Source organism: Amycolatopsis orientalis DSM 40040 = KCTC 9412, assembly GCF_000478275.1.
Lineage (GTDB): Bacteria > Actinomycetota > Actinomycetes > Mycobacteriales > Pseudonocardiaceae > Amycolatopsis > Amycolatopsis orientalis.
This window is the reverse complement of the sequence record NZ_ASJB01000080.1, coordinates 342,669-552,896: the sequence shown is the minus strand read 5'-3', so window position 1 is coordinate 552,896 and position 210,228 is coordinate 342,669. Positions and strand designations below refer to the sequence as shown.

214 protein-coding genes (1 of these 214 cut by a window edge) are annotated in these 210,228 nt (G+C 69.3%); 103 read left to right on the top strand and 111 right to left on the bottom strand.

What is annotated here, in order from left to right:
• Positions 1-1,412: neutral zinc metallopeptidase (locus L324_RS30450; RefSeq protein WP_438938468.1), on the top strand; the 1,412-nt coding region annotated here is incomplete at its 5' end.
• 72 nt (positions 1,413-1,484) lie between these two features.
• Here the strand turns inward: L324_RS30450 and L324_RS30445 are convergent.
• Both L324_RS30445 and L324_RS30440 read right to left on the bottom strand, forming a co-directional pair.
• Positions 1,485-2,558 carry a hypothetical protein gene (locus L324_RS30445; protein ID WP_037316482.1) on the bottom strand — a complete coding sequence of 358 codons (1,074 nt, stop codon included), beginning with the start codon at positions 2,556-2,558 and terminating at the stop codon, positions 1,485-1,487.
• Between the two features lie 17 nt (positions 2,559-2,575).
• Positions 2,576-3,583, bottom strand: coding sequence for a stage II sporulation protein M (locus tag L324_RS30440; RefSeq protein WP_037316479.1), 1,008 nt, complete (start codon positions 3,581-3,583; stop codon positions 2,576-2,578).
• 61 nt (positions 3,584-3,644) lie between these two features.
• On the opposite strand from L324_RS30440, the gene L324_RS30435 reads away from it, so the two are divergent.
• Positions 3,645-4,565 carry an RDD family protein gene (locus tag L324_RS30435; RefSeq protein ID WP_037316476.1) on the top strand — a complete coding sequence of 307 codons (921 nt, stop codon included), beginning with the start codon at positions 3,645-3,647 and terminating at the stop codon, positions 4,563-4,565.
• Positions 4,566-4,623: 58 nt separating this feature from the next.
• Here the strand turns inward: L324_RS30435 and L324_RS30430 are convergent, their stop codons facing one another.
• The 6 genes from L324_RS30430 to L324_RS30405 all read right to left on the bottom strand — a co-directional run bounded on the left by L324_RS30430 (position 4,624) and on the right by L324_RS30405 (position 10,721).
• Positions 4,624-5,406, bottom strand: a complete 783-nt coding sequence (locus L324_RS30430; protein ID WP_037316692.1) for a hypothetical protein — start codon at positions 5,404-5,406, stop codon at positions 4,624-4,626.
• A gap of 102 nt (positions 5,407-5,508) precedes the next feature.
• The gene (locus L324_RS30425) at positions 5,509-6,795 is read right to left on the bottom strand and encodes a DUF58 domain-containing protein (protein WP_037316473.1); all 1,287 of its coding nucleotides are present in this window, start codon (positions 6,793-6,795) and stop codon (positions 5,509-5,511) included.
• Positions 6,795-7,754, bottom strand: a complete 960-nt coding sequence (locus tag L324_RS30420; RefSeq protein WP_037316689.1) for an AAA family ATPase — start codon at positions 7,752-7,754, stop codon at positions 6,795-6,797. The genes L324_RS30425 and L324_RS30420 overlap by 1 nt, the downstream gene beginning before the upstream one ends.
• A gap of 71 nt (positions 7,755-7,825) precedes the next feature.
• Positions 7,826-8,986 (bottom strand): DUF4350 domain-containing protein, encoded by a 1,161-nt coding sequence (locus L324_RS30415; protein ID WP_037316470.1) that lies wholly within the window; start codon positions 8,984-8,986, stop codon positions 7,826-7,828.
• Positions 8,983-9,624: a DUF4129 domain-containing protein gene (locus tag L324_RS30410; protein ID WP_037316467.1), complete on the bottom strand. Its 642-nt coding sequence runs from the start codon at positions 9,622-9,624 to the stop codon at positions 8,983-8,985. The genes L324_RS30415 and L324_RS30410 overlap by 4 nt, the downstream gene beginning before the upstream one ends.
• Positions 9,618-10,721, bottom strand: coding sequence for a DUF7847 domain-containing protein (locus L324_RS30405; RefSeq protein ID WP_037316463.1), 1,104 nt, complete (start codon positions 10,719-10,721; stop codon positions 9,618-9,620). The genes L324_RS30410 and L324_RS30405 overlap by 7 nt, the downstream gene beginning before the upstream one ends.
• Before the next feature lie 218 nt (positions 10,722-10,939).
• On the opposite strand from L324_RS30405, the gene L324_RS30400 reads away from it, so the two are divergent.
• A complete protein-coding gene (locus L324_RS30400; protein ID WP_235783683.1) occupies positions 10,940-12,022 on the top strand; it encodes a neutral zinc metallopeptidase in 1,083 nt (360 codons plus the stop codon).
• An 86-nt stretch (positions 12,023-12,108) separates the two neighbouring features.
• Here the strand turns inward: L324_RS30400 and L324_RS30395 are convergent, their stop codons facing one another.
• From L324_RS30395 to L324_RS30385, 3 genes are all read right to left on the bottom strand, one after another.
• Positions 12,109-12,720: an FKBP-type peptidyl-prolyl cis-trans isomerase gene (locus L324_RS30395; protein WP_037316461.1), complete on the bottom strand. Its 612-nt coding sequence runs from the start codon at positions 12,718-12,720 to the stop codon at positions 12,109-12,111.
• A 68-nt stretch (positions 12,721-12,788) separates the two neighbouring features.
• Entirely contained in the window at positions 12,789-13,196 is a 408-nt protein-coding gene (locus L324_RS30390; protein WP_152547052.1) for a hypothetical protein, read from the bottom strand.
• Positions 13,197-13,844: 648 nt separating this feature from the next.
• Entirely contained in the window at positions 13,845-14,921 is a 1,077-nt protein-coding gene (locus tag L324_RS30385) for a potassium channel family protein (RefSeq protein WP_037316457.1), read from the bottom strand.
• Positions 14,922-15,010: 89 nt separating this feature from the next.
• Here L324_RS30385 and L324_RS30380 point away from each other — a divergent pair, with 89 nt between their 5' ends.
• Positions 15,011-15,397 (top strand): DoxX family protein, encoded by a 387-nt coding sequence (locus L324_RS30380; protein WP_037316454.1) that lies wholly within the window; start codon positions 15,011-15,013, stop codon positions 15,395-15,397.
• Between the two features lie 71 nt (positions 15,398-15,468).
• Here L324_RS30380 and L324_RS30375 read toward each other — a convergent pair whose 3' ends face one another.
• Together L324_RS30375 and L324_RS30370 are read right to left on the bottom strand one after the other, a co-directional pair.
• Positions 15,469-18,747, bottom strand: coding sequence for an ATP-dependent helicase (locus L324_RS30375; protein WP_037316451.1), 3,279 nt, complete (start codon positions 18,745-18,747; stop codon positions 15,469-15,471).
• Entirely contained in the window at positions 18,744-21,968 is a 3,225-nt protein-coding gene (locus L324_RS30370) for an ATP-dependent helicase (protein WP_173426416.1), read from the bottom strand. Before L324_RS30370 ends, L324_RS30375 begins: the two co-directional genes overlap by 4 nt.
• Before the next feature lie 54 nt (positions 21,969-22,022).
• On the opposite strand from L324_RS30370, the gene L324_RS30365 reads away from it, so the two are divergent.
• Positions 22,023-22,346, top strand: coding sequence for an MGMT family protein (locus L324_RS30365; RefSeq protein ID WP_037316448.1), 324 nt, complete (start codon positions 22,023-22,025; stop codon positions 22,344-22,346).
• A gap of 14 nt (positions 22,347-22,360) precedes the next feature.
• Complete coding sequence (locus tag L324_RS30360; protein WP_037316445.1) at positions 22,361-23,188, top strand: siderophore-interacting protein; 828 nt, start codon at positions 22,361-22,363, stop codon at positions 23,186-23,188.
• Positions 23,189-23,241: 53 nt separating this feature from the next.
• On the opposite strand, the gene L324_RS30355 is transcribed toward L324_RS30360, so the two are convergent.
• The 3 genes from L324_RS30355 to L324_RS30345 form a co-directional block, all read right to left on the bottom strand.
• A complete protein-coding gene (locus L324_RS30355; RefSeq protein ID WP_037316442.1) occupies positions 23,242-24,531 on the bottom strand; it encodes a sensor histidine kinase in 1,290 nt (429 codons plus the stop codon).
• A 118-nt stretch (positions 24,532-24,649) separates the two neighbouring features.
• Positions 24,650-25,450, bottom strand: coding sequence for a uroporphyrinogen-III synthase (locus tag L324_RS30350; protein ID WP_037316439.1), 801 nt, complete (start codon positions 25,448-25,450; stop codon positions 24,650-24,652).
• On the bottom strand, positions 25,443-26,411 hold the full coding sequence (locus L324_RS30345) for a helix-turn-helix transcriptional regulator (RefSeq protein WP_037316436.1): 969 nt from the start codon (positions 26,409-26,411) through the stop codon (positions 25,443-25,445). Before L324_RS30345 ends, L324_RS30350 begins: the two co-directional genes overlap by 8 nt.
• A gap of 61 nt (positions 26,412-26,472) precedes the next feature.
• Here L324_RS30345 and L324_RS30340 point away from each other — a divergent pair, with 61 nt between their 5' ends.
• Together L324_RS30340 and L324_RS30335 are read left to right on the top strand one after the other, a co-directional pair.
• Positions 26,473-26,868, top strand: a complete 396-nt coding sequence (locus tag L324_RS30340) for a DUF3224 domain-containing protein (protein ID WP_037316433.1) — start codon at positions 26,473-26,475, stop codon at positions 26,866-26,868.
• A gap of 8 nt (positions 26,869-26,876) precedes the next feature.
• On the top strand, positions 26,877-27,995 hold the full coding sequence (locus tag L324_RS30335; RefSeq protein WP_037316430.1) for a DNA glycosylase AlkZ-like family protein: 1,119 nt from the start codon (positions 26,877-26,879) through the stop codon (positions 27,993-27,995).
• Between the two features lie 84 nt (positions 27,996-28,079).
• Here L324_RS30335 and L324_RS30330 read toward each other — a convergent pair whose 3' ends face one another.
• From L324_RS30330 to L324_RS30305, 6 genes are read right to left on the bottom strand one after another with little or no spacing between them, the layout of a single operon-like run.
• Positions 28,080-29,183: a uroporphyrinogen-III synthase gene (locus L324_RS30330; protein ID WP_037316427.1), complete on the bottom strand. Its 1,104-nt coding sequence runs from the start codon at positions 29,181-29,183 to the stop codon at positions 28,080-28,082.
• Entirely contained in the window at positions 29,180-29,527 is a 348-nt protein-coding gene (gene nirD, locus L324_RS30325) for a nitrite reductase small subunit NirD (protein ID WP_037316424.1), read from the bottom strand. The genes L324_RS30330 and nirD overlap by 4 nt, the downstream gene beginning before the upstream one ends.
• Entirely contained in the window at positions 29,524-32,028 is a 2,505-nt protein-coding gene (gene nirB, locus L324_RS30320) for a nitrite reductase large subunit NirB (protein WP_037316421.1), read from the bottom strand. The genes nirD and nirB overlap by 4 nt, the downstream gene beginning before the upstream one ends.
• Entirely contained in the window at positions 32,028-33,386 is a 1,359-nt protein-coding gene (locus L324_RS30315) for a nitrate/nitrite transporter (RefSeq protein ID WP_037316419.1), read from the bottom strand. The genes nirB and L324_RS30315 overlap by 1 nt, the downstream gene beginning before the upstream one ends.
• A gap of 44 nt (positions 33,387-33,430) precedes the next feature.
• Entirely contained in the window at positions 33,431-34,858 is a 1,428-nt protein-coding gene (locus L324_RS30310; protein WP_037316417.1) for an FAD-dependent oxidoreductase, read from the bottom strand.
• The gene (locus L324_RS30305) at positions 34,855-36,924 is read right to left on the bottom strand and encodes a molybdopterin oxidoreductase family protein (protein WP_037316415.1); all 2,070 of its coding nucleotides are present in this window, start codon (positions 36,922-36,924) and stop codon (positions 34,855-34,857) included. The genes L324_RS30310 and L324_RS30305 overlap by 4 nt, the downstream gene beginning before the upstream one ends.
• Before the next feature lie 189 nt (positions 36,925-37,113).
• On the opposite strand from L324_RS30305, the gene L324_RS30300 reads away from it, so the two are divergent.
• From L324_RS30300 to L324_RS30290, 3 genes are read left to right on the top strand one after another with little or no spacing between them, the layout of a single operon-like run.
• On the top strand, positions 37,114-37,638 hold the full coding sequence (locus tag L324_RS30300; RefSeq protein ID WP_037316413.1) for a PadR family transcriptional regulator: 525 nt from the start codon (positions 37,114-37,116) through the stop codon (positions 37,636-37,638).
• Between the two features lie 26 nt (positions 37,639-37,664).
• Entirely contained in the window at positions 37,665-38,345 is a 681-nt protein-coding gene (locus L324_RS30295; RefSeq protein WP_037316411.1) for an ABC transporter ATP-binding protein, read from the top strand.
• Complete coding sequence (locus L324_RS30290; protein ID WP_037316409.1) at positions 38,342-40,591, top strand: FtsX-like permease family protein; 2,250 nt, start codon at positions 38,342-38,344, stop codon at positions 40,589-40,591. Before L324_RS30295 ends, L324_RS30290 begins: the two co-directional genes overlap by 4 nt.
• A gap of 347 nt (positions 40,592-40,938) precedes the next feature.
• Here the strand turns inward: L324_RS30290 and L324_RS30285 are convergent, their stop codons facing one another.
• Entirely contained in the window at positions 40,939-41,736 is a 798-nt protein-coding gene (locus L324_RS30285) for a TIGR02569 family protein (RefSeq protein WP_037316407.1), read from the bottom strand.
• 106 nt (positions 41,737-41,842) lie between these two features.
• Between L324_RS30285 and L324_RS30280 the strand changes: the two genes are divergently transcribed.
• Positions 41,843-42,823: a hypothetical protein gene (locus tag L324_RS30280; protein ID WP_037316405.1), complete on the top strand. Its 981-nt coding sequence runs from the start codon at positions 41,843-41,845 to the stop codon at positions 42,821-42,823.
• 106 nt (positions 42,824-42,929) lie between these two features.
• Here the strand turns inward: L324_RS30280 and moeZ are convergent, their stop codons facing one another.
• From moeZ to L324_RS30265, 3 genes are all read right to left on the bottom strand, one after another.
• Complete coding sequence (moeZ, locus tag L324_RS30275) at positions 42,930-44,108, bottom strand: adenylyltransferase/sulfurtransferase MoeZ (RefSeq protein ID WP_037316677.1); 1,179 nt, start codon at positions 44,106-44,108, stop codon at positions 42,930-42,932.
• Between the two features lie 117 nt (positions 44,109-44,225).
• On the bottom strand, positions 44,226-45,407 hold the full coding sequence (locus tag L324_RS30270; RefSeq protein ID WP_037316403.1) for a DUF3152 domain-containing protein: 1,182 nt from the start codon (positions 45,405-45,407) through the stop codon (positions 44,226-44,228).
• A gap of 81 nt (positions 45,408-45,488) precedes the next feature.
• On the bottom strand, positions 45,489-46,346 hold the full coding sequence (locus tag L324_RS30265) for an alpha/beta fold hydrolase (protein ID WP_037316401.1): 858 nt from the start codon (positions 46,344-46,346) through the stop codon (positions 45,489-45,491).
• Positions 46,347-46,629: 283 nt separating this feature from the next.
• On the opposite strand from L324_RS30265, the gene L324_RS30260 reads away from it, so the two are divergent.
• On the top strand, positions 46,630-47,253 hold the full coding sequence (locus L324_RS30260; protein WP_037316399.1) for a TetR/AcrR family transcriptional regulator: 624 nt from the start codon (positions 46,630-46,632) through the stop codon (positions 47,251-47,253).
• Positions 47,254-47,332: 79 nt separating this feature from the next.
• Here L324_RS30260 and L324_RS30255 read toward each other — a convergent pair whose 3' ends face one another.
• Positions 47,333-48,751 carry an amidohydrolase family protein gene (locus tag L324_RS30255; protein ID WP_037316397.1) on the bottom strand — a complete coding sequence of 473 codons (1,419 nt, stop codon included), beginning with the start codon at positions 48,749-48,751 and terminating at the stop codon, positions 47,333-47,335.
• Between the two features lie 213 nt (positions 48,752-48,964).
• On the opposite strand from L324_RS30255, the gene L324_RS30250 reads away from it, so the two are divergent.
• Positions 48,965-49,501 (top strand): carboxymuconolactone decarboxylase family protein, encoded by a 537-nt coding sequence (locus tag L324_RS30250; protein ID WP_037316395.1) that lies wholly within the window; start codon positions 48,965-48,967, stop codon positions 49,499-49,501.
• A gap of 68 nt (positions 49,502-49,569) precedes the next feature.
• On the opposite strand, the gene L324_RS30245 is transcribed toward L324_RS30250, so the two are convergent.
• The gene (locus L324_RS30245; protein ID WP_037316392.1) at positions 49,570-50,493 is read right to left on the bottom strand and encodes an alpha/beta fold hydrolase; all 924 of its coding nucleotides are present in this window, start codon (positions 50,491-50,493) and stop codon (positions 49,570-49,572) included.
• Positions 50,490-51,398 carry an AurF N-oxygenase family protein gene (locus tag L324_RS30240; RefSeq protein ID WP_037316389.1) on the bottom strand — a complete coding sequence of 303 codons (909 nt, stop codon included), beginning with the start codon at positions 51,396-51,398 and terminating at the stop codon, positions 50,490-50,492. The genes L324_RS30245 and L324_RS30240 overlap by 4 nt, the downstream gene beginning before the upstream one ends.
• A gap of 50 nt (positions 51,399-51,448) precedes the next feature.
• Between L324_RS30240 and L324_RS30235 the strand changes: the two genes are divergently transcribed.
• Complete coding sequence (locus tag L324_RS30235; protein WP_037316386.1) at positions 51,449-52,228, top strand: TetR/AcrR family transcriptional regulator; 780 nt, start codon at positions 51,449-51,451, stop codon at positions 52,226-52,228.
• Positions 52,225-52,551, top strand: coding sequence for a DUF4873 domain-containing protein (locus L324_RS30230; RefSeq protein WP_037316383.1), 327 nt, complete (start codon positions 52,225-52,227; stop codon positions 52,549-52,551). The genes L324_RS30235 and L324_RS30230 overlap by 4 nt, the downstream gene beginning before the upstream one ends.
• A 238-nt stretch (positions 52,552-52,789) precedes the next feature.
• On the opposite strand, the gene L324_RS30225 is transcribed toward L324_RS30230, so the two are convergent.
• The 3 genes from L324_RS30225 to L324_RS30215 form a co-directional block, all read right to left on the bottom strand.
• The gene (locus tag L324_RS30225) at positions 52,790-54,070 is read right to left on the bottom strand and encodes a heparan-alpha-glucosaminide N-acetyltransferase domain-containing protein (RefSeq protein ID WP_037316380.1); all 1,281 of its coding nucleotides are present in this window, start codon (positions 54,068-54,070) and stop codon (positions 52,790-52,792) included.
• A gap of 114 nt (positions 54,071-54,184) precedes the next feature.
• Positions 54,185-54,415, bottom strand: a complete 231-nt coding sequence (locus tag L324_RS30220) for a DUF3107 domain-containing protein (protein ID WP_005167610.1) — start codon at positions 54,413-54,415, stop codon at positions 54,185-54,187.
• 61 nt (positions 54,416-54,476) lie between these two features.
• On the bottom strand, positions 54,477-55,130 hold the full coding sequence (locus L324_RS30215; protein WP_037316674.1) for a ferritin-like fold-containing protein: 654 nt from the start codon (positions 55,128-55,130) through the stop codon (positions 54,477-54,479).
• A gap of 462 nt (positions 55,131-55,592) precedes the next feature.
• Here L324_RS30215 and L324_RS30210 point away from each other — a divergent pair, with 462 nt between their 5' ends.
• On the top strand, positions 55,593-57,206 hold the full coding sequence (locus L324_RS30210) for a DEAD/DEAH box helicase (protein ID WP_037316671.1): 1,614 nt from the start codon (positions 55,593-55,595) through the stop codon (positions 57,204-57,206).
• Between the two features lie 38 nt (positions 57,207-57,244).
• Positions 57,245-58,639, top strand: coding sequence for an Rv3212 family protein (locus L324_RS30205; protein WP_037316374.1), 1,395 nt, complete (start codon positions 57,245-57,247; stop codon positions 58,637-58,639).
• A 42-nt stretch (positions 58,640-58,681) separates the two neighbouring features.
• Here L324_RS30205 and L324_RS30200 read toward each other — a convergent pair whose 3' ends face one another.
• The 7 genes from L324_RS30200 to L324_RS43155 form a co-directional block, all read right to left on the bottom strand.
• Positions 58,682-59,326, bottom strand: coding sequence for a hypothetical protein (locus L324_RS30200; RefSeq protein ID WP_037316371.1), 645 nt, complete (start codon positions 59,324-59,326; stop codon positions 58,682-58,684).
• A 117-nt stretch (positions 59,327-59,443) separates the two neighbouring features.
• Entirely contained in the window at positions 59,444-59,788 is a 345-nt protein-coding gene (locus L324_RS30195; RefSeq protein ID WP_037316368.1) for a hypothetical protein, read from the bottom strand.
• Between the two features lie 27 nt (positions 59,789-59,815).
• Positions 59,816-60,685: a RecB family exonuclease gene (locus tag L324_RS30190; RefSeq protein WP_037316365.1), complete on the bottom strand. Its 870-nt coding sequence runs from the start codon at positions 60,683-60,685 to the stop codon at positions 59,816-59,818.
• 173 nt (positions 60,686-60,858) lie between these two features.
• Complete coding sequence (locus tag L324_RS30185; protein ID WP_051174155.1) at positions 60,859-61,488, bottom strand: MarC family protein; 630 nt, start codon at positions 61,486-61,488, stop codon at positions 60,859-60,861.
• Positions 61,485-62,348 carry a PHP domain-containing protein gene (locus tag L324_RS30180; RefSeq protein ID WP_081736521.1) on the bottom strand — a complete coding sequence of 288 codons (864 nt, stop codon included), beginning with the start codon at positions 62,346-62,348 and terminating at the stop codon, positions 61,485-61,487. Before L324_RS30180 ends, L324_RS30185 begins: the two co-directional genes overlap by 4 nt.
• Before the next feature lie 186 nt (positions 62,349-62,534).
• Positions 62,535-63,095, bottom strand: a complete 561-nt coding sequence (locus L324_RS30175) for a PH domain-containing protein (protein ID WP_037316359.1) — start codon at positions 63,093-63,095, stop codon at positions 62,535-62,537.
• A 23-nt stretch (positions 63,096-63,118) separates the two neighbouring features.
• A complete protein-coding gene (locus L324_RS43155; protein ID WP_162835886.1) occupies positions 63,119-63,280 on the bottom strand; it encodes a hypothetical protein in 162 nt (53 codons plus the stop codon).
• Between the two features lie 186 nt (positions 63,281-63,466).
• On the opposite strand from L324_RS43155, the gene L324_RS30170 reads away from it, so the two are divergent.
• The gene (locus tag L324_RS30170) at positions 63,467-63,907 is read left to right on the top strand and encodes an NUDIX hydrolase (RefSeq protein ID WP_037316356.1); all 441 of its coding nucleotides are present in this window, start codon (positions 63,467-63,469) and stop codon (positions 63,905-63,907) included.
• Positions 63,908-64,058: 151 nt separating this feature from the next.
• Here the strand turns inward: L324_RS30170 and L324_RS30165 are convergent, their stop codons facing one another.
• Together L324_RS30165 and L324_RS30160 are read right to left on the bottom strand one after the other, a co-directional pair.
• Complete coding sequence (locus L324_RS30165) at positions 64,059-65,165, bottom strand: DUF2332 domain-containing protein (RefSeq protein WP_037316353.1); 1,107 nt, start codon at positions 65,163-65,165, stop codon at positions 64,059-64,061.
• A 31-nt stretch (positions 65,166-65,196) separates the two neighbouring features.
• A complete protein-coding gene (locus L324_RS30160) occupies positions 65,197-65,700 on the bottom strand; it encodes a MaoC family dehydratase (RefSeq protein ID WP_007031798.1) in 504 nt (167 codons plus the stop codon).
• A gap of 323 nt (positions 65,701-66,023) precedes the next feature.
• Between L324_RS30160 and corA the strand changes: the two genes are divergently transcribed.
• The 3 genes from corA (at position 66,024) to L324_RS30145 (ending at position 68,771) form a co-directional block, all read left to right on the top strand.
• Entirely contained in the window at positions 66,024-67,112 is a 1,089-nt protein-coding gene (corA, locus tag L324_RS30155; protein ID WP_037316350.1) for a magnesium/cobalt transporter CorA, read from the top strand.
• A 175-nt stretch (positions 67,113-67,287) separates the two neighbouring features.
• The gene (locus L324_RS30150) at positions 67,288-67,935 is read left to right on the top strand and encodes a metallophosphoesterase family protein (protein WP_037316333.1); all 648 of its coding nucleotides are present in this window, start codon (positions 67,288-67,290) and stop codon (positions 67,933-67,935) included.
• Entirely contained in the window at positions 67,932-68,771 is an 840-nt protein-coding gene (locus L324_RS30145; protein ID WP_037316329.1) for a ParB N-terminal domain-containing protein, read from the top strand. Before L324_RS30150 ends, L324_RS30145 begins: the two co-directional genes overlap by 4 nt.
• Before the next feature lie 72 nt (positions 68,772-68,843).
• Here L324_RS30145 and L324_RS30140 read toward each other — a convergent pair whose 3' ends face one another.
• On the bottom strand, positions 68,844-70,361 hold the full coding sequence (locus L324_RS30140) for an MFS transporter (RefSeq protein ID WP_037316326.1): 1,518 nt from the start codon (positions 70,359-70,361) through the stop codon (positions 68,844-68,846).
• A 122-nt stretch (positions 70,362-70,483) separates the two neighbouring features.
• Between L324_RS30140 and L324_RS30135 the strand changes: the two genes are divergently transcribed.
• Positions 70,484-71,161 carry a TetR/AcrR family transcriptional regulator gene (locus L324_RS30135; RefSeq protein ID WP_037316322.1) on the top strand — a complete coding sequence of 226 codons (678 nt, stop codon included), beginning with the start codon at positions 70,484-70,486 and terminating at the stop codon, positions 71,159-71,161.
• A gap of 71 nt (positions 71,162-71,232) precedes the next feature.
• Here L324_RS30135 and L324_RS30130 read toward each other — a convergent pair whose 3' ends face one another.
• Positions 71,233-72,159 (bottom strand): hypothetical protein, encoded by a 927-nt coding sequence (locus L324_RS30130; RefSeq protein WP_037316319.1) that lies wholly within the window; start codon positions 72,157-72,159, stop codon positions 71,233-71,235.
• 200 nt (positions 72,160-72,359) lie between these two features.
• On the opposite strand from L324_RS30130, the gene L324_RS41805 reads away from it, so the two are divergent.
• Complete coding sequence (locus L324_RS41805) at positions 72,360-72,560, top strand: PspC domain-containing protein (protein WP_063774594.1); 201 nt, start codon at positions 72,360-72,362, stop codon at positions 72,558-72,560.
• A 7-nt stretch (positions 72,561-72,567) separates the two neighbouring features.
• Here L324_RS41805 and L324_RS30120 read toward each other — a convergent pair whose 3' ends face one another.
• The 9 genes from L324_RS30120 to L324_RS30080 all read right to left on the bottom strand — a co-directional run bounded on the left by L324_RS30120 (position 72,568) and on the right by L324_RS30080 (position 82,639).
• Positions 72,568-73,329 carry an NPP1 family protein gene (locus tag L324_RS30120; RefSeq protein WP_037316316.1) on the bottom strand — a complete coding sequence of 254 codons (762 nt, stop codon included), beginning with the start codon at positions 73,327-73,329 and terminating at the stop codon, positions 72,568-72,570.
• Between the two features lie 131 nt (positions 73,330-73,460).
• Positions 73,461-74,642, bottom strand: coding sequence for an ABC transporter ATP-binding protein (locus L324_RS30115; RefSeq protein WP_037316310.1), 1,182 nt, complete (start codon positions 74,640-74,642; stop codon positions 73,461-73,463).
• A gap of 3 nt (positions 74,643-74,645) precedes the next feature.
• Positions 74,646-75,488: a carbohydrate ABC transporter permease gene (locus tag L324_RS30110; RefSeq protein WP_037316307.1), complete on the bottom strand. Its 843-nt coding sequence runs from the start codon at positions 75,486-75,488 to the stop codon at positions 74,646-74,648.
• Entirely contained in the window at positions 75,488-76,438 is a 951-nt protein-coding gene (locus L324_RS30105) for a carbohydrate ABC transporter permease (protein ID WP_037316304.1), read from the bottom strand. Before L324_RS30105 ends, L324_RS30110 begins: the two co-directional genes overlap by 1 nt.
• Positions 76,435-77,757, bottom strand: a complete 1,323-nt coding sequence (locus L324_RS30100) for an ABC transporter substrate-binding protein (RefSeq protein ID WP_037316302.1) — start codon at positions 77,755-77,757, stop codon at positions 76,435-76,437. The genes L324_RS30105 and L324_RS30100 overlap by 4 nt, the downstream gene beginning before the upstream one ends.
• Positions 77,758-77,994: 237 nt before the next feature.
• Positions 77,995-78,510 (bottom strand): YflT domain-containing protein, encoded by a 516-nt coding sequence (locus tag L324_RS30095; protein ID WP_037316298.1) that lies wholly within the window; start codon positions 78,508-78,510, stop codon positions 77,995-77,997.
• 121 nt (positions 78,511-78,631) lie between these two features.
• Positions 78,632-79,165 (bottom strand): OmpA family protein, encoded by a 534-nt coding sequence (locus L324_RS30090; RefSeq protein ID WP_051174154.1) that lies wholly within the window; start codon positions 79,163-79,165, stop codon positions 78,632-78,634.
• Positions 79,166-79,407: 242 nt separating this feature from the next.
• Positions 79,408-81,420 (bottom strand): ATP-binding protein, encoded by a 2,013-nt coding sequence (locus tag L324_RS30085; protein ID WP_051174153.1) that lies wholly within the window; start codon positions 81,418-81,420, stop codon positions 79,408-79,410.
• A 22-nt stretch (positions 81,421-81,442) separates the two neighbouring features.
• Positions 81,443-82,639 (bottom strand): acyl-CoA dehydrogenase family protein, encoded by a 1,197-nt coding sequence (locus tag L324_RS30080; RefSeq protein WP_037316294.1) that lies wholly within the window; start codon positions 82,637-82,639, stop codon positions 81,443-81,445.
• A gap of 157 nt (positions 82,640-82,796) precedes the next feature.
• Between L324_RS30080 and L324_RS30075 the strand changes: the two genes are divergently transcribed.
• The 3 genes from L324_RS30075 to L324_RS30065 are packed head-to-tail and all read left to right on the top strand — an operon-like array spanning position 82,797 to position 84,199.
• Positions 82,797-83,105 carry a DUF4190 domain-containing protein gene (locus L324_RS30075; RefSeq protein ID WP_037316293.1) on the top strand — a complete coding sequence of 103 codons (309 nt, stop codon included), beginning with the start codon at positions 82,797-82,799 and terminating at the stop codon, positions 83,103-83,105.
• Between the two features lie 31 nt (positions 83,106-83,136).
• Positions 83,137-83,517: a DUF4190 domain-containing protein gene (locus tag L324_RS30070; RefSeq protein ID WP_037316288.1), complete on the top strand. Its 381-nt coding sequence runs from the start codon at positions 83,137-83,139 to the stop codon at positions 83,515-83,517.
• Between the two features lie 49 nt (positions 83,518-83,566).
• On the top strand, positions 83,567-84,199 hold the full coding sequence (locus L324_RS30065; protein ID WP_037316283.1) for a DUF4190 domain-containing protein: 633 nt from the start codon (positions 83,567-83,569) through the stop codon (positions 84,197-84,199).
• A gap of 148 nt (positions 84,200-84,347) precedes the next feature.
• On the opposite strand, the gene L324_RS30060 is transcribed toward L324_RS30065, so the two are convergent.
• Complete coding sequence (locus L324_RS30060) at positions 84,348-85,217, bottom strand: slipin family protein (RefSeq protein ID WP_037316280.1); 870 nt, start codon at positions 85,215-85,217, stop codon at positions 84,348-84,350.
• Positions 85,218-85,305: 88 nt separating this feature from the next.
• Here L324_RS30060 and L324_RS30055 point away from each other — a divergent pair, with 88 nt between their 5' ends.
• The 4 genes from L324_RS30055 to L324_RS30040 are packed head-to-tail and all read left to right on the top strand — an operon-like array spanning position 85,306 to position 89,238.
• Positions 85,306-86,217 carry an aminoglycoside phosphotransferase family protein gene (locus L324_RS30055; protein ID WP_037316279.1) on the top strand — a complete coding sequence of 304 codons (912 nt, stop codon included), beginning with the start codon at positions 85,306-85,308 and terminating at the stop codon, positions 86,215-86,217.
• Positions 86,218-86,261: 44 nt separating this feature from the next.
• Positions 86,262-87,581: a magnesium transporter MgtE N-terminal domain-containing protein gene (locus L324_RS30050; RefSeq protein ID WP_037316276.1), complete on the top strand. Its 1,320-nt coding sequence runs from the start codon at positions 86,262-86,264 to the stop codon at positions 87,579-87,581.
• Entirely contained in the window at positions 87,574-88,083 is a 510-nt protein-coding gene (locus tag L324_RS30045) for a DUF1003 domain-containing protein (RefSeq protein WP_037316275.1), read from the top strand. Before L324_RS30050 ends, L324_RS30045 begins: the two co-directional genes overlap by 8 nt.
• 9 nt (positions 88,084-88,092) lie before the next feature.
• On the top strand, positions 88,093-89,238 hold the full coding sequence (locus tag L324_RS30040; protein WP_037316274.1) for an Mrp/NBP35 family ATP-binding protein: 1,146 nt from the start codon (positions 88,093-88,095) through the stop codon (positions 89,236-89,238).
• A gap of 123 nt (positions 89,239-89,361) precedes the next feature.
• Here the strand turns inward: L324_RS30040 and tatB are convergent, their stop codons facing one another.
• Both tatB and L324_RS30030 read right to left on the bottom strand, forming a co-directional pair.
• Positions 89,362-89,790 carry a Sec-independent protein translocase protein TatB gene (gene tatB / locus L324_RS30035; RefSeq protein WP_037316273.1) on the bottom strand — a complete coding sequence of 143 codons (429 nt, stop codon included), beginning with the start codon at positions 89,788-89,790 and terminating at the stop codon, positions 89,362-89,364.
• 55 nt (positions 89,791-89,845) lie between these two features.
• Positions 89,846-91,387 carry a S1C family serine protease gene (locus tag L324_RS30030; protein WP_037316272.1) on the bottom strand — a complete coding sequence of 514 codons (1,542 nt, stop codon included), beginning with the start codon at positions 91,385-91,387 and terminating at the stop codon, positions 89,846-89,848.
• Between the two features lie 161 nt (positions 91,388-91,548).
• Between L324_RS30030 and L324_RS30025 the strand changes: the two genes are divergently transcribed.
• Complete coding sequence (locus L324_RS30025) at positions 91,549-92,211, top strand: LppU/SCO3897 family protein (RefSeq protein ID WP_037316270.1); 663 nt, start codon at positions 91,549-91,551, stop codon at positions 92,209-92,211.
• A gap of 9 nt (positions 92,212-92,220) precedes the next feature.
• On the opposite strand, the gene L324_RS30020 is transcribed toward L324_RS30025, so the two are convergent.
• Both L324_RS30020 and sigE read right to left on the bottom strand, forming a co-directional pair.
• Entirely contained in the window at positions 92,221-92,898 is a 678-nt protein-coding gene (locus L324_RS30020) for an anti-sigma factor family protein (RefSeq protein WP_037316267.1), read from the bottom strand.
• Entirely contained in the window at positions 92,895-93,497 is a 603-nt protein-coding gene (gene sigE / locus L324_RS30015; RefSeq protein WP_044854623.1) for an RNA polymerase sigma factor SigE, read from the bottom strand. Before sigE ends, L324_RS30020 begins: the two co-directional genes overlap by 4 nt.
• 198 nt (positions 93,498-93,695) lie before the next feature.
• On the opposite strand from sigE, the gene L324_RS30010 reads away from it, so the two are divergent.
• Positions 93,696-94,349, top strand: a complete 654-nt coding sequence (locus tag L324_RS30010; RefSeq protein WP_037316264.1) for an O-methyltransferase — start codon at positions 93,696-93,698, stop codon at positions 94,347-94,349.
• Between the two features lie 13 nt (positions 94,350-94,362).
• On the opposite strand, the gene L324_RS30005 is transcribed toward L324_RS30010, so the two are convergent.
• A complete protein-coding gene (locus L324_RS30005; protein ID WP_037316261.1) occupies positions 94,363-95,607 on the bottom strand; it encodes an MFS transporter in 1,245 nt (414 codons plus the stop codon).
• Between the two features lie 105 nt (positions 95,608-95,712).
• Here L324_RS30005 and L324_RS30000 point away from each other — a divergent pair, with 105 nt between their 5' ends.
• On the top strand, positions 95,713-96,597 hold the full coding sequence (locus L324_RS30000; RefSeq protein ID WP_438938470.1) for a LysR family transcriptional regulator: 885 nt from the start codon (positions 95,713-95,715) through the stop codon (positions 96,595-96,597).
• Between the two features lie 69 nt (positions 96,598-96,666).
• Entirely contained in the window at positions 96,667-97,278 is a 612-nt protein-coding gene (locus L324_RS29995) for a phosphatase PAP2 family protein (RefSeq protein ID WP_037316257.1), read from the top strand.
• Between the two features lie 20 nt (positions 97,279-97,298).
• On the opposite strand, the gene L324_RS29990 is transcribed toward L324_RS29995, so the two are convergent.
• Both L324_RS29990 and L324_RS41800 read right to left on the bottom strand, forming a co-directional pair.
• A complete protein-coding gene (locus L324_RS29990) occupies positions 97,299-98,774 on the bottom strand; it encodes a leucyl aminopeptidase family protein (RefSeq protein WP_037316254.1) in 1,476 nt (491 codons plus the stop codon).
• Between the two features lie 90 nt (positions 98,775-98,864).
• Positions 98,865-99,032: a DUF3117 domain-containing protein gene (locus L324_RS41800; protein ID WP_005155393.1), complete on the bottom strand. Its 168-nt coding sequence runs from the start codon at positions 99,030-99,032 to the stop codon at positions 98,865-98,867.
• A gap of 196 nt (positions 99,033-99,228) precedes the next feature.
• Between L324_RS41800 and L324_RS29985 the strand changes: the two genes are divergently transcribed.
• Positions 99,229-100,023 (top strand): enoyl-CoA hydratase/isomerase family protein, encoded by a 795-nt coding sequence (locus tag L324_RS29985; RefSeq protein ID WP_037316251.1) that lies wholly within the window; start codon positions 99,229-99,231, stop codon positions 100,021-100,023.
• A gap of 53 nt (positions 100,024-100,076) precedes the next feature.
• Here the strand turns inward: L324_RS29985 and L324_RS29980 are convergent, their stop codons facing one another.
• From L324_RS29980 to L324_RS29950, 7 genes are read right to left on the bottom strand one after another with little or no spacing between them, the layout of a single operon-like run.
• Entirely contained in the window at positions 100,077-100,646 is a 570-nt protein-coding gene (locus tag L324_RS29980) for a DNA-3-methyladenine glycosylase I (protein ID WP_037316243.1), read from the bottom strand.
• Positions 100,639-101,088, bottom strand: a complete 450-nt coding sequence (locus L324_RS29975) for an SRPBCC family protein (protein WP_037316242.1) — start codon at positions 101,086-101,088, stop codon at positions 100,639-100,641. The genes L324_RS29980 and L324_RS29975 overlap by 8 nt, the downstream gene beginning before the upstream one ends.
• Positions 101,085-101,387 (bottom strand): DivIVA domain-containing protein, encoded by a 303-nt coding sequence (locus L324_RS29970; protein WP_037316239.1) that lies wholly within the window; start codon positions 101,385-101,387, stop codon positions 101,085-101,087. Before L324_RS29970 ends, L324_RS29975 begins: the two co-directional genes overlap by 4 nt.
• Positions 101,384-102,058 (bottom strand): permease prefix domain 1-containing protein, encoded by a 675-nt coding sequence (locus L324_RS29965; RefSeq protein ID WP_081736515.1) that lies wholly within the window; start codon positions 102,056-102,058, stop codon positions 101,384-101,386. Before L324_RS29965 ends, L324_RS29970 begins: the two co-directional genes overlap by 4 nt.
• Positions 102,059-102,086: 28 nt before the next feature.
• On the bottom strand, positions 102,087-102,761 hold the full coding sequence (locus L324_RS29960) for a permease prefix domain 1-containing protein (RefSeq protein ID WP_051174151.1): 675 nt from the start codon (positions 102,759-102,761) through the stop codon (positions 102,087-102,089).
• The gene (locus L324_RS29955) at positions 102,758-103,432 is read right to left on the bottom strand and encodes a permease prefix domain 1-containing protein (protein WP_081736514.1); all 675 of its coding nucleotides are present in this window, start codon (positions 103,430-103,432) and stop codon (positions 102,758-102,760) included. The genes L324_RS29960 and L324_RS29955 overlap by 4 nt, the downstream gene beginning before the upstream one ends.
• Positions 103,429-103,755, bottom strand: a complete 327-nt coding sequence (locus tag L324_RS29950; protein WP_005155407.1) for a helix-turn-helix transcriptional regulator — start codon at positions 103,753-103,755, stop codon at positions 103,429-103,431. The genes L324_RS29955 and L324_RS29950 overlap by 4 nt, the downstream gene beginning before the upstream one ends.
• 140 nt (positions 103,756-103,895) lie before the next feature.
• On the opposite strand from L324_RS29950, the gene L324_RS29945 reads away from it, so the two are divergent.
• Genes L324_RS29945 through cydC form a run of 4 tightly spaced genes read left to right on the top strand, consistent with a single transcriptional unit; the run spans position 103,896 to position 109,264 of the window.
• Positions 103,896-105,074 carry a cytochrome ubiquinol oxidase subunit I gene (locus L324_RS29945; protein WP_037316236.1) on the top strand — a complete coding sequence of 393 codons (1,179 nt, stop codon included), beginning with the start codon at positions 103,896-103,898 and terminating at the stop codon, positions 105,072-105,074.
• A gap of 3 nt (positions 105,075-105,077) precedes the next feature.
• Positions 105,078-106,070, top strand: a complete 993-nt coding sequence (locus L324_RS29940; protein ID WP_037316235.1) for a cytochrome d ubiquinol oxidase subunit II — start codon at positions 105,078-105,080, stop codon at positions 106,068-106,070.
• Positions 106,071-106,079: 9 nt separating this feature from the next.
• Entirely contained in the window at positions 106,080-107,639 is a 1,560-nt protein-coding gene (cydD, locus tag L324_RS29935; RefSeq protein WP_051174150.1) for a thiol reductant ABC exporter subunit CydD, read from the top strand.
• Positions 107,640-107,650: 11 nt separating this feature from the next.
• On the top strand, positions 107,651-109,264 hold the full coding sequence (cydC, locus tag L324_RS29930) for a thiol reductant ABC exporter subunit CydC (RefSeq protein ID WP_235783682.1): 1,614 nt from the start codon (positions 107,651-107,653) through the stop codon (positions 109,262-109,264).
• Here cydC and L324_RS29925 read toward each other — a convergent pair.
• Positions 109,175-110,080 (bottom strand): glucosyl-3-phosphoglycerate synthase, encoded by a 906-nt coding sequence (locus tag L324_RS29925; RefSeq protein ID WP_051174149.1) that lies wholly within the window; start codon positions 110,078-110,080, stop codon positions 109,175-109,177. The two genes, cydC and L324_RS29925, sit on opposite strands and share 90 nt — an antisense overlap.
• Before the next feature lie 51 nt (positions 110,081-110,131).
• Between L324_RS29925 and L324_RS29920 the strand changes: the two genes are divergently transcribed.
• Positions 110,132-110,806 carry a lysophospholipid acyltransferase family protein gene (locus tag L324_RS29920; protein WP_037316233.1) on the top strand — a complete coding sequence of 225 codons (675 nt, stop codon included), beginning with the start codon at positions 110,132-110,134 and terminating at the stop codon, positions 110,804-110,806.
• A gap of 73 nt (positions 110,807-110,879) precedes the next feature.
• On the opposite strand, the gene L324_RS29915 is transcribed toward L324_RS29920, so the two are convergent.
• The 3 genes from L324_RS29915 to L324_RS29905 form a co-directional block, all read right to left on the bottom strand.
• The gene (locus L324_RS29915; protein ID WP_037316230.1) at positions 110,880-111,458 is read right to left on the bottom strand and encodes an LOG family protein; all 579 of its coding nucleotides are present in this window, start codon (positions 111,456-111,458) and stop codon (positions 110,880-110,882) included.
• Positions 111,458-112,243 carry an LOG family protein gene (locus L324_RS29910; RefSeq protein ID WP_037316226.1) on the bottom strand — a complete coding sequence of 262 codons (786 nt, stop codon included), beginning with the start codon at positions 112,241-112,243 and terminating at the stop codon, positions 111,458-111,460. The genes L324_RS29915 and L324_RS29910 overlap by 1 nt, the downstream gene beginning before the upstream one ends.
• 112 nt (positions 112,244-112,355) lie before the next feature.
• Positions 112,356-114,218, bottom strand: coding sequence for a glycoside hydrolase family 9 protein (locus L324_RS29905; protein WP_037316222.1), 1,863 nt, complete (start codon positions 114,216-114,218; stop codon positions 112,356-112,358).
• Between the two features lie 182 nt (positions 114,219-114,400).
• Here L324_RS29905 and L324_RS29900 point away from each other — a divergent pair, with 182 nt between their 5' ends.
• The 5 genes from L324_RS29900 to L324_RS29880 all read left to right on the top strand — a co-directional run bounded on the left by L324_RS29900 (position 114,401) and on the right by L324_RS29880 (position 121,471).
• Positions 114,401-114,610: a DUF397 domain-containing protein gene (locus L324_RS29900; protein WP_037316220.1), complete on the top strand. Its 210-nt coding sequence runs from the start codon at positions 114,401-114,403 to the stop codon at positions 114,608-114,610.
• Between the two features lie 37 nt (positions 114,611-114,647).
• A complete protein-coding gene (locus L324_RS29895) occupies positions 114,648-115,970 on the top strand; it encodes a helix-turn-helix domain-containing protein (RefSeq protein WP_081736513.1) in 1,323 nt (440 codons plus the stop codon).
• Between the two features lie 277 nt (positions 115,971-116,247).
• Positions 116,248-118,512: a M4 family metallopeptidase gene (locus L324_RS29890; protein WP_152547039.1), complete on the top strand. Its 2,265-nt coding sequence runs from the start codon at positions 116,248-116,250 to the stop codon at positions 118,510-118,512.
• Between the two features lie 101 nt (positions 118,513-118,613).
• A complete protein-coding gene (locus L324_RS29885; RefSeq protein ID WP_037316210.1) occupies positions 118,614-120,212 on the top strand; it encodes a M28 family peptidase in 1,599 nt (532 codons plus the stop codon).
• 203 nt (positions 120,213-120,415) lie between these two features.
• Positions 120,416-121,471: a chitinase gene (locus L324_RS29880; RefSeq protein ID WP_037316207.1), complete on the top strand. Its 1,056-nt coding sequence runs from the start codon at positions 120,416-120,418 to the stop codon at positions 121,469-121,471.
• 61 nt (positions 121,472-121,532) lie between these two features.
• On the opposite strand, the gene L324_RS29875 is transcribed toward L324_RS29880, so the two are convergent.
• Positions 121,533-122,315 carry a DUF3152 domain-containing protein gene (locus L324_RS29875; RefSeq protein WP_037316205.1) on the bottom strand — a complete coding sequence of 261 codons (783 nt, stop codon included), beginning with the start codon at positions 122,313-122,315 and terminating at the stop codon, positions 121,533-121,535.
• Between the two features lie 111 nt (positions 122,316-122,426).
• On the opposite strand from L324_RS29875, the gene L324_RS29870 reads away from it, so the two are divergent.
• On the top strand, positions 122,427-123,683 hold the full coding sequence (locus L324_RS29870; protein ID WP_037316631.1) for a helix-turn-helix domain-containing protein: 1,257 nt from the start codon (positions 122,427-122,429) through the stop codon (positions 123,681-123,683).
• Positions 123,684-123,885: 202 nt separating this feature from the next.
• On the opposite strand, the gene dapE is transcribed toward L324_RS29870, so the two are convergent.
• Positions 123,886-124,971 carry a succinyl-diaminopimelate desuccinylase gene (dapE, locus tag L324_RS29865; RefSeq protein WP_037316204.1) on the bottom strand — a complete coding sequence of 362 codons (1,086 nt, stop codon included), beginning with the start codon at positions 124,969-124,971 and terminating at the stop codon, positions 123,886-123,888.
• A 48-nt stretch (positions 124,972-125,019) separates the two neighbouring features.
• On the opposite strand from dapE, the gene L324_RS29860 reads away from it, so the two are divergent.
• The 3 genes from L324_RS29860 to L324_RS29850 all read left to right on the top strand — a co-directional run bounded on the left by L324_RS29860 (position 125,020) and on the right by L324_RS29850 (position 127,510).
• Positions 125,020-125,409 carry a hypothetical protein gene (locus tag L324_RS29860; RefSeq protein ID WP_235783681.1) on the top strand — a complete coding sequence of 130 codons (390 nt, stop codon included), beginning with the start codon at positions 125,020-125,022 and terminating at the stop codon, positions 125,407-125,409.
• A gap of 28 nt (positions 125,410-125,437) precedes the next feature.
• Positions 125,438-126,424, top strand: a complete 987-nt coding sequence (gene dapD / locus L324_RS29855; RefSeq protein ID WP_037316199.1) for a 2,3,4,5-tetrahydropyridine-2,6-dicarboxylate N-succinyltransferase — start codon at positions 125,438-125,440, stop codon at positions 126,422-126,424.
• Positions 126,425-126,541: 117 nt separating this feature from the next.
• On the top strand, positions 126,542-127,510 hold the full coding sequence (locus L324_RS29850) for a CHAD domain-containing protein (RefSeq protein WP_037316196.1): 969 nt from the start codon (positions 126,542-126,544) through the stop codon (positions 127,508-127,510).
• Here the strand turns inward: L324_RS29850 and L324_RS29845 are convergent.
• Complete coding sequence (locus L324_RS29845; RefSeq protein WP_037316187.1) at positions 127,497-128,903, bottom strand: FAD-dependent monooxygenase; 1,407 nt, start codon at positions 128,901-128,903, stop codon at positions 127,497-127,499. The genes L324_RS29850 and L324_RS29845 overlap by 14 nt on opposite strands.
• 79 nt (positions 128,904-128,982) lie before the next feature.
• On the opposite strand from L324_RS29845, the gene L324_RS29840 reads away from it, so the two are divergent.
• Entirely contained in the window at positions 128,983-129,591 is a 609-nt protein-coding gene (locus L324_RS29840; protein WP_037316176.1) for a TetR/AcrR family transcriptional regulator, read from the top strand.
• A gap of 114 nt (positions 129,592-129,705) precedes the next feature.
• On the opposite strand, the gene dapC is transcribed toward L324_RS29840, so the two are convergent.
• The 3 genes from dapC to L324_RS29825 all read right to left on the bottom strand — a co-directional run bounded on the left by dapC (position 129,706) and on the right by L324_RS29825 (position 131,416).
• The gene (gene dapC / locus L324_RS29835; RefSeq protein WP_037316174.1) at positions 129,706-130,794 is read right to left on the bottom strand and encodes a succinyldiaminopimelate transaminase; all 1,089 of its coding nucleotides are present in this window, start codon (positions 130,792-130,794) and stop codon (positions 129,706-129,708) included.
• A complete protein-coding gene (gene fdxA / locus L324_RS29830; protein ID WP_037316172.1) occupies positions 130,791-131,111 on the bottom strand; it encodes a ferredoxin in 321 nt (106 codons plus the stop codon). The genes dapC and fdxA overlap by 4 nt, the downstream gene beginning before the upstream one ends.
• Before the next feature lie 110 nt (positions 131,112-131,221).
• Positions 131,222-131,416 (bottom strand): hypothetical protein, encoded by a 195-nt coding sequence (locus L324_RS29825; protein ID WP_037316170.1) that lies wholly within the window; start codon positions 131,414-131,416, stop codon positions 131,222-131,224.
• A 53-nt stretch (positions 131,417-131,469) separates the two neighbouring features.
• Here L324_RS29825 and L324_RS29820 point away from each other — a divergent pair, with 53 nt between their 5' ends.
• From L324_RS29820 to L324_RS29790, 7 genes are all read left to right on the top strand, one after another.
• Complete coding sequence (locus L324_RS29820) at positions 131,470-132,204, top strand: GNAT family N-acetyltransferase (RefSeq protein ID WP_081736512.1); 735 nt, start codon at positions 131,470-131,472, stop codon at positions 132,202-132,204.
• Positions 132,201-133,199 carry a 2-phospho-L-lactate transferase gene (gene cofD, locus L324_RS29815; protein ID WP_037316166.1) on the top strand — a complete coding sequence of 333 codons (999 nt, stop codon included), beginning with the start codon at positions 132,201-132,203 and terminating at the stop codon, positions 133,197-133,199. Before L324_RS29820 ends, cofD begins: the two co-directional genes overlap by 4 nt.
• Entirely contained in the window at positions 133,192-134,529 is a 1,338-nt protein-coding gene (locus L324_RS29810; protein ID WP_037316163.1) for a coenzyme F420-0:L-glutamate ligase, read from the top strand. Before cofD ends, L324_RS29810 begins: the two co-directional genes overlap by 8 nt.
• Positions 134,526-135,071, top strand: a complete 546-nt coding sequence (locus tag L324_RS29805) for an NUDIX hydrolase (RefSeq protein ID WP_037316160.1) — start codon at positions 134,526-134,528, stop codon at positions 135,069-135,071. Before L324_RS29810 ends, L324_RS29805 begins: the two co-directional genes overlap by 4 nt.
• A 27-nt stretch (positions 135,072-135,098) precedes the next feature.
• A complete protein-coding gene (locus L324_RS43920) occupies positions 135,099-135,758 on the top strand; it encodes a hypothetical protein (RefSeq protein ID WP_037316157.1) in 660 nt (219 codons plus the stop codon).
• Positions 135,759-135,841: 83 nt separating this feature from the next.
• Complete coding sequence (locus L324_RS29795; RefSeq protein WP_037316154.1) at positions 135,842-136,192, top strand: GntR family transcriptional regulator; 351 nt, start codon at positions 135,842-135,844, stop codon at positions 136,190-136,192.
• 28 nt (positions 136,193-136,220) lie between these two features.
• Positions 136,221-136,409 (top strand): hypothetical protein, encoded by a 189-nt coding sequence (locus L324_RS29790; protein WP_037316151.1) that lies wholly within the window; start codon positions 136,221-136,223, stop codon positions 136,407-136,409.
• A gap of 10 nt (positions 136,410-136,419) precedes the next feature.
• Here L324_RS29790 and L324_RS29785 read toward each other — a convergent pair whose 3' ends face one another.
• Complete coding sequence (locus L324_RS29785) at positions 136,420-137,316, bottom strand: DNA-3-methyladenine glycosylase family protein (RefSeq protein WP_037316148.1); 897 nt, start codon at positions 137,314-137,316, stop codon at positions 136,420-136,422.
• Positions 137,317-137,412: 96 nt separating this feature from the next.
• On the opposite strand from L324_RS29785, the gene L324_RS29780 reads away from it, so the two are divergent.
• Both L324_RS29780 and L324_RS29775 read left to right on the top strand, forming a co-directional pair.
• Positions 137,413-137,865, top strand: coding sequence for an adenylyltransferase/cytidyltransferase family protein (locus L324_RS29780; protein ID WP_037316628.1), 453 nt, complete (start codon positions 137,413-137,415; stop codon positions 137,863-137,865).
• A gap of 149 nt (positions 137,866-138,014) precedes the next feature.
• A complete protein-coding gene (locus tag L324_RS29775; RefSeq protein WP_037316146.1) occupies positions 138,015-138,503 on the top strand; it encodes a hypothetical protein in 489 nt (162 codons plus the stop codon).
• A gap of 83 nt (positions 138,504-138,586) precedes the next feature.
• On the opposite strand, the gene L324_RS29770 is transcribed toward L324_RS29775, so the two are convergent.
• On the bottom strand, positions 138,587-139,627 hold the full coding sequence (locus L324_RS29770) for a serine hydrolase domain-containing protein (RefSeq protein WP_037316143.1): 1,041 nt from the start codon (positions 139,625-139,627) through the stop codon (positions 138,587-138,589).
• A gap of 58 nt (positions 139,628-139,685) precedes the next feature.
• On the bottom strand, positions 139,686-140,549 hold the full coding sequence (locus L324_RS29765) for a glycosyltransferase family 2 protein (RefSeq protein WP_173426415.1): 864 nt from the start codon (positions 140,547-140,549) through the stop codon (positions 139,686-139,688).
• 128 nt (positions 140,550-140,677) lie between these two features.
• Here L324_RS29765 and L324_RS29760 point away from each other — a divergent pair, with 128 nt between their 5' ends.
• Positions 140,678-141,211, top strand: coding sequence for a hypothetical protein (locus tag L324_RS29760; RefSeq protein WP_037316140.1), 534 nt, complete (start codon positions 140,678-140,680; stop codon positions 141,209-141,211).
• A 144-nt stretch (positions 141,212-141,355) separates the two neighbouring features.
• Here the strand turns inward: L324_RS29760 and L324_RS29755 are convergent, their stop codons facing one another.
• Together L324_RS29755 and L324_RS29750 are read right to left on the bottom strand one after the other, a co-directional pair.
• On the bottom strand, positions 141,356-142,492 hold the full coding sequence (locus L324_RS29755) for a glycosyltransferase family 4 protein (protein ID WP_037316136.1): 1,137 nt from the start codon (positions 142,490-142,492) through the stop codon (positions 141,356-141,358).
• Between the two features lie 40 nt (positions 142,493-142,532).
• Positions 142,533-143,618 (bottom strand): glycosyltransferase family 4 protein, encoded by a 1,086-nt coding sequence (locus tag L324_RS29750; protein ID WP_037316133.1) that lies wholly within the window; start codon positions 143,616-143,618, stop codon positions 142,533-142,535.
• Between the two features lie 19 nt (positions 143,619-143,637).
• Here L324_RS29750 and L324_RS29745 point away from each other — a divergent pair, with 19 nt between their 5' ends.
• The 3 genes from L324_RS29745 to L324_RS29735 are packed head-to-tail and all read left to right on the top strand — an operon-like array spanning position 143,638 to position 148,203.
• Positions 143,638-144,576: a glycosyltransferase family 2 protein gene (locus L324_RS29745; protein ID WP_051174148.1), complete on the top strand. Its 939-nt coding sequence runs from the start codon at positions 143,638-143,640 to the stop codon at positions 144,574-144,576.
• A 32-nt stretch (positions 144,577-144,608) separates the two neighbouring features.
• A complete protein-coding gene (locus L324_RS29740; RefSeq protein WP_037316130.1) occupies positions 144,609-147,122 on the top strand; it encodes a glycosyltransferase in 2,514 nt (837 codons plus the stop codon).
• The gene (locus L324_RS29735) at positions 147,115-148,203 is read left to right on the top strand and encodes a glycosyltransferase family 4 protein (protein ID WP_037316127.1); all 1,089 of its coding nucleotides are present in this window, start codon (positions 147,115-147,117) and stop codon (positions 148,201-148,203) included. The genes L324_RS29740 and L324_RS29735 overlap by 8 nt, the downstream gene beginning before the upstream one ends.
• Before the next feature lie 103 nt (positions 148,204-148,306).
• Here the strand turns inward: L324_RS29735 and rfbD are convergent, their stop codons facing one another.
• Both rfbD and rfbB read right to left on the bottom strand, forming a co-directional pair.
• A complete protein-coding gene (gene rfbD, locus L324_RS29730; protein ID WP_037316124.1) occupies positions 148,307-149,182 on the bottom strand; it encodes a dTDP-4-dehydrorhamnose reductase in 876 nt (291 codons plus the stop codon).
• A gap of 10 nt (positions 149,183-149,192) precedes the next feature.
• The gene (rfbB, locus tag L324_RS29725; protein ID WP_037316120.1) at positions 149,193-150,173 is read right to left on the bottom strand and encodes a dTDP-glucose 4,6-dehydratase; all 981 of its coding nucleotides are present in this window, start codon (positions 150,171-150,173) and stop codon (positions 149,193-149,195) included.
• A gap of 151 nt (positions 150,174-150,324) precedes the next feature.
• On the opposite strand from rfbB, the gene L324_RS29720 reads away from it, so the two are divergent.
• The 3 genes from L324_RS29720 (at position 150,325) to L324_RS29710 (ending at position 153,977) form a co-directional block, all read left to right on the top strand.
• Positions 150,325-151,854 carry an LCP family protein gene (locus L324_RS29720; RefSeq protein WP_037316118.1) on the top strand — a complete coding sequence of 510 codons (1,530 nt, stop codon included), beginning with the start codon at positions 150,325-150,327 and terminating at the stop codon, positions 151,852-151,854.
• Positions 151,855-151,942: 88 nt separating this feature from the next.
• On the top strand, positions 151,943-153,259 hold the full coding sequence (locus L324_RS29715; protein WP_037316115.1) for an LCP family protein: 1,317 nt from the start codon (positions 151,943-151,945) through the stop codon (positions 153,257-153,259).
• A 10-nt stretch (positions 153,260-153,269) separates the two neighbouring features.
• Positions 153,270-153,977: a TIGR03089 family protein gene (locus L324_RS29710; protein WP_037316112.1), complete on the top strand. Its 708-nt coding sequence runs from the start codon at positions 153,270-153,272 to the stop codon at positions 153,975-153,977.
• Between the two features lie 122 nt (positions 153,978-154,099).
• Here the strand turns inward: L324_RS29710 and L324_RS29705 are convergent, their stop codons facing one another.
• Complete coding sequence (locus L324_RS29705; RefSeq protein WP_037316109.1) at positions 154,100-154,525, bottom strand: DoxX family protein; 426 nt, start codon at positions 154,523-154,525, stop codon at positions 154,100-154,102.
• A gap of 172 nt (positions 154,526-154,697) precedes the next feature.
• Between L324_RS29705 and L324_RS29700 the strand changes: the two genes are divergently transcribed.
• Complete coding sequence (locus L324_RS29700; protein WP_037316106.1) at positions 154,698-155,156, top strand: hypothetical protein; 459 nt, start codon at positions 154,698-154,700, stop codon at positions 155,154-155,156.
• Here the strand turns inward: L324_RS29700 and L324_RS29695 are convergent.
• A complete protein-coding gene (locus L324_RS29695; RefSeq protein WP_037316103.1) occupies positions 155,104-155,532 on the bottom strand; it encodes a hypothetical protein in 429 nt (142 codons plus the stop codon). The genes L324_RS29700 and L324_RS29695 overlap by 53 nt on opposite strands.
• Positions 155,533-155,801: 269 nt before the next feature.
• Positions 155,802-156,974 carry an acyl-CoA dehydrogenase family protein gene (locus tag L324_RS29690; protein ID WP_007031887.1) on the bottom strand — a complete coding sequence of 391 codons (1,173 nt, stop codon included), beginning with the start codon at positions 156,972-156,974 and terminating at the stop codon, positions 155,802-155,804.
• A gap of 106 nt (positions 156,975-157,080) precedes the next feature.
• On the opposite strand from L324_RS29690, the gene L324_RS29685 reads away from it, so the two are divergent.
• Positions 157,081-158,730 carry a class I adenylate-forming enzyme family protein gene (locus L324_RS29685; protein ID WP_037316100.1) on the top strand — a complete coding sequence of 550 codons (1,650 nt, stop codon included), beginning with the start codon at positions 157,081-157,083 and terminating at the stop codon, positions 158,728-158,730.
• A 70-nt stretch (positions 158,731-158,800) separates the two neighbouring features.
• Here the strand turns inward: L324_RS29685 and purE are convergent, their stop codons facing one another.
• From purE to L324_RS29660, 5 genes are all read right to left on the bottom strand, one after another.
• Complete coding sequence (gene purE, locus L324_RS29680) at positions 158,801-159,298, bottom strand: 5-(carboxyamino)imidazole ribonucleotide mutase (RefSeq protein WP_037316097.1); 498 nt, start codon at positions 159,296-159,298, stop codon at positions 158,801-158,803.
• A 10-nt stretch (positions 159,299-159,308) separates the two neighbouring features.
• Positions 159,309-160,493 carry a 5-(carboxyamino)imidazole ribonucleotide synthase gene (locus tag L324_RS29675; RefSeq protein ID WP_037316092.1) on the bottom strand — a complete coding sequence of 395 codons (1,185 nt, stop codon included), beginning with the start codon at positions 160,491-160,493 and terminating at the stop codon, positions 159,309-159,311.
• 47 nt (positions 160,494-160,540) lie between these two features.
• A complete protein-coding gene (locus L324_RS29670) occupies positions 160,541-161,746 on the bottom strand; it encodes a glycosyltransferase 87 family protein (protein ID WP_037316617.1) in 1,206 nt (401 codons plus the stop codon).
• The gene (locus L324_RS29665) at positions 161,721-163,094 is read right to left on the bottom strand and encodes a glycosyltransferase 87 family protein (RefSeq protein ID WP_037316089.1); all 1,374 of its coding nucleotides are present in this window, start codon (positions 163,092-163,094) and stop codon (positions 161,721-161,723) included. Before L324_RS29665 ends, L324_RS29670 begins: the two co-directional genes overlap by 26 nt.
• A 78-nt stretch (positions 163,095-163,172) precedes the next feature.
• Positions 163,173-164,045, bottom strand: a complete 873-nt coding sequence (locus L324_RS29660) for a hypothetical protein (protein WP_037316085.1) — start codon at positions 164,043-164,045, stop codon at positions 163,173-163,175.
• A 256-nt stretch (positions 164,046-164,301) separates the two neighbouring features.
• On the opposite strand from L324_RS29660, the gene L324_RS29655 reads away from it, so the two are divergent.
• The 8 genes from L324_RS29655 (at position 164,302) to L324_RS29620 (ending at position 172,717) form a co-directional block, all read left to right on the top strand.
• Entirely contained in the window at positions 164,302-166,554 is a 2,253-nt protein-coding gene (locus L324_RS29655) for a sigma-70 family RNA polymerase sigma factor (RefSeq protein ID WP_037316082.1), read from the top strand.
• Positions 166,555-166,682: 128 nt separating this feature from the next.
• The gene (locus L324_RS29650; protein ID WP_037316079.1) at positions 166,683-167,183 is read left to right on the top strand and encodes a GtrA family protein; all 501 of its coding nucleotides are present in this window, start codon (positions 166,683-166,685) and stop codon (positions 167,181-167,183) included.
• A gap of 137 nt (positions 167,184-167,320) precedes the next feature.
• Positions 167,321-167,860: a GtrA family protein gene (locus tag L324_RS29645; RefSeq protein WP_037316076.1), complete on the top strand. Its 540-nt coding sequence runs from the start codon at positions 167,321-167,323 to the stop codon at positions 167,858-167,860.
• A 250-nt stretch (positions 167,861-168,110) separates the two neighbouring features.
• Positions 168,111-169,469, top strand: a complete 1,359-nt coding sequence (locus tag L324_RS29640; RefSeq protein WP_037316073.1) for an MDR family MFS transporter — start codon at positions 168,111-168,113, stop codon at positions 169,467-169,469.
• 12 nt (positions 169,470-169,481) lie between these two features.
• Entirely contained in the window at positions 169,482-170,318 is an 837-nt protein-coding gene (locus L324_RS29635; RefSeq protein WP_037316070.1) for an NAD(P)H-binding protein, read from the top strand.
• A 237-nt stretch (positions 170,319-170,555) separates the two neighbouring features.
• A complete protein-coding gene (locus tag L324_RS29630) occupies positions 170,556-171,203 on the top strand; it encodes a response regulator (protein ID WP_037316067.1) in 648 nt (215 codons plus the stop codon).
• A gap of 463 nt (positions 171,204-171,666) precedes the next feature.
• Complete coding sequence (locus tag L324_RS29625) at positions 171,667-172,299, top strand: helix-turn-helix transcriptional regulator (RefSeq protein WP_037316065.1); 633 nt, start codon at positions 171,667-171,669, stop codon at positions 172,297-172,299.
• 4 nt (positions 172,300-172,303) lie between these two features.
• Positions 172,304-172,717, top strand: coding sequence for a Pvc16 family protein (locus L324_RS29620; RefSeq protein ID WP_037316062.1), 414 nt, complete (start codon positions 172,304-172,306; stop codon positions 172,715-172,717).
• Here the strand turns inward: L324_RS29620 and L324_RS29615 are convergent.
• From L324_RS29615 to L324_RS29605, 3 genes are all read right to left on the bottom strand, one after another.
• Complete coding sequence (locus tag L324_RS29615) at positions 172,695-173,174, bottom strand: hypothetical protein (RefSeq protein WP_235783680.1); 480 nt, start codon at positions 173,172-173,174, stop codon at positions 172,695-172,697. The genes L324_RS29620 and L324_RS29615 overlap by 23 nt on opposite strands.
• A gap of 97 nt (positions 173,175-173,271) precedes the next feature.
• On the bottom strand, positions 173,272-174,555 hold the full coding sequence (locus L324_RS29610) for a sensor histidine kinase (protein ID WP_037316059.1): 1,284 nt from the start codon (positions 174,553-174,555) through the stop codon (positions 173,272-173,274).
• A 1-nt stretch (position 174,556) separates the two neighbouring features.
• A complete protein-coding gene (locus tag L324_RS29605) occupies positions 174,557-175,261 on the bottom strand; it encodes a response regulator transcription factor (RefSeq protein ID WP_037316611.1) in 705 nt (234 codons plus the stop codon).
• 42 nt (positions 175,262-175,303) lie between these two features.
• On the opposite strand from L324_RS29605, the gene hisN reads away from it, so the two are divergent.
• The gene (hisN, locus tag L324_RS29600; protein WP_037316056.1) at positions 175,304-176,089 is read left to right on the top strand and encodes a histidinol-phosphatase; all 786 of its coding nucleotides are present in this window, start codon (positions 175,304-175,306) and stop codon (positions 176,087-176,089) included.
• A 1-nt stretch (position 176,090) separates the two neighbouring features.
• On the opposite strand, the gene L324_RS29595 is transcribed toward hisN, so the two are convergent.
• The 6 genes from L324_RS29595 to L324_RS29570 all read right to left on the bottom strand — a co-directional run bounded on the left by L324_RS29595 (position 176,091) and on the right by L324_RS29570 (position 180,129).
• Complete coding sequence (locus L324_RS29595; RefSeq protein ID WP_037316053.1) at positions 176,091-176,366, bottom strand: hypothetical protein; 276 nt, start codon at positions 176,364-176,366, stop codon at positions 176,091-176,093.
• Positions 176,363-177,205, bottom strand: a complete 843-nt coding sequence (locus tag L324_RS29590) for a TNT domain-containing protein (protein WP_037316050.1) — start codon at positions 177,203-177,205, stop codon at positions 176,363-176,365. Before L324_RS29590 ends, L324_RS29595 begins: the two co-directional genes overlap by 4 nt.
• 111 nt (positions 177,206-177,316) lie before the next feature.
• Positions 177,317-177,682, bottom strand: a complete 366-nt coding sequence (locus L324_RS29585) for a hypothetical protein (RefSeq protein ID WP_051174147.1) — start codon at positions 177,680-177,682, stop codon at positions 177,317-177,319.
• On the bottom strand, positions 177,679-178,611 hold the full coding sequence (locus L324_RS29580) for a hydroxymethylglutaryl-CoA lyase (RefSeq protein ID WP_037316047.1): 933 nt from the start codon (positions 178,609-178,611) through the stop codon (positions 177,679-177,681). The genes L324_RS29585 and L324_RS29580 overlap by 4 nt, the downstream gene beginning before the upstream one ends.
• Positions 178,611-179,195 carry a PH domain-containing protein gene (locus tag L324_RS29575; RefSeq protein ID WP_037316044.1) on the bottom strand — a complete coding sequence of 195 codons (585 nt, stop codon included), beginning with the start codon at positions 179,193-179,195 and terminating at the stop codon, positions 178,611-178,613. The genes L324_RS29580 and L324_RS29575 overlap by 1 nt, the downstream gene beginning before the upstream one ends.
• A gap of 109 nt (positions 179,196-179,304) precedes the next feature.
• Positions 179,305-180,129: a biotin--[acetyl-CoA-carboxylase] ligase gene (locus L324_RS29570; RefSeq protein ID WP_037316041.1), complete on the bottom strand. Its 825-nt coding sequence runs from the start codon at positions 180,127-180,129 to the stop codon at positions 179,305-179,307.
• Between the two features lie 80 nt (positions 180,130-180,209).
• Here L324_RS29570 and L324_RS29565 point away from each other — a divergent pair, with 80 nt between their 5' ends.
• Positions 180,210-181,349, top strand: a complete 1,140-nt coding sequence (locus L324_RS29565) for a C40 family peptidase (RefSeq protein WP_173426414.1) — start codon at positions 180,210-180,212, stop codon at positions 181,347-181,349.
• Between the two features lie 336 nt (positions 181,350-181,685).
• Here the strand turns inward: L324_RS29565 and L324_RS29560 are convergent, their stop codons facing one another.
• Positions 181,686-182,516 (bottom strand): alpha/beta fold hydrolase, encoded by an 831-nt coding sequence (locus tag L324_RS29560; protein ID WP_037316035.1) that lies wholly within the window; start codon positions 182,514-182,516, stop codon positions 181,686-181,688.
• Between the two features lie 93 nt (positions 182,517-182,609).
• On the opposite strand from L324_RS29560, the gene L324_RS29555 reads away from it, so the two are divergent.
• The 6 genes from L324_RS29555 to L324_RS29530 all read left to right on the top strand — a co-directional run bounded on the left by L324_RS29555 (position 182,610) and on the right by L324_RS29530 (position 186,294).
• Positions 182,610-183,266, top strand: a complete 657-nt coding sequence (locus tag L324_RS29555; RefSeq protein ID WP_037316032.1) for a class I SAM-dependent methyltransferase — start codon at positions 182,610-182,612, stop codon at positions 183,264-183,266.
• Positions 183,267-183,298: 32 nt separating this feature from the next.
• Complete coding sequence (locus L324_RS29550) at positions 183,299-183,694, top strand: nitroreductase/quinone reductase family protein (protein ID WP_037316029.1); 396 nt, start codon at positions 183,299-183,301, stop codon at positions 183,692-183,694.
• Between the two features lie 124 nt (positions 183,695-183,818).
• The gene (locus L324_RS29545) at positions 183,819-184,214 is read left to right on the top strand and encodes a MerR family transcriptional regulator (protein ID WP_037316026.1); all 396 of its coding nucleotides are present in this window, start codon (positions 183,819-183,821) and stop codon (positions 184,212-184,214) included.
• Positions 184,214-184,552 (top strand): thioredoxin, encoded by a 339-nt coding sequence (trxA, locus tag L324_RS29540; protein ID WP_037316023.1) that lies wholly within the window; start codon positions 184,214-184,216, stop codon positions 184,550-184,552. Before L324_RS29545 ends, trxA begins: the two co-directional genes overlap by 1 nt.
• A 549-nt stretch (positions 184,553-185,101) precedes the next feature.
• Positions 185,102-185,725: a LysE/ArgO family amino acid transporter gene (locus L324_RS29535; RefSeq protein ID WP_037316020.1), complete on the top strand. Its 624-nt coding sequence runs from the start codon at positions 185,102-185,104 to the stop codon at positions 185,723-185,725.
• Positions 185,726-185,865: 140 nt separating this feature from the next.
• Entirely contained in the window at positions 185,866-186,294 is a 429-nt protein-coding gene (locus tag L324_RS29530) for a VOC family protein (protein WP_037316016.1), read from the top strand.
• Here the strand turns inward: L324_RS29530 and L324_RS29525 are convergent.
• The 5 genes from L324_RS29525 to L324_RS29505 all read right to left on the bottom strand — a co-directional run bounded on the left by L324_RS29525 (position 186,291) and on the right by L324_RS29505 (position 190,670).
• Positions 186,291-188,072 carry a S9 family peptidase gene (locus tag L324_RS29525; protein ID WP_037316013.1) on the bottom strand — a complete coding sequence of 594 codons (1,782 nt, stop codon included), beginning with the start codon at positions 188,070-188,072 and terminating at the stop codon, positions 186,291-186,293. The genes L324_RS29530 and L324_RS29525 overlap by 4 nt on opposite strands.
• A gap of 4 nt (positions 188,073-188,076) precedes the next feature.
• Positions 188,077-188,517 (bottom strand): SRPBCC domain-containing protein, encoded by a 441-nt coding sequence (locus L324_RS29520; protein WP_037316010.1) that lies wholly within the window; start codon positions 188,515-188,517, stop codon positions 188,077-188,079.
• Positions 188,514-188,831 (bottom strand): ArsR/SmtB family transcription factor, encoded by a 318-nt coding sequence (locus tag L324_RS29515; protein WP_037316008.1) that lies wholly within the window; start codon positions 188,829-188,831, stop codon positions 188,514-188,516. Before L324_RS29515 ends, L324_RS29520 begins: the two co-directional genes overlap by 4 nt.
• A 67-nt stretch (positions 188,832-188,898) precedes the next feature.
• Positions 188,899-189,597, bottom strand: coding sequence for a lysoplasmalogenase family protein (locus L324_RS29510; protein ID WP_037316005.1), 699 nt, complete (start codon positions 189,595-189,597; stop codon positions 188,899-188,901).
• 62 nt (positions 189,598-189,659) lie between these two features.
• Entirely contained in the window at positions 189,660-190,670 is a 1,011-nt protein-coding gene (locus L324_RS29505; protein WP_037316002.1) for a GlxA family transcriptional regulator, read from the bottom strand.
• Positions 190,671-190,713: 43 nt separating this feature from the next.
• On the opposite strand from L324_RS29505, the gene L324_RS29500 reads away from it, so the two are divergent.
• The 9 genes from L324_RS29500 (at position 190,714) to L324_RS29460 (ending at position 197,874) form a co-directional block, all read left to right on the top strand.
• Positions 190,714-191,481, top strand: coding sequence for an NAD(P)H-dependent oxidoreductase (locus L324_RS29500; protein WP_037316000.1), 768 nt, complete (start codon positions 190,714-190,716; stop codon positions 191,479-191,481).
• Between the two features lie 116 nt (positions 191,482-191,597).
• Entirely contained in the window at positions 191,598-192,416 is an 819-nt protein-coding gene (locus tag L324_RS29495; protein WP_037315997.1) for an SRPBCC family protein, read from the top strand.
• 68 nt (positions 192,417-192,484) lie between these two features.
• The gene (locus L324_RS29490; protein ID WP_037315994.1) at positions 192,485-193,636 is read left to right on the top strand and encodes a sensor histidine kinase; all 1,152 of its coding nucleotides are present in this window, start codon (positions 192,485-192,487) and stop codon (positions 193,634-193,636) included.
• Positions 193,633-194,295 carry a response regulator gene (locus L324_RS29485; protein WP_037315991.1) on the top strand — a complete coding sequence of 221 codons (663 nt, stop codon included), beginning with the start codon at positions 193,633-193,635 and terminating at the stop codon, positions 194,293-194,295. Before L324_RS29490 ends, L324_RS29485 begins: the two co-directional genes overlap by 4 nt.
• 58 nt (positions 194,296-194,353) lie before the next feature.
• Entirely contained in the window at positions 194,354-195,991 is a 1,638-nt protein-coding gene (locus tag L324_RS29480) for an acyl-CoA carboxylase subunit beta (protein ID WP_037315989.1), read from the top strand.
• Entirely contained in the window at positions 195,988-196,206 is a 219-nt protein-coding gene (locus tag L324_RS29475) for an acyl-CoA carboxylase subunit epsilon (protein WP_037315986.1), read from the top strand. Before L324_RS29480 ends, L324_RS29475 begins: the two co-directional genes overlap by 4 nt.
• A gap of 112 nt (positions 196,207-196,318) precedes the next feature.
• The gene (locus L324_RS29470; RefSeq protein WP_037315984.1) at positions 196,319-197,140 is read left to right on the top strand and encodes a helix-turn-helix domain-containing protein; all 822 of its coding nucleotides are present in this window, start codon (positions 196,319-196,321) and stop codon (positions 197,138-197,140) included.
• A 210-nt stretch (positions 197,141-197,350) separates the two neighbouring features.
• Positions 197,351-197,557, top strand: a complete 207-nt coding sequence (locus L324_RS29465; RefSeq protein ID WP_037315981.1) for a DUF397 domain-containing protein — start codon at positions 197,351-197,353, stop codon at positions 197,555-197,557.
• Entirely contained in the window at positions 197,554-197,874 is a 321-nt protein-coding gene (locus L324_RS29460; RefSeq protein WP_037315978.1) for a hypothetical protein, read from the top strand. The genes L324_RS29465 and L324_RS29460 overlap by 4 nt, the downstream gene beginning before the upstream one ends.
• A gap of 65 nt (positions 197,875-197,939) precedes the next feature.
• On the opposite strand, the gene L324_RS42895 is transcribed toward L324_RS29460, so the two are convergent.
• A complete protein-coding gene (locus L324_RS42895) occupies positions 197,940-198,080 on the bottom strand; it encodes a hypothetical protein (RefSeq protein ID WP_161780892.1) in 141 nt (46 codons plus the stop codon).
• Positions 198,081-198,133: 53 nt separating this feature from the next.
• Here L324_RS42895 and L324_RS29455 point away from each other — a divergent pair, with 53 nt between their 5' ends.
• Positions 198,134-198,760, top strand: a complete 627-nt coding sequence (locus tag L324_RS29455; RefSeq protein ID WP_037315975.1) for a PadR family transcriptional regulator — start codon at positions 198,134-198,136, stop codon at positions 198,758-198,760.
• On the top strand, positions 198,741-200,357 hold the full coding sequence (locus L324_RS29450) for a DHA2 family efflux MFS transporter permease subunit (RefSeq protein WP_081736509.1): 1,617 nt from the start codon (positions 198,741-198,743) through the stop codon (positions 200,355-200,357). The genes L324_RS29455 and L324_RS29450 overlap by 20 nt, the downstream gene beginning before the upstream one ends.
• 170 nt (positions 200,358-200,527) lie before the next feature.
• Here the strand turns inward: L324_RS29450 and L324_RS29445 are convergent, their stop codons facing one another.
• Entirely contained in the window at positions 200,528-202,333 is a 1,806-nt protein-coding gene (locus L324_RS29445; protein WP_037315970.1) for a glycoside hydrolase family 3 protein, read from the bottom strand.
• 166 nt (positions 202,334-202,499) lie between these two features.
• Between L324_RS29445 and L324_RS29440 the strand changes: the two genes are divergently transcribed.
• Positions 202,500-203,138 carry a Maf family protein gene (locus L324_RS29440; protein ID WP_037315967.1) on the top strand — a complete coding sequence of 213 codons (639 nt, stop codon included), beginning with the start codon at positions 202,500-202,502 and terminating at the stop codon, positions 203,136-203,138.
• Between the two features lie 100 nt (positions 203,139-203,238).
• On the top strand, positions 203,239-204,606 hold the full coding sequence (locus L324_RS29435) for a dicarboxylate/amino acid:cation symporter (protein WP_037315964.1): 1,368 nt from the start codon (positions 203,239-203,241) through the stop codon (positions 204,604-204,606).
• 141 nt (positions 204,607-204,747) lie between these two features.
• Here the strand turns inward: L324_RS29435 and L324_RS29430 are convergent, their stop codons facing one another.
• Positions 204,748-205,428: a hypothetical protein gene (locus L324_RS29430; protein ID WP_081736508.1), complete on the bottom strand. Its 681-nt coding sequence runs from the start codon at positions 205,426-205,428 to the stop codon at positions 204,748-204,750.
• An 83-nt stretch (positions 205,429-205,511) separates the two neighbouring features.
• On the opposite strand from L324_RS29430, the gene L324_RS29425 reads away from it, so the two are divergent.
• The 5 genes from L324_RS29425 (at position 205,512) to L324_RS29405 (ending at position 209,216) form a co-directional block, all read left to right on the top strand.
• Entirely contained in the window at positions 205,512-205,796 is a 285-nt protein-coding gene (locus L324_RS29425) for an SAV_915 family protein (protein WP_037315958.1), read from the top strand.
• A 150-nt stretch (positions 205,797-205,946) separates the two neighbouring features.
• Positions 205,947-207,737: an acetyl/propionyl/methylcrotonyl-CoA carboxylase subunit alpha gene (locus tag L324_RS29420; protein ID WP_037315955.1), complete on the top strand. Its 1,791-nt coding sequence runs from the start codon at positions 205,947-205,949 to the stop codon at positions 207,735-207,737.
• Between the two features lie 46 nt (positions 207,738-207,783).
• Entirely contained in the window at positions 207,784-208,248 is a 465-nt protein-coding gene (locus tag L324_RS29415) for a DUF1707 SHOCT-like domain-containing protein (RefSeq protein WP_037315952.1), read from the top strand.
• 41 nt (positions 208,249-208,289) lie between these two features.
• The gene (locus L324_RS29410; RefSeq protein ID WP_037315950.1) at positions 208,290-208,664 is read left to right on the top strand and encodes a DUF1707 SHOCT-like domain-containing protein; all 375 of its coding nucleotides are present in this window, start codon (positions 208,290-208,292) and stop codon (positions 208,662-208,664) included.
• 21 nt (positions 208,665-208,685) lie between these two features.
• Positions 208,686-209,216 (top strand): GNAT family N-acetyltransferase, encoded by a 531-nt coding sequence (locus L324_RS29405; RefSeq protein WP_145926818.1) that lies wholly within the window; start codon positions 208,686-208,688, stop codon positions 209,214-209,216.
• Between the two features lie 143 nt (positions 209,217-209,359).
• Here the strand turns inward: L324_RS29405 and L324_RS29400 are convergent, their stop codons facing one another.
• Positions 209,360-210,228 carry the 3' portion of an aldehyde dehydrogenase family protein gene (locus L324_RS29400; RefSeq protein WP_037315947.1) on the bottom strand. Its footprint extends 595 nt past the window's final position, so 869 of the gene's 1,464 nt are visible here — the last part of the coding sequence; the start codon falls outside the window, past its right edge — the gene reads right to left on this strand; its stop codon occupies positions 209,360-209,362.

The window sequence follows — 210,228 nt, the reverse complement described above, 5'->3', positions numbered from 1 at the left end:
AGGGCGGCCGTCCGCTGCCGCCGCCGGGCGCGCGGCCGCTGCCGCCGCGCGGTGGCCCGCAGAGCAGGCCGCCGGTGCCGCCGCCGAACCGGCCGGGCCCCGGTGGTGGCCCTGTTCCACCGGTTCCGCCCGGCCGCCCCGGGCAGCCGGGGCACCAGGGTCCTCCTGGTGCCGGACGGCCGCCGATCTCACAGCCGACGCCGATCCCGCCGCCGTACCGGCCGGGCCCGCCGAGCGGCGGGATGCCGCTGCCCCCACCGGGTGCGGCTCCCCTGCCGCCGCCGCGGATCGGTGCCCCGATGCCGTTCCAGCCCAGCGCCGTCGGCCCGCCGCAGCTTCCCTACGGCCCGCGTTTCGCGCAGCCCGCGTTCGCGCCTTACGGGGGATATCACCCGAAGAAGTCGAACGGCGGTGTCATCGCGGCCGTCGCGATCGTGGCCGTGATGGCGGTGATGGGCGGGCTGATCATGGTGATCGCCATCGCGAACAGCGGCTCGCACCACGTCGCGGACGCCGGGTACACGAGCGGCGCGTACCCGACGACGTCCTCTTCGGACTACTCGACGACCACGACCACCTCCAGCGACACGTCGACGACGACCGCCACCAGTTCGCGCGACTCGACCGGCACGCGCGAGACGTCGACCGGCTCGTCCCGCGAGACCTCGGCCAGCCGGGCGCCGTCCGGTCCGCAGGCGCAGCACAAGCTGGCGGACAACCCGCTGTGGCTCGATCCCGACGTCGGCCTGCCGAACCAGGCGTGCAACCTCTCGCGCTGGGCGAGCAACCCGAGCGCGTCGTCGGCGTTCTTCGAAAGCGCGCGCCCCTGTCTGGACAGCGTGTGGCAGCAGGTCATGAGCTACACGAAGCTTCCGTTCCGGGTCCCGACCGTGAAGTACCCCTCCGGCAAGAACTGGTCGAGCCCGTGCGGCGACGCCAGCGGCGGTGCGGTGGCGGCGTTCTACTGTTCACAGAACGAAACGCTGTACATGCCGTACGAAGGGCTCCAGGCCGATCAGTACGGCAACAAGCCCGGGGTCTACCTGGCGGTCTTCGCGCATGAGTACGCGCACCACGTCCAAGCGCTCTCCGGGGTCATGGAGGCCTACTGGGACGCGCGGTACGACGCCGGTGTCGACTCGGCGGCGGGACTGGAGATGTCGCGCCGGAACGAGCTTTCGGCGCAGTGTCTTTCCGGGACGTTCCTCGGCTCGACAGTGGGCCGCGGCGGCTCGGTCGATCAGGCGATGTACCGGGACGCGTGGGGTTCGCAGGACCGCGGCGACCACAACGGCGGCCCGCGCGACCACGGCACCGACGCGCACGCGATCTCGTGGTGGCAGCACGGCGCGCAGAAGAACCGGATGGCGCAGTGCAACACGTGGGCGGCGAACTCCTCCGACGTGTCCTGACCCGGCTGCCTCGTGAGTGGTAATGACGGTTCTAACCGTCATTACCACTCACGAGCAATCCGGACCGGACGGCTAGGCGACCAGGGCGAAACTCGCGTAGTACTCGCCCGCCGGATCACGAGGGTCGCTCCGGTCGGGACTGACCTCGGCGCCGACCCAGCCCTGGAACGCCCCCGCGTCGTCGATCACCTGCAGCAGCGGGCGGACGTGGCTGTTGCCGACATAGCAACCGTTGTAGGACAGGCATTCGCACCAGAACTCGTAGCTGTTGCGCCGTCCGCCGAAGGCGTCGCTCAGGTAGTAGAACCGCCGGTCGCCGGTGTCGATGATCTTCTTTGCGCACGCCTCGTAACCGGCACCGGGGAGACAGCAGGAGGTCGGAGCGCACCCGGAGTCGTATTGCACGTATCCCAGGCACGAGCCGTCGTCGCAGTTGTTCCACGCGGGGCCGACGCCCAGCGCGCCGCTGCCACCGCGGGTCCAGGTGGTGATCGCCCGGTGGTTCACTCCCTGTCCTTCGAGCAGATACGACCGCTGGGTCGCGCGAACCGTGCTCATCGGGGCTTTGCTGGTCTGCGCGAGGGAGGTGTTGCTGCCGTAGGCGATACCGCTCGTGATCGAGTAGGTGTCGCTGACCAGGCTCATCCGGCCGAGACCCGGCCGCGCCTCCGAAACCGCCCACGTCTCCCCGAGGTTCACGGGTGTGGTGGTGCCGTCGATGGTGCTGCTGGTCCAGGTGATGGCCACCTTCCCGGAATTCTCGGTGTAGGTGCCGGTGAAGTGGCCGTTCGGTGCACCGGTGAAGCCTGGCGCGGTTTTGATCGGGCAGTTGTTGCGGGGATTGGAGCCCGGCGCCGGGCCACCGCAGTAGTAGACGTCGCCACTGTTGACCGGAACGGGGCGATCCGCCTGGTTCCAGGTCCAGAAATTGTGCGCGACGGTGTTGTCGGCCTGGTTGAACACGAGATAGCCGAGCCGGACGTAATTGCGGTCGGCGTCGGTGCGGAATCCGCCGACGCTCACCACCCAGTTCTGTTTGCCCAGCGGCGCGGACGACGTCTGAGCCTGGGACGCGCCGACCAGGAGCGTCGAGGCGAGCAGGGACAGGACGATGATCGCGAACCCGCGTAAACGTTTTCTCCCCATGGGGGCAGCTAACCAGTTCAGCCGGCTTCCGGTCGAGAATCTCCAGCGTATCGCCAGTCGACATCACCCGTTTCCCCCGCTTTCGCGGCCTTTCGCCCGACCACGAACACGTAGAGCAAGAACGCGACCTCGGCGATGACGCCGATTCCGATCCGCGCCCAGGTCGGCAGGCCCGACGGCGTCACGAAACCCTCGATCACGCCGGAGATCAGCAACACCACGGTCAGCCCCAGCGCCATCACCACGACCGACCGGCCCTGTTCGCCGAGCGCCGCGGTCCGGGAGCGGCGGCCCGGGTCGATGACCGTCCAGCCGAGCTTCAGCCCCGTCCCGGCCGCGACGAACACCGCGGTCAGCTCCAGCAGGCCGTGGGGCAGGATCAGGCCGAAGAACACGTCGAGCCGTCCGGCCGAGGACATCAGCGCCGCGCCGATCGCCAGGTTCAGCGAGTTCGCCCAGAGCGCGTAGATCACCGGGACGCCCAGCACCACGCCGAGGAACAGACAGGTCGCGGCCACCCACGCGTTGTTGGTCCACACGCGCGCCGCGAAGGAACCCGCGGGATCGGACGAGTAGTACGTCTCGTACTTGCCGCCCGGCGCGGTCAGATCCTTGAACTCCTCCGGCGAGGCCAGCGACGCGAGCACCTGGGGGTCACCGGCGATCCACACCGCCGCGATCGCCATCACCGCGATCGACGCCGCCGCCGACGCGAGCCACCAGCGCCTGCTCAGGTACAGCGCCGCGGGGAACCGCCGGGTGAAGAACAGGCCGACCTCGCGCCAGGCGGGGCTGTGCGAGCCCGTGACGGCCGAGCGGGCCTTCGCGACCAGGCCGGACAGGTGCGCGACGAGCACGGGATCGGGCGCGACCGAGCGGATGATCGAAAGATGCGTCGCGACCCGCTGGTACAGCGTCACCAGCTCGTCGGCGTCCGGGCCGCTGAGCTTCCCGGCGCGGCCGACGAGGTCACGCAGGCGGTCCCATTCGGCCTGGTGCGCGGCGACGAACACGTCCACGTCCAACTCGGAGCCCTCCCGGCGATCGTCCTTGGTCGCCCAGCCTATTCGTCACTACGCTTGCCGGGTGGAACAAGAGTCCGAACTCGTCACCGGCGAAGCCGTCGTCCTGGACGTGCGCGCGGCGAAGCTGGCCAGCCGCGGGCTCGCCATGATGATCGACGTCGCCCTACAGCTGTTCACGTTGTTCGTCGCGGTGCTGGTACTGAGCCAGGTCGCGGCGTTCGGTGACGACGCGCTGGCGGTGACCCTGTTCCTCGTGACCCTCGTGCTGATCATGGTCGGCTACCCGGTGATCTTCGAGACGCTCAGCCGGGGCCGGACGCTCGGGAAGATGGCGCTCGGGCTGCGGGTGGTCCGCACCGACGGCGGTCCGGTCCGGTTCCGGCACGCGCTGGTCCGCGGGCTCGCCGGGTTCTTCATCGACTTCTGGGCGCTGGGCCTGCTCGGCGTGGTGGCGGTGGTCACCTCGCTGCTGTCGACCAACGGCCGCCGCGTGGGCGACTACCTAGCCGGCACCCTGGTGATCCGCGAACGCATGCCCGCTTCCCGGACGCCTTACGTCGGGATGCCGCCACAGCTCGCGTACTGGGCTTCGCAGCTGGATCTGACCCGGTTGCCGAACGAGCTCGCGCTGGCCGTCCGCCAGTACCTGAGCCGCACGAGCGAGCTGCGTCCCGAAGCGGCCGAAGCCCTCGGATACGGGCTCGCGCAGCAGGTCGCGGGCGTGATCGGGACGCCGGTGCCGCCGGGCGTGCCGTCGTGGGCGTACCTGTCGGCGGTGCTGGCCGAGCGACGGCGGCGGGATCAGGCGAAGCTGCGACCCGCTGTCCAGCACGCGCCGCCCGCGCACTACCCACAGGCCGTCCAGCAGCCGCAACCCTTGCAGGCGACGCAGCCCCCACAAGCCGATCGGTATCCGCAGCCGACCGCACCGGCCAGTCCGCCGGAGCCCGTCCCGGAGAACCCGTTCGCGCCGCCAGGCTGACCAGGTCTCGTGAGTGGTAATGACGGTTAGAACCGTCATTACCACTCACGAGCCCGGTTCAGCAGGTGCAGCTGCCCTCGAAGGCGATGCTGTTCCCGTCCTCCAGGCTCGCGCTGCCCGCGAACCGGATCTCGAATTCGCCGGGTTCGGTCAGGACGATCTTCGGACTCGACGCCGCCCCGTCGGCACCGGTCTTCGCGGACGCCGTCTCGGCACCTCCCTCGAAGACCAGCACGTTCTTCGGCCGCGCGGCGCGGACGAAGAAGTTCACCGGCACGTCGGGCGCGGGCTGGCCGTTCTCCCCGATCACCCGGACGGTGAACGGCTGCCCGGGCGTCTTCGTCGACAGCCGCTGCCCGTTGCCGGACAGGATCGCGAGCGTCCGCACCCCGGCGGCCCAGGTGTTGGCCAGTCCCGGCAGCGAGCAGACCTCCTGATACAGCCGCGATCCGGCCGTCGGCGTCTCCGCGGTCAGGCAGCGCGCGGTGGCCACGTTCGCCAGCAGGACCAGGCCGGGCAGTCCGGCGTTGCGGCGCCACTGCTGGTAGCGGTCCTTGCCGTCGCAGGCCACGAGTTTGACCCCGACGCCGTCGACCGGGCTGATCGCCGCCAGGCACTGTCCACTCGCGACATGTTTGTACGAAAGCGCCGCCTTGTCGTACACCCACTGCGCCCCGGCGTCCTTCGCGTCGGCGAGGACGGGCTTCCCGTCGGCCGCGGCCAGCGAAAGGATTCCGCCGCCTTCCGCGAGGTAGACAGGCGTGCCCGCCGGTTGCGCCGAGGCGGGGGCCACGAGCAGTACGAAGGGGAGCAACGCGAACAACAGCACGATCCTGCGCAAGCCGAACCCCAATCCTGTCGGTCTGGATCCCTCTCCGACCTAACAGCCCGCGACGCCCGGCGCCAACCGGCACCACACCATCGGGTTCAGCGCCTCGGAACTTCAGAGACGCCCGGCCGCCTTCAGCGCGAGATACCGGTCGGCCAGCCGCGGCGGCAGGTCCTCCGGTACGGCGTCGACGACCTCGACCCCGTGCCGCGCCAGCCGCGCGGTGACCTGACGCCGTTCGGCCAGCACCCGCTCGGCCGCGGCCGCGTCGTAGACGGCCTCCGCGTCACCACGGCCCGCCGCCATCTCGGCCACCCGCGGGTCGGCCACCGACGCGACCACCAGCTGGTGCCGCGAAGTCAGCTTCGACAGCACCGGGAACAGGCCTTCCTCCAGCGGCGCCGCGTCCAGTCCGGTCAGCAGGACGACCAGCGCGCGCCGCCGGGTCCGCCGCAGCACCTCCGCGACCATGCCGCGCGCGTCGGTCTCGATGAGCGACGGTTCGAGCGGCGCCATCGCGTTCACCAAGGCGGGCAACAGATCCGTCGATCCTTGGACCGCGGCCTGGACCTGGCGGTCGTAGGCGAAGAGGTCGACGCGGTCACCCGCCCGCGCGGCGAGTACGGCCAGCAGCAGGGCCGCGTCCATCGCCGCGTCGAGCCGCGGCGCGTCCCCCACCCTGCCCGCCGAGACGCGGCCGGTATCGAGGACCAGCACCACCTGCCGGTCGCGTTCGGGACGCCAGGTCCGCACCATGACGTCGGACGCGCGCGCCGAGGCACGCCAGTCGATCGACCGGACGTCGTCGCCGATCACGTACTCGCGCAACGAGTCGAATTCCGTGCCCTGGCCCCGGATCAGCACCGCGTTGCGGCCGTCGAGCTGCTGCAGCCGCGCCAGCCGCGACGGCAGATGCTTACGGCTGTGGAACGGCGGCAGCACCCGCACGGTCCACGGCACGTCGTGCGAACCCTGCCGTGCCGCGAGTCCCAGCGGCCCGACCGACCGGACGGTGACCCTGGCCGCCCGCCGGTCGCCGCGCCGGGTCGGCAGGAGCCGGGTGGTCACGACGCGGCGTTCGCCCGCGGGCAGGGACAAGCGGTGCCGATCCTCCGCGCCGGCGCTGGGCGGCCAGGCGTCCCGCAGCTTCGCGCGCACCGGACGGCCACCGGGATTGGCCACGGTCAGCGTGACCTCGCAGGCCTCCCCCAGCCGGACGGAAGTCGCGCCGGACCGCGCGAACCGCAGCCGCCGCACACTCCCGGCGAGCAGGAGATCCAGTACCACCAGCAGAAGCAGCACCGCGGCGGCCAGCCCGATCCCGGCCCAGCCGGGCAGCAGGAGGCCGACCACCGGCGCCGCGAGGAGCGCCAGCAGCCCGAGCCTGCCGGTGACGGCCATCAGCGTGGAACGGGCACGGACGCGAGGACGCGGTCCAGTACGCCGTCGGCGGTCGCGCCTTCGAGTTCGGCCTCGGGCCGCAGATCGAGCCGGTGCCGCAAGGACGGCCGCGCCAGGGCTTTGACGTCGTCCGGGGTGGCGTAGTCGCGGCCCGCGAGCCACGCCCACGCCCGCGTCGCCGCCAGCAGCGCGGTCGCGCCACGCGGCGAGACACCGATGCGCACGGACGGCAGTTCCCGCGTCGCCCGGCAGACGTCGACGATGTAGGCGAGCACCTCCGGCCGGACGGTGACCCCGGCGACCGCGCGCCGCGCCGCCTCCAGTTCGGCGATCCCGGCGACCGGGGTGATCCCGGCCGCGGTCAGGTTCCGCGGGTCGAAACCCTGTGCGTGCCGGGAAAGGATGCCGAACTCTTCGTCGCGCGACGGCGTCGGCATGGTCAGCTTCAGCAGGAACCGGTCCAGCTGGGCCTCGGGAAGCGGGTACGTGCCTTCGTATTCGACCGGGTTCTGCGTCGCTACGACGATGAACGGATCGGGCAGCGGCCGGGTCTTGCCGTCGCTGGAGACCTGCCGCTCCTCCATCGCCTCCAGCAGGGCCGACTGCGTTTTCGGCGGCGTGCGGTTGATCTCGTCGGCCAGCAGCAGGTTGGTGAACACCGGGCCCTCGCGGAAGGAGAACTCGCCGCTGTGCGCGTCGTAGACGATCGAGCCGGTGATGTCGCCCGGCATCAGGTCCGGGGTGAACTGCACCCGGGTCGTCTCCAGGTCCAGCGCCGCGGCCAGGGCCCGTACGAGCAACGTCTTCGCCACGCCAGGAACGCCTTCGAGCAGCACGTGTCCCCGGCACAGCAACGCGATGATGAGCCCGGTGACGGCCGCGTCGTTGCCGACCACGGCCTTCCCGACCTCGGCGCGCAGGGCGATCAGCGCCGCCCGCGCCTCGACCGCACCGTCCACACCGGACTGTGCGGAATGTGCGGACTGTGCGGGCTGCGGGGTTCGGGCGGGCTGCCCGGACTGTTCGGTACTCAAGACCGCTCCACCTCTCGTTCCACGACGTCGAGTCCGTCCGCCAGCCGCACCAGCGCGGCGTCGTCGGCGGGNNCCCCCAGCCGCACCAGCGCGGCGTCGTCGGCGGGCGGATCCCCGTACAGCAGCGCGCCGACCTCGGCCGGGGCCCGGCCGGTCCGCGCGGCGACGGTCTGCACCAGTGCCGCGGGTTCGGCGTCGCGGGTCAGCCCCAGCAACGGCCGAAGCCGCGCGCGGGCCGCCTCACGCAAGGTCTCCCCGGCGTGCGCGGCGGCCTTCGCCTTGCGATACAACCGGGCCCGTCCCTCGGTGGCCTCGGCCGCGCGCACCACGACCGGGATCGGCTCGGACACCACCGGCCCCAGTCTCCTCGACCGCCACAGCGCCAGCAGGATCACCGCGATCCCGGCCTGCAGGGCCGCGTACGACCAGCCCGCCGGGATCAGTTCGGACAACGGCTTCTTCTCCGCTTCGAGCGACGGATCCGCCGGCGTCGGCAGATACCAGACCAGCCGCTCGTGTTTCCCGAGCAGCCGCATCGCGAGCGCCGCGTTGCCCTCGTCCGCGAGCCACTCGTTGGTCAGCGGTTCGGGCGTGCCGAGCACCGTCACCGTCCCTTGTGGACCCGGGACTTCGAGATACGAGCCGCCGTAACATTCCTGGGCTCGCGGCTGCGTCGCCGCGTACTTCACGCCGCCCATCGTCGCGCCGCCCGCCGCGACGGGATCCACCGCCTGGCAGTCCGGGGCCCGGGTCTTGGTTTCGAGCTGGCCTGTCGCCCGCACCCCGGGGAGGACTTCGTCGAGCGTGCCGGGACTCGGCCGCACCAGCACGACATGCCGGGCGCTCCGCCGGATTTCGACGAAGGTCTCCTTGGGCACGTAGGCGGGCTGGGTGATCAGGACGGTCGCGTCCCTCGCGACCCCCTTGGCCGCGGCGGCGGTGCGCACCACCGGGATCTTGACGCCTTCCCGTTCCAGCAGGGTCGCCAGCGCGCGGCCGCCGCCGGGCTCGTACGAACCCGGTTCGAGCGCGCCGGTGGTCTGCTCCCCGCGGGCGAGGACCACCAGTGTGCCGGTCAGCACGATGAGGACGACGACCGCGAGCGGGAGCCGTACCCCGCGCCAGATCCGCCGGGCGTCGGGCGAGACCGAGGTCATCCGGCCGCCAGCGCGACGGGCCGCGAACGGCGGCAGCGTTCGTCCAATTCGGACAGTGAGCGGTAGCCGGACTCGGTGGCCGGTATCCCTCCATAGTGGACATCGTCGAACAGCCGGGCGCCGGCACGCAGGGCGTCGGCGACGTCCGGGAGCAGCCGCCCGGCTTCGAGGGCGGCCTCGTCGGCCGTCCGGCCGGACTTCTCGTCCAGCAGCGCCCGTTCCTCCAAGGACCGCACCACGGCGCGGAAGATCTCGCGGACGGCGTCGTCGAAGTCGCCCCGGGCCGCGGCCGCCTCGGCCGCCACACGGTGTTCGCGGGAGGCCTTGCGCCGCCCGGCGAACACGGCCCGCTCGGCCCTGGCCGACGCCGCCAGGGGACCGGACCGCAGCCGGATCACCACGATCAGCACGATCAGCACGACGAGCAGCAGCACCACGGCGAAGATCCCGCCGGGCACGGCGCTGTCGACGGTGTCGAAGAAACTCAGCAGCTTTTCGAGGACCCAGCTGAAGGCTTCGGAGAGCCAACTCGGTTTCGCGGCCTGGTACGCCGAACCCGAAAGTTCCTCGGCGGCACGCAGCCGGGCGGTGTCCCGGTCGATGTCGACCGGGACGTCGGTGAGGAAGGGCGTCACCATGCCTGGGGCGGAGGCGGCGGCGTGATCCCGGCCGCGCGGGCCAGTTCGATGTCCATGCCCTCGCGGCGCATGCGCTGGTCGATGTAGAGGATCACGGTGACCAGCGCGGTGAACGGCCCGACGATCGTCTGCGCGACCACGGTGCCAACCGACTGCAGGATCAGGTCACCGGTCGACGGGATGTACACCTGGTCCAGATTGCCGAAGATCGACATGAACGCGCTGAAGCTGAACGGCAGCGTGATGATCGACGCCAGGAACGAGGAGATCACGGTGGCCAGCAGCAGGATCCCGAAGACCCGCCAGAACATCCCCGAAACCAGCTTCACCGAGCGGCGGAACGCCTCCATCACGGTGCCGCGCTCCAGGATGAACGCCGGGCTGGCCAGCGCCCAGAAGGTGAACGGGATGATCGCGGGCAGCAGGCAGAAGATCGCCGCGACCATGATCGCCAGCGTGTAGAGCACGGTCAGGCCGAGCAGCGGCAGCAGCCGCGGCGTCGCCTCCTTCATGGCCTCCTTGAAAGTGACCGGCTTGCCCAGCACGGCCTTGCCCATCAGGACGGTCAGGAATCCGGTGAGGACGGTCGTCCCGAGCAGGGTGGCGACGAGGGTGATGAACGAGGACGCCAGCGTCCCGCCCAGGATGCTCAGCATCTGGTTCATCAGTTCCTGGTCGGTGGCCGCGGGGCCGAGATCGCGCACCCGCTCGAGGTCGGCGCCGGTGTCGATCAGCAGCAGCCCGACCAGGTTGATGGCCGCGGTGAGCACGGCGGTCACCGCGGCGGCGCCGAAGACCATGCGCCAGTACCGGCGCATCGCCGTGATCGCGCCGTCGAGGATGTCGGTCAGGTTCAGCGGGCGCAGCGGGATGACCCCCGGCCTGCCGAGGCCGACCTTCCAGTTCGGCTGCGGCACCTGCGGCTGATAGGACGGCGGCGGGGGCGGAGGCGGCGGAGTCGCCCCTGACGGGGACTGCCATTGCTGCTCCGGCACCGGTGCGGAGGACCTTTCCCCTTGCGGCGGCGTCGGTGTGTCTTCCTGCGGCTTCGGCGTCTCGGTGCCTTCCGGCCCGGACGATCCACCGGTCTCCGTCATCGCGACAGCCCCTTACCCCTTGCGCAGTGCTTGCGCACACTCTTCCAGAGGGTCCGACACCCGGCGAGAGCTGGGGTGAAGACACTGATGGGTGACCGCTCGCCTCACCATGGATACCCTCTGCAGCCGAGCAGTGGGAGGGAGACCCATTAGCTCGTTATGCTGAACATCGGGCCGGGTACCCCCGGTTCGCCCCTAGAACCACCGGGACCGACTTGATGACGCAACCGCCCCACGGCCAGTGGCCGCCACGCGGCGCCGTCCAGCCACCGCCGGTGCACGGCCAGCCTCCTGGGCAGTGGCACGGTGCGCCACACCAGTTCCCGACGCCGCCACGCCGGTCGACGGGCGCGATCATCGGGATCTGCCTCGGCGCGGTCGCCGTCCTGGTCCTCGGCCTGGTCGCCATCGTTTCACTCAATCGTGACGACAACGATCACGTAGCGAACGCGGGCTACCAGAACTCCCCGAACCCGACTTCCCCGGCGGCGCTGCCGCCGAGCGGGTCGTCGTCACCTTCGTCCTCACCGGACCCGTTCCCGACGTCGCCGTCCAGGACGCCGTCCTCGCCGAGCGGACCGCAGAAGATCCTCAAGCTCGCCGATCACCCGATCCTCCAGGATCCCAACGCCGGCCTGCAGAACCGCGTCTGCACGCTGCCGCAGTGGCAGAGCAGCCAGCAGGCCGCCGAGGCGTTCTTCACCGCCGCGGGCAAGTGCCTCGACAACGCGTGGGGCCCGTTCCTCGAGGCCTACCGCCTGCCGTTCACCCCGCCCGCGCTGCACTTCCCGACCGGCGCCAGCTTCGAAACCGAATGCGGCACGATCCAGGTCGGCATCGCGACGGCGGCCTACTACTGCGAGAACAACCTCTACGTGCCGTTCCGGGGTCTGCAGACCGACCAGTACGGCAACAACCCTGGCGTCTACCTGGCCCTTTTCGCGCACGAGTACGGGCATCACGTGCAGGAGGTCGCCGGGCTGATGGACGCGGCCTGGCAGAAGATCTACGACGCGGGCCAGAACAGCCCCGCCGGGCTGGAGATGTCGCGGCGCAAGGAACTGCAGGCGCAGTGCTTCTCCGGGATGTTCCTCGGCGCGCATGTCGACCAGGGCGGCACGGTCAGCCGGGACATGTACAACAAGGCCTGGAACGACCAGGAGACCCGGGGCGACAACACCTCGCGCAGCCAGGACCACGGGACGAACGCGCATTACGCGTCCTGGTGGCGCGCGGGGGCGAGCAACAACCGGGTGGCCGACTGCAACACCTTCTCGGCCCCGGCCAGCGCCGTCTCCTGACCCCTTCCCTTTTCCTCGCGTTTCGTCCTCTGGATGCGGTATTTCGACGTCGAACTACCGCATCCAGAGGACGAAACGCGTGCGGTTCAGAGCACGTCGACGACCGCGACCAGCGGCACCGAGCGGTACATCTCGACGGGGTCCTGGGCACGTTCCCCGAGGACGGCGGGCAGCAGGAGCACCCGGCGGCCACCGGGCTTCATCCCGGCGAGACCACTGCTCCAGAGACCCCCTGCCGGTTCGACGGCACCGCCGGACAGGCCGTCGTACTGATGCCTCGGCTGCCAGTTCGACGCGATCACCTCGCCGCTGGCGAGGTCGTACAACGCGAAAAAGGCCAGGTAATTGCTGCCCTGCGCCTTCTCCGGCCCGGTGCCGACGACCACGTCGGCGAAGGTGACGGCGGCCGCCGGATCGGGCGGGCGGCAGCCGGTCGGCAGGGTGACCACCGGCTCGGGCAGCCGTTGCCGCACCGGTTTTCCCTCGGCGACCTTGACCTGGGCCACGGCACAGAACGGCAGCGGTGGCGGCGGTGGCTCCTCGGCCGCCTGTGTGGGCGCGAGCGCGCGGGCGCCGACGAGGACGAGACCGCCGACCAGCAAGATCACCAGCACGATCAGGCCGACTAGCCACGGTACCCGGCTCCGCCGCTCACCGATGGATCCGGCTTCGTCGCCGATCCGGTCTTGCTCGACCATGTCGCGCCACCCCCAGGTGTCGCGAGAACTCTAGGAACCAGCTCGCCAAATGACGAGACACAGTCCGGTCACGCCGTCGCGAGCCTCCGTGGACCGCGCAGGACGAGGAAGACGTACATCCCGCCGGCGAAGCAGCTGAACACCAGCAGTGCCAGCCCGACCGGCCGCCGCGCGTCGCTGGCCCCGGCCGCCGCGTCGGCCGCGTGCACGGAGACCGCGTCACCCGCGGCGCCGTCGGGGACGACGACGTCGAGCCGCTCCCCCTTGCCGTGCCCGCAGGCGTTGAGCGAACCCTCCATCGGCCGTCCGCCGAATTCGAACTTGACGGTCTCGGTGATGGCGCCGCCCGCGCAGGGCACGGGCTGGACGACCTCGGCCCGCACGGTCGTCCCTCGCTTCTCGTTCGTGATGCCGAACAGACCCGGCCCGGCGAGCCAGGCCAGAAAGATCACCAGCAGGCCGGCACCGGCCGCCACGGCCAGGGAGTTCCACCCCGGGGTGAGCCCTCTGGCGGGGTCCGATCGCTTGCGCACGATCGCCATGCTCCCAGAACCACGCGGCAAAACACAGCGAACCCTCCCCGCGGCGAGAGTGATAGCAAAGGTCCCTTGCTACCGCCGTTCGATGGTCTCGTGGCGGCAGCTGAGGCGTCGCGGGTCTCGCTCCGGGACGATGTGGAGGATTCGGGCGAGTGGGTCTCGGCTGCCTCTTGCAGGCCGACGATGAAGGAATTGGGACGTTGAGTGTCCCAATTCCTTCATCGTCGCGGGTTCGCACCCGGTTGCGAAGCTTGATCAACAGAGAATGGGGGAAGACCCCGAGTGTGGAGGATTTGGGACGTTCAATGTCCCAAATCCTCCACACTCGGCCCACCGGCACCAGCGGATAGCCGACTTTGCCGGAACCTGACCAGGCGCGAGGAAGGGACCGTCATGTACTTGGCAAGGCCTTCACGCGCCGCCCGCTGTGACTGCTCGGGCCAGTGGTGTTGCTGGGGCCACGGGCGGGGCTCCCTTCGCCGTATCAGACGCGACACAAGGAGCCTTCAGCTCACGCACGAAAGCGATAAAACCCCAGGTCAGCCCTCGCCGCGATAGCAAAGGTCCCTTGCTACCGCCGCCGCGTCAGCGCTCGATGGTCTCCGCGGACGTCACCTTCCGGACGTACAGCAGCTTGTCGCCCGGCTCGATCGCGTCGGCCTGCGGGGCGTCGACGCGGTACAGGACGCCGTCGCGGACGACGCCCAGCACGATGTCCGACAGATGCCGCGGCGAACCGCCCTCTTCGGACGGTTCCACCGGCCGTTCGGCGATGGCGAGGCCCGACTCGGGGGTGAGCAGGTCCTCGACCATGTCGACCACCAGCGGCGTCGACGTCGCCATGCCCAGCAGGCGCCCGGCCGTCTCGCTCGACACCACGACCTGGTTCGCGCCCGACTGCTTGAGCAGGTGGACGTTCTCCGCCTCCCGCACCGAAGCCACGATGTGCGACTTGGGCGCCAGTTCACGCGCGGTCAAGGTGACCAGCACCGCGGTGTCGTCCCGGTTCGGGGCGACGACGACGGCCTTGGCCCGCTGCACGCCGGCGACCCGCAGCACGTCGGCGCGGGTGGCCGAACCGTGCACGGTCACCAGGCCGAGCGAGGTGGCCGCTTCGAGGGCCTGCTGGTCGGTGTCGACGACGACGATGTGGTCGGGTTCGACGTTCTCGTCCCCGAGCAGCGCGTTGACCGCCGACCGGCCCTTCGTGCCGAATCCGACGACGACCGTGTGGTCACGCACCTTCGTCCTCCACTTTTGGATCTTGAAAGCCTGGCGAGAGCGCTCGGTGAGCACTTCGAGTGTGGTACCGACCAGGACGATGAGGAAGAGCACGCGCAGCGGGGTGATCACCAGGACGTTCACCAGCCGCGCGGACGACGTCGCGGGCGCGATGTCGCCGTACCCCGTGGTCGACAGCGACACGGTCGCGTAATAGAGGCTGTCGAGGAAGCTGAGCCCGTCGCCGTTGGCGTCGCGGTAGCCGTCTCGGCCGAGGTAGACGATCAGGACGGTCGCGAGCAGGGCGAGCATCGCGCCGATGATCCGTTTGAGGATCGACCGCAGCGGGCTGACCGTCAGTTCCGGCATCCGGATCACGCCGACGAGCTCATGGTCCGGGCGGTCGCTCAACCGGACCGGGAAACGCTTGAGAACCCTCATGCACAGGCTCCGGCCTGGTCCGCGTCACTCACGGTCGCCGAGGATAGCCGACGAACCGCGTGTTCAGCGCGGTATGCGAAGCTCGGGGCATGTCTTCGGAATCCAAGCCGTCCCAGCGGCCCGCGTATTTCCTCGCCGGCCTCCTCGGCACGGCCGGCGTCCTGCACTTCGTCCAGCCAAAACCCTTCGACGCCATCATCCCGAAGCAGCTTCCCGGCTCCCCTCGCGCGTGGACCTACGGCTCGGGCGTCGCCGAGCTGGGCGTCGCCGCCGCGATCGCCGCGCCGAAAACGCGCCGTCTCGGCGGGCTCGCGGCCGCGTTGCTGTTCGTCGTCGTCCTGCCGGGGAACGTGAAGATGGCCGTCGACGCCGACCGCCGGAAGGCGCCGAAGCACTGGCGGGCGGCCTTCTGGGCCCGCGTGCCGCTCCAGATCCCGCTGGTGACCTGGGCACTGAAGGTCCGCGACCGCGCCTGACCCCCCTCCCGCGTTTCGTCCTCTGGATGCGGTAGTTGCACACGCAAGTACCGCATCCAGAGGACGAAACGCTAGATCGTGGGGACGCGTCGCAGGAGGTTTCGCAGGCCTTCGGCGTCCAGCAGGTCGGCCGGGCGGACGGTTTTGTCGTGTTTCACATAGTGGAAGGCAGCCCGTACCTTCTCCACGGGGATCTTCTTCAGCGCCGCCCACGCCAGCCGGTACGCCGCCAGCTGCACGGCCAGCGAAGCGAGCCGTCCCTCTTCCGGGACGGCGCCGGTCTTCCAGTCGACGACGGTCCAGCCGCCGTCGGGATCGGCGAAGACCGCGTCCATCCGGCCGCGCACGGTCACGCCCACGACGTCGGCCGAGAACGGGACCTCGACCGCGTGCGGCACCCGGTTCGCCCACTCGCTCTTCTCGAACGCCGTCCGCAGCGCCTCCAGCTCGGTGTCGGGCGCCTCGTCGACGTCCGCCGCGCCGGGCAGATCGTCGATCTCCAGCAGCTGCTCGCCGCCGAACCGCTGCTCCAGCCACCCGTGGAACGCCGTCCCCCGGCGCGCGTAAGTGTTGGGACGCACCGGAAGCGGCCGCCGCAGCCGCCTGGCCAGCCCGGCCGGATCGGCCGACAGTTCGACCAGCTGGCTCACCGAAAGATGCGGCGGCAGGACGACCTGCTGGACCCGGTTCTGCGCCCGCGCGCGCTCCTCCAGCAGCACCTTGGTGTCGGAGATCCAGCCGTCCGGATCGTCCTCTTCCTCGGTGGCCTCGGCGTCCTCGGCGTCCTCAGTGTCCTTCGCGGCCTCCATGGCGCCGAGCACCAGATCGACCCCGTCCGCGACGCCCTCACGCCGCGGCCACAGCGGATCGACCGGCCACCGCGACCGGCGTGAGTCGGCGACCAGCGGGTTCTCTTCGTCGCCCTCCGGTTCCTCGGCCCAGCGCTCGATCCGGCCGACCGAGTTCTCCCGCATCACCTCGCCGATTTCGAGCAGGAACTCCGAAGGACCCTTCGGCCGCGCGCTGCTCTCGTTCCACCAGTGCCCGGAAACGATCAGCGTGTGCTCGGAACGGGTCAGCGCGACGTAACAGAGCCGCCGCTCCTCGTCCGCCTCCCGCGCCACGAACCCTTCTTCGTGCAGCTCCAGCGCTTCCTGGACTTCCTTGCGGTCATAGCCCTCGGAGATCCGCAGCTCCGGCAGGTCTTCCGAGTCACCGCGCAGCGCGGCCGGAAGCGAGGTCGACGTCCGCAGCCACGACGACGAACGCCGCCTGCCGGGGAAGACCTCCTTCACCAGATGCGGAACCGCGACGATGCGCCATTCCAGCCCCTTCGCCGAGTGCACTGTCAGCACCTGGACCCGGTCCGGGACGACCTCCACCTCGCCGGGGGTGAGCCCGTCCTCCGCGTGCGCGGCGGTGTTCAAATAGTCCACAAAGGACAACAGCGTCGCCGTCGGCGAGGTTTCGGCGAAATCCGTGACGACGTCGGCGAAAGCGTCCAGGTGCGCGCGCCCGGCAGGCCCGGGACGGGCCAGCGATTCGACGTCGAGCAGCATCGTGCGTTCCACGTCGGCGACCAGTTCGGGCAGCGACTGGTCGAGGCGACGGCGCAACGCCGACAGTTCCCTGCCGATCCGCTGGATACGCCGGAACCCCTCCGGCGAATACCGTTCCGGCGTACCGGGATCGTCGATGGCGTCGATCAGCCCCGCCTGCTCGACGCGTTCGGTCACCAGCACCGGTTCGTCCACATCGGACTTCCCCGACGACGACTCCGGCGAGGAGAGCTCACCCGCACGACGCCACAACGCCGCGAGGTCGGCCGCCGCGATCCGCCAGCGCGCCCCGGTCAGCAGCCGGGCGGCCGCACTGCCCGCGAGCGGATCTGCGAGCACCCGCAGCGTGCTGACCAGGTCCGCGACCTCGGGTTCGTCGAGCAGTCCGCCGAGGCCGACGACCTCCACCGGCAGCCCGCGCGCCCGCATCTCCGCCGCGATCGGTGCCATGTCGGCGCGGCGCCGGACCAGTACCGCCGCCGTGGGCGGTTTCCCGGTCTCCTCCAGGGTTTCGAACCAGCGCTTCGCCACCGCGTCGGCGACCCATTCGCGTTCGGCGCGGACGTCCGGCTGGAGCGCGGCGGCGATGTCCGCCGTCCCGGCGCCTTCCAGCGCCCGCAGCCGCGCGACGCCGAGACCCCGCTCCCGCAACGGTTCCGAGATCGCGTTGGCGAGTTCCAGCACCTCCGGCGGATTGCGGAAACTGGTCAGCAGCCCGAAATCCAGTGCCGGGACGAGCCGTTCCCCGTTGTCCCTCGGGAAGTCCGTGGTGAACCGCGGCAGGTTCGCCGCGCTCGCCCCGCGCCAGCCGTAGATGGCCTGCGCCGGGTCACCCACCGCCGTCACCGGCATCGGCGGATGTTCCACACCGCCGAACAGCGACCGCAGCAGGATCCGCTGGGCGTGCCCGGTGTCCTGGTACTCGTCGAGCAGCACCGCGCCGTACCGTTCGCGCTCCCCCGCCACCACCGCCGGATAGCTGCTGGCGAGCTGCGCGGCCAACGACATCTGATCGGCGAAGTCGAGCGCGCCCTCGGCCCGCTTCCGCGCGTGATAGGCCTCGACCAGCGGCAGCAGCGCGAGCCGGAACCGTTGCGCCGTCATGACTTCGGCCAGCTTCTGCGGGAGCGCGGCTCGCTGCCCCTTGGCCCGCGGCGCGTTCTCGATGACCTCGCACAGCCACGACGTGTACTGCGCCAGCCGTTCGGTCTCCACCAGGTGCTCGCCGAGTTCCCCGGCCAGCGCCAGCAACTGCGCCGTCACCGTGGAGGGCACGCGATCGGTGTCGAGGTCATTGTCCCAAGTGGACACGACCCGGTGCGAGAACTGCCACGAAGACGTCTCCGAAAGCAACCGCACCCCGGGCTGCACCGGCAACCTCAGCCCGTGTTCGGACAGCAGGCGCCCGGCGTACGCGTGGTAGGTGAGCACCGTCGGCTCCCCGGCGGTCACCGTCATGCGCAGGTCGCCGGTCGGGTCGATCCTGTCGAGCAGCCCCGACCCGACCAGGCGGCGCAGCCGGGTGCGGACACGCTCCCCGAGCTGGCGGGCGGCCTTGCGGGTGAAGGTCAGGCCGAGGACGCGTTCCGGCGGCACGACACTGTTGGCCACCAGCCACACCACGCGCGCGGCCATCGTCTCGGTCTTGCCCGCGCCCGCCCCCGCGACCACCAGCGAAGGCTCGACGGGTGCGGCGATGACCTCGGCCTGTTCGTCGGTCGGGCTGTGCAGGCCGAGCGCGCGGGCGATCTCGCCCGGTTCGACCTGACGGCGCTGGAGTTCGGAGATCAAGGACCGGTCACCTGCCTGCCCTCGGGCCGCAGCGGACAGCAACCCCTTGCCGGGCACCGATCACAGTCCGGGTTCTCGATGACCCCGTACTCCGGTCCGGTGGCCGAGCCCGCCGCCGAACGCACCAGTTCGAGCCACTGCTTCCCGCCGTCCTCGTCCAGCGGCGCCTGCTCCCGCTGGGTGGATCCGGTCTTGTTGTTGGACTTCGCGACGTAGACCAGCCGCGCGCCACCGGGTTTCGACCCGCCCTCGACCGCGCCGAGCAGCACGGCCAGCTGGTACGCGGCCAGCTGCGGATGCTGTTCGGCGTCCGAGGCCGAAATCGGGACCTTGCCGGTTTTGATGTCGATGACGACCGGGCGGCCGTCCTTGTCCATCTCCACCCGGTCGACCCGGCCACGCAGGAGCACGCGGATGTCGCCGGTGTCGCCGTCGCCGACGGGGAGTTCGACCTCGATGTCCTGCTCGACCCCGGCCTCGATCAGCTCCTTGCGGCTGGTTTCCAGCCAGGAGATGAAGTTCCGCAGCATCTGCTCGACCCGCGACCGTTCGCGGCGCGAGAACCACGGCGCCCCGGCGTCGACCCGCACCCACGCCTCGTCGAGGGCAGCGCGGATCTGCTCGTCACTGCTGCCGCCGGCGACCGCCTGCGCGAGCCCGTGCACCAGGGTTCCGGTGACGGCGGCCAATTGCGCCGGATCGCTGCCGCCGTGGCGTTCGATCAGCCACCGCAGCGGGCATTTGACCAGAACCTCCACAGTGGACGGTGAGATGCGGATGAGGTCGCCCGGCTGGTGCACGGGTTCGGTGGTGGAGGGCTCCAGCAGGCCGTACCAGGTGTCCGGATGCGCGCCCGGCACCCCGGCGGCGGCCAGTTTGGCGAGCTGACGTGCCGCCCGTTGGCGCCTTTCCGGCTCGCTCGACTCGTCGCAGACGACCTCGCGCAGTTCGCCGACGAGTTCGGCGAGCACCAGCGAACGTCCCGCCGGTTTCATCCGCGAGTCGAGGCCGCCGTCGTCGGCGCCGTTCTCCTCCAGGTCGTCGATGAACCGCGAGGGCTGCTCGTCCTCCCCCGCGACCGCGCTGACCAGCAACGTCTTCCGCGCGCGGCTCGCGGCCAGGTAGAACAGCCGTCGCTCCTCGGCGAGGATCGGCGCGGTGGCGGACACCTTCTCGTCGTCGACGCCGGACATGAGGTCCACCAACCGCTCGACACCGAGCACGGAACCGCGCAGCCGCAGATCCGGCCAGCTGCCCTCCTGGACCCCGGCGACCGAGACGACCGTCCATTCGCGACCGGCGGCCGCGTGCGCCGTGAGCAGCGAAACGCCTTCGCTCTTCATCGCTGCGGGCGCGAGCGTGCCCCCGGCGATGTTCTGCGAGGACAGGTAATCCGCGAACGAGGCGACACTCGCCCTGGGCAATCTGTCGACATAGCGACCGGCCGCGTCGAAGAGCGCGACGATCGCGTCGAGGTCGCGATCCGCCTGCGAGCCCAGGGAACCGCCGCGATCGACCAGCCGCAGGAAGCGCTGTTCCAGACCGCTGGCCTGCCACAGATCCCACAGCACCTGCTCGACTCCGTCGCCCCGCACCACGGCCTGGTGTGCCGCGTGCAGCAGGCCGCCGATCCGGCGCATCGGCAGCGCTTCGGCCTCCGCCAGGCCGGTGAGGACGTCGTTGGCGCGCAAGGCTTCAACCAGCAGCTCGTCACTGGACCGCTGCCCGCCGCCTGCGAGTTCCAGCCTGCGCAGGCCGCGCCGAAGCCGCCGCAGGGCGAGCGGATCCGCGCCGCCCAGCGGCGACGACAGCAACATCTCGGCGAGGTCGACGTCGAGCAGTTCCGGATCGGCGGCGAGCCGCAACATCGCCAGCAACGGCCGGACGGCCGGTTGTTTCGCGAGAGGCAGTTCCTCAGTGGCCGAACCGATCGGCACCCCGGCGGCGCGGAGAGCGCGTTGCAGGACAAGGAAAGTACGGGCGGGCGACCGGACGAGCACCGCCATCTCCGACCACGGCACGCCGTCGACGAGATGCGCGCGGCGCAGCTGATCGGCGATCCAGCTCGCCTCGGCCGCCGGGGTCGGCATCAGGCGGACCCGCACGGCGCCGCCCTCGGCGTCCGGCGCGTCGACGAGTTTGCGCTGCGGTGACGAACCGGGCAGCACGGAGCCGAGTTTCGTGACGGCCGTGCGGATCACCGGGGCGAGCCGGTGCGCGGTGGTCAGCAGGACCGTGCGCTCGCCGTCCTCGTCCGCGTCGGCGAACAGCCGGGGATCCGCGCCACGGAAGGAGAACACGGACTGGTCGGGATCGCCCGCGACGACGAACTCGTCGGCCGCGTGCCCGATGAGCCGGATGAGCTGGGTCTGCAGCGGATCGAGATGCTGCGCGTCGTCGACGAACAGGTGCCGGACCCGGCGCTGCTCGCGTTCGCGCAGTTCGGGGTCGTCCTCCAGGGCCAGCAGCGCGGAAGTGACGAGTTCGGCCGCGTCCAGCGCGGGCGCGCTCGCGACGCCGAGCGCGTTGCCGCCCGCGCCCTGCAGCAGCGTGACCTCTTCGTACTGGCTCCAGAAGTGCCCGGCCGCGATCCATTCGTCGCGGCCGCGCCGCCTGCCGAGTTCGGCCAGATCCTCCGGGCCCAGCCCGCGTTCGGCGGCGCGGAGCAGGAGGTCGCGCAGTTCCTCGGCGAAACCGGGCACGTTCAGCGCGGGCCGCAGCTGTTCCGGCCAGTCGAGCGCGCCCGCTTCGAGGTCACCGGCGAGCAGCTCGCGGACGACGACGTCCTGTTCCGCCCCGGCCAGCAACCGGGGCGGCGGGAGGTCGTCGGCCTGGGCCTCCATCCGCAACAGCGCGTACGCGTACGAGTGCACCGTGCGCACGAGCGGTTCGCGGATGGTGCGCGGTAGCGGATCCTCTTCCGGATCGGTGGTGAGCCGGTGCGTGATGTCGGCGCGCAGGACGTCGGCCGCCTTGCGGGAGGTGGTCAGGATGAGCACACTCCCCGGATCCGCGCCCTCGGCGATCCGTCGTGAGGCCGCCGACGCCAGCAAAGCCGTCTTGCCCGTGCCCGGCCCGCCGAGGACCCGGCGGAAGCCGTCCGGGGCGGCCAGCAGGCGGCGGGCGGCGGAATCCCACTGGAACGAGGGCGTGCCGGTGACCGGCGTGCGGACCAGCCGCGCGTCGGTTCCTGCCGCTGTTCGCCGCCCGTTCACGCCCACGATGGAACCACGCCCCGCCGACACAACCTCGCAGCGGCACGGCAAAGTGGTCCCATGGATGACGAACTGCACGAGCGGGTGCGCGAGGTCATCGCGAGCGTGCCCGCCGGCTCGGTCGCGACTTATGGGGATATAGCGTCGGTTTCGGGGGCTCCGTCACCGCGGCTGGTCGGGCGGATCCTCGGTGAGGACGGCCACGACCTGCCCTGGCACCGCATTCTGCGCGCCGACGGGACACCGGCGCCGCATCTGGTGCACGAACAGCTGGAACGGCTGCGCACGGAGGGTGTCCTCGCCGATGGCCAGCGCGTCGACCTGCGGAAATACCGGTGGCGGCGTGATACGGACGACGACGCTGGCCCCGGCGCGCTCTTTTAGGTTAGCCTCGCCTAATGAGTTACATCGAGGCGAAGGTGGCCGGGGTCCGGCGGCTCACCCCGCATATGAGCAGGGTGACCTTCTCGGGGGCGTCGCTGGTGGACCAGGCACCCGATCAGTACCTGAAGGTGTTCTTCCCGCAGCCCGGCCAGGCCGAGCCCGTGCTGCCCGCGCCGCTGAGCGGCGACGAGGTGCTGTCCTGGTACCGGACCTATCTCGCGATGCCCGACGACATCCGTCCGTCGATGCGCACCTACACGGTGCGCGCGCTGCGGCCGTCGGTGCAGGAGATCGACATCGACTTCGTCCTGCACGGCGACGAAGGCCCCGCTTCGGCCTGGGCTTCACGCGCTTCGGAGGGTGACAAGGTCGCGTTCCTGGGCCCGCACGGCCTCTACGCCGTACCCGAGGGCACCAACTGGCAACTGCTGATCGGCGACGAGACCGCGATCCCGGCGATCGGCGCGATCGTCGAGGCGCTGCCCGCCGGGACCAGGGCGGTGGTCTACGTCGAGATCGGGGACCGCGAGGACAGGCAGGTCTTCGAAACCCAGGGGGCGGTGGAGCTGCACTGGGTGGTGCGCGGCTCTGGTCCTGTCGGCGAGGCCGTGCTCGACGCGGTGCGGAAGGCGGAGCTGCCGGGCGGGACGCCGTACGCGTGGATTTCCGGCGAGGCGAACATGGTGAAGCTGACGCGGCGGCATCTCGTGCGGGAGCGCGGGATCGACAAGCGGGCGATCTGTTTCACCGGGTACTGGCGGCAGGGGCTGAGCGAAGAGGCAGCCGGGCGTGAGGCCATGCGGCAGATCGAAAACGGCGAGGTCCCTTCCGAAGACGACTGAACCCTCGTGAGTGGTAATGACGGTTAGAACCGTCATTACCACTCACGAGACGGTCAGTGCGGCACCCAGAGCGTCACCCGGGTCCCGCGCCCCGGATGCGAATCGATGGTCCCCCGCCCACCGACCTCCGCCAGCCGCGCCATGATCGACTGGCTGATCCCGAAGCCCGGCGGCCGGTCCAGCATGCTGAAGCCGGCCCCCTGATCCCGCGCGATGACCGCGATGCCGCCTTCGCGCTCCTCGACGCGAAGCACGACCTGTTTCGTCCCGGCGTGCTTCACGGTGTTCCGGAGTGCTTCGCGTACGGCGTCACGGATGGCGGTCCTGCGCGCGTGCGAGAGGCGGTAGTCCTCTTCGGTCTCCGCCGCGACGAGCTGGGTGCGGAGGCCGTCACGCGCCATCTCCGTGGCGACCTCGGCGAGATCCGCGGCGAGCCCGCGGGCCGAGGGCGCTTCCGGACCGGACAGTTCGCGCCGCAGCTCGGCGGCCTGCGCCCGCGCGGTCGCGCGCATCTCCGCGAGCCGTTGCGACGCCGCGGAATCGTCGTCCGGAGCTTCCAGTCCCATCGCTTCGAGGGTCTGCAAGACGCTGTCGTGCATGACCCGCTGAGTCCGCAACCGCTCGGCGCGCTGCCCGCGGCGCATCCCGATCCCGAGCGCGAAACGCGTCCCGACGCCGAGCAGGATCAGGATCCCCGCCGTGGTCACCATCGCCACGAGGAGCGCGACCATGCAGCCCACCGAACGGCTCACCGCGAGCGGGTCGTCGAACGGGAGCCCGCCGATCCAGGTCAGGAACAGGCGGAACGGCAAGGCCCCGAGCACCACCAGGAAAGCGGCGGGCAACCCGAACGCCAGCGTCCACAACGCCACCGTCCCGACCAGCCACGTCCATGCGACGTCGATCGCGAACGGCTGGATCCCGGCGGGCGCCGTCGCGGCCACGAACGTCGCGAGCACCACGCCGACGGCGAGATCGGCGTACATCAGCCGTCCGGACGCCTTCGCCCGCACACCGCGGCCCCGCACCACCCACCAGACGGCGAAGACGTTCAGCAGCACCGCCAAGATCGTCGTGCCCAGCACCGGGACGATCCCGGCCGACCCGTTCGCGACCAGGAAACCGAGGTATACCTTGGGAAAAGCGGCGACGCGGTAGAAGATCGGGCCGAGCGCGGAATAGCGGATCGCGCGCATCAGCAGCGAATCGCCCGCGTCTTCGCGATAGCGCCAGTCGGGAACGGAATCGGGGTCGGGGGCTTCATCGGCCGGGGCGGCGCCCAGTACCGAAGATCCCTTTCGCAACATCGCGCGCACGAAGGTGACCGATTGCGACTCGGACATCCGCCGCCCTCCCGTGCGTCCGGTATGTCGAGCCTGGCAAAGGAGACCACCCCCGTCAAGACGGCCGAATGCGCACTGCCTCGTGAGTGGTAATGACGGTTCTAACCGTCATTACCACTCACGAGCCCAGTTCGGCCACGAGCAGTTTCACCAGGGCGCCGAGTCGTTGCCGTTCCGGCTGGACGGTCGGGACGCCGGCGGCTTCCAGCGGCGCGGCGGTCACCGGTCCGACGCAGGCGCACAACACCGGACCTCGCAGTGCGGCAAGGAGTTCTTCGCGCCGCGCGCCCGCGAGGGTGAGCAGATTCGTCGCCGCGGGCGCGGACGTGAACGCCAGCGCGGTCACCCGCCCGGCGATCACACTTTCGACGAGAGCGTGCACAGGTTCGACGTCCGACGGCGAAAGCCAGCGGTACGGCTGCGCCTGGACGACGTTCGCGCCGGATTCCCGCAGCAGCCCGGTGAGTTCGGGCAGCAGGGTGCCGTGCAGCTGGACGGCGACCCGCGCCCCGCCCACCCCGGCGTCGCGCAGGCCCTCGAACAGTTCGGCGTTGCTCTCCTCCGGCGCGGAGAATTCCTCGCGGAGGCCCTCACCGCGCACCGCACCGGCCGCTTTGGGCCCGCGCACGAAGATCCGTGACGCCGCCAGCCGTTCCAGCAACGGTTCGCGCAGGCCCCAGCCTTCGGCGGCGGAAAGCCAGCCGCGGAACCCCGCACCGGTGGTGACCGCGGTGAAATCGACGGGGGCGGCCAGTACGGTGTCCGTCGCCGCGCGCAGTTCGGTGTCGTCCGGCAGCGGGACGATGCGGATGGTGGGCGCGTGCAGCACCGTCGCGCCGTGCCGTTCCAGTGCCGCGACGAAGTCGTCGGCCCGCCGTTCCGCGGTGATCCCGATCGTGATGCCGTCCAGGTCAGCCATAACGCGCGCCCATCTTCCTGATCTCCTCCGCCAGCCGCTCGCGCAGCTCCGGCGGTTCGAGCACTTCGAGGTTCCCGCCGAAGCGCAGCAGCTCACCGACGGCCGGTTCTCCCGGCTCGACGGGCAGGTCCATCGTCAGCCAGCCGTCCTCGTCCGGCTCGGCGTCCGCTTCCCGCAGCGCCCGCGCGCCGACCGCGCCCAGATAGAACGGCACCAGTATGCGGGCCCGCTCGTTCAGGCGGACCACCGCCACCCGCGGGTACATCCGCTTTTCGAACTGTTCCGACCACTCCCGCCAGTAGCGCACGAGGTCGAAACCGGACGGCCGCTCGAAGGTCTCGCCGAGATCCTCGAGTTCTTCGATGCGGGAGACCCGGTAGGTCCGGTCGTTCCCCTCGCACCGCGCCGCGAGATACCAGTTCCCCGCCTTGAGGATCAGGCCCAGCGGATCGAGCACGCGGTCGACCTTCCGCTGTCCCCACCGTTCGTAGCGCACCTTGATCCGCCGGGTGTGCCACACCGCGTCGGCCAGTTCGGACAGCCGCGGCAGGCTCTCTATCCCGCGGTGCCAGCCCGGGACGTCGAGATAGAAGCGTTCGGACACCTTGCTCGCCCCGGTGCGCAGCTCCGCGGGCATGGCCGCGTGCAGTTTGAGCTGCGCGGCGGCGAGGACGGTGCCCAGTCCGAGTTCGGCGGCCGCGCCCGGCAGCCCGGCCAGCGAAAGCGATTGCGCCTCCTCTTCGGTCAGCCCGGTCAGCCGCGTCCGATAGCCGTCGACCAGCTGGTACCCACCCGCACGGCCGCGATCGGCGTACACCGGCACGCCGGCCGCGGACAGCGCCTCGACATCGCGGTAGACCGTCCGGACCGACACCTCCAGCTCGGCCGCCAGCTCCTCGGCCGTCATCCGGCCGCGGTTCTGCAGCAGGAGGAGGACCGACAGGAGTCTGCTCGCGCGCATGGATCCAGTATCCCCGAAAACCTGACAGGTTCTGACAGGTATGACTGTCAGGGTGAGTCCCATGAACACGTTCGCCATGAAGAACTGGGAAGAGAACATCGTCAGCGGCACCGACGGCGGGCCGCGCGTCGCCTACGCGCACGCCACGCTCGCCTACAGCGGGCTGATCGAAGGCGAGTCGATCGTCGACTACCTGCTGTACTACGCGGGTGAGGGCTACGACGGCGACGGGACGACAGCGCCGGGCTTCGAACGCGTCGAGGGCAGCGTGGACGGACGTAAAGGCAGCTTCGTGATCAAGCACGACACCGGTTTCGACACGAAGGGCATCTCGTCGACGTTCTCGGTGGTCGAGGGCTCCGGAACGGGTGAACTCGCCGGGATCACCGGCACCGGTACCGCCACGGGCGTCCTCGGTGAGCCGACGATGTCCTACACGTTCGACTACTCGCTTTAGGAGGACAGGTGCTCGAGGTCGACCGTGAGCAGGTGCTCGCGTACCGGATCGCGGCGCACGGACTGCATCGCGAAGTGACGGACCCGGTCGCGGCGGCCGTGTTCGACCTCGGACTGCAGGATTCCGTGCGGGACACGGCCCTGCTGGGCCTCGCCGCCCGTCTCGACGGCGAGGTCCGGCCGGACGTCTGGGAAGACGGGCGGTTCGTCCTCGCCTGGACGCATCGCGGCGCGCCGCATTTCCATCGCCGCGCGGAAATCGACGCCGTCCGGGCCGCTCTCGTGCCGCTCGGCGAACAGGATGCGATGGCCCGGATCCTGTGGCAGCGCAAGCAGGTCGAGGCCGCGGGGATGTCCGCGACGGACGCGCTGTTCACCGCCGCGAAGGCGATCCGCGAGGTCGTCACCGGGGTGCTGACCAAGGGCGCGGTGAGCGGCGCGGTCACGAAACTGATCCCCGGCGGCCTGTCGTACGCGTGCCGCGGTTGCGGTGTCGTGCACATCTACGAGCAGCTGATGCGGGTCGCGACGATCCACGCCGGGGTCCGGCTGGAACCGGGTGCGACCCCGGCGACGCTGGCCCCGTTGGAAAAGCGTGGCCGCCTGAAGACCGCTCCCGACGTCAAGGCGGCGACGCGAGTGGTCGAGGGCTACCTGCGGATCAACGGCCCCGCCGCTCCCGGTGACGCCGCCGCCTACGTCGGGACGACGCGCGCCGGAGTCGACGCGATGTGGCCCGGCGACCTGGTCGAGGTCCGGGTCGACGGCAAGAAGGCGTTCCTGCCGGAAGACCGCCTGCCGTCGCTGGAGAACCCGCCGGAGCCGGACGTGGTCCGGCTGCTGCCGCCGCTGGACCCGTTCGTGCAGGCGCGGGACCGCGCCGTGCTGGTGCCGGACAAGGCCCGGCAGAAGGAGGTCTGGAAGATCCTCGGCAATCCCGGCGCTTTGCTGGCGGACGGCGAGATCGCGGGGATCTGGCGGGCCAAGGCGAGCGGGCGGAAACGGCTCGACTTCACCGTCACCCCGTTCGGCTCCCTCCGTCCGGCCGTGCGGAAGGCGGCCGAGGAGGAGGCGGCCCGGGTCGCCGCCGCCCGCGACTTCCCCGACCACCGCGTCACCTTCGCCTGACGCCCTTCCCACCGCCCGCATTTCGTCCTCTGGATGCGGTGGTTGCACGCGCAAGTACCGCATCCAGAGGACGAAATGCGGGTATTACGGGTCGACGGCCAGCCGGTAGCCCCGTTTCACCACCGTTTGGACCACCTTCGGGGAGCCCAGGGCGTTCCGCAGGCGCCCGATGGCGGTCTCGACGGCGTGTTCCTCGCCGCCGTCGGGCAACGCGGAGATCAGCTCCCGCCGCGAGAACACCCGTCCCGGCGACTCCGCCAGCGCCCGCAGCAGCGCCATCGGCGCGGGCGCGATGTCGCACCACTGCCCGTCCACCAGCGCCGCCTGCCCCCGCAGTTCGATACTCCGCCCGCCCGCGGTGAGCCGCGGCGAGCGGGCTTCGAGCGCGTCGGACACGGTCCGCGCGAGAGCCCCGATCCGTGACCGCGCGGGCTGCACCGTCGGGATCCCGAGCGCGGCCAGCGGCCCCGCGGTGATCGGCCCGACACAGGCCACCAGGACCCGTTTTTCCAGCGCCTTGACGATTCCCGACAGCCGTCCTGTCCGCTTCGCCACCGCCAGCATCGACGCGACGGCCGGTGCGCTGGTGAACGGCAACGCGTCCACCGAACCGTCGAGCACCGCGTCCAGCAGCCGGTCGAGCGGCCCGGGGTCGGTGGGCCCGACCCAGCGGTACACCGGCACCTCGATCACCTCGGCACCCGCGTCCCGCAGACTGTCCACAAAGTACGGAAGCGGCTCGCCGTGCAGCTGCACCGCGACCCGCTGACCGTCCACACCGGACTCCAGGAGATGCTGCAACACCTCGGCGTTGCTCTCCGAGGCCGGTGAGTAGTCCTCCGAAAGCCCGGCCGCGCGGATCGCGCCCTTGGCCTTCGGGCCACGCGCGAGCAGCGCGGACTTCCCCAGCCGGGCCAGCAGTTCCTCCCCCAGTCCCCAGCCCTCGGCCGCCTCGATCCAGCCGCGGAAGCCGATCCCGGTCGTCGCGACGACCGCGTCGACCCGGTCCTCCAGCAGCCGCATCGTCGCCGACCGCAGTTCGGTGTCGTCGGAAAGCGGCACGATCCGGATCGCCGGGCCGTACCGCACGGTCGCGCCTTTACGCACGAACAGCGCGCCGAGCTCGTCAGCTCGCCGCGCCGCCGTGATACCGATGACGAATCCCGCCAGGGGAAGGACTTCTGTCACGGCGAGAACTCCACCTCCACGACGCCACCGGTGACCCGGACCCGGTACGCCTCGACCGAGACGCCCTCGGCGTCGAGGCATTCGCCGGTCCGCAGGTCGAACCGTTCCTTGTACACCGGCGAAGCCACCACGGGGACACCACCGGCATCGCCGACGATCCCCCGCGAAAGCACCGCGGCACCACTGATCGGGTCCAGATTGGACAGTGCGTACCACCGGTCGCCGGGCAGCCGGAAGATCGCCACCTGGACGCCGTCGTCGAGCAGGGCCGCGACGCCGGACCATTCGGGGACGGCACCCGCCGCGCAGATGGCGGTCCAGGTGCGCTCGATCGAGGTCGTCACTGCTTCACCTCCGGGATGCCCAGCAGCACGGGCACCTTCTGGTCGCGTTCGGTACGGAACGAGATCGTCGGATCCGGTGTGCCCGGCGCGTTGACGAACGAGGTGAACTTCGCCAGCTTCTCCGGGTCCTCCAGCACGCCGCGCCATTCGTCGGCGTAGTCGCCGACGTGCTTGGCCATGGCCGCGTCGAGGTCCTCGCAGATGCCGAGCTTGTCGTCGACGATCACCGCGCGCAGGTGGTCGAGACCGCCTTCCATCTCCTCGACCCACGGCGCGGTGCGCTGCAGCCGGTCGGCCGTGCGGACGTAGAACATCAGGAACCGGTCGATCGTGCGGATCAGCGTCTCGGTGTCCACTTCGGACACCAGCAGATCCGCGTGCCGCGGGGTCGCGCCGCCGTTCCCGCCGACGTAGAGGTTCCAGCCCTTGTCGGTGGCGATGATGCCGAAGTCCTTGCTCCGCGCCTCGGCGCATTCCCGCGCACAGCCCGAAACCGCGGACTTGAGCTTGTGCGGCGAACGCAGTCCGCGATAGCGCAGCTCCAGTTCGATCGCGAGCCCGACGCTGTCCTGGACGCCGTAACGGCACCAGGTCGAACCGACACAGGATTTGACGGTGCGCAACGACTTCCCGTACGCGTGTCCCGACTCGAACCCGGCGTCGACGAGCCGCCGCCAGATCAGCGGGAGCTGGTCGACGGTGGCGCCGAACAGGTCGATCCGCTGGCCGCCGGTGATCTTGGTGTACAGCCCGAAGTCCATCGCCACCTGCGCGATGACCATGAGCTTCTCCGGCGTGATCTCGCCGCCGGGGATGCGCGGGACCACCGAGTAGGTGCCGTTGCGCTGGAGGTTCGCCAGGAACTTGTCGTTGGTGTCCTGCAGGGTCGCCTGCTCACCGGCGAGGATGTGCCCGTTGCCCAGCGTGGCCAGGATCGACGCGATCGCCGGTTTGCAGATGGCGCACCCGGTTCCGGTGCCGTACCGGTCGATCATCTCGCTGAACGTGCTGATCCGGGTGGCCTGCAGGATCTGGAACAGCTCCGCTCGCGACTGCGAGAAGTGCTCACACAGCGCCTTGGACTGCTCCACACCGCAAGCCGTCAGCAGCTTGCCGAGCAGCGGGACGCAGGAACCGCACGCCGTCCCGGCCCGGGTGCAGCCCTTGATCTTGGCGACCGAATCGCAACCCTCTTCGGTGATCGCGTGTGTGATGGCACCCTTGGAAACCGCGTTGCAGGAACAGATCTGCGCGGCGTCGGGCAGCGCGTCGACCCCGACCGCCGATCCGCCGCCCGCCGGGGCGAGGATCGCGCCCGGTTCGGCGGGCAGCGGCCTGCCGACCATCGCGCGCAGGGTGTTGAACTCGCTCGCGTCGCCGACCAGCACCCCGCCGAGCAACGTCTTCGAGTCGTCCGAGATCACGAGCTTCTTGTACGTCCCGGCGACAGCGTCGTTGAACGCGACCTCCAGCGCACCCTCGGTCGCCGCGTGCGCGTCGCCGAAACTGGCGACGTCGACGCCCATGAGCTTCAGCTTCGTCGACATGTCCGGCTCGGGGAACGTGCCCTCGCCGCCGGTCAGCTGCGCGGCGACGACCTCCGCCATCGCGTAGCCGGGCGCCACGATGCCGTACACCTTCCCCGCCACGGCCGCGCATTCCCCGATCGCGTACACCGCCGGATCGGACGTCCGGCAGGACTCGTCGACCAGGATGCCGCCGCGCGCGCCGACCTCCAGGCCGGACGAGCGGGCGAGATCGTCGCGCGGCCGGATCCCGGCGGAGAACACGACCAGGTCGACGTCGAGTTCCGTGCCGTTGCCGAGTTTGGCGATGTACCGCTCGCCGTCCGGCTCGATGGCGTCGGTCGACGTTCCCGTGTGGACGGTCACGTCGAGTCCGGTGATCAGCCGCCGCAGCAGGCCGCCACCGCCTTCGTCGACCTGCAGCGGCATCAGGCGCGGCGCCATCTCGACCACGTGGGGCGAGAGACCCATGTCCCGCAACGCCTTCGCCGCTTCGAGACCGAGCAGGCCACCACCGATGACGACCGCCGAACGACGACCGCGGCCGGGCCGCTGAGCGGCTTCCCGGATGGCGTCGAGATCCTCGATCGTCCGGTAGACGAAACAACCCGGGAGATCGTGACCCGGCACCGGTGGGACGAACGGCCGCGAACCGGTCGCGAGGACCAGCGCGTCGTACGGCTGCACGTACCCGGACTCGGTGACGACGACCTTGCGGTCACGGTCCACCGACGTCACCGCGTCGCCGAGCCGCAGTTCCACCTGCGGGTCGTCGGCGTAGTCGGCCCCTTCCAGCGCCAGCGAAGCCGGATCCCAAGTGTCCACATAGGACGTCAGAGCGACACGGTCGTACGCGGGCCTCGCCTCCTCGGCGAGGACCACCACCTGCCATTCGCCGGCCTTGTCCTCCGCGCGCACGGCTTCCACGAGCCGGTGCGCGACCATGCCATGTCCCGCGACGACGAGTTTCCGCATCAGACCTCCGCCCCGGCGAGCGCCAGACCTCGGGTGCTCGCCACCTCCGCCTGCTGTTTCCGCAGGTACACCGCCCATGTGACGGCGAAGCACAGCCCGTAGAAGACGAGGAAGGCGATGAACGCCGGCACCCCGCTCTTGGTGTCCGCGAACGACTGCCGGAAGGCCAGGTTGATGAACAGCCCGCCCAGCGCCCCGATCGCGCCGGCCAGCCCGATCAGCGCACCGGAGAGCTTGCGCGCCTTCAGCAGTTCGAGCGTCTCGTCGGCACCTTCACTGATCGCGACCTTCGCCTTGGCACGGAAGATCGCGGGGATCATCTTGTACGTCGAGCCGTTGCCGATCCCGGTCAGCACGAACAACACGATGAACGCCACGGTGAACAGCGCCAGCGAGTTCGACGTCGACGCCAGGATCAGCACCACGGTCGCCGCGGCCATCCCGACGAACGTCGCGAAGGTGATCTTGCCGCCGCCGATCCGGTCGGCCAGCCAGCCACCGGTCGGCCGGGAGAAGGATCCGAGCAGCGGTCCGAGGAACGTCACCGCGGCCGCCTGCAGCGGAGTCCTGCCGAACTGGTTCTGCAGCACCAGGCCGAAGGCGAAGCTGTAACCGATGAACGAGCCGAACGTGCCGACGTAGAGGAACGACATCACCCAGGTGTGCGGGTCCTTGACGACCTCGCGCATCGCCTTGGTGTCGCCCTTCATCGAGGAAAGGTTGTCCATGAAGAAGTACGCGCAGACCGCCGCGACCACGATCAGCGGGATGTAGATCGCCAGCACCAGCCGGGGCGCGGTCGCGCCGACGGTGCCGATGACCAGCAGGCCGATCAGCTGGATCGCCGCCACCCCGAGGTTGCCGCCGCCCGCGTTGAGCCCGAGCGCCCAGCCCTTGTGCTTCTCGGGGTAGAACGCGTTGATGTTGGTCATCGACGACGCGAAGTTCCCGCCGCCGACCCCGCCGAGCGCGGCGATCAGCAGGAACGTGCCGAGCGAGGTGCCCGGCTCCATCGCGATCGCGGCCAGGATGGTGGGCGCCAGCAGCAGCAACGCGCTGACGATCGTCCAGTTCCGGCCGCCGTACTTCGCCACCGCGAAGGTGTAGAGCGGCCGCATGAGCGCGCCGATCAGCGTCGGGGTCGAAACGAGCAGGAACTTGTCGGCGGCCGAGAACCCGTACTTGGGGCCCATGAACAGGACCATGACCGACCACAGTGTCCAGACGGAGAAGCCGATGTGCTCGGCCAGCACGGAGAACCAGAGGTTCCGCCGGGCGACCTTCTTGCCGGTCTCCTCCCAGAACTGCTCGTTCTCCGGATCCCAGTGCTCGATCCAGCGCTTGCCACGAGCGGTCATGAGGGCCTCCTTGGTGGACGTCTTTCGGGTTTCCTGTAGCCGGATCACTGCGCGGCCAGCCATCTCGCGACCCCGCTGACGGCGTCCTTGCAGCCGCCGCAGCCGGTCGTCGCGCGGGTCGCTCCGGCGAGGGCGGGGACGTCGGTGGCGCCGGCGCGCCAAGCCTCGACGAGCCGCCCCTTGGTCACCGCGTTGCAGCGGCAGATGACCGCCGACGCGGGCAGATCGGCCGGGCTCGACGCCGACGGCGCCCCGGCGGGCAACGCGCGTCCCAAAAGGACGGCGAGCCGGTCTTCGGGCACCGGAGTGCCCCGGTCGTACATCTGGGTGATCGACGCGGCCGCGTCGGGCAGGCCGAGCAGGATCGCGCCCGCCACCCGGTTCTCGCGGAGGACGAGCTTGCCGTAACGGCAGCCCGCCGGGTCGCTGAAGGTGAGCACTTCGGCGGTCGGATCGTCGGCGCCGGTCATCGTCTCGCCGAGGGCGGTGAGGTCGATCCCGCGCGCCTTGAGCCGGGTCACGGGCTGCGTGCCGCGGTAACGCGACGCGGATTTCGTGCCGGTGACCAGATCCGCGACGACCGCGGCCTGTTCCCACGCGGGCTGCACGAGCCCGCCGAACGCGCCGGGGTGCTTGGCGCAGTCACCGATCGCGTGGATCCGGCCGTCGCTGGTGCGCAGCAGATCGTCGACGACGATGCCGCCCTCGACGGTCAATCCGGCGTCCACGGCCAGTTTCGTCTCGGGCCGGACCCCGGTCGAGACGACGATGAGGTCCGCGGGGACGTGCGTGCCGTCGTCGAGCTTGAGCCCGTCGCCGCTGACATAGCGCGCCGCCCCGACGCCGAGCCGGAACCCGACGCCGAGTTCTTCGAGTTTCCTGGTCAGCACCCGCGCGGCTTCCGCGTCCAGCTGCCGTTCCATGATGTGCGGCATCGGATGCACGACGGTGACGAGGTTCCCGCGCCCCGCGAGGCCGCGCGCCGCTTCCAGACCGAGCAGGCCGCCGCCGAGGACGGCGACCGGGGCGCCCAGTTTGGCGGCGTCGAGGATGCGGGCGCAGTCGTCGAGCGTGCGGAACGCGACGACATCCGGGCCGGGTTCGAGCCCCTCGACCGGCGGCATCCACGGATTGGCACCGGTGGCGAGCACGAGCGCGTCGTAGTCCACAGTGGACCCGTCGTCGAGGTGCACCCGCCGCGCCGCGCGGTCGATCGACGTCGCGGCGACCCCGCGGCGCAGATCGGCGCCGGTGCGGGACGGCCAGTCGTCGTCGTGGAGCCGGACGACCTCGGGCCGCATCGTGCCGGCGACCACCGACGAGAGCAGCACCCGGTTGTAGGCGGCGTGCGTCTCCGCGCCGACGACGGTGAGCCGGACGCGTTCGCCGTCGGGATCGCGGCGGCGGATGTCGTCCGCCAGCCGCGCGCCCGCCATGCCGTATCCGGCGATGACCACCGACCGGGGGCTCACGCGGCGGCCTCGGCCGGGGCGAGCGCGACCGCGCACACCTTGAACTCGGGCATCCGGCTGGTCGGGTCGAGCGCCGGGTTGGTCAGCAGGTTCGCCCGGCCCTCGCCGGGGAAGTGGAACGGCAGGAACACCAGATCCGGGCGCAGCGAAGGCACGCAGCGGATCCGGGCGTGGGTCTCCCCGCGCCGCGACCGCACGATCGCGAGATCGCCCTCGGCCAGTCCCGCGCGGGCGGCGGTGTCCGGATGAACTTCCACGAAGGCCTCCGCTACGACGTCGTTCAGCTCCTTGACCAGCCGGGTCTGCGCCCCGGACTGGTAGTGCTGCAGGACCCGGCCCGTGGTGGCCTGCAAGGGGAATTCGTCGTCGGGCACCTCGGCCGGGCCGACGTGGTCCACCGGCACGAACCGCGCGCGGCCGTCCGGATGGGCGAAGGAGTCGAGGAACATCCGCGGCGTGCCGGGATGCGTTTCCGCCGGAACGGGCCAGTACAGGGCCTCGCCGTCACGGAGCCGGTCGTAGGTGATGCCGGAGTAGTCGGCGACGCCGCCCTTGGACGCCCGGCGGAGTTCGGTGAAGACGGTTTCGGCGTCGGACGGGAACCGACCGTCGGGCTGGCCGAGGCGCCGAGCCAGTTCCGAAAGCACGTAGAGATCGGTCCTCGCTCCGGACGGCGGGTCGATCGCCTTGCGCCGCAACAGGATCCGGCCTTCGAGGTTGGTCATCGTGCCGTCCTCTTCGGCCCACTGGGTGACCGGCAGGACGACGTCGGCCATCGCCGCGGTCTCCGACAGCACGAGATCCGAGACGACCAGGAAGTCCAAAGAGGACACCTTGTCCTGCACGCGCCCGGCGCCGGGCGCCGAGACGACGACGTTGCTGCCGAACACCATCAGCGCGCTCGGTCCGTCTTCGGTGCCGAGCGCTTCCAGCAGTTCGACGGCCGACCGGCCCGGCCCCGGCAGGGATTCCGGCGGCACACCCCAGACCCCGGCGACGTACTCGCGCGCGGCGGGGTCGTCGATCTTGCGGTAACCGGGCAGCTGGTCGGCCTTCTGGCCGTGTTCGCGCCCGCCCTGCCCGTTGCCCTGGCCGGTCAGGCAGCCGAAGCCGGAACCCGCGCGGCCGGGAAGGCCGAGCGCGAGCGCGAGGTTGATCCACGCGTTCACCATCGCGGTGCCGTTGGCGTGCTGTTCGGTGCCGCGCGCGGTGAGGATGTAGGCGTTGCGGGCGGCGGCGAGTTTGGCGGCGACCCTGCGCTGGTCGGCGGCCGAGACGCCGGTGATCTGCTCGACCCGCTCCGGCCACCAGGCCGCGACCGAACGCCACAGCTCCTCGAAGCCGTTGGTCCGCGCGTCCACATAGGACTGGTCCAGCAGGCCGTCGGCGACGACGGCGTGCAGGATTCCTTGTGCGAGAGCGAGATCGGTACCCGGCGCGGGGGCGAGGTGGAGTCCGGCCAGTTCGGCGGTCGCGGTACGGCGCGGGTCGACGACGATCAGATCCGCGCCGCGCAGATGCTGGGTGAACGGCGGCATCGTCTCCGCCGGGTTCGCGCCGATGAGCAGGACGGCGTCGGCGTCGGCGAGATCCGTGACCGGGAACGGCATCCCGCGGTCGGCACCGAACGCCTTGATCCCGGCGGCCGCGGCCGAGGACATGCAGAACCGGCCGTTGTAGTCGATCTGCGAGGTGCCCAGCGCGATACGCGCGAACTTCCCCAGCAGGTACGCCTTTTCGTTGGTGAGCCCGCCGCCGCCGAAGACGGCGACCGAATCGGCTCCCTTGGCCGCGCGGATCTCGGTGAGCCGTCGCGCGACGAGGTCGAGCGCCTGCTCCCAGCTCGCGGACCGGAGTTCGCCGTCGACCCTGATCAGCGGGGCCGTCAGCCGGGAAGGCGAGGTGAGGAGCTCCCCCGACGTCCAGCCCTTCTGGCACAGACCACCGGCGTTGACCGGGAAGTCGCGCGGGGCGACGCGGGCGCCGTCGAGGCTCATCCCGCACTGCAGGGCGCAGTACGGGCAGTGCGTGTCCACCGCGGTCGTGGTGGGGGCGGCGAGCGGCACGGGCACCTCCTAAGGCGTCGATTGCGCTTGAAGGTAGGTAGGCCGTGTTACCTGAAAACTCCTGAATGTTTCAGGCGTTTGACATTGCCTGCCGACGGCGAAGGTCACACCGTGAGGTCACGTCGCCAGGTCGAGGGCTATGCACTCGATGTATAGACCGTGCGTATACACCCTGTGTATAGTCACCGCATGTCCATCGGGAACACCCTGCTCGGCCTGCTCGAAGCCGGCCCGAAGCACGGCTACGACCTCAAGCAGCTCTACGACAAACAGTTCCGCCAAGACCGCCCACTGCACTACGGGCAGGTCTACTCGACGTTGAACCGGCTCCTGAAGAACGGCCTGGTCGAAGAGAACGGCGTCGAAGCGGGCGGCGGACCGGACCGGAAGCGGTACGCCATCACCGAAGCCGGCGTCACCAACGTCGAAGAATGGCTGAAAAGTCCGGAAAATCCCTCCGTCTACCTGCAGAACACGCTCTACACCAAGGTCGTGCTCGCGCTGATGTCCGGCCGCGGCGCCCAGGACCTGCTCGACGCCCAGCGCGGCTCCCACCTCCGCACGATGCGTGAGCTCACCGCCCGCAAGACCACCGGCGACCTCGCCGACCAGCTCATCTGCGATCACGCGCTGTTCCATCTCGAAGCGGATCTGCGGTGGCTGGAACTCACCGCCGCCCGGCTCGACGATCTCGCGCGTCAGCTCGGGCGCTGAGCCGCTCACAATCCGGGGGACCCACAGTGGAAACATCGTTGTTACAAGGCTCGGGCCTGTACAAGGCTTTCGGCCCTGACCAGGCGCTGGCCGGGGCGGGGCTCGCGCTCGACCCCGGCGAGATCGTGGCCGTCATGGGGCCGTCGGGCTCCGGGAAATCGACCCTGCTGCACTGCCTGTCCGGCATCGTCCGCCCGGATGAGGGGTCGGTCCTGTTCCGCGGCCGCGCGCTGTCGGCGATGTCCGACGCCGAACGCAGCGCCCTGCGGCGGACGGAATTCGGTTTCGTCTTCCAGTTCGGCCAGCTCGTCCCCGAACTGACCTGCCTGGAGAACGTCGCGCTGCCGCTGCGGCTCGGCGGGACGAAACGCCGTCCCGCGGAACGGCTCGCGCGGACCTGGCTCGACAGGCTGGAGGTCGGCGACGTCGCGGGCAACACACCCGGCCGGGTCTCGGGCGGGCAGAGCCAGCGGGTCGCCATGGCCAGGGCGCTGATCACCGAACCGTCGGTGATCTTCGCCGACGAGCCGACGGGCGCCCTGGACTCGCTCGGCGGCGAACTGCTGATGCGGCTGCTTTCGGAGACCGCGAAACAGACGAACGCCGCGGTCGTCCTGGTCACCCATGAACCGCGGGTGGCCGCGTATTCCGATCGGGAGGTCATCGTGCGGGACGGCCGGACACGCGAACCGGCGGTGACCCGATGAGCGCCCGGGAAGACCTGATGCTGGGGTTCCGGCTGGCCGTCGGGGGCGGCCGGGGCTCGCTCGTCAGGCTGGTGCTCGGCACCGTCGGGATCGGGCTGGCGGTGGCGATCCTGCTGGTCGCCGCGTCGGCGGGGAACGCCTACGAAAGCAGGCAGCACCGCGAGATCGCGGCTTCCGCGGACTTTCAGGCGAAGTCCGGCGCCGCCCCGTTGACCTTCACCGAGCGGACGACCGAGTTCCGCGGCGAGCCGATCGGGCTCAGGTACGTGCACGCGACCGGGCCGGACTCGCCGGTGCCGCCGGGGCTGGACCGGATTCCCGCGCCGGGCGAGGTCGTCGTTTCGCCGCGCCTGAAGGAACTGCTCGCCTCGGACGCGGGCGAACTCCTGCGGCCGCGGTTCGACGGCGAACCGGCCGGGCTCATCAAGGCGGAGGGGCTGCAGAACCCGCGGGACCTGACCGCCTATCTCGGGGTGGACGGGTCGTTGCCGGGAATTCCCATCTACGCCTTCGGTGGCCCTCAACCGGTCGAGCCGCTGCCCGCCGGCGTGCTCGTGGTGCTGTTGATCGGGATCATCGCGCTGCTCGCGCCGGTGTTCATCTTCATCGGCACGAGTTCACGGGTGGGTGGCGCGGAACGGGACCGGCGCCTCGCCGCGCTCCGGCTGGCGGGCGCGACCGCCGGGCAGGTCCGCCGGGTGGCCGTCGCCGAAACGCTGGTGAGCGCGGCCACCGGGCTGCTCGCCGGGGCCGGGCTGTTCCTGCTCCTGCGCGGGCAGGTCGCGGACCTGCAGGTGTTCCGCTTCGGCCTCTTTCCCGCCGACCTGACACCGTCGTGGCCGCTGGTGGTCCTGATCGCGCTGGTCGTCCCGGCGCTGACCGTGGTGGCGACGCTGGCCGCGCAGCGCCGCACGATCATCGACCCGCTCGGCGCCGCCCGCGAGACCTCGCCGGTCCGGCGGCGGCTGTGGTGGCGGCTTCTGCTCGTCGTCGCGGGTGTCGCCCTGCTGGTGCCGGAGTACGCCATCGGCAGCGAACTCGCCCGTACCGCGATGATGGCGGGCGCGTTGCTGGTGCTGATCGGCGTCCCGGCCCTGCTGCCGTGGCTCCTCGACCGCGCGGTGGCGCGGATCCGGGGCGGGCCGCCCGCGTTCCAGCTCGCGATCCGGCGGCTGCAGACCGACAGCGGGACCCCTTCCCGCGTCGTCGCCGGTCTCTGCGTCGTCGTGGCCGGGGCGATCGCCCTGCAGTCCCTGCTGGCCGGACAGGCGGCCTTCTACGTCTCGCTTCCCGCGCCATGGCACGCGTCGCAAGGCGACAGGGTTTACGTCACCGCTTACGGATCCCCCGCGGAGAAGGCGATGACCGCGGTACGGGAGGTCCCCGGCGCGCGGGACGTCCGGTCACTCCGGACGCTGCTCGTCACGGATTCCGGGGTCATCGCGGGCGTCGCCGACTGCGCCACCATCAAGACCATGACGGAGACGACGGCGTGCACCGACGGCGATGTCTTCACCTTCCCCGACGAGCGGGGCGTCAAATTCCACAGTGGACAGACGGTGACCTTGGCCGACGACGCGAAACGGGAGCACCGCTGGACGCTTCCGGCCGATCCGCGGCCGGTGGCGTACAAACCGGGTGAGACGGCCTTCTATTCGGGCGCCCAGCTCCTGGTGACCCCCGCCGCGGTGGCGGGTGTCGATCTGACCGAGGCCGGAGCCGCCGGGACCCTGCGGCCGTCGTCCGCGGATCCGGACTTCGTCGAACGGGTCCGCAACGCCGTCGCCCCGTTCGCCTGGCGCGCGCAGGTGACCACCGTCGACGGGAAGAAGCTGACGGACGAGGCCCGGATGTTCACCGACGTCCGCGATGGCCTGTTCGCCGGGGCGCTGCTGATCCTTCTGCTCGCCGGGGTGAGCCTCCTGGTGCTCGCCCAGGAACAGGTGCGGGAGCGGCGCCGCGCCATCGGGGCACTGGCCGCGACCGGCGTGCCCGTCCGCGTCGTGATGCGATCCTTGTTGTGGCAGAACGGGATCCCGCTGCTGCTCGGGATCGTGGTCGCGATCGTGACCGGGGTCGGCATCGCCGCGCTGGCGACCAGGCTGCTCACGAATCCGCTGGTCGTGGACTGGGCTGGGGTGGGGGCGCTCGCCGGGGCGGCGGTCGCGGTGGTCCTCGTGGTGACCGCGTCGGCGTTCCCGGCGGTGCGCTCGGCCGCGCGACTGGAAAGCCTGCGGACCGAATAGGCCGGTCCGTGAATGCCTCCTTCCCTACTCTGAGGGTAGGGACCTCTTGTCATGGCGCAGGCCGCCTATGAAGGAATTGGGACGTTGAGTGTCCCAATTCCTTCATGAACGCCGGGCTCGCACCGGTTGCGAACCTTGCTCAACAGAGGATCAGGGACATGCCCCGGAGCCCGGCACACCCCCGAGTGTGGAGGATTTGGGACGTTCAACGTCCCAAATTCTCCACACTCGAACCTCGCGGGCACCAGTGATGTCACATCCGGACCATCAAGAGCAGCGCCGACCAGCAGCTCTGCGACTTTGCCGGGACCCTGACTCTGAGGGTAGGGAAGGAGGCCTTCACGGCCTTACAACACGGCGCTCACATCGCGTGCCGCGGCGCGGAGGCCGTCGTGCGCCGCTCGCGTCGACCGCGGGTCGAGTGCGTTGGCGGCGAGGCGGAAGAGGACGGCCCGCAGGAGAAGCTGGGGCCATTGCGGGAGATGCGCCCAGCGTTCGAGGAGTTCGATGGTGGCGCCGCCCCAGGCGAGCGCGTCGACCGCGACGACCGCGGCACCCCATTCACCGGGCCTGTAGTACGGAACGAAGTCGACGATCCCGGGGGCCTCGTCGCCGTCGAACAGCACACCGGCGAGCAGTTCGCCGTGGACGACCTGATCCGGCAGTTTGACCGGTCTTCGGGAGCCGGCGAGCACCTCGAACCAGCGGCCGCCCTTGTTCTCGTCGAGGGACATGTCCGCTTCGCCCCAGGCGAGTTTGTCGGCCAAGGCCTCGATATCGGTGCGGCGCCCCAGGAAATCCGGCCGCGGCAGCCCTGCCGTCGCCCGGTGCAGTTTGACCGCCGCGTGCACGACCTCGTCGTACCGGTGCTCGGCGGTACCGGACACGAACCGGTTCGCCGACCAGCCGCCGACCACCCACCGGCCATCACTGGACCGGACCGGCTTCGCGACCCGCAGGCCCGGCTCGTCGACGGCTTCCAGCGCGCGGGCCGTCCACAGCGTCCGCGACTTGTCCACGACCGGCTTCAGGACGAGGTCGCCGTAGCGCCAGGCAGTGGTGCCGGGCAGCGGTTCCGCCTCACCGATACGTCCGCCGAACGCCGTACAGACGTGATCCGGAGGGCTTTCGAGGGTCGCACGCACGGCACGGGACGTTACCCCGTCTTCCGCGCCACGAACGAGAAGACGCGCTGATCACCTGAGTAGCGATACTCAAGACAACATCACTCTGACCTGCCATTCTTCGGCCATGGTCCCCCGAACGGCCCAAGGCCGGTTCACCGATGGGCAGGTCATCGCCCTCCAGCTCGTGTCGCTGTGGCTCGTGGGCACGCTCGGCGCCATCACCGTCGGCTGGCTCGTCGTGCTCGCCGCGTTCCTGCACGTTCCCTGGCTGGCGTTGCCCGTCCCGATTCTGTCGGTCGGGACGGCGTACCTGGCCGGTTACACCGCACGGACCGTCTCTCCCCTGACGGTGCGCCCATGGCCGAGGCTGGGGTGGGCGTTCGTCGTCGGGATCTCCGGCGTCCTCGGCGCGATCTTCGTGGTGGAGGTGGCGGAAGCCTTCGATCCCGTCGAGTGGGTGGCGATCCCGTTCCTCGGGCTGCCGGTGGCGCTCGCCGCGGGCCTGTTCGTGAGTGACTGGCGGGTGCGGGCCGTCGCCGGAGTCCTCGGCGTGGCACTGGTGGCCGGCGGCATCGCCGGTCCCGCCGCGCTGCCCGAAGACACCCCCGCCCGGCGGCTGGCCTCGGCAGGCGTCCCGCACGAACGCACGCTCGCGGCCGACCTCGGCTCACAACGTCTGCCGGTCAAGGCGACCGAAGACTCCGGCTCGCTGATCGTCGAATACGCCCCGCAACTGTGGGTCTCGCCCGTATGGACCTTCGTGACCGACGCCGTCGAAAGCTGCGAGACGTCGGTGAAGACCGACTGGCGGCTCGACAACGCGACGTGCACTCAGGTCGGCGAAGGCGAGTTTCTGCGTAAGAACACCGAGAGGATCGAGTTCATCCAGCGACGCGGAGCGGTCTCGCTGCACGTCGCGGGCAACCACAACTGGAAACCCGACGAACTCCGGGAGCTGGCCGCCAAGACGCATCCGCTGACCGACGCCGAGATCATCGCCGCCCTGCCCAAGGCGAAGAGCGGGCACCGCACGGACGTACCCGCGGAGTACGCGAGGTTCGTGCGATCGATCTTCGGCGGCGGGTCGATCGGCTTCGGCCGCTGACCCGCGGGGAGAGCAAGGGACCTTTGCTCTCGCTTGCTCAGGCAGGCCAAGCAGGCGAGAGCAAAGGTCCCTTGCTCCCTTTCCGCAGGTCAGCGGGGCCGGATGTTCAGTAGGTCGGCAGGCTCTGGTCGATCTGCCGCGCCCAGGCCAGCACGCCGCCACCGAGGTGGGTCGCGTCCTTGAACCCGGCCTTGTGCAGCGCCGCCAGCGCCTCCGCCGAACGCGCGCCCGACTTGCAGTGCAGCACGATCGGCTTGTCCTGCGGCAGTTCCGACAGCGCCTCGCCCGAGAGGATCTTGTCCTTCGGGATGAGCGTCGCACCCTTGATGTTCACGATCTCGTACTCGTGCGGCTCGCGGACGTCGATGAGGGCGAAGTTGTCGCCGTTGTCGAACTTGGCCTTGAGTTCCGCCGGAGTGATCGTGTGCCCCGAAGCGGCCGAAGCGGCTTCGTCCGACACAACGCCACAGAACGCTTCGTAGTCGATGAGCCCGGTGATCTTCGGGGTCTCCGGATCCTTGCGGATCTTGACCTCGCGGTACTTCATCTCCAGCGCGTCGTAGCTGACGAGCCTGCCCAGCAGCGGCTCACCGATACCGGTGATCAGCTTGATCGCCTCGTTGACCATGATCGAGCCGATCGACGCGCACAGCACGCCCAGCACGCCGCCCTCGGCGCACGACGGGACCATGCCGGGCGGCGGCGGCTCGGGGTAGAGGTCGCGGTAGTTGAGGCCCTTGCCGTTCGGCGCGTCCTCCCAGAAGACGCTCGCCTGGCCCTCGAACCGGTAGATCGAGCCCCACACGTAGGGCTTGCCGGTGAGCACGGCGGCGTCGTTGACCAGGTACCGGGTCGCGAAGTTGTCGGTGCCGTCGAGGATCAGGTCGTACTGCTCGAACAGTTCGAGCGCGTTCGACGACTCCAGCCGGTCGGTGTGCAGGTGCACCTTGACGAACGGGTTGATCTCGGCGATCGACTCCTGCGCCGACGCGGCCTTGAGCTTGCCGATGTCGGACTGGCCGTGAATGACCTGACGGTGCAGATTCGATTCGTCGACCTCGTCGAAGTCGACGATGCCGAGCGTGCCGACCCCGGCCGCGGCCAGGTACAGCAGCGCCGGGCTGCCGAGGCCACCGGCGCCGATGACCAGCACCTTGGCGTTCTTCAACCGCTTCTGCCCGGTCACCCCGACGTCCGGGATGATCAGGTGACGGCTGTACCGGGCCACCTCTTCCTTGGTGAGCTCGGCGGCCGGCTCGACGAGCGGCGGCAGCGTGCCTGACATCGGGTCCTCCATCTCGCGTGGATCGCGGGTCGCATCCCAGTATCTACAACAGAGGAAGGCGGAAACGACTTCCCGTGTTTCAGATCCTGGGAAATCCCAGCAGCTGGGAGGACTTGGCTAAGGGGTCTGATTCGGCCAGGAGCCGGGCTTGCAGACCTTGCCGTCCGCGGGCACCCTCCCGCGGTCACCGCCGGGAAGATTGTTCAGCTGCGCCACGAAGTCGTTGGATACGCCGAACGTCTGCTGCATCATCACCGGCGCGATCCCGCCGTTGACCTGGCAGCCCACGTGCTTTCCGCCCAGGGCATGCCCGACCTCGTGATTGATGGCGTACTGGCGATACCCGGTCATGTCGCTTTCGAAGGCGAGCGCCCCCCGCACCCAGCGGGCGAGGTTGATCACCACGCGCTTGTCGAAGCTGGAGCGGTAGCAGGACGTCTCGTAGGTGATCTGGAACATGCAGACGTCCGCGCGATGCGTCGTGTTCGGTGTGGTGAGACTCACCCGGAAGCTGGGGTTCGGGAAACTGGCGTCGACGCGCTGGAGCGCCTTCTTGCCGTCCCACGTCCAGCTCTTGGGGTTGGACAGGGTGCCCTCCACCATCGTGGCGAAGCTGTCGTCACCGGCGTAGCTGACCGGATCGATGCCGTCCTCGACTTCGATCGTGTAGGTGAACAGCTGACCCGTTCCCACCTTCGGCCCGGAACCCGGCACCACGTGATAGGTGCCCTTGCCGGACTCGGTGAAGTCGCCGCCCTTGGGCAGGTCCGCGGTCGGGATCTTGAGATCGACCGGTTTGGCCGGGTTCTCCGGGAGGACGTCGCCACCCCCGTCGACCCCCGCCCCCGGCTCGCCACCGTTGCCGGCGGAACCGTCGGAGCCGTCCGCCGAGGCCAGGCTCGTCCCGTCGGAGGCGATCGGCTCGGGCGGGCCGGTGGCGGTGTTGAACACGACCAGCGCGGTGATCACCACGAGGATCGGCAGCGCGTACACGCGCCAGCCGTAGGTCTTGGCGAAGCGGCCGATGCCACTCCCACCCTGGCGCTTGGCGCTCTGGGGACGGGCGGCACCGGACTCGTGCGGCTTCCAGGACGCGCTGAGCGGCTGGGCGCTGGTCCGGCGGGCGCCGGGGCGGTAGCGGTCTTCGTCCAGCCGCTGCGACGGCGGCGGCGAGGGCCGGTACTGGCCGGTGCGCGGAACGTCGGGATCCCGGGGCTGCGGGCGCGCCGAACGACGGGCGGATGCGGAGTACTGAGACCGCCGACCTTCGCCCTGCGCGCCTTGCTTCACCCGGTCCACGGGCACCAGGGTGCCATAACCGAACTGTGATGTTGTGAGCGACCGGCGCAGCGCGCGACGTGTCCCGCTCACCCGAATGGGTTACCAGGTGCCCGATTCGACCGATTCCCACATCCCCAAAACGGCCTTCGCTACGACATTCGGGCGTTCCATCTGCGCCACATGGCCGGTTCGGGGGAGAACGAGCAACCGGGCGTGCGGGATCAGGCGAGCGGTGCGTTCCGCGCGCCGGACGGATATCACTCGGTCGTGCTGCCCCCAGACGACCAGTGTCGGCGTGGCGACCGTCGGCGCGACGGCCCACAGCGACGCCGGACCGCGCGCGGACCACGTCCGGAAGATGCCGAAGGTACTGCGGGCCAGCGCGGGCGCGGCCCAGGCGAATCCGGCACGGGCGCTGTGCTCCTCCTCCAGTTCGTTCAGCCTGCTCTCGGCGAACCGGGCCGGGTCGGCGAAACACAGGTTGATGACCTGCATGGCGCGTTCGCGGGGACCGAGCGCGGCCAGCTGACGGCGGACCCGCGGGCCGATCAGCGGCAGGTACGCGAAAGCCATCCGCGGATCGGACAGCCGCTTCATGCTGGGGCGGAGGTCCGGCATCGCGGGCGAGATCAGCGTCAGCGTCTTCACCAGTTCCGGACGGCGGGCCGCGACGAGCAACGCGACCGCGCCGCCCATCGAGTTGCCGAACAGGTGCACCGGCCCGGCGTCGAGGCTCTCGATGTGGCTCGCGACGATCTCGGCGTGCGCGTCGAGACTGAAGGTGAATTTGTCCGGCGGCTCCGAGTAGCCGAAACCGGGCAAATCGATCGAGGTGCCCGCCGCCTCAGGCGCCAGGAGCGCCGCCAAGTCGGTCCAGTTCGTGGACGAGCCGCCGAGGCCGTGGACGTAGACCGCCGTTTCGGGACCGCCGGGGGTCCGGCGGATGTGCAATTTCACCCCGCCGACACCTATTGTTTCCCCGGGCCACGGCGACGGTGCCGGGTCCAGCGACGGCAGTGACCTGCGCGACAACGGCACGTGGGTCAACGGCGGGCGGTCACCGGCGGCACGGGAAACTGAAGAAGACACAGCATCAAGGATGCCCGACCCTTGGCGGTCCGGCCGTACCGGCGAGTAATCTCGAGTTCACTTCACGCGGCGGTGACCCCGCCCCGCGGAGCCCCGCTCGACTGCGCTGATGCGTTCTCGGCGGAGACGAGTGCCTCGAACTGGAGGAACGATGACAGAAATGGCGCGACTGCAGGCGCGAGGCGTCCGCCTGCCCAGGACGGAACGCCGCGCCCAGCTGCTGGCCGCCGCGCAGCGGGTGTTCGCCGCGAACGGATACCACGCCGCCGCGATGGACGAGATCGCCGAAGAGGCCGGGGTCAGCAAGCCGGTTCTCTATCAGCACTTCCCCGGCAAGCTCGACCTCTACATCGCGCTGCTGGAGAGTCACGTCGACGAACTGGTGCGGCGGGTCAAGGAAGCACTCGACTCCACGACGGACAACAAGCAGCGCGTCCCGGCGACCGTCGGTGCCTTCTTCGACTTCGTCAACGGTGACGCCGGCGCGTTCCGGATGGTCTTCGAATCCGACCTGCGTGGCGAGCCCGCCGTGCAGGAGGCGGTGGACCGGGCGACGTCGGCCAGCGTCGACGCGATCACCGAGACCATCACCGCGGACGCGGGCCTCGACGAGGACAAGGCGCGGCTGCTCGCCGTCGGCCTCGTGGGTCTCTCGCAGGTCAGCGCGCGATTCTGGCTGGCGCACCACAAGTCGATGAGCCGCGAAGAGGCCGTCGCCCTCACCGCCAACCTCGCGTGGCGGGGCATCGGCGGCGGTTTCCCACTCCAGCACTGAACCCGCGTTTCGTCCTCTGGATGCGGTCCTTGCGCACGCAACTACCGCATCCAGAGGACGAAACGCATGGGTTACCGGGTCACTGGGGCAGCAGCTTCTTGATGCGGTCGGCCGCGGCCTGGGCGTCGGCGACGACCTTCGCGGTGTCGAGACCGACGACGCGGCCTTCGCGCTTGAGAGCGCGACCGTCGACGAACACCCACGAGACGTTCACCGGCTGGGTGTTGAAGACCAGCTGGTTCACCCAGTCCACCTTCGGCGCGAAGTTGACCGCCTGGGCGTCGACCACCTGCAGGTCCGCCCGCTTGCCCGGCGTCAGCGACCCGATCTCCTTGTCCATCCCGAGCGCCTCCGCGCCGCCGAGGGTCGCCATGCGCAGGACGTCCGACGTGGTCGGATAGACCGCCGGATCCGCCGTGGTCGCCCGCTGGAGACCGACGGCCGCACGCATCACGTTGAACATGTCGCTCGTGTCGTTGGTGCCGCCGTCGAGGCCGAGCCCGACCTTCATGTTCCGCTTCTTCATCTCCGGCAGCCGGATCACGCCCGACGCGAGCCGCATGTTCGACAGCGGGTTGTGCGCCACGCTGACCCCGGCGGCCGCGAGTTCGTCGAGGTCGGCGTCGGTGGTCTGGATGACGTGGTTCGTCATCAGCCCCGGATGCAGCGCGTTCGCCCGGCGGAGCGCGTCCATCTGACCCGCGGTCAGGTCGGCCTTCGACTCGAGCAGGTGGACGTTCAGCGGGACGCCGAGTTCGCGCGCGAGTTTCTCCGACGCCTCGACACTCGGGAAGTTCCCGGTGGACGGATGCGTGCCGATCTGCAGGCGGGCCAACGGGTTCGGGTCGATGACCTCGCGCTTCACGCGGCGGATCTCGTTCTGCAGCGCGGGATCGGTGGTGCCGTTGTAGGAGTAGAGGAATCGCAGTTTCGACTCGCCGAGCGCGCGAAGGCCGCCCTTGGCGAAATCGGTGTTGAACGCGTGCGACCACTCGGTGACCGTGGTGATCCCGGTCGAGACGACGTCGGCGGCGGCGAGCTTGGTACCCGCGTACGCGTCCGCGTCGGTCACCGGCGCGCGGTACAGCGGGATGACGCATTTGCCGAGCCAGCCGATGAGTTCCTTGTCGGCCGCGCAACCGCGGATGAGCGACTGCCACAGGTGGTTGTGCAGGTCGACGAACCCGGGCAGCACGATCTTGCCGCGGCCGTCGACGACCCGGGCGTCGCCGGTTTCGAGGTCCTTGCCGACCTGCTTGATCTTGGAGCCTTCCAGCACGACGTCGGCGTCGGCGAGGGCGCCGAGCGGTCCTTCGCCGAGGCTCGGGTCCATCGTGAGCACCATCGAGGCGTCACGGATGACGACCCGGCCGGTGCCGGTGAAGTCCGCGTTGCCCGCTTCGGTCGGCTTGCCGCCGAGGTCGCTGAGCAGGGCGGCGCCGAGGACCACGGCGAGGGTGAGGGTGAAGACGGACAGGATGGATCTGCGCTGTTTCATCGTTCCAACTCCCCAGTCGAAAGCAGCGTTGCGAGATCACGCTAGCGGACCGGGGACCGGCCTCGTGAGTGGCAATGGTGGTTCTAACCGTCATTACCACTCACGAGAGCAAGGGACCTTTGCTACCGCGTTGAGCAATCCAGCGGCATCGCGATGAGCCGGGTTTCGGCTATGAATCAAGCGACACCGTTGCCGATCCGCCGAGGAGTCACCATGCCGCATATCGCGCTCGACGAGAACCTTCCCGGCATCACCGCCTTGTTCGCCTACCGGCCGGAGACGGCGGCGCCGCTCGGGCAACTCGCCGAGGTTCTGCTTCGCGGCCCGAGCAGCCTCAGCGTGGGCGAACGCGAGCTGATCGCCGCGGTCGTCTCGCGCGGCAACGACTGCACGTTCTGCTCACGCAGCCATGCCGCCATCGCCGCCGAAGCACTCGAAGGCGGCATGCCGGTCGTGGAGGCGGCGTGGAAGGACGTCGACGGCGCCCCCGTGCCTGCCAAGGTGAAGGCGCTCCTGCATGTCGCGCTCGCCGTTCGCGAGAGCGGGAAGTCGGTGGGCGAAGACCTGATCGAGACCGCCCGCGCGGAGGGCGCGACGGATATCGAAATTCACGACACGGTCCTGATCGCGGCCGCGTTCTGCATGTTCAACCGCTACGTCGACGGGCTGGCCACACTCGCCGTCGACGACCAGGACGCCTACCAGGAGATGGGGGTCCATCTCCTGGCGAACGGCTACACGAGCCTCTGACGAGAGCAAGGGACCTTTGCTACCGCTTGCCCCACCGAGAGCGATAGCAAAGGTCCCTTGCTCCCTTTTCAGACCCTCGCGGCGCGGCGGACGAGTGCCGCGATGCGGTCCGAAACCTCCTGGGCCCGTTCCTGCGGAAGCATGTGCCCGGCACCGGGGTAGCGCACGAATTCGGCCTCCGGCAGCGCGTCGGCGATGACCTTGGCGTGCGGCGTCGGGCAGAGCCGGTCCCGCTCCCCCGCCAGCACGATCACCGGCCGCCCGGCCAGCGCGGCCAGGGTGACGCGGCAGTCGTGCCGCGAGATGGCGTCCTGGAACCCGGCGACGCTCGCGGGATGCGCGCACAGGAGCTGCTCCGCGACCGAGTCCACGTCCGCCCGCCGCGGCCGCCGCCCGAAGACGAGCAGCCGCGCGCCGGGGCGCACCACGGACAGCGGCAACGGCAAGGCGTCACGGCGGTTCTTCGCGAGCAGCTTCGCGAGCCGTCGTTCGAACCTCGCCGCGCCGCTGCCCGCGATCCCCGGCAAGCCGAGGGTGATCCGGTCCATCTCACCGGACGACGTGGCGACGAACGCGACACCGGCGACGCGTCCGGCGACGAGTTCGGGGTGCCGCCGGGACAGTTCCATGATCGTCATACCGCCCATGGAATGTCCCGCGAGCACGATCGGGCCGTTGGGGACGCGGTCCGCGAGCAGTTCGGCGAGATCGTCGGCGAGGGTTTGGATCGTCGCCGTCCCCGGTTTCGCCGGCGCCGAACCGCCGTGCCCGCGCAGGTCGTAGCGCAGGATCCGGACCGAATCACCGAGCCGCGAGACCACGCCGTCCCAGGTGCGGTGGTCCTGGGTCCAGCCGTGCACCAGCACCAGCGTGAGTTCGGAATCGGCCGGACCGCTCGTCTCGACGTGGAGAGCGGTGCCGTCACCGGTCACGAACCGATGTTCCCGCGACGGGTCCCAGGAAACGACGCCGCGCTGCTTGACGCTCCTCATCGTTTCCCCGGCAGCAGGAAGGACTTGCGCCAGAAGTACATGCCGGGCTTGCCGACCAGACCGGATTCCTGCAGGAACGGCATGATCTTCTCGCCGGCCCACTGGACGCTTTCGCGCCAGTGCGGGTTGTTCAGGGCGGCTTCGACGCCGTCACGCGGACGGATGCCGACGGCCTTGTAGACGTTCGGGTTGATGAAGGCCCGGGTCACGAAGTACGAAATGAGCGCGATGATGAACTGCTGGTAGAGGATTTCCTTCTTCGACAGCTTCGCCATGCCGCGAGTGACCTCTTCGCGGGCGAAGGTGACGTGCCGGGCTTCCTCGAGCACGTGGATCCGGTTGACCATGCGCACCAGCGGCTGGATGTCCGGGTCGTTCATCTGCTCGCGCTGAAGCCGGTCGAGGACCTCTTCGGCGACCAGGATGGCGCCGTAGCGCGCGGGCCCGTAGCTGATGGTCGGCATCAGTTTCGCGAGGCGCCGCAGCCACGGCACGGGGCCGTACGACGGGCAGCCGATCCGCGCCGCCATCCGCGCGAACATCGTCGAGTGACGGCATTCGTCCGCGATCTCGGTCAGCGCGTACTGCGCGTGCGAGCTGGTCGGGTCTTCGTCGTAGACCTCCTTGAGCAGCATCTGCATCAGGAGGATTTCGAACCACAGCCCCGTCGTGGCGACGCTCGCGACCTCGTGCTTGCCGAGTTCGATGCGCTGTTCCTCGGACAACGAGTCCCACAGCTTCGTGCCGTAGAGCGAGGAACGATGGGCGGGGATGTAGCGCTTCCCCTCCACGAGTGGAGCGTTCCAGTCGATGTCGACGTCGGGGTCGTAGAACTTGTTGGCGGAGGACTTGAGCAGCCGCTCGGCTGTCTTCTCCCGGTCCGTTTCCTTCAGCGCCCGCGTCATTGCCGACACACCCCTATCTGTAACTCGCGGTAACAGTTACCTCTGGTAGCATGACTCGGGTGATCGAACGTGTCAAGCGCAACAGCAAGCAGTCGAGCAAGCACCCCACGGCGGACGAAGCCGACACGGGTGACGCGCGCCGCGACCGCTGGCGCAAGCACCGGATCGCCCGCCGCGCGGAGTTCGTCGAGGCCGCACTGCGGGCGCTCGACGCACACGGCCCCGATCTCGGCATGGAGGACGTCGCCGCCGAAGCGGGCGTTACGAAACCCGTGCTGTACAGGCATTTCGACGACAAGGCCGATCTGTACGTCGCGCTCGGGCAGCGCGGTACGGAGATCCTGTTCCAGCGGCTGATCCCGGCCATCAACGCCGAACTCGCCCCGGTCCCCCGGATCCGGATGGCGCTGGACGCGTTCTTCAGCGTCATCGAGGAGCACCCCAACCTGTACCGCCTGCTCGCACGCGGCGGTCTGCAGGAAAAGGTGGTCGTCAAATCCGACGTCGTCGCCGAGGACAAGGAACTCATCGCCACCGCGCTGACCGCGCTGCTCGGCGACTACATGCGGATGTTCAACATGGACTCCGGCGCCGCCGAACCGTGGGCGCACGGGATCGTCGGCATGGTGCAGAGCACCGGCGAATGGTGGCTGGACCGGCGCTCGATGGGCCGCGACAGCGTCGTCGAGTACCTGACGCAGATCATCTGGGCCGCGATCGACGGCCTCTCCCGGCAGCAGGGCATCGTCATCGACCCGAACCTGCCGCTCGAAGAGAACAAGGTCGTCCAGATGCGCAAGAGCCAGGAGAAACAGGTGGAGGGTCAATGAGCGAGCACGACGAAGACGGCTACTCCGGCGAAGCGGTCCTCGTGATCGGCGGAACCGAGTTCGCGGCCACGGTCGAGCTGCGGGGCTATTTCCAGCCCATCGACGGCTTCTACCGCTGGTACGGCCGCGTGGCCACCAACGAGCAGGTGTCCGCGGCCGTCGGCGGCAAGAAGACCGCCGTCGAGATCCGCGCCGGCGAGTACAGCGCGAAGGGCGAACTCTCCGACCCGGACCCGTGGGACCGCTACCGCATCATGGGCACCAGCACGCCGCCGTTCCACGTGCCCACCAGCCTCGAAGAGCTGAACGAACTCAACGCCTGACCTCTGAAGTAGCTGAAGGGCGCTTTCCCCGCATCGCATGCGGGGAAAGCGCCCTTCGCCGCGTGAGATGAGGGGAAAGGGCCCTTCAGCACGCACGCCCAACGCCAGCAGTACACGGCCCCCGCTCCCTCGGAACCAGGATGCAAGGGGCTCAACGCCTGACCCTCGAAACGGAGCAAGGGACCTTTGCTATCGCCTCAGCGGCGATAGCAAAGGTCCCTTGCTCTCTTTTCGCAGGTCAGCCGCGTCGCTGAGCGGGTATCCGTGCCACCGCGCCCAGGTACTTCGGCCAGTTCGACAGCTTGTTCATCGCCCATTCCAGCGGTCCGCGCCCGATGAACTTCCGCCACAGCACCGCGGCGGTCAGCGCGACCACCGAGAACTCGACGAAGTGCAGCACGCTGAAGATCGTGTCGCCGTCGCTCGCGTCCCACAGCAGCGCGATCGCCACGAAATGCAGCACGTACGCGCTCAGCACCCGCCCGCCCAGATCCGAAAGCGGCCGCAGCACGCGCTCGAACCTCGGCATCAGCAGCTGGCAACCGCCGATCACCGCCGCCGCGATCCCGATCGAGATCAGCAGGTCGAACGGCGTGTACGAGGTCCCTGTCGGCAGGAGTTCCCAGGCCCAGCTGGTGGTCGGCGGCGTGCCGTGGATCCAGGTCTGGTGGAGCCGGAAGAACTCCGGCGGCGTCATGCCCATCTGCGCCGCGGCCGGCTCCAGCGAGCGGTAGACGGCCTGCATCCCACCGAGCGGCCCGGTCGCGATCCAGGAGACGAGGTATCCGCCGACGGCCAGCGCCGACCCGCCGAAGAACAGACGGCGGCAGACGCTGCGCGAGGTCAGGTCCATCCGCCCGATCGACATCCCCGCGAACACGTACGCCATCAGCGTCAGCGCGGGGAACGTGCCGGTCAGGACCAGTACGGTCGCGGCCTTCAACAGCCCTGTCGACGAGAGGTCGTCCGCGGTCAGATCCGGCGCGAAGAAGAGCAGGTCACGAGGCAGTAGCCGCGCCCTGACCAGATGCGAGAGCAGCGGGGCGGCCACGGCGACGGCGACAGCCGCGATCGCCAGCGCCTTCGCGCTCGCGCGCAGCCACGGGATGGCGAAGAGGAAACAGGCGCCGTAGTAGGCCAGGATCACCATGTAGCCGGTTTCGAGGCTGGTCAGCCACAGCCCCAGCGCCACCAGCAGCGGCGCGCGCGTCGCCAGTTTCAGCGCGACGCGGGTGCGGGCCCGGCCCTGCTTCGGCCGCCGCCCGCCGGACATCAACGCGATCGACACCCCGGCGAGCACCGCGAACAGCGCCGCCGAATGGCCTTCGAAAGGTTTGAACAGCACCCCGACGCCGCCTTTGACGGGATCGGGGCCGACATGCACCGCGTACATGCCGAGTACGGCCAGGCCGCGGGCGACGTCGATACCGGTCAGCCGCCCCGCGGCCCGCTTGCCTTGTTCGGGAACAGTGCGCGCGCTGTCGACCAGCGCGCGGTCCATCACAGTGACGCCGTCCACCTCATCTCTCGGCTAGCCCCCTGCCGTCCCCGCATCAGCGTGACGATCAAATCTGAGAGCGAGCTGAGACGCGGTGGTGACGCCGCTGTGACATGCGACTAGTACCCGATCGGGTCAGCCACCGACGGCGAAGCCGACCTTGCGGACATCCGACGGCGCGATCTCGACGTAGGCGATCCGGTCGGTGGGCACGATGTACTTGCGGCCCTTTTCGTCGTCGAGGCGGAAGATCCCGTCGCCGGCCCTCAAGGCGTTCGCGACCAGTTCCTCGACCTCGTCGGGCGACTGGCTGCTGGACACCACGAGCTCCCGCGGCGTGTCCTTGATGCCGATCTTGACCTCCACGTGGGACCTCCGCTGAGAAAGTTCGAAATTACCTGTCCGCCAAAGGCTAGCCGAAGGAACCTCAGCCGAGCCCGAGCACCTGCATGCGCTTGGTGTGCCCCTGCTGCAACCGGCGGAACAGCGCGGCGATTCCCGAAAGGTCACCCGACCCTTCCACGATCAGTTCGGCGAGCCCGTCCCGCTCGGCGACGACGTACTGGGCCTGCGTCAACGCCTCGCCCAGCAGGCGGCGGCCCCACAGCGCGAGCTTGTCCTTCGCCTTGCGGTCGGCCTCGATCCCGGCCGCGACTTCGCGCTCGGCGAACGCCGAATGCCCGGTGTCGGCGAGCACGGTGAGCACCAGATCCTTGGTCTCGGGGTCGAGCCAGCTGGCCATCTCGCGGTAGAGGTCCGCCGCGAGTCCGTCGCCGACGTAGGCCTTCACGAGGGACTCGAGCCAGGACCGCGGCTTGGTGGAGGCGTGCCAGGCGTCGATGTGCCCGACGAACGGCCGCATCGCGTCCTCGATCGCGACGCCGTGCGCGGCGAGATGCTTGGTGAGCAGGTCGTAGTGCCCGATCTCGGCGGCGGCCATGGAAGCCAGCGCGGCCCGGCCGGACAGCGTCGGCGCGGTGCGCGCGTCCTCGGCCATGCGATCGAATGCGGACAATTCCCCATAGGCGAGTACGCCGAGCAAATCGACTACGCCCTCACTGATCTGCTTTGCCTCCGTCACGGCGGAAAGGGTATCGCCGAACACACCCGCGGGGTGACGAAGAGACCGATCCCACCTTCGTCGGCGCGGCGGGGGCTATCGAAAAACCGCAGATCAGGTAGACTGGCCGACGGAAACGACGGATCTTCCGTCCGGACCGGGACGCCGCTGCGGCTGAAGGACAGCCGATGTGGCCCTGGTCAGCACAAGAATGATGTGCGTGCACGCCATCCTGCGGCATTCCCACGAAGGGCCGCTTCAGCGCCAGTAGCGCGGAGCCGAGCGAATTTTCGTGGTCGAGTGTCGATCCGGTGACCAGGGCAGTGCGCGCTGGTCACGAGAGAGGCGAGCACCCTGACCACGAACGAAACCACAACCGAAGAGAACACCGTCACCGGCGTCCCGGAGGCCGTCGCGCTGGAGCACAGCGAGTCAGGCCCGGCGGCGCTCGACGTGTCGCACCCGCTGCAGGCGGGCGCTCCGGTGGAACCCGAGGCCCCCTCCTTCGCCTCCTTCGGCGTCAAGCCGGAGATCGTGAAGGCGCTGAGCGAGGCCGGGATCGAACGCACCTTCGCCATCCAGGCCCTGACCCTGCCGCTGGCCATGGCGGGCGACGACCTCATCGGTCAGGCCCGCACCGGCATGGGCAAGACGCTGGGCTTCGGCGTCCCGCTGCTGCACCGCGTCGAGGTCCCCGGCGACGGCACCCCGCAGGTGCTGGTCGTCGTGCCGACCCGTGAGCTGTGCATCCAGGTCGCGAACGACCTCAAGGGCGCGGGCAAGCACCTCGGCATCCGCACGCTGGCCATCTACGGCGGCCGCCCGTACGAGCCGCAGATCGCCGCCCTCCGCAACGGCGTCGACGTCGTCATCGGCACCCCCGGCCGCCTGCTGGACCTGGCCGAGCAGAAGCACCTGGTGCTGGGCAAGGTCCGCGGCCTGGTGCTGGACGAGGCCGACGAGATGCTCGACCTGGGCTTCCTGCCCGACATCGAGCGCATCCTGCGGATGGTCCCGGACAAGCGGCAGACGATGCTGTTCTCGGCGACCATGCCGGGCCCGATCATCACGCTGGCCCGCACGTTCCTGACCCAGCCGACGCATATCCGCGCCGAGGAGAACGACGCCGGCGCCATCCACGAGCGCACCACCCAGTTCGTCTACCGGGCGCACTCGATGGACAAGCCGGAGCTGATCGCCCGCGCGCTGCAGGCCGAGGGCCGCGGCCTGACGATGATCTTCACCCGGACCAAGCGCACCGCGCAGAAGGTGGCCGACGAACTCGTCGAGCGCGGTTTCGCGGCCGCCGCCGTCCACGGTGACCTGGGCCAGGGCGCCCGCGAGCAGGCGCTGCGCGCGTTCCGCTCCGGCAAGGTCGACGTGCTGGTCGCCACCGATGTCGCCGCCCGCGGTATCGACATCGACGACGTCACGCACGTGATCAACTACCAGACGCCCGAGGACGAGAAGACCTACGTCCACCGGATCGGCCGCACCGGCCGCGCCGGGCGCACCGGTGTCGCGATCACCCTCGTCGACTGGGACGAGGAACCGCGCTGGAAGCTGATCTCCGACACCCTCGGCCTCGACATGCCCGAGCCCGCCGAGACGTATTCCTCGTCCAAGCACCTGTTCAGCGACCTCGGGATCCCCGAGGGCACCACCGGCCGTCTCCCGCTGTCGAAGCGGACCCGCGCCGGCCTTTCGGCCGAGGTCGAAGAAGACCTGGGCGGCAAGCGCCGTGGTCCCCGCGGGGCCAAGGGCCGCACCACCGACGAGGAAGAGGCGCCCCGCAAGCGCAACCGCGCGCCGCGCAAGCGGACCCGTGGCGGCGCCAACGCGGCTGCCGAGATCGAGGCGGCGGACGCCGCGGCCGCGGCGAAGGGCACCGACAGCGAGGGCGCTGAGGGCGCTGAGGGTTCTTCGGAGGCCCGCACTCGCACGCGCCGCCGCAGTCGTGGCGCCGCGAAGCCGAGCCCGGAGGTCAGCGGCCCGGCGGTCGAGAAGGAGGCAGGCGACAGCGCCGAGCGTCCGGCTCGCCGACGCCGCCGTCGCCGTCCCTCGGCGACTTCTGATACACCTGCGTCGGCAGACTGAGCATCTTCAGGACCGCGGACGTGGGGAGCTAGGGGCACGTGAGCGAACGCTGGGACGCCGCGCCGGACAACGAACCGGCGCGGCCCGAGCCCGTCGATCCCGAACAGCCGTCGGACGGCGGCGAGCCGGAACCCACGGCCGCGATCGGCACCGAGGACGTCCTGGACGCCGAACCCGCCCAGCCGGTGGCCGCCGAGCCGCCGCTGGGCGGGAAACGCGCCCGGCGGTCACCGTGGAACCGCACGCGGGATCGCGTGCTCGTCGCGGTGATCGTCGTGGTCGTCGCCGTCACCGGGGTAGTCATCGGAGTGAACAGCGACAACGCGGCGACGGTCGCGCAGGTCGCCGCCACGCTGCCACCCGACCTCCCCCTGGCACCGGCGGCCGTACCCGGCTCCCTCACCGAGCTGTGGCAGGCGCCGAGTTCGGCGACACCCGTCCCGATCGGTGAGGCCAACAGCGTCGTCACCGCCGACAAGGGCGAAGTACTCGGCCGGGATCCGCTCACCGGCACCGTCCGCTGGCGCTATTCCCGCGATCTCGAGCTGTGCACCGTCGCGCTCGCCGGGATCAAGGTGGACGCGGTGTACCGCAAGGACACCGGCTGCAGCGAGGTCACCCAGCTCGACACCGGCACCGGGCGCCGCACCGCGCAGCGCAACGGCGACGCCGAACTCGGCACCCAGCTGGTCGTCGACGGCTCGCACGTCACCACGACCGGCAAGAAACTGCTCAACACCTGGCGCGACGACCTGGTCAAGAGCATGGAGTACGGCGAGGTCCCGGCCGTCGTCCAGCCGAACAAGCAACCCCGGACGGGCTGCACGTACGGCACGGTGGCCGCCGCGTCGGGCAAGATCGGCGTGATCGAACGCTGCCCCGGCGATCCGGCCGACCGCTTCACCGTCTACCGCGCGAGCAACGACGAGGCCGACGAACCGAAGGTCGACTACAGCACCGTGCTCGCCGGGAAGAACGCGAAACTCGTCGCGATGTCCGGTGATCTCGCGCTGCTCGTGCTCCCGGAACAGAAACTGCTGGTCATCTACGGCGGCGACGGTATGCAGAAGTCGGCGTACCCGCTGGACGTGCCCGCCGCGGACCTCGCGAAGGACCCCGCGGGCGGGATCATGACGACCTCGTGGACCGCGCAGGGTGTCTACTGGTTCACCGGCTCGAAGACCATGGCTTTCTCACGGGACGACCTGACGCCGCGCTGGACGCTGAGCAACTCCGTCGGCCCCGGGGTGACCTTCGGGGACCAGCTGGTCGTGCCGATCCAGGGCGGCCTCGCCGTCCTCGACGAGCTGACCGGCACCACGATCCGCACCGTCGGCGTCGACCGGCACGGCTACACCGGCCCGGTGCGGCTCTCGTCGGTCGGGCCCGTGCTGCTGGAGCAGCGCGGCCCCACGCTGGCCGCCCTCAAGTGACCGCCGGGCGATAGCAAAGGTCCCTTGCTCCCCCGGCGCTCGTCAGCGCGTCGCCGAGGTCTTGGCACGGGATCGGCCGAGTTCCTTCCAGCACCATTGGCCGCCCTCGCCGGAGAGCGTGCCGGCGGCGGTGCGGGAGCGCCCTTCGACGCTCAGCTTGACGACCACCGAGTACTCGGTTTCGGAGATCTTCGTCAGCTCGCCGAGCGTCGCGCTCGCCACTTCGTCGACGTGTTCGATGGCCTGGTCGATGTCCTCGTCCGCGTTCACGCACTTGAGCGCCCTCAACGCGGGCTTGTCGTGGGCGTTGATGCCCGCGACGACGGCCTGCGCGGTCACTTCGGGGCTTGCCGTTTTGTCGGCCTTGTCGTCGCCGAGGAAGAACCCGGGAGCGACGAACCCGGTGATGGCCAGCGTGACCACCACCACGGCAGCGGCGGCGATGGCCACGAGCACGCCGGTCTTGTTGTTCTTCGGTGGCGCGGGCGGCCCGCCGAAGCCCTGGGGGTACTGCTGGTTCTGCCCGTACTGCTGCTGGCCGTAGCCGGGGTACTGCTGCGGCTGCGGGTACGCGCCGCTCTGGTCGTAAGTGCCCTGCTGGTACTGCTGCGGCGGGAGCTGCTGCCCCGCGTACTGCTGCCCGCCTTGGCCTTGGTCGGGCTGTCCTGGCTGGGGTGGGTAGGTCATCAACGGTGCCCTTCGTCCTCGCTGCTGGGCAGCGTGGTCTTCCACGACGTGCCCGGTACCGCCCAGTTTCCAGCGACAGAAGGGGTTTTTGGTCAGCGTGGCATTTTCCTGCCGCGGTCAGCTCCACCAGAACAGGCTCAGCGCGGCCGTCACGCTCACCACGACACCGAGACCCGCGAAGCCCGCGACGCGGCCGGTCCGCGCATCAGCGATCCGCTGCGCCGGCACGGCGAGCACCGCGGCGACCGGATGCCCGATCAGCATCAGGGGACCCGGCCCCGGTGCGGCGGTGAAGAGACAGATCCCGGCGATCACCAGGACGCAGGTCGCGAGCACGACCATCCCGGCCGCGAGCGAACCGGTCAGCCCGCGCCAGAACCGTCGGCGTTCAGGCACGGCGGGATCGCCCGGGCCCACGGGCAGTGGTGTGGTCGCGAGCTGTTCGGTGTCCGGTGACGACACGTCCTCGCCTGTCCAATCGTCGAGATCTCAGGAATCCAGCGGAGCCAGCAGCTCCCACGGCTGAGCCTGGGGCCCGGCCTCCTGGCCCGCCGCGCAGCTGGGCCGGAAATCGCACCACGAGCAGCGGCGGCCGGGGCGCGCCGGGAACAACACGTCCTCGTCGCCGCCCGCGTTCAGGGTATCCGTTGCCAGCCGCAGGTCCCCGGCGGTCTCGTCGGCGCGTTGGAGATGACGCCTGAGGCTCTCCTCGGTGTGCTCCGCGGCCGCGATGGTGCCGCTGGGCACGTGGTGCAACTCGACCTGGTAGCACGGCGTGCGCAGCGTCCTGGCGGCCGCGACCGCGTACAGCGCCAATGCCTGCGAGGAGCGCGCCTCGTAGTCGTCCGGCGCACGACGGCCGGTCTTGTAATCGATGATCACCAGTTCCCGGCCGCGCTGGTCGATGCGGTCGGCGCGGCCCTCGATGATGAGGCTGGGCCCGCTGCCCGGTTCGAGCGTGACGGGCGCCGAAACCCAGCGCTCCAGGCCGACCGGATCGACGCTGACGTCGTTGTGCTCGACGTAGTCCGCGACCCAGGCCTTGGCGCGGGCACGGTAGCGGGCGGCCTGGTCGGTGTCCTCGAACCCGGCGTCCTTCCAGTGCTCGGCGACGAGCGCCATCGCCCGCTGCGGCACCCGCTTGATCACCGGCAGGTCGAACAACGCCCGCAGCGCGTTGTGCACCACCGCGCCGAGCGTGCTGTGCGCCCATGCCCCGGTGCGGGTCGGGGACGGGCGGTCGAGATACGACATGCGGTAGCGGCGCGGGCAATCTTCGAACGTCGCGAGGCGCGCGGGCGAGACCTTCGTCAGCTTGCGCGGCGCCTCGACGCCGAAGTCGAAACCAATCTGCTCCATCGGATCACCCCGCCCGCAACGCTACGCACCCCCACCGACACTTTTCGAGGGGATCCCCAGGAAGGGAGCAAGGGACCTTTGCTATCGCCGGGCCCCGTTGCCCCGGGCGAGCGCGCCCACGCGCCCGCATCGCATTTAGCCCGCTAAACGCGATGTGCCCAAGCGCGTGAAGGTCACGTGCCCGCGATGAAGCCCTTCACCGAGTTCGCCACCAGTTCGACCGCGATCGCGGCCAGCAGCAGACCGGCGATCTTCGCCAGCAGCGTGATCCCGCTTTCCTTGATCAGCCGGATGACCACGCCCGAGTACCGCATGCACAGGTACAGCACGAAGTGCACCGTCACGATCGAAAGCGCGAGGGCCGCGTACGCGCCGACGTGCCCGTCGGCCTGCCGCACGAAGACGATGGTCGCGGCGATCGCACCCGGACCGGCGAGCAGCGGCGTCCCGAGCGGCACCAGCGCGACGTTGACGTCGTCGCCCGCCGCCTCGGCCTCGCCGCCGGTCTTGCCGGTCAGCAGCTGCAAGGCGATCAGCAGCAGCAACAGCCCGCCCGCGCCCTGCAGCGCCGGGATCCCGATGCCGAGATAGGACAGGATCGCCTGTCCCGCGACGGCGAACAGCGAGATCACCAGCAGCGACACCAGCACCGCCTGCCGCGCGGCCTTGGCGCGGAACGCCACCGACTTGCGGCCGGTGAGGCTCAGGAACACCGGCACCGTGCCGGGCGGGTCCATGATGACGATCAGCGTGATCGTCGCGCTCATGAACAGGCGCGCGTCGAAGAAGTCCGTGATCGTCACCGGGTCACGACCCCGTACCCGGTCGACCGCGCGACGAGTTCTTCCAGCGCGGCCGGATCGGTGGTCTCGTCGCCGAGTTCGATGGTCTTGTTCGTGCCGTGGTAGTCGCTCGACCCGGTCCGCACGAGCCCGAGCTCCCCCGCCAGGCCGTGCAGCTGGACGCGGGTCTCCTCGTCGTGGTTCGGGTGGTCGACCTCGACCCCGGTCAGGCCGTGTTCGGCCAGCCCGGCGAGCACGTCGACGGTGATGGTGGCGCCGCGCGTGTAGGCGAAGGGATGCGCGATCACGGTGACCCCGCCCGCGTCCGCGATCATGTCGATCGCGTCCTCCACCATCGTGTCCTGCCGGGCCACGAAGTACCCGCTGCCGTTGCCGAGGTAGCTGCCGAAGGCCTCGTTCACCGACGAGACGAGTCCCGCGCGCACCAGGGCCTGCGCGAGATGCGGCCGTCCGGCCGAACCGTCTTCCGGTAGCAGCGACATGACCTCGTCGGGATCGACCGGCAGGCCGTCGGCGGCCATGCGTTCGGCCATCACGCGCAGCCGCCAGCGCCGCTCCGACCGCAGCCGGGTCTGCTCGGCGACGAGCGCGGCCGACCCGGGATCGAAGAGGTACGCGAGCAGGTGGACGCTGACGTGCCGCCCGGTCACCGGATCGACGGAGATCGTGGACAGCTCGGCACCGGGGACCAGGGAAAGTCCCGGCGGGAGTGCCTCGGCGGCCGGGGCCCAGCCGGCCGTGGTGTCGTGATCGGTGATCGCGACTACGTCGAGGCCCGCCTTCGCGGCGGCGGCGACCAGCCCGGCAGGGCTGTCGGTACCGTCGGAGGCGGTGGAGTGGGCGTGCAGGTCGATGCGCATCGACTGCATTGTCTATCGCGCTGGTCAGCGCTGTGCTGCCAGGGCGCGACAAAGTGCCGTGCGTCGCCCTCGCGGGTGAAGGCGCCCTGCCATCACAGCCCTGAGGCCTGGCGGCCAAAAGGCGCGCGACTTCAAGGGATCAAAAGACCCCGGTCACCTCAGCTGTGGCCGTAGCCTGTCCCTGCGCTAACCGACCTTCTTCTTGCCGCGGGCGGCACGCTGGGCCTTGATCATCGAAAAGCGCTCGGCCTGCTTCTGCTTGTCGCCGAAGACGAGTTCGGAGATCGTGTCGTAGAACTCTTCGGGCCGAGGCAGGTAATCGATGCGGTTCAGCGCCTGGATCTGACCGGCCGACTCGACCACCATCGTGCCGTAGCCCATCATCCGGCCCCACGCCGAACGTTCATAGGTGAGGTCGGTGACCTTGGTGATCGGCATCATCAGCACTTTGGTGGTGTAGACGCCGGTGGTCATCACGAACCGCTTGTCCGTGACCACCAGCCGTTCGACCCACCACTCCATCACCACGTACGCGAAGCGCAGGATGACGAGCAGCGCGGCGTACCAGAGGATGTTCTGGATCACCCACGCGGCGGGCGGCAGGAGGTAGGACACCAGGACGCAGATCGCCAGGAGGGCGATCGCCTCGAAGGTGTCCCACAACAGCACAGCCCAGTGCCGGCGGATCCTGATGACCCGCCGTTCGGTGTCGAGGAGATACTCGTCTGGATCGCGTGGGGCGAACATACTGGGAGAGTATCCGCCGTCCGCTAGCTGAAGACGTTGCTGACGAAGGTGATCACCGATTCGGCCGAGTCACGCAGGAACCCGATGATGTTTCCCACGAGGCCGGCGGCCTCACCTGGTTTCGCGATCACGAAGAACAGCACCAACGCGATTCCTGCGAAAGTGAGGAGCTTTTTCGCGTTCACGGCGATCAATCCTGTCTCTTACGGTGACTGACTGCGGATACTGACTATTCATTTTGTACCGCACCTTCCACCGGCGCGGGAGGGAAGTCCCGCGCTTGGGTCAGCCGGCGAGGGGAAGTGTACCGTACGGCTACTCTCCGTGTACAGGACAGTCGTTGTCAGGACTCCCGCGTCTACCATTCGGGAATGAACACCGTTTCGGGCAGCACCGTCCGCTGTGTCGGCGGCATCGTCCACGACGAACAAGGGCGGATCCTGCTGATCCGGCGCGCGAATGAACCCGGACGAGGACTGTGGTCGGTCCCCGGCGGCCGGGTCGAACCAGGCGAAACGGACGAAGCGGCCGTCATTCGCGAGATGCGTGAAGAGACCGGGCTGGACGTGACACCGGGCACATTCGTCGGCAACGTCCGGCGCGGCCCGTACGACATCCACGACTACGCCTGCTCGGTCACCGGCGGCACTCTCCGTGCCGGAGACGACGCCGACGACGCTCGCTGGATCGACGCGCGGACCTTGATCGAACTGGACGAACGCGGCCGGTTGGCCGAACTCCTGTTCGTCACTCTCCGCGACTGGGGTGTGCTGCCGACCGGGTATACCCCGTCACCGCGACAAATGCCGTAGTCGATTTGGCAAATGACGCGTCGATAAAGCAGGGCGGGAGGTGAAAATTATCCTCGCCGATGCTTTCCCGACACCTTCGGCCAGACCGCGCTCAGGCCTCGTGAGTGGTAATGACGGTTAGAACCGTCATTACCACTCACGAGGGCGAAGGTCAGATCGGGAGCCAGGTCATCCGCTGGCCGTGCGGTGCCGTCCTGGCCAGCGCGCGCACGTCCGGCGTGCCGCCCTCCCACCGCACGAGCCCGAGCACGGCCGTCCCGCCGTTGGTGTCGGCCAGGTCCGCCCTGCCGGGCAGCAACGGCTCCAGCGCGGCGCCGTAGAACTCCTCGCTGACCCACCACAGCGGCCGCTCCCCGGCGAGACCACGCAGCCCGTCGAGGAACTCGGCCCGCCGCTCCCCCAGATACGCCAGCACGTGACTGGTCAGCACGACCAGAGGAGCGTCGGCGGGCAGCGTCGCGGCGGCCGGGGCGAGGTCGTCGACGGCGTCCCCGGTGATGAGCTCCGGTCGCTGCTTGGCCTGCGCGGCCGCGGCCGTGCGCAGGAGCCGGATCCGGTCCGGCTGGTCGGCCCAGACACAGGCTTCGAGCCAGGCCAGTTCGTCCTCGTCGGTCAGGTCCACCGGGGCGCGGTCGAGACCGGCGCGGGCGGTGATCGTCAGCTTCTTCGGCACCTTCGGCGTGACCGCACCGGGCGCGAGGTCGAGCGCGCAGTGCAGGCCGACCGCGGCCTTCGCGGGTCCGGCGGTGAGCTGCTCGCCGCCGTCGCACTGGTAGCGGTAGGCGTACTTGTCCAGGCCGAGCAGCAGGCCCGCGCTGCACCCGACCTCGAGCAGCGCGATCTTGCCGCCCGCCTCCTTGGCCGCCGCGGCGACCGCGGGATAGAGCAGCGCGGCCCGGCGGACCTCGTTGGTCTGCGTGTACCGCGACGAGATGATCGCCCGCGCCTTGTCCGCCCGCTCCAGCAGGAACGAGCGGAACAGCGGCCACGTCTCCGAATCCACGCCGTCGAAGCCGCCGACGGAGGGGTAGTACCGCGAAAGCGGGTGGATCGGATCGGCCTGGATGAGGCGGTGCGCCGTCGCCATGAGCAGCGTTCCGCGTGCTTCGCCACCGCGGGCGTCGGTCAGCAGCCCGGCGACGTCGTCGTCCTCGGCCGCCTTGGCCGCCAGGTGCTCGTACAGCGGCGAAACCCCGGCCGCCTCGACCGCCGCGAACTTCCGCAGCCGGCTCTTGATCTCATCCAGCCCGATGGGCATCGACGCGCTCCTCTTCCGTTCGTGACACCCGTTATTCGTGCGGCACGGGACGGCCGGGCTGTTCACCGCCCCTGGTGTCACCGTAGGACCGTTTCGGCACCATGACCTTGCGACGGAACACACACACGATCGTGCCGTCCTGTTTGTACCCACGGGTCTCGACGTAGACGACGCCGCGATCGTCCTTCGACTTCGACGGCGTCTTGTCCAGCACCTCGGTCTCGCCGTAGATCGTGTCGCCGTGGAAGGTCGGCTTCACGTGCTTCAGCGATTCGACCTCGAGGTTGGCGATCGCCTTGCCGGACACGTCGGGCACCGACATCCCCAGCAGCAGCGAGTAGATGTAGTTGCCGACCACGACGTTCTTGCCGAAGTCGGTGGTCTCCTCGGCGTAGTGCGCGTCGAGGTGCAGCGGGTGGTGGTTCATGGTGATCAGGCAGAACAGGTGGTCGTCGTACTCGGTGACCGTTTTGCCCGGCCAGTGCTTGTAGACCGCGCCGACCTCGAACTCTTCGTAATAGCGACCGAACTGCACCCATTCCTCCTGCACGAGTAACGCGGCGTGAGCCTGGAACGACAGGCCTTCGTGTTGAGGAGTACCCTCGACCATTGGTGTCGGGTCGTCAACGCGACCAACACCACTGCGTAACCGTCCGCCGAGCCGAGGAGGTGAGGAACCCGATGTCCAGTGGCGATAGTCCGCTTCCTAGTAGTCGCAGCGTTCCCGCCTTCACATCTCGCCGGATCCCCACCTGGCAGGGCTGACGAAACCGGGAACGCTGGCCTAGCCGAGCGGCCCCCCGACCGCTTGGCCCGTCGTCTTCGCGCACAACGCACGACGTCTGCCCAGGAGATCCCATGCCTGCCATTCCCTCGCTCGGCGGCCTTCGAGGCCGGAGCAACGGTCGCGCCAAGAACGTCCCCGACCGCCCGTTGCCCGTCCCCCTTTCGGCGTATGTCGTCGACTGCGCGGTGTACGTGGAGGGCAAACGCCTGCCCGGCCGGTGGTCGCACTCCGAGGCGATCAAAGAGGTGCGCAAGCGGCACGCCGGATTCGTCTGGATCGGCCTGCACGAGCCGGACGCGGTCCAGATCCAGGGCATCGCGGACACCTTCGGCCTGCACGAGCTGGCCGTCGAGGACGCGCTCGAAGCGCACCAGCGGCCGAAGCTCGAACGCTACGACGACACGCTGTTCATGGTGCTGAAGACGGTGCGCTACGTCGAACACGAGTCACCCGCGACGGCGAACGAGATCGTCGAGACCGGTGAGCTGATGGCGTTCCTCGGCCGCGACTTCGTGATCACCGTGCGGCACGGGAACCACTCGGGGCTCGCCCGGCTGCGCCGCGAACTCGACCAGGACCCGGAGCGGCTCGCCCTCGGGCCGTCCGCCGTGCTGCACGCGATCGCGGACCACGTCGTCGACCACTATCTCGACGTCACCACCGCGATCGAGTCGGACATCGACGAGATGGAGACGCACGTCTTCGCGCCGCGCTCCAAGGTGAGCGCCGAGCAGATCTACTTCATGAAACGCGAGGTGCTGGAGCTGCGGCGCGCGGTCATGCCGCTGGGCACCCCGCTGCAGCGGCTCGCCGAGGGCTACACGCGGCTGATCCCGGACGAGGTCCGCTCGTATTTCCGCGACGTCTCCGACCACCTCACCACGGTCGCGGAACGGGTCGCGAACTTCGACGAACTGCTGACCACCCTGGTGGACGCGACGCTGGCGAAGATCACGCTCCAGCAGAACACCGACATGCGCAAGATCACCGCGTGGGCGGCGATCATCGCGGTCCCGACGGCGCTCGCCGGTATCTACGGGATGAACTTCGACTACATGCCGGAACTGCACTGGCGCTTCGGCTACCCGGTGGCGATGACGGTCATCTTCGGCGTCTGCATCCTGCTCTACCGAATATTCAGGAAGAACCGCTGGCTCTGACCTTCTTCCCCTTCGGTAGTTCTGGAGTTCCCCATGCCACGGATCCTGACCAACCTCAAGTTCTGGGCGCTGGCCTTCTGCGTCGTCTGGCTGGGCGTCGTGATCGCGATCATCGCCAAGGACCCCGCGTTCGCACACGGCCCGAAGTAGCGCGTCCGGCATTACGCTGGAGCGTATGAAAGCGCTGGTCGTCGCGGACGAGGTCGAAGAGCGGTTGTGGACGTCCGCCGTCCACAACCACCCGGCCGACCTCGTCATCGGCGCCGGCGACCTGCCGTACGACTACCTGGAGTTCCTGGCAGGCGCGCTCGACGTGCCGTGCGTGTTCGTCCCGGGCAACCACGATCCCGACCTGTCCGGCTACACCCGCTACGGCGGACTGTCCATGAAGGACGGTTTCCCGGCGGTGTGGCCGGGTCCGGCGGGCGGGGTGAACGCGGACGGCCGGATCGTCGACATCGGCGGGATCCGGTTCGCCGGGCTCGGCGGTTCGGTGCGCTACAACGACGGCCCGAACCAGTGGACGCAACGCCAGCAGGCGCGGCGGGCGCGGCGGCTCGTGCGCCGGGCGCGGTTCCGCCGCTGGCGGGACGGGCGCGGCGTCGACGTCCTGCTGACCCACGCGCCGCCGCGGCACTGCGGCGACCGCGAGGACCCGCCGCACCGCGGCTTCGACTGTCTCCATCGCACGATCGAGTCGCTGCGGCCGAAGTGGTTGTTGCACGGGCATATCCACCCGCACGGCGAACCCGTGCCGGACCGGGTGGTCGGCGGGACCACGGTACGCAACGTGGTCGGGCACCGGATCATGGAGTTACTGTGAAGGACACCGGTTTTCCCCGTGCGGACGCGGAACACGACTTCCTCCGCGCGCGACGACGTCAGGTGCTGTCGAGGCTGGCGAACTGGCTCCGCCGCGAGCCCGACGACGTCAACATCATGCTCCCGTTCCACGAGGTGGTCGAGGCGCTCGGCTATCTCGGCGAGCGGAGGATCGGGACGCGGGTGATCCGGCTCGATTCGATCGTCGGCAGCGTCGACCGCGGCCGCGATTTCGACCGCCGCTTCCGCCCGACGTCCGGCCGCGTCCGCGAACGCTGGGAACGCCTGGCGCTCGCGACCAGACGCGGCGAGTCGATCCCGCCGATCGAGGTGTACCGCGTCGGCGAACTGCATTTCATCATCGACGGGCACCATCGTGTTTCGGTGGCGCACGCGATGCGACTGTCCACAATAGAGGCGATGGTGACCGAGGTCCGGACCAAACTGGACCCGAGCGGGATCCGGTACCGCGGCGATCTGATCGTGAAGGACTACCGGCGGCTGTTCCTGGAGCGCGTCCCGCTTTCCGGGCACGCGCGGGCTTCGGTGGTGTTCACCGATCCGTGGGACTACGCGCGGCTCGGGGAACACGTCGAGGCGTGGGGTTTCCGGCTGATGCAGGACGAAGGCACCTATTCGGACCGCGCGACGCTGGCGCAGCGGTGGTTCGACGAGGAGTTCGTGCCGGTGGTGGCGATGCTGCGGCAGGCGGACCTGATCGGCGACCGTACCGACGCCGAGGCGTATCTGTGGGTGGCCTGTGAGCGGTACCGGCTGATCCGGACGCACCGGTGGGACGATGAGGTCTTCGAAGCGGTGCGCTCACAGTCCCGCTGACGGCTCCCTCGCGCGCCATGAAAGGTCCTTTCCTTGCAAATTTTGCAAGGAAAGGACCTTTCATCTCATCCCCTACATGTGAACCGCGACCGGAGCCTCAGCGCCCTCCGGAGCCTTCGCCGGGGCACCGGACCGCAGCAGCAGCCCGCAGATCACCGCCCCCGCGACGAAGATCCACCCGCCCCACACGAAAGCGGTCGTGTAACTGTGGACAGCCGCTTCGGCCGCGAGCTGCGGCGTCGGCACCTTCCCGGCCAGGAACGACGTCGCCGCGTTCCCCGCCAGCGTGCTCAGCAGCGCGGTCCCGATCGAGCCGCCGACCTGCTGCGCGGTGTTGACCGCGGCCGACGCGACACCGGCGTCGTGCGTGTCGACACCGAAGGTCGCGACGCTCATCGCGGGCGCCATCGCGAGGCCGATGCCGACACCCATGATCATCAGCGGGAACAGCACACCGTTGGCGAAAGTGCTGGTGGTGTCGATGGCCGAGAGCCAGAACAGCCCCGCTCCGGCGATCAGCATTCCCAGTGACACCAACGGTTTCGCGCCGAACTTCGGCAGCAGCACGGCCGTCGCCGACGTCGCGCTCGCCATCAGGGTGGCGACCATCGGCAGGAACGCGACCCCGCTCTGCACCGGCGTGAACCCGAGGTTCAGCTGGATGTAGAAGGTGAGGAACAGGAAGATCGAGAACATCCCGATGGCGAGCAGGAACATCGCGAGGTACGAGCCGCCACGGTCACGGTCGAGCAGGACGCGCAACGGCAGCAGCGGATGCGCGGCCCGTTGCTGGATCACCACGAACGCGGCGAGCAGCACGACACCGACGGCGAGGAAACCCCACACGGAGATCGAGGACCACGAGTCGCGTTCGGCGTTCGCGAAGCCGTAGACCAGCGCGAACAGACCGGCCGACGCGGTGATCGTGCCCGGGATGTCGAGCTTCGGGCGCGGGCCGTCGCTTTCGGCGTTCTTCAGCAGCACGGCCGCGCCGGCGAACGCGATCACGGCGAAGATGATGTTGACGTACATCGACCAGCGCCAGTCGAGGTATTCGGTCAGCACGCCGCCGAGCAGCAGGCCGATCGCCGCGCCGCCGCCACCGATCGCCCCGAAGACGCCGAAGGCCTTGCCGCGTTCCTTCGGGTCGGTGAAGGTCGTGGTCAGCAGCGAAAGAGCCGCCGGGGCGAGAAGAGCGCCGAAGACACCCTGCGCGGCACGGGCGACGAGCAGCATTTCGATGCTGGTGGCGGCGCCGCCGATCGCCGAGACGACGGCGAAACCGGCGAGCCCGACCAGGAAGGCGCGTTTACGACCGAAGAGGTCCGCGAGCCGCCCGCCCAGCAGGAGCAGGCTGCCGAACGCGAGCGCGTAGGCGGTGACGACCCACTGCCGGGCGTCGTTCGAGAAGCCGAGGTCTTGCTGCGCGGACGGGAGCGCGATGTTCACGACGGTGGCGTCGAGCACCACCATCAGCTGCGCGAGGCCGATCACCACCAGGATCAGCCATCTTCTGGCGTGGTGCGGGTTGGTGTGCTGCGTGGCCGCGTCCCCCGGCGGCATGACGACAGCAGTGGATGACTCAGGCATACGGGCGGATTCCTCACGGATAGTGACGAAGAAGCTATGTGGAGTAGGTATCTCCCCTTCCGCCGACCAAGCTACCCGAAAAGCGGAGAAGCGTCCTCTACTTCGTTTGTTAAGCTGGACGAATGGCTCGGGACCTCGCTCCCGCCGCACCGGCGCGGCCGCTGCGGCGCGACGCTGAACTCAATCGGCAGCGCATCATCGCGGCGGCACGCGATGTCTTCGGCGAACGCGGGCTCGAAGCGACGCTCGACGACGTCGCGCATCACGCCGGCGTCGGCGTCGGCACCGTCTATCGCCGCTTCCCCAGTAAGGAACACCTGGTCGAGGCCATGTTCGTCGATCAGTTCGAGACGATCCGCGAGTTCGCCGAAGAGGCGCTTCGTGCCGAAGACCCCTGGAAGGGCTTCACCGATTTCACCTGGCGCGCGGCCGAACTTCACGCCGGTGACCGCGGGTTACGAGAGGTCATGCTGTCGAACGTCTTCGGCCACGAGCGCGTCGCCGAGGCGAAAGCGCGCATGGTGCCGTTGATCACACAGCTCGTCGAACGGGCGCAGACGGCGGGCGTCCTCCGCGCCGACATCGTGCCGACGGACATGCCGCTGCTGCACCAGATGATCGGCTCGGTCATCGAGTTCACGCACGGTATCCAGCCCGACCTGTGGCGCCGGTGCCTCGGGCTGCTGCTGGACGGCCTCCGCGCCGAACCCGGCCGCGCGACCCCGCTGCCGCATCCGCCGCTGGACTTCGAGGCACTGGACGAGGCGATGTGCTCCTTCCGGCTGCCCAAGCTCCGCTGATCGCGTTTAGCCCGCTAAAGGCGACACGCCCGCGCGCGTCGCGTTTAGCCCGCTAAAGGCGACGCGTGCGCTCAAGGGAGCTTCGGGAACACCGCCACCGCGACCTCCCGCGCGGCCGCGCAGGTGGCGTCCTCCGGGGCCCCGTCGACACCGACCACCGAGAGCATCGCCTGCTCGACCCGGTCCGGGGTGCCGGGGATCGGCCGGTGCGTGGTCACCTGGCAGAACGCGCCCGACATCGCGACCTGGACCTGCCGTCCGCCCAGCGCCTCCGTCGCGCCCGGCGTGGTGTCCGCGCCGACCGACAGTACGAGGCTGACCTTGCCGCGGATGCAGCTGTGCCCGGACAGCGCCGGGGCCGGTTTGGTCTCCGGACCGGCGGCGGCGTCGAGTTCGTGCTGGTCGAGCAGGGCACACGGGGCGACGCGTCCCCAGGAGCGCTGGTCGAGATTCAGCCTCCCGACCTTGTGCGCGGTGATCGCGCCCGCCGCGGTCCCGACCGTCGCGTCGGCGATCCGGCAGCGGTCGTTCTGGTCGGCCGGGTCCGCGTTGTCGGAGGTGACGACGATGGACAGCCGGATGCCGTCGGCGAAGGTCAGCAACCGCGTGCAGGCGGTGTTCGCGTTGAACGACGACTGCTGGACGCTGAGGCCTTCCGGCAGCGGTCCGCCGTATTCGTAGGGCTGATTGTTCGGATCCTGCCCGGAACCGATCGGGCCGGTGGTCACGGTGTAGCGATTGGCGCCCTCGACGAATTCCAGGCGGCAGAACTCGAAAGAGGCCAGCGGCGGCTTGACCGCGTTTCCGCCACCGATCACTTTCCGCTGGTCGACCAGGCTGCAGTAATCGAGCGACGAGTATTCCCCGAGCGCCTCGGAAGCGGTCAGGGCTTCGTCGCCCGTCGTGCTCGGCGACGACGCCGGCACCGGATCCGGCGTGGCACAGGCCGTGGCGAGGAACAGGCCACAGAGTACTGCGATGAGTCTCTTCGGGGGCACCGGAGCAGTATCGTCAAAAGATCGCGGAACACCACCCCCTACGGGCGAAGAACACAGGGGCCGACACGTTTTCCCAGGTGAGTTCCTCACCGCGATTTCACGCCCTTAGGGGTGCGGTTCGTTCCGCGGTGGGATGCGGTCGCGGCGCGGTGCGACGAAACTGGGTTGTACACACCGCGACGACCGAGAGGGAAGAACCCGTGACCAACCCCGTAGCCGCCCGCCTGACCCGACCGCGACAGGGCCGCATGATCGGCGGCGTCTGCGCCGGGATCGCCAAACGCTTCGGCACCACGCCGGGCAAGGTCCGCCTCCTCGCCGTACTGTCCTGCCTGCTGCCCGGCCCGCAGTTCATCGTCTACCTGGTGCTGTGGCTCGCCCTGCCCGAGAGCGAATACTGATCCGGCCTCAGCCGTTGGGGTCGAACGGGATGCCCGACGGCTTGGCCTTGCTCAGATTGCCTTCGAAGGAACCGTCCTTGATCGCCAGGCTCGCGCTGCCGAAATCGGCGCGGACGAGCGTGTCCCGGATACCGGGCGGGAAGCCGTCCCAGCTGACGAGGTCCGGGTACTGCCAGGCGTTGTAGTGGTTCTCCGGCGGCTCGGTCGCGCTCGCGATGCGGAAGCAGTGGGTGCTCGCGCCGTCCTTGTGATAGACGATCTTGGGGTGGGTTCCCTCCCAGGAGACCTTGGAGCGGTCGTAAGTGGAGTAGTTCCCGTGCGCGGACGTCGAGACGTAGCGGGCCTGACCCTCGCTGACCCAGACGACGACGTGTTCGATGTCGTGCCGGTGCCCGCAGCAGTCGATGCCCGGGACGGCCTGGTCCTTTTCGAAGTACAGGTCGTACAGGTAAGCGCACCAGCCGTTGTTGCACTTCGACCGCGAGTAGGAGTTGGTGTTGTCGAGGTCCGACCGGTCGCGGCACTGCCCGTTGAGGGCCCCGGAGTTCTTGAGCCCGGTGGCCACCGCGCCGGCCGGCGAGATCGCGGGCGTCGGATAGCAACCGTCGGTGTCGTAGTCGAAGGCGGGCTGCCAGGTCCTGTCGGCCTCGGCCGCGTTCGACGGCAGGGCCTGTGGGGGTTCGGCCCAGGCGACGGCCGGGGCGAGGGTGATGAGGAGGACTGCTCCGATGAGACCCTGCAGGAGACGGCGTGGCAGCTTCTTCGTCAAGGCGGGCGCCCCTTCGCTCGGTTGCGGCTCGGGGCTGAGGATCCACGATCGGCCGGTGATCGTAAACCGCCGAAAGTTCTCGTGAGTGGTAATGACGGTTCTAACCGTCATTACCACTCACGAGAGGTGAGTTACTCGGTGTAGGTCAGGTTCTTGCCGCTGGCCCCGTCGAACAGCTTGATCTTGTCCGCGTCGAACCAGAGCTCGACATTCTGGTTCTCCGCCGCCGACGAGGCCGCCGAGAGCCGGGCCACGATCTGCGACTCGGAGCCGGGGACGTCCGACGAACCGCTGTCGGCGGCGAGATCCGCGAGGTCGGATGACGACGCGGCCTCACCTTCGACCGAGAAGTGCGCGAACTTCTCCGAACCCATCGACTCGAGGACGTCGACGTGGGCGGTGAAGGTCGCTCCACCCTCGCGGGCGGAGGCTTCGATCAGCGCCGCGTCCTCGAAATGCTCCGGCCGGATACCCACGATGACCTCACGCGGCGCGTCGGCGGCCTCGACCAGGCGTCGCACCCGGTCGGTGAGCGGGATGTCGCCCAGCGCGCTGCGCGCGGTGCCGTTCTCCAGCGTCGCCGGCACGAAGTTCATCGACGGGCTGCCGATGAACCCGGCCACGAACAGGTTCGCCGGGTTGTCGTAGAGGAACTGCGGCGACCCGATCTGCTGCACGTAACCTCCGCGCAGCACGACGACCCGGTCGCCGAGGGTCATCGCCTCGGTCTGGTCGTGCGTGACGTAGAGCGTCGTCGTGCCCAGCTGCTTCTGGATCTTCGACACCGAGGTGCGCATCTGGCCGCGGAGCTTAGCGTCCAGATTGGACAGTGGTTCGTCCATCAGGAACGCCTTGGGGTTACGGACGATCGCGCGGCCCATCGCGACGCGCTGCCGCTGCCCACCGGAGAGGTTCGCCGGTTTGCGGTCCAGATGCCCGGTCAGGTCGAGGATCTGCGCGGCCTCTTCGACCTTCGCCCGCACGGTCTTGTCGTCGACCTTGGCCAGCCGCAGCGGGAACGCCATGTTCTCGCGGACGCTCATGTGCGGATAAAGGGCGTAGGACTGGAACACCATCGCGATGTCACGGTCCTTCGGGGCCTTTTCGTTGACCCGCTGCCCGTCGATGCGCAGTTCGCCGGAGGTGATGTCCTCCAGCCCGGCGACCATGTTCAGCGTGGTCGACTTACCGCAGCCGGACGGGCCGACCAGGATGATGAACTCACCGTCGGCGATCGTGATGTCCACTTCGGACACCGCGAGGGCGCCGTCGGGGTATTTCTTGGACACCTTCTCGAGAACAATTTCAGCCATGGGTCAGCCCTTCACCGCACCGGACGTCAGCCCCGCCACGATGCGACGCTGGAAGAACAACACGAACAGGATGATCGGGACGGTGATCACCACGGCGGCCGCGGCGATCGTCCCGGTGGGGTCTTCGAACTGCGAGGACCCCGTGAAGAACGACAACGCCGCCGGGACCGTCCGCGAGGCCTCGGTCGAGGTCAGCGAGATCGCGAACAGGAAGTCGTTCCAGCAGAAGATGAACACCAGGATCGCGGTGGTGAACACCCCCGGCGCCGCCAGGGGCGCGATCACCTTCCGGAACGCCTGCGCCGGTGTCGCGCCGTCCATCTTCGCCGCTTTTTCCAGCTCCCACGGGATTTCCCGGAAGAACGCGGAAAGCGTGTAGATCGACAGCGGCAGCGCGAACGTGATGTACGGCAGGATCAGCCCTGGCCAGGTGTCGAACAACCCCAGCTCACGTTCGATGTTGAACAGCGGCGTCACCAGCGAAACCTGCGGGAACATCGCGATCAGCAGCGACATCCCCACCAGCAGCTGCTTGCCCGGGAAGTCCAGCCGCGCGATCGCGTACGCCGCCATCGTGCCGAGGACGACCGCGATCACCGTCGCGATGATCGCGATCCCGATCGAGTTCACCAGTGCCCGGATGAACTCCGTGGTCGCGAAGATGTCCGCGTAGTTCTGCCACGTCCACTCCGCCGGGATGAAGTTCCCGTCGTCCAAGGTCTCCTTGGTCTTGAACGAAAGCGAGATCACCCAGAGCACCGGGAACAGCGCGAACACCAGGACGACGATGTCGAGGAGGCCCCATTTGACCTTGCGGCCGGGAGTGACCGCTCCACCGATGGCCATCAGCGTTTACCCCCGTTGTCACTACCAGGCGCGGCCGTGCCGAACACCTTGATGAAGATGAACGCGATGATCGCCACCGTGAGGAAGATCAACACCGCCATCGTCGACCCGATCCCGAGGTTCAACCCCTTGACCAGGTTGTTGTAGGTCTGCATCGACACCGACGACGTGTCCTGCGCGCCGTTGGTGAGCACGAAGATGTTGTCGAAGATGCGGAACGCGTCCAGCGTGCGGAACAACAACGCCACCAGGATCGCCGGCTTCATCACCGGCAGCATCACCTTGGTGAACCGCTGCCACGCCGTCGCGCCGTCCATCGCCGCGGCCTTCAGCAGATCGTCCGGCACCAGCGCCAGCCCCGCCATCAGCAGCAACGCCATGAACGGCGTCGTCTTCCACACCTCGGCCAGCACGATGACCCCCAGCGACGGCCAGTACTGGGTCAACGGCGCGCTGTCGGGGAAGAACAGATTGGCCAGGTAGCCGGTGTCGGGCGTCCAGGCGTAGTACCAGGAGAACGCCGCGGCCACGGTCACGATGCCGTACGGGATCAGGGCGACCGTCCGCACGAGGCCCCGGCCGACCAGCGTCCGGTGCATGATCAGCGCGAGACCCATCCCGAGTACCAGCTCGATCGCGACCGAAACGATGGTCAAGCCCATCGTCGTGCCGAACGCGGTCCACCAGTATTCGTTGGACAGCACCGAGATGTAGTTCTCGAGGCCGACGAACTCCTGCTGCGCCGGGAACCGGAGGTCGTAGCGCTGCAGGGAAAGCCAGATCGAGTAGACGATCGGGTACCCGGTGACGGCGATCATCACGAACGCCGCCGGGGCGCACAGCCAGAGCCCGAGTCTGCGCTCGGCCTTCTTTCCTTCACTGAGCACGGGTTTGGTCTTCTTGCCCGGTTCGGCCTTGGTCGCCGAACCGGCGGTTTCCTGCACGGTCACGGGATCACTCCCTTCGACTGGAGCGCGTCGGCGAGCTGCTCCCGCAGCTTCTCCGCCGTCTTCTGCGGATCGATTTCAGAAGGCGGGGAAAGCACCTTCGACAACACGGTCGAAGCGTTCTGGTACGCCGGGGTCAGCGGGCGCACCGCGGCGTCCTTGAGCGCGTCCAGGATCGTCTCCCGCATCGGGTACTTCGTGTCCATGCTCGGGTTGTCGTCGCCGACGGCCGCGGTCGGGTCGAGCGGGGCCGTGTCGGTGTAGAGCGATTCGAGCGTCGGCGGGACACCGTCCTTGAGCGCGGAGAACTTCTGGTTCTTCTCGTTGCGCAGGCACAGCGCGACTTCGTAGGCCTCGGCCTTGTGCTTCGAAGCCGAGCTGACCGCCAGGTTGTAGCCACCGATCGTGGTCTTGGCGGGCTTGCCCGCTTCGAACTCCGGATAGGTGGTCCACTTGAAGTGCTGCAGTTCGTTCTTCTTTTCCTTGGCGTAGGAGGCGTAGACGAACGGCCAGTTCAGTTCGAAGGCGGCGTTTCCGCGCTGGAACGACTGGCGGACCTCGTCCTCCTTCGAGTTGGTCAGCGACGCGTCGGTGATCCCGGCCGTGGTGACCTTCTTGAGCATCTCCAGCGCCTTGACCGCGCCCGCGTCCATCACGACCGATTTGCCGTCGTCGGAAAGGATCTTGCCGCCCGCCGACTCGACGAGGGTGTTGTAGATGACGACGAGGCCTTCGTACTGCGCGCCGGTGAACACGACGTTCCCCGGTTTGCCCTGTGCCTTGAGCGCTTGGCCCTGCTGGATCATCTCGTCCCAGGTCTTCGGCGGTGTCGGCGTCAGCCTGTCGTCGTACCAGAGCAGCTGGACGTTGGTGTTCTTGGTCGCCGCGTAGAGTTTTCCGTTCCACGTGGCGGTTTCGAGCGGCCCCGGCAGGACTCCGGCGGTCGCCTCGGTCTTCGCCGCCCCAGTCCATTCGTCGACCCAGCCCGCTTCGGCGAACTCGGAAACCCAGGTGACGTCCAGCCCCAGTACGTCGAGCGAATCATCCCCAGCCGCCAGGCGGCGGACCATCTGTTCCCGCTGGCCGTCGGCCGGACGCGGAAGCTTGTTGTAGACGACCTCGTAGCGCCCGCCCGAGGCCTTGGTGCAATCGTCCACAACGGACTGGAAGTTGTCTTCGGGCGCGTAGTAGACGTTGATCTTGAGTCCGGCAGCCGACCCGCAACCGGCCAGCAGGCTCGCCGTCAGCGCTGTCGCGCCGAGTAGCGCGCCGGCGCGGCCCGGTGAGCGGCCCCTCCGGCTCGCGCTCATCCTCTTCCCCATGAGGCCTCCTCACCCGCGCACGCCCGGGGAGCGGCGACACTAGGACGCGCTGAAGACGCCGCGCGCCAGCACCCCGACGTGCTAGTGCTCGGGCGGACACGCTGGAGTACGCGGCCGCCCGACTGGTGTTGTGCAACCTATTCCGGGCGATCACCGCCCGCAACCAGTATCGGTAACGATTCAGCGGACAGCACGGCGAACAGGTGAACCAGTACCGCCGAATGTCCGGGACCCGGATCAGGCGGTGGGGCGGCCGCCCAAGGCGAGCTGGGCGAGGAGTTCGCGGCCCTGTTCGGCCGAACGCGGCTGGCAGAGCACGTCATAGCGGCCGGCGACCAGCTGGCTCGCGGACGAGAAGTCGCGGCGGGACATGCTGTAACTGATGGCCGCGAAGACCGTCCACGCCAGGATGCCGAGCACGAGCCCGCCGATCATGGGCTGCCAGGCGAACCCCTGGTTGTTGAACATGCCCAGCAGCAGCCCGATGATCAGGCCGAACCACGCGCCCGACACCGCGCCGGTGCCGAGCACCCGGCCCCAGCTCAGCCTGCCGACGACCCGCTCCACGAGCATCAGGTCGACGCCGACGATCGTCACGTCGGAGACCCCGAACTCCTTTTCCGCGAGGAAACCGACGGCTTGCTGTGCTTCGCCGTACGTCGCGTAGGAACCGATCGGCCAGCCGGAAGGCGGTGTCGGCAGCCTCGGCAACCCACCCGCCGCCCGGCCGCTTCCGCCAAAGGGAGCACTCACGTAATCACCTCTCGCCCGTCCTGGTCCATCTTCTCAAGGACGGGCGGAAGGCGCGAACCAGCTGATCGAGTGGGAGAGGGCCCCTTCCGGCAGGAAGGGGCCCTGGCCGTCCTGCCGAGGGCTACTGAGCGGCTTTGATCTCCGCGGTCATGGCCTTGGCGTCGTCACCGCCGACACCTTCACTTCCTTCCGCTTTGGCCTTGATCCGGTCGCCCGCGATCCCGCCCGCGGTGAGTATCTCCCTGACCGCGTCGGCCCGCTTCTGTGACAAGTCGGTCGCCATGGCGGCGTCGGGATAGCCCGCGTGCGTGTCGACCGCGACCTTGACCGACGGCGCCGCGGCGGCGGCCTTCGCGACCTTCTTGAGAGTCGCCTTCGCCTCATCAGTCAGTTCGGCGCTTTGCGGCGAGAACCGCACCGGCGAGGCGTTGACGATCTCGTCGATCTTGGCCTGCAACCCCTGCACCGCCGCCGCGTCCGGCTGCCCGTTCTGGGCCCCGTCCGCTGGCATCCCGTTCTGGCCGGACGCCACGGCACTGGCCGCGGACGACGCCGCGGCGCTCCCCTTGTCCTTGTCGTCGTCGCCGCAGCCGGCGACGGCCAGCACCGCGAAAGCCGCGAGGGCGACTCCGCTGATCGTGGTCCGTCGGTTCACTTGCCCTCCTCCGTAATGCACTTTCAGCCGGAACGTACGCCGGGTGCGACGGCACCGAAAATCGAGAACGAAGTGCGGCCGATGGAAATGTCACGCACGGTGTCCCGGATCAAGGCCATCGCAGGTTCAAACCCCACGATTCGTTCGAGGAACCGCGGCGAAGGAAACTTTGGGTGATCCGGAGCGTCTCAAGATATCCGTCGGCGGTCCTCGAATCCGGAATGGTGATTCGGCGGTCCGGGTTAACCCAGCCGTGCCCTGACCGAGTCGGCGTCGGAGTGATCGAGGCGTTCGAATATCAGGAGCGCACGCCCCCAGGCGGCTCGGGCGCCCGTGTCGTCTCCGGTCGCGTCGTGGGCGTCCCCCAGATTCACCAAGGTCTTCGCGGCGTCGTAGTCGTCCCCCAGCTCGTCAAAGATCGCGATGGCCTGGACGTATGCCGAGATCGCCGCACCGTGACGGCCGAGCCCGGACAATGCCGTCCCGATCGCCTCCAGTGCCGTGGCCTCGCCGTCCCGATCGACGTCCCGGTAGAGATCCCGGCATATGTTCCCCGCATCCAGCGCGCCCTGATGATCCCCGAGCTTCGCCTTGATGTGCGCCAGCGAACTCCATGCGTGCGCTTCACCGGCCGGATTTCCGAGTTCACGCTGCAGATCCCTGGCCAGCTCCGCGTTGACCAGTGCCTCTCGATACCGTCCCGACAATTCGAGCACCCAGCTGAGACTGCGATAAGCGAAGGCTTTCCCGAAGGAGTCACCGAGTTCGTCGAACAACATGAGCGCCCGCTCGAAATGCGGGACGGCTTCGTCGTGTTTTCCGCTCAAGGCGAGCGCGTTCCCCAAATAGCGGTGGCAATGGGATTGACCGAGCGGATCACCCGTCCGCTCGGCCGCGCGCAGTCCGATCCGCTGGGCTGAAACGTACTCGTCGAGATATCCCCTGCGATTGAAGAAGGTCGTGAGCGTCCACGGGATTTGCCAAGCGTGGGAGTCCCAGCCGTGATCGGCGGCGAACGCGGCGACGTCCACGAGGGCCGCGTACTCCGATTCGAACCAGAGCCACGCTTCCTGGTACGTCGTGAACGACCGGGCGGAACTACCCGCCACCGCCGCCGCCAACGTGAGCTGCGGCCGATGGGGATTCATCCGCAGCGCCGCCGAACAGGCCGTGTGCAGATAGTGATCAAGGAGCCGATGCACCGCTGACTCTTCCTCGTCCGCGACGACCAACTCGGCCGCATACGCCCGAAGCAGGTCGTGCATCCGGTATCGCCCCTTACCCGCGGTCTCCACGAGATGGGCACGTGACAGATGCTGAAGGAGTCGTTTCGCGTCAGTGGGATGCTGCCCGGACAGCGCGGCCGCCGCTTCGAGGCCGAACTCCGTACCTGGATGCAGGCCGACCAGGCGGAACACCCTCGCGGCACTCGGCGTGAGATGCCGGTAGGACCAGGAGAACACCGCTCGCACCGCCGTGTGAGCGTCATCCCCTGCCGCCAGCACATCGAGCCGACCGCGTTCGTCGGTCAGGTCGGCGACCAGCTCGGCGAGCTCGGCGTCGGGCTCCGACACCGCTGTCTCGGCGGCGATGCGCAGTGCGAGCGGCAACCGGGCGCAGTACTCCACGAGCTTCTCGGCCGCCTCGGGCTCTTCGTCGAACCGAGGTCCGATCAGGTCACGCAACAGCAGGAGCGAGTGTTCCTTCGAAAGCAGCCCGAGACCGATGCGTTCAGCGCCGTCCCGCACCACCAGACCGGACATCGAGTCGCGCGTGGTCGTCAGGACGAAACACCCTGCTTCGCCCGGCAGCAGCGGCCGGATCTGCTCTTCGGTGCGCGCGTTGTCGAGCACGACGAGGACTCGCCGTCCGGCGACGGAGGTCCGGAACAGCGCCGCGCGGTCCGCTGTTTCGACGGGCACGTCCGGCGCGGCGACACCGAGGGCCCGCAGGAAACCGCCGAGTGCGTCACCCGCCGTCAGCAGCTCTTCCGGGCCATAGCCACGGAGGTTCACATAGAGCTGACCGTCGGGGAAACGGTCCTTCACTTCGTGCGCCCATTGGAGGGCAAGCTCCGTCTTGCCGACGCCGGGGGTGCCGTTGATCACCGCGATCACCACCGCGCCTCGGGGAACGGCCTGGATCATCCCCTTGAGCCGCTCCAATTCGGCGGAACGGCCGACGAAGCGGCGAGTTGCGGGCGGCAGCTGCCGCGGTACGCTCCCGGGCCGCCGTTCGTGATCCGAGTCGGTCAAGGCAGCTCCGCGGGTCGCAGGTCTAATTCCGGCTCTTATACTCCCTCAGCAGGCCACGGCTGATGATGGTCTTCTGGATCTCGCTGGTGCCCTCGCCGATGAGCAGGAACGGAGCCTCGCGCATGAGGCGCTCGATCTCGTACTCCTTGGAGTAGCCGTAGCCGCCGTGGATGCGGAACGAGTCCTGGGTGACCTCGGCGCAGTACTCGCTCGCGATCAGCTTGGCCATACCCGCTTCGACGTCGTTGCGCTCGCCGGAGTCCTTGAGCCGGGCGGCGTTGACCATCATCAGGTGGGCGGCCTCGACCTTGGTGGCCATCTCGGCGAGTTTGAACGCCACCGCCTGGTGCTCGGCGATCGCCTTGCCGAAGGTCTTGCGCTGCTGGGCGTACTCCACCGCCAGTTCGAACGCGCGGATCGCGATGCCGCAGGCCCGCGCGGCGACGTTGACCCGGCCGACCTCGACACCGTCCATCATGTACGCGAAGCCCTTGCCCGGAGCTTCGCCGAGGACCTTGTCGGCACCGATCTTGTAGCCGTCGAACACGGCCTCGGTGGTATCGACGCCCTTGTAGCCCATCTTGTCGATCTTGCCCGGGATGGTGAGGCCGGGAGCGACCTCGCCGAAGCCCTCGGGCTTCTCGACCAGGAACGTGGTCAGGTTCTGGTGGGCCTTCTCGGCGCCCTCGTCGGTCTTGACGAGCAGCGCGATCAGGTTGGAGCTGCCGCCGTTGGTGAGCCACATCTTCGAGCCGTCGATGACGTAGCCTTCGTCGGTCTTCTTCGCGCGGGTCTTGATCGCGGCGACGTCGGACCCGAGATCCGGCTCGGACATCGAGAACGAACCGCGGACCTCACCGGTGGCCATCCTCGGCAGGAAGTGCTGTTTCTGCTCCGGCGTCCCGTGTTGCTTGATCATGTGCGCCACGATGAAGTGCGTGTTGATGACGCCGGAGACGCTCATCCAGCCGCGCGCGATCTCCTCGACCACGAGCGCGTAGGTCAGCAGCGATTCGCCGAGGCCGCCGTACTCCTCCGGGATGGTGAGCCCGAACAGGCCCATCTCCTTCATCCCCTCGACGATGTCGGTGGGATAGGTGTCGGAGTGCTCGAGTTCCTGCGCGCGCGGGATGACCTCCTTGTCCACGAACTGGCGGACCGTGGCCAGGATTTCGGACTGCACGTCGGTCAAGCCGGCGGTCTGGGCGAGGCGAGCCATCGCTGCTCCTAAATTCGCGCGCACCGGGCTCCCGGCGCTGGGTTACCGGTGAGTATGACGCCTGGCGGAGGACCTCGCTATGAGCGCAGTCACGCGTACGCCATCCGTGACCATGGCACTACAGTGACAAGCCGATCACAGTCCGAGGGGGACGAACATGACTCAGCAGCCCTTCAACGGGTTCCCACCGCAACCGCAGTACGGCTTCCCCGACCAGCGGAGCCGCGATTCCGGGATGGCGACCGCCGCTCTGATCTTCTCCCTCTTCGGGCTGATCGGACTGGTGTCCGTGATCCCGGGGATCGTGATGGGCCACGTCGCCTTCGCGAAGGCCCGGCGCGGCGAAGCGGGCGGCAAAGGGATGGCGCTGGCCGCGTTCGTCGTCGGCTACCTGATCATCATCCTGTACGCCATCGCGATCCCGGTCGCGTTGAACATCGCCGCGAAACACGGGGCTTTCCGCTAGCGATACGGTCCTGGACGACGAGGGGACCGCATTGACGAATCCACATGACCCGTACGGACAGCAGTATCAGCCGTCCGGGCAGTTCGAGCAGCCTTACGGTCTCCAGCCGTACCAGCCGCCGCAGCAGCAGTATTACGGTCATCAGGGCTATGTGCGGCCGCCGGACCAGGGGATGGCGGTGGCGTCGCTGGTGTGCTCGCTGATCGGGCTGGTCATGTGCTTCCCGGCGATCCTGGGGATCATCTTCGGGCACATCGCGCTTTCGAAGGCCAAGCGCGGCGAAGCGGGCGGCCAGGGCATGGCGCAGGCAGGGATGGTCGTCGGCTACGTCGTCACCGCGCTGTGGCTGATCCCGGTGATCCTGTGGTTCGTGTTCGTGGTGCTCGCGGTCGGTGCCGCGGGCGTCTCGTGAGCCGTCCCCGGATACGGTGGTGTCCAGCACGACTTAGGGGGCCAACCGGATGAGCAGTTCCGACTCGCAGGACACGCCGTCGACCAACGACTCGACGTCGTCCTACACCGACTCGACCACGTTCTCGGACCCGACGTCGGCGTCGGAAACGGTGGCGAGCCCGGCACCCGCGGAGCCGCAGCAGTTCCAGCCGCCCGCGCCCTTCTCGCCGCCCCCGCCGTTCGAGCCGCCCGCGCCGTTCGGGGCCAAGCCCGCCGAGGACGCTCCCCCGGAGCCCTACGCGCAGGCCATCGACCCGCTGACGGCCGAGCCGGTTCCGCAGCCTGCCTTCGCCGTTCCGGACTCCTCGGCTCCGGTGTACGCGCCCGTGCCCCAGTACGCGCCCGCGCCGGTTTCCTACCCGTACAACCCGTACGCGACGACGACACCGGCCCGCCCGCCGCAGGACAACGGGATGGCGATCGCGGGACTGGTGTGCTCGCTCGTCGGGATCTGCTCGTGCGTGACCGTGATCGTCGGGCTGATCCTGGGGCACATCGGACTGGCGAAGGCGAACCGCGGCGAAGCGGGCGGGCGCGGGATAGCGCTCGCGGCGGTGATCATCGCCTACGTCGTGATCGCGCTGTACGCGGGCTTCTTCGGCACTCTGATCATCTTGGGCATCAACGGCGAACTGGACTAGCGCTCTGACCTGCGGAAAGAGAGCAAGGGACCTTTGCTATCGCCTCGCGAGACCGGACTGTGTGGATTTCGATTCATCTGACGCAACAAAATCCACACAGTCACGACGGGGACCTGCGAAAAGAGAGCAGGGGACCTTTGCTATCGCCTCAGGGTCGAGGAGCGGCGTCGTCCGGCTCTCGAGGAGCAGGCGCGACCTGACCATTAGCCTCCGAAACAGCCGAAGCGGCTGAAGTCGACGAAGCGTCCGAAGGCGGCGTCTCCCGCTTCGGAGTGTTCGCGTCGAGGAAGCGCAGCAGCTCCACCGGGAAGGGCAAGACCAGCGTCGAGTTCTTCTCCGCCGAGACCTGCACGACGGTCTCCAGCAGCCGCAGCTGCAGCGCAGCCGGGGTGTCGGCCATGGTCGCGGCCGCCTGCGAAAGCTTGTACGACGCCTGCAGTTCGCCGTCGGCGGAGATGACCCGCGCCCGCCGTTCGCGTTCGGCCTCGGCCTGGCGCGACATCGAGCGTTTCATCGACTCCGGCAGCGCGACGTCCTTGATCTCGACCCGGTCGATGTGAATGCCCCAGTCCAGGGCCGGGCTGTCGATCATCAGCTCCAGGCCCTCGTTGAGCCGTTCACGGTTGGACAGCAGATCGTCGAGATCGCTCTTGCCGATGATGGACCGCAACGAGGTCTGCGCGACCTGGCCGACGGCCGAGCGGTAGTCCTGCACGTTCACCGCGGCCAGCACCGGGTCGATCACCTTGAAATACACGACCGCGTCCACCCGCACGGTCACGTTGTCACGGGTGATGCCGTCCTGCGCGGGGATCGGCATCGTGACGATCTGCATGTTGACCTTCTGCAGTCTGTCCGCGAACGGCACCAGCATCGCGAGCCCCGGCTGCCGGATGTTCGGGCGCACCCGCCCGAACCGGTAGACGAGACCGCGTTCGTACTGTTTCACCACGCGAAGGCCGGCCGCGAGCCAAGCACCGCCCGCTACGGCGACCGCACTGAGAATCTCCACCACCATGGCTGCTCCCGGGGTTGTTCTCGCTGTTCACGGTACGCCCGGCGAGTCACGGAGGAAACACGGTGGACACGGCTGCCAAGGTGAGTTCGTGACCGGTTTCAAGATCCCGCCCAAGTTCCTCGACCGCGCCGCCGAACTCGGCCCCGGAGCCGCCGAGTGGCTCGATTCGCTGCCCTTCCTCGCCGAGAAGTACACCCGCAAGTGGAATCTCGACTACGACGGCGAGGCCATGCACGGTTTCGTCGGGGTCGCGCAGCCCGTCCGCCGGGCCGACGGCGGCGCCGCGATCCTCAAGCTCGGCTGGCCGCACGAGGAATCCGAAGACGAGCCGCTCGCACTGTCCACTTGGGCCGGTCAGGGAGCCGTGCTGATGTACGACAACGTGCCCGAGGACGGCGTGCTGCTCCTGGAGCGGCTCGACGCCACCCGCTCACTCGAAACCGAGCCGATCCAAGAGGCCGTCGAGACCGTCGGCGCGCTCGCGCGGCGGCTGGCCGTCCCGGCGCCCGAGGCACTGCAGCGGTCCCTTCGCGAGGAAGCCGAAGAGCTGGCAAGCGAACTGGCGGAGACCTGGAGCGAACTCGGCGAGCCGTTCGACCGGAAGTACATCGACGCGGCCGTGGAAATCTGCGTGAACCTCGGGCCGGACGCCGGTGAGCTGATGGTGAACGAGGACCTGCACTTCGAGAACGTCCTGGCGGGTGAACGCGAGCCGTGGCTGGTGATCGATCCCAAACCGCTCTCGGGCGACCTCGAGTTCGGCGCGATCTCGATCCTCTGGAACCGGGCAGGCGAGTCCACAATGGACGACAAGATCCGCTGGTTCACCGCGGCGGCGGGGGTGGACGCCGAACGCACGCGCGCGTGGACGCTCGTCCGCGCGGTGCAGAACTGGACCTGGCTCTACGAAGACCTCGCCGAGGGCACCCCGCGCGAGATCCTCGCCGAGGATCCGGCCTACGCCACCGTCCCGGAGATCGCCGCGTGGGCATTGCGGTGATCACACGAATCGTCTGGGGCCCCAGGAGCCGATAACCTTCGGGCATGGCACCCGTGAACAGGGTATTCGCAGCTCAGTTGGCCGGTTTGCCGGTTTTCGGACCCGATGGCGAATCGATCGGCAAGGTGCGGGATCTGGTGGCGGGCCTCCGGCTCGACCAGCAGCCGCCGCGGATCCTGGGCATCGTGGTCGAGTTGACGACGCGGCGGCGCGTTTTCGTGCCGATGTTGCGCGTGACCTCGATCGAGCCCACCGCCATCACGCTCGCCACCGGTTCGGTCAACATGCGCCGGTTCCATCAGCGGCCCAATGAGGTCCTGGTAGTCGGGCAGTTGTTCGACGCCTATGCCACCCTCGCCGGCTCGGAAACCCGGGTCACCGTCGTCGACGCCGCCATGGAGCCGACGCGGACCCGGGACTGGGTCCTCGCGAAACTCGCGATCCGCGAGCGGTCGAGCAGACTCGGCCTCGGCAGGCGGCGGGCACCGATGCAGGTGCTGCCGTGGTCGGAGGTGTCCGGGCTGGGGCTCACCGATCTGACCGGGCAGACCCAGGGCGCGGCGCAGCTGCTGATGCTGTTCGACACCATGCGCCCGGCGGACGTCGCCGCCACCGTCCGGGACCTGCCGTTGAAACGACGGCACGAGGTCGCCGACGCGATGGACGACGAGCACCTCGCCGACGTCATCGAGGAGCTTCCCGAGGACGACCAGAAGGAACTGCTGGGATACCTCGCCGAGGAACGGGCCGCCGACATCCTCGAGGCGATGAGCCCCGACGACGCCGCCGACCTGCTGGCCGAGCTGGCGCCCGCCGAGCAGAGCCGGTTCCTGGAGCTGATGGAACCCCAGGAGTCGGCGCCGGTGAAACGGCTGCTGGAGTACTCGTCCGACACCGCGGGCGGGTTGATGACGCCCGAACCGGTGGTGCTGACACCGGACGCCACGGTCGCGGAGGCGCTCGCGCACATCCGCAACGCCGACCTGCCGGTGGCGCTGGCGAGCATGGTGTTCGTCTGCCGTCCGCCGACGGAGACGCCGACAGGGCGCTTCGTCGGCGTCGTCCACTTCCAGCGGCTGCTGCGCGAACCGCCCGCGGAGATGGTGGCGAGCACGGTGGACACCCAGCTGCCCGCGCTGCGGCCGAACGCCACCTTGTCCGAGGTCACCCGCTACTTCGCCGCGTACAACCTCACCTGCGGCCCGGTGGTCGACGCGGAGGACCACCTGCTCGGCGCGGTCACCGTCGACGACGTGCTCGACCACCTGCTCCCGGAGGACTGGCGCGAGACAGGCCTGCACGACAGCACCGGCGAGACCACCGAAGAGACCACTGCGGAGACCGAGGAGGCCGAACGTGCCTGAACTGACGTCCGGGCGGCGGCTGGACCAGCCCCGCGGCCAAGGCCGGTTCAGGGTCAACATCGACCCGGACACGTTCGGCAGGTTCACCGAACGGGTCGCGCGGTTCCTCGGCACCGGCAAGTACCTGTTCTGGCAGACGCTGATCGTCATCATCTGGATCGTGCTGAACCTGGTGGCGGTCTCGCTGCAGTGGGACCCGTACCCGTTCATCCTGCTGAACCTGGCGTTCTCGACGCAGGCCGCCTACGCCGCGCCGCTCATCCTGCTGGCGCAGAACCGCCAGGACGACCGCGACCGCGTCTCACTGGAGGAAGACCGGAACCGGGCCGAGCAGACCAAGGCGGACACCGAATACCTCGCGCGGGAGCTGGCTTCGCTGCGGATCGCGCTCGGCGAGGTCGCCACCCGCGACTTCCTGCGGGGCGAACTCGACCGCCTCCGTGAGGATCTTGATGCCAAGCCGCGCAAGGCCAAACCCGACCGTGCGCCTACCGGTACGTAACATGGACGTGTGACCAGTACGCAGCAACTCCCCAGCGTCGACGATGTCCGCACCGCGCTGAAGGCCGTGTACGACCCGGAGATCAAGAAACCGATCACCGACCTCGGCATGGTCAAGGGCGTGGAGGTGGGCTCGGACGGTGTGGTCACCGTCGGGATCTACCTGACGGTCGCCGGCTGCCCGTTGAAGGCGACGCTGACCAAGGACACGACCGACGCCGTCGCGAAGCTCCCCGGCGTCAACGACGTCCGGGTCGAGCTCGACGTGATGAACGACGAGCAACGCACGGAACTGCGAAAATCGCTGCGCGGCGACGCCACGGAACCGGTGATCCCGTTCGCGCAGCCGGGTTCGCTGACGCGGGTCTACTGCGTCGCGTCCGGCAAGGGCGGTGTCGGCAAGTCCTCGGTGACGGTGAACCTCGCGGCGGCGATGGCCGAACGCGGGCTCTCCGTCGGCGTGGTCGACGCGGACATCTACGGCCACTCGGTGCCGCGGATGCTGGGCACGCGGGAGAAGCCGACCAAGGTCGACACCATGATCATGCCGCCGCAGGCGCACGGCGTGAAGGTCATCTCGATCGGCATGTTCACCCCGGGCAACACGCCCGTCGTGTGGCGCGGGCCGATGCTGCACCGCGCGCTGCAGCAGTTCCTCGCCGACGTGTTCTGGGGCGACCTCGACATCCTGCTGCTGGACCTGCCGCCGGGCACCGGCGACATCGCGATCTCGGTGGCGCAGCTGATCCCGAACGCGGAGATCCTGGTCGTCACCACCCCGCAGCAGGCGGCCGCCGAGGTGGCCGAACGCGCGGGCGCGATCGCACTGCAGACGCGGCAGCGGGTGGCGGGCGTCATCGAGAACATGTCGTGGCTCGAAACGCCCGACGGCGGGCGGATGGAGATCTTCGGGTCCGGTGGCGGGCAGTCCGTCGCCGACTCGCTGTCGAAGTCGGTCGGCTCGACGGTGCCGCTGCTCGGTCAGGTCCCGATGGATCCGCGCGTGGTCTCCCACGGTGACTCGGGGACGCCGATCGTGCTGGCGGAGCCGGACGCGCCGGCGTCGCTCGTGCTCAAGGAGGCGGCGAAGAAGCTGACCGTCCGGGCGCGCGGGCTGGCCGGGATGATGCTGAACGTCACCCCCGCGGGACGCTGACCCACCCGCACGCGTTCAGTCCTCTAAATGCGGGCTTCAAGCCATGCATTTAGAGGACTGAACGCGGTCGTTGCGCGTGCAAGAACCGCATCCAGAGGACTGAATGCGGTCGTTGCCTCGGGGTCAGGTCGCGTCGGGGTCGACCGGCGGGCGCTCCCCCGGCTTCAGGGGCTCGGGCTGGGCGGCCGTCGCCGGGTAGCCGTTGGGCTTCGAAGCCCCGTTGGTCCCGTTGGTCCCGTTCGAACCATTGGTGCCGTTGACGTCCTTGAGCCCCAGCGGATCCGGGTCACCGTCGAACAGGTGCTGGGTGACGACCCGCTTGGGGTCGAAGTTCCGCAGCCCGCGCAGATCCTCCAGCGGCTTGCGCAACTGGTCGAACTCCGGGCCCATTTCCTCGCGCAGTTGCGTCTTGGCCCCGGTCGCGAAATCGCGGACCTTGCGGACACTCTTCGCCAGCCAGGCCGCGGCTTCGGGCAGCCGTTCCGGACCGAGGATGAAAAGACCCGCGACGACGATGATGAGGATCTCGCCCCAGCCGACACTCTCGAACACCTGTGTGAACCTCCGCCTCGGCGTCTTCCCCGTTCAGGGTACCCGGCCGAACTCGCTAGTCCGAGGCCAGTTTGACGTCCACGACAAGGGAAGACCCATCGCGGACAAGCCGGACAGGGACCACTTCGCCGACCTCGCGCGCGCGGACCGCGACGAGCAGTTCCGCCGAGTCGCGTACGAGGCGTCCGCCGACCTCGGTGATCACGTCGCCTTCCTTGATCCCGGCCGAGGCGGCGGGGCCGCCTGGGGCCACATTGCGGACCTGGGCGCCCATGGTGCTGGAGCCCGCGACGGTCGACGAAGCGTTGATGCCGATGTCGGGGTGGACGACTTTTCCGTCCCGGATCAGTGTTTTCGCGATCTTCACCGCGTAGTCACTCGGGATCGCGAAGCCGATACCGATGCTGCCGCCCTCGGCGCTGGACGAGCGGATCGCCGAGTTGATCCCGACGAGCGCGCCGGTCGCGTCGACGAGCGCGCCGCCCGAGTTCCCGTGGTTGATCGCGGCGTCGGTCTGGATGGCCTCGTAGATCACCGGCGCGCTGCCGCCGTCGCCGCCCGCGGTCACCGGGCGGTTGAGCGCGCTCACGATGCCGGCGGTGACCGAGTTCTGCAGCGCCAGCGGCGAACCGACGGCGATCACCGAATCGCCGACGGCCAGATCGGACGACTTCCCGACCTGGAGCGCCGTCAGGTTTTCGACGTTGACCTTGACCACGGCCAGGTCGGTCTTCGCGTCGGCGCCGACGACCTTCGCCTCGACACGCCTGCCGTCGAAGAAAACGGCGGTGATCTTGGTGGCCGAGTCGGCCGTCGCCGCCGAGATGACATGTTCGTTCGTGAGCACGTAGCCCTGGGTGTCGATGACGACCCCGGAGCCCTGCTGACCGGCGTCGGCGCCCGGTTTGAACACTTCGAGCGAGACCACGGCGGGCGCCACCCGGTGCGCGATGTCCGCGATCGAACCCGCCGGACGCTCCTTGGCGGCGTCGGCCTCGGAAATGCTGGCCTCACCGGTCAGTTCGGTGCCCGTGTCGGCGAACCACCAGCCGATCAGCCCGCCCGCGGCGCCGATGAGCAGCGCCACCGCGGCGAGAATCGCCAGCGCCTTCGTCTGCACTCGCCGTCCGAAGAGGACCTCCGGCAGGCTCAGCAGCGCGCCTTGCGGCCGCTTCGCGTCCGTCGTCTCTTCCGAATCCTGCTGGACGGCGGGCCCGGCGAGGACCGCGCCGGAGCCGGGGTCGCGCCACGGATCCGACGTCGTGGTCCAGAGCGGACCTTCCGCGCCGTTCGCGGACGGTTCGGAGCCGTTGGTGCCGTACGGCCGCTCCAGCACGACACCTTCGGCGCCCGGCGGGCGGCGGAAGGCCTCGGCGAGCGATTCCGGGGTCGGCGGGGCCAGGTTCAGTCCCGGCGCGGTCTGCCCGTTCGTGCCGGGCTGGTACAGCTTGTCGAAGGCGCCGTCGACACCACGCGGCCTGCCGAACGTGGCCGCCTGCGCCGGATCGACGGCGGGCCTGGCCAGCGGTCGCGGCGCCAGCCGATCCCCCGCCGGGTCACCAGGCTGCTGCGGATTCGCGTTCGGCTGCTCGGTCATCATTCCCCGGGGCTGAGATCTGGTTGGCCGGACGCGAGAGTACGCCAAGCCTCACCCTTGATTCTGCCGTGACCACGGTGAAGTGCGCGTTGATTCCCTCTCGAAGGCCAGAAATGTGACACTTGAGGCAACCATGTCGCACCTCTGGCAGTCTAACGGGCATGTCGGAGCATCACGGGGGACAATTCCCGCCTCAACAGCAGTGGCCGCAGCAGCCGTACCCGCCTCAGCAGCAGTGGCCGCAGCAACAACAACAGCAGGGATGGCCGCAGCGACCGCCCAAGAAGGGCCTGTCCACCAAGGTGAAGGTGCTGCTGCTCGTCGCCGCGGTCGTGGTGGTCGGCGGCCTCGCCGGGCTGATCATCGTGGCGAAGGCGGCCGCGGGACCGGAGAAGCAGGCGGGAAAGCTGGAAGTCGGCGACTGCGTGCAGCTGACCGGCGCGGGCAAGGAGGCCGACGCGGTGAAGACGCCGTGCAACGCGCCCAACACCCCGTACATGGTCAGCGTCGTCGGCGTGGACAAAGGGGACTGGAACTGCTCGGAAGGCTTCTACCGAGTGGCGATCCCGACGCCGATGCGCGGGGAAGGCGTCGCGTTGTGCCTCGGGGTCAACGGCCAGATCGGAGCCTGCTTCGACGACATCGAGAGCAAGACTCCGCCGAAACTGGTCGAGTGCGGCAAGGCGCGGCTGAAGGTGCTGACCACCGCGCCCGCGAACCCGATGGGGACGGGCTGCCCGGACAACACCGAGAAGACGCTGACCTACATGGGCTACATGGATCCGCGGTTCAAATCGGTCACGATCTGCTTCGGGAAACCCTGACGGAGCGGATCAGCGGGCCGACACGGGCACCGGGGCGCTCGACGGGCTGGTGCTCGGCGCGGGGCTGCGCGGCGGTTCCGGCTGGACGCCGCCGCCCAGCTGCGCGGGCAGCAGTCCGGCGTTGACACCCTGCGGGGGTACGAGAGCGGGGCTCGGCTGGTCTTCGACGCCGTCACCCGAGGTCGCGACGAGGGCCAGGGCGCTCAGCACCAGCCCCGAAACGACGACTCCGGCGCCCTGCGCGTACTTGCGCCGGACGAGGCCGAACCGCCCGCCGCCGAGGACGTTCGGCGACTGGCCCAGTGGCGCCGTTGATCCCAACGGTGCTGTGCCTCCCAGCACTCCGGTGTCACGAAGGCCGGCGACCCTGTCGGGCCGCTGGATGGCCACCAGCTGACCGTCGGCGGTCATCGCCAGATTGTCCGGCGCGCTGGGAAGTTCGGTGTTCTGCGGGATGGAGCACAGGCTGGCCAGGAAACCCGCCGACATGGACGGGGCTCCTGCCTGCTTCACGGCGTTGACGGCCTGTCGCTGCGCCGCGACCTCGGCCGCGCACGACTGACAGCGGGCGATGTGCGCCGACGCCCTGTCCTGGGCGCCGAGGGACAGCTCGCCGTCGACGAAGGCGACGATGGCGTCCGGAAGCAGATGCGACTCGGGGAGTCCCCAACCTCGCGGTGCGGTCATACCCCCACCTTCGCAGACTCCTGCGCCGCGGCGCGACGGCGCTCCAGGGAAGCGCGAAGCGCCTGGCGGCCGCGGTGGATCCGGCTGCGCACGGTGCCGAGCTTGACACCGAGGGTGGCGCCGATCTCCTCGTACGAGAGGCCTTCGACGTCGCACAGCACGACCGCGGCGCGGAACTCGGGCGGCAACTCGTCGAGCGCGGCCTGCAGGTCCGGGTCGAGATGGGTGTCCGAGTAGACCTGCTCCGGGCTCGGGTCGTCACCGACGATGCGGTCGGTGTCCTCGGGGAGGCCTTCCATCCGCACGCGCGAGCGGCGGCGGGCCATGTCGAGGAAGAGGTTCGTGGTGATGCGGTGCAGCCAGCCCTCGAAGGTGCCGGGCTTGTAGGACGCGAGGGAGCGGAAGACCCGGATGAAGGTCTCCTGCGTCAGATCCTCCGCGTCGTGGGCGTTACCGGTCAGGCGGTAGGCGAGCCGGTACACGCGGTCGGCGTGTTCCCGCACGACCTCGTCCCACGAGGGCGGGGTCCATGCGGCCTCGTCCACGGTCACCGGCGTGACCTGGCCCACGAGCTGGTCGTCCTGCATCGTTTCCTGCATCGGGGAAGTAGGCACCTCCATCAGCGTCTCTCCCAACTACTCCACCCAACGCGGGCGATGTGCACGGTGTTCCCGTTGTCGAGAACCAGTCTGTCCGGCCTGCTTATGTTTCTAGTGAGACTGGACTGAGAGGAGGCTGAGAAGTCGGTACCAGGGAGTCTTCGCTGTTTTGTCGATAAGCAGCGCTAACCTCCGCGTGTGAATTCCGGGACGCATGCGGGCTCGCCTGCCGAGACCGCCGACGCCGGCCTCATCGTCGACGGGTACCACCCCGACGACGAGGTACTGGCCACCGCGCGGGCGCGGTCGGCCGATCTGGGGTGCGGTCCGCTGAGCGCGGGCGCCGGCGCGACCTTGCGTTTCCTCGCCACGACACTGCGCGCGAAGGCCGTGGTCGAGGTCGGGACCGGGGCAGGGGTGAGCGGGTTGTGCCTGCTCAGGGGCATGGTCGACGACGGGATCCTGACCTCGATCGACATCGAACCCGAGTACCACCGGGCGGCGAGGGCGGCGTTCCGCGAGGCGGGTTATCCGCCGGGGCGGACCCGGCTGATCATGGGCCGCGCGCTCGACGTCCTCCCCCGGCTCACCCCCGGCGGCTACGACCTGGTGTTCGTCGATTCGGCGCCGATCGAGTACCCGAGTTGCTACGAGAAGGCCGTCGCGCTGCTCCGGCCCGGCGGGATACTGGCGTTCCACAACGTGTCGGGGGCGAGGGTGACCGATCCCTCACGCCGCGATCCGGACACGCTGGCGCTGCGCGAGGTCGCGCGGGCCTTCCGCGAGGACGAGCGGCTGGTTCCGGCGCTGCTGCCGGTGGGTGGCGGGTTGCTGGTCGCCGCGATCGCGTAGCAAGGGACCTTTGCTATCGCCGGGGGCTGAAGGACGCTTTCCCCGCATCTGACGCGGTGAAGGACGCTTTCACCGCGTCAGATGCGGGGAAAGTCCCCTTCACCACGGCCACCGCGGCGAGGGCCAGCCAGCAGGCGGTCAGGACGATCAGCCAGGTCCAGCCCGCTTTCCCGTACACGGTGGCCCCGACGGCGCCGCCGACGCTGCTGCCGAGGTAGTACGACAGCGTGTAGAGCCCGCCCACCTGGCCGCGAGCGTTCTCGGGCGCCTCCGCGGCCGCCCAGCCGTTGGCGACGGCGTGAGCGGCGAAGAAGGCGCCGGTCAGCACCACGAATCCGGCGATGACCAGCGGCAGCGTGTCGGACAGCGTCAGCGCCGCTCCGGCGATCGTGAGCAGCAGCGCCCCGGCGAGCGACCGGCGACGTCCGAAGCGGCCGACGAGCCTGCCCGCGGTCGCCGACGAGACCGAGCCCATCGCGTAGGCGAGGAAGATCAGCGAGGCGATGGCGGGCGAGAGGTTCAGCGGCTCCCCGGTCAGCCGGAATCCGGCGGCGTTGTACAGCGCCACGAACGAGCCCATCGCCAGCAACGCGACCGCGTACTGGACCAGCAGCACCGGCTTCCGGACGGCCGCCCCGAGCCCGGCCAGCACCGCCCGGCCCTGCTCGCGCAGCACCTCTGACCTGCGACGACCGGCGAAAGCGATAGCAAAGGCCCCTTGCTCCCCCGGCGGCAGGGCCAGCACCGTGACCACCGTGCAGACCGCGCCGATCACCGCGACGACGATCAGCGCGCCGTGGTACCCGAAGGGCCCGGCGGTGAACCCCGCCGCCAGCCTGCCGACCATGCCGCCGACGGTGTTCCCGGCGATCATCGCGCCCACCGCCGCCGCGACCCCCGCCTTGCCGAGCCGTTCCGCGAGGTATGCCGCGGCGACTCCGGGGAACCCCGCGATCGCGACCCCTTGCAGTGCCCGCAGCACGAGCAGCGCGGGATAGCTGGGCGCCAGCGGCAGCAGGAAGCCGAACACGACCGAGGCGACCACCGAGGCGATGATCACCGGACGCCGTCCCACGACCTCGGAGAGCACCGCGATCGGCAGCACGGCGATCGCGAGCGCGCCGGTCGCGACGCTCACCGCGAGCGAAGCGCCGCCGGGGTCGAGGTGGTACTGCTCGGCCAGCTGCGGCAGCACCGGCTGGGGCGCGTACAGCAGGGCGAACGAGGAGATCCCGGCCGCGGCGACGGCGATCGTCACGCGGCGGGTGGTTCCGGTGGCAGGCACGACCTCGAAGCTAAGCTTCGCTAAACGATACGTCTAATACGCTCATCTGCCACAATCGATACCATGCTGAATGAAAGGATGACCGCCCAGCTAGCTCCGCAGCTCGCGCTCCTCACCGCACTGCGCCGCACGACGAACGTCACACGCGCGGCCGAACTGCTCGGCGTCCCGCAGCCCACGGTAAGCCGCCGGATCTCGGCGCTCGGCGACGCCCTCGGCGCCCCGCTGACCGTCCCCGACGGGCGGGGCATCCGGCTCACCCGCGCCGCCGAACTGCTGGCCGACGCCGCCGAGCGCGCCCTCGCCGCCGTCGACGCCGGAGTCCGCCAGGCCAGGGAAGAGGTCGACCCCGAATCCGGGCACATCGTCCTCGGTTTCCTGCATCTGCTCGGCCGGTCGCTGGTCCCCACCCTGCTCCGCGGCTACCGCGCGGACCATCCCCACGTGCGCTTCACGCTGGTCCAGGGTTCACGCCAGGACATGGTCGACAGGCTGACCAGCGGCGAACTCGACCTCGCCCTGCTCGCCCCCGCGCCGGTCGACGACCCGCTCCTCGACACCGCCGTGCTCGCCGAGCAGGAGATCTTCCTTTCCGTGCCGACGTCGCACCGCCTCGCCGACCGGCCCAGTGCGGCCATCGAAGACCTCAAGGACGAGGAGTTCGTCCTCCTCGAAACCGGTTACGGCCTTCGCACCATCACCGACGACCTGTGCGCCGCGGCGGGTTTCGAACCGAAGATCGCCTTCGAGGGACAGGAGTCCGACACCGTCCGCGGACTGGTCGCGGCCGGGCTCGGGGTCGCGCTGCTCCCCCGGTTCGAACCCGGGAGCCCGGCGGGCGTCGCCGAAGTCCCGCTGGTGCCGCCGGTGGGGCGGACCATCGGGCTGGCGTGGCGCAAGGACGTCGCCCTGCCGCCCGCCGTGCTGCGGTTCCGGGAACGGGTGCGCGCTCAGCCCCGGTGACGATCGTCAGGGTCGGTCACTGCCGTTCGTCCACCCCGCGGACGCGATGTTTTCGCTAACTTCGGGTGAATGTACGACGACATCGTGGAGTTGGCGGGTGAGAGCCCGAGCTGGCTCCAGGCGGCGGGAATCGTGTTCACCGAAGCGGGATTGCTCGTCTTCGTGGGGCTCTTCGCCTGGATGTTGTGGCGGGCGCGCACTTCGCCCGTCCGGATCGCCGTGGCGCTGCTGCCGCCCACCGCGACCGCGATCGCGTACCTGATCAGCGAAGGGGTGAAGAGCGTGATCCAGGAGGACCGGCCGTGCCGGAACCTCGTCACGCTCGTCCACTGCCCGCCGCTCGACGACTGGTCCTTCCCGAGCAACCACTCCACGATCGCCGCGGCGGCCGCCGTCGGGCTGGCCCTCGCCTGGCGGCGGCTCGCGCCGTGGGTGCTCCCGGGTGCGGCGTTGATGGGCTTCTCACGGGTCTTCGTCGGCGCGCACTACCCGCACGACGTTCTCGCCGGACTCGTCCTCGGCACCGTGACGGCGTGGCTCGTGTTCCGGTACCTGACCGGCCCGGCGACCAGGTTCGCCCGCAGGCTCACCGCCCACGCCGGAGACGCGCCGACGCAGCCCATGCCCAGGGTGGACCTGCGGGGCGACAGCAAAGGTCCCTTGCTCCCGCCCCGCAGGTGAACCCCGGGTCAGGCGCAGGGTCAGGCGTAGGAGGCGACCAGTTCGACCAGCGTCCGCGCGGCGAATCCGGTGGCACCCGGCACGACGTCGGCGTAGGTCTTGTCGGCCCGCGCCGGACCGGCGATGTCGAGATGCGCCCACGGCACGTCGCCGACGAACTCCCGCAGGAACAGCGCCGCGACGATGCCGCCGGGGCCACCCGGCGCCTGCCGGACGTCGCCGAGCGAGCCCTGCACGGTCTCGGCCAGGTCTTCCAGTAGCGGCATCCGCCACCACGCCTCGCCGACGCGCTCGCCCGCCTTCGTGACCCGCTCCGCGAGCGCGTCGTCGGTGGCGAACACGCCGCCGGTGCGGACGCCGAGCGAGACCTTCATGGCACCGGTCAGCGTCGCCGCGTCGATCACGGCGTCCGGCTTGTGCTTCTTGATGCCGTAGACGAGCGCGTCGGCCAGGACCATGCGGCCCTCGGCGTCGGTGTTGCCCACCTCGGTCGTCTTGCCGCCGTAGTGCCGGACGATGTCGCCGGGCCGGTACGAGGAGCCGGACACGTGGTTCTCGGCGGCGGGCACCAGCCCGGTCACCTTGACCGGCAGGCGCAGCGCGGCGATCGCGCGGACCGCGGCGATGATGGCCGCGCCGCCCGCCATGTCGGTGCGCATCAGGTGCATGCCGTCGGCCGGTTTGATCGAGAGGCCGCCGGTGTCGAAGGTGATGCCCTTGCCGACCAGCAGCAGATGCGTCGTCGCCCCGCGCGGCCGGTACTCCAGCTCGATCAGCCGGGGCGGCGCGGCCGATCCCCCGCCGACGGCGAGGACGCCGCCGAAGCCCTGCGCCCCCAGCCACTTCTCGTCCCGGACCGTCACGGTCAGATCGGCGATGCCGCCCGCCGCGCGGGCGGCGGTGTCGGCGAGCCAGGTGGGGGTCTTGATGTTCGACGGCGTGTTCGCCAGGTCGCGCGCGAACGCGGCGGCCGCGGCGAGTTCGCGGACCCGCTCCAGCGCCTTCTCGTACGCGGGCACGGCGCGCTCGTGGCGGGTGAGCAACCGCGCGGTCCGCAGACCCGGCTTCGGTTCCTCGGCCGTCACCGTGAACCGGTAGCCGCCGAGAAGCAGCCCGAACGCCAGTTCCTCGACGTGCTCGGCGCCGGCGTCTTCGGGCAGTTCGACGGCGAAGGTACGGAATGCCTTCTTCCCTGCTTCGACGTCTTCGTCCAGCGCCGCCGAGACGGCGCGGACCAGCGCGGCACCGGCCTTGCGGTAGTGCCGCGGCTCGCCGTCGCCGACGCCGGCCAGCCAGCGGACGCCGCCGGTCGGCACGGTCTGCACGTCACCGGCCTTGCCGGTGGGCCGCACGCCGCCGATCTCGTCGAGTCCGGCGTCACCGTCCTCTTCGGACGGCGCCACGATCAGCGTGGCCAGCGGCGTACCGCGCCGGATGTCGTCCGAGACCTCGAGTTCGAGCAGCTTCCCCGGAACGGGGGGTAGCGGGTTACGCACAGTGAGCGACCTCCGGGCGCAGATGAGCCGCGACCCCGGCCTCCGAAGGGAGACCGGGGTGCGGATGGTTGTACGTAGGTGCGGTCCGGCTCAGCCGGTGACCTCCTGCAAGGCCGCGCCGAGATCCTTCGCTTCTTCCGCGGAGAGTTCGACGACGAGGCGCCCACCACCTTCGAGTGGTACGCGCATCACGAGGCCCCGCCCCTCCTTAGTCACTTCGAGGGGACCATCTCCGGTCCGGGGCTTCATGGCCGCCATAGCGTGCTCCCTCCGTCTCAACCGGCGCGCCCGGGTCGCGCTCGTCAAAGCCAGCCGGGTCTACTGTCCATTGTCCCTCATCAGCGGCCGAGCGCGAACGCGGACCGATCTTTTGCCGCCGTATCGGTGCTGGTATGCGGCTCGCGAGGCTGAAAGACTTCGCATCAGACCGCAGTTTCGCCGACTAGGAGATCCCGTGACCACATCCGACGTTCTGCTGACCGCCGACGCCGATGGCGTGCGCACCTTCACGCTGAACCGGCCGCAGGCGTACAACTCGCTGACCGTCGAACTCAAGGAACTGCTGCTTGCGGGGCTGACCGAGGCCGCGGCCGACGACAGCGTCCGCGCGGTCGTGCTGACCGGTTCGGGCAAGGCCTTCTGCGCCGGGCAGGACTTGAAGGAGCACGTCGGGCTGCTGCAAGCGGGTGACCCGGCGCCGCTACACACGGTCAAGGAGCACTACAACCCGATCGTCAAGACGATCATCGGGATGCCGAAGCCGGTCATCGCCGCGGTGAACGGCCCGGCCGCCGGCGCGGGTGCCGCCTTCGCCTACGCGAGCGACCTCCGGATCGCGGCGACGTCGGCGAACTTCCTGATGGCGTTCGCGAACGTCGGCCTCGGCCCGGACTCCGGCGCGTCGTGGACGCTGCAGCGGCTGATCGGCCTCGGCCGCGCGGCCGAGCTGATGCTGCTGGCGCGCACGGTCGACTCGGCCGAGGCGCTGACGCTCGGCCTGGTCGGCGAGGTCGTCCCGGACGAGGAACTGGCGGCCCGTGCGCAGAAGGTCGCCGCGAAGCTCGCGGCCGGGCCGACGGTCGCGTACGCGAAGATCAAGAACGTCCTGTCGGTGGCCGCCGAGTCGTCCCTCGAAACCGCGCTGGCCGCGGAGGACGAGGCCCAGACCGCGCTGGGCGCGACCGCCGACCACACCGAGGCCGTCGAGGCCTTCGTGGGCAAGCGCAAGCCGAACTTCCAGGGCAAGTAACCCTTGCCGCACGTCTCGTGAGTGGTAATGACGGTTCTAACCGTCATTACCACTCACGAGGCGCGGAAGCAGTCCTTCACGTGGTCGTCGACCATCCCGGTCGCCTGCATCAGCGCGTAGCACGTCGTCGGGCCCAGGAACACGAAGCCGCGCTTCTTGAGTTCCTTCGCCATCGCCTTCGACTCGTCGGTGATCGCCGGGACGTCCGCCATCGTGCGAGGCCGGACATGCGACTCGGGCGCGAACGACCACAGCAGGTCGTCCAGCGAACCGTCGAGTTGCTCGATCGCCCGGGCGTTGGTGATCGCCGCCAGGATCTTCGCCCGGTTCCGCACGATCGACGCGTCTTCCATGAGCCGGGCGACGTCGTCGTCGGTGAAGGCCGCGACCTTCTTCGGCTTGAACCGCTTGAACGCCTTCCGGAACGCCTCCCGCTTCCGCAGGATCGTGATCCAGGAGAGCCCGGACTGGAACGACTCCAGGCACAGCCGCTCGTACAACTCCTCGTCGCCGTGCAGCACGACACCCCATTCGGTGTCGTGGTACTCCACGTAGTCCGGGGCCGAATTGCCCCACGAACACCGCTTGACGCCGTCCGAACCCAGCAGACCCGCCTCAGCCAACCCGGTACCCCTCCGCGTACTTCACGAACCTTTGCAGGCACAGCCGCAATCCCAGCTCGAACCCCGGTTTCGCGACCGGCCAGCCGAGCCTGCCGACGACGCCGAACGGCGGCCGCAGATGCTCCGCCCAGACGAACGTCGACGAATGCGGCCCCTTCTCGATCACCTGGAACACCCCGGTGCCCTGCACGAGTTTGCCCAGATGCCGCACGACGCACCGCAGCGGCGGCTCCCAGCTGGTGATCTCCATGGTGTCGGTGAACCCGATCCCGGCGACGCCGGTGAAGGCCGACAGCTTCGAGCCGACGCTGCGCCCGTTGCCCTCGACGACCTTGACGTCGGTGCCGATCATCCACTCGCCCTGGCGTTCCCAGTCGGTCAGCGCGAGCCAAGCCGTCCCGGCCGGGACCGCGACATCGACGGAGACGACGACGTCGGTCACCTGGCACCCTCGCGTTCGGCCTCCAGTTCGGCCACCCGCGACCGCAGCTCGTCGATCTCGACGCCGAGGCGCCGCATCACCCAGTCCACTTCGGACATCTTGTAGCCGCGCAGCACCATCTGGTAGCGGACGGCGTAGACGTCCTCGGCGGTGATGTCCTCGGCGGGCAGCCTGGTCGGCGAGCTGCCGGGCGGCAGCGGGGCCAGTTCCTCACCCCGGCCGAACACCACGGCGGCCAGCAGAAACACCACTGCGGCCACCAGCAGCATGACTACGAGGTAGATCAGGGCGGTCGTCACGTCACGATCGTGGCACACGAACGCCAGGATCGTCGCGCCAGCAACGCGAGTCGCACACTGAGCACCACCCAGAGGATCATCAGGATCCCGCACGGCACGGACAGGAACAGCCGCGACGCGTCGATGATCCCGGTGGCGAACACCAGCATGGCCACCGAAAGCAGGTTCAGCCCGACGGCCTCGCCGATCAGCACGCCGGCGGTCCGGACCAGCCGGACCCCGTCCATCCGCCGCGAGAGCCAGCGCATGCAGACGAGCGCGAAGACGCCGAGCACCGGCACGAGGAACACCGAGCCGTGCGTGAAGTGGGCGATGTACTGGTACCAGGCGGGTGTCGGGGTATCGAGCTGCGACCAGTCGCCGAAGGTCCACTTGCGGGCGTAGTCCCAGGCGATCTGCATCAACGGCACGCCGATGATCAGTTTCCAGAGCGTGCGGGTGCCGCTGTGCATGCCGAGTTCGGCCTGGTAGTCCCGGGCGATCAGGTGCACCGGGCCGAAGTCGTCGACGGCGCGCCGCTGCGCGTCGTGCTCGCTCCAGCCGCCCTCGCGGTAGGCGTCGGCGGCGTCGGTGAGCCCGTCCCTGGCCTCACGCAGCAGATCCCGCTTCGCCGACGCCGGGCCGTCCAGCCGCGACCGCAGGTCGCCGAGGTATGCCTCGATCACACTCATGCCGTAGTTCTCCCGAAACTCCGCGCGGTCAGGCCGCGATCACCCTTGACGGCCGCCGGTGGCGGCGCGCGGCGACCGTGAGCCGCAAGCTGAACAGGATCCACGCCGCGGACATCACCACGCACGGCACGCTGACGACCAGCCGGGCGGGCTCCAGCACCCCGGTCGCGCCGCCGTACATCGTGACGGCGAGCAGGTTCGCCCCCACTGCCACGGCCAGCGCCAGCGCGACCACGCGGGCGGTGGGCCCGCCGTCGCCGCGCCGGGAGAGCTGTCGTGCCGCGATCACCCCGGCGACCGCGACGACCGGGGACAGCGCCGCCAAGGTGTCGGCCGCGTCGATCACGCGGTGGTACCAGGACGGCGGCGGCGCGCCGAACCGCGACCAGTCGCCGAAGCTCAGCGCCCTGGCGAAATCCCAGGCGAACATCAGCACCGGCACACCGATGATCAGCTCCCACAGCACGCGGATGTCGCGCCGGAGGCCCAGCTCCGCCTGATAGGCGCGGGCGATCAGGTCGACCGGGCCGAAGTCGGCGACGGCCCGGCGTTCGGCTTCCGACTCATCGATCCCGCCTTCGCGGTAGGCCTCGGCCGCGTCGTGCAGACCGTCCCTCGCCTCGGTCAGTAGATCGGCCTTCACCGCCGCGGACCCGCTCAACCGGCTTTTCAGGTCGCCGAGGTAGACCTCGATGGCGCTCATGCCGCGAGCAGGGGTCGCGGTCGCCAGGACCGGAAGGCCAGCGGCAGCAGCCAGAAACTGAACGCCACCCAGCCGACGGACAGCACGTTGCACGCCAGGCTCATGTTCATCCTGGCCGGGTCCAGGACCGCGGTGCCGATCGCGAGCAGGAGCATCGCCACCAGGTTCGCGATGGCCGCGGCGCCGACCGTCCAGCGCGCCAGGTTCGCCAGGCGCGTGCCGTCGAGCCTGCGGCCCAGCCAGCGGGTGCCCAGCAGTGCGGCGGCCCCGAGCACGGGCGACACCACGACGAACACCCCGGAAAGATCGACGACGGCCAGGTACCACTCCGGGGTGGGTTTCCCCAGCCCGCCCCAGTCCCCGTAAGTCCAGAGCCGCGCCAATTCCCAGCCCAGCTGGAACAGCGGTACGCCGACGATGACCTTCCACAGGGTGCCGATGTCGCCGCGCAGGGCCAATTCGGCCTGATAGGCGCGGGTGATCAGCTCGGCAGGGCCGAAGTCGGCGACGGCCCGGCGTTCGGCTTCCGGCTCGTCGATCCCGCCTTCGCGGTACGCCTCGGCCGCGTCGTGCAAGCCGTCTCGCGCCTCGGTGAGCAGATCGGCCTTGGCCCCCGCCGATCCGCTCAACCGTCTGTCCAGCTCCGAGATGTACGCCTCGATCACGCTCATGCCGTGCTCCCCCCGAGGACACCACCTATGACAGTGGTGAACTCCTGCCACTCCGCCCGTTCCGCGGCGAGCGCCTTCTGTCCGGAGCGGGTCAGCTTGTACGTACGACGTTTGCGGCCGGACACGACGTCCCACTCGCTGGCGAGGAAGCCGGCGCGTTCCAACCGGCGAAGCGCCGGGTAGACGGTGCCCGTCGGCAGGTCGAGGGCGCCGTCACTGCGGAGCTGGAGCGCCTCGATGATGGCGTATCCGTGCAGCTTCCGGCCGTCGAGGACGGCGAGGAGCAACGCGTCGAGGTGCCCGCGCAGGCTGTCGGCCTTCATAGATAGACAGTCTACACATCGCCGCCTACCAGGGTAGCCGGGTCTTTCCCGGACCCGGCTCAGGGAATGTCCCCCAGATCACCCTGATTTCATAGATTTGGTGGCTACATGTAGGCAGCCTACGTATACAGTGCATCGGCATGGACGCACTCCCGATCGCGAGACTCCAGTTCGCGACGACGACCTCGTTCCACTTCCTGTTCGTGCTGCTCACACTGGGGCTCGTGACACTCGTCGCGGTGATGCAGACACGCTCCGCATTCGGCGGTAAGCCCGAGCTGATGCGGATGACGCGCTTCTGGGGCAGGCTTTACGTGATCAATTACGCGCTGGGAATCGTCACCGGAATCGTGATGGAATTCCAGTTCGGCCTGACCTGGACCGGTTTGTCCGCGGTCGCGGGCGACGTCTTCGGTGCGCCGCTGGCCATCGAGACACTGGTGGCGTTCTTCGCCGAATCGACCTTCCTGGGGCTGTGGATCTTCGGCTGGGGGCGGCTGAACAAATGGGTCCACCTGGCGCTGATCTGGCTGGTCACGCTCACCGCGTACGCCTCGGCCCTGTTCATCATGGTGGCCAACTCGTTCCTGCAGAACCCGGTCGGCACGCACGCCGAGAACGGGGTGCTGGAACTCGACGATTTCGGCGCGCTGTTCACCAACCCGGCGCTCGCGATGTCGCTGCCGCATGTGCTGAGCGCGGCGCTCATGACCGGCGGGTTCTTCGTCGTCGGCGTCAGCGCGTACCACTTCATCAAGCGCACCAAGGAGATCGAGTTCTTCCGGCGCTCGATGCGGATCGGCGTGCTGACTTCGCTGGTGGGCAGCACGATGGTGATCGGCTTCGGTTTCGCCCAGTTCGGCCCGCTCGGGCTCTACCATCCCGAAAAGCTCAAGTCACCGGGAGCCATGGTCGGCGCCCCGCTGGGGTTCATGATCCAGATCGGCTTCATCGCCTTCCTCGCCTCGATCCTCGGCACACTGCTGCTGTTCCGGAACTGGATCACCAAGGTGCGGCCCCTGCTGTACCTGATGCTGCTGGCCATCCCGCTGCCGTTCGTCGCGGCCATTTTCGGCTGGCTGGTGCGGGAGATCGGCCGTCAGCCGTGGCTGATCCGCGGGCACCTGACCACGGCCGACGCGGTCGCGTCGATCCCCGCGGGGCAGATCCTCTTCTCCTTCATCGCTTTCACGCTGTTGTTCGCGGTACTCGCGATCGCCGATTGGGTGCTGATGTCGCGGGTCGCCAAACGCGGCCCGGAACCCGAAGAAGACGCGGCGCCGCCGCACGCCGAACTTCCCGTCCTGAGCGGAGTCTGACCCATGGTGTTCTTGTGGTGGTGTGTACTCGGTTTCCTGATCTCCGGCTATTTCGCGCTGGCGGGCTACGACTACGGCGTCGGCATGCTGCTCGGCAGGCTCAGCCGTGACGAGGGCGAGAGGCGCCGCGTGCTCGGCGCGTTCGGCCCGTTCTTCCTGGCCAACGAGGTGTGGCTGGTGGCCGCGGTCGGCGTCCTGTTCGGCGCTTTCCCGCATCTGGAGGGAAAAGTGTTCTCCGGGGCCTACCTCCCGGTCGTCACCCTGCTGCTCGGACTGGTCACCTTCACCGCGGCGGTGCAGTTGCGCAGCAGGCGGCCGGACGCCGGACGCGGCACCTGGACACTGGCGATCACCGTCGGTGCCTGGGTGACCGCGGTGTCCTGGGGGATCTTCCTCGGCAATCTCGTCCTCGGACTCCCGCTCGACGCCGCCGGACTGCCGATCGGTGGTGTCCTCGCCGCCTTCGACCCGTACGCGCTGTTGTGGGGAGCCGGGTTCGTCGCGCTGTTCGCCTTGCAGGGCGCGGCTTTCCTCGCGGTCCGGGCGCCCGCCGACTTCACCGCCAGGGCGAACCGGATCGCCAAGGCGCTGCTCGCGCCCGCACTGGCGTTCCTGGTCGTGGCCGTCGGCTGGGGCGCCTTCGAGACCACCGCGTCGTGGACCGTGCTGCCCGCGATCGCGCTGGCGTTCGGCGCGCTGGGGAGCGCGTCCGCCGCACTGCGCGCCGGACGGCACAAGACCGCGCTGATCGCCACGATGGTCTTGTCGGCGTCCCCGGTGCTGGCGGTCGGGACGATGCGCCTGCCGGACGCGCTGGTGTCCTCTGTGGACGGCGGATTCTCGTTGAGCCTGACCGAAGCGGCCACGAGCACCGAGATGCTCGGCCTGCTCACCATCGTCGGTCCGCCCGCGCTGGTGGTGATCGCCGCCGTGCAATGGGTGACGTGGCGGCGGAACGCCGATCCGGTCGATCAGCGCTCGCTACTGCACTTCTAGGAGCCGGTGATGCCACCCCTTCCCGGACTGCGGCGCCATTTCGGCGTACTGGCCGTCCTCGGCACGCTGACCGCCGTGGCGATCGTCGTCCAGGCGGACGGTCTCGCGACGCTGCTCACCGGTGGCGGCGTGAGCTGGACACTCGCGGCCGCCCTCGCGGTCCGGGTGCTGCTCGCCGCCATCCAGGGTTCACTCGGCGGCCGGTTCGCGGCGTCGGTCAAGGCCGGCCTGCGCAAACGGCTGCTCGGCGCGGAAGCGGAGAATCCCGGCGAGGTCGCGACACTGGTGACCAAAGGGATCGACGCCGGTGACGCGTACCTGACCGGCTATCTGCCGACGCTGGTGCTGTCGGCGATCGTGCCGGTCGCGGTGCTCGTCCGGCTGTTCGCCGCGGATCTGACGTCGGCGCTGATCATCACCGCGACACTGCCGCTGATCCCGGTGTTCGCGATCCTGGTCGGGCAGCACACGAAAGCGAAGACGGCCAGGCAGTGGCGGCTGCTTTCCCGGCTGGGCGGGCATTTCCTCGACGTCGTGCGCGGACTGGGCACGCTGAAGGTGTTCGGGCGGGCCGAGGCGCAGGCGAAGACGGTGCGGGCGATGGCCGACGCCCATACGGACGCCACGATGCGCACCCTGCGGGTCGCGTTCCTGTCCGCGCTGGTACTGGAACTGGTGGCGACGCTGTCGGTGGCGCTCGTCGCCGTGCCGATCGGGTTCCGCCTGCTGGAAGGCGGGATGGTGGTGCACACCGCCGTGCTGGTGCTGCTGCTCGCCCCCGAGGCGTACCTGCCGCTGCGCGCGGCCGGGGCGAAGTTCCACGCCAGCGCGGAGGGGCTCGCGACACTGCGGGAGGCGCTGGCGGTCCGGTCGGCGGGCATCGTCCGAGGCTCGCAGGTGGCGCGTAGCGGCGCGCCGGAGATCGTGCTGGAGAAGGTCAGTGTCGCGTACGGCGACCACGTCGTCCTGTCCGAAGTGGACATGACGATCGGGGCGGGCGAGCACGTCGCCCTCGTCGGCCCCAGCGGTTCCGGGAAGAGCACGCTGCTGGCGGTCTTGCTGGGCTTCGTCACGCCGACGTCCGGCCGGGTCCTCGTCGACGGCGTCGACCTGCGCGAACTGGATCCGGGGCCGTGGCGGGCCGCGACGGCGTGGGTGCCGCAGCGGCCGACGTTGTTCACCGGCACCGTCGAGCAGAACATCGCCATGGGCCAGGTGCCGGACGTCCAGGCGGCGGCCCGCGCGGCGGCGTTCGACGAGGTCGCGCGGGGCCTTCCCGACGGCTACCGGACGCGGATCGGGGAGCTGGGCGCGCCGCTTTCGGCGGGACAACGGCAGCGGCTCGGCCTCGCGCGGGCACTGGCCCGCACCGAAGCGGGGCTGGTGCTGCTCGACGAGCCGACGGCGCGGCTCGACGGGGGGACGGAGGCCGCCGTGCTCGGCGCGACCCGCGAACTGCTCATCGGCCGGACCGCGGTGCTCGTGGCCCATCGGCCCGCGATGGCCGCGCTCGCCCGCCGGGTACTCGAAGTGCGTGACGGGTCCATAAGGGAACGGGAACTGGTGTGAACGTCTGGGGAGTGTCCACAAAGGATATCGTGCGGCTGGTGCGGGCCGGGCTGATCGCCTCCGGCTCCGAACTGGCCGGGCTCGCGCTGATGGCCACCGCCGCGTGGCTACTGCTGAAGGCGGCCGAGCAGCCTCCGCTGGCTTCGCTGACCGTGGCGATCGTCGCCGTCCGGACGCTGGCGTTGCTGCGCGGCGGCCTGCGGTACGCCGAGCGGCTCGCCGGGCACGAAGTCGTCCTGCGTTACCTCGGCGCGTTGCGGACCCGCGTGTACACCTCCTTGCTGCCACACCGGGTCTCCCGGCATTCCGGCGGCGATCTGGTGACCCGGCTGGTGTCCGATGTGGACGCCGTACAGGACGCGATCCTGCGCTGCCTCCTGCCCGCCGGGGTCGCCGCGTTCGTCGGACTGGCCTCGACCGCGGTCGCGCTGATCGCCAGTCCGGCGGCCGGGCTCACCTTGGCGCTCGGTCTCGCCGTCGCGGGGATCGGTCTGCCGTGGCTGTGCGTGCGGATCACCCGCACGGCGGCGGAAGCGAGCGCTCCGGCGCGGGCCGACCTCGCCGAGCGGACGGTCGCCCTGATCACCGGGCGGCGGGAGCTGATCGCCTACGGCGTCCACGCGTCCACTGTGGACGAAGCGCATACCGCCGTCGACGCGCTCGCCGCGCGGGACCGGGCGACGGCGAACCGGACCAGCCTGCTGACCGCGGCCGGAATGCTGGTCCAGCTGCTCACCTGCGTCACGATCGCGCTGGTCGCCGGGGTTTCGCCGCCGCTGACGGCGGCACTGGCGCTCGGCGCGCTGACCGTGTTCGAGCTGGTCCTCCCGTTGACCGCGGCGGCCCAGCGCTGGGTCGAGGTCCGGGCTTCGGCCGAGCGGGTGCGCGCGCTGCTGACCGAACCCGCTCCCCCGCGCGGCACCCTGGTGCCCGAGCCCGGGCATCTGCGGCTCGAAGGGGTCGGCGTGCGGTTCCCCGGCCGGGCGCCGGCGCTGGAAGACGTCGACCTCGACTTGCCGCCGGGGAAGCGGGTCGGGATCCTGGGGCCCAGCGGCGCCGGGAAGACGACGGTGCTGAACGTGCTGCTCGGGGCCGTGGCGCCGACGTCGGGGCGCGTGGTGCTGAACGGGAGGCCGCTCGACGAGTACGACCCCACGCTGCTGCCGTCGGTGGTTTCGGGCGCGCTCGCGGACGCGCACGTCTTCCACACGACGGTCCGGGAGAACCTGCTGCTCGCGAAGCCCGGCGCTTCGGACGCCGAGCTGCTCGAAGCGTGCGCGACGGCGGGTTTCGACCTGCCGCTGGACCGCGAGGTCGGCTCGGACGGTGACACGCTGTCCGGCGGGCAGCACCAGCGGCTCGTGCTGGCGCGGGCGGTGCTGGCCGCGCCGCCGGTCCTGGTGCTGGACGAGCCCGTCGAGGGCCTGGACCCCGAGCACGGCGACGCCGTCCTGGCCGACGTCCTCGCGGCCGCGCGCGGCACCGTCGTTCTCGTGACGCACCGTGAAGCCCACGTGGCGGGCTTCGACGAGGTCCTACGACTCGGTCAACCCGAGTACTTCCCGCATCGGCGGCCGGTCGCTGACCGAGATCTCGGCCACCTCCGGCAGCCATTCGTCCTCTGAATGCACGAATTGGGTGAGCTGAGCGGGGTCGTCCGACTTGATACCGCAGCGTGCCAGTGCGGTCCCGAGGATCTGCCGCGCCATGACGCCCAGCTGAAGCAGCGAACGGTTGCGATGCTTGCGTACGCCGAGGTTGACCTGTGCGAGTCCGTCGAGGCCGTAGCGCGCTTCGGCGTCGAGGATGAGTCCGATCTCGACGCCGTACCCGGCCGCGAAGGGCACTGACTCGAGGAACTCGCGCGTCGCGGCGTACTCGCCGCCCAGGGGCTGGATCAGCCCGGACAGCGAGGGGCGCAGCGCCGACAGGACCGGTCGCGCCAGCAGTTCGGTGACGCGGCCCCCGCCGCTGCTCTCCAGCCTCAGCGGCCGCCGGTAGAAGCCCTTGACCAGGTGGACGCCGTCCTCGCAGAGCAGCGGACCGAGCAGGGTCGGCACGAACGCCGGATCCGGGTCGACCAGGTCGGAGTCGAGGAACACGAGCACGTCGCCGGTCGTGGCGGCCAGCGACCGCCACAGCACCTCGCCCTTGCCCGGCACCGGTGGGAACGCGGGGAGCACGTCCTCGCGGTGCACCACTCGCGCGCCGGCGCGTTCGGCGCGCTCCGCGGTCGCGTCGGTGGAGCCGGAGTCCATCACGATCAGCTCGTCGACGACCGTCCCCAGCAAGGGCCGCACCGTGCCCACGACCTCGGCGACGGTGTCCTCTTCGTCGAGTGCCGGTAGCACGACCGAAACCGTCCGGTCACCCTTCGCAGCGACGATGTCGTCGAGCGTCCACCCGGGGTTCTGCCACGTACGCCGCTCGAACCAACTCATGAGTAGTGATCGTGCCATGCTGGAGCCCGACACCCTGTCGATGGAGGAACCTTGCTACCGCTACTCGTCCGATTCGTGCTGGGCCCGCTGGTCAGGGCGCTGTACCGCCCCGAGATCCGCGGCGTGGAGAACATCCCCGCCTCCGGCCCGGTGCTGTTGGCACCCAACCACCGGGCGGCGCTGGACACCGGCGTGATCACTTTCACGGCGATGCGGCAGGTCAAGTTCCTCGGCAAGGCGGAGTACTTCACCGGCCGCGGGCTCAAGGGCAAACTGATGGCGGGCTTCCTGGGTGGCCTCGGCTACGTCCCGGTCGAACGCGGCAACGCGCAGGCCGGTCTCGCCGCGCTGGAGGCGGCGCGGAAGGTGCTCGACGCGGACGGCGCGTTCGCGATCTACCCCGAGGGCACCCGCTCGCTGGACGGGCGGCTGCACCGCGGCCACACCGGTGTCGCGGCCCTGGCGCTGGCGACCGGCGCGAAGGTCGTCCCCGTCGCGCTGTCCGGCACCGAGAACCTGCAGCCCGCGGGCAAACGCATCCCGCGGCGGACGAAGATCACCGTCACCTACGGCTCGCCTTTGGACTTCTCGCGGTATGAGGGGCAGGACTCGTCGCCGGCGATCCGGCGCTCGGTGACCGACGAGATCATGTACGCGATCCTGGAGCTTTCGGGCCAGGAATACGTCGACTCGTACCACAAACGCCCTGATCAGAGCGCTGCCTAAAGCCCTGGGTACAGCTGGTCGTGAGTGGTAAGTGTCGTTAGAACGACACTTACCACTCACGACCCTCCAAGCCCTACTTCGCCCACTTCGGACGCGGAGGGGGCACGTAGTCCGCGAAGGCGTCCAGAAGGACCGAAGCGTCCGAGTCGATCTTCAGCATGTCCCGGTACCCCGCCGACAAGAAGCCCTCCGACACCATGTGGTCGGCGAACTTCAGCAGCGGCGCGTAGTACCCGCCGACGTCGACCAGCCCGATCGGCTTCTCGTGCAGCCCGAGCTGGGCCCACGTCCACACCTCGAACAGTTCCTCCAGCGTCCCGGCCCCGCCCGGCAGCGCGAGGAAGCCGTCGGACAGCGCGGCCATCTTCGCCTTCCGCTGGTGCATGTCGGCGACGACGTGGAGTTCGGTCAGGCCGGCGTGCGCGATTTCGACGGTGCCCAACGCCTCCGGGATCACGCCGATCACCTCGCCGCCCGCGGCCAGCGCGGCGTCCGCGACGACGCCCATGGTGCCGACCGACGCCCCGCCGTAGACCAGCCCGATCCCCCGCGCCGCCAGCAGCGTGCCCAGTGCCCTGGCCTCGTCGGCATACCGCTGGTCGAAGCCCATCGACGAACCGCAGAAGACGCATACCCTGCGCGGAGCCGCCATCAGTGGGTGTCCTCCCAAGCCTTGTACGAATCCTGCACGACGCGTACGGCGTCTTCGATGTCGTCGGTGACGTGCAGCAGTTCGAGGTCCTTCTGGCCGATCTTGCCCTCGGCGAGCAGCGAACTGGCGATCCAGTCGTACAGGCCGCCCCAGTACTTGCTGCCGAACAGCACGACCGGGAACTTCGTGACCTTCTTCGTCTGCACCAGGGTGAGCGCCTCGAACAGCTCGTCGAGCGTGCCGAAGCCGCCGGGCAGGCAGATGAACGCCTGCGAGTACTTGATGAACATGGTCTTGCGGGCGAAGAAGTACCGGAAGTTGACACCCAGGTCGACCCACGGGTTCATGCCCTGCTCGAACGGCAGCTCGATGCCGAGGCCGACGGAGAACCCACCCGCCTCGTTGGCGCCGCGGTTCACCGCCTCCATCGCGCCGGGGCCGCCGCCGGTCATCACCGCGAAGCCGGCGTTGGCGAGCGCGCCGCCGATCTTGCGGCCGAGTTCGTACTCCGGGTGGTCCCGTTTGGTCCGCGCCGAACCGAACACCGTCACCGCGCGCGGGACCTCGGCCAGCGCGCCGAAGCCCTCGACGAACTCCGCCTGGATCCGCAGCACCCGCCACGGGTCGGTGTGCACCCAGTCGCTCGGCCCGCGTGAGTCCAGCAGGCGCTGGTCGGTGGTGCTGCCCTGGTCACGGCGATCCCGCCGCAGCACGACCGGGCCCTTGTGGCGCTCGATCGGACGTTCCGGGTACTGGCCGTCGGGGAACTCGCTTGTCTCACTCACCCCGCCAAGACTACGACGTCGTCACCGTCCGGAGCGGTGGCATCGCCGCGAACAGGAGTTGTCGCCTACCCGAACGTGGGGCTCGCGCCGATCCGCGAGCCCCACGTTCCGATCAGGACCGTCCCGCCAGCGCGAACGCGAGCATCGCCGTCGAGGTGAAGTCGATGGCGGGCTCGTTACTCGGCCACGAAGCGAGGTCGTCGGTGTAGCGCGACTCGGTCGTGTCGAAGGCGTCGTACGGCTTCGTGCACTCCTTCGCCCCGGCAGGGAACGGCAGATCCGCGAAGTGCTCCGCCCCGTTCGGACCGTTCACGACGGCGCCGTAGAGCACCTTCTCCTCACCCGCGAGGTTGGCCGCCTGGTGATGCGGGCACTTCGGCGACGTCGTGCCGACGCCGACGACCAGCGAGATACCCCACGCGTTCGCGCCGAGGGTGAAGTTCCGCTGCTGCGAGCCGAACGCGGCGTACCGGCGGTCACCGGTCACCTCCGCGTACAGCCGCTCGGTCGCGGCGAACCCGAAGCTCTTGCTGGCGGCGTCGAAGTCCTTCACCGACACGGCCGTCCGGAAAGGACTCTGAGCCGCACTCGCGACACCTTCGTCGAGCTGGCGCCGGAGGTCGCCGATCAGTTCCTTCGGGCCGAGCGCGGTACCCGGGACACCGTGCCGCAGGAGCTTCGCCAGTTCGGCGTGCGCCAGCGCGCTGGTGTCGTACAGGTTGAGCGTGCTCTTCTCTTCGAGGTCGATGTAGGCCTTCGCCCAGTGCGCCGCCTGCCGGGTCCACTCCGCCGCCCGCGGATCCCGCAATGCCTTGCCCGCCAGGGCGAGCTGCGTGGCGCCGAGTTCCATGTCGTCCCGCCAGGACGATTCCGGGTAGTACGCGTGCGGGAACGCGGTGACGAGCTCGCCGACGTTCTCGGTCTTGGCCTGCGCGAAGACCGACACGGCCTCGGCGAAATACTTCCTCGCCAGCGCCGGATTCCGCCTCGCCTCGACCTGCGCGCCGAGCGCGAACGCGGCGGCGACACGGCCGGCGAGGTTCGGGCTGAGCGGGGAACCGCCGGGATTCGCCGGGAAGACGGGCCGGTGCTTCACGAAGTACTTGGGGTCACCGGGTTTCACGTCGAGCGCGTCGTCGTCGTGGGGATTGCGCCAGACGTCGTGGTCACCGAGGAAACCGAACTTGTCGCTGCCAGTGCCGATCCCGACCTGGGCGTACAGCGTCTTGGTCCGCTGGTCCCACATCTTGTCCAGCCAGTCGAGGCCGAGCGTGACCTCCTTGGCCAGCACGGGGTCGTAGCCTTCGCGCAGGACGTAACCCATCTCCGCCAGCGAGTACGCCGTGTTCGAGGTGAACTTGACGAAGTCGCCCGCGTCGACCCAGCCGCCCTCGACGTCGATCGGCCCGCCGACCGGCTTCAGCGGCTCGGCGATCTCGTCGCCGCCCTCGCCGACGAACACCGGCCGGTCGTAGATCGTGGCCTGCTTGTCCGCCAGATGCGACGGTTTGCGGTCGAGACGGCCGGGGACGATGTCGTCACCGTCGCGCTGCGCCTGGAAGAACTCGTTGGTGGCACGGACGAGCGGCGTGAAGAGCCGCTGCTTCGTGTCCACCCGGAACGTCGGCGACGTCGCCTTGGTCTCGCCGCTGACCTCGATCCGGTACTTGCCCGGCAGCCAGACCTTCGACAGGTCGAGCTGGTACACCGCCGGGTACTTCGCGTTCCACGCGCCGAGCGAGACGCCGGTCCGTCCACGATGGACGGTCCGGCCGCGTTCGTCGACCACCGAGAACGACCCCGGCGCGCTGGACAGAAGGTAGGCGTACTTGGTTTCGGTGATGCCGTAGCCGACCTGATCGACCCGGACCTCCCCTTGCACCGCCGCCACGGCCGAAACCGCCGGCACCGTCAAACCCCCGAGGACCAGTGCCGAAACCGCGGCCACCGCCCGGGACCAGGAACTCACCATCATCGGCGCCCCGCTCGTTATTAGTTAAGAAAGTTTCCTTTTTATGGCGCAAGACGCTAGCCCGCGGGACACCCCGAGTCAATATGTCCGTTTCACCCGACGGGAGGGTTTGGTTGCCCGTGGGAAAGCCACAGGGTTCGAAGCGCTGTTCGCGGGTATCCGACAGATGACCGAATGGAGCTTCGATGACCCTCACCTGGCACGAGCGCTTGTCCGGCTGGCACAAGTCGAGCTATACGCATTTCGAAGAGAACGCCTGCGTCGAAGTAGGCACCGACGGCGCGTTCGTCGGCATCCGGGACACCAAGCAGCGCGAACTCCCGGCCGAGGTCAGGCCGGTTCTCGTGGTCCCCGCGAGTGGTTTCGCCGCGCTTCTCACTCACCTGTCCGGCTGAACCGGGCTCCGGGACGGAAATCGTCTACCGTGGTCCGATGCCGTCCCTGCGAACCGAGGCCGAACCACTCGGCGCGCGGATCCGGCGGTTGCGCAAGGCGCGCGGGCTCACCCAGCGTGAGCTCGCCGAGCCCCGCTACGACCGCGGTTTCCTCGCCAAAGTCGAGTCCGGCAGCAGGGTGCCCTCCGACGACGTCCTGGCCCATCTCGCGCACCGGCTCGGGCTGACCGCGGACGAACTCCGCTACGGCAGGCCGCCGGGCGCGGCCGAGGAACTCACCGGCGCGCTCGAAACGGCGTATCGCGAGTTGCAGCAGGGCGGCCTCGACGCGGCCGAGCGGGAGTTCACCCGGATAGAACGGCTGGCGGCGGCGTACCGGCTGCCGGAGGTTCAATGCCACGCGCGGTTCTATCTCGGCGAAGTCCAGTGGCAGCGCTACGACATCCCGTCGGCGGCCGAGGGATTCGCCCACGCGATGGAACTCGCCGAAACGGCGTCGCCGCGGTTGCGCGCGATGATCGTCAACCGGGTCGCCGCCTGCCGTGCGCTCTCCGGCGACCTGGGCGCGTCGGTGGCCCTCGTCGAAACCGCGCTCGCCCGGCTCCGCGCCACCACGCCCGTCGATCCCGACGCCGAACTGGCCCTGGTGACCGCGCTCATCCACCCGCTCATCGAAATGGGCGCGCTCCGCCGCGCCCGGCGAGCCGCCGAAGAAGGGCGGCGCGCGCTCGCCTCCGCCCACCGCAAGGACATCTCCGCGCGCTACCACCGGCAGGCCGCGCAACTGTGGCAGGCGATCGGCCTGGTCGATCGCGCCGAAAAGGACCTTTCCCGGGCGTTGCGACTGTTCACTTCGATCGGTTACGACCGCGACGCCGCCCGGAGCCGCTGGGCGCGCGGCTTCCTGTGGCGACGGCTGGGCAAACTCGACGACGCGCACGCCGAACTCCTGCTCGCTCGCGACCTCCTGGCCAAGGCCGGCTCCCGGGAAGGCGTACTCGGGGCGACGATCGAACTCGCCGACGTCCGCCGCCGCCAAGGCGCGCTCGACGAAGCGGCCGCACTCGCCGAGGGGATCCGCCCGCTTCTGGATCGATCCCCCGACATCGAAGCCAGGGCCGAGGTTCTCCGCCTACTGGGACTCATCGCCCGCGCCCGCGGCGATCTGCCCGAGGCGACCGCGTTGCTCGAAGAAGCCGCCACCGCACAGGAAGAGTCCGAACTGCGCGGCGCGCTCGTGGCGACCTCGCTGCATTTGGGCGACACCTTGCGCGCCCGCGGACTCCTCGACGAGGCGGCGGCCGCGTATCGACGCGGTGTTCGCGCGGCCGCTATGTCCGATTCCGGGCCGCTGGACTGAAAACCATACGAAAGTCGCCATATATCGCACCTGGCGGGAAAATCCTTACTACACAGGGATTTTATTCCCGGTGAAATGATCTTCGCCGGTCTTGCTACGCCATCCGGCCCATTGACGCCTCCGGTGACCGGCTCCTTTACTCGGACGTGTCCATCGGGATAACTCCAGTTATCTTCGGCGGACACGCTCCCCGTCCCCCGCCGTGCTCCCACTCCGGTCGATTCCCCGCCGCGCCGCTGGCCGCACGGGAGCACGGTCCTGCCCATGGAAGGTTCCCATGACCGTTCAGCGAGGGCTCAGAACAGGGTTGGCGGCCATCGCCGGCCTCGCCCTGAGCATGACGTTCCCGGCGATGCCGGCGAACGCGACCACCGCCACCATCCAGCCCGCGAGCCCCGACGCCGTGGCCGCGAGCGCGGCCGACCAGGCCGCCGCGGCTGGTGTAGACCACTTGCGCAAGGGTGCCCAGGAGGGCTTCCGCCGCGTCGGACTGACCCCTGGTGGCGGAGGACTCTTCTACGCCGCTTACGAACGAACCTACCGTGGCCTGCCGGTGGTCGGCGGGGACGCGGTGGTGGTCGCCGACGGCGCCGGGCGCGTCCGCGGCACCAGCTCCGCGGAGACCGCGACGATCTCGGTCGACACCAAGGCCAAGATCACCGCGGCGAAGGCGGCCGAGGTCGCCCGCGGCCAGTTGTCCACAGTGGACAGTGTCACCGCGCCGAAGCTGGTCGTGCTGGCGGGGAACTCTCCCAAGCTCGCCTACGAAGTCGTCGTCGCCGGCACCAAGGCGACCGCGCCGAGCAACCTGCACGTGTTCGTGGACGGCGTCACCGGCGCCGTGCTCGATACCCGTGACGACGTCAAGCAGTCCAACGTCCCGACCCACGCGCAGGGCACGTCGAACGACGTCAGCACCCTGGGCGCGGGCAACAGCTACTACGTCGGCAACGTCACCATCGACACGACGAACTCCGGCGGCACCTACACCATGCGCGACCCGCAGCGCAGCAACATCAGCTGCGCGCGCCAGAACGGCTCGCCCTTCAGCGGACCGGACGACAACTGGGGCAACGGTTCCGGCACCGACCTGGAAACCGCTTGTGTCGACACGCTTTTCGGCGTCCAGACCGAGTGGAAGATGCTGAGCGAATGGCTCGGCCGTAACGGCATCAACGGCAACGGCGGCGGCTTCCCCGCCTACGTCGGCCTCAACCAGGTGAACGCCTACTGGAACGGCTCGTCGACCACCTTCGGTCACTCGCAGGACAACCAGCGCCAGGCCACCCCGATGGACGTCGTCGCGCACGAGTACGGCCACGCCATCTTCCAGACCACGCCGGGCGGCGCGGGCAGCGGCAACGAGAACGGCGGCCTCAACGAGTCCACCGGTGACATCTTCGGCGCCATCACCGAGCACTACGCCAACAACGCCAAGGACACCCCGGACTACGACGTCGGCGAGAGCGTGAACCTGGTCGGCCAGGGCCCGATCCGCTACATGTACAAGCCGAGCAAGATCTCGGGTAACCCCGACTGCTACTCGTCGTCCATCCCGAACACCGAGGTGCACGCGGCCGCGGGCCCGCAGAACCACTGGTTCTACCTGCTGGCCGAGGGCACCGCGCCCGCAGGCAAGCCGGCCAGCCCGACCTGCAACAACACCTCGATCACCGGTCTCGGCATCCAGAAGGCCGCGAAGATCTTCTACAACGGCCTGCTGAAGAAGACCTCCAGCTGGAACCACAAGGCCGCCCGCAAGGCGACCCTGGAAGCGGCGCTCGCGCTGTACCCGGGTTCCTGCACCGAGTTCAACACCACCAAGGCGGCGTGGGAAGCGATCAGCGTCACCGCGGCGTCCGGTGAGCCGACCTCGTGCACCCCGCAGGGCAACGACTTCTCGGTCGGTGTCAGCCCCACCTCCGGCACCGTCCAGCCTGGACAGTCGGCGACCGTCACGGTGAACACCGCGACCGTCAACGGTGCGGCGCAGTCGGTTTCGCTGAGCGCCAGTGGTCTTCCCGCCGGGGCGACCGCGACGTTCAACCCGGCGTCGGTCCAGTCCGGCGCGTCCTCGACGCTCACCATCGCGACGTCGGCGAGCACGCCCAACGGCACCAGCACGATCACGGTGACCGGCACGGCGGCCAGCGGCACGCACACCGCGCAGTACACGCTGACCGTCGGCACCGGCGGCGGCGAACGGACCTACACCAACGGCACCGACTACGCGCTGAACGACTACGCCACGGTCAACAGCCCGATCACGTCGACCGCGACGGGCAACGCGGTGTCGCCGGTCAAGGTCTCCCTCACCGGGACGCACACCTGCTCCGAGGACCTTCGCATCAGCCTGAAGGCCCCCGACGGCAGCACGTATTCGGTGAAGCCGACCGGTTCCCTGCCGTGCACCGAACTCGGCACCCGGAACTACTCGGTGAACGTGACCAACGAGGTCGCCGCCGGCACCTGGACGCTCGTGATCTACGACGCCTACGCCCAGGACACCGGCACGCTCGACAGCTGGACCATCACCCTCTAGTTCTCCCGCGCGCGTGAAGGACTCCTTCCCTCGGCCCTGGTTCTGGATGACCAGCCGGGGGAAGGAGTCCTTCACGCTCCCCCCAGGAAGGAAACCCCGGCATGAAGTGGGGAAAGCGAATAGGAGCGGCCGTCGTCGGCATGGCCGCCATACTGGGTGTCGTAGCGGCGCCCGCGCAGGCGGTCACGGCCGCGAGCATCACCGCGGCACCGGACATCTCCCTCGCCAACGTCAAGGCACATCTGAGCGCACTGCAGACGATCGCCAACCAGAACGGCGGGAACCGCGCCTCCGGACGGCCGGGCTACCCGGCATCAGTGTCCTATGTGGAGCAGAAGCTGCGCGCCGCCGGATACAACGTGACCCTGCAGACCTGCACGACCTGCGCGGGTTCGAGCCAGAACGTGATCGCGGAATGGCCGCAGGGTGACCCGAACCAGGTCATCATGCTCGGCGCGCACCTCGACAGCGTGAGCGCGGGCCCCGGGATCAACGACAACGGTTCGGGATCGGCGTCGATCCTCGAAGTCGCGCTGACACTGGCCCGCGAGAACCCGACGTTGGCCAAGCGGGTCCGTTTCGGCTGGTGGGCCGACGAGGAGTCCGGTCTGCGCGGGTCCAAGTACTACGTCAGCAACCTGCCCTCGACCGAGCGCACGAAGATCAAGACATACCTGAACTTCGACATGATCGGCTCCGACAACTGGGGCTACTTCGTCTACGACGACGTGGCTTCGGTCAAGGCCGTGTTCGACGAGTACTTCACCTCGATCGGCATCCAGACCGAAGGCGACACCGAGGGCGACGGCCGTTCGGACCACGCGTCGTTCAAGAGCGCGGGCATCCCGGTCGGCGGACTCGCGACCGGTGCCGGGTACACGAAGAGCGCCGCGCAGCAACAGAAATGGGGCGGCACCGCCGGAAGGCCGTTCGACAGCTGCTACCACCGTGCCTGCGACACGCTGTCGAACATCCCGGACACCCCCGTGGAGAAGAACAGCGACGCGATCGCCTACGCGCTCTGGAAGCTGGCTGTCGGCGCGCCGACGGGCAACGACTTCTCGCTGGGGCTTTCGCCGACCTCGGGCACCGTCGAAGCGGGACAGTCGGCGACCGTCACGGTCAACACCACGACGACTTCCGGCTCGGCGCAAGCGGTTTCGCTGAGCGCCAGCGGGCTGCCCGCCGGGGCGACCGCGACGTTCAACCCGGCTTCGGTCCAGTCGGGCGGCTCCTCGACGCTCACCATCGCGACGTCGGCGAGCACACCCAACGGAACCAGCACGATCACGGTGACCGGTGACGGCGTCTCGGTGGACCGCACGGCGCAGTACACGCTGACCGTCGGCACCGGCGGCGTGCGCACGTTCACCAACGGCACCGACTACGCGCTGAACGACTACGCCACGGTCAACAGCCCGATCACCTCGACCGCGACGGGCACGGCGACCTCGCCGGTGAAGGTTTCGATCACCGGGACGCACACCTGCTCCGAGGATCTGCGGATCAGCCTGAAAGCGCCTGACGGCAGCACGTACTCGGTCAAGCCCACCGGTTCCCTCCCGTGCACCGACCTCGGTACCCGGAACTACTCGGTGAACGTGACCAACGAGGCCGCTTCGGGCACTTGGACGCTCGTGCTCTACGACGCGTACGCCCAGGACACCGGCACGCTCGACAGCTGGACCATCACCGTCTGACCATCCGAATGGCGAAGGCCATCTCACGAGGACACCCGGCCTCGTGAGATGGCCTTCGTGCGTGAGGGCGATCCACGGACAACTTTTCCATATCTGGTCTAGACCACCCGATCGTCGGTAGCGCCACTCATGCACGGCGACCTATGTTGAGCCGAACGGCCGCTTCCTGTTCGTTCAAACCGCTTTCGAGATGGGAGCTGGGTATGTTCGGTCGCGTCTCACGGCTGCTCGCAATCACCGGCGCGGCGGTACTCGCCGTCACCACACTCGCCGTCCTGCCTTCGGCACAGGCCTCGGTCGACGCCGACGTCTGCGCGGTCAAATCGAAGCCAGCTGGCAAGGTCCTGCAGGGTTATTGGGAGAACTGGGACGGCGCCTCGAACGGCGTCCATCCGCCGCTGGGCTGGGTCCCGATCACCGACGCCCGCATCAAGGCCAATGGGTACAACGTGATCAACGCGGCCTTTCCGGTCATCCTGTCCGACGGAACGGCAAAATGGGAGGATGGGATGGACGCGACTGTGAAGGTCGCGACCCCGGCCGAAATGTGCGCCGCCAAGGACGCGGGCGCGACGATCCTGATGTCCATCGGCGGCGCCACCGCGGGCATCGATCTGAACTCGGCCACCGTGGCGGACAAATTCGTCGCCACCATCGTGCCGATCCTGAAGAAGTACAACTTCGACGGGATCGACATCGACATCGAAACCGGCCTCACCGGCAGTGGGAACATCTCCACGCTTTCCACGTCGCAGAAGAACCTCATCCGCATCATCGACGGCGTCCTCGCCGCGATGCCGCCGAATTTCGGGCTCACCATGGCACCCGAGACCGCGTACGTCACCGGCGGCAGCGTCGTCTACGGCTCGATCTGGGGCGCGTACCTGCCGATCATCAAGAAGTACGCGGACAACGGCAGGCTGTGGTGGCTGAACATGCAGTACTACAACGGAAGCATGTACGGCTGCTCGGGTGATTCGTATCAGGCCGGGACGGTTCAGGGGTTCGTCGCGCAGACGAACTGCCTCGACAAGGGCCTGGTGATCCAGGGGCAGACGATCCGGGTGCCCTACGACAAGCAGGCCCCCGGCCTGCCCGCGCAGTCCGGCGCCGGTGGTGGCTACATGTCGCCCAGCCTGGTTTCCCAGGCGTGGCGCAGTATTCCGTCGCTCAAGGGCCTGATGACCTGGTCGATCAACTGGGACGGCTCACGGAACTGGACGTTCGGGCAGAACTTGAAGACACTGCAGGGCCGCTGAAAGGCGCGTGTGAGCGGCTCGCCTCGTGAGTGGTAATGACGGTTAGAACCGTCATTACCACTCACGAGTCGCCACGGGGAATCGGATCGTCGTATTCCCCTGACGGCCCCGAATACTGCGACCCGTCCGGGTAGGGCCACGGATTCGGCGTACAGCCGTGCAGGCCCAGCGTCTGCTGCTGCATCACCGGCGCGAGCGCGCCCGGCACGGGGCAGGTCTCGTGACCGCGCCCGAGCCGGTGCCCGACCTCGTGCGTGACCATGTACTGCCGATAGGCCGCCAGCGGCGCGCCGTAACCGGGAACGCCGTTCGCCCAGCGGGCGACGTTGAGCACGACGCTGTTCCCGTTGCGGCACGAGGTGTAGCCGTCGGGCCTGCCGCACAGCACGTCCCGGGTCGTCGGCGTGGCGAGGTAGATCGTGAAGTCGTACGGACCGTCCGGGCCGACGCGCTGCAACCGCCAACGACCGCCGCCGGTCCAGCCGCGTGGATCGCCCAAAGTGGACTCGACGGCCGTGGCGAAAGCGTCCGGGTTCACGCCGCCGATGTCGCCTTCGACGGCGACGCGGTAACGCAGCAGTCTCCCGGCCTGCCCGGCGACGGGGCCTTCACCGGCCGGGAACCGCCACTGACCGGACCCCGCCCGCGGGAACGTGATCGCGGCGGACGGCGGCGCCAGTACGGGCTTCGGTGCCGTCGAGGACGTGCTCGGCGTCGTCGAGGGGGTCGTTGAGGGGGTGATGACCGGTACCGGCGTCACCGCGGGAGGAGCGATCGAATGAGCTTCACAGCCGGCCACCGCGAGAGCGCATACGACCGCGGCCAAGGCCCCGCGCGCGCTCATCGTTCCCCCAGGAGGTCTTCGGTCACACTGGGAGATACGTACCGGGGCCGCGAGAAGTTGTGGGACCGCGCGCGCAACCTTTCGGCGCGTTCGGCCGTATCGTTCTCGGACATGGGCGAGGAGGTCGGCGGACGACTGCGGCGGCTGCGCGCCGAACGCGGCCTCACCCAGCGTGAACTCGCCGAGCCGCACTACACCGCCGCGTACGTTTCCTCCGTCGAGACCGGGGCGCGGACCCCGTCCGGCGACGCGTTGCGCCACTTCGCCGCGCGACTCGGGGTGGACACCGGCGAGCTGCTCGGCGTGACGTCGCCCCGCGACGACGTCCGGCTCGACCTGGACATCGCGGCGGCCGCGGCGGACTTACTCACCGGACGCGGCTCGGCGCCGAAGATGCGGCGCCTGGCCCGGCGGGCGGAACGCCTCGGCCGCCACCGCCAGGCCGGGCTCGCCTGGCTGTGGCTCGCGCGGTACACCGAGGGCGACACCCGGCCGCGACTGGTGGCCGCCGCCGAAGCCGCGCTCGCCGACGATGTCCCGGCGTACCGGCGGCTGGCCGTCGCGCTGCGCGCGAACGTGCTGATCGGCTGGGGTGAGCCGCACCACGCGATGCACCTGCTCCGGACCGCGCTCGACGCGAGCCGCGAGCACCACCCGCATCCGGTGCTCCTGCTGACGCTGCACGCGTACCTCGCCGAAGGACAGCTCCGCCTCGGCGAAACCACCCAGGCCGCGCGGCACGCGGGCGAGGCACTTCGGCTGACCCGCGGCGGCGAGGAGATCCTGGCCGAACTGACCGAGAACCAGCGCCGGCTGACCGAGACCTACCTCGGCGAAGGACGGGTGACCGACGCCGTCGCCACCGTGGCGGTGCTGCACGACCTCCTCCACGAACGGGCACTGAGGCCGGTGCTGGCCCGGTGTCTCTACGCGCGGGCGCTGGTCCGGCGCGCCGACGATCCCGAAGGCGCCCTCGCGGACCTTCGCGCTTCCCGCGCGGCGGCCCCCGACCACGCCGTCACCCTGGAACTCGCGGACCTCTGCCGCGAACTCGGCCGCCTCGACGACGCCGCCGCACTGCTCACCGAAGCGGCCGACGCCATCCCGGCGGACTCGCCGCACTCCGCGTCACTCACGTTCCAACAGGGCTCGCTGGCCCTGGCGCGCGGAGACCTCGAAGCAGCCGAAGCGGCCTTCGCGCACGCCATCGACGTCGCCGCTCTTCGCGACGCTCGCGGTGTCCTGGCCGCTTCGGTGGACAAAGCGGGAGAGCTGCTTCGCGACCAGGGACGCTCCGAGGAAGCCGCGGACCTGCTGCGGCGGGGGTTGCTCCTGCTCGGCGCCGAAGAGGACCTCCCGGGGCGATAGCAAAGGTCCCTTGCTCTCTTTCCGCAGGTCAGGAGGGCTCGCGATAGCAAAGGTCCCTTGCTACCGCCGCTGGCCTTGCACGTGAGTCGGTGCGGCTCTGCCGCGAGCCTGTGTCTCCAATGTGGCATTGGAGACGTTCATTGTCCCCAATGCCACATCGGGGACTCAGGCCAGCACGCGAGGTGCGTGAACAACCGGGACGCTACTGCCCACTCACGCTGAGGAAGTCGCGCAGTATCGAGGCGACCTGCCGGATCTCCCCCGCCCGCACGTTCTCCTGCCGCGTGTGCGCCAGCGTCGGGTCGCCGGGCCCGAAGTTCACCGCCGGAATCCCGAGAGCCGCGAAGCGCGCGACGTCGGTCCAGCCCAGCTTCGCGACAGCCTTGCCGCCCGCCGCGGCGACCAGCTCGGCGGCCGCCGGGGCGCTCAGGCCGGGCAACGCACCCGGTGACAGGTCGACGACCTCGACGTCGTAGCCCTCGAAGACCTCGCGGAGATGCGCCTCCGCCTCGTCGGCGCCGCGGTCGGGCGCGAACCGGTGGTTGATCGTGAGCACGGCCTCGTCCGGGACGACGTTGCCCGCGACCCCGCCGCCGATCTTGGTGGCCTGCAGGCCCTCGCGGTAGGTCAGGCCGTCGATGTCGACCACCCGCGGCGTGTACTCGGCCAGCCTGCGCAGCGGTTCGGCGAGGCCGTGGATCGCGTTGACGCCCATCCAGCCGCGCGCGGTGTGCGCCCGGGCGCCTTCGACGCGGATCTCGATCCGCATCGTGCCCTGGCAGCCGCCCTCGATGCCGCCGTTCGAAGGCTCGCCGAGGATCGCGAGGTCGGCCTGCAGCCACTCGGGCAACTCGCGCTCGATGCGGCCGAGGCCGTTCTTCGTCGCTTCGATCTCTTCGCAGTCGTAGAACACGAAGGTGACGTCGTGCTTCGGCTCCCGGAGAGCGGCGGCGAGGTGCAGGAAGACGGCGTCGCCGCTCTTCATGTCGACGGTGCCCAGGCCGTGCAGGATCTCGTCGTCACCGGTCCCCTCGCGGCGCACGGGCAGGTTCTCGTTGACCGGAACGGTGTCGAGATGCCCGGCCATCAGCACCCGAGTCGGACGCCCCAAGTTGGTGCGGGCGAGGACCGCGTCGCCGTTGCGGATCACCTCGAGGTGCGGAGCCTGTGTCTCCAGCGCCGCTTGCACCGCGTCCGCGATGACCTTCTCCTCCTCCGAGACGCTGAAGATGTCCACCAGCGCGGCGGTGAGGTCGACAGGGTCCGCGTGCAGATCGAGCGAAGGCATGCCCGCACCGTACCGGCGGGGCGGCAGGGCTACCGTGAGGGAGTGCGCATGCGAGTGGTCTTGGTCGCCCTTCTCCTGCTACTCGGCGGCTGCGGATCGGGCGAGGTCCCGGTGACGGTGAAGCCCAGCCGCAGCGCCGGGCCGGACGTGCTGCCGATCAAGCTCAAGGCGCTGACCACCGACCGGTGCTATCTGGCACCGGGGACCGAATCGCCCAAGGGCTGCCAGAAGTACGTCACCGAACTCTCCAGCGCCGCGGGCAGTGTCCGCAAGCGCAGGCCGGATCTTTCGGCGAGTGCCGACGCCCTCGATCGCCCGATCTCCGCCTTCCGCACCGCGAACTGCCAGGACCAGCCGGCGCCCGGCGGCGCGTGCGGCCAGGCGCTCGTGGACATGTCGGCGGCGCTGACCAGTGTGAAGAGCCTCGTCGGCGGTTGAGGCAGGTCACTGGGTTACCGTTCAGGGCGTGAGCGAGCAGACCCCTGATCCCGAAACCACCGGCGCGACCGGCGTCGGACTGGCCACCGTCACGACCGACGGCACGGTGCTGGACACCTGGTTCCCGCTGCCCAAGCTGACCGAGAGCGCCGAGGACAAGGCCGGCACGGTACGGCTGACCGCCGAAGAGGCCTCCGAGGCTCTCGGCGAGGCCGCCGCGGCCCAGCTCGGTCCGGACACCGACCGCGGTGTCGAGGTCGTCGCGGTCCGCACGACCGTCGCCCGCCTCGCCGACGCCCCCGGTGACGCGCACGACGTCTACCTGCGCCTGCACCTGCTGTCGCACCGGCTGGTCCGGCCGCACGGCGCGAGCCTCGACGGCATTTTCGGCCTGCTGGCGAACGTCGTGTGGACGAACCACGGGCCGTGCCCTGTCGAAGGCTTCGAGGCGACCCGGCTGCGGCTGCGGGCGCGCGGCAACGTCACCGTCTACGGCGTGGACAAGTTCCCCCGGATGGTGGACTACGTCGTGCCGACCGGCGTCCGCATCGCCGACGCCGACCGCGCCCGTCTCGGCGCGCACCTGGCCAACGGCACCACGGTCATGCACGAGGGCTTCGTCAACTACAACGCCGGCACGCTCGGCGCCTCCATGGTCGAGGGCCGGATCTCGGCTGGCGTCGTGGTCGGCGACGGTTCCGACGTCGGCGGCGGCGCGTCGATCATGGGCACCCTGTCCGGTGGCGGCAAGGAAGTCATCTCGATCGGCGAGCGCTGCCTCATCGGCGCGAACGGCGGCGTCGGCATCTCGCTCGGCGACGACTCGGTCGTCGAAGCGGGCCTCTACGTCACGGCTGGCACGAAGGTGAACTTCGAGGGCAAGGTCGTGAAGGCGCTGGAGCTGTCCGGCATCTCGGGCGCGGTGTTCCGGCGGAATTCCGGGACCGGCGCCGTCGAGGTCGTCGCGCGGACCGGCGTCGGCATCGAGCTGAACGCGGCCCTGCACGCCAACTGACCTGCGAAAAGAGAGCAAGGGACCTTTGCTGTCACTCTCCCCCGGAGAGCGATAGCAAAGGTCCCTTGCTTCTCTCACGGCCCGGACCACCTTGCCGGTTCACCTAGAATTCATCTCGTGACAGCCGAGACCCTGCCGCGCAAGAACGTCCCTTCGACCACCCCGGCCGCACTGGGCCTCGGCGACCGCCCCGCGAAAGCCGGGCCGGACGATCCGGCGGCCACCCATGTCCGGGTCAAACTCGACGTCGAGATCCGCGCGCTCCTCGCGCACGAGCCGGGCACCAAATCCGGCGCCGATCCCGAGGATCTGCACCAGATGCGGGTCGCGCTGCGCCGCATGCGAAGCGTCCTCAAGCTGTCGGGCCGCCTCGTCGGCCCGGACGCCGAACCGGTGCGCGCGGAACTCGGCTGGCTCGGCCAGTCGCTCGGGGACGTCCGGGATTACGACGTCCTGATCGGGCATCTGCGCGAGGTCGTCGCGGAGTTCGAGGTACGCGACCAGCCCGCCGCGCGCCGTCTGGTCTCGAAGTTCGTCACCGAACGCGGCGTCGCGAAGCGGCGGCTCACCCGCGCGCTCGCCAGCCCCCGGTACGCCGCGATGCTGCAGGACATCGGCCGCCTCGCCCGGCAGCCCGCCACCGAAGAGGCCACCTCGGAGGCGCCGCTGACGTCGGCGGATCTCGTCGCCGGGCTCGCGAAGCCGCACCGCAAACTCGTCAAAGCCGTGAAGGCGCTTCCCGCCGATCCCCCGGACGACGACCTTCACGCACTTCGCATCTACGGCAAGAAGCTGCGCTACGCCGCGGAGATGGCCAAGCCCGCCGCGAAGAAGAAGCAGGCGGAGCGGATCCAGCGGCTGATCAAGGCCACGAAGAACTTCCAGACCGTCCTCGGGGATCACCAGGACGCCTGCGTCGCGGCCGATCGGATGCGTGGCGTCGTGACCTCGGTCGACCCCGAAGCCGCCTTCATCGCGGGCCGGATCGCGGAGAAGGAACTGCTGCGCCGGGCCGGGCTCCGCGCCCTGTGGCGCGACGTCTGGGCGGAGGTCGACAAGGCCGCTCGCGCTGTCAGCCCGAAGTGATCGCGCGCAGGTAGCCGTCCGGCCGGATCAGCACCTGACGTCCGTTCTCGGCCTCGTATGCGGCGAAGGCGCGCCCGCCGACGTCCTCGAAGTCCACATCGGACAGTGTGCTGCCCGCGGGCAGGATCCGGCGCGCGCCTTCGGGAGCGGGACCGTCGCCGAACACCAGCAGCGTCTCCTGCGGACCGCGGAAGAGTTCGAACAGCCGGACGGGTTTGCCGCCTCCGTCCACCAGCGGCGCGTCCGGCGCGCGGTCGCCGGGGCGGATCCGGCCGGTCGACGCGGGCGCGAGCGGGCCGCCGCGGTATCCGATGTCGAGCTGACGCGTGTTCTCGCCGCGTTCGTGGGCGTCGTCCGCGCCCTCCCGGTACTTCTCGAGGATCTCGGTGCTGATCTTCAGCACCCGCGCGGCCACCCCGCGCCGCTCCGGCTCGTAGCTGTCGAGCAGCTCCCGTGACCCGTCGGCGAGCTTCCAGCCCAGGTTGTACGCGTCCTGCACGCCGGTGTTGAGCCCCTGCCCGCCGGTGGGCGGGTGGACGTGCGCCGCGTCGCCGGCGAGGAAGACGCGGCCTTCGCGGAACCGCGCGGCGAGCCGGATGTTGGGCCGCCACACCGTCGACCACGCCAGGTCGTGCAGCCGGATCCCGCCGCCGGACAGGTCGTCGAGCCGGGCCTGGAGCGTGCTCAGCGACGCCTCGACCTCTTCCTCGCCCAGCGGCGCGCCGAACTGGAAGTGCGGCACCCCGGGCAGCGGCGTGAGCACGATCCCCGACATCGGGTCCTCGGGTTCGGCGAACCAGTGCCCGTACGCGCGATCGAGCCCTTCGGCCTGGACGTCGCCCAGCAGCATGCGGATCGATTCGTCGGTCGTGCCTTCGAACGCGATCCCGAGCGTCTTGCGCACGAAGCTCTTCCCCCCGTCCGCGCCGACGAGGTAGTCGACCCGGACGCGCTCGCCCGGCAGTTCGGCGGTCACGCCGTCGGCGTCCTGCTCGAAGCCGATCAGCGGGGTCCCGAGTTCCACCTTGACACCGAACTCGGCGAGCCGGTCGCGCAGGATCCCCTCGGTCCGGGACTGGCCGAGGAACCAGCCGTTCGGGTAAGGCACGTCCGGTGTCGGCTCGGCGAGTTCGGCCATCATCCGCTCGCCGACGACCTCGCCGCCCAGATGGATCTTCATCGCCACGGGCGGCTGCCCGGCGGCCAGCACCGCGTCCAGGACGCCGAGGTCCTCGAAGACCTCCAGCGTGCGCGGCTGCAGACCATCGCCGCGCGAGCCCTCGAAGAACGTTTCGGCCTGCTCGACGATCCGCACGCCGACGCCGCGGCGCGCGAGATCGATGGCCAGCGTGAGCCCGGTCGGCCCGGCTCCCGCGATCAGGACTTCGGTCATCTCTCCTCCAGTGAATTAAGATTCAGTGAATCTTGATTCACTGTGCCCGTTGCTAGCCTTCCGTGTCAAGGAGGTGCCGATGACGGTGACGAGCCGCAAGGAGAAGGCGGCGGAGACCGAGGCCGCGCTCAAGGACGCGGCGAAGCGCGTTTTCGCGGCGAAGGGGTACCTGAACACCAAGATCACCGACATCACGGCGGAAGCCGGTCGCGCGGCGGGGTCGTTCTACAACCACTTCGCGAGCAAGGAAGAACTGCTCGAAGCGCTACTCGCCGACCTCGCGGCGGCTAGCGACGTCAACGCGACCTCGCCGGAGCACAAGGCCGACTTCACCGACCCGGACGCCGTGCGCTGGCACGTCCGCGAGTACTGGAACTTCCACCGCGACAACGCCGCGACGATGCTCGCGCTGCGCCAGGCCGCGATGGTCAGCGACGAGTTCGCGCACACCTTCGCGAAGTTCGGCGCGGATCAGGCCGCGGACATCATCGGCCACCTCGCGTACATCACCGAGGCAGGCATGGAACTGCCCGCGTCGGAGCGCCTCACGCTCGCGATGATGGCGGAGCTGGTCAACGGCTTCGCGCACACGTGGCTGCTCGACCCGACCTCGGTCTCCGAAGAGGAGGCCGTCGAGGCACTGACGCGGTTCATCTACCGGGGCTTCACGGGTCGCGACGTGAGCTGAAGGGCCCTTTCCCCGCATAAGATGCGAGGAAAGCGCCCTTCGCCGCGTGAGATGAGGGGAAGAGGCCCTTCAGCCCCCGGGGCACCGGACGGGGGGGCGAGGTGCGGCCCGGAGTTAAGCCAACCGTTCCGCGGCGGCGTCGATCCGCTCGTCCGTCGCCGTCAGGGCGATCCGGACGTGCTGCCCGCCCGTCGGCCCGTAGAACGTGCCCGGCGCGGCGAGGATCCCGCGCTCGGCGAGCCAGTCGACCGTGTCGAGCGCGGACTCCCGGCGCGTGGACCAGAGATACAGCCCCGCCTCGGAGTGCGAGATCTCGAAACCGCTGTCCAGCAACGCCTTCCGCAGCACCAGCCGCCGGCGCGCGTAGCGTTCCCGTTGCACGGCGAGCGCTTCGTCGTCCTTCAGTGCGGCGACCATGGCCTCCTGCACCGGACGCGGCACGATCAGCCCGGAATGCTTGCGGATCTCCAGGAGCCCGGCGACGAGCTTCGGGTCGCCGGTGACGAACCCGGCGCGGTAGCTGGCGAGGTTCGCGGACTTCGACAGCGAGTGGACGGCCAGCAGGCCGTCGAGGGAGCCGCCGTGCACGGACGGGTGCAGGATCGACACGGGCTCGCTTTCCCAGCCCAGCGCCAGATAACACTCGTCGGAGACCACGACGACGCCGCGTTCCCGCGCCCAGTCGACGACCTTGCGCAGGTGGTCGACCCCGAGCACGCGCCCGGTCGGGTTGGAGGGCGAGTTCAGCCACAGCATCGACGGCCGCTGCGGGCCGAGCGCGATCGTGCTGTCGGCACGCAGCAGGGAAGCACCAGCCAGCAGCACGCCGACCTCGTAGGTCGGGTACGCCACCTCGGGGATGACGACGAGATCACCGGGGCCGAAGCCCAGCTGCCGCGGCAGCGAGGCGACCAGTTCCTTCGAACCGATCGTCGGCAGCACGGCCGCCTCGGGAACGCCTTCGATGCCGTGCCGCCGCGAAAGCGCGGCGACCGCGGCGGCCCTCAGCTCGGGGATCCCGTGCGTGGTCGGGTAGCCCGGGATGTCCGACACGGACGCGAGTGCCGCGCGGACGCTCTCGGGAACCGGGTCCACCGGCGTGCCGATCGACAGGTCGACGATGCCGCCGGGGTGTGCCTGGGCCTTCGCCTTGGCTTCGGCGAGGGAGTCCCAGGGAAAATCGGGAAGAGCGACCCGGCTCATTCGCCCTGCGGGGGAAGAGCCTTGATGAAGGCGGGGTCGTGACTGGTCTTGCCGACCTTGGAGGCGCCACCGGGCGAGCCGAGTTCGTCGAAGAAGTCGACGTTGGCCTTGGTGTAGTCGCCCCACTCGTCGGGGACGTCGTCCTCGTAGTAGATCGCCTCGACGGGGCAGACCGGCTCGCAGGCACCGCAGTCGACGCATTCGTCCGGGTGGATGTACAGCATGCGGTCACCCTCGTAGATGCAATCCACGGGGCACTCGTCGATACACGCCTTGTCGAGCACGTCGACGCAGGGCTCGGCGATCACGTAGGTCACTGCGTACTCCTGCTTTATCTCTGCTTCACCAGTCTGCAACGGACATTACGCGCCCACGGGCGCCACCGGCCCGCTTAGGCCACCCTTATCCGTACTCCGGGTATGGGCTTTCAGCGGTCCTTCCGGCGAGGCGGCGGAGTGGCCCTGCTGTCCCCAGTGATGACGAATTTCGGCGCAGCGGGTTTCGCCGCCTCCGCGTCCTTCTCCTCGACGGCCTTTTCCGCGCCCAATGCCCGGTTGAAGCCGTCTGAGATCTCGCGGACCAGGTCTTCGTTGTGCCGGTCGTCCTTGCGCGCGATGCTCATCGGGGTCCCTCCACTGCCTTCCTTGGCACAATCTAACCGTGAACAGCGCGGAATTGCTCGAGCTCACCTGTAGTCAGGCATGGCCTCCCCTGCTGGAGGGCCGGATCGGCGACTGGAGGCTGCGCTGGGCGGACGGGTTCACCGCCCGCGCCAACAGTGCCCTCGCGATCGGTGACCCGGGAAAACCGCTGCCAGAGGCCCTGCGGGCGGTCTGTGACTTCGCCCACGATCACGGCATCCCACCCGTCGTGCAGGTGATCCAGAACACGTCCACCGAAGCCGCCATCGACGCCCACGGCTGGGTCCAGCATGTGGAACACCGGCCCGCGCACGAGGTCCGCGTGATGACCGGGCCGCTCCCGCGCGGGACCTCGGCGGGAGCGGTGGTCCTCGACGAGCCGACGTCCGGATGGTGGGAGCTGACGACGGGCCGCGCCGAACCGGCGGACGCACCGCGGCATGTCCTCGGCACCGGCAAGGTCGGTTTCGGGGTCGTGGAGTCCGACGGCGGCACGGTGGGGGCGGTGCGCGGCGGGATCGTCGGCGAATGGCTGCACGTCGCCCGCTTGGAGGTCCGGGAGGAGTTCCGGCGGCGGGGGCTGGCGAGCGGGCTGATGAACGCGATCGGCGCCTGGGGCGCCGCCCAGGGCGCCACCGGCGTCGTCCTGCAGGTCGCGCTGGGCAACTCCGGCGCGCTGAAGCTGTACGAAAACCTGGGCTGTACGGAGCACCACAGGTACCGCTACTGGGCCCCGGCTCCGGGGGCGTGCGAGGATCGCCCGTCGTGAAGGTCGTCATTTTGGTCGGCGGAGTGGGCGGGGCCCGCTTCCTGCTGGGGGTCAAGCAAGCACTGGGTCTGCCCGCGGTCGGTTCCGCCCCGGAATCGCCGCATGAGGTGACCGCGCTGGTGAACACCGGGGACGACGTGTGGATGCACGGTCTGCGCATCTGCCCGGACCTGGACACCTGCATGTACACCCTCGGCGGGGGAATCGACGAAGAGCGCGGGTGGGGCCACTCCGGGGAGACCTGGACGGTCAAGGAGGAACTCGCCGCCTATGGCGCCGAGCCGACCTGGTTCGGTTTGGGCGACAAGGACATCGCGACGCACCTCATCCGTTCGCGGATGCTGCGCGCGGGCTATCCGCTCTCGCAGGTCACCGAGGCGCTGTGCGACCGCTGGCAGCCGGGCGTGCGCCTGCTGCCGATGTCGGACGACCGCGTCGAAACGCATGTCGTGATCGACGATCCGGAGGATCCGGACCAGCGCAAGGCGATCCACTTCCAGGAGTGGTGGGTGCGCTACCGCTCCGAGCCGAAGGCGCATTCGATCATCGCCGTCGGCGCCGACGAGGCCAAACCGGCGCCGGGCGTGCTCGACGCGATCGCGGCGGCCGACGTCGTGCTGTTCGCGCCGTCGAATCCGGTGGTCTCGGTGGGCACGACGCTCGGCGTCCCGGGGATCCGCGACGCGCTGAGGAAGACGCGCGCCAAGGTCGTCGGCATTTCGCCGATCATCGGCGGGAAGGCGTTGCGCGGTATGGCCGACGCGTGCCTGAGCGCGATCGGCGTGGAGACCTCCGCCGAGGCCGTGGGACGGCATTACGGCTCCCGCAAGGAGTCTTCGGAAGGCGTGCTCGACGGCTGGCTGGTCGCCGAGGGCGAAACCGTCGACGTACCGGGCGTCGCCGTCCGCGACGTGCCCCTGCTGATGTCCGATGTGGACGCCACCGAGGCGATGGTGCGCGCGGCTTTCGATCTGGCTGGAGTTTCCGTTGACTGACCACGCTTCGGCGAAGATCGAGATCCTGCCGGTCGAAGGGCTGCCGGAGTTCCGCCCCGGCGACGACCTCACCGGGGCGATCGTCTCGGCGGCCCCGTGGCTGCGTTCGGGCGACGTCCTGGTCGTCACCAGCAAGATCGTCTCCAAGGCCGAGGGCATGCTGATCCGCGTCCCGGCCGACCCCGACGAGCGTGATGCCGCCCGGCGCCGGCTCGTCGAGGAGGAGTCCGTCCGCGTGATCGCGCGGATCAACCGGACGGTGATCACCGAGAACAAACTCGGCATCGTGCAGGCGGCGTCCGGCGTGGACGCGTCGAACGTGGCCTCCGGTGAGGTCGCTTTGCTGCCGTCCGATCCGGACGCGTCCGCGCTCGCGCTGCGGAACGGGCTGCGCGAGCGGCTCGGTGTCGAGGTCGCCGTCGTCGTCACCGACACGATGGGCCGCGCGTGGCGGGTCGGGCAGACCGACGCCGCGATCGGCGCGTCCGGCCTGCGGGTGCTGCATTCGTACGCGGGCGAGGTGGACGGCCAGGGCAACGAACTCGCGGTCACCGAGGTGGCGATCGCCGACGAACTGGCCGCCGCGGCGGATCTGGTGAAGGGCAAACTCGGCGGGACACCGGTCGCCGTCGTGCGCGGCCTTCAGCTGACCGACGACGGATCCACCGCCCGCAAGCTGCTCCGGCCGGTGGAAGAGGACCTGTTCCGGCTCGGCACCAACGAAGCCATCGCGCAGGGCCGCCGGGAAGCCGTGCTCGCGCGGCGGTCGATCCGGTCCTTCACCGACGAGCCGGTCGATCCCGAGGTGCTGCGCCGCGCCGTATCGACGGCACTGACGGCTCCCGCGCCGCATCACACGAAGCCGGTCCGGTTCGTGTGGCTGCGCGAGGAAGGCTTGCGCCGCAAGCTTCTCGACGCGATGAAGGCGTCGTGGCAGGCCGATCTCGAAAGCGACGGCTTCACCCCGGAGCAGGTCGCGAAACGCCTCAGCCGCGGTGACATCCTGTACAACGCGCCCGAAGTCGTGGTGCCGTTCCTCGTCGCCGAGGGCGCCCACACCTACCCCGACGACCGGCGGAACGCCTGTGAGCACACGATGTTCACCGTCGCGGGCGGCGCGGCGGTGCAGGGCCTGCTGGTCGCGCTCGCCGCCGAAGACCTCGGCTCGTGCTGGATCGGGTCGACCATCTTCGCCGCGGACGTCGTCCGCGAGGTCCTCGGCCTGGACTCGCGCTGGGAACCGCTCGGCGCGGTCGCGATCGGACATCCCGCCGCCCTGCCGCCCGCCCGTGGCGCGGGCGAACCCGGTGAAGGACTTCTCGAACTGTGACCCTGCACGAAGATGTCGTGTCCACTTTGTCCAGTTGGCGCCCCGGGGACGCGGCCCAGGAATCCTTGCGGCAAGCCTATTTGGGCTTCCTCGCCGCCCGCGACGACGTCTGCCGTCGCGAATGCGCGGCCGGGCACATCACCGCTTCGGCCGTACTTCTGGACGCCGACGCGGAAAACGTCCTGCTCACCCTGCATCCGCGAGTCGGCCGCTGGCTCCAGCTCGGCGGGCATTGCGAGCCGGGTGACGCGACCCTCGCGGACGCGGCTTTGCGGGAGGCACGGGAGGAATCCGGCATTCCGGACCTGATCATCGATCCGGTGCCGGTTCACCTCGACGTCCACCCGATCACCTGTTCCCTCGGCGTGCCGACCCGGCATTTCGACGTGCGTTTCGTCGTACGCGCACCCCGGGGCGCCCAGCCCGTACAAAGCGACGAATCGGACGATCTTCGCTGGTGGCCGGCGAAATCACTGCCGAAAGGGTCGGAAGATCTCGCCGAACTGGTGGAAGCCGCCCTCCCCGCGCCGTCCGGCCGTTAGGGTGTCGGCTGACGCGCAAGAGGGGGAATGATGCTGACGACGCTGACGCCATACCTGGACCGGGTCCGGGTCCACAGCAGCGGTGACGGCGACGGCGCCGGCTGGGTCCTGCTGATCCTGGCGATCATCATTATCATCATCGTGATCGTGGTGATCATCGTGAAGGTCAACCAGGCGAAGAAGCCGCCGATGACCTTCCCGCAGAATCCGAACTTCGGTGGCGGCGGCCCGGCTCCGGGCTTCCCGCCTCCCCCGCCGCCCGCCGGCGGTCCGGCGCCGCAGGGCAACTGGCAGCAGCAGCCCGGTTTCCCGCCGCCGCAGCCCGGTTACGGTCAGGCGCCCGGCTTCCCGCCGCCTCCGGCCCCGGCTCCGGCGGGTTTCGCGCCGCCGCCCGGTGCTCCGGCACCCAGTCCGTTCGGTGCGCCCGGTATGGCTCAGCCGCCGATGCCCCAGCCCGGTTTCCCGCCGCCGCCCCCGCAGGCGGGCCCGCCGATCGACGGCAGCGCCGATCGCACCCAGGTCGTGTCCCGCCGGCAGCAGGCGGACGCCGGTGCCGATCGCACCCAGGTCGTCTCGCCCGCGAACGCCGACCGGACGCAGGTCGTCTCCCCGGCCGACGGCGACCGGACGCAGGTCGTACCCGGTGGCGCGGGTGACGCCACCCAGGTGGTCCCGCCCCGCCAGTAGCCCCGACTGTCCGTGAAGGCCTCCTTCCCTACCCTCAGGGTGGTGAAGGAGGCCTTCACGGCATTCCAGCAGGGAGAAACCGCATGGTCAGGGTCGACCCGAACTCCTCGGTCCCGCCGTTCGAACAGGTCCGCACCGCCTACGCGGCGCGGATCAACGACGGCACGCTGCCCGTCGGGGCGAAACTCCCGACCGTGCGGAAACTGGCCGAAGACCTCGGCATCGCCCCGAACACGGTCGCCAAGGCCTACCGGGAACTCGAAGAAGCGGGCCTGATCGAGACCCGCGGCCGGGCGGGGACGTTCGTCAGCGCCGTCGGCGACGAGACCCGCGAGCGGGCCAGGCAGGCGGCGGCCGACTACGCGGCGCTGACCAGGAAACTGGGTCTCGACCGCGACGAGGCCAAGGCGATCGTCGACGCCGCGCTCGGCTGAATCCCAGGCCGGCCGTTAGTCTCTCGGCATGGTCTTCCTTTTGGTGCTGGTGGTCGGCTTCCTGGTCCTGGCCGGGGTCGGGGTCGGGATCTTCTTCCTCGTGAAGTCGAACAGCAAACCGCGGCCGCCCGCCCTGCCCCACCACCAGTATCCGCAGCAGCCGCCGCAGTACCCGAGCCAGCAGCAGCCCTATCCGCCGCAGGGCTGGGGAAACTAGGGCGACCTGGTCACATGGCGCGGTAGTCGCGGAGTTCGATCTTCGGGCCGAACCGGGGACGGCGGAATCCGGCCGTCGCCAGGTAGCGCACCGCGCGCTGCCGCTGCGGCGAGTACGGCGCCAGCACCTCCGACATCCCGGCGTCGTCGAGTTTCGTGCCGACGAGCGCGTGCCCGACCATCGACGGGATGTTGTAGTCCCCGAAGCTCACCGCGTCCGGGTCGCCCCAGGCCCGCTGCGCGATCTCCGCGGCGGTCCACACGCCGATGCCGGAGACCTTCCGCAGCCAGGCCCGGCCCTCGACGCCCTTCAGCTCGACGGCCTTTTCGAGCCGGGGCGCGACGCGGGCGGCGTTGAGCAGCGTCGTCCGCCTTTTCAGGTCCACCCCGGCGCGATGCCATTTCCAGTCCACAATGGACCTGATGGCGACGGGCGTCGGCGGCACCCGCAGCCGGGACGGCCCCGGACCAGGCGCCTGCTCGCCGAACCAGCGGCACAGTTCACCCCACGACCGCAGCGCCTCCGCGCTGGTCACCTTCTGCTCCAGCACGGCGAGCACCAGCGCGTCCCACACCCGGCCGGTCGAACCGAGCCGCAGCCCCGGATTGCGCCGCCGCGCCGACGCGATCACGTCGTGATGCGCCACGAATTCGGAGTCGTCGTCGTGCGCGCCCAGCATCGCCGGGACGCCGTCGAGCAGCCTCTCCGCGCCGGGCCCCCACGCCTCGGCCTCGATCTCGCCGTCCGAGCGCCGCAGCAGCGCGATCGTGCCCGCGCCGTCGGCGGTGTTGGCGGCCAGCCAGGTGACCCCGCCCTCGGTGCGGACGAGGTTGGGCGAACGCGACCCACGGCTCAGCGGACCCAGCACCGTGTCCAGGTCGAGTTCGTAGCCGGGGCGGAACAGCACGCGTCGAACCTACCCGGCACTCGGCTAGGGTTACGCCCGGCATTCCCGACGCTAAGCTGATGACCCCGCGAACGTAAGCCTATGGAGGACTGGACGATGACCGAGCGACCGGCGAAGGCCTCGATCGTCAGTGGGTACTTCAACCCGCTCCACCAGGGTCATCTCGACCTGTTCGAGGACGCGCAGGCCCGGTCCGGCTACCTCATCGTCATCGTCAACAACGATCACCAGCAGGTCCTCAAGAAGGGCAGGGTGATCCAGACCGAGGACATCCGCGCCCGGATCGTCCGCGCGCTGCGGGTCGTCGACGACGTGTACATCGCCGTCGAGCAGGGGCCGGGCATCGACAAGTCGTTCGACCTGATCCGCGAGGCGTACCCCGACACGGAACTGGAGTTCTGCAACGGCGGCGACCGGCGCAGTGTCGACGACGTGCCCGCGGACGAGATCGAGGCGAGCGCCCGCAACGGCATCTCGTTGCACTACGGCATCGGCGGCACGGACAAGGCGGACTCCAGCACCCGGATCCTTTCGGACATGGAAGCCTGAGCCCCGGGAGCGGTACCGCTCGTCACACCGAGATTTGTCGGACGACGTTTGCGGGTCTACTGACGGCGACCGCTCCGAGGGCCTACCCTGGACACCACACAGTCGGCCCTGAACCCAGAGGGCCCCAGGTCAGTCGGGAGGCCTAGGGGATGGACCCCCGTGCTCGGGCGGACGCCTTGCTCGCACGTGCCAGCGCGCGTGGAGCCTTCGTCGTGACACCGGACAACGCGACGTCGCCGATGGACTCCGCGAACACACAGCAGATCCCCCGATCGGTGGTCGCGGAGATCGACCGTTCTTCGGACCCGGACACCACCACTCAGCTACCGGCCTCGCTGATCGCGGAGAACGATCACCACCTGGCCGGCGCGGAGCCGACGACGCGGCTGGACGTGGCACCGGTGACGCGGCCGCAGCCGTATCCCCGGCAGCCCGGCGCCCAGCCGACGCGGCCGATGCCCCAGGCGACGACCCCGCTCACCCGCAGGCCGCCCGCCTCTCCGGTGCAGAGCCCGCTGGTCGAGCGGCCGGAGCAGGAGCAGGAGACGGCCGAAAACGAGATCGGCGGCTTGGTGCCGACGGTCAAGCAGAACCCCTCGGGGCGGTCGAACCTTTCGCGGCGGCTGGACGGCATCTAGCCCCCTCGCGCGTGCCATGAAAGGTCCTTTCCTTGCAAAATTTGCAAGGAAAGGACCTTTCATGGCGTTTCGGGGAACCCACCTCAAGAAGCGCGGATCACCCGGTCGATCTCCTTGATCGCCGCGCCCCCGCCGTACGTGGCATTGGACAGCAGCGCGACATCCAGCCCCTTACCCGGATAGTGCCGCGCGAGTGAGCAGACCCCGACGTTCCCGCCGTCCTTGTAGTAGTTCCACACCGAACCGTCCGGCTCCAGGACGAATTCGAGGCCGAAGCCGTACCAAACGCCACTGCTGTGAAGTACTTGCGGCGTGAGGAACTCCTTCGTGCGCTCCGGTGACAGGAGCCGTTCCTCACGGATCGCGCGCAGTAACCGGACGAGATCACCGACCGTGCAGTACGCACCCCCATCGGGTGAACCGATCGGCGGATAGCTGAAGATGTTCTGCTTCCAGCCGGTGATCCGCTCGCCGTCGAGGATCGGGTCCCAGCCCTCGGCGACCCTCGGCCGCGGATCACGCCGGTCGAAGAACCCCGAGTCGGTCATCCCCGCGCGGTCGAGCACGGCCTCCCGGACGTGGTCGCGATACGGCCTCCCGGTGATCTCCTCGATCACCAGCCCGGCGAGGACGTACCCCGAGTTGCAATACCGGCAGCCCGCACCGGGCGCGAAATTCGGGGCCCGGTAAGCGAAATTGGGCAGGTGATCGCGTGTGTTCACGACCGAGTACACCGGCTTGTCGACCCACAGCGCCTCGTAGCTTTCGCCCGCTTCCTCGTCGGCGTCGTCGGCGATCCCGGACGTATGCGTCAGCAGGTGCCGCGTCGTCGCGCCGGGCGCGATCGCCGTGCCGCCGAGGTCGATGATCTCGCCGATCGGGCGGTCGATGTCCAGCCGTCCCTCGTCGGCAAGGCGCAGCGCGGCGATCGCGGTGAGGACCTTGGTGACCGACGCGGTGTCGTACCGGACGTCCGGCGCGTTCGGCACCGACCAGCGGCGGCTGGCCAGGCCGTAACCGCGCTCGAACAGCGTCTCGTCCCCGCGCCGGATCAGCACGACCCCGGAGAAGCGGTCCTCGGCGGCGCGGCCGGTCAGCCAGGTGTCCAGTTCGGCGAAGTCCATGCGCCGACGGTAACGAGGGCCGGGCGCCGAGTCGCGCGAGTTCCGGTGGCCGGAACGGCTACTTCTTGCGCGTCTCGAGCTTGAGCCGCAACGCGAGTCCGGCCTTCACCGCGAGCATGACCGGCTTCCACAGCAGACCGCGGTGGCGGTCCGCGAGGTAGCGGTACGCACTGTCGTGGTGCACGCGCAGCATCTTCTCCGAAGCCTGCGAAGTCGAGTGCCCGCCGATGTGCATGACGCTGGACGAAGGCGCGTACACGTTCAGCCAGCCCGCGCGCGACAGACGTTCGCCGAGGTCGACGTCCTCGAAGTACATGAAGTAGCGCGTGTCGAAACCGTCGACCGAGTCGAAGGCCTCGCGGCGGAACAGCTGGCAGGACCCCGAAAGCCAGCCCGCCGTGCGCTCGACCGGGGTGCCGGTCTCCTGGCGGTACTGGCGCGTCCACGGGTTGCCCGGCCAGATCTTGCCGAACACCGCGTGCCCGATCCCGCGGCCGAACGACGGCAGCAGCCGGGCCGACGGGTAGACGGTGCCGTCGAGATCGTGGATGAGCGGACCGAACGCGCCACCGCGCGGCCAGCGCTCGGCGACCTCCAGCAGCGCGTCGAGCGAACCGGGCTCCCATTCGAGGTCCGGGTTCACCACGACGACCCAGCCGTAGCTGTCGTCGAGTTCCGCGACGCCGCGGTTGGCGGCCGTGCCGTAACCGACGTTCTCGCCGATGCTGAGCAGCTTGACGTTCTCGCGGCGGGCGGCCTTCTCCGGCGCGCCGTCCGTCGAGGCGTTGTCGGCGACGACGACCTGGACGTCCCGGTCCGTCGCCTTCTCGAGCGTGTCGAGGAACTTCTCGAGGGTTTCGCCGGGGAAGTACGTCACGGTCACGACGGCGAGCCCGTCGCCGTAGCTGGGGTGCTCAGTCACGCGGCCATTGTCCACCCGTCACCGAACGCGACTCCGGCCCCCACCCCTGGGCATCCCGCCTTGCGCGTTGGCAACAGAGAGTACTCACCCAACTGCGTTACGCAAACACCGCCGGGCAGAATGAACCGATGCCCGTGCACGCCTTCATCGACGAATCGGTGCGCGACCAGCGCTACCTCTTGTGCATGACGCTGGTCGCCCCGGCTCAGCTCGCACCCTCAAGACGAGAACTGAACGCGTTATTGCTGCCTGGGGCACGGGAGCTGCATTTCAAGAAGGAGAAGGAACCTCGCCGAAGGCTGCTGATCGATCGCATAGCCGCGCTGGAAGCCACGGCGACCATCTACCTGGGTTCGTGCACCCGGAAAACGGAAGAAAACACCCGGCAGAAATGCCTCGAACGCGCAGTCACCGATTTGCTGGCCAAGAGTGCTCACCGGCTGGTCCTCGACTCTCGGGATCATCGCGATATCCACGACCGCAAGACCCTGCAGCGAGCCCTCGGCTATCGCCCGTCCAAAACCGAACTCACCTACGAGCATCTGAACTCGACGAGTGAGCCTCTGCTTTGGATTTCCGACGCTGCCGGATGGTGCTTCGGCGCAGGCGGCGATTGGCGCCGGAGAGCGACGCCGCTGATCGAATCGATCGTCGAGGTATGAACAGCGAAAAGCCCGCGAGACGACCGTCCGGACGCGTCACGGGCTTTCATACTCGGCCCCACCGGGGCCTCGCATCGATAACTGTACCCCACCACCTCGTGAGTGGTAATGACGGTTCTAACCGTCATTACCACTCACGAGGACTCAGCCGGCCCGCCGTCGCGCGTGCCGGTGCCAAGCCTTCGCGTAGGCCTCCCGGTGCCGCTCCGCGGTCGTCGCCCACGAGAACTCCTTCGCCCGGCGCTGCGCCGCCTCGGCCAGTTCCGCCCGCCGTGACGGATCGTCGAGCAGTTCCGAGATCGCCGCCGCGACGTCCCCGGCACCGACACCGCAATAGGCGACCGCGTCCCCGCCGACCTCCGGCAGCGAGAGCCGCCGCGTCGTGAGCACGGCCGCGCCGCAGGCCATCGCCTCCAGCACCGGCAGCCCGAACCCCTCGCCGAGGCTCGGGTAGGCGACCAGTTCGGAACCGCCGAGGAACCCGGCCAGCGTGTCGAACGGCAGATAACCGGCCCGGATCACCCGCAGCCGGTGCGGCACGGCGTCCAGCGCGCGCTCGACCTGCGAATCCCAGCCCGGCTGCCCGGCCAGCACCAGCGCGGGCGGATTGGGCCTGCCGGTGACGGCGTGCGCGAAACCGCGGATCAGCGCGGGTACGTTCTTGCGCGGTTCCAGCGCGCCGAGGAAAGCCACGTACGGCGTCTTACCGAGCCCGACGGCCTTACGCGCGGCCTCGATCTCGACGGGCGAAGGCGGATGAAACCGGTCCGGCTCGACACCGTGATGGATGATCTCCAGCTCGGCCGTCCGTACCTGGCCGACCCGCTCCAGCTCGGTCGCCGTCGCGATGCTCGGCACGATGCACAGCGTCGCGCGGCGAAGCGCCGTCGCGGTCCAGGCACGGAAGAACCGCGCTTTCACCGAAGAATGCAGGACCGCGTCGGTGAAGAAGGTCGCGTCGTGCAGTGTCACCACCGAAGCGGCCGGGCTGGCCAGAGGCATCGTGTAGTGCGGCGAGTGGACGACGTCGGCGGCGAGCCGCCGGACCAGCCGGGGCAGGGTCGCCTGCTCCCAGGTCAGCCGCGCCGTCCGGGTCGAAGTCGACGGGGAGGTGGGCACGATCCGCGCCCCGGGCGCCAGCCGGTCGTACAGCACCGCGTCCCGCGGCTGGCAGACGACGGTGATCCGCGCGCCGTCCGCGTCCAGCGCCGCGACCAGCGAATCCACGTAACGACCGACGCCACCTCTGTCCGCGGGGACGGCGGTCGCGTCGATCAGCACGCGAGGGTCATCGGTCACCCTTGCAGGGTACGGCGGCGCACTAGCCCCGCGGTGGGGAACCGACAAACTCCCCGCGCTGGTGAAGGCCCCACACGGCCTCTGCCGCGCGTCGCCAGCTGAACTCACTCGAACGGCTGAGACCGCCATCACGCAGCGCAGCCGCCTGCTCCGGATGGCCTAGTACGTCTTCAAGGGCCTTGGCAAGCGCTTGCGCGTCACCCACGGGTACGACGACGCCCGCTCCCCCGGCCACCTCGACCAACGCCGGGACGTCCGAGTGCACCACCGGCACCCCGGCCGCCATCGCCTCGATCAGCGGCAGCCCGAATCCCTCGGCCCGGCTCGGCATCGCCAGCACCGACGCTCCCCGCAACGCGAACGCCAGTTCCGCATCGCTCACCTTCCCCAGCAGCCGGACGTCGGCGCCGTGCTCGCGCGCCGACGCGAGCGGATCGATCCCACCCCAGCCGGGCTGCCCGGCCAGCACCAGCGGCACCCCGATCCGGCCGACGGCCTCGATCAGCACGTCGACGCCCTTGCGCGGCTCGATCGTCCCGATCGCGAGGACGTACTTCTCGGGCAGCTCGATCTCGACCGGCTCCGGCAGCGGCCGGACCCCGTGCGGGATCACGCTCACCGGCACCGAAACCGGTACCAGCCCGGCGAGTTCGTCCGCGACCGCCCGCGTCGGCACGGTCAGCGCGGTCGCCGTACGGGCGGCCCGCGCGATCACCGCCTTGTGCCACGCGACCCCGCGCGGCGTCAGCGTCTCGGGATGCGTCCACGGCACGGTGTCGTGCACCGCGACCGAGAGCGTCCGCCCCTTCGGCACCCTGGCGGGCGCGAGCGGCGTCGGCGCGTGGACCGCGTCGCCGCCCGGCCACCACGGCAGGCCCAGCTGCCAGGCCGCGATCAGCGCTCTCGGCGGAATCGGCAGCACTCGCGGCCCCTCGACACCTTCGACCACCGCGCCCTCGACGTGAGCGTGCCGCGCGACCACGCTCGACACCGTCCAGCCCGGCGGCGCGGTCTCCGCGAGCGCCCGCAGCAGCTCACCGGTGTAGCGACCGGTCCCGCCGGGGACGGGCGCCAGCAGTTGCTCGGCGAGCACGACCAGTTCGGGCATGGTCTCTATTCTCTCTGGCATGACCGACGCCGAGCCGAGCACCACCGTCGTCGTGGTCACCTGGCGCGGCGCCGCGCACATCACCGCCTGCCTCGACGCGCTCGCCGCGCAGTCCCGCCCCCACCGGACCCTGGTCGTCGACAACGCCTCGGACGACGGGACGGCCGCGCTCCTCGCCGCGCATCCGTCGAAGCCCGCGGTGCTCCGGCTGCGGCGCAACACCGGTTACGCGGGCGCCATGGCCGCCGCACTGGACAAAGTGGACACTCCGCTGATGGCCTGGCTGAACGACGACGCCGCACCGGCCCCGGACTGGCTCGCGACCTGCGAAGACACCCTCGCCGAAGCTCCGCTCGCCGCGGCCGTGAGCGCCCGGCTGACGCGGGCCGACGGGACCGTCCAGTCCACCGGTGTCCGCCTCACCGCGGACGGCCACGGCGCCGACCTGCCCGAATCCGCCGACGAGGTCTTCGGCTTCTGCGGCGGCGCGGCCGTCCTGAACGTCGAGGCGCTCCGCTCCGTCGGCGGTGTCCCGGCCTCCTACTTCTGCTACTACGAGGACACCGACACCGCGTGGCGCCTGAGGCTGGCGGGCTGGGACGTCGTCAGCGCCGACGCCGACGTCGTCCACCGGCATGGCGCGAGTACGCGGCCGGGTTCGGTCCGGTTCCACCTGTGGAACGAACGCAATCGCCTGCTCACACTGCTCCGGTGTGCGCCGGGACAGGTGGCCGTCCGGCAGCTGGTGAAGTTCGCCCTCCTCACGGCGGTACTTCCCCTCCGAGGACTCCGTCGAAACAAGAAAGCGGCGGCGCCGAACTTCCGTCCGAGCCTCCGGTGCCGGGTACTGGGCGCGGTCGCCGTCCGCCTGCCGCGCACGCTGGTCGAGCGGCGGGCCATCGGGCGGCGCGCGGCGCTCGGCCGAGGCGCGGTCTGGGACGCGTGGGCGGGCAATTAAGCTTGCGACAATCGAGTGCAGGGAGTACGGCTTTGGCGCAGGGGGAAACGCAACCGGTCGTCTCGGTGATCGTGGTGAACTATCACGGAGCCGCCGACACCATCACCTGCCTGCGCGCGCTCGCTGAACACGATTACCCGAACCTCGAGGTCATCTGCGTCGACAACGCCTCCGGCGGCTCCGACGTGGCCGAGATCAAGGCCGCCGTCCCGGGCGTCAAGCTCGTCGAGTCGCCGGTGAACTCCGGCTTCGCGGGCGGCTGCAACCTCGGCGCCGCGCACGCCACCGGCACCGTCCTCGCCTTCCTCAACAACGACGCCCGCCCGGCACCGGGCTGGGTGCGCGCGGCCGTCACCGAACTGCGCGCCCAGCCGACGGTCGCCGCGGTGGCCAGCAAGGTCCTCGACTGGGACGGCACCGGCACCGACTTCGTCGACGCGGGCCTGACCTGGTTCGGCATGGGCTACAAACGTCACGCCGGCAGCCCGCTGGCCGACGTCCCTGCCGCCGAGCACGAGATCGCCAAGGACGTCCTGTTCGCCACCGGTTCGGCGATGTTCGTCCGCGCCGGGGTGTTCGCCGAACTCGGCGGCTTCGACGAGCGGTTCTTCATGTTCTACGAGGACGTCGACCTCGGGTGGCGCCTCAACCTGCGCGGGTGGCGCGTCCGGTACGTGCCGGAGTCGCTGACTTACCACAAGCACCACGCCACGATGTCCACAGTGGACGCCCCCGACTCCGGCCGGGAGACGTTCCTGCTGGAGCGTAACGCCTTGGCGGCGCTGTACAAGAACCTCTCCGACGAAACGCTGGCGCGTGCGCTGCCCGCCGCACTGGCGCTGGCCGTCCGCCGGGCGACCGCGCGCGGCGACCTCGACGCGACCCGGTTCGACCTCGCCAAGGGCGTCGGCCCGGCCGAGACCGGCCCGGTCGAGGTACCGCGGACGACGCTGGCGGGTGTACTGGCGATCGACCAGTTCGTCGAGCTGCTGCCGTCGCTGGCCGAGTCGCGCGCCGCCGAGCAGGCCGCCCGCGTCCGTACCGACGCCGATCTGCTTCCCTTGCTGCGCAAGGCCTTGGAGCCCGCGTACCCGCTGCCGCGTTACCTCGCCGCGCACGAGATCCTGGTCGAGACCTTCGGCATCGACGCGCTCTTCGGACAGCGCCGCAAGATCCTGGTGATCACCGGGGACGCGATCACCGAGCGGATGGCGGGCCCGGCGATCCGCGCGTGGAACATCTCCGCGACGCTGGCCACCGAACACGACGTCCACCTGGTGACGGTCAACCCGCTCGCGGACCCGCCACCCGCGCCGTTCCGGGTCGGCGCGGCGACGAGGCGTGAGCTGGAGGCCCCGATCGCGTGGGCCGACATCGTCATCCTGCAGGGGCACGTGCTGGAACTCGCGCCCGCGCTCAAGAAGCAGTACGCGCACAAGATCGTCGTCGCGGATCTTTACGACCCGATGCACCTGGAGCTGCTCGAACAGGGCAAGGGCGTCGCCGACGACAAGCGCGCGAAGGACCTCATCGGGGTCACCAAGGTCCTCGACGCGCAGCTCGAACGCGGCGACTTCTTCCTGTGCGCGTCGGAACGGCAGCGTCATTTCTGGCTCGGTCACCTCGCCGCGATGGGCAGGCTCTCGCCGCGGCTCTACGACGCCGACCCGACCACGCAGTCGCTGCTCTCGGTCGTCCCGTTCGGCCTGTCGCCGCAGGCCCCGGTCCGCACCGGCCCCGGCCTGCGGTCCACTGTGGACGGCATCGGCGAGACCGACCACGTGGTGCTGTGGGCGGGCGGGGTCTACAGCTGGTTCGACCCGCTCACCCTGGTCCGCGCGATCGAGAAGCTGCGACAGCGCCGCGGCGACGTCCGCCTGGTGTTCCTCGGGATGAAGCATCCCAACCCCGAGGTCACCGAGATGGACATCGGCGCGCGCACGATGCTGCTGTCCGACACGCTCGGGCTGACCGGCAAGCACGTGTTCTTCAACCAGCAGTGGGTGCCGTTCGAGGAGCGCCAGAACTGGCTACTGGACGCGAATTGCGGTGTCACCACGCATTACGAGCACGTCGAGACGACGTTCGCCTTCCGCACCCGGGTGCTGGACTACCTGTGGGCCGGGCTGCCGATCGTCACCACCGACGGCGACTCGTTCGCCGATCTGGTCCGCGAGGAGCGGCTCGGCGTCGTCGTCCCGGCCGAGGATGTCGACGCACTGGCCGACGCGCTGGAAAAGGCGTTGTACGACGAGGAGTTCGCGGCGGGCTGCGTCGAGCGGATCGCCGCCGTCGCCCAGCGCTACGCCTGGCCGGAGGCGCTGAAACCGCTCGTGGAGTTCTGCCGGAACCCGCGCCCCGCGGCGGACAGACTGCCCGGCACGGACGATCTCGTCGTCACCGAACCGGTGCGGGGCAAGGAAATGCTGCGCCGCGACGTGGACCTGATCCGCGAGTACCTCGCCGACGGCGGGCCGAAGGAACTCGTGCGGCGCGTCGGCGGCCGGGTCGTCAAGGTCGCCAAGCAGAGGCTCGGCCGTGGCTGACCGTCCGTTGCGCGTCCTGCTCGACGGGACCCCGCTGCTCGGTGCCAGGACTGGTATCGGCCGCTACACCGTCGCCCTGTCCGAAGAACTCGCCTCGATGTCCGAAGTGGACACCCGCGCGGTCGCGTTCACGTTGCGCGGCTGGCGGCGGCTGCGGCACGTGCTCCCGCACGGCGTCCGGGCCCGCGGGATGCCGGTGGCGGCGCGGTTGCTGCGCAAGGCGTGGCTGCGGTCGCAACTGCCGCCGGTGGAACTGTTCGCCGGGCCGACGGACGTCGTGCACGGCACGAACTTCGTCCTGCCGGGACGGTTCCGCGCGGCGGGCGTGGTGACGATCCACGATCTGGCCTTTTTGGACGCTCCGGAAGAACTCGCGCCGAGCGATCACGAACTGCCGCAGCTGGTCCGCCGCGGCGCCCGGCTCTCCGACGTGATCTGCACGCCGACCAACGCCGTCGCCGACCGGATCGCCGAACGGCTCGACGTGGACCGCCGCAAGATCGTGGTCACCCCGCTCGGGGTGAACCCGGCGTGGTTCACCGCGCGGCCGCCCGACAAGGAACGCCGCAGGGAACTCGGGCTGCCGGACAAGTACCTGCTCTTCGCCGGTGCTCCCGGGCCTCGCAAGGGTCTGCACTGGCTCCAGCAGGCTCACGAAGCCGCGCCGGACCTGCCGGATCTGGTGTTCGCCGGACCGGGCTCGTTCTCGGTGGGCTCGCGTTCGCGGCACCTCGGCTACCTCTCCGACGTCAACCTGCGGACGGTCGTCGCCGGGGCGAGCGCGCTGGTGCTGCCGTCCCGCGACGAGGGCTTCGGGCTCCCGGTGCTGGAAGCGATGGCGTCGGACGTCCCCGTGGTGTGCACGGACATCCCGGCGCTGCGCGAGGTCGCCGGGAACTGCGCGAGCCTGGTGCCCTACGAGGACGTCGACGGGCTCGTGGAGGCCCTTCGGATCGCCGTCAGCGACCCGCACGCCGTCGCCACCTCGGCCACGCGCCGCGCCCACGTCGCGAACTTCACCTGGCGCGCGTGCGCCGAACTCACCGTCGCCGCCTACCGCCAAGCCAGCACACAGCACTGACCCCCGCATTTCGTCCTCTCGATGCGGTAGTTCGCACTACGCACTACCGCATCCAGAGGACGAAATGCGGTAGTCCGGAACGCGAACCACCGCATCCAGAGGCCTAAACGCGAGAGAAGTAGGCCTTGAGCGCCTCGGTCCAGTCGCGAAGGGGCGTGAGACCGGCCTCGCGCCATGAGGCGTTCGACAGCACGCCGTACGCCGGACGGGCCGCCGGACGTGGGAATTCCGCCGTCGTGCAGGGCTTGATCCGCGCCGGATCCGCGCCGAGTTCCGCGAAGATCGCCCGCGCGAACCCGCACCACGTCGTCGATCCGCCACCCGTGCAGTGCAGCACCCGCCGCGACGGCCCCTCACCCGCGACCACGCGTCCGGCCAGCTCCAGCAAACCGGCGGCGAGGTCACGGGACCAGGTCGGCGCGCCGGTCTGATCATCCACAACGGACAGTTCTTCGCGCTCCTTCTCCAGGCGCGTCATGGTCTTCACGAAATTCGACCCGGTCTCGCCGTACACCCAGGACGTCCGCACGATCCAGGAACGCGCCCCGGATCCGAGCACGGCGTCCTCACCGGCCGCCTTCGTCCTGCCGTAGGCGTTGAGCGGCCCCAGCAGATCATCGGTCTCGTACGGCGAAGTCGCGTCTCCGGCGAAGACGTAGTCCGTCGACACGTGGATGAGCGGCACTCCGCGCGACGAGCACGCCGCGGCGAGCACCCGGGGGCCGTCGGCGTTCACCGCGAAGGCCCGTTCCTCATCGGTTTCCGCCGCGTCCACCGCGGTGTAGGCGGCGGCGTTGATCACGACCGGCGACGTCCCCGCCGCACGGGCCCGGTCCGCCAGTTCGGTCACCGCGGCGATGACCTGCCCGGTGTCGCGCACGTTCAGCTCCGCCGAAGACGGCGTCGCGGCGTCCGGCGCCAACGCGGCGATGTCGTGGCCCAGCTGGCCGGATCCACCCGGCACGAGAATGCTCAGCACCCTTGCTCCCTTATGCCGAACGGTTCTTCAGCGGCTCCCACCAGGACCGGTTCTCCGCGTACCAGGCGACGGTTTCCGCCAGACCGTCCTCAAAGGACACCTGGGGCGCGTAGCCGAGTTCCTGCGAGATCTTGGTGATGTCGACCGAGTACCGGCGGTCGTGCCCCTTGCGGTCCTCGACCGGCTCGACCGACTCCCAGTCGGCCCCGACGGCGGTCAGCAGCCGCTCGGTCAGCCCGCGGTTGGTCAGTTCCGTACCGCCGCCGATGTTGTAGACCTCGCCCGGCCTGCCACCGTCGGCGACGAACTGGATGCCGCGACAGTGATCGTCCACGTGCAGCCAGTCACGCACGTTGAGCCCGTCGCCGTACAGCGGGACCTTCTTGCCGTCGAGCAGGTTGGTCACGAAGAGGGGAATGACCTTCTCCGGGAATTGGTACGGACCGTAGTTGTTCGAGCACCTGGTGACACAGACGGGCAGTCCGTGGGTACGGAAGAAGGAACGTGCCAACAGATCCGAGGAAGCCTTCGACGCCGAGTACGGCGAATTCGGCTCCAGCGCGTGGTCTTCGGCCCAGGAACCCTCCTCGATGGAGCCGTAGACCTCGTCGGTGGACACGTGCACGAACTTCCCGACCTCGGCCTCGAGCGCGCCCTGCAACAGGGTCTGCGTGCCGAGCACGTTGGTCAGCACGAAGTCGGCGGCACCGGTGATCGAACGGTCCACATGGGACTCGGCGGCGAAGTGGACGACCAGGTCGATCCCCCGCATCAGCTCGCTGACCAGGGCGGCGTCACAGATGTCGCCCTTCTCGAACCGGTAGCGCGGGCTCTTGCTCACCGTCGCCAGGTTCGCCTCGTTGCCCGCGTACGTCAGCTTGTCGAGCACGACGACCTCGGCGTCGGCCAGCGACGGATACGCCCCTGTCAGCACCTGCCGGACGTAATGCGAACCGATGAATCCGGCACCCCCGGTGACCAGCACCCGCATCCCGCGATCCTCCTTGTACGACTTCCCGGACCCGGCGAGTGTGTCACGACCGGGGCAACCTTCCACCAGCCTACGGACGTCTAACACGAGGATCAGTAGAGTTGTATCCGAGGCACACGTGTGCCCTGGGGAGATTCGTGGAGGACCGCACGTGACCGAGTGGCCCGGGCCACCCATTCCGGCGCGCCGTGGCGGCTTCGTGGTGTTCGCCCGTCGCGGGGTGAAGGTCGTCCTCAGCCTGATCTCGATCACCGTCCTGGCGCTGACCTGGTGGGGCTGGCAGCTCCTCGGCGACCAGGCGCAGGGCTTCGCCACGACGAACCTCTTCGAGGACAACGGCCACCCGCCGGCGAAACCGCTGGACGGCGCGATCGACATCCTGCTCGTCGGCCAGGACAGCCGCACCGACGCGCAGGGCAACCCGCTGCCGCGCGAGGTCCTCGACATGCTCCACGCGGGCAACTCCGACGGCGAGCGCCAGACCGACACGATGATCCTGGTGCACATCCCCCAGAACGGCGAGAAGGCGATCGCGATCTCCTTCCCCCGCGACTCGTGGGTCGAGATCACCGGCGGCTTCGGCAAGCACAAGCTCAACAGCGCGTACGTGTATGCCTATAACGACACGTCGAAGACACTGCAGCAGCAGGGCAACTTCGACCTCAAGGACGTCGACGCCAAGGCCAAGGACGCCGGCCGCAAGAACCTGATCGCGACGCTGGAGAAGTTCATCGGCAAGCCGAAGATGATCGACCGGTACGCCGAGGTGAACCTGTCGAGCTTCTACGAGATCACCAAGGCGATCGGCGGCGTCGAGGTCTGCCTCAACGGCCCGGTCAAGGAGCGGAAGTCCGGTGTCGACCTGCCCGCCGGACGGCAGTCCGTCGAGGGCGTCCAGGCGCTCGCGTTCGTCCGCCAGCGGTACGACCTGCAGAACGGCGACCTCGACCGGATCGCGCGGCAACAGGCCTTCCTGTCCGGGCTGGCGAACAAGGTCCTCTCGTCGGACGTCCTGACCAATCCGGCGAAGATCTCGAGCCTGATCGAAGCGGTGAAGAAGTCGGTCGTGCTGTCGGCGGGCTGGGACCTGCCGGAGTTCGCCGCGCAGATGCGCGGGCTGACCAGCGGAAACGTCGAGTTCCACACGATCCCGACCCAGGGCGACGCGATCATCGGCGGCGCCGCCGTGCTCCGGGTGGATCCGGCGCAGGTGCAGGCCGAGGTCAACCGCCTGACCTCCGACGGGCAGACGGCGCCCACCCAGACCCCGGCCACCCTGCCGGGCGCGGAGAAGGTGACCGTCGAGCTGTTCGACGGGTCGGGTTCGCCCACGCTGGCCACCGATACCCGGAACCTCTTGCAGGGCAAGGGTTTCAAACTCGCGGCCGACACCAAGCTCAGCACGCGCAACTCCACGGTCATCCGCTACGCGCCGGGTGACGACGACGCGCTCGCCCTGATCAAGCAGTTCTTCGGCACCGCGGTGCAGGCCGAGGCGGATCGCGATGTCGCCCCCGGCAAGGTGCGGGTCCTGCTCGGCAAGGACTTCAAGGGCACGGCCACGGCGCCGTCCACGACGTCGACCCCGACGGCCCCGTCGAAGCCTGCTCAGCCACCGTCCAGCGCTCCGGCCCCCACCACGACGCCGATCGTCGCGGGCAATGTGCCCTGCGTCAATTAATCTCCGGGTACTCAGCGTGGCCGACCTTCCGGTGGCCTAGCCTTCTCCTACGATCGGACCTACGGGCAGCCAAGGGGGGTGAACAGGGATGGACAGCGAGGACAAGGACATCGGCGAACGTCCGGACACATCGGACGCCGAAGAGCCGAAGCCGGAAGAGGACACCGAATCGAACACCGAGAGTAACGAAGAGGCTCGGTTCGTCCCGACGCCGTACCCGCGGAATCCGCTCCCCCAGCCGTCCACCCCGCCCGAAGACGAATCGGTCTCGGGTGTACTCGCCGTACCCGAGCGCCGGCTGCGCCGCGCCGGCCGGATCACCCGCCGGATCGCACTCGGGCTCGTGTCTTTGCTCGCCCTCAGCACCACGGGGTACGCGTACGTCACCAAGGACCAGTTGCAGAACAACGTCCCCACGACGAACGCCCTGAGCAAGGCCGACGACCCCGCCGCGCCGCCCGCCGACGACGGCGCGACCGACATCCTCCTGGTCGGCAGCGACGCGCGCACCGACGCGCAGGGCAACCCGCTGCCGCTGAGGGTGCTCAAGGAGCTGCGCACCGAGGAGAAGCCGGGCGTCAACACCGACACCATCATCATCCTGCGCATCCCGAAGAACGGCGGGAAACCGTCCGGCGTCTCGCTCCCGCGCGACACCTGGACCGACATCCCCGGGCGCGGCAAGAACAAGATCAATTCCGCGTACGGCGTCGCGAAGGCCAACTACGCGAACGCGCATCGCGGCGAGTCCGACCAGGCGAAACTCGAACGCGACTCCGACCAGGAGGGCCGCCGGGCACTGGTCCAGACCGTGCAGGACCTGACGCAGATCCGCATCGACCACTACGCCGAGGTCAACCTGCTCGGGTTCTACCTGCTGACGGAGGCGCTGGGCGGGGTCAAGGTCTGCCTGAACCACTCCACAGAGGACAAGGACTCCGGCGCGAACTTCCGGCGCGGTGAACAGGTCGTCTCGGGCGGCGAGGCGCTTTCGTTCGTGCGCCAGCGGAAGAACCTGCCGCGGGGCGACCTCGACCGCATCGTGCGGCAGCAGGCCTTCCTGTCTTCGGCGCTGAACCAGGTGCTTTCGGCGGGCACGCTGACCAGTCCGTCGACGATGAGCGGCCTGATGGACGTCGTGCGCCGGTCGATCGTCCTGGACGAGGGTCTCGACCTGCTGGACTTCGCGCAGCAGGCGAAGGGCATCGCGTCGGGCGACCTGACGTTCACGACCATCCCAGTGGTGAACATCAACGGCCGCAGCGAAGACGGCCAGAGCATCGTCGAGATCGACCCCGCCGCCGTGCGGACCTTCGTCTCCGGCCTGGTGGGCCGGGGCGGTGGCGGCGGCGCCGCCGGTGCCGCTCCGCTGCTCGCCGCGTCGAGCGTTCCCTGCGTGAACTAGCGTTGGGGGCGTGAGCCTCACCGAACTGCTGCTGCGGCCCGTGCTCGGGTCGCCCGCGAAACCGCTGATCACGCACTACGACGACAAGCAGGGCAGCCGGGTCGAGCTGTCCGTGGCGACCACGGTGAACTGGGCCGCCAAGACGGCGAACTGGCTGGTCGAGGAGTTCGACGTCGAACCGGGCGACGAGGTGGCCGTGGTGCTGCCGTCGCATTGGCAGACCGCCGGTGTCCTGCTGGGCGCGTGGTGGTGCGGTGCCAGGGTGGTGACGGAGACCGCGGGCGCGCGGGTGGCGTTCATCGCGCCGGACGGCGTTTCCGACGCGGCCGCGACCGCCGTCGTCTCGCTGCACCCGATGGGCCTCGGGCTGCCCGCCGGTTCCGTACCCGACGGGGCTTTGGACTACTTGACCGAGGCCCGGCTTGCGGGCGACCAGTTCAGTCCCCTGTTCCCCGTGCCCGGCGACACTCCCGCACTCGGTTCATCCACTGTGGACGAAGTACTCGCCGAAGCCCGATCGAGGGCCGCCGATTTGGGACTGTCCGCAGAGGACCGCGTGCTGTCCACTGTGGAATGGACCGGCACCGACGGCATCCTCGCCGGATTCCTGACCCCGCTGGCGGCCGGTGCGCATCTGGTCCAGATCACGGACGCGGATCCGGCCAAGCTGTCGGCCCGGCGCGAAGCCGAGCGGACGACCGCGGACCTTCCAGCCTGAAGTGTCACGGGCTGAAGGGGCCTTTCCTCTCATCTCATGCGGCGAAGGGCGCTTTCCCCGCATGCGATGCGGGGAAAGCGCCCTTCAGCCCGGCTAGACCCAGACCGCGGTCCGTGAAGAGGTCAGGCGTCCTGAAGCTGCTTCGCCTCACGCTTGCGTCCGAAGAGCACGTGGTCGAGCGAGAGCTTCCCGGCGTTGAAGCCGAGCGCCAGTCCGGCCACCGCCAGGACGAGGACCAGCTCGTAACCGCCCTGACCGGTCAAGCCGTTGTCGAGGTGCACCGAGAGCAGAGCACCGACGGAGACCACGACGAAGCCGAGGCCCACCAGCGGCGTCAGGAAACCGACGATGAACAAGATGGCTCCCACGATCTCCACCGCGATCGCGAAGATCGCCGCCAGCGTAGGCAGCGGGATTCCTGTCTGCTCGAAGAACTTCGCGGTGCCGTCGATCCCGTTATCCCACTTCTGCAGGCCGTGGGCGAGGAACACCACACCGACCCCGATCCGGCCCAGCAGGAGGGCGACATCCTTGAAACGAGCGAACATCGGGTATCAGCTTTCTGATCGGTGAATATTCAACTTACCCGGATCACGGTAGGGCACCGGGCGCCCCGGACGGCACCTCCGGAGCGTGATCGACAGGTATCCGACAGGAACCGAACCCGGTCGGCGGCATCTCCTTCACGTTATCCCCGCCCCGACAGGCAGAATCTGCTCTGTGAGGGATGAACGTCTGACCGGCATGTGGACGGATGAGATCCTGCATCCGGGTAGCGTCGAGTCCGTCGATCTGGTGTTCCGCCGCGACGGCTCAGGATGGCTCTACTGGTCGAGCTGGAGCACCGAGTTCGCGGTGTCCCGCTTCACTTGGGCGACGCTCACGCCGGGCGAATTGGCCTTCGAGTTCCACCGCACCCTCGGCGGGACTTGGGCGAACGACGACGGCGTCCTGCGCCACGACGTCGAGTCCGACGAGAAGGAAGAATCCTTGATCGAGACCGGCTACACGATCGCGCCCGGCGAGGCGCCGTACAACACGCCGGTGACCCTGCTCGCGCTGGCTCACCCGCTGACCGAGCACCTGGCGGGCGCGCGGTTCGCGTGGGTCGAGAAGCCGGATTCGCTCAGCGATCCGTCCGCCGGTGCTCCGCGGCCAGACCCGTCCAGCCACCGCTGACCGCCAGCACTTCGAGCACCCGCTCAGCGTGCTCGGCGAAACCGGCCAGATCCGCGTGCAGCAAAGCGATCCGCTCGGCCTCGAGCGGGACCTCGTCGTCGGCCCACAACTCGATCACCGGACTGGCGGTGAACACGAGGAATTGGATGATGCGGATGAACTCCTCGGACGGCTCGGCCACCGCCTTGCGGTAACCCGTCTCGATCTCGTCGCAGGCCGCGACCAGCTCGCGCAACGGCCTCACCACGTCGGCCGCCGTCCCGTCCCACGCGGCCGACGGCCACGTGCGATCCCCGAGTTCGAGCCATAACCGCCAACCGGCGATCAGCTCGTCCTCGTCGTGCGGTGTCCACGACACCGGAGCGGACCAGAACATCCTTCGAGAGTGACAGGGTCCGCGCTTGATCGCCGCCCCTCCGTGAAGCATCTCACCGAAGCCCGATCTCACACCCGCATTTCGTCCTCTGAATGCGGTGGTTCGTGTCTCCAACTACCGCGTTTCGTCCTCTGAATGCGATAGTTGCTCGCGCAAGCACCGCGTTTCGTCCTCTAAATGCGGAGTCTTCGGCGCCGGAAACGCAGTGAAGGCCCCCTTCGCTGCGTCTATCGCAATGAAGGGGGCCTTCACGTACTTGGCCGAGGGCGTCAGCCCTTGAGCAGGGCGCGCGCCATGACCATGCGCTGGATCTGGTTGGTGCCTTCGTAGATCTGGGTGATCTTCGCGTCGCGCATCATGCGCTCCACCGGGAAGTCGCGCGTGTAGCCCGCGCCACCGAAAAGCTGCACGGCGTCCGTCGTCACCGACATCGCGATGTCCGACGCGTACGCCTTCGCGGCCGCGGCCATGTAGCCGCCGCGCTTGTCGCCGCGCTCGGTCGCCGCGGCGGAGGCGTAGACGAGGTTGCGGGCGGCCTCGATCTTGATGCCCATGTCGGCCAGCATGAACTGGACGCCCTGGAACTCCGAGATCGACTTGCCGAACTGCTTGCGCTCCTTGACGTACGCGATCGACGCGTCGAGGGCGCCCTGCGCGATGCCCAGCGCCTGCGCGCCGATGGTCGGGCGGGTGTGGTCGAGGGTGCGCAGCGCGGTCTTCAGGCCGGTGCCGGGCTCGCCGATGATGCGGTCTGCCGGGATGGTGCAGTTCTCGAAGTGGATCTCGCGGGTCGGCGAACCCTTGATGCCGAGTTTCCGCTCCTTCGAGCCGACGGTGAAGCCGGGGTCGTCCTTGTGGACGACGAACGCGGAGATGCCGTTGGCCTTCTTCTCGGCGTTGGGGTCGGTCACCGCCATCACGGTGTACCAGGACGATTCACCCGCGTTGGTGATCCAGCACTTGGTGCCGTTCAGCACCCAGTGGTCGCCATCGAGCTTCGCGCGGGTGCGCATAGACGCGGTGTCCGAGCCTGCTTCGCGCTCCGAAAGCGCGTACGACGCCGAGGTCTCACCAGAGGCGATCGACGGCAGAACAAGCTTCTTGAGGTCTTCCGACGCGGAAAGAATGATCGGCTGGGTGCCCAGCTTGTTGACCGCCGGGATGAGCGACGCCGACGCGTCGACGCGCGCGACCTCTTCGATCACGATGCAGGCGCCGATGGCGTCCGCGCCCTGGCCGTCGTAGGCCTCGCCGATGTGGACGGCGTTGAAACCCGACTTGACCAGTGCGTTGTACGCCTCGATCGGGTAGCGCTCGTTCTCGTCGACCTCGGCCGCGTACGGCTCGATCTCCTTCTCTGCCAGCGCACGGACCGCGGCCCGCAGCTCTTCGTGCTCCTCGGCAAGCTGGTACAGACCCGGGCCGTCAGACACCTTCGTCACCTCTTCGTAACCGCGAATGGGAGTTTGACCGATGTTAGCGCTCGTTCACATCGTGCGACATCGCGAGCGCTTGTGTCTTTGGCCGCAAAGTCCGTACGTTCGGGTGATGCAGCTCACTCAGCTTCCCAGGTCGCTCGACTATCCCGAGGTCCCGGTCGGCTCGATTCTCGCCGGCGCCGCTGCTCGCTGGGGCTCCCGCACGGCCTTCGCCCACGGAGACCAGAGCCTCACCTTCGCCGAAACGTTCAGCGCGGCCTGCAGGTTCGCGAACGCGCTGCGCGCCGAGGGCATCGGCCGGGGCGACGTCGTCGCGCTCCACTTGCCGAACTGCCTGGCGTACCCGGTCGCGTACTACGGAACACTGCTCGCGGGCGCCACCTTCACCCCGGCGAATCCCCTGCTCCCGCCGGAGGACCTCGCCTTCCAGCTCGCCGACGCCGGTGCGGTCGCGGCCGTCACCGTCGGCCCCGTCGCGCGGGTGCTCGCTTCGATCCGTGACCGGACGTCGGTACGGCTGAGCATCGTCGTGCACCCACCCGAGACAACGGGCGAGGACGAAGTCGAGTTCACGAAGTTCTACGCCGATCACCCGGACGAGCGACCGGACGTGGAGATCGACATCTATCGCGACCTGGCCCATCTGGCGTACACCGGCGGCACGACCGGTCGGTCGAAAGGCGTTTGCCTGCCGCATCGGAACGTCGTGGTCAACAGCCTGCAGAGTTCCTGCTGGCGGCTGGGCGCGGTCCCGGCGGTCGACGGTTCGGGAGAGGTGATCGTCGAACAGCTCGGCGGCCCGGACGAGTGGCCCGCCCGGATCGGCACGGGGATCGCCCTCAACCTGACGCCGTGGTTCCACGCGATGGGCACCATCGCCGCGCTCAACGTTCCCCTGCTCGACGGCGGCACGATCGTCCTGCACGACCGCTTCGACCCGGCCGCGTACGTGGCCGACGCCGAGATGCTGCGGGTCACCACCATCGGCGGCGCGCCCGCGTTGTTCGCGGCGCTGCTCGCCTGCCCGGCGTTCCACACGGCCGACCTGTCGTCGGTGCTGACCATCGGCTCCGGCGCGGCGCCGATGAACCACGAGATGATCCGCGCGCTGCAGAACCGCTTCCCCGGCGTGATCATCACCGAGGGCTACGGCCTCACCGAGGTCACCATGGGCGCGGTCATCGCCCCGTCCGCCCGGTCCGCCGAGCGGAAGGTCGGCTCGGTCGGCCTGCCCCTGCCCGACACCGAGATCAAGATCGTCCCGGCCGAAGGCGGCGAGGATCCCTTGCCCGCCGGGGAACGCGGCGAGGTGTGCCTGCGCGGCCCGCAGGTGATGATCGGCTATCACCAGCGTCCGGAGGAGACCGTGGCCGCGCTCGTCGACGGCTGGCTGCACACCGGCGACATCGGCGTCCTCGACGAGGACGGTTACCTGTCCATTGTGGACCGCAAGAAGGACATGCTGCTGTACAAGGGATACAACGTCTTCCCTCGCGAACTCGAAGAGCTGCTGATCACCCTGCCCGGCGTCGCGGCGGCGGCCGTCGTCGGCAAGCCGGACACCGAGGTCGGCGAACTGCCGGTCGCGTTCGTGGTCCGTAACGACGAGAACGTCACGGCGGAGCAGCTCATGGAGGCGGTGGGCGCCCGGGTGCTGCCGTACAAACGACTGCGGGCGGTCCATTTCGTCGACCAGATCCCGGTGTCGGCCGCCGGGAAGGTGCTCAAGCGGGAACTCCGTAAGCAACTCGCCGACTGAATCTCCCGCGGTTCGTCCTCTAAATGCGGTGATTCGACCCCGAACTACCGCATCCAGAGGACGAAATGCGTCAGCCTTCGACGCGTTTGCGCAGGGCCGCGTCCTTGTCCAGCACCAGCTGCTCGAGATCCGCCTGGAACCGGGCCATCTTCGCCTGCAGTCCCTCGTCGGAAGCGGCGAGGATCCGCACCGCGAGCAGACCGGCGTTCCGTGCCCCACCAACGGAAACCGTCGCGACAGGAACCCCGGCCGGCATCTGCACGATCGACAGCAGGGAGTCCATGCCGTCGAGGTACTTCAGCGGCACCGGCACGCCGATCACCGGCAGCACCGTCGCCGACGCGACCATGCCCGGCAGGTGCGCGGCTCCGCCGGCACCCGCGATGATCACGCGTACGCCGCGCGAAGCGGCCGACGTCGCGTAGTCGAGCATCCGCTGCGGAGTGCGGTGCGCCGAGTAGACGCCGACCTCGTATTCGACGCCGAACTCGGCCAGCGCCTGCCCGGCCGCCTCCATCGTCGGCCAGTCCGAGTCGCTGCCCATGATCACGCCCACCTGCGGCGCCATGCTCACACTCCTAGTGAATCTCGTGGCCGTCGAGCCAGACGGCGTGGGAAAGCCAGTGCGCGGAGAGCAGCGCGCGGTCGCGCAACTCCTCCATGCGTTCGCCCACGAAATTGACGTGGCCGAGTTTGCGGCCGGGGCGTTCTCCCTTGCCGTACAGGTGAACGCGGACGTCCGGGTACCGCGCGAAGAGGTGATGCAGCCGCTCGTCCGGTCCCATTTCGGGCGCTTCGGGAGCACCGAGGACGTTCGCCATCACGCAGGCGGGGGCGATCAGATCGGTCACCCCGAGCGGGTAATCGAGCACGGCACGCAGATGCTGCTCGAACTGCGACGTCTTCGAGCCGTCCTGCGTCCAGTGTCCCGAGTTGTGCGGGCGCATGGCGAGTTCGTTGACCAGCAGGCCTTCGTCGGTCTCGAACAGCTCGACGGCGAGCAGGCCGGTCACGTTCAGCGTCGCGGCGATCCGCAGCGCGAGGTCCTGCGCCTCCTGCGTGCGCTCGGAACTCAGCCCCGGCGCGGGTGCGAGCACCTCGGTGTTGATCCCGCCGGACTGCACGGTCTCCACCACCGGCCACGCCGCGCCCTGCCCGAACGGGGACCTCGCCACCAGCGCGGAGAGTTCGCGCCGCATGACGACCTTTTCCTCGACCAGCAAAGGGGTTCCGGCGTCGAGCAGTTCGGGGACGGTCTCGCGCGCGTGCTGCGCGGTGTCGAGCATCCAGACGCCGCGGCCGTCGTAGCCGCCCTGCGCCGCCTTGAGCACCACCGGCCAGGAGTGCTTGTCACCGAAGGAGATCACATCGTCCACAGAGGACACTTCGGCGAAATCGGGGCCGGGGATCTCGAGTCCGGCCATCATCTCGCGCATGACGAGCTTGTTCTGCGCCATCGACAGCGCGGCCGGATCGGGCCGGATGGTGACGCCTTCCATCGCGAGCGTCAGCAGGTGCTCGCCGGGGACGTGCTCGTGGTCGAAGGTCAGCACGTCGACCCCGGCGGCGAACGAGCGCAGCGCTTCGAGGTCAGTGTGATGCCCGTGCACGACCTCGCCCGCGACGAGGCCGGCGGATTCGTTCTCCCCGGCCGCCAGCACACGCAGGGACTGGCCGAGGGAGATCGCCGCCTGGTGGGTCATCCTGGCCAGCTGCCCGCCGCCCACCATGCCGACGATCGGAAGACCGGTTCGCTTGTCCACTACTGCCGCACTCTCCCGCTCCGAAAAAGCCGATGCCGCGGATGAGATTACTTGGCCGCCACCGCCACGACCTGGGCGGACCCGCGCCGCAGCTCCCGGACGGCCAGCCCTGTGATGGCCGTCGCAGCCGCGAGGACGTAGACGTTGCCGAGCAGCGACCAGCCCAGCCCCCAGCCGAACTCGGTGTCACCGCCGTTGGGCACGAACATGATCACGCCGCTCACGAACAGCACCGCGACACCCGCGGCCGGAACCCACGATCGGCGGACGACGAGCAGGACGAGCAGCGGCACCGTCCACACCCAGTGATGTGACCAGGACACCGGCGAGAGCAACAGCCCGTAGAACGCGGTCACCAGCAGCGCGCCGACCGGGTCACCGCTCCGGTGCAGGCGCACGACCAGCCAGACCGCGGGGACGGCCAGGACCGCGGCGATCGCGATGGCCACCGTCAGCGACCAGGGCGCGAGGTCCGAAGCGCGGTTCACCAGCCCGTTGAGTGACTGGTTGAAGATCCAGTGCACGGAGCCGACCCGGCTGGGATCGGTGGCCGACTCGGTCCAGAACCGGACGGCGTCGCCAGGGATCACCGCGAACATCACGGCTTCGAGCACGACGAATGTGCCGAGCGCCCGCAGCGCGTCCTTCCAGCGGCCGGTGAACAGCAGATGCGGCACGAAGATCAGCGGCGTCAGCTTGATCGCCGCCGAGATCCCGATCAGCACCCCGGCCCAGCGCGAACCGCGCGCCGAAAACACCAGGACGTCGAGGACGATCAACGCCATCAGGATGAGGTTGATCTGCCCGAGGAAGAGCGTCTTCCAGACCGGCTCCAAGGCCAGCGCGCCCGCCGTGGCCAGCGGCAGCACCCACCACCGGGTGATCGGGGCACCGCAGGCGCGGGCGACGGCGGAGATCACGATGCTCAGGCAGACCAGCGAGAGCGCGCCGACGACGCCCCAGGTCAGCCCGGCCGGCACGATCGCCAGCGGCAGGAACAGCGGGGCCGCGGCCGGGGTGTAGGTGAACGGCAGCAGCACCCACGGCGGCAGCGTCGTCAGCGCCTCGCGGGTGTAGAGCGGTTCACCCTTCAGCAGCGTGAGCGCGCCGGCGCGGTAGACGGCGCTGTCCGCGCCGAGGTGCCATTCGCCGAGCCACGCGACGACGCCCAGCACGAGCATCGCCAGGGCGAGCGCACCCGCCAGCGCGATCCCGACGACGCGGGGTTCAGCCGCCGGTCGCGATTTCAGCATGCTCGTCGTTGTCCCCCACAGCGTCGTCCCTCGTCGCCGGACGCCGCTTCCTCCGCAGTAACCACCACCGCCCGGCGAGCGCGAGCGCCAGCACCAGCGGCATGAAGATGTACGCGCTGCCGAGGATGTTCTGCCACACCTTCCAGTGCAGCTCGACGTTGCGGCCGTTCGGCAGGATCAGCAGCACGCAGCTGATGAAGACGAAGAACACCGCGAAGGTGCCGAGCCAGCGTTTCCACGCGGTGGCGGGTGTGGTCTGCGGCAGACGCGAAACCAGCAGCACGACCAGCGGCGCCACCCAGACCCAGTGGTGCGTCCAGGAGATCGGCGAGATCAGCAGGATCCAGAACGCCGTCACCAGCATCGCCGCGAGCGCCTGACCCTTGCGGTGGAAGCGCAGCACCAGCCAGATCGCCGGGATCGCGAGCAGCGCGCCGATCCCCATCGCCGCCTTCGACGCCCAGGGCGCGAGTTCGGTGAAGCGGTTCATCAGCGCGTTCAGCGACTGGTTGCCCGCCCAGTGCACCGGGCCGATGCGCCCGGTGTCGGGCAGCGTGTAGGTCCAGTACCGCGCCGCGTCGTGCGGGATGATCAGGAACATCAGGCCCTGCATCACGACGAACGTGATGAGGCCGCGGACGGCGTCCATCCGGCGGCCGGTGATGAACAGGTGCCCCAGGAAGACGATCGGGGTCAGCTTCACCGCGGCCGCGACGCCGACCAGCACCCCGCCCCAGCGGCTGCCGCGGGCGCCGATGACGAGGATGTCGAGCATCACCAGCGCCATCAGGATCAGGTTGATCTGCCCCAGGAAGATCGTGCGCCACACCGGTTCGAGGCCGAGGAACACCAGGAAGAACGCGATCGTCGAGCGGGCGGGCGAGGCCCACCAGCGGGGGCCGTCGGCCGAGGGCTTCGGCAGCGCGCCGATGGCGATCCGGACGCACAGCGCGAGCGCGAGCAGCGAGACCGCGGTCAGCAGGCCCCAGGCGACCTGTGTCGGGACCAGCGCGAGCGGGACGAACAGCAGGGCGGCCGTCGGCGGATAGGTGAACGGCAGCAGCGCCCACCACGGTTCCACCGGAAGTGTGTTGGCGTCGTACAGCGGATCGCCGTTCAGCAGTGTCTCGGCGCCGGCGCGATAAACCGCGCTGTCCACGCCGAGTACCCATTCGTGTTGCCAGCCCCAGATGCCGAAACCGATCGCGACCAGCGGAATCACCGAAAGGATCAGGATCGATCTCGGCCGGACGGACAAGCGGGCGAGCGACCTGCGCAACGAGAGACGATGCTGCGGTCGGCTCGCCGAAACGTCGCCGTTCGGATCGGCGGAAACAGTCCGGGTCACGGAACCAGGAAATCATGAACCGGGTTGTCGCACGTCGACAGGGTCGCCGTGACCAGGAGAACGTCTTACGGTAGCCCGCTAGGACCGGGCGAGCGAGGTGAGCAGATCGCAGGCCTGGTCGTAAGTCGCCGGGAGCCGGACGGCCGAAATCCGCGGACGGCCGGTGTCGCACAGCTGGGCGTCGACCGAAAGGCGTTCGTTGAGCGCTCTTCGCAACGCGACACCGGACGAAGCGAGCCTCACGTCCTTCGGCACCAGCGCGCCCGCGATGGACGGCCCGAGCGAAGCGACGCTCTCGCCGCCGTCGAACACGTGTCTCAGCGCGTCCGCCACCAGGATCATCCCGGTCAGCCGGGGCCAGCCCGCGACCGAACTGAAGTCCATCGCGACCACCAGCAGGGTGTGCGCCTCCGCGACCGGCCGCTCGTCACGGCGGGCCTGCCGGTACAGCTCACTCAGCCGGGTCCTCAGGTACGCGGCGGTGGGCAGCCCCGTGAGAGGTTCGGTGACCTCCGTGTTCACGAGCTGATCGGTCGCGACGTCCGCCCACGCCAACGCCGTCACCCGGAGTAGCCGGGACGGCGTCGAGTCGACGTCCGGTGCGATGAATCCGTCCACCGCGTCCGAGTCGGCGAGCACCGCGTGCAGCGCCGCGAGATCCGCCAGCGTCTCGGCCAGCCCCGCCCCCGCCGCGGCACGTGCGCGGCCCAGGCCCGCGAGCGCGGTTTCCGCCACGTCGGCGGTCACCGCCCGGCCGTTCTTGATCACCGCCGCGCAGACGGCGTCGACCTCGGGGAGGCCCCAGTCACTGGGGAAACGCCAGCCCGAGGCCAGGCTGGCGGTCCGCCAGCGAGCCCGCAGGGCGCGGAGAGAGCGATCTCGTTCGAACCGGTTCCAGGCGGCTTGCCCGTCGGGTCCCCCGGACGGCGCACCGGTCGCCGGTACGTCCACAGGCCACCGCCCCTTCCGTCCTGATCTTTTCGATCTTGCGATCGCTTCACGGTGGGGACGCCGGTCCACGGCGGGCGTGACGGCGTTTTCCAAGGATCTTTCCGAACTCTTCGGTAACCCATGGCGGGTGAAGCTGTTGGGCCCTCCGGGTCATCGGCGGGACCGCGAGGTGACGTACGTCGCCCTGTCCGTCACACTGACCTTGTTCGGGCGTCGAAGATGAGTAGAGCCGCCCAACCTGCAGTGAAGGAGTCCCGTGTCCACCGTTCCCGCCGATCTCACCGGTAAGAGTGACGCCGAGCTGATCGCCGAGGTGCGTGACGGGAAGATCGCGTCTTACGGAACCCTTTACGAGCGTCACGCCGGCGCGGCGCACAACCTCGCCCGCCAGCTCGCCCGGTCGAGTTCCGAAGCCGACGACCTCGTTTCGGAGGCCTTCGCGAAGGTTCTGGACACGCTGCGCGGCGGCAAAGGCCCCGAAACGGCCTTCCGCGCATATCTGCTGACAGCGCTCCGCCACACCGCCTACGACAAGACGCGCAAGGACAAGCGTGTCGACCTGAACGAGGACATGTCCGACGTCGGCGGTGCCGTCGGCGAAGCGCTGACGGTCCCCTTCTCCGATACCGCCGTCGCCGGGCTTGAGCGCACGCTCGCCGCGAAGGCGTTCACCCGGCTGCCCGAACGGTGGCAGGCGGTGCTGTGGCACACCGAGATCGAGGGACAGAGTCCCGCCGAGGTCGCGCCGCTGCTGGGGCTGACCGCGAACGGCGTCTCCGCGCTCGCCTACCGGGCGCGTGAAGGCCTGCGGCAGGCGTATCTGCAGGTCCACCTGGCCGAGAACTCGGGTGAACGCTGCCGCGCGAGTGCGGACAAACTCGGCGCGTGGACCCGTGACGGGCTGTCCAAACGCGAACGCGCCCAGGTGGAGAACCATCTGGACGAATGCGAGAAGTGCCGTGCGCTGGCCGCGGAGCTGGCCGACATCAACGGCGGTCTGCGCGGGATCATCGCGCCGATCGTGCTCGGTGGCGCGGCGCTCGGTTACCTGGCCACCGCCGGGGCGGGCAAGGCGGGCGCGGTCACCGCGGCAGCGACGGCCGCCGCTGCCGGATCGGGTTCGGGGGCGGCGGCCGGCGCCGCCGCGGCCGGACCGCGCCAGTTCGCCGGGGTGGCCGGATCGAGCGCGGCCATCGTCGCCGCCGTCGCGGTGGCTCTCGCCGCCGGGGGCGGCACCCAGGAGATCCCCGCCGCAGCGGCCGTCGCCCCGCCCGCCGCGGCACCGGCGCCCGCCGCTCCCCCGCCCGCGCCTCCGGCGGTCCCTCCGGCAGTGCCTCCGGCGCCGCCCGTGCCTCCGCCCGCGCAGCCTCAGCCCCAACCTCCGGCCCAGCCGCCCGCGGCGCCTCCGGCCCAGCCACCCGCGGAGACCCCGCCGCCCGCCGAGCCTCCCGCGTCGTCGCCGGCGATCCCCGCGCCCCCGGCGATGACGGCGTCGACCCCGCCCGGCGGTGTCCAGCTCGAACCCGGCGAGGACGCCAACTTGCCGATCACCGTGCGTAACGACGGTGGGTCGAAGTCCGAACCCGTCGCGGTCACGCTGAACCTGCCCAAGGGCGTGCGGGCCATCCCCGTCGGCGGTGGTCGCGCTGGCGGCGTCACCGGCGTCCGTCAGCAGGCGGCGCCCGCCCCGATCACGGTGAACTGTCCCGGCGGCAGCGGAACGGTGACCTGCAAGACCGGCACCGGCCTCGAACCGGGGCAGTCCGCGGTGCTGACGTTCCGGTTGCGTGCCGACGCGACAGCCGAAGCGGGCAGCATGGTGACCGGTTCGGTGACGGCGGGCGCGCAGATCAAGGTGTCGGTCGCGGTGAAGGTGACCGTGAAGCCGCCGCCGGACGACCTCACCCTGAGCGCCGAGAGCGACGGGCTGTCCGCGTTCCCCTGGAACCGCAACCCGCTGGTGATGATCCGCGTGAAGAACACCGGCAAGACGACGAAGCCGGTGACGATCACGCTCGACCATCGGGTGCTCACCTCCTGGAGCGTGTACGGAATCCCGTGCCATCCGACCGGCGAAGGCGCGTCGTGCACTTCGCGCGGCTCGCTGACTCCGGGGCGTCAGGTAAGCCTGTGGGTCCGGTTGAAGGGACGCCCGGCGGACAACCTGCCGGTGACGGTGAACGCCACCCTCGGTGTCGCCAAGGCGAAGCCGGTGCCGGTCTACTTCGGCTGCTGGCATCACTGGTGTGACGACAACGCGCTGCTTCCGCCGACCACTCCGCCTTCGCTGCCTTCGGTCACTTCGAAGCCTCCGGCCACTTCGGAGACGACGAAGCCGGGGCGGCCTGGATGGCCTTCGCCGTCGAAGAAGCCTTCACCGTCCGCGACGCCTTCGGAGCCGGCGAAGCAGGAGCAGGCCCCGCCGCCCGCGACCACGAGCGCGCCGCCTCGGCCGGGTAAGTCGAAGCCGACCGTGGAGCCCGACGGGATCATCGGCGGCCTCTTCTAGAGACTTCCTCGAAGGTCTGCGGCGCGGGGGCTGAAGGGCCCTTTCCCCTCATCTCACGCGGTGAAGGGCGCTTTCCTCGCGTCACATGCGGGGAAAGCGCCCTTCAGCCCCTCTAGTACCGTGCCCGCATGCTGGGGAAACACCGGGAGCTGCTGCGTTTCGCCGTGGTCGGGAGTGCGAGTTTCGTCATCACGATGACGATCACCTACGGGCTGAAGTTCACCGTGCTGACCGACAAACCGGTGACCGCCCTGATGATCGGCGTCCTGGTGGCGACCGTTTTCTCCTACGTGGCGAACCGCGAATGGTCCTTTCGCACCCGCGGCGGCCGTGAGCGGGCTCACGAGGCGGCGCTCTTCTTCCTGCTCAGCGCGATCGCGCTGGGACTCAACGCGCTTCCGCAGCTGGTTTCGCGCTACGTCCTCGGGCTGGAGCAGCCGCACGTCGGGCTGCTGACGCAGGAGATCGCGGATTTCGTCAGCGGTGTGGTGATCGGCACGCTGCTCGGCACGGCGTTCCGCTGGTGGTCGTTCAAGAAGTGGGTCTTCCCGGAGGCGGGCGCGCGGCCGCGGCTGCTGCGGGGCGGCGCGAGTCCCTCTTCGGACGACCGCGGGGACAAGGCCGCCTGACCCGCCAAAGCGATAGCAAAGGTCCCTTGCTCCCCTGGGCGGCACACCCGGCTCAAGGAATCGCCCAAAGCGCCATATAACGCTCCGGATATGCCCTGCGAGCCCATTCGACGAGCGAACCGAATTAGACTGGCTGGGTGACCGTGGTCGAATCCGTCCTTTCCCGGACGCCCGAGCCGTTCCGCTCCGTGCTGATCAAGCACCGCGAGCTGCTGAAGTTCGGGATCGTCGGCGGCACGACGTTCCTGGTCGACAACGGGGTCTGGTACCTGCTGAAACTCAGCGTGCTGGAGTCGAAGCCGACCACGGCGAAGGCGATCGCGATCATCGTCGCGACGATCGTGTCGTACATCCTCAACCGCGAATGGTCCTTCCGGACCCGCGGCGGCCGCGAGCGGCATCACGAGGCGGCGCTCTTCTTCGTGATCAGCGGGATCGCCGTGGTGGTCAACCTGATCCCGCTGTACACCTCCCGGTACATCTTCGATCTCGAAGTGCCGCATGTGACGCGGTTCGTCCAGGAGTTCGCGGACTTCACGAGCGGGTCGATCATCGGCATGCTCCTGGCGATGTTCTTCCGCTTCTGGGGTTTCAAGAAGTGGGTCTTCCCGGATGAGCTGGGCAAACGCCGCCGCGACAGCGACGAGCCGGACGAGGACGTCATCCCGCTCCGCTAGGTACTTGTCAAAGTACATGTGATTGCCTAGGGTCATCCAGGTCAACGTTCCTTCACTGATGACGCCGGCCGGGTTCGTACGGTCGAGCGGGACGAATTCGAGGTGATCGCCAAGCGCGAAGAGGACCGCATCCGGTTCGGATGACGGTTGAGCCTTTTCCCGTCTTGGCGGGGATCCAGGGGCTGCTTTCTCCAGCAGCGCTCTGCGTCCCTCGCGTTCCCTCGTTTCTTCCAGTGAATGGATCTCTTTCTTGAGCACCGCTCCCGGCGCGCCTCCGCGCGTCCACAACACCCTTGCCCTTGTCGGGCTCTTCGCCGCCGTGTTCCTGGGAATGCTCGACGCCCAGGTCGTCGCGACCGCCCTGCCGCGGATGGTCGGCGAACTCGGCGGCGCCACGTCGTTCGCCTGGGTCACCACCGCCTATCTGCTGGCAGGCAGCGTCAGCGCGCCGGTCTACGGGAAGCTCGGCGACCTCTTCGGCCGTAAACGCGTCGTTCTCGCCGCGATCGCCCTGTTCGTCCTCGGCTCCCTCGCCTGCGCACTCGCACCGACGATGCCGCTGCTGATCGCCGCCCGCGTCCTGCAGGGCGTCGGCTCCGGCGGCCTGTTCGTCACGGTCGCCGCGATCATCGGCGAACTGTTCCCCGGCCGCGAAGGCGCCCGCTATTTCGCCTGGTTCTCGCTCTGCTTCGCCGGCTCCTCGCTGGCGGGCCCGGTCGTCGGCGGCGTACTGACCGACCTGGCGGGCTGGCGTTCGATCTTCCTGGTCAACGTGCCGATCGGCCTGATCGCACTCGTCATCGTCGCGCGCTCCCTCCAGCTCGAACGACGCCGGACGACCGCGCCGTTCGACTTCGCGGGCATCGTCGTCCTGTCCGGCGCGATCGTCGGTCTCACCCTGGCGACGCCGCTCTCCGCGTCGATCGGCGCGGTGCTGCTCGTCGTCTTCCTGGCCATCGAGCGCCGGGCCGCCGCGCCGGTCATCCCGCTCCGGCTCTTCCGCGCCAGGATGTTCAGCCTGAGCGTCCTGGCCAGTGCCGCCGCCGGATTCGTCTTCCTGGGTTCGGTCAACTACCTGGCGCTCTTCCTGCAGACCGCGGGCGGCGCTGGACCTTCCGAAGCCGGACTCCTGCTCCTGCCGATGACGCTCGCTGTCGCCGCGTCGTCGATGGTCGCGGGCCGGATCATCGCCAAGACCGGCGCCTATCGCTGGGCACCGATCCTCAGCATGACGCTCGGCCTCGCCGCCGCGCTCGCCATGTCCACAATGGACGAAACCACGCCGTTGCCGCTCGTCGTCGCCTACCTCGTCGTGTTCGGCATCGCGGCCGGGCTCAACATCCAGGTGCTTTCCATGGCCGCTCAGCAGAACGTGGCCCGGACCGATCTCGGCGCCGTTTCGGCGACCGTCGGCTTCCTGCGCTCTCTCGGCACCACGGCTGGGCTGACCGTTTTCGGAGCGGTGTTCACGAGTGCGTTCGGCACCGACAGCCCCAGCGGCTATGCCTCCGCGCTCAACGGCGTGTTCTGGGTGATGGTCCCCGCCCTCGTGATCGGCCTCGTCGCTTCCCTCTTCCTGCCCCGCGTCGCGCTGCGACGCCACCACTGAAGGATTTCTTCGATGATTCTCGTACTCGGTTCCACCGGCAAAATCGGCCGCGAACTCGTTCCCGCGCTGCTGGACAAGGGCGCTCGCGTGCGCGCCCTGACCCGTGATCCGGCCCGCGCCCGCCTCGATCCGCGTGCCGAAGTCGCCGCATGCGACCTCGACGCCTTCGACCCCGCGCTGCTCGACGGTGTCGATCGCGTCTTCATCCTGACCTCCGGGCACGGCTCGGACGGTCTCGCCCAGGAACGCGCCGTGGTCAAGGCCGCCACCGGCGTCGACCGGCTCGTCAAGCTCTCCACCACCGGCGTCCACTTCGGACAGACGGATCCGATCTCCTCGGTACACGCCGCGGCCGAGCAGGCCGTGCGCGAGGCCGGGCCGGACTGGACGATCCTGCGGCCCGGCACGTTCATGGACAACCGGTTCGCCTGGCTGCACGCGGTCCGCGGCGACGGCGTCATCCGCGTCCCCGAAGGCGATCCGGCGTCCGCGCTGGTGCACGTCCGCGACATCGCCGAAGTCGCCGCGACCGTGCTCACCACCGAGGGGCACGCGGGCAAGACCTACCCGATCACCGGCGGCGAAGCCCTCACGACGCGTCGGCAGGTCGAGATCCTCGGCGAAGCCCTCGGACGACGGCTGACCTACGTCGAAGAGCCCGAGGCCGACGCCCGCGCCCGGATGCTCGGGCATGGCTGGCCCGCTTCGGCGGTCGACGGGTTCTTCGAACTCAAACGGCAGTCCGCCGGGAACGAGGAGATCGTGTTCGACACCGTCCGCGAACTCCTCGGCCGGGCGCCGCTGACGTTCGCCGAGTGGGCCCGCGAGCACGCCGCTGCCTTCGTCTGACCTGCGGAAAGAGAGCAAGGGACCTTTGCTATCGCTCGCTCGGCGTGCCCGGGCGGCGAGAGCAAAGGTCCCTCGCTCCCCCTCCTGGGCCGAAAGGGTTAAGGACTTGGGCGGATCGCCGCGATACGCGATACTCGTCAGGCGTTGAATTCTCGCCGGTCCGCTGTCCGGACCACGCGTTGTCCGCGACCGGCCCGCTCGCTAGCGTGCCGCGACGGGGAGACAGGGGGAGCCCGGATGACTGAACACCTTCGTGTGCTCGTGGTCGACGACCATCCATTGTTCCGGTTCGGGGTGTGCACACTGCTCGCCAACGAACCGCGGATCGACGTGGTCGGCGAGGCCGCGAGCGGGGCGCACGCGATCAGCGCGGCGAGCGTCCTCGGGCCCGACGTCGTGGTCATGGACCTGCACCTGCCCGACCTCAGCGGCGCCGAAGCGACCCGTCACATCGTCGCCAGGCAGCCGGACATCGGCGTGCTCATGCTGACGATGGCCGACGAAAGCGAGGCCGTTTTCTCCGCGATGCGGGCCGGGGCCCGCGGATATCTGCTGAAAGACGCGGAGCCCGACGAAATCATCCGCGCCGTCCACGCCGTCGCAAGGCGCGAAGCGATCTTCGGGCCCGACATAGCGACACGGGTCCTCGGCTTCTTCAATCATTCTCAGCCGAGCCCGGACACGGTGTTCCCGGAACTGACCGTCCGCGAACGGGAGGTCCTCTCCCTCATCGCCGGCGGCCACAGCAACACCGCCATCGCGAGCACCTTGTGCCTCAGCCCGAAAACCGTGCGGAACCACATTTCCAACGTATTCAGCAAACTCCACGTCGCGGACCGCGCCGAAGCGATCGTGCGCGCCCGCGAAGCCGGGCTGGGCCGGTGATCGGTCGCCATCGCGCACCGGGTCGTGAGTGGCAATGACGGTTCTGACGAACTCTCTCTTAGATACCTACTCGTAGCCTGCGGCTTTGCTCGCGGTGAAGTACATGATGGCCCCCTTCCTTGCGCTAGGCGCAAGGAAGGGGGCCATCATGTACTGAGGAAGGTGTGAAGGTCGAGTTTCCTCGGCTGAGCCGAGCGAAGGGGGTCTTCACGCGCTATCGCTGTGACCGGTGGTGCCACTGAGCCTGGTAGCGATGGTCCGAGCCGACGAACCCACCCCGGTAGGTACTTGAAACACGTTTGGCTCGAACCGTCATCGCCACTCACGACTTGGCGACCCCGATAAGGGCGGCTTTTCGGGCAATGTCGGGACCGGAGTCCCATGTGCCCGGGACACCTCACCCGGCAGGGTGAGTAGTGCGAGGGGTGGGGCCCTCGCACCGTTCGAGGGGAATGGGAATCACATGTTCGAACCGAACAGGACACCGGTGATCGTCCGCGCCACCGATCCGATCCTGCACAACGGCGTCTGCATGACGCTGCGCTCCCGTGACGACGTCTGGCTGGTGGACGGGGAGACCACCGACCCGAGCATGGTGGCCCTCCTGGTCACCGACCGCCTCGACGAGGCGATGACGCAGATGCTGTCCGCGCTGCACCACCAGGGGTTCACCCGCATCGTGCTCATCGCGGGTGAGGTCGACGACAACGAGATCCTCGGCGCCATCGAGCACGGTGTCTGCGCGGTCGCCCGCCGCTCGGAAGCCGGCGCCGACGTTCTGGTCCGGCTGATCAAGGCGGCCGCCGCCGGGGAAGGCGCGCTCCCGCCCGACCTGCTCGGCAGGCTCCTGCACCGGGTCTCCCGGCTGCAGCGCCAGGTACTGCAGCCGCGCGGCCTGCACTTCGGCGGCATGAGCAACCGGGAGACCGAGGTGCTCAAGCTGGTCGCGTCGGGGTTCTCGACGCAGGAGATCGCCGATCAGCTCTGCTACTCGCAGCGCACGGTGAAGAGCATCCTGCACGACGTGACCAACCGGTTCCAGCTCCGGAACCGCTCGCACGCGGTGGCCTACGCACTGCGTGAGGGATTGATCTGAGCCCGTGATCACGCAGGTCGACGAGGCCTTGTGCCTGCTCATCGCACCTCATCTGCCGGAGGGGACGGTGGTCCGGCTGGATCCGCCGAAACCCACCTGGCAGACGGAGACGCGGGTATCGAGCGTCGACCTGTTCCTCTTCGCCCTGCACGGCGCCGGTCCGGAAAACGGCGCCGTGCGGGCGAAGCGGTGCGCACTGTCCTATCTGGTCACCGCACGGGCGGACCGGGTCCGCGACGAGCACACCCTGCTCGACCGGTCGCTGCGGGTCCTGCTCGAAACCGAGTTCCTGACGGTCGACGCGCAGCCGTTCCGGCTGGGTATCGGGGAAACCGATCCCACCGGGCTGTGGGCGGCCCTCGGCCTGCCCGCGCGCGCGGCGTTCGTCGTCACGGTCACGGCGGAGTACCGAGGCTGAGCACGGAGGCCCGCCGCAGGACCACCCCTCCGATGGACGCGAGCTGCGCTCCGAAGAACTCGCACCATTCGGCCGCGGTCGTGGGCGGGCCGCATTCGCCCGCTCGCCGGGCCCAGCAGGCCCGGACCTCGAGCCGGTAGCCGAGCACGCCGGTCAAGGTCAGCCCGTTCCGGCTGGCGCCGACCCCGCAGGTGCCCCGGTAGATCCAGCGGTCCGGTGGCTGGAACACGGTCGTCTCCTGCACGAACCGGTGTCCGGCCGCTCCGGTGACGGTCGCGACCGGAGTGTCGATCCCGCTGACGAACAGGCCCTTCGAGAGCAGGTCCAGCGCTTCGGCCTCCACCCGCTCCACCACGCCGGGAGGACGGCGGCACGCGTAGAGGTCGCCTTCGAAGGACAGGCGCACGGAAACCGTCACCTTGCCGATCTCCGCGGTCGCCGCGGCCACCGGAGTCACCGGTGGGCGATACCGAAACGCCGTCGCACGCACCCTCCAGACGGTAGGTCGGTCCGCGTCCGCGACGCTGCCCTATCGGGAGGTCCTTGGGGAGGTCTTACCTGGGGACTCGTTCCGCGGGCCACCGGACTTCGGCCACATCGCCGGGACGGGGGACCTTCAGGAAGAGGCTGAACACCACGGGCTGTTTGCTCGACAACTCCAGCCGCCCGCCGTCGGCTTCGACGAGCGCGCGGGCGAGCGCGAGCCCGACCCCGGTCGACCCGCCACCGGAGAACCCGCGTTCGAAGATGTGCGGGGCCAGCTCGTCGGGCACGCCGGAGCCGGTGTCGGCGACCTCGATCACCACGGTGCCGTCCGTGTCGCCGCGGCGGGCGGCGAGCGTGACCGTTCCCGCGCCGTGGCGCAGGGCGTTGTCGAGCAGGACGCCGACGACCTCGCGCAGCCGGCCAGGGGTGGCCCTGGCCCTCAGCCCGTCAGTGACGCGAAGCCGCAGATGCCTGCCTTCAGCGCGAAGCAGCTGTCGCCATTCTTCCGAAACCTCGGGGAGAACTTCCGCCAGATTCACCGGTTCCGCGCTGACCTCGCTGGCGGCCCGCGCGGCCGCCAGCAGCTCGTCGAGTGCCTCGGCCAGCCGGTCGGCTTGTTCTTGCGCCGCCTTCGCCTCGTCGACGACGTCCTGGTCGGGATGGACGGTGAGCGGTTCGAGCCGCAGTTGCAACGCGGTCAACCGGCTCCGCAGCTGGTGGGAGACGTCGCCGACGAGCTGGCGTTCTCGCTGGACGAGCTGCGCCAGCGCCGAACCGGACGCGTCGAGCGCTTCGGCGACCATGTCGAGTTCGCCGACGCCGTAGCGCTTGGGATCCGGCCGGAAGTCGCCGCCACCGAGTTTGACCGCGCGATCGGCGACGTGTCTCAGCGGTTTCGCGAGCCGTCGCGCGGTCACGGTCGCGACCACCGTGCCGGTACCGACCGACAGCACGACCAGCAGCACCACGAGCAGGGTCACCTGCGTCTGCCGGGTGCGCATGGGCCCGGCGGGTACGGACAGCTCGACCTCGCCGTGCAGCGCGATCGGCACCTTTTCGGAGACCACGTCGCTGCCGGGATCGGAGCCGTAGCGCTTCTCGATCTGCCCCTCCGCGCGGACGGTCAGCAGCCCGCCCGGCGGCACGGCCACCCGGACCTGGTCGAGGTCGATCGGCTGGCCGTTGGCGATCTCGTTGTCGAGGGTGGCCGCGATCCCGCGCGCCGCGGACGCGAGGTTCTCGCGGTTGAGGTTCTCGACCAGCTGCCAGGCGGTGATCCCGAGCGGGATGCCCAGCACCGCCGCGGTCACCGCGACGGCGAGCAGGATCGCCAGGAGGATGCGACGGCGCATGCTATTCCGCGTTGAAGCGGAAGCCGACGCCGCGGACCGTGGCGATCCGCCGTTCGCCGTCCCCGTTCCCGCCCGGCCTGCTCGTCCGGCCCGCCGCCTCGTCCGCGGCGATCGCGAGTTTCCGGCGCAGCCACGACATGTGCATGTCGAGGGTCTTGGAGGTCTTCGATTCGAGGTCGTTCCACACCTCGGCGAGGATCTCGTCGCGGCTGACGACCTGGCCCGCACGGCTCATCAGCACCCGCAGCAGCTCGAACTCCTTGTTCGCCAGCTGCACCTCGTGCAGGTCCACGGTGACCATCCGGGCACCGAGGTCCATCCGCACCCCGCCGGCTTCGAGCACCTCGGGAGCCCGGCGGCGGAGCAACGCCCGGATCCGGGCCAGCAGTTCGGCGAGACGGAACGGCTTCGCGACGTAGTCGTCCGCGCCCGCGTCCAGCCCGACCACGAAGTCGACCTCGTCCGTGCGCGCGGTGAGCATCAGCACCGGCACCTCCGTCCCGCTGGCGCGCAGGCGGCGGCACACCTCCAGCCCGTCCATCCCGGGCAGGCCGAGATCGAGGACCAGGAGGTCGACACGGTCGCTCTCGGTCGCGTCGAGGGCGGCGGGCCCGTCACCGACGACGCGCACGTCGTATCCCTCCCGCTGAAGGGCGCGGGAAAGCGGATCGGCGATGGCCGGGTCATCCTCGGCGAGTAGCACCATGCTCACCTGCTCAACTCTACGGCCGCCGGGCGTGAAAGCATCGTGACCGTGCCCGGCTACGAGAATGATCTGGAACTCGCCGTCCGGCTGGCCGACGCCGCCGACGCCATCACGACCGACCGGTTCCGCGCGCTCGACCTGGCCGTGGAGCGCAAACCCGACCGGACCCCGGTGACCGACGCGGACACCGCCGTCGAAGACGCGATCCGCGCGATCCTCACCGCGGAACGCCCGGACGACACCGTCCTCGGCGAAGAACGCGGTGGTTCGGCCGCGACCGGCCGGGCCTGGGTGCTCGATCCGATCGACGGGACCAAGAACTTCCTGCGCGGGGTCCCGGTGTGGGCGACGCTGATCGCGCTGGTCGAAGACGGCACCCCGGTGGTGGGCATGATCAGCGCGCCGCTGCTCGGGCGCCGCTGGTGGGCGGCCACCGGGGACGGCGCCTGGCTGCGCGACTCCGGCGGCGAACGGCGCCTTTCGGTGTCGAAGGTGGCCTCGCTCGAAGACGCCTATCTGTCCACAACGGACTTGAACTCGTGGGTCGAGTACCACTCGCGGGAGAAGTACCTGGACCTCGTCAACGCGTGCTGGGAAAGCCGCGCTTTCGGGGACTTCTGGCACCACTGCCTGGTCGCCGAGGGCGCGCTCGACATCACCGCGGAATGCATCGTGAACCCGTGGGACGTCGCCGCCGCCCAGGTGCTGATCACCGAGGCGGGCGGGCGGTTCACCGACCTCTCCGGCGAGGCCCGCTACGACAACGGCTCGGCGCTGTCGACGAACGGCCTGCTCCACGACGAAGCACTGGCCATCCTGAAACGCTGAGTCACTGCGCGCCGGGCAGGAGACCGACGGCGCCGCGCGCGACCTGCGACCACGCCAGGCGGCCGAAGAGGTAATGGCAGGCGACCTGCTCGCTGGTGAAGCGTGCCCAGTCGTACCGGTTCCCCTGCTCGCGCCAGAACACCTCCCAAGCGGGTTCGGCGCCCTCCTCCTCGGTGCGCATGAGGCACCAGGCGTTGTCCGTCTCCGCGCCGACCGAGACCACCTCGGGCGGTACGCCCAGCGCGGCCAGCCACCGCAGGATCGTCCCCGTGTTCACCGAACCTCCCCCGTTACGTCCGCCAGGAAGCCCAGCGTGACGAGTTCATCCGCGCCGAGGACCGCGCGGAAGCGCACCCCGCCGCCCGGCTGGCCGAACCATTCGGCGGTCACCGATCGCCAGACCGGCAGCGGCCGGACGACGCGGTAGCGCCGGTACGCGGTGACCCGGTCCGGCGGCAACGAGCGCATCGAGAACAGGGTCGCGTCTTCGGCGAACACCCGGCCGTGGTGGTCCCCGAACCGGTCGAGATGGGTGCCGACCTCGAGCATCACCGGTGTCGCCGGGTCGATACCGCCCTCAGGGAAGAGTTCGCCGGGTGGCCACAGGTACCCGGTCTCGTCCGTGAACCGGCGCTCCCAGTCCTCTCGGGACTCTCCGCCCCACGGATCGTGTCCCCTGGTCAACGCCGGTGGCGGGAAGACGGCCGGAGCCGTCGGGGAACGCCGGAAACCACCGCTGACATACGACAACGCGTCCAGGTCGTCCAGCACGCCCGCTTGGGGATGATCCTGCGGACCGGAACCGCCCTCGGGCAGCGGCAACTGGCGCGCGGGTTTGGCCATCGCGACCGGGAGATGCCCGATGGGGAACATATGTACCAGGAACAGCGCGATCACGCTTTCCCGTTCGGTGCGCAAAGCCCCCATCGGCGGCGGAGCCGGGGGCACCGGCGGCGCGGCGGGCGGGAAGGGTACGCGCAACGGCGCGACGGCGGGCGGCCACGGCGAAGGCGCGTACGGAGCACGGAGCCCCTGAGGCGGCGTCGGCGCGTCGGCATCGGCGTACTGGACGGGCAGCCGGATCGGGCCCGTTCCGGCCTCGCTCGGATCGGTCACCGCACCTCCCCCAAGGAATCGATCCCACCGGTGAAGGGGGAGGCAGCGGACAGGTCCCGTGAAGACCTTATCGCCGACCGGCGTTCTCGTCGGCGGATACCCGAAAGCGCATCAAAGCCCGTGTCGGCGGACGGCGTTCGACGAGCTCGAAACCCGCCTTTCGAACATGCTCACCGTGCCGTGGTACAGATCCAACGGCCTCCCGCAGCAGCGCGCCGACCTCGGGTTGTCCGGCCGGGGCGAGACCGCGACCCGGCCGACCGGTTCGTCGTCATCGGCCAAGGCCAGTAGTCCCAACGGTTTCCCGGCGGCGGTCGCACCGCGGACATGCGCCTTGCGGCCGTCCTTGCCCGCCCGTTCGAACTCGGGGCCGGTCAGCCGGAAGAAGGCGCACCAGCACCCGCCCTGCACGCCACCCGGGCCGAACAACCGCTCGAACAGGGGCAAGGTGTCGTTCGTGAGTTCGGCGAACCTCATCCCGCGAGCGCGTTGACCACCCGGGACGGGCTCGGCCTGCCCAGCTTCCCGGCCATCCACTTGCTGGCCGACACCAACACGTCGAGGTCGACACCGGTTTCGACGCCGAGACCGTCGAGCATCCACACCAGATCCTCGGTCGCGAGGTTCCCGGTGGCCGATTCGGCGTACGGGCAGCCACCGAGTCCCCCGGCGGACGAGTCCACAGTGGAGACACCGCAGCGAAGGGCGGCCAAGGTGTTCGCGAGCGCCTGGCCGTAGGTGTCGTGGAAGTGGACGGCGAGGGTGCTGACGTCGGCGAACTGCCCGATCAGCGCCTCGACCTGCCCGGCGGTGGCGACGCCGATGGTGTCCCCGAGCGAAAGCTGCGAACAGCCGAGGTCCAGCAGTCGTTTGCCCACCCCGGCGACCTGCGAGGCCGGGACGGCGCCCTCCCACGGGTCGCCGAAGCACATCGACACGTAGCCGCGCACGTCGAGCCCTTCGGCCCGTGCCCGGGTGACGACCGGCTCGAACATCGCGAACTGGTCGTCCACCGTGGAATTGAGGTTCTTCTTGGCGAAGGTCTCGGTGGCGCTGGCGAAGATCGCGATATGCGCCACCCCGGCCTCCAGCGCGCGGTCCAGCCCGCGCTCGTTCGGGACGAGAACGGGATAACGGACGCCTTCGCGGCGTTCGAGCCCGGCGAGGAGTTGCTCGGCGTCGGCCAGCTGCGGCACCCATTTCGGGCTCACGAAACTGGTCGCTTCGAGCGTGGTCAACCCGGCGTCGGCGAGCTTGGCCAGGAACTCGAGCTTCACCTCGACCGGAACGATCGACTTCTCGTTCTGCAGGCCGTCCCGGGGGCCGACCTCCCAGATCGTCACCCGTTCCGGCAACGCCTCGGCGGACGGGACGCGGTCGGGCAGGCCCAGCTCTCGCGTGCCCATCAACGGCGCCTGTCGCCGCGCGGCGGACGCCCCTGCGGCGGCAGCGGCTCGGTCTGCTGCGGAGCGCCGGGTGCGGGCGGCGCGTAGTCGTCGTACGGGTTGTCGTTGACCTCGCGGTAGATGACCGTGTGCACCCGCTCGACCTTGGGGATGTCGTCGAACCTCAGCGGTTCGTCCGACGCGGATTCGATCACCAGCGTGCCGCAGCCGAACACCCGGTCCAGCAGTCCGTGCTCGAACTGGACGCTGTTGATCCGCGACATCGGGATGTCGATCCCGGTCCGCTTGAGCACGCCCTCACGGGCGATCAGCCGGTCCGTGGTCACGATGAAATGCGTCGTGCGCCAGCGGACGAACGGCGCGAGGAAGAGCCAGACGACGAGGCCGAGCCCGACCACGCCGACCGCGATCAGCGAGATCAGGTCCCAGGGGGCCGTCGCGTCCTTCGCCAGGATGCCCAGCCAGATACCCACGCCGAGCGTGACGATCAGCGCGACGAAGGGGAAGATCAGCATCTTGAAATGCGGGTGACTGTGCACCACGACGTGCTCGTTTTCGCTGAGCAAATCGTCCGGATAGGCCACGACGGACGCTCCCAAAGTGTGTTCGGCGCTGGTGAGCCTCACCGTACCGGCGAACAGCGCCGGGGGAAGAGGAGGCGCCGCAAATCGAGACTTGTCACGATCCGCCGGATCAGGGCCGGGCGGGCCGCACGTGGACGACGTCTCCGGCGAACACCGTGTACCGCTCACCACCGGGAACGTCGACCTGGAGCTGGCCGGCGGGATCGATGTCGGCGGCGCGGCCGGTCAGCGCCGAGCCGTCGGGCAGCTGGACCTCGACGTCCTGGCCCAGCGTGGCGCAATGCCGCCGGTAGTCACCGAGCAGGCCCGCCTCGGCCAGCGAGCCGCCCGCCAGGCGCCAGCGGCGTTCGAGTTCGTCGAAACCGGTGAGCAGGCGGATGGCGATCTCACCACGATCGGTGTCGGTCGCCCCCTGCTCGGCCAGCGACGTCGCGGGCAGACCGCCGGGCCCGGCCGGGACGTTCTCGCCGAGCGGCAGCACGTTCAGGCCGATACCGAGGATCACGGTGGTGTCGTCCCCGGCGACGGCCTCGGCCAGGATGCCCGCGCATTTGCCGCGGTCCGGCCCGGCCAGGACGTCGTTCGGCCACTTGAGGACGGCGTCTACGCCCAGGCCCGCGGCGACCTCCCGCACCGCGAGGCCGGCGACCACGGAAAGTGAACCCAAATTGGCGAACGGGACCTCGCGGGGACGCAGCAGGACACTGACGTAGAGCCCGGATCCCTTCGGCGAGGACCACTGCCGCGCGCGGCGGCCGACCCCGGCCGTCTGCTCCTCGGCGATCAGCACGGTGCGGTCCTCGCCCCCCTTCGCGGCGGCTTCCCGCAGGTCGGCGTTGGTGGACCCAGTGCTCGCCACGACCTGGATCGCGGCGTACCGGCCGGACAGCGCGGCACTCAGACGCCCGGCGTCGAGCGCTCCCGTCTCAGTCATTTGTCCAGAATATGAGAGTCCCCCTAACGTGCAAGGCGGTCGCTCGTTACAGAGAGGTGGTCTCCAATAGCCTGGACGGCGTGACTGAGCCCGAGCCCGCCCCGAGCGCGCCCGAAACCAGCCCGAAGAAGAAGTCATGGGCGCATGGTGTGGCGATGCGCAGCCTGGTCGCCCTCCCGCTGGTCGCCGGGCTCGCGACGGCGGGCTGGCTGCTCGCGGGCGGGAACGATCCGGCACCCGCCGACGGGACCCAGCCGGTCCCCCTCCCGGCCGCCAACCAGGATCCGGCCACCGTCGGCGGCGGCGCGGGTCCCTCGGTCCTCGAAGTCAGCGCACCGGTCAAGGCGCAGGAGACGCCGAAGGGCGCCCGGCCGCTGGAGGAGTGGGCCACCAAGCTCTCCGGACCGCTCGACATCCCGGCGAAGTCGCTGATCGGCTACGCGAACGGCGAATTGGCACTGCGCGGCGAACAGCCGAACTGTCACCTTTCCTGGGTCACCCTGGCGGGGGTCGGCGCGGCGAGTTCGAACCATGGGCGCGGCGGCGACAACCCCCTCGGCCTGTCGGCGCAGCAGTGGAAGAAGTACGGGACGGCGATCCCCGGGATCACGAAACCCGCGCTCACCGATCCCGACTCGGCTTCGGTCGCCGCCGGTCGCGCGCTGTGCGCGTCCGGGGCCGACCTCGGCGGCGGCGCCGGCTGGTGGAAGGCGATCGCCGGATACCAGGGCGGCAAGGGAACCGGGAAGATCGGCAACGACGCCGAACTGTTCCGCCAGCGCGTCCTGGGCAACGCGCAGCTGTACGCGACTCTCTCGCTCGACCCGGCGCGAGCGTCCAGCCCCGCGGTGAAGGCGACCCGGTTCGCCCTCGGCCAGCTGGGACTCCCGTACGTGTGGGGCGGCAACGGACCGGAAGCGGGCGCGGCGGGCTTCGACTGCTCGGGGCTGACCAAGGCGTCCTACGACGAAGCCGGTGTCGGGCTGCCGCGGACCGCGGACAGCCAGTTCCGGGCCCTGCCGCGAGTCCCCGGCGATCAGGAACCGAAGCTGGGCGACCTCGTGTTCTACGGGAATCCGGCGACGCGGATCCACCACGTCGGGCTCTACCTCGGGAACGGTCTGATGATCAACGCGCCCACCGAGGGTCAGGCGATCCAGATCCACACGTATCACTCGAAGGGCGACGACTACACGGGCGCCGGACGGCCTGCGGCCTAGCTACCGGCTTCGCCGTATGGCGTGATCGGCCCGCTGCCGTGAAGGGCCCCTTACCTACCCTCAAGGTCAGGGCCCCGGCAAAGTCGCCATCGTGCAGGTCGGGCAACTATTTGTCATGGTCCGGGCCGACGATGAAGGAATTGGGACGTCGAGTGTGGAGGATTTGGGACGTGCAACGTCCCAAATCCTCCACACTCGAACCCCGCGGGCACCAGCGATGCCACATCCGGACCACCAAGAACAGCACCGACCAGCAACTCTGCGACTTTGCCGGAACCCTGACCTCAAGGTAGTGAAGGAGGCCTTCACTACCTGGCGACAGGGATGGGGTCTCCGTCATCGCCGACCGGCCAGCCATTCGAGCGCGGCCTCTCCCTCGCGGAGGACCGAGATGTGCCCGTCCTCGGGGAAGGTCCGCAGCTCGGCCGTGGCGCACTGCCGGGCGAGCCACTCCCCGTGAGCGAGAGGCGCGATCCGATCCTCCCCACCGTGCAGGAGCAGAACCGGCGCCGTGATGTCGGACGGCTGGAATCCCCACGGCGCGACGTACGCGAGGTCGTCGTCGATCAGCCCGTCCGGCCCACCCTGGACCGCTGGACCGACGACATCGAGGACCCAGGCCCAGTCTCCCTTCAAGGCCGCGTGGTCGGACGCGGTGAACATCTCGGCGTCGTATTCGGCCGAGGCCTCGTATCTCGCCTTTTCCGTTCGTCCCGCCAAAGCGGCCGTCAGCGATCCGACTCCCGCCGCACCCATACCCGCGAACCAATCCAGCCCGTCGCCGTCGTACGGCGCCATACTCGCCACACCGACCGCCGCCGAGACCCGCTCCGGCAGCAGAGCGGCGCACGCGAGCGCGTGCGGACCGCCGCCGGAATGGCCGAAGACCGCGAACCGCTCGATCTTTAGAGCATCGGCGATCTTCGCGACGTCCGACGCCGCCGACGCGACATCTCGACCGGGCCGAGGTGTCGAGCCGCCGTAGCCGGGCCGGTCGTAGGAGACCCACCTCAGCCCGAGCCGCTCGGCGGCCGGGAGCAGCGGCGCCGGTGGAGCGCCGATGTTCGGGGTCCCGTGGTGCCAGAAGACCACCGGGCCGGTTCCACCCGTGTCGTACGTGTGCAGGGTGTTCCCGTCCCCCAGGTCCACCTCGGACTCGTTCACCATGGAACGAGCGTACTGACGGGAACGACAAACGGGTGGATCCGAGAACCGCTGTACCGTCGGACTCGTCCGCCCTCGCCGTCGCCTGGAGTGAACGTGACCGACCAGACGCGCCGCAGTTACGACCTGGTGGCCGACCGGTACGCCGAGGAACTCAGCGACGAACTCCGGCACAAACCGCTCGATCGCGCTCTGCTCGACGCCTTCGCCGAGTTGGTCCGGGACGGAACGGTCGCCGACATCGGCTGCGGGCCCGGGCATGTCGCCGCCTATCTGGCCGCGCGAGGCCGGCGGGTCGTCGGCCTGGATCTCTCGACTTCGATGTGTGAAACCGTTCGTTCGCGCACCTCCCTCCCCGCCTGCGCGGCGGATATGACGGCCTTGCCGGTACGAGACGCGGCGCTGGCCGGGCTCGTCTGTCTTTACGCGGTCATCCATCTCGACGACGACCGCCGGGCCACGGCCTATCGCGAATTCGCCCGGGTCCTCCGACCCGGCGCATACGCCTTGCTCTCCTTTCATGTCCGCGATCCCGACGTACCGACCGGCGGGATGAAGACCCTCGACACCTGGTGGGACCACGAAGTCGACCTGAGTTTCCGGTACCTCGATCCGGACACCGAGATCTCGGCGCTGCGAACCGCGGGTTTCGACCTGGCCGCCCGGCTCGACCGCGGACCACATGCCGGTTTCGAACATCCCAGCGAGCGCTGCGCCCTGATGGTGCGCCGAACCGCAGTCGGGCACCCTTGACCTTGCCCGCCTCTTCGACCGTCAGGAGCCGCATGTCGCGCTTTCACGAGATCAAGCACCGGGTGGCCACGACCTTCCAGCGGCACGTGGGCAACCCGCTCCTCGGCCGGTTGCCGAACCAGCCGATCCTCGAGACCACCGGCCGCAAGTCCGGGGTACCCCGGCCGACACCGATCGGCGGCCGCCTGGTCGGCCGCGAGTTCTGGATCGTCTCGGAATTCGGCGAGAAGTCGCAGTACGTCCGCAACATCCAGGCCGATCCGCATGTCCGGCTCCGGCTCAAAGGCCGGTGGCACACCGGCACGGCGCATCTGCTCCCGGACGACGACCCTCGCGCCCGCCTGAAGGCCCTGCCCAGGCTCAACAGCGCCGCGGTGCAGGCGATCGGCACGAACCTCCTCACCATCCGAGTCGACCTCGACGACTGACCGGGCACACGACTGACCGGGAACGACAGGTCCGGCGAATCGGCGGCACCCGATTCCAACCGGAACCAGGCACCCGGATATCGGCTTTGCCTTGACGCCAAGGGCAAGGTTTACGCTCGGAACCATGCGGATCGGTGAACTCGCCGCGCGTACCGGAACCACCACCCGCGCGCTGCGTTTCTATGAGTCACAAGGGCTTCTCGACGCACGGCGCGCGTCGAACGGCTACCGGGAGTACGACGAGGACGACTACCGTCTGGTCAACGAGATCCTGACCCTGCAAGCGGTCGGGCTCAGCCTCGAAGACACCAGGCCGTTCGTCGAGTGTCTGCGTGCCGGTCACGAGACCGGCGACTCTTGCGCCGATTCGATCGAGGTCTACCAACGCAAACTCGCCGAGGTGGACGCCTGTCTGGCCAAGCTCAACGACGTGCGGGACAGCCTGCTGGCCAAGTTGGCGGGTGCGTTGAAAACGCCGCCGGGACCGTGCGTCGTCATGCCGATGAACGAGGAGACCTGATGTCATCCCTTTCTGTCGTCACCGATGAAACCTTCCAAGAACTCGTCCTGGACCAGGACAAGCCCGTCCTGGTGGACTTCTGGGCGCAGTGGTGCCCGCCTTGCCACATGATCGCGCCGGTGCTCGCCGAGATCGCCGATGAACGCGCCGACGCGCTGATCATCCGCAAGCTCAACTCCGACGAAAACCCGCTGACCGCGAGGAACTACCAGGTCATGTCCCTGCCGACGCTGATTCTCTTCCGCGGCGGCAGTCCAGTGTGGACGACCGTCGGTGCCAGGCCGAAAGCCCGGCTCCTGGCCGACCTGGATGCCGTTCTGCAGACCGCCGGCGTCTGATCACCTCCCTCTCCGACCGGCCTCGCTGCTCGCCTTCGACATTAGCGCCGGTCGAACATATGCGCTAGTACCAATTCTGTAATTGACTTCCTTCTTCAATTCACCCGATAGGTGCGCGCGCGCGAGTTGAGCCTGCACAATGCGCGATCAATGGGGCCTCATTCAGGCCGAGCTGAAGGGGCCTTTCCTCGCATGCGACGCGGGGAAAGCGCCCTTCACCGCATGAGATGAGGGGAAAGGGCCCTTCAGCTCCTTGGGCCTATTGAGTCGGGAGCGTGAGCCGGAAGGCGTGAAGATCGCCGCCGACCTGGGCGAGTTCTGTTTTTGTCGGACCCTTGAGGCATGGTGGTCGCAGGCACAGGGCAGACCCGGTTCATCGAGAAGGGAGTACCCGACTGATTCGATAATTGTGTTGCGCACGAGACCGTCCGTTCGCATCCTTCAGCACATGACTTCGACCATCACCTTCCTGCCGTCGCCCTCCGTCCTCCGACGAGTGCGGGTGCAGCAGCAGGCCAAGGCCGGTCGGAGGCCGACGCCAGTCCGACCGTGAGCGCCGCGCTGGTCGCGGGCCTGCTCGCCGGCTATGGCATCGCCATTCCGGTGGGCGCGGTCGGGACCTACCTGGTGTTGCTGACGGCTCGGGACGGCCTCAAGGTCGGCGCGTACGCCGCTTTGGGCGTCGCCACGGCCGACGGCCTCTACGCCCTCATCGCGGTGCTCGGCGGCAGCCGGCTCATCCCGATCATCCAACCGATCGCCGTACCGCTGCGCTGGGGTTCGGTGGTGGTCCTGCTCGTACTGGCCGTCCACATCGGAATCACCGGGGTCCGGAATTTCCGCGACTCCGCGAAGTCCGACGTGACCCGGCCGATGGCGATCCGACCGCTGAAGGCCTACGTGAGCCTGCTCGGGATCACGTTGCTGAATCCGACCACCGTGATCTACTTCGCGGCGCTCGTGCTCGGCAGCGAGGACATGGCCGCCGCCAGTGGAGCGGAGCATGTGGTCTTCGTGGTCGCGGCGTTCACGGCATCGGCCAGCTGGCAACTGTTCCTCGCGGGTGGCGGCGCGGTCCTCGGCAAGGCGTTGACCGGGCGTCGTGGCCGGTTGGTCACCGCGCTGGCGTCGAGCGTGCTGATCGCCGCGCTCGCGGTCCGGCTGCTGTGGTGATGGGGCGTGGGTGATCCGGCGTGGACGGACCCGGTGGACGCCGGGCCGTCCACCGGCCCCGATCCCGGCGAACCGGAAATCGCGGAAACCGCCGGGAATCGAGGGCAGTGGATGTCCGCATCGGTTGCCAGGCTGCGCTCATGACCGAAACCACCGATCGCCCCGCAGCCCTCCACTCCTACCTCGCCTACCACGACGCACCGAAGGCGCTTCGCTGGCTGGAACGCGCCTTCGGTTTCGAGACCGTCTCGGAGTTCGCCGACGACAAAGGCCTGATCCAGCATGCCGAACTGCGGCTGGGCGGCGCTTCCATCATCGTGTTCAGCGCGGAGGAGGACTACGACCGCGCGAGCCGCAAGGGCGAGACCGTCGGCCACGGGCTCTATGTCAGCCTTCCGACGCAGGAGGCCGTGGACGCGATTTTCGCTTCCGCCATCGAGGCCGGTGCGCCGCCGGTCTGGGAACCGACGGCCACCGAATGGGGGAACTACCGTTGCCGCGTCGACGATCTCGAAGGTTACGAGTGGTCCTTCGGCACCTACGTTCCCGGCGTGCCGCAGAACGGCTAAGCCGGGTCGAGCAGGCGGCTGAACCACTCGCGGGTGCGGCGGAGCAGATCCAGTTGGTTCTCCCGTCCGCGGATCGAGTGTCCTTCGCCGGGATAGACGACGAGGTCGTGCTCGACGCCGAAGTGGCGTAGGGCGCGGTGAAAGAATTCCGCCTGTGAGTACGGGACGTTCGTGTCGTCCGCGCCGTGCACGATCAGCACCGGGGTTTCGATCTCCGACGCGTAGGAGATCGGGCTGAGCTGATCGTGCCGGTGCGGTCCTTTCCCTTCCCAGCCGGTGCTTCCGCCGAGCCCGGCCTCCAAGGGACCGAATTCGCCGGTCGCGGCGAGCATGCCCCAGTCGCAGATCCCGGCACCCATCAGCGCCGCCTTGAACCGGCGGGTCTGCCCGACGGCCCACGCCGCCACGAAGCCGCCGTGACTCCAGCCCGCGATCCCGAGCCGCTCCGGATCGGCCACCCCCTCGGCTACCAGGAGGTCGATCCCGGCCTCGAGATCACTCCACTCCTCCAACCCGACCCGGCCGGCGACGGAAGCGGCGAATTCGTGGCCATGGCCCTGCCCGCCACGGGGGTTCGGCAGGAAGACCGCGTGTCCCGCCAAGGCGAACCATTGCGCGGACGGGTACCAGTTGAGCATGAACCGGTCCGCGTTCCGGTCGTACGGCCCGCCGTGGGGCAGGGTGACCAACGAAAACGGCCCGTCCTCCCGGCTCTTTCCCGGCGGGAGGACCAGCAGGCCGTCCAGCGCGAGACCGTCGGAAGCCTTATAGGACAACCGCTCCTGTGATCCCCACGAGATCCCGGCGAATTCCGGAGCCGTATCGCTGACCCGCGTCAACGAGCCACCCACCGGTCCACAATGGACATCCTTCGGCCGGTGGGCCGTGCTCAGCACGGTGGCCACGATCTCCCCGTTGGAAGTCAGCGCGTCCGCTTGGCCGCGCCAGAACGACACTTCGCCGGACCCGAGCCGATGGAGCGCCGTGTCGAGACCGTCGGCGACGAGCACCAGCGGAGCGCCGGAATCGACCTGCGCGAGCCTGATCGGGCAGACCGACTCCGCGGTCAAGTTCCGGTGTTCCCCGGTCTCCACGGGAACGTCGAACACCGCCCAGCCGCCGACCAACTCCGGAGTCGCGAGATACGCGACATGCCAGCCGTCGAGATCCCGCCACCAAACGGGACTGGTGGCTTCGACCGGGGTCTGCCCGAGATCCCGCTTTTCGCCCGTCGTCGGATCCACCACGGCGAGCCGCGGTTCGAGACCACCGGGGTCGAGTTCGGGGGTCGGCCAGGTGAGGACGGCGAGCGCGCCGTCGTCCTGTCGGCGGGCGACGCCGACCACGTGATCTTCGGTGAGCGTCCTGATTTCGCCGGTCCGCGGGTCGAAAATCCGCAACCGTTCCGGGCGAAGGCTTTCGCTCCAGACCCGGATGGCCGGGACCGGTGTCTCGTCCTCGGCGATGAACACGACCTGTTCGCGCATCGGAAGGAATCCCGTGATCTCGCTTCGCCAGGTGACCAGCGGCTCCGGCTCGCCCTCCGCGTACAGCCGGCCGTCGCGGAGGAAATAGAGGGTCGTGGAGTCCGGTGACCATTTCGGCGACGAACCTTCCGCCAGTTTCCGGGGCTTTTCACTGCCGTCCACAGCGGCGAGCCAGATCTCCGGCGTGCCCTTCGTGATGGTCGCGACCGTGTAGGCGATGCGACGCCCGTCCGGGGACAACGCGGGTTCCGACGGGACATGGCTGTCGACGATCGACTCAGCTGTCAGCATGTGTTCATAGTGCCGACAAAGCGGTCCCCAAGGCATCGAGCCAGGTCGCGGTCCCCTGCTCCCGCCAGCTCGGTTCCTCGAGCCCGTCAAGGAAAGTGCCCTGCTCGACCAAAGTCAGCCGGGTACCGCCGTCCGCGGCTTCGAGCAGCACCGTCGTGACCGAAACGGTCGCGAGTACGTCGTTCGCGGAAAGCGTCCCCGAGTAGACGATCCGCTCGTTCTCGGCGATTTCCTCGTAGCGCGCGTCGAACACCATCCGCTTCCCGTCGTCGGACGGACCGGTGGTGACTTCCCGGCCACCGACGCGGAAGTCCAGCGAGTGCCTGCCGCCCGGCACGGTGAACCAGCCGGCTTTCGCGGCGGGGTCGGCCCAGGCCGCGAAAACGCGTTCCGGCGGCAAGGGGTAGACGCGTTCGAGGGTGAAAGTGGCGTGTTTGACGGTCATGACAGCTTCCCTTCGTCGGAATCCAGAAAGTCACCAAGGCGATCGAGCCGGTGTTCCCAGCCGGTGCGCTGCCCGGCGAGCCAGTCCTCGGCCGTCCGCAGTCCGTCCGGTTCGAGGTGGCAGGTGCGGACGCGACCCGCCTTCTCCGACCGGACCAGCCCGCAGGCTTCGAGCACCTGGAGGTGCTGCATCACGGCCGGCAGCGACATCGACAACGGCCGCGCGAGCTCCCCCACCGTGGCGGGTCCCCGGGTGAGGCGCTCGATCATGGCGCGCCGCGTCCCGTCGGACAGCGCCTTGAACACCTGGTCCATCCGTTGGTTAGGCACCTGCTTAACTATCCGCCCACGCAGAGCGTTAGTCAAGTAGGTGCTTAACTTTCTATTCCTCCGCGGTCATGCCTTCGACGAGCAGCCACTGGGACGCGAGATACGAGGTCAGCACGAAGGTCTCGAGGTTGGCCCGCACGCGCTCGCTGGTGACGAAGTTGCGACGGATCAGGATCGCCAGGTCGGACGCGGAGAACAGCAGCGCGCCGACGGCGAGCCAGGTCCGGCGGTCAGCCGACGGGACGACCATCCCACCCGATACGCGAGCCTTCGGCGCGAGCACCGGATCGGCCGCGAGGGTCGACGTCGTACTCAGCAGCCCTCCGTAGACCGAGAGCACCGAAGACACTGGAGACGGCTTCGGGAGTGCCATCGCGACGGCGGCCGCCGCCCACGCCCCGAGCCGGGGCGACGCCGTGGCCGCACGCGGACGCGCGCCGCGACGCCACAAGAACGCGGAGTACAGCACCTGCATCACGCCGAACGACGTCGCGCCCTTGATCAGTTCGCGGTCCTCGTGCGACCTGGCCATGAAGTGGTCGCCCGCCCCGGCCGCGATCAGGGCGGCGACGAGCAAGCCCTTCTCCCCTGGTGCAAGCGTTTGCGCACGGGCGACGCGAGCGGCGAGCACGGGGACCGCGGCCGGTTTGGTCACCAGTTGCAACCGCCGGTTGCCGGTCCTGGCGGAGTACACCGTGCCGATCGCGGCGGCGCCGAACAGCACCCGTTCGGCGAATTTGAGGGCCTTCACTGACCACCTCCGGAACTTATTTCCGGGTAAGTTACCAGCAGGTCAGTACCCTGGGGCGTCTTCTAGACCGCTTCCCGGAAGGTGTTCCGGTACGCGCTCGGGGAAACACCCAGCGCGGCCTGCAGATGCTGGCGCAGCGACGCGGCGGTGCCGAACCCCGCCTCCGCCGCGATCTTGTCCACCGGCAGGTCGGTTTCCTCAAGCAGCTGACGCGCCCGTTCGACCCGCTGCTGGGTCAGCCACTGCAACGCGGAAATCCCGACCTCGTCCCGAAAACGCCGCGTGAAGGTCCGCGTGCTCATCGACTCCTTCGCCGCGAGTTCGCGCAACGTCAGCGGCCTGTCGAGGTTCTCCAGGGCCCAGGCCCGCGCCGCCGCTGTCGACGAGGACTGCGGTTCCGGCACCGGACGGCGGATGAACTGCGCCTGTCCGCCTTCCCGATGGGGCGAGACGACCGTGCCGCGCGCGACCTCGTTCGCGATCGCGGCGCCGTGATCGCACCGGATCATGTGCAGGCAGAGGTCGATACCGGACGCGACCCCCGCGGCGGTCAGCACGTTGCCGTCATCGGTGTAGAGCACGTTGGGATCGAGGTCGACCTTCGGGAACTTCGCCTGGAAGTCCAGTGCCGAACGCCAGTGCGTGGTCGCCTTCCGGCCGTCGAGCAGGCCGGCCGCGGCGAGTACGAAGGCACCCGTGCAGATGGACGCGATCCTGGCGTCCGGCCGGATCAGCTCCATCGCCCGCGCGAGCGGTTCCGTGAGGTCCTGCCCCGAGGGCTCGTACTCGGTGGACGACGCCGGGATCACGACGGTGTCGGCCTCGGCCAGCACTTCCGGCCCGCGCTGGACCGAGATGGTGACGTCGGCGTCGGTCCGGATCTCCCCGGGCTCCGGCGTGCAGGTGACGACTTCGTACAGCGGTTCGCCGTCGGCCGTCTTGGCCGTGCCGAACAGCCGGACGACGATGCCCAGCTCCATCACCAGCATGCCGTGGCGGACCAGTACGGCCACCCGGTGGCGGCCCGGACGCGTGAAGAAAGCCATGGCTCGATTCTTGCACATGTTGGCCATCGGGCCACTCGATTCGACGAACAGGCCGAGAGACCGTGGGGACATGAACGTGTTGTGGACCTTCGCCCATCCGGAACCCCGTTCCCTCGGCGGCTCGCTGCGCGACGAAGGCGTGCGCACCCTCCGCGAACAGGGCGCGAACGTCCGGGAATCCGACCTGTACGCGATGAAGTGGAATCCCGTCGTGAACGCGGAGGACTTCGGCTCCGCGGCCGGAAGCGACCGGCTGATCGTCGGCGCGGCGTCGAAGGACGCCTTCACCTCGGGCGAACTGAGCGAGGACATCCGGGCCGAGCACGAGAAACTGGCGTGGGCGGACACGGTGATCATCCAGTTCCCGTTGTGGTGGTACGGCATGCCCGCGATCCTCAAGGGCTGGTTCGACCGCGTCTTCGTCAAAGGTTTCGCCTATGGCGTCCAGCGTCCCGACGGCAAAACGGCACGTTACGGCGAAGGGAAGCTGGCCGGGAAACGCGCCATGGTCCTGCTGACCGCGGGCGCACCCGAGCGCACGATCGGACCGCGTGGCGTGAACGGCGAGATCAACGACCTGCTGTTCCCACTGCAGCACGGAACCCTGTGGTACGCGGGAATGTCCGTGCTCCCGCCGCTCACGATCTGCGGCGCCGACCGCGTCAGCCCAGAGCAGTACGACGCCGCAGCCGACGCACTGCGCGAACGACTGCGGACACTGTCTACAAGCGACCCGATCCCGTTCCGTTCCCAGAACGGCGGCGATTACGACGAAGACCTCGTTCTGCGTGACCACCTCGCGCCAGGCCGGAGCGGAATCGGCGTCCACACGTCCTGAAGCTCAGGCGCGCACGAGGTCCACCCCCGCAAAGAAGGTCACGGCGGCCTTGAGCGGCGTTTGACCCAGTATTCCTTCACGGTTATATTCCCCTAACGGCACATTAGGAGGTAACCGTGAACGATCGCGCCCGGTTGGAAACCGTCGGGGAACGTCCCGCGCTCCGCGTCGAACGACGGCTCGCGCACAGCCCCGAACGCGTCTGGCGGGCCATCACCGAACCGTCGGAACTGGCGCGGTGGTTCCCCGCGGCGGTCACCGTCGACCTGCGGCCGGGCGGAACCATCGAGTTCACCTTCGAGGGCGAAGAAACTCCCACAACGGGCGATGTCCTCGAAGCCGACGCACCCCGCGTGTTCGCCTTCAGCTGGAATGACGACGTCCTCCGCTGGGAGATCACTCCGGCGGAGGACGGCTGCCGTCTGCTGTTCACGCATACGTTCGGCCGGGGCGAACCCGCCATCGCCAGGATCGCGGCCGCGCGCACGGCCGCGGGCTGGGACAGCTGCCTCGTCGCGCTCTCCGCGCTGCTCGACGGCGAAGAGTACAAGCCGTCTCAGGACTGGGTCGGCCCCATCGAGGCCTACACCGAGGAATTCGGGCTTGCCGACGGCGAAGTCCTGGAAGCCGGCGACGGCAAGGTGATCCGCTTCCGTCGTGACCTGATCTGGAAACCGCTCGACAAGGTCTGGCCCCTTCTCGCCGCCGAAAAGGCGACGGGCACCGTCCTCCGCGAGGAACCGCCGCGGCTACTGGAGATCTCCCTGCCGCGAGGCGGCGTCGTCCGCTGGGAACTCACCCACTCCGCGGTCGACGGCACCATGGTCGAGGTGACCCAGACGGTCCCGCCTGGACAGGACGACGTCGTGCCCGAGGCGCTGCGAAGCCGGCGCGAGAAGCTGAAGGAGTTCTTCGCGGCGGCCTACGGAAGCTGATCTCCACCCTGGGGATGACCTTCGCCGGACGGACGCGCACGTGCCGCCCGTCCGGCTAAGTTCGCCGTATGAAACAGCCGTCTGCGCTCTCCCAGCGGGTGGCGTACACGATCGACGCACTCCTCGCGCTGGTGCTCGTGGTGGCCGTCGGCGGGAACCTGGCCGCGGGGACCTGGACCTTCCTGATCGCCATCCCGATGTGGCTCGCCTGGGCGACGGTCGCCGCCAGCGGGATCGCGATCGCGCTGCGGCGTCATCGGCCCCTGACCGCCTACGGCCTCGGCCTCGGGAGCCTCGTCCCGGCCCTGGTCGCCGGCAACGGGCTGGGCCCGGCCGCGCTCCTGGCCACCGCTTGCGCCCTGTACACCGTGGCACTGGAACACCCCCGTGCCCGCTCGCTGACCGCGATGGGGCTCGGCCTGGTCGTCGTCGCGATCTTCGAGCTCCTGCGGCTCGGACCGAACACGATCGCGTCGACGGCTTTCGCGGGCGGCGGGGTGGCGGGCTCATGGGCACTGGGCTGGATGACGCGGCAACGGCGCGCGAACCTGGCCCAGCTCGCCGAAACCCAGGCCGATCAGGCGGTTTCGGACGAACGGCTGCGTATCGCGCGCGAGATGCACGACGTCGTCGCGCACAGCATGAGCCTGATCGCGGTGAAGGCGGCCGTGGGCAATCACGTCGCGAAGGACCAGCCCGAAGAAGCACGCGAAGCGCTGCGGGTCATCGAACTCACCAGCCGCGAAACGCTCGTCGAACTCCGGCGGATGCTCGGCGTCCTCCGCTCCGGCGACGGCACGCCCGAAGCCGCGCTCGGTCCCGCACCGAAACTCGCCGATCTGCGGGCGCTGGCCGAACGCGCCGGGCAGGCCGGGGTGCGCGTCGAGCTGACCGGCGAGACGGTGGACGACCTCCCCGAAGGTGTCGCGCTTTCGGTCTACCGCATCACGCAGGAAGCGGTGACCAATGTCGTGAAACACGCGGGACCGGCCACCTGCCGCGTCACGATCACCGAAGGCCCCGGTGAGGTCAGCGTCGAGATCGTCGACGACGGCCGCGGCGAAGGCTCGCCGGCGACCGTCGGCGGGCACGGTTTGATCGGCATGCGCGAACGCGTCGCGGTCTACGGTGGTGACTTCGAGGCGGGACCACTGCCCGCTGGGGGATTCCGGGTGTTCGCGCGGCTGCCGTACGCCGCCGAGGAAGTGGGGACACGATGATCCGCGTGCTGATCGCCGACGACCAGGCGTTGCTGCGCGGCAGTTTCCGGGTGCTCGTCGACAGCGCGCCGGACCTCCAGGTCGTCGGCGAGGCGGGTGACGGCGCGGAGGCGGCGAAACTGGCCGAGCAGGAACGCCCCGACGTCGTCCTGATGGACGTCCGCATGCCGGAACTGGACGGGATCGAAGCGACCCGGCGGATCTGCGCGTCGGCCGCGTGTGAAGGCGTCCACGTGCTGATGCTGACCACCTTCGACCTCGACGCCTACGTCTATTCGGCACTGCGCGCGGGCGCGAGCGGTTTCCTGCTGAAGGACACTCCGCCCGCCGAGCTGCTGTCGGCGATCCGGATCGTCGCCGCGGGCGAAGGGCTGCTCGCGCCTTCGATCACGCGAAGGCTCATCGCCGAGTTCGCCCGGTTGCCCGAACCCGGTCGTCGCGTGACGGCCTCGCTCGACAACATCACCACCCGCGAACGGGAGGTCCTCAGCCTGATCGCGCGCGGTCTGTCCAACGACGAGATCGCGGGGACCCTGCACCTCGGGCTGGCGACGGTGAAGACCCATATCGGCCACCTCCTGCACAAACTCGCGGCGCGGGACCGGGCGCAGCTGGTGATCGCGGCCTACGAATCCGGACTGGTCCGCGCCGCGCTGTAGCCCGGACGTTGCCTACGCCACACGCGAAGTGACCGTCGAGTAGCTAGGCTGCGGTTTCATGAGCAGTGCGACGGAGCCGCTCGGGACGCCGCCCGAGGATGAACCGGACATCCACACCACGGCCGGGAAGCTGGCCGACCTGTACCGCCGGTATGACGAGGCGGTGCACGCGGGTTCCGCGAGGGCGGTGGAGAAACAGCACGCCAAGGGCAAGAAGACCGCTCGCGAGCGGATCGACCTGCTGCTGGACGCGGGGTCGTTCGTCGAACTCGACGAGCTGGCCAAGCATCGCTCGGTCAACTTCGGCCAGGAGAAGAACCGGCCCTACGGCGACGGCGTCGTCACCGGCTACGGCACCGTCGACGGGCGTCCGGTGTGCGTGTTCAGCCAGGACGTCACCGTCTTCGGCGGTTCGCTCGGCGAGGTGTACGGCGAGAAGATCGTCAAGGTGATGGACCTGGCGATCAAGACCGGCCGCCCGATCATCGGCATCAACGAAGGCGGCGGCGCGCGGATCCAGGAAGGCGTCGTCTCGCTCGGGCTCTACGGCGAGATCTTCAACCGCAACGTCAAGGCGTCCGGCGTCATCCCGCAGATCTCGCTGATCATGGGCGCCAACGCGGGCGGGCACGTCTACTCCCCCGCGCTGACCGACTTCGTGGTGATGGTCGACAAGACCTCGCACATGTTCATCACCGGCCCCGACGTCGTGAAGACCGTGACCGGCGAAGAGGTCTCCTTCGAGGAACTCGGCGGCGGGCGCACTCACAACACCCGTTCGGGTAACGCGCACTACCTCGGATCCGACGACGAGGACGCGATCGCCTACGTCAAGGAACTGCTCTCGTTCCTCCCGGCGAACAACCTCTCCGAAGCGCCGCGTTTCGAGACCGACGCATCCAAGCCCGGGTTCTTCGACGACGTCACCGACGCCGACCGCGAACTCGACACGCTCATCCCCGACTCGCCGAACCAGCCGTACGACATGCACGAGGTCATCACCCGCGTCGTCGACGACGGCGACTTCCTCGAAGTGCACGAGCTGTTCGCGCCCAACATCCTGGTCGGGTTCGGCCGGGTCGACGGGCGCAGCGTCGGCATCGTGGCCAACCAGCCCACCCAGTTCGCCGGCTGCCTCGACATCGACGCCTCCGAAAAGGCCGCGCGCTTCGTCCGCACCTGCGACGCGTTCAACATCCCGGTCCTGACCTTCGTCGACGTCCCCGGCTTCCTCCCCGGCACCGACCAGGAATGGAACGGCATCATCCGGCGCGGCGCGAAACTGATCTACGCCTACGCCGAAGCGACCGTCCCGCTCGTCACCGTCATCACCCGCAAGGCCTACGGCGGCGCGTACGACGTCATGGGATCCAAGCACCTCGGCGCCGACATCAACCTGGCCTGGCCGACAGCGCAGGTCGCGGTCATGGGCGCGCAGGGCGCGGCGAACATCGTCCACCGCAAGACCCTCGCCGCGGCCGCCGCCGACGGCAAGGACGTCGACGCGCTGCGGGCCGAACTCATCCAGGAGTACGAAGACACCCTCCTGAACCCCTACGCGGCGGCCGAGCGCGGTTACGTCGACTCGGTGATCGTGCCCGCGCACACCCGCGGTCACATCGCCAAGGCACTCTCGCTGCTCCAAGGCAAACGAGAGACCCTGCCACCCAAGAAGCACGGGAACATCCCGCTGTGAGCGCGCCCGAAACCCCGCTGCTGCGGATCGTCCGGGGCAATCCGAGCGACGCCGAACTCGCCGCGCTGACCGCCGTCGTCGCGGCGGCGGCGAGCGCGCGGGCGCCGGAACCGGCGCCGAAACGGGATTCGTGGTGGGCGGACAAGGCTTCGCTCGTGCGGGCCCCGCTCGTCCCCGGCGAAGGTGCCTGGCGGGCTTCGGCGCTTCCTCGCTGAGCCGCCCGGCGAACGGGGCGGATCGGGCATCCGCGGACTATCGTGTCAGGTCTGGCGAGCCATTCTTCGCGGCTCGCCGGACCTTGATCCACGACGCCCCAGAAAGCCGCGCGTGACGAACCAGGACCACCTCTCCACCGAGTTGCGCCGTCTGCGCAAAGCCGCCGGGTTGTCCGGTACCGAGGCGGCGAGACTCACCGGCCTCAGCCAGTCGAAGGTCTCGCGGGTCGAAACCGGCGCCTTCATGCCGACCGAGGAACAGGTCGTCGCGCTGTGCGGCGTCTACGGCGCGCCCGCCAAGATCCGGCGGGCGCTGGTCGCGATCACGCGGGACCTCCGCGAAGAGGCGTCGTCGGCCCGCGTCGTGCTGCAACGGGGCGCCTGGCGGATGCAGCAGCGCATCGGCAAGATCGAGTCCGCGTCCGCCCGGATCCGCGCCTTCCAGCCGACCATCGTGTTCGGCCTGCTCCAGACCCGCGACTACATCACCGCGCTGTTCGGCGATTCCCTGCCCGACGGCGAGCGCGACCAGACGGTCGAAGCCCGGCTGGAGCGCCAGCGGATCCTCGAATCCGACCGCGATTTCCACTTCGTGCTCACCGAAGGCGCCCTGCGCTGGAACATGGGCGGGGCGGCGACCATGGTGGCCCAGCTCGACCACCTCATCGACCTGTCCTGCCACGGACGGGTGCGGCTGGGCGTGATCCCGTGGACCACGCCGGTGTCCGTGCCGGTTCTCCACGGCTTCGACATCTACGACTCGCGCGCGGTGCTGCTCGGAACGCAGACGGCGACGGCCCTCGTCACCGACGAACGCGAAGTCGCCGATTACGAGAAGAACTTCGCCGAAGTCGAGCGCTACGCGACCTACGACGACGTCGCGTGTTCGCATCTGGCGCGGATCGCGGCCGACTACCGGAGTCTCACCGGCTGAACCGCTCCAGTGACCAAGGACTCTTGGCGCTATGCACCCCCAGAGTGCATCGTGTGTAAAGCAGCTGTCGGTGAAGGCCCCATTTCGTGCGCTGAACGCGATCAAGGGAACCGCTCGGCGAACCGTGGGGACAGATCATCCGAAATCGCCAACCTTGCTGCCGCGCAACCCGTCTACTTGCCGAAACAGTCACTGGGGAAAGGCCCTCCGATGACCACCTGGCACGAACGCATGACCGACTGGCACAAGTCGACTTACACGCACTGGGAAGAGAACGCCTGCGTCGAGGTCGGCGGACTGCCCGGTCTGGTCGGCATCCGCGACACCAAGCAGTGGGCACTGCCCGCCGAGACCCGCCCGATCCTCGTGCTTCCGGCCGAGTCCTTCGCGGCGCTCATCGACCACTTGGGCCGATGAACGACGTCGCCGAGCCGTACATGGTCCACGATCCGCGGGAGATGGCGGGCCAGCTGATCAACGGCAACTGGATCGTCGCCCGGTGGGAGCACCTCGGCGAAGACGAGGACCTGGACCACTGGACGGCCGTGCTGCGCGAGAACTGCGAAGAACTCGGCGTCGATCCGTACGTCATCAACATCCCGCGCAAGAACCTGACGATCGTCTTCAACGGCGCGCTCCCCGCGCCGACGTTCGAACAGCTCGAGAACTCGATCGCGGCCATCGAGTACCACCGTTTCCTCGACCGCGAGATCGGGCCGAGACCGCTGAACTAGGAGATCTTGGGGGCGGCACGCGTGCCGATGTGAAGGCATTCCGTGCCGCGCACCAGATCCAGGTCCTAGGGCGACGAGAAGTCCGTCCTCCCGTCGGCGAGTCCGTACCTCGACCGCGAATCCGCGTACTGCCCGATGAACGCGCCGTCATGGCCGAATCCGGGCGTGCCATCCCAAGCGGGCCCCTTGTAGCCGGGCTGCGCCATGCCATATAGTCCACGCGGAATAGTCGATACGGAATCTTCCGAGAGGATCAGCCATGGCCGCGAAGCTCACCCCGCTCGCCATCGCGGTGCTGGAACTGCTTCACGAGCGGCCCATGCATCCGTACGAAATGGCGCAGCTGATGCGGGAGCGCTACGTCAGCAGGCGCGTCAAGGTGAAGGCCGGATCGCTGTACCACACCGTGGATCGCTTGGTACAGAACGGTTTTGTCGAGGTCGTCGAAACGCAACGGGACGGGAAACGCCCCGAGCGGACCGTTTACGCGATGACGGAAGCCGGTCTCGACGAGTTCGTCGACCGGGCCAAGGGCATGCTCAGCACCCCGGCCGAGGAGTACCCCGAGTTCCTCAGCGGCCTCGCCGTCATCGACGAACTCGGCCCGGAGATCTCGGTGGCCCAGCTCAAGCACCGCGTGCTCCAGCTGCAGGCCGCCGCCGCGTCGGACCAGGTCGTCCTCGACAGCCTGGTCAACGAGAAGCACCTTCCAGAGGTCTACTGGCTCGACTGGTCCTACGTGACCGCGCACCGCGCCTTCGAGCTCGAGTGGACCCGAAAACTCATCGAAGACCTGGAATCCGGCCGCATCCGCTTCCAGGGTCACTGCACACCCCAGCTGAACCTGGTCACCGAGGACGAACCCGATGAACGCAAGACAAGCTAATCCCTGGGCGGCGCTTTCCGCGCTGTGCCTGGGTTTCTTCATGATCCTGCTGGACACCACGATCGTTTCGACCGCGATTCCCTCGATGCTGCGCGAACTCGGCGCCGGACTGAACGCCATCGTCTGGGTGATCAGCGTCTACCTGCTGACGTACGCGGTGCCGATGCTGTTCGCCAGCCGCCTCGGTGACCGGTTCGGCCCGAAACGGGTCTATCTGGCAGGCCTCGTGGTGTTCACGCTGGCCTCGGTGTGGTGCGGCCTCTCCGGCTCGGTCGAGATGCTCATCGCGGCCCGCGCGGTGCAGGGACTCGGGGCCGCTTTGATGACGCCGCAGACACTGGCGTTCATCAGCCATCTGTTCCCGCCGTCGAAACGCGGACCGGCCATGGGGCTCTGGAGCGGCGTCGCCGGGATCGCGGCGATCGCCGGACCGCTGCTCGGCGGCGTGCTCGTCGACCACCTCGGCTGGGAATGGATCTTCTTCGTCAACCTGCCGGTCGGCGTGGTCGCGCTGACGCTGGCGCTGCTCAAGGTGCCGGACTGGCAGCCCAAACACTCGCATTCCTTCGACATACCCGGGATCCTGCTGTCCGGCGCGGGGCTGGCCTGCGTCGTGTACGGCGTCCAAAATGGACAGCAGTACGACTGGGGGCGGGTGTTCGGCCCGATCACCGTCTTCGAGATCATCGGCGCCGGCATCGCGTTGCTGATCGCTTTCGTGGTGTGGCAACGGCTCAACCGCCGCGAACCGCTGCTGCCGCTGGCCGTCTTCGCGAACCGCAATTTCTCGGCGGGCACCCTGACATCGGTCACCGTCGGCTTCGCGATGACCGGCATGTTCCTGCCGCTGGTGATCCACCTTCAGGCCGTGCTCGGTGAGACCCCGACGATGACCGGCCTGCTGTTCGCGCCGATGTCCTTGCTGGCCGGGCTGATCGGCCCGTTCGTCGGCAAGGCGTCGGACAAGGTCGACGGCAAGATCCTGCTCGTCATCGGCCTGATCTCGCTCGCCGCGGGATTGGGTCTCGTCGCCCTGCTGGCCAGGGCCGGCGCGAACGCGTGGGCGCTCACCCCGGCGCTGGTGGTGGCGGGCGCGGGGATCGGGTTCATCTTCGCCCCCATGGGCAATATGACGATGAGTTCGGTGGAGCCGCGGCTCACCGGGACCGCGTCGGGGATCTACAACACCGCCCGGCAGGTCGGCGGCGTCCTCGGCAGTGCCGCCGTCGGCGTGCTGCTGCAGGCGCGGATCAGCGTGTCGATCGCCGAGGAGGCCGCGACCGCGGCGACCGCGTTGCCCGAGCAGTACCGCGCGTCGTTCGTGGAAGGCATCACGAAGGCCGCGGAATCGACCGGCGAGTTCGGTTCTTCCGGGCAGGGGCCGATCCCGGGACTCCCCTCCGGGGTGGCGGAGCAGGCTCAGCGACTCGCTCTCGAAGCCGTCCACAATGGACTGACCGACGCGGCCAGGGTGACTTTGCTGCTCCCGGCTGGCGTACTGCTGCTGGGCGTGCTGGCCGCACTCACGATGCGTCGTCCGGCCCCGCGATCCCCTCATCCGGCCGTCGCCCCCGAGGCCTCCGTCACCGCCGCCTGACCCGAGCCCGCGTTTAGTCCTCTGAATGCGGGACGCCGGGCCACCCCCTCGACGCATTCAGAGGACTAAACGCGTCAAGGGGTTGGCCCGGGGAGCGCGATGAAGGGGCCTTTCATCGCAAATTCGCGATGAAAGGCCCCTTCATCTCATCCGCGGGAGGGCGGAGTTTCCTACCGGCGGTACCGCAGGCCGAAGCCGTACGGGTACAGCGCCTTCTTGCCGTCGCCGACGTTCACCGGTTCCTGAGCCGCGCTGGTGGGCCAGCTGAACGTCAGCTTCCCGGTCGGGTTGTAGTCGCCGTAAAGGACATCGGCGACACCGGCGCCTTCACTGCCGGGGAGCCAGGCGGCGACGAGTCCGTTGAAGCCTGGCACCTGCGGGGCGATGTCGAGCGGACGACCGGACACGGTCACCACGACGACCGGGACCCCGGAGCTCTTCAGCTTGGCGATCGTGGCGAGGTCCTCCGCGTCGAGTCCGAAGCCGTCGGGCCGGTCTCCCTGCCCTTCGGCGTACGGCGTTTCGCCCACCACGGCGACCGCGACGCGGTAGCTCTTGTCGATTCCGTCACCCTCACGGTCATACGTCACCGTGGTTCCCTTCCCCGCCCCCGACTCGATGCCGTCGAGGATGGTCGTGCCCGGGATGACCGGGCCGCTCTGCCCTTGCCAGGTCAGCGTCCAGCCGCCCGCCTGGTTGCCGATGTCGTCGGCGTTCTTGCCCGCGACGAAGATCTTGTTGTCCTTCTTCGCCAGCGGCAGCACACCGTCGTTCTTCAACAGCACCTGCGATTCGCGGACGGCCTGCCGGGCCAGCTCGCGATGTTCCTTGCCGCCGAACGTCTTCTGGAGCGAACGGTCGGTGTACGGACGCTCGAACAGGCCGAGCTTGAACTTCTGCGCCAGGATGCGCCGGTTCGCGTCGTCGATCCGGCCGGTGGAGACGCGGCCCGCCTCGACCTCGGCCTTGAGATAGGAGATGAACTGCGGCGCGTCCCACGGGACCATGAACATGTCGATGCCCGCGTTGACCGAAAGCCGCACCTCCTCGGGGGTGAAGCCTTCCTGGCCGTCGATCTGGTTGATCGCGTTGTAATCCGAGATCACCAGGCCGGAGAACCGCAGTTCCTTCTTGAGGACGTCGGTGATGAGGTACTTCTGGGCGTGCATGCGCACCCCTTGGAAGCTGGAGAAGGAGATCATCACCGAGCCGACACCGCGGTCGATCGCCTCGCGGAACGGCGGCAGGTGGATCTGGCGCAGTTCGCGTTCGCTGATCTCGGTGTTGCCCTGGTCGACACCGTTCGTGGTGCCGCCGTCGCCGACGTAGTGCTTCGCGGTCGCGAGCACCGAACCCGGCTTCTCCCCGAGCCTGCGCCCCTGGAGACCGGTGATGGCCGACGCGTTCGCGATGGCGTCGCGCGGGGATTCGCCGAAGGATTCGTAAGTCCGGCCCCAGCGGTCGTCACGGGCGACGCACAGGCACGGGGAAAAGTCCCACTGCGGCCCGGTTCCGGCGACTTCCAGTGCCGTCGCGCGGCCGATCTTCTCGACCAGGCGCGGATTGTGGGCGGCACCGAGGCCGATGTTGTGCGGGAAGATCGTCGCGCCGTAGACGTTGTTGTGGCCGTGCACGGCGTCGACGCCGTAGATCGTGGGGATGCCGAGCGGCGTCGAAACAGCCGCTTTCTGGTACGAGTCGACCATGTCGGCCCAGCCGTTCGGCGTATTGCTGGCCGGCACGGAGCCACCGCCGGACAACAACGACCCCAGTTTGAGGGCGGCGGCCTGTTCCGGCGTGACCGCACCGCGTTCGGCCTGCGTCATCTGGCCGATCTTGTCGTCGAGACTCATCCGTTTCAGCAGGTCATCGACCCGCATGGAGACTGGAGCGTGGGGATTCCGGTACACCGGCCCGGTCGCGGCCGACGCCGTCGGCGCCAGGGCCGAACCGGCCAAGAGCAGTCCTGCGAGCACTGTGGTTTGCGTCGTGCGAAGCGATCTTCTGACGCGGAGGCGGGACGACATTGTTTCCTCCGTAGCTCGAACAATCCATATGTTGCGCGCCACAACAAACTAGCTCCACGATCGGGTGTCCCAGGTCACAATTAGGCAACGGAGGGTCGTCGAGTACCTTCCGGATGTGCGTTTCGTCCTCGCGTCCCAGTCCCCCGCCCGCCTCGCCGTCCTGCGCTCCGCCGGCCTCGATCCGAGCGTCGTCGTCTCCGGCGTCGACGAGGACGCGGTGGCCGCGTCCCTGATCGATCCGACCCCGGTGGAGCTGGTCCGGGCGCTCGCCGTCGCGAAGGCCGAAGCGGTTTTCGAGGCGCTCGTCGAGTCCCACGAAGGAAGCGCCGACATGGTCATCGTCGGCTGCGATTCGATGCTGTCGATCGGCGGCGAGATGGTCGGCAAGCCGATCACGCCGGAAGTCGCGCGTGAGCGCTGGGCGTCGATGTCCGGCAAAACCGGTGAACTTCTCACCGGGCACGCGATCATCCGCGTCGAGAACGGCATGAGGACGAAGGAAGCGTCCGGGACCGAAGGGACCACTGTTCGCTTCGGCACACCTTCACAGGAAGAGGTCGACGCCTACATCGCGTCCGGCGAACCTCTCCAGGTGGCGGGCGGCTTCACCCTGGACGGGCTGGGCGGCTGGTTCGTCGAGGGAATCGACGGCGACTTCTCCAGCGTGATCGGGATCAGCCTGCCGCTGACCCGGCGTCTCCTGACCGAGATCGGCGTGAGCGTCGTCGATCTTTGGACCCGTCCCGCATCCTGAGACAGCTCCCACACGATCGGGTGATCCGGAAGAGTCCTGCTCGGTCGAACGTTCTTCACGTTCGGCAAATCAGGAAACTTTCACGCACCGGAGTCGCCCCGTGTCTTTCATTCGGACCTACACCAGGCCAAGGGTCTTCGCGGCGGCTGTCCTCGGCTCGCTCGTCGTGGGCGCCCTGCTCGGCATCCTCGCCAGGACGACCGAGACGAGCTGGCTGACCGAACTGCTCGACCAGATCGGCACGATCTTCACGACGCTGCTGCAGATCGCGGTGATCCCGCTGGTCTTCACGGCGATCGTGGTCGGCATCAACAGCCTGCGCAACCTCGGCGGTGGCAAGAAGGCCGCCCGGCTGGGCGGCAAGACCGTCCTGTGGTTCGCGATCACCTCGTTCATCGCGTCGCTGATCGGCATCGCCGTCGCGAAGCTGTTCAACCCGGGCAGCGGCGGCCTCGGCGAAGGTGTCGCCGCGACCGCGAAGAACGCGGACAAGGCGACGAAGAGCGTGGACCACTGGGGTTCGTGGAGCGCCTTCATCGACGGGCTGCTGCCGAAGAACTTCCTCACCGCGTTCACCGAGGGCGAGACGCTCCAGGTGCTGTTCCTCGCCGTCCTGATCGGTGCCGCCGCGTACAGCCTCGGCGACAAGGCCAAGCCGTTCGTCGACTTCACCACCAGCGTCTTCGAGATCATCCAGCGCTACCTCGGCTGGATCGTCCGGCTGGCCCCGATCGGCATCATCGGCCTGATCGGCGCGGCCGTGTCGAACTACGGTGACGCGCTGTTCCGGCCGCTGCTCAGCACCACGCTCGCGGTGTACGTCGGCTGCTTGCTCGTGCTGTTCGTGGTCTACCCGATCCTGCTGCGGTTCGTGGCGAAGGTCAGCCCGCTGAAGTTCTTCGCCAAAGCCGGCACGGCGATCCAGTTCGCGTTCGCTTCGCAGTCTTCCGCCGCGACGCTGCCCCTGACCCGTCAGTCCGCCGTCAACCTCGGCGTCCAGCCCGCGTACGCGGCCTTCGCGACTCCGCTGGGCAGCGCGACCAAAATGGACGGTTGCGCCGCGGTGTTCCCGGCGATCGGCGCGATCTTCATCGCGAACCTGTCCGGCGTTTCGCTGAACATCTGGCAGTACGTCGGCATCGTCGTGGTCGCCGTCCTCGGCGCGCTGGCCACCGCGGGCACCACCGGCTGGCTGACCGCGCTGACCCTGACCACCGCGTTCATCGGCCTCGACGCGCAGCAGGTGGCGCTCGGGATCGCGCTGATCTACTCGGTCAACCCGATCATGGACATGATGCGGACCGCGACCAACGTCGCGGGCCAGATCGTCGTGCCGGTCGTGGTCGCCCGGAGCGAGGGCCTGCTGGACGACGAGGTCCTCAACTCGCCGACCGACCCTTCGCCCACTCACGACGGCGAAGCCGCTACGCAGCCGAAGGAGCCCGTCGCGGCAGGCGCGACCTCCTGACCCCTTGATGCGCGTGAAGGCCCCCTTCCCTCGGCTGAGTCGAGGGAAGGGGGCCTTCACGCGCTTCCCTGCGCACAGGTCGCGTTTAGCCCGCTAAAGGCGACCCGGGGGCAGGCGATAGCAAAGGTCCCTTGCTCTCTTTCAGGGGCAAGCGCGCAGGTCGGCGCGGCTGAGCCGGACGTCCGGCCAGCCCCTCAGCTCCGAGGGCGCGGTGTAGCGGCGCGTGCAGCCCACCGAGCCGCGGGCGACGTCGTAGACCTCCGCGAGCACCGGCGCCGCCTGGCAGCGGGCCGACCCGGACTGCGCGCCGGGGCATTCGTGCCGCACGACGATGACGTCCGCGATGCCGTCGGCGGTCACGTCGTTCAGGGCGATCGTCCCGGCATCGGAGAGGTACGGCTTCCCGGTGTCCCGCCAGATCCCGCCGCGCGCGACGAACACCTCGCCCGTCGAGCCGCCGCTGACGTCACCACGCACCAGGCACACCGGCGTCGCGCCGTCGACACAGCGCAGAGAATCGCCCTTGAGGGTGACCCCCAGGTCGTTGATGATCAACGGGAACACCGTGTCCGCGCCGAACCGGATCGAGCCCTGCTTGCCCGCTTCGTCGGCCAGCAGCACGACGGGCACCCCGCCGACGGTCATCGCGCCGACCTCCCGGCAGGCCGAGTGGCCGCAGCTGACCCCCGGCGCGCTCGGGGCGGCGTCGGGAACGGGCGGCTGCAGGTCGTCCGCGGGTGCGGGCGCACCGGGACGGAGCAGGATCACGGCCACGATGACCCCCGCCGTCACCACGACGGCCAGCACCGCCGTGAACAGCACGGATCGCGGCGTCCGCGCTTCCTGAGTCCGCATATCCGAGAGCGTAAGTGATCTAGCACAGAGTGCACGTCTATGTTGTTCCCGTGACGAACCCCGGATTGCCCAACGCCCTGTTCCTCCCCACGGCGAAAAAGCCGAAGGACTTCACGCGCGCGGAGATCGAACTCCGCAGGACCGGCGACGGCCGGATGGCGCTGATCGCCTTCAGCACGGTTCAGCGCCTGACCGAGTGCTGCGGCCCGCACCAGCCGTGGGCTTTGGTGAAGTCCGAGCATCTCGGCCGCGTCTACCAGGCCCAGCCGTACGACCTGATCGTGCTCGATTCCGACCTTCCGGAAGAACTGCGGCACCGCGAGGCACTGGTGTAAGGCCTGATAGAAGAACTGAGGCACCACGGCGCGCTGGTATAAACGAAAGTCACTGGGTGGCCTTGCTCTCACTGAGCGGCGCCGGAATTTCCGTAAACTGCTGCGGAGCCGCATCGGGGCGGCCCGACGTACGAGCGCAGGAGGTACGGCGTGACCGAGCAGGCCGGCACAGGTGGTCCGGTGACCAAGATCCTGATCGCGAACCGCGGGGAGATCGCGGTACGGGTGATCAGGGCGGCGAAGGACGCCGGGCTGACCAGCGTCGCCGTCTACGCCGATCCGGACCGTGACGCACCCCATGTCCGGCTCGCGGACGAAGCCTTCGCCCTCGGCGGCACCACCGCGGCCGAGAGCTACCTCGTCTTCGACAAGCTGCTCGACGCCGCCAAGCGGTCGGGCGCCGATTCGGTCCACCCTGGCTACGGCTTCCTGTCCGAGAACGCCGACTTCGCGCAGGCGGTGATCGACGCCGGGCTGACCTGGATCGGGCCGAGCCCGCAGGCCATCCGCGACCTCGGGGACAAGGTCACCGCGCGCCACATCGCGCTGCGCGCCGGTGCCCCGCTCGTGCCCGGCACGAAGGAGCCGGTCGCGAACGCCGACGAGATCATCGCCTTCGCCGACGAACACGGCCTGCCGGTCGCGATCAAGGCGGCGTTCGGCGGTGGCGGCCGCGGCCTCAAGGTCGCCCGCACCCGCGAGGAGATCCCGGAGCTGTTCGAATCCGCGACCCGCGAGGCGATCTCCGCCTTCGGCCGCGGCGAATGCTTCGTCGAGCGGTACCTGGACAAGCCGCGTCACGTCGAGGCCCAGGTCCTCGCCGACCACCACGGCAACGCCATCGTCGTCGGCACCCGCGACTGCTCGCTGCAGCGGCGCCACCAGAAGCTGGTCGAGGAGGCGCCCGCGCCGTACCTGACCGACGAGCAGCGCAAGCGCATCCACGAATCCGCGAAGGCGATCTGCAAGGAAGCCGGCTACTACGGCGCCGGGACCGTCGAGTACCTCGTCGCCGTCGACGGCACGATCTCGTTCCTGGAGGTCAACACGCGGCTGCAGGTCGAGCATCCGGTGTCCGAGGAGACCACGGGTCTCGACCTCGTGCGCGAGATGTTCCGCATCGCGCGCGGCGAGAAGCTGCGCATCACCGAAGACCCGGAACCGCGGGGTCACTCGATCGAATTCCGCATCAACGGCGAGGACGCCGGCCGAGGCTTCCTGCCCGCGCCCGGCACCGTGACGAAGTTCGTCGCGCCGAGTGGGCCGGGTGTCCGGGTCGACTCGGGTGTCGAGTCCGGCAGCGTCATCGGCGGCCAGTTCGACTCGATGCTCGCGAAGCTGATCGTCACCGGTTCGGACCGGCAGAACGCGCTCGAGCGCAGCCGTCGCGCGCTGGCCGAGATGGTCGCCGACGGGATGGCGACGGTCCTGCCGTTCCACCGCGTGATCGTGAACGACCCGGCCTTCATCGGCGACGAGAACGGGTTCAGCGTGCACACCCGCTGGATCGAGACCGAGTTCGAGAACACCATCGAGCCGTTCGTCGCCCCCGAAGCCGCCGAGGCCGAGGAAGAGCAGCCCCGCCAGAACGTCGTCGTCGAGGTCGGCGGCCGTCGTCTCGAAGTGTCGCTTCCCGGCGGTTTCTCGCTCGACGCCGGTGGCGGCGGCACGGCGGTCAAGGCCAAGCCGCGCAAGCGCGCGGGTGGCACCAAGGCCGCGGTGAGCGGCGACGCGGTCACCGCGCCGATGCAGGGCACCATCGTCAAGGTCGCCGTCGAAGAGGGCCAGCGCGTCGAAGCGGGCGAGCTGGTCGTCGTGCTCGAAGCGATGAAGATGGAAAACCCCGTCACCGCGCACAAAGCGGGCACCGTGACCGGTCTTTCGGTCGAGGTCGGCGCGGCGGTCACCCAGGGAACGCAGCTGTTCGAGCTGAAAGACTGACGAATGTCGTGGTCGGCGGCACCTCGCTCGGCATACCATCGAAAGGGTGAGCGAGGTTCCGTCACCGCAGCTGCGGATCAGTGATCAGGATCGCGAGTCCGCGCTGACCGCGCTCGGCGATCACTTGAGCGTGGGCAGGATCGACATCGACGAGTTCGGCGAGCGGTCCGCTCAGGTCACCGCCGCCAAGACCCGCGGCGAGTTGTCCGGGCTCTTCGCCGACCTGCCCGAACCGCATCCGGTCTACGACAGGCCCATGCCGGTCGTGAGCGAGCAGGCGAAACCGGCGTCGAAATGGGCGGACATCTCCACCGCGCAGCGCGTCATGGGCGCGCTGCTGCCGATCCTCTTCATCGCCACCATCGCGCTCATCGTCACCACCGACGTCACTTGGTGGTTCATCCTCGTCCCGATCGGGATCAGCGCCGTCGGCGAGGGCATCTGGGGCAAGGGCTGGGACAGCGGCCCGAAGAAGCTCGCGAAGCAACGCCGACGGGAACTGGACGGCTGATCCGCCCGTAGACTCGGGACGTGAGTGCCGAGAGACCGGACATGCGGCTGAGCGACGCCGAACGCCAGGACGCGCTCGAAGCGCTGGAAGAACATGTCCGCACCGGCAGACTCGACCTCGACGAGTTCGGCACGCGGTCGGCGAAGATCACCGCCGCGAGGATGGTGAGCGACCTCGAACCGCTGTTCACGGACCTGCCGTCGCCGAGACCCAGCGCGCTGCTCCCGCTCGCCCCGATGCCCGGCGTCGCCCAGGCGTCGGCGAAGAACGAGATCCAGCCGTCGAAATGGCTGACCGCCAGCGCCGTGCCGATCGCCGCGGCGGTCGCGATCGCGCTGTTCTTCTTCACCCGCGGGACCTTCCTGGTGTTCCTGCTGCCGCTGGCGGTGGCGCTGATCATGAGCCGCCGTCGCTGAAGGGCCGGTTACCCTCGAAGGGTGGAACCGGTGGAGATCAACGCGGGCGAGTACTACCTGCGGCAGCTGCGGGCGGACAAGGCCCTCGACGACCGTCCGGCGCTGGTCGCGGCCTTCGCCGATCCGACGCACCGCAAGTACGTCCTGAACTATCGCTTGCGCGACCTCGACGAGGCGACCGAGTACGTCGCGTTGCGCGCGGCCCAGTGGGCCGGTGACGAACGCTGCTCCTGGGCGGTGGCCGAGCCGACGACCGGGGAGCTGCTCGGCGAGGTCGGCCTGCGGGATCTGGATCTCGACCTCGGCTACGCGGAGGCGTCGGTCTGGGTGCGCGCGGCCTCACGGGGCAAGGGAGTCGCGAGCACCGCGCTGAGCGCGGCCCTGCGGTTCGGGTTCGGCGGGCTCGGCCTGCGCGAGGTCAGCTACCGCTACGAGGAGACGAACGAGGTTTCGGCCTCGGTCGCCCGCAAGTGCGGGTTCACCCTGATCGGTCCCGAACCGGCCCCCGCTCCGACCGGGGAACGCCTCATCCGCTGGCACCGCACCGCCTGACACGTCGCGTTTAGCGGGCTAAACGCGACGCGTCCGGAGCGCGACCCCCCGCGTTTCGTCCTCTGGATGCGGTAACTACCGCGTTCAGAGGACGAAACGCGGGGTAGGCGCGTCGCCTTTAGCGGGCTAAACGCGACGCGTCGTCAGAAGGGGTAGGTGGGGGGCGGGTTCCGGACGGTGACCCAGCGGGTCTCGGTGAAGGCCTCGATGTTCGCCGCCGCGCCACCGAAACGGCTTCCGGTGCCCGAAGCCGCGACGCCGCCGAAGGGGCTGTTCGCCTCATCGCTGACGGTCTGGTCGTTGATGTGCACGATCCCGGTCGGGACCCGATCGGCCAGCTCCAGTCCTTTGAGGACATCCCGCGTGACGATCCCCAGCGAGAGCCCGTACTCGCTCGCGGTGGCGAGCCGGATGGCCTCCTCCGCGTCGGAGAACCGCACGACCGGCGCGACCGGGCCGAAGATCTCCTCCGCGACCGCGGGTGCGGTCGGCGGCACGTCGGCGAGCACGGTCGCGGCGTAGAACAGCTCCTCGTATTCGGCACCGGCGGCGACCCGCGCGCCCGCCGCGACGCTGGACGTGACCAGCGCGTGGATCTTGTCCCGTTGCCCGGCGTCGATGATCGGGCCGAGCGCGACCTCGTCCCGCGCCGGGTCGCCCACCCGCAGCGCGGCCGCCTTGGCCGCGAGCCGCTCGACGAAGTCGTCGTAGAGCCGCTCGTGCACCAGGTGCCGCCCGGTGGTCATGCAGATCTGTCCCTGATGGAAGAACGAGCCGAACGCGGCGACCCCGGCGGCCTCGTCCACGTCCGCGTCGTCGAGCACGATGAGCGCGGAGTTCCCGCCCAGCTCCAGATGTGCCCGCTTCAGATGCTTCCCGGCGAGTTCGCCGACCTTGCGTCCGGCGCCGGTCGACCCGGTGAACGAGATGACCCGGACCGCCGGATGCGTCACCAGGGTCTCGCCGACGTCCGCGCCACCGGGCAGCATCTGCAGCACTCCCGGCGGCAGTC

Coding starts and splice junctions, on each gene's coding strand:
- L324_RS29705 (WP_037316109.1), bottom strand. CDS start 154,525: ATGTTCGCTCGTTTCAAGGATGTCGCCCTCCTGCTGGGCCGGATCGGG.
- cydD (WP_051174150.1), top strand. CDS start 106,080: ATGCCACCCCTTCCCGGACTGCGGCGCCATTTCGGCGTACTGGCCGTC.
- L324_RS29580 (WP_037316047.1), bottom strand. CDS start 178,611: ATGGGCACGCGAGAGCTGGGCCTGCCCGACCGCGTCCCGTCCGCCGAG.
- L324_RS30030 (WP_037316272.1), bottom strand. CDS start 91,387: ATGACCGAGCAGCCGAACGCGAATCCGCAGCAGCCTGGTGACCCGGCG.
- L324_RS30410 (WP_037316467.1), bottom strand. CDS start 9,624: ATGGTGACGCCCTTCCTCACCGACGTCCCGGTCGACATCGACCGGGAC.
- L324_RS29940 (WP_037316235.1), top strand. CDS start 105,078: ATGGTGTTCTTGTGGTGGTGTGTACTCGGTTTCCTGATCTCCGGCTAT.
- L324_RS29545 (WP_037316026.1), top strand. CDS start 183,819: ATGCGGATCGGTGAACTCGCCGCGCGTACCGGAACCACCACCCGCGCG.
- L324_RS30425 (WP_037316473.1), bottom strand. CDS start 6,795: ATGGCCGTCACCGGCAGGCTCGGGCTGCTGGCGCTCCTCGCGGCGCCG.
- L324_RS30050 (WP_037316276.1), top strand. CDS start 86,262: ATGGCACCCGTGAACAGGGTATTCGCAGCTCAGTTGGCCGGTTTGCCG.
- L324_RS30180 (WP_081736521.1), bottom strand. CDS start 62,348: ATGCGCATCGACCTGCACGCCCACTCCACCGCCTCCGACGGTACCGAC.
- L324_RS30135 (WP_037316322.1), top strand. CDS start 70,484: ATGGCTCGGGACCTCGCTCCCGCCGCACCGGCGCGGCCGCTGCGGCGC.
- L324_RS29960 (WP_051174151.1), bottom strand. CDS start 102,761: ATGAGCGCCATCGAGGTCTACCTCGGCGACCTGAAAAGCCGGTTGAGC.
- L324_RS29625 (WP_037316065.1), top strand. CDS start 171,667: ATGTTCGAACCGAACAGGACACCGGTGATCGTCCGCGCCACCGATCCG.
- L324_RS29795 (WP_037316154.1), top strand. CDS start 135,842: ATGGTCAGGGTCGACCCGAACTCCTCGGTCCCGCCGTTCGAACAGGTC.
- sigE (WP_044854623.1), bottom strand. CDS start 93,497: ATGCAGGAAACGATGCAGGACGACCAGCTCGTGGGCCAGGTCACGCCG.
- L324_RS29630 (WP_037316067.1), top strand. CDS start 170,556: ATGACTGAACACCTTCGTGTGCTCGTGGTCGACGACCATCCATTGTTC.
- L324_RS29715 (WP_037316115.1), top strand. CDS start 151,943: ATGGACAGCGAGGACAAGGACATCGGCGAACGTCCGGACACATCGGAC.
- L324_RS29885 (WP_037316210.1), top strand. CDS start 118,614: ATGAAGTGGGGAAAGCGAATAGGAGCGGCCGTCGTCGGCATGGCCGCC.
- L324_RS29950 (WP_005155407.1), bottom strand. CDS start 103,755: ATGAAGGCCGACAGCCTGCGCGGGCACCTCGACGCGTTGCTCCTCGCC.
- L324_RS29840 (WP_037316176.1), top strand. CDS start 128,983: ATGACGGTGACGAGCCGCAAGGAGAAGGCGGCGGAGACCGAGGCCGCG.
- L324_RS30100 (WP_037316302.1), bottom strand. CDS start 77,757: ATGGGGAAGAGGATGAGCGCGAGCCGGAGGGGCCGCTCACCGGGCCGC.
- L324_RS29525 (WP_037316013.1), bottom strand. CDS start 188,072: ATGCTGACAGCTGAGTCGATCGTCGACAGCCATGTCCCGTCGGAACCC.
- L324_RS30445 (WP_037316482.1), bottom strand. CDS start 2,558: ATGGGGAGAAAACGTTTACGCGGGTTCGCGATCATCGTCCTGTCCCTG.
- L324_RS30340 (WP_037316433.1), top strand. CDS start 26,473: ATGAACACGTTCGCCATGAAGAACTGGGAAGAGAACATCGTCAGCGGC.
- L324_RS29650 (WP_037316079.1), top strand. CDS start 166,683: ATGCTGGGGAAACACCGGGAGCTGCTGCGTTTCGCCGTGGTCGGGAGT.
- L324_RS30020 (WP_037316267.1), bottom strand. CDS start 92,898: ATGACCGCACCGCGAGGTTGGGGACTCCCCGAGTCGCATCTGCTTCCG.
- L324_RS30290 (WP_037316409.1), top strand. CDS start 38,342: ATGAGCGCCCGGGAAGACCTGATGCTGGGGTTCCGGCTGGCCGTCGGG.
- L324_RS29780 (WP_037316628.1), top strand. CDS start 137,413: ATGACCGAGCGACCGGCGAAGGCCTCGATCGTCAGTGGGTACTTCAAC.
- L324_RS29955 (WP_081736514.1), bottom strand. CDS start 103,432: ATGAGCGTGATCGAGGCGTACATCTCGGAGCTGGACAGACGGTTGAGC.
- dapC (WP_037316174.1), bottom strand. CDS start 130,794: ATGAGCCGGGTCGCTCTTCCCGATTTTCCCTGGGACTCCCTCGCCGAA.
- L324_RS29585 (WP_051174147.1), bottom strand. CDS start 177,682: ATGAGGTTCGCCGAACTCACGAACGACACCTTGCCCCTGTTCGAGCGG.
- L324_RS29460 (WP_037315978.1), top strand. CDS start 197,554: ATGAACGACGTCGCCGAGCCGTACATGGTCCACGATCCGCGGGAGATG.
- L324_RS29945 (WP_037316236.1), top strand. CDS start 103,896: ATGGACGCACTCCCGATCGCGAGACTCCAGTTCGCGACGACGACCTCG.
- L324_RS29670 (WP_037316617.1), bottom strand. CDS start 161,746: ATGCTGAAATCGCGACCGGCGGCTGAACCCCGCGTCGTCGGGATCGCG.
- L324_RS29485 (WP_037315991.1), top strand. CDS start 193,633: ATGATCCGCGTGCTGATCGCCGACGACCAGGCGTTGCTGCGCGGCAGT.
- dapE (WP_037316204.1), bottom strand. CDS start 124,971: ATGCCTTCGCTCGATCTGCACGCGGACCCTGTCGACCTCACCGCCGCG.
- L324_RS29900 (WP_037316220.1), top strand. CDS start 114,401: ATGACCCTCACCTGGCACGAGCGCTTGTCCGGCTGGCACAAGTCGAGC.
- L324_RS29905 (WP_037316222.1), bottom strand. CDS start 114,218: ATGATGGTGAGTTCCTGGTCCCGGGCGGTGGCCGCGGTTTCGGCACTG.
- trxA (WP_037316023.1), top strand. CDS start 184,214: ATGTCATCCCTTTCTGTCGTCACCGATGAAACCTTCCAAGAACTCGTC.
- L324_RS30190 (WP_037316365.1), bottom strand. CDS start 60,685: ATGGAGCAGATTGGTTTCGACTTCGGCGTCGAGGCGCCGCGCAAGCTG.
- moeZ (WP_037316677.1), bottom strand. CDS start 44,108: ATGTCAGGCACGCTGCCGCCGCTCGTCGAGCCGGCCGCCGAGCTCACC.
- L324_RS30240 (WP_037316389.1), bottom strand. CDS start 51,398: ATGACGCGGGCGCTGAAGGAAACGGACCGGGAGAAGACAGCCGAGCGG.
- L324_RS29890 (WP_152547039.1), top strand. CDS start 116,248: ATGACCGTTCAGCGAGGGCTCAGAACAGGGTTGGCGGCCATCGCCGGC.
- L324_RS42895 (WP_161780892.1), bottom strand. CDS start 198,080: ATGGCGCAGCCCGGCTACAAGGGGCCCGCTTGGGATGGCACGCCCGGA.
- L324_RS29695 (WP_037316103.1), bottom strand. CDS start 155,532: ATGTTCTGGTCCGCTCCGGTGTCGTGGACACCGCACGACGAGGACGAG.
- L324_RS30365 (WP_037316448.1), top strand. CDS start 22,023: ATGGATGACGAACTGCACGAGCGGGTGCGCGAGGTCATCGCGAGCGTG.
- L324_RS30235 (WP_037316386.1), top strand. CDS start 51,449: ATGACTCGGGTGATCGAACGTGTCAAGCGCAACAGCAAGCAGTCGAGC.
- L324_RS30060 (WP_037316280.1), bottom strand. CDS start 85,217: ATGGTGGTGGAGATTCTCAGTGCGGTCGCCGTAGCGGGCGGTGCTTGG.
- L324_RS41800 (WP_005155393.1), bottom strand. CDS start 99,032: ATGGCGGCCATGAAGCCCCGGACCGGAGATGGTCCCCTCGAAGTGACT.
- L324_RS30115 (WP_037316310.1), bottom strand. CDS start 74,642: ATGGCTGAAATTGTTCTCGAGAAGGTGTCCAAGAAATACCCCGACGGC.
- L324_RS29775 (WP_037316146.1), top strand. CDS start 138,015: ATGGACCCCCGTGCTCGGGCGGACGCCTTGCTCGCACGTGCCAGCGCG.
- L324_RS30000 (WP_438938470.1), top strand. CDS start 95,713: ATGACCGCCCAGCTAGCTCCGCAGCTCGCGCTCCTCACCGCACTGCGC.
- L324_RS29505 (WP_037316002.1), bottom strand. CDS start 190,670: ATGGCCAACATGTGCAAGAATCGAGCCATGGCTTTCTTCACGCGTCCG.
- L324_RS29790 (WP_037316151.1), top strand. CDS start 136,221: ATGGTCTTCCTTTTGGTGCTGGTGGTCGGCTTCCTGGTCCTGGCCGGG.
- purE (WP_037316097.1), bottom strand. CDS start 159,298: ATGGCGCCGCAGGTGGGCGTGATCATGGGCAGCGACTCGGACTGGCCG.
- L324_RS43920 (WP_037316157.1), top strand. CDS start 135,099: ATGATGCTGACGACGCTGACGCCATACCTGGACCGGGTCCGGGTCCAC.
- L324_RS29845 (WP_037316187.1), bottom strand. CDS start 128,903: ATGACCGAAGTCCTGATCGCGGGAGCCGGGCCGACCGGGCTCACGCTG.
- L324_RS30360 (WP_037316445.1), top strand. CDS start 22,361: ATGAGTTACATCGAGGCGAAGGTGGCCGGGGTCCGGCGGCTCACCCCG.
- L324_RS30405 (WP_037316463.1), bottom strand. CDS start 10,721: ATGACGGAGACCGGTGGATCGTCCGGGCCGGAAGGCACCGAGACGCCG.
- L324_RS29860 (WP_235783681.1), top strand. CDS start 125,020: ATGCGAGTGGTCTTGGTCGCCCTTCTCCTGCTACTCGGCGGCTGCGGA.
- L324_RS30175 (WP_037316359.1), bottom strand. CDS start 63,095: ATGTTCGCCCCACGCGATCCAGACGAGTATCTCCTCGACACCGAACGG.
- L324_RS29915 (WP_037316230.1), bottom strand. CDS start 111,458: ATGGCGGCTCCGCGCAGGGTATGCGTCTTCTGCGGTTCGTCGATGGGC.
- L324_RS30230 (WP_037316383.1), top strand. CDS start 52,225: ATGAGCGAGCACGACGAAGACGGCTACTCCGGCGAAGCGGTCCTCGTG.
- L324_RS30065 (WP_037316283.1), top strand. CDS start 83,567: ATGAGCAGTTCCGACTCGCAGGACACGCCGTCGACCAACGACTCGACG.
- corA (WP_037316350.1), top strand. CDS start 66,024: ATGCCTGCCATTCCCTCGCTCGGCGGCCTTCGAGGCCGGAGCAACGGT.
- L324_RS30385 (WP_037316457.1), bottom strand. CDS start 14,921: ATGAGGGTTCTCAAGCGTTTCCCGGTCCGGTTGAGCGACCGCCCGGAC.
- L324_RS30080 (WP_037316294.1), bottom strand. CDS start 82,639: ATGGCTCGCCTCGCCCAGACCGCCGGCTTGACCGACGTGCAGTCCGAA.
- L324_RS30140 (WP_037316326.1), bottom strand. CDS start 70,361: ATGCCTGAGTCATCCACTGCTGTCGTCATGCCGCCGGGGGACGCGGCC.
- L324_RS30315 (WP_037316419.1), bottom strand. CDS start 33,386: ATGACCGCTCGTGGCAAGCGCTGGATCGAGCACTGGGATCCGGAGAAC.
- L324_RS29450 (WP_081736509.1), top strand. CDS start 198,741: ATGAACGCAAGACAAGCTAATCCCTGGGCGGCGCTTTCCGCGCTGTGC.
- L324_RS29570 (WP_037316041.1), bottom strand. CDS start 180,129: ATGACTGAGACGGGAGCGCTCGACGCCGGGCGTCTGAGTGCCGCGCTG.
- L324_RS30245 (WP_037316392.1), bottom strand. CDS start 50,493: ATGAGGAGCGTCAAGCAGCGCGGCGTCGTTTCCTGGGACCCGTCGCGG.
- L324_RS29925 (WP_051174149.1), bottom strand. CDS start 110,080: ATGAGTTGGTTCGAGCGGCGTACGTGGCAGAACCCCGGGTGGACGCTC.
- nirB (WP_037316421.1), bottom strand. CDS start 32,028: ATGCGGAAACTCGTCGTCGCGGGACATGGCATGGTCGCGCACCGGCTC.
- L324_RS30200 (WP_037316371.1), bottom strand. CDS start 59,326: ATGACCTACCCACCCCAGCCAGGACAGCCCGACCAAGGCCAAGGCGGG.
- L324_RS30350 (WP_037316439.1), bottom strand. CDS start 25,450: ATGGCTGACCTGGACGGCATCACGATCGGGATCACCGCGGAACGGCGG.
- L324_RS29455 (WP_037315975.1), top strand. CDS start 198,134: ATGGCCGCGAAGCTCACCCCGCTCGCCATCGCGGTGCTGGAACTGCTT.
- L324_RS29995 (WP_037316257.1), top strand. CDS start 96,667: ATGTACGACGACATCGTGGAGTTGGCGGGTGAGAGCCCGAGCTGGCTC.
- rfbB (WP_037316120.1), bottom strand. CDS start 150,173: ATGCGGGTGCTGGTCACCGGGGGTGCCGGATTCATCGGTTCGCATTAC.
- L324_RS29750 (WP_037316133.1), bottom strand. CDS start 143,618: ATGCCCGAACTGGTCGTGCTCGCCGAGCAACTGCTGGCGCCCGTCCCC.
- L324_RS30345 (WP_037316436.1), bottom strand. CDS start 26,411: ATGCGCGCGAGCAGACTCCTGTCGGTCCTCCTCCTGCTGCAGAACCGC.
- L324_RS30025 (WP_037316270.1), top strand. CDS start 91,549: ATGTCGGAGCATCACGGGGGACAATTCCCGCCTCAACAGCAGTGGCCG.
- L324_RS29560 (WP_037316035.1), bottom strand. CDS start 182,516: ATGGTGAACGAGTCCGAGGTGGACCTGGGGGACGGGAACACCCTGCAC.
- L324_RS29770 (WP_037316143.1), bottom strand. CDS start 139,627: ATGGACTTCGCCGAACTGGACACCTGGCTGACCGGCCGCGCCGCCGAG.
- L324_RS30300 (WP_037316413.1), top strand. CDS start 37,114: ATGTCCATCGGGAACACCCTGCTCGGCCTGCTCGAAGCCGGCCCGAAG.
- L324_RS30170 (WP_037316356.1), top strand. CDS start 63,467: ATGAACACCGTTTCGGGCAGCACCGTCCGCTGTGTCGGCGGCATCGTC.
- L324_RS29465 (WP_037315981.1), top strand. CDS start 197,351: ATGACCACCTGGCACGAACGCATGACCGACTGGCACAAGTCGACTTAC.
- L324_RS30255 (WP_037316397.1), bottom strand. CDS start 48,751: ATGAAACAGCGCAGATCCATCCTGTCCGTCTTCACCCTCACCCTCGCC.
- L324_RS29610 (WP_037316059.1), bottom strand. CDS start 174,555: ATGCGCCGTCGCATCCTCCTGGCGATCCTGCTCGCCGTCGCGGTGACC.
- L324_RS29480 (WP_037315989.1), top strand. CDS start 194,354: ATGAGCAGTGCGACGGAGCCGCTCGGGACGCCGCCCGAGGATGAACCG.
- L324_RS29490 (WP_037315994.1), top strand. CDS start 192,485: ATGAAACAGCCGTCTGCGCTCTCCCAGCGGGTGGCGTACACGATCGAC.
- L324_RS30165 (WP_037316353.1), bottom strand. CDS start 65,165: ATGCCCATCGGGCTGGATGAGATCAAGAGCCGGCTGCGGAAGTTCGCG.
- L324_RS29760 (WP_037316140.1), top strand. CDS start 140,678: ATGCCCGTGCACGCCTTCATCGACGAATCGGTGCGCGACCAGCGCTAC.
- L324_RS29685 (WP_037316100.1), top strand. CDS start 157,081: ATGCAGCTCACTCAGCTTCCCAGGTCGCTCGACTATCCCGAGGTCCCG.
- L324_RS29530 (WP_037316016.1), top strand. CDS start 185,866: ATGACCGAAACCACCGATCGCCCCGCAGCCCTCCACTCCTACCTCGCC.
- L324_RS30380 (WP_037316454.1), top strand. CDS start 15,011: ATGTCTTCGGAATCCAAGCCGTCCCAGCGGCCCGCGTATTTCCTCGCC.
- L324_RS29500 (WP_037316000.1), top strand. CDS start 190,714: ATGAACGTGTTGTGGACCTTCGCCCATCCGGAACCCCGTTCCCTCGGC.
- L324_RS30250 (WP_037316395.1), top strand. CDS start 48,965: ATGCCGCATATCGCGCTCGACGAGAACCTTCCCGGCATCACCGCCTTG.
- L324_RS30280 (WP_037316405.1), top strand. CDS start 41,843: ATGGTCCCCCGAACGGCCCAAGGCCGGTTCACCGATGGGCAGGTCATC.
- L324_RS30110 (WP_037316307.1), bottom strand. CDS start 75,488: ATGGCCATCGGTGGAGCGGTCACTCCCGGCCGCAAGGTCAAATGGGGC.
- L324_RS29875 (WP_037316205.1), bottom strand. CDS start 122,315: ATGAGCGCGCGCGGGGCCTTGGCCGCGGTCGTATGCGCTCTCGCGGTG.
- L324_RS29410 (WP_037315950.1), top strand. CDS start 208,290: ATGCGGCTGAGCGACGCCGAACGCCAGGACGCGCTCGAAGCGCTGGAA.
- L324_RS30075 (WP_037316293.1), top strand. CDS start 82,797: ATGACTCAGCAGCCCTTCAACGGGTTCCCACCGCAACCGCAGTACGGC.
- L324_RS29870 (WP_037316631.1), top strand. CDS start 122,427: ATGGGCGAGGAGGTCGGCGGACGACTGCGGCGGCTGCGCGCCGAACGC.
- L324_RS29605 (WP_037316611.1), bottom strand. CDS start 175,261: ATGGTGCTACTCGCCGAGGATGACCCGGCCATCGCCGATCCGCTTTCC.
- L324_RS29825 (WP_037316170.1), bottom strand. CDS start 131,416: ATGAGCATCGCGCGCAAGGACGACCGGCACAACGAAGACCTGGTCCGC.
- L324_RS29520 (WP_037316010.1), bottom strand. CDS start 188,517: ATGACCGTCAAACACGCCACTTTCACCCTCGAACGCGTCTACCCCTTG.
- L324_RS30150 (WP_037316333.1), top strand. CDS start 67,288: ATGAAAGCGCTGGTCGTCGCGGACGAGGTCGAAGAGCGGTTGTGGACG.
- L324_RS30400 (WP_235783683.1), top strand. CDS start 10,940: ATGACGCAACCGCCCCACGGCCAGTGGCCGCCACGCGGCGCCGTCCAG.
- L324_RS29635 (WP_037316070.1), top strand. CDS start 169,482: ATGATTCTCGTACTCGGTTCCACCGGCAAAATCGGCCGCGAACTCGTT.
- L324_RS29895 (WP_081736513.1), top strand. CDS start 114,648: ATGCCGTCCCTGCGAACCGAGGCCGAACCACTCGGCGCGCGGATCCGG.
- L324_RS30355 (WP_037316442.1), bottom strand. CDS start 24,531: ATGTCCGAGTCGCAATCGGTCACCTTCGTGCGCGCGATGTTGCGAAAG.
- L324_RS30260 (WP_037316399.1), top strand. CDS start 46,630: ATGACAGAAATGGCGCGACTGCAGGCGCGAGGCGTCCGCCTGCCCAGG.
- L324_RS29880 (WP_037316207.1), top strand. CDS start 120,416: ATGTTCGGTCGCGTCTCACGGCTGCTCGCAATCACCGGCGCGGCGGTA.
- L324_RS29550 (WP_037316029.1), top strand. CDS start 183,299: ATGTCGCGCTTTCACGAGATCAAGCACCGGGTGGCCACGACCTTCCAG.
- L324_RS30395 (WP_037316461.1), bottom strand. CDS start 12,720: ATGGTCGAGCAAGACCGGATCGGCGACGAAGCCGGATCCATCGGTGAG.
- L324_RS29515 (WP_037316008.1), bottom strand. CDS start 188,831: ATGGACCAGGTGTTCAAGGCGCTGTCCGACGGGACGCGGCGCGCCATG.
- L324_RS29965 (WP_081736515.1), bottom strand. CDS start 102,058: ATGAGTGTGATCGAGGCATACCTCGGCGACCTGCGGTCGCGGCTGGAC.
- L324_RS29745 (WP_051174148.1), top strand. CDS start 143,638: ATGACCGACGCCGAGCCGAGCACCACCGTCGTCGTGGTCACCTGGCGC.